A 230686-nucleotide genomic window follows, 5' to 3' on the forward strand; every position below is an offset into this window, starting at 1 on the left:
TAGGAGGTGGGTGTGGGGTGTGGAGGTGAAGACGGGGGGTGGGCGGGGGTGTTGCGCTCCTGTTCCGCAGGAGCGCTTGCGGGACGCTGCGCGTCCCGCTCATCCCGGTTGCTGCGCAACCGGGATGACGCTCCGTCCGCTGCGCTCCCGGAGCCCACGGGGGCGTAGCCCCCGTGGGGTTCTTCCGCTGCGCTTCAGAACCGAGGCGGGTCCGCTGCGCTCCCCCGCCTGACGGTCCTTCCGGCTTCGCCTCCAGCCCCTTCGGCCCGCTGCCGCGGGCCGTGCTGGCTACGTGTCAGGGGGGGTCCGTCCTGTGCAGCAGGGGTGGGGTCGCCTCTGCTTTCCAGTGCCTCATCCGAACGGCTCTCCTCGAAGCCTGTGATGCCACCAGCTGCCACCTCTGCGTCGGGGATCACACAACGCGAACGGATCTGGGAGGGTTCGGCGCCACAGCTCCGCGTCAAACGCAGCAAGAAGTGCCTCAAGTTCCCGGCGCGCCGGGATGGGCAGTAATACCACCACCCGCTCCAGCAATTCCCTGGCCTCAGTCACGTCTTCCAGGCTGTCCGTAGGGCACGGACACACAGCGTAAGAGATCTCGAGATACCGGCCTGGCCGGGCGAGGAACCGCCGGCACCAGTACAGGGCCGTCTCAGTAGCGCCGGGCCATACTTCTTCAGCGTCTGTCTCCCGCTCAGCCCGGTGCACAGCAGCGGACGTCCGCGGCGACAACCGGTCGATCCGGTACGGCTGGTGCAATGCGTAGAGCTTGGGGTGAGGGGCACGCAAGGCGCCCGGCCGCCTACGCGGCATGACCCTTTCGGGCAGCGATCGTCATACCGGCATCTTGCCACGGCGGGGCCTTCCGCTGCACTTAAGGCCCAGGCGGGCCCCCTGCGCTCCTCCGCCCGGTGTCCTTGGTGCGTCTTTCGAAGTCTCGTCGTACCGCTGCACCTTGATCTTCGATCAGCCCACCGTCATCAGGGAAGTCCAGAACCGTGCCGCAGTGACTGCACAGCTTCCCGTCTTCAGCCGGCGTGCCACATGCCTTGCAGAACCGGTTGCCCTTCTCGCTTTCAATCTCCTGCGTCATGACTCCCCCGGGAACGAAATGGACGTGTTGGCTTTGGGTGCGGAGTACCCGTGGCATCGAAGTTGATTCACTCATGATGGCTGCTTCATTTTGGTTCTGCGATAGACTCTGGATTCAGATGGCTCCAGCGTTGTGAGTTTGTGCTGCTGCGACATAGCCTGTGCGTGTCTCGGATCACGGGCGTGTATCGCAGTCTCCGTCGAGCCCTCCGAGGTCCAACGCCTCCTCGTCTGCATGCTGGTTGTTCAGGTGGCGTCTGAGAACGGTCGTCTAGATCCGCCGAAGAGAGTAGATCAGAATGGCTGTGCAGGAACTCCGTCCCCATCAGCGAGAAGCCATCGACGCCGTACTCCGGGCGCTCGAATTTCCTGCACGATCCACTCTGCCCGAGCCGGGTCTGCGCACTCAGGTGATCATGGCCACGGGGACCGGCAAGACCCTCGTCGCCGTACGCAGTGCCGAGGAGCTGCGTGCCGGCCGTGTGCTGGTCCTCGTGCCGTCGCTGGACCTGCTCGCCCAGACCGAAACCGCGTGGCGCGAGGGCGGCCGCACCGGCCCGATGGTTGGGGTCTCGTCTCTGCGCGGCAAGGAGGCTGCCTTCCCCAACACCACCGACGTGGACGAGCTGGTCGACTGGGTGCGGCCCCTCGACAAGATCACCGTGTTCGCCACCTACGCCTCCCTCGGCCTCGGCACGCTCGAGCGCGCACACCGGGCCGGCCTTCCGGGGTGGGACCTGATCGTGGTCGACGAGGCGCACCGGACCTCGGGGCGGTTGGGCAAGCCGTGGGCGGTCGTCCACGACAACACCCGCCTCCCCGCCCTGCGCCGGCTGTACATGACCGCCACGCCGCGGTTGTGGCAGCTGGATGAGGACCAGGAGCAGCAGGGGGTGCCGGGTGAGCTGGTGGCGAGCATGGAGGACGATCCGGACGGTCCGTTCGGTGCGCGCTGCTACACGCTGACGCTGTCGGAGGCGATCGACCGCGGCATCTGCGCGCCGTACCAGGTGGTGTGCGTGGACATCACCGACACCCAGCTCCAAGCCGCGCAGCTCCTGGGCGTGGATGCGCGCTCCGGGCAGGTCCGCGGGACGCGGCTCGCAGCCCTCCAGACCGCCCTACTCAAGGCATCCTCGGAGGAGAACTTCCGGCGCACGCTCGTCTTCCACCACGTCGTGAAGGAGGCCGAGGCGTTCGCGGCCGGCCTCCCGAATGTCGCGGCGCAGCTGCATGCCGCGGATCGCGGGCTGTACCCCAAGACGATTTGGGCCGACTGGCTGTGCGGCGAGCACAAGCCGGGCCACCGCCGGCGGGTCCTCGAGGAGTTCGCGGCCGGGATCGCTACGGACGGCACGGTCGTGGAGAAGGGGTTCCTGGGCTCGGTGAGGGTGCTGGGCGAGGGCGTCGACACCAAGAACTGCGACTCCGTCTACTTCGCCGACGTCCGCGGCGCCATGCCCGACCTCGTCCAAGCCGTCGGCCGAGCCCTGCGCCTGCAGCCCGGGGAAGGCAAAGTCGCCTCCCTCGTCGTGCCCGTACTGCTCGGGCCCGGGGAGACGGCCGACACCATGCTCACATCGAGGGCGTTCGGCGGCTTGGCAAGGCTGCTGGAAGCACTCAGGGCGCACGACGCCCGCGTGGTGGAGCAGCTCGCCGAACAGCAGGCACGGAGCCGGGTCAGGGGCGTGCAGAGCCGTAGCGGGGAGCAGGAAGGCGAGAGCGACCGAAGCGACCGGATGTCGGTACCGGCACGAGAACTGCTGAAGTTCAGCACACCCCGCGACCCCGCGCAGCTGGCCGCATTCATCAACCTCCGCGTCCTCAACCCCGAGCACGCCCACTGGCGGCGCGGCATCGAAGCCGCCGTCATCTATGCCCGCGAATACGGCAACCTCAAGGTGCCCTTCACCTACCGCGTGCCCGGCCGCGACGACCAGGCAGTGGAGGCCGAGGGATGGCCGGCCTCGCTCGCCGGGTTCCCCCTCGGGCAGTGGATCGCCGACAACCGGCGCTTCCACGCCCGCGGCGACATGGACGATGACCGTGTCCAGCAGTTGGAGAAGCTGGGCATGGTGTGGTCGCACTTCGACGTCGCGTGGGAGGAAGGACTCGCCGCCGCGCGTGGGTGGGCGGCCGAAGCGGGTCACCTCCTGGCCCCGCTGGACGCCACCTACCAGGGCTACCGAGTGGGGATCTGGCTGAAGAACGCGCGGGCCGCCGCCCGCAAGGCGGCCGAGATCAAACAGCGGCGCGCCGAAGGACTCCCGGTCGGGCCGGCGGCCGGGGCGCTGTCCGAGGAGCGGCGCGAGCAGCTGGAGGAGATCGACCCGTCGTGGTGCCCGGCCTGGCCCGTGGAATGGCAACGCGCCTTCCACCTCGTCCGGCTGCACCTGGACGCCGGCGGCGAGCTGCCGATGGAGCCGGGCGTCGTGCATCAGGGCGAGGATCTGGGGCGGTGGGTGTGGTCGGTCCGGCTGGGCTGGGACAAGCTCACCACCGTGCAGCAGTGGATGTGCGAGCAGGTCCTCGGGATCGAGCCCGCCACCGAGGACGAGAAGCCGAAGCCGCGCCGCACGCAGGCCGACAAATGGGCCATGAACTACGAGGCCGCCAAGCAGTACTACGACCGCGAAGGGCACCTTCGCGTGCCCAGGAAGCACATCGAACGGATCATCGTCGCCGAGAGGGACGGCCAGGGCCCGGAGGAGCGGGAGCTGAAGCTGGGGGCATGGATCAGCAACCAGCGGAGCCGGGCCGCGGCCCTCTCCCCGGAGCGCGTGGAGCAGCTCTCCAACATCGGCATGCGCTGGACGTAGTCACTCGGCTCGGGACTCTGCCATTGCTCCGTCGGCAGGCCAGTATGCCCGCCTGTGCGCCAATCGCACGGGCGGGTGTACGCGTGCCGAACGCCCTGGGCTCGTTTCGCTGAGCACCTGCCACGGTCCTCTGCCTGACGATCGAAGCGTTCGTCCCCCTGGAGTCTGTGGATCCGATCCGCATCGGCGAGGGCTACTACCTCCAGCCGTCCGGGCAGGTCGCAGCCAAGCCGTACAAGCTCCTGCGTATGGCCCTGGCCCGGTCGTCGAAGGTGGCCGTCGCGAAATACGCCTGGTCTGGTCGCGAGCGGCTCGGTCTGCTGCGGGTGCGGGACGACGTCATCGTGCTGCATGCGATGCGCTGGCCCGACAAGATCAGGTCCCCTGAGGAGCTGCTGCCTCCGCCTGTTGAGCTGACCGACGAGGAGATCGAGGGCGCCCTCGCGCTCATGGACAGCATGACCCGCGACGATCTGGAAGGCGACGAGTTCCACGACGCCTACACCGAGGCCGTCGAGCAGATCATCGAGGCCAAGCGCGAGCACCGCGAGCCACCGAAACTTCAGGAGCCCGAGGAGAAGACGGGCCAGCTGGTGGACCTGATGGCCGCTCTGACCGAGTCCGTGCAGAAAGCCAGGGCCTCCCGCGGCGAAGACGCAGACGTGCACGAGATGCCGAAGAAGAAGACCGCGAAGAAGCAGCCGGCCAAGAAGACCGCCGCAAAGAAGACCACGAAGAAGGCCGAGACCAAGCACAGCTCAGGACGCCGGCCGCGCAGCGCCTAGACCTCGATGCCCAGTGCCGTGTGCGGCCTGCACTTCGTACACGCCGGTACCTGCTGGCGTAGCGCCTCGATGGCCTGCGCCCTGGTCGCGGGCTTCGCCCGCTTGCCTGGGTCCCAGCACTCCCCCGTGCGCACGGCAACGATGTTGGTGCGGTCCAGGCCGCGCTCGATCAGCCACTCAGGAGTGGGCAGAGGCGTGAGCGAAGGGCTGGGGCCGTGGTACTGGCCCCTCGCCGATTCGGACAGCTGGTACCGCACGGGCGTCAAGAGCGGGCCTGACGCTCACGGCGAGAAAAGCGCTTTGCGGGCTCACTGACCTGGCCACTTGGCTCGCAAGGGGCGCCTACGACTCGTTCTGAGCGGGGCCGCTGCGCTTACGGTCGAGTGCCGTCGATGTGCTCGAGCAGCGTTCGGGCTTCGACGGTGCGGCTGTGGTCCGGGCCGAAGGAAGCCTGGCACGCATCATGAGCGGCTGCAGCCTGGTGACGGGCATCGGGAGCCCGTCGCAACCCCCACAAGACCATAGCGAAGACCAGTTGGACGGCGCCCGTGTCTGGGTGGCGCTGGTCATCGGGCAGAGTGCGGTACAGCTTGTCGGCGTCCTGCACCTCGGTGAGGGCCTCTTCGTGGCGGGCTTGGCCGTTGAGGCTGCGAGCCAGGCCGAGTCGCAGGACGACGGACCCCCGGTCACGTTCGCGATGGGCGGCCAGGGCCTCGCGGGCGACTGCTTCGGCCTCCTGGTGGCGCCCCTGCGCATTGAGGGCGAAGACCAGCCCGTTGCGGGCGGCCGCTGCCAGGAATGACATCTCCGGGCCGGTACCGCGGCCCGCGGCCTCGGCGACGGCCGCACATTCGGCCTCGCACTCGGTGTACTGACCGAGCGAGATCATTTGCTGTGCGCGGTCCGAGCGCAGTTTCAGGGTCAGCCAGTGATCGGCTCCGAATATCCTGCTGAAGGCAGGAAGCGCCTCGTCGTAGGTGGCCAGTGCCTCGGCGTGGCGGCCTTGGGCGCCCGTCGCGAGCGCGGCAATGTTCAGCGCCACGGCTGCGTACTCGTCGTCGCGCGGCCGCGATCTGGCCACGGCGCGGGCTTCGGCCTCCGCGTCGGCATAACGCCCAGCTCGGTAAAGGGCTTTGGCCTCCGCCACAGGCGTCCCCGTCATTTGTTGGGCGTCGCTGCGGCCACGCCGTCGTAAGAATCTCATGACCGGGAGCATACGGATGCTGCGCAGGCTACGCGGTGGCGGTGCAGGGAGACGGTCGGCACCCTGGTGTCCTGGAGGATCACGCGAGGCCGGCCATCGCGGCTGTCTCGCCGACGCGACCAGCACGGTGCTCCAGGCGAACGCCGTGGACGTAATGACGACTGTCTGGAGCATCTTCATACAGGCCCTCTGCTGTCGGGGAGCCGGCCGCAGGGATCCGGCAGCTCCATCCGAAGAAGGCCGCCGCGCACCCCGGGCGGGCTGGCACCCACCTCGCAGGGCCGCCGGACCGGAGGTCCTTGCCTTGGTCCACCCGCACCTTTTCGGGCGGGCCACCGAACGGGCCGTAGGGGTCCTCGCGCAGGACCGCGGAGCGCAGCGCGGCCAGCACCGACTCCCGTGACGGATGTACCGGCGTGACCGCGACGCCGGTGAGGGCGGTGGTGGCGCAGTCGGTGAACCACGTGATCCACGGCCTGCGAGGCTTGCCGTCGACCTTGACCAGCACCGGAACCTGCACGTGGTCGGTCTCTCAGTCCCCTTATCGGCCGTCCAGGTGAGCCTGAGGCCCCGGCTCGGCTGCCCGGGCGGGTGAGGCCTCTCGTGCGGCCATGGAACGCACCCCGAGATCCGAGCCATTGCGGCAGCACCTCACGAGCGCCCTCGCCAGGGCCTCCTGATCAGAGCTGCCTTCCTGAGGAGGGAAGGCGCGTCAAGATCTTTAGCCTCAGCCAGGCTGAAACCACCTGCGCGTCGCGCAGCTCCTGGACGACGATTCCGCCCTTGAGAACTGGTCACCAGCCCCTCGATCAGCCTCATGGCCAGTTGCTTCCACCGGCTGTGATCTGGGCTGTTGCATCTCGGCCCGGTCTCGATCTTGGCCCCGGTGCTTTCACCTGTTGAGTGACGCATTCGTCCGGCGTGGAACAGCTGGCAGGCTGTGCCCATGGACATGGAGGTGCTCAGCGCAGATGACTACGAGTCGGTGCATCGGGCAAGCCGAGGTTTGGCGGCGCGGTACGGGATGGTGACGCTCAACGCCATGATGGAGGCGTGGGAGGCGTTGGTGCAGGATGTCGAAGAGGGCTTCGACGCCGAACTCGTCTGGGAGTACGCGAACATGCTTCGTTGCCGCGGCTGGCTGGCGGAGGCATGGCCCGTGTTCACCGACAGGATTCGGGCCGCGCGGCAGGCGGAACTCGACGCGCTGGATGCCCGCTTCCAACTGGCAACCGTGCCGCTGCGCGGCCAGGCGGACGACGCGCGGTGGCATTCGCGGCGACCGCTTCTGATCGTCGGCGACACTTTGCTGGAACTGCCTGGATCCTGGGTCCTGTGACACGTGCGAGCTGATGTCCAACCGCCGGTCAGATCACTGGAGAGTGCCTCTGAACTGGGAAGATAGGGCTTGTCTAGGGGCCTGTCCGCCCCAATGAGAGGCGCTCTCCAGGTGAGGAAGCGTAGCGCGTCGTACCCGCGTGTCCGTGTCGAGAGCGGCGGTCACGGGGTGGTCTCCCAGGTCGGGAGTGTGCTGCTGGTCGAGACCGCCCGCAAGAGTGGCCTGGATACCGCGATATCAGCGGCGCTCGTGCCCTGGCGGCGCCCTCGAGCGGTGCACGATCCGGGCAAGATCCCGCTGGATGTGGCGCTCGCGGTCGCGCTGGGCGGGGACTGTCTGGCAGATGTCAGCATGCTGCGGGCCGAGCCTGCCGTGTTCGGCCGGTGGCCTCCGACCCGACCGTCTCCCGTCTGGTCGACAACCTAGCCGCTGCCGGGCCGAAGGCCCTGGACGCGATCCGCGCTGCTCGGGCCGATGCCCGCGAGTGCGTATGGAAGCTGGACCGGAATGAGGCGCCGGATAGGGACGGCCACGTGATCGTGGACCTGGACGGCGTGGTGGTACTGGCGCACTCCGGGAAGCAGGGCGCTGCCGCCAACTGGAAGAAGACCTACGGGCACCATCCGTTGATGGGCTTCGTCGATCACGGACGCGGCGGCACCGGGAGCCGGTGGCTGCCCTGCTGCGGCCGGGGAACGCGGGCTCCAACACCGCCGCCGACCACATCACCGTCACCCGACTCGCCCTGGCCCAACTTCCTCAGAGGCATAGGCGCGGCCGGTCCACACTGATCCGCACTGACTCCGCAGGATGACGATCACCGAGCAGATTCACCAGGCTGTCCTGAAGGTCCCCGCCTCCGCCTGGACGCCCGCTGTCGAACCGGGCGGCGAGATCCGCGACGGCGCCTGGACCGCCGAGCTCGACGGCGACGTCCTCAAAAGCTGGCCGAAGGGGATGCGGCTGATCGTCCGCAAGGAACGACCCCATCCTGGCGCCCAGTTGCGCTTCACCGACGCCGACGGGCTGCGGCTCACAGCCTTCGCCACCAACACGACAGACGGGAAGATCACCGACCTCGAGCTGCGGCACCGTCAGCGCGCGAGGGCCGAGGACCGCATCCGGGCCGCACGGGCCACCGGTCTGCGGAACCTGCCCCTGCACGACACCGCGCAGAACCAGATCTGGCTGGAGATCGTCCAGCGTCCTGTTAGGGCCGTAATGCGCTTCGGCGCCAATCCCGGCGAGGCAGGCCGTGACGGCCCAACGGCGCAGGCGAACACGTCCATGGCTGGTCGACGAGTGAGCAGGCCCGCCCGCCCCAGCCGTGGCCGACGAGGCCGGCCTCGCCCAGGCCGAAGGCGTCGAGGACGGGGATGGTCCCCACGGTGAGTGCGCCCTTTCTCCGGTTCGTGGAGTCAGACGTTGAGGCGCAGGACACGGTCGACGGCGATCTCGATGACGATCAGGTCCGGCGGCGCGGGTGGGGTGCTGCGGTAGCGGCGGGTGTAGAGCCTCACCGCCTCGGCCACGCGTCGCGGCTCTGCGGTGACGTTGGCGGGGCCTTCGAGGGTGACCCAACGGTATCCGTCCGCCTGGCAGAGCGCAGCGCGTGCCGTCGGACCGGCCGCCGTCACGTTCCGGGCCTTGTGGGTTCCCGCTCGTGTGGTGACCCGGGCCAGGCCGGTGGCCTCGCAGAAGGTGAAGCGCACGGGAGTGACGTGGGCTGAGCCGTCCCGGCGCAGCGTGGTGAGGGTGGCGGTCAGCGGGCGGGATAAGAACGCCTTCGTGGCGGGGGCGAGTTCGACGGCTCCGGGCGCCTCGATCACTTCTTGTTCACGCCCTCGTTCCAGATCAGCTTGACGATGTTCGGCTTCACGGCCGTGGTGACGAGACCCATGGCGGCGCGGACGTAACGCCGCTCCTCCATTTCCCGCAGCATGCCGGCGGCGAGGTCCGTGCGGGCGGTGAAGACACCATCGGCGCTTTCCTCAGCGGTGAGGTAGTCCGTGACGACGGGATGCTCGAACAGGCCCGAGGGCCGCACGAGGGTCCAGTCGAGGCCGGTGGAGCGGATCACCGCTTCCATGCGGCGCATGTCCTCGTGCAGGGTGCGGCCGAGCCGCCGGTTCACCAGCGGGTCGAGCACGTTGTTGAAGAAGTGGGCGCCGGACGGGCGCCAGTGCGGGTCGGCGACGGAGGAGCTGACGGCCAGCAGCCGCTTGACACCGTGCCGGATCATGGCGTCGGTGATGGCCGTCGCGCTCGTCGAGTACAGGGTGATGGCGTCCTTGCTGAAGCGCGCGCCCAGCGCTGAGAGGACGGCGTCCGCCCCCGCGACTGCTGCGTCGACGGCGATGGGGTCGGTGGCATCGGCGAGGGCCACGGTGAGGCCGGGGCGTTCGGTGAGCGAGCCGGGGCGTCGGGTCACGGCGACGACCTCGTGGCCGGCGGCGAGGGCCTGGTCGGTGAGGTGGCGTCCGGTGGGTCCGTTGGCGCCGAAGACGGTGATACGCATGGTCTCGGGTCGTCCCTTCGTCTGGTCCGGTCTCCCGGCCGTCGTCCCGTTCGGGAGATGGCATTGACTGTGGCGGTCACCGGACGGAGGCTCAACGTTGATGAATAACGACCACTCCGCCCCCTCCCGCCCCCGGGGCCGGCCGCGCGGCGCCCCGCGCATCCGCGAGTCGATCGTGTCGGCAGCCCATGCACTCTTCCTGGAATACGGCTACCGGCGGACCACCCTGCGTGCGGTGGCCGGGGCCGCCAGCGTGGACCCGGCGCTGATCTCATATCACTTCGGTTCGAAGAAAGGCCTGTTCGCGGAGGTCATGCAGTTCCAGTGTGCCCAGGCACTCACGGTCGCGGACGTCCTCGGCGGCGACCGGGCCACGCTGCCCGAACGTCTCATCGACGCGGTGACGGGGCTCTGGGAGGACGGCGATTTCCGGCAGCTCAGTGCCCAGGGGCCGCAGGCCGCCGCGGCGATCCGCGACTACCTGGAACGCGAACTGCTGGCCCCGCTCGTTGAATTCCTGGGCGGCCGCGACGCGACCGCCCGCGCCACAGCGGTGGTGACCATCCTCGGCGGCCTCATCTACATCCGGTACCTCAACCCCCTTCCTACCCCGGCCGCCCTCACGCCGGCCGGGACCCGCAACGCCCTCGCCCCGGCCCTGCGCGCGGCACTGGCACCCGGGCGACGTATCCCGGCCGTCACCCGTACCGACCAACGCGCCACGCCGGCCCCTTCCGGGAGCAACCGGGGGCGCTGACCGGCCACGTCGGCACCACCGTCCCTGCCCGAAGCCCCGTGCCAGCCGCGTGATCGCGCGTCCGGCGCGCACAGCGCCGCGTCCACCACGCCTTGGAGAGGGCGCAGGCTCCGCCCCTCGCCCGCCCGGGTCGTGGTACAGACGGTCACGGCGCCGGCACGTGGAGGCGATCGGGGAGGCGGACGTCGGGCAGTGCGTCGATGAGGTCGGCCTGGGAGGCGCGGATGCCGTGCGCGTCTTTCGGGCCGGAGCCGAGAGTGCGGCGGGTCGTCACAAGGTCATCGTAGGGGCGGTGCTACCGCTGGTGGCTCGGCTCGGGACTGTCGCTCATCTGCAGCTCGGTGGCCTGCCATCCGCCCCACCCCTGGCAACTCTTTGGCGCCCGATCAGAAGGTCGCACCCTAACGACCTCGTGCACGGTAGGCAGTGAGGTGTCAGCTCCTGATCGTCGATCATGGCTGTGTGGTGGGGAACGCGTCTCGTGCAGCGATCATCAGCGACCGGAGGATCACGGGCCTATCGGCCGACGTGGTCGCTGAACTCGTGGCCCAGCTGGGCCCGTTATGGCATGAACGGCACCAGGCCAGGCTTGCGTCCAGGCTCCGGAAGCGGGCGATCGGCGCCGGGGCGAAGCACCGGCTGGTCCTCGTCGATCGGCTTCTGGCCACCCTCGTGCACCTCCGCCACGGGGCCACGCACGACGTGCTCGCCTGCTGGTTCGGCGTGGACCGCTCCACCATCACCCGCGCCGTCGGCGAGGTGCGGCCACTACTCGCCGAGCGAGGCTGCACCGTCAGCCCCGGAGTGCGGCTGCGGACCCTGGCCGAGGTCGTCGACCACCTCGGCGCCGACGGCAAGACCGGGACCAGGCGGGGGAAGTCGTGCAGCCCGGAGATCGTCCGCTCGACGACCCAGCCGAAAGTGCCCAGGACAGTGCCATCCACTGCCCCCGCTCGGCGATCGGGAGCCGGATGCCGCGCTGCCGCAGGAGCCGGCCGTGCTTGTCCTGGTCGTAGCCGCGGTCGGCGAAGAGCATGTCGGGCCGTCTGCGCGGCCGGCCGACGACTCACGCACTTTGGCGGTCAGGACCCGTTCGACGGTGACGCCGCCGTCGGCGAAACTGGCCGTTGCCCACTGGAGGAAGGCCGCGCAGGTGACGGCCTTCTCATTGGGCAGGTCTTCGGTGTAGGCCAGGCGGGAGTGGTCGTTCAGGGCGGTGTGCCGGTAGGCGCATCCGGTGCCGTTGCGGCGGTACTGCTTGGCCCAGCCGGCCGCGCGGCCAAGAACCTTGTGACCGCCGCCGTCGGGGATGCGGCCGAGTTTGTTGACGTCGATGTGGACCAGCTCGCCTGGTTGGCTACGTTCGTAGCGGCGCACGGGCTCGCCGGTGGCCCGGTCCGTGGCGGCGAGTGCAGGCAGGCCGTGGCGGACGAGGACGCGGTAGGCAGTGGAGGCGGCCAGTCGCACAGGGCCGATGCGGTGCTCGCGCCGCAGCCTGATGGATGGCTGCTCGCCGGAGATCGTATGAAACGGGTGTGGCTTATACGGCGGCTGGCAGCATGGCGGTGCGCATCGGGTCCTCGGGGTCGTCGGGCAGGATCTCGCCCTGGTGGGCCATGAACGCGCGGCCGCCGTGCTGCCAGCACTGGGCCAGGGCCGCCTCTTGTACCACCAGCTCGAGCGGGAGCCTGTCCAGGTTCGGCGCGATGATGCCGTGCGCCTTCTTCTCCTCGACCCACAGCAGGGCGGTGGCCAGCTCGGGCAGTCATGGCTCCACTTCGGCCGTGTTTACGCGCTTCCAGCCGCCCTTCCGCGTTCGCCTCCCCCGTCCCGTCCGGTAGGGGCCCGGCGCCGGGACCGCACGAGAGCAAGGGTCAGTCCCTGGCTGGCAGACGAGGGGTGTCCTTGCCGTTCGATGATCCGAGTGATTCGTGGGGACGGTTCCGCGAGGACATGCGTGCACTGCACGAGGCCGTAGGCAAGCCGACCCGGAAGGCGGCGGCGACACTGCTTTCACGCGCGTGCGGGCGACCCCAGGAGGGTCGCCCGCACGCATGCCGCAAAGCACTGTTCCTGAGTGGGCCTGCTGCCGCCGGGGCGGCGGCCTGCTGACTTAGGCGTGCGCCAACACGCCTTCTGCCATGTCACTTTGCCTCTGTCTAAAAGTGCACCCAGCGGTGAGAGCTCTTCCAAATGCTACCTAGCAAAGCGAACCTCAGCACATACTGGCATCTGAGTCGCCGAGTCAGCAAAGCGGACCTGCACACAACTGAGCCAATCCGGCATGCTGCTGTGCGCTGTCGGTGGCCGCTCGGAGAAACGATCTTTTGCAGAGAGCGCTGACCGGTCCACCCGTTCGGGGCTGCGTCCGCAGCTTTCACCCGCGAACCACGGATGCAGTGGGACAGGCGTAAGCCAACGGAGGCACTAAAAGGATGTATCGGTCATGGGGGTGGATCGGTGCATTGCGGCACAGGTACGGGCCTCTGAGACACTGACCCTGCCCGCAGGCGGTGTAGCGCCAACTGCGCCTCCAAGACGGCGGGTTACACCCAGCGGTGGGGGTGCGCCCGTTGTGTGCGGCGCATCCCCCCAAACTCCACAGAGGGCTCTGACATGCCAAAAACCCCAATCTCCCGAGGTGCGCCGACCCGCCTATCGCGCCCCCAGGCGGCGTCGCGACTGACCGTCTGCCACATCCTGCCGCTGACCGTGTTCCCCATGGTCGGTAGTGCGCTATACGCCCTGGGTATGCCGATGGCGGATGTTCCCGTCTTCCTCGGCTGGTGCGGTGGCATCGGCGCTGCCGTGACCGTCGCCGTCACCGGGGGACGCCATGCGCTGATCGCGCTCGCGCACGCCGTTTTGGCCGCCGCCAGCCCCAAATAGGTGCAGGAGGTGGCTGAACATGGCGCGCCCGGAACGTCTACTTACCGGTCCCCCGCACCGCACCGCCCTTGCCCGCTACCTTCGGGACCTACGGGCCTCAGCAGGGCTGACCTACCTCTCGATGGCGGCTCACCCCGACAGCCCCTCGCCGGCGACGCTCAAGCGCACCGCTGGGGGCCGGTCCGTGCCCACATGGGAGCAGGTTTCCATCTATTGCTCCTTGTGCGTCACCGACGCTGCGGACGCAGCCCGCGCGCTTCAGCAGGTGTCCCACCTGTGGAAACGCGCGCGTAGGGAACAGCGCGGCACTCTTGGTCTGCAAGGCAGGCCTCCCACTCTGATCGTGGACCGTGCGGATCTGAGCCTTGCCCTCTACGTACTCTACGAACGCGAGGGGGCTCCACCGCTACGGACTGTCCAGCGACGAGGCGGGGGCTCTGCCCACCTTCCGCTCAGCACGGCCGCTCGAATCGTCAACCGGCAGACGCTGCCAGCGGACCTACCCCAGCTGCTCGCCTTCCTCAGAGGCTGCAGCGTCCCGGAACAGCAGCTCGCTCAGTGGGAGAAAGCGGGGAGGAAGGCCTTGCGCAGCTGAGCAAGGGAAGCAACCGCCGTCCTCGCGGCCCGCCTGCGCAATCGTGCGACTGCCTGACGGTGTGCCGTCCGCGCTCGTGGTACACCGTCAGGGAGGTGGCGGCCACTGCCGTCAGGTGTCAGTGTTTCACTCCGAGCCGCGCTGGAGGAGTTCTCGATCTGCAGCTGGGTCGCCGATCTCCCCATCGGAAGCTCGTACATATACGCTCGCGTGTGGCCGATCCAGCCCTCATCTGCAGGGTGTACAAGGGGAGGGTGGACTTGTCGGATCTAGTACCTGCTTGGCGCAAAAGCTCTTTCAGCGAAAACTCGGGTTGTGTGGAAGTACGTTTGAGCGGCGATGACGTGTTTGTGCGGGATTCCAAGCTGCCCGGTGGGTTGTTGCTGGCGGTGGGCGCCCCCGGCTGGCGGCACTTCCTCTCGGCAATCCAGGGGGATCACGCAGCGTTCCACATGAAGTGATCATCTACGTTGGGTCATGCGCCACCTGCAAGTCCATCACGGCTATGGCGTACCGGTTCTCCACCTCCCAGAAGGCTTCGAGGTGGTCCTCGACACTGCGCTGCACGTCGGTGGTGGCTTTGTCGCTGAGGATGACACTGCCGTCCGGGTTCTCCAGATAGACCACACGGTCCTGTTCAGAGCTTGGGAACTCGAAGATCACATACGGAGAGCGCAACAGCGGATACAGGCCGGCCCCGAAGGGGATGACCCCGATCTGTACGTGCGGAAGCTGCCCGATCCTCCGGAGGTGTTCCACCTGCGCGCGCATCACTGCGGGGCTTCCGACAACGCGCCGAAGTGCAGACTCATCAATCAAGAAGCGCAGCTCTGTTTCTGCTGGTTCCTGGAGCAACCTTTCCTGCCGCTTCATCCGCAGCTCGAGGAGATCCTCCGTCTCCCGCACCGCGGACTGGGCAAGGATGACGCGAGCGTACTCCTCGGTCTGCAGCAGCCCCGGGATCCACAGGATCTCAAAGTTTCGCACGACCGACGCCGACGCCTCGTAACCGAGGTACGCCTTGAACCCCTCCGACAGGAGGTTGCGGTACTCCTGCCACCACGGTTGCTGTCGGGCTTCCTGAGCGCTGACGAGCAGTTCGGTGGCCTTCTCCTCAGAGATCCCGTAGAAACTGATCAGAGCCCGCAGGTCAGTAATGGAGATCTTCGTCCGGCCAGACTCCAGTCGCATGACCTTTGATAAGGACCACACCATCTCTTCGGCCACTTCAGGCTGCGAGTACCCCACCTTCTTGCGCGCCGCCTGCAATTGCACACTGAGGCGTTTGCGTGCATACATAGGGTCGGCGTCAGGCATGAAGGAGCTCCTCTAAATGCCTCAAAGTCCACCTTCAGCTACTTGCCCTGACGGTTCGTAAGGTGACCGGGAGCGCTAGGCTACGCGTATTTGTGCTATGTGTCACTATGCCGCCTTGAGTTCGGAAGCAGAGCCCGAACGTGCGAGCGAAGATGGTGACGTGCGAGAACAAGAGACGTACGGGTTCCGGCACTCACCCGCTATACGGCGACGAGGATGGTGCGGTCCAGCCCGCGCTCGATCCGACTGTGCCCCTGCCCGTCAGGCCGGGCGGGCCGCCTCTGCCTGCGCCTTCCGCATCGCCATGCCGTGCTGCCCGTCGACAGCACCGGTGCCGCATCCTGCTGAACGTCGTGCTGGTCGGATGGGATTCCTCGGCGCCGGTCAGCCCTAGCGGAATCGGCACAGGCGGACGTAACGGCAAAGGTCGCTGGTCCCCCGGCCGCGGTTCTGAGGGGGCGTCTTACTGATCTTTTTGATTACTGAGCGGCTTTCTCGCGGGCGCGCAGGAGTGCCCAGAGTGGGTTGGAGAGGCCTGTGAGGTACCAGGGGATGAGCCAGAGCGCCGCCCACCAGGTGGTCTGGGGTTCGAGGATCAAGTCGGTGGCGGCTGCGGCCATCCCGGTGGCCAGGCTGCATCACGTGAGGCGGCCGGCGTTCCGGACCCTTCGGGTGAGCCTGTCGGAGGCGGGGTGGGTGCGGGAGGAGGGCAGGGTTCTGCCCGGTTCGAGAGCGGTCTTGCAGAGGCCGCCCCTCGATCATGTACCGCCGGTCGTAGAAGCGGCGGACCATGGCCTGCCATCGCCGACGCCAGTTCAACCAGGACAGGTGAATCGGCTATCGCCTGCTCCAGGTGCCGGGGAGCCGGGCGGGGCCCTGCGGGTAGCGGGGGCCGGGGCGCTGCGGGCGGGGCCAGCCGATCCGGCGGCGCGGGCGGGGGATGAGCACGAGCGCAAGCGGAGCGAGCACCGTGGTGGCCTGCCCGTTTTCGTTGGCGAGGAGCTCGTGGACAGAACGACAAGGGCGGTGGCCAGGCCATGCAGCACAGCTTTGACCATGTACCGGTGATAGGTGACAGGGGCAGGGGCACTCTCGACGTTTCGCTGGATGCGCCGCCCGTGAGTGGACTGGTCACACCAGCTGGAGCACCCAGTGGCCCGCGCGGTTGGCGTCATCAGCGGCCTCGGCGTACCGGTCCTGCGTGTCGGCTGAGTCACGGCCGCGTTCAGCGCCCTGACCGGGAGAGGCCCTGCACCACCTGAACGATCACGTCCAGGATTCCCTGGCCGAACGCTGTCGGGGCGATCAGCACGCCGAAGACCAGCACGATGGCGACGGTCAGCTTCTCGTCGAACCGGCTCCGGGCCTCCGTACGCCGACGGAGCCGCAGGATGATGATGATCGCCAGCAGAACCGCCACGTTGATCGTCACCAACATCAGGCCCGCCCTCCCCCATCGGGCACTTGTGTGCACGGACCTGTCTATCGCCAGCGACTCCGCGCAGCGGTCCGGTTTCCGATCGCGGCACAGCGCTTCTGTCCGGCTGAATTCAGGGACTTGACCAGCGCATTGGGGTGTCTGCGTCCTCGGGTCATGGGCGGTACACCCAGGGGGCAACACGGAACCCGGCCTGGCAGCGTAAGCCGGCGTCAGCCGGGATCAGGGTCTGTCTGAGTGTGACGAGCTGCCCCGGCCCTGGCGCGGAACTGGTCATCGCATCATGCCGTCCGGCGGTCTGGCGTTGGCAAACGACGGAGATGTCGCACTGAGAGGCCCGCATCGATGTCGTCGGCATCTCAATATGACCGTTGGTCCCCGCTGCTGACGCAGCCTCCTGGAAGGGCGGCTCCCCACGGTGAGCGTGCAAGGCATCGGTGCTGTCCCCGGCATCCGTTGCAGACCGGTTCACTCCACCCGTGGCTCCACTTGCCGTGGGTGATCAAACCGACGTGAGGGCCGTGCCCAGCGCCTCGAGGGCGGGCTGAGAGGCCCGCCTGGGTCATTCGGCTTGCGTTGTCGCGATCACCATCAGCTTGGTCACCTTCCCGTCGTCGCCGGTCACGTCCCGCACGTGCCGGAAGCCCAGGCGGCGGCACATGGCCAGGCTGGCGGCGTTGTCGGCTCCGACCATGCCGTAGGCCTCCTTCAACCCGAGGTTGTCGGCGGCGTGGCGCAGCAGGCCGTGGACCACTTCCGTGCCGAGGCCGTGGCCCCAGTAGGGGGGTGCGAGGGCGGCGATCAGCTCGTGTCCGTCGACGTTCCCGGTCTTCTTCACCTCGGCGTGCCCGACGAAGACGTCCTCCTGCCACAGTCCCCACACGTCGAACAGGCGCTGAGGGTAGACGTCCTTCAGGATGGTGCGGAACAGCGTGCGGATGTCCGCCTCGGGCACGCGTTCCTGGCCCATCCAGCGGCAGACCTCCTCGTCGCGCAACAGGGCCACGAAGGCGTCCTCGTCCTCGGGACGATAGGGGCGGAAGGTGAGCCGTGCGGTGTGCAGGACCGGTGTCATGAGGGCTCCTCGGGATGGGCGGACAGACGGGCGGACCGGGCCGGGCGCGCTGCCGGAAAGGCGCGCCCCGGCCCGGTCCCGCGTGACTCCGCGCGAGCGCGTCAGGCTTCGGCACTCTCCATGCGCTCACGCAGGCTGCGCGGGCGCATGTCGGTCCACACCTCGTCGACGTAGGCGGAGCACTCGGCCTCCGTGCCCTCCTTGCCGACGGGCTGCCAGCCGGCGGGGACCTCGACGTCGGCGGGCCACAGCGAGTACTGCTCCTCGTCGTTGCGCAGCACCTGGTAGCGGGTGTTCTCGTCCATGTCTGTCGGCTCGCTCTCTTTGTTCGTGACGGGTGGCGGCGGATCGGGTCGGTCGTGCGGTGCCGGCGGTGGGGCTCGGCCCACAGGGCGGGGCCTCACCGGCGGTCGCGGGCGTGGTGGGCGATGTGGCGCAGTGCCTGGGCGAAGTCCTCGGCGACCCGCCGCACCGTGCCGGTGGGGTGCAGGGCGGGCCGGTGGTGCCAGGTGAAGGACAGCCGGCCGCGCTGGACCGCGCCGACGATCTCCAGCGGGTGGGACCCGCTGTCGCGTGGGTCGTGGTGGCGGCCGAACGAGCCGTGCTCGGCGCGCACCACGCCGTCACCGGCATGCTCGGGGCGGGCGTCCCACTGCCCGAGGTAGTTGAAGACGACTTGTCCGTGTGCGGCCCGCCCCAGGCGTTCACGCACCTCGGGAGGGCCGAAGGTGCGCAGCGCGCCGAAGCCGAGCCCGTTTCCGGGCACAGCGCGCAGCTGGCGGCGTACCGACTTCACCAGGGTCCGCCAGTCGCGGGCCGGGCCGAGGTCGGCGGGGTCCGGCACGTGGAGGGCGACGGGGTGGACGGTGGTGAACCAGCCGACCGTGCGGGTCAGGTCGACGTCGTCCAGGACGTCCTCGCGGCCGTGTCCCTCCAGGTCCAGGCGGACCTCCTCGTGGCCGGTCCAGCGGGCCAGGGCAAGGGCGAGGGCGGCGAGCAGCACGTCGTTGACGCGGGTGCGGTAGGCGGTCGGCGCCGCGCGCAGCAGCGCTTCGGTGTCCGCCTCGTTCAGTTCGACGGTGAGCGTGTCGACGGCGCCCGTCTCCGGCCCGGCCGGTGTCTCGGCCGGGAGTGGCTCGACGTTCACCGCGCGTTCCCAGTAGGGCAGTTCGTGGTCGAGGGCACCGGCCGCGACATGCGCGGCGAGGCCACGGGCCCAGTCGCGGAAAGAGGTGGTGCGTTCGCCCAGCGTCACGGGTTCGCCCTGGGCGGCCTGCCGGTAGGCGGCCTCCAGGTCGTCGCGCAGGATGCGCCAGGAGACGGCGTCCACGACCAGGTGATGGGCGACCAGGAGGAGGAATGCGGGCCGGTCGGCGGCGCCGTTGAACAGGGCCGCCCGCAGCAGCGGGCCGCGTGCCAGGTCGAAGGCGGTGTGCAGGTCGTCGGCGGTCTTCTCCATCGCCGCGTCGGCCTCGGTGGGGGTCAGGCCGCTGAGGTCGTGGTGGGTCAGGAGCCGGTCGCGGTCGGTGTCGGTCGCCGGCGGGTTGAACTGGCGCCAGCCGTCCTGGTCCGCTGTGAAGCGCATGCGCAGAGCGTCGTGGTGGTCGAGCAGGGCGTCGAGGGCCGTTTCCAGGGTGGTGGCGTCCACGCCGGAGGCGAGTTCCACCAGCAGGGACTGGTTGAAGTGGGCGTGGCTGGCGCGCGGGCTGGTCAGGAACCAGTGCTGGATGGGGGTGAGCGGTACTTCTCCGCTGACCGCTTCGTGCCGGGAGTGCCGGGGCGCGGCGGTGACGACGCCGGCCAGCTCGGCGACGGTCTGATGGGTGAACAGGTCTCGGGTGGTCAGGTGCAGTCCGTCGCGCCGCAGCCGTGAGACGACCTGCATGCTGAGGATCGAATCGCCGCCGAGATGGAAGAAGTTGTCGTGCGCCCCCACGTCGGCCACACCGAGGACGTCGGCCCAGATGCGGGCGATGCGGCGCTCGGTGTCGGTGCGCGGCGGTGTGTGCGGGCCGGTGGCGGTGTGGGCGGGGCCGGGTTCGGGCAGCGCGCCCCGGTCGGTTTTGCCGTTCGCGGTGAGCGGCAGGTGGGCCAGCGGCACGAACGCCGAGGGGATCATGTGCGGCGGGAGCAGCCCGGCGAGGTGGTCGCGCAGCTCGGTTCCCGGCAGTGCCTCCGGGGAACCCTCGGCGGGGACGACGTGGGCGACCAGCCGCCCGCCGGAGCGGCCGTCCGGGTCGCTGCCGCCGCCGCGTACGGTGACCACCGCGTCGCGCACGAGCGGGCTGGTGCGCAGCGCGCTCTCGATCTCTCCGGGTTCGATGCGGAAGCCGCGCAGTTTGACCTGGTCGTCGGCGCGTCCGGCGAAGCGCAGTTCGCCGGACGCGTCCCAGCGGGCCAGGTCGCCGGTGCGGTACATGCGCTCTCCGGGGGCGCCGAAGGGGTCGGCGACGAAGCGGGACGCGGTCAGGCCGGGCCGGTGGAGGTAGCCGCGGGCCAGTCCGGGTCCGGAGACGTGGAGCTCGCCGGTGACACCGGGCGGGACGGGACGCAGGGCGGCGTCGAGCACGTGGACGCGGGTGGCGCCGGCGGGCCGTCCGATGGGCGGGGCGCCCGTGCCCGGGGTGAGCGGGCCGGTCCAGGTGGCGACGACGGTGGCCTCGGTCGGGCCGTACGAGTTGATCATCCGCCGGCCGGGGGCCCACCGTTCGACGAGGTGGGCGGGGCAGGCCTCGGCTCCGACGATGAGGGTGCGCAGGTGCGGCAGGGCGTCGGCGGTCTCGGGAGCGACCGTCGCGAGGGCGGCGGGCGGGATCAGCGTGTGGCTGACGCGTCGCTCGGCGAGGGCCTGGGCGAGGCGCTCGCCGACGAGGGGGCCCTCCTCCCCCGTGACCAGGGTGGCTCCGCTGAGCAGGGATACGCACAGCTCCAGTACGGAGGCGTCGAAGCTGGGTGAGGCGAACTGGAGGACCCGGTCGCCCGGGCCGGCGTCGTAGCGGTCAGCGGCTGCCGCGGCGAAGGCGGCGAGGCCGCGGTGCGGCACCGCCACCCCCTTCGGCGTGCCCGTGGAGCCGGACGTGTAGATCACGTACGCCGGGTGGTCGACGGTCAGCGCAGCCGTGCGGTCGGCGTCCGTGGGGGCGGTGTCCGGGCCGTCCGCGTCCCATACGGCGGCGGGGTCGTCCAGGACGAGGCAGGCGCCCGCGTCGCGCAGCATGAACTCCCGGCGCTGCTCGGGGTAGTCCGGGTCGACGGGCAGGAAGGCGCCGCCGGCCTTGGTGACGGCGAGCTGCGCCACGACCGTCTCGGCGCTGCGGGGCAGGGTTAGCGCCACGATCCGCTCGGGTCCCACGCCCCGGGCGATGAGGCGGTGCGCCAGCCGGTTGGCGGCGCGTTCGACGTGCGCGTAGGTCAGCTCGCGGCCGTCGGCGTCGGCCAGGGCGACGGCGTCGGGGGTGCGGGCGGCCTGTCGTTCGAACAGCTCGGGCAGGGTCGCCGCCGGGACGGGGCGGGCGGTGCCGCGGCCCTGGTCGAGAACGGCCTTGAGCGTCTCGTCGGTGGCGAGGGGCAGGGCGCCCAGGGGCCGGTCGGGGTCGTCGGCGACGGCGGTCAGGAGGGTGGCGAGCTGGTCGGCCATGCGGTCGGCGGTGGCCGCGTCGAACAGGTCGGTGTTGTAGGTGAGCACGCCGTGCAGTTCCCCGGTGCCGGTCTCGGCGAACTCCAGGGTGAGGTCGAACGCGGCGTGCCGCAGCTCGGTGTCGACGTCGGTGACCTCGATGCCGGGCAGGTCGAGGGCGGCGGCGGGGGCGTTCTGGAGGACCACCATGACCTGGAACAGCGGGGTGCGGCTGGTGTCGCGGACCGGCTGTACCTCGTCCACCACCTGCTCGAACGGCGCCTCCTGGTGGGCGAAGGCGTCGAGGACGGTGCCGCGGACCTCGCCGAGGAACTCGCGGAAGGGTCGGTCGGGTTCGACGCGGGAGCGCAGGACGAGGGTGTTGACGAAGAACCCGACGAGGTGCTGGGTCTCGGCGCGGTCGCGGCCGGAGGTGACCGTGCCGACGGTGATGTCCTCACCGCCGGTCAGCCGGGCCAGGTAGGCCTGGGCGGCGGCGACCAGCGTGGTGAAGAGGGTGGCCTGCCGGTCCCGGCCCACCCTGGCGAGGCGGCGGGTCGTGTCGCGGGGCAGGGCGAGGCGGACCGTGGCACCGTGGTGGGTGCGCACCGCCGGACGGGGCCGGTCGGTGGGCAGGTCGAGCGTCTCCAGCCCGGCCAGGTGCTCCTTCCAGTACGCGAGGTGGTCGTCCGTGCCGCGGCCGCGCTGCCAGTGGGCGTAGTCGGCGTACTGCACCGGCAGCGGCGGCAACGTGCCTTTTTCCGCACCGAGTTCGGTCCGGTAGAAGTGGGCGAGGTCTCCCGTGAGCACGCCCGTGGACCAGCCGTCGGTGACGATGTGGTGCAGGGTCAGCGTCAGGACGTGCTCGTCGTCCGCGAGCCTGATCAGTCCCGTGTGCAGGAGCGGACCGCGCCGCAGGTCGAAGGTGCGGGCGCGTTCGGCCTCCAGCAGGTCCGCGAGCCGCTCCACCCGGTCGGGGCCGGCCTCTGCGGACAGGTCGTGCAGCGTCAAGGGCACGTCCCGCGCAGGGTGGACGGTCTGCACGCCGTGGCCGTCCACCGCGTCGAAGGTGGTGCGCAGCGCCTCGTGCCGCTCGACCAGGGCGCGCAGGGCCGCGGTGAGGGCGGGCACGTCGAGCCGGCCGCGCAGCCGCAGGGCCAGCGCGGTGACGTACTCTCCGCTGCCCGGCGCGAACTCCTCCAGGAACCAGAGGCGTTGCTGGGCGTACGACATCGGGGCGGGCGTGTCACGGGTGACCGGGACGATCGCGGTGGGTGGGGAGTCACCGGGGCGTTCCTCGGTGAGCAGGGCGGCCAGGGCGGCGGGGGTGGGGTGGGTGAACACCGCACGCGGGGACAGGTCGGTGCCGAACGCCTCCGACAGGCGGACGGCCAGCCGGATGCTGAGGATGGAGTCGCCGCCCAGCTGGAAGAAGTCGTCCCGCACGCCCGGGCGCGGCCCGGAGAGGACGTCGGCGAAGATCTCCACCGTGCGCCGTTCGGCGTCGGTGCGCGGTTCGGCCGGGGCGCCCTGTGGGTCGCCGCTCGTGGGCTCGGGCGCGGGGAGCGAGGCCCGGTCGACCTTGCCGTTGCGGCTCAGCGGCAGCGCGGGCAGGACGACGAACGCCGACGGGACGAGGTAGTCCGGCAGCGAGCGCCGGGCGAACTCCCCCAGGTCCGTGACGTCTTGGGTGCCGACGACGTAGGCCACCAGGCGGCGGCTGCCGGGCCGGTCCTCGCGGGCCAGGACCGTCACGTCGGTGACGCCGGGGTGTGCCGCGAGGACCGCCTCGACCTCGCCGGGTTCGACGCGGAAGCCGCGGATCTTCACCTGGTCGTCGGCGCGGCCCAGGAATTCCACGGTGCCGTCGGGGCGCCGGCGCGCCAGGTCGCCGGTGCGGTACATGCGGGTGCCGGGCGGGCCGGCCGGGTCGGCGAGGAAGCGGGCGGCGGTGTCACCGGGACGGCCCAGGTAGCCGCGTGCCACGCCCTCGCCGGCGAGGTACAGCTCACCGGCGCAGCCCGGCGGCACGGGCCGCAGCCTGCCGTCGAGGATGTGCACGCGAAGGTCGTCGAGCGGGTGGCCGATGGGCACGGTGTCGGGAACGGCGGTGGCGTCGGCGAGCGCGAAGGACGTCGCGAACGTCGTCGTCTCGGTGGGCCCGTAGCCGTCCACGACGGTCAGGCCGGGGCAGGCTGCCAGGACGCGGCGGACGGCCGCCGCGGGCACGACGTCGCCGCCGGTCCACACCTGGCGCAGACCGGTGAAGCAGTCCGGTGCGTCCTGCGCCAGGAGACGGAAGAGGCCGGCGGTCAGCCACAGGGCGCTCAGAGGGGTGTCACGGACCAGGTGCCGCAGCAGCGCGGCGTCCAGCGGCCGCGGGGGTGCCACGACGACGCAGCCGCCGGTGAGCAGGGGCGCCCACACCTCGAAGGTGGCGGCGTCGAAGGCCACCGGGGAGTGCAGCAGCACCCGTTCGCACACCCCGCCGGTGAAGCGGCTGTCGGTGGCGAGGGCGGCCACGTCACGGTGGCGTACCGCGACCGCTTTGGGTTCGCCGGTCGACCCGGAGGTGAACATCACGTACGCGAGCCGCTCGGGGTCCGCCGGTACGGCGACGGGCGCGCCCGGCACGGCAGTGCGCGTGGCGGCGACGTCCTCGGCGGTCAACCGGGCCGTCGCGCCCGCCCGCGCCATCAGCGTGCGGCGCCGGTCCTCGGGGGCGCGGGCGTCGACGGGCACGTAGGCGCCGCCCGCCTTGAGGACGGCGAGCTGGGCGACGACGAGTTCGGCGCCGCGGTCCATCAGCAGCGCCACCCGGTCCTCGGTCCGCAGTCCCTCGGCGAGGAGGCGGGAGGCCACGGCGTCGGACCAGTCGTCGAGGTGACGGTAGGTCAGCTCCGTGTCGCCGTCGCGCAGCGCGGGCGCTTCGGGGGTGCGGTGGGCCCGCTCGGTGAACAGGTCGACGGGGCTGCACGGCACCGTCCGCCGGGCGGTGGTGTTCCACCGCTGCAGCAGGGCGCGGTCGTCGTGGGTCAGCGGTTCCAGGCCGGTGACGTCGGCGTCGGTCTCCAGGGCGTCGGCGAGGGCGCGCAGGACGACCGTGAGGCGGCCGGTGAGGCGTTCGGCGGTGTCCGCGTCGAACAGTCCGGCGTCGTAGGCGAGGTCGATGCCGAGGCGGTCGCCGAGGTGGGCGCGCAGGCACAGCGGGAAGGTGGGCGCGTCCTCGGCGTGCACCTCCGCGACCCGCACGCCCGTGCGGGCCGTGGCGGACTCGTCGACGGGGTAGTTCTCGAACACCACCATGCTGTCGAAGAGCGCCTCGCCCGCCGGTGTCTCGCTCAGCGCCTGGATGCGGGGCAGGGCGAGGAAGTCGAAGCGCCGGGTGTCGCTCTGCCGTTCCTGCACCTCCCGCAGCCAGGACGCCGCTCCCCCGCGCGGGGCCCCGACGCGGGTGGGCACGGTGTTGATGAACATGCCGATCATCGACTCCACGCCGGACAGTTCGGCCGGGCGCCCGGAGACGGTGGTGCCGAACACCACGTCGTCGCGGCCGCTGTGGCGGGCCAGCAACAGCGCCCAGGCGCCCTCGATCACGGTGTTCACCGTCAGCCCGGCCCGGGCGGCGGTCTGCCGCAGCCGCGCCGACAGGTGCTCGTCCAGCTGCCGTTGCGCCAGGGCGGCGGCGCGGGCGCGGTGCTCCTCGGCCGGCGTGCGGTCGTACGGCAGCGGGGTGCGGGCGGGGAACCCGGCGAGGGTCTCGGCCCAGTGGGCCTCGGCGGCGGTCTCGTCCTGGTCGTGCAGCCAGCGCAGGAAGTCGCCGAACGGGCGCCGGACCGGGGCGGGGGCCGCTCGGCCTCCGGTGAGCGCGGCGTAACGCTCGCACACCTCGGTGAGGAGCTGTCCGGTGCTCCAGCCGTCAAGGATCAGGTGGTGGGAGGACCACAGCAGCCAGATCTCGTCGCCGGGCAGCGTGGCCAGGGTGATGCGGGTGAGCGGTGCGGTGGTCAGGTCCATGCCCGCCGCGCGGTCGGCGGCGAGCAGTTCCTCCGTGGCCGCCGCGCGCTCCTCGGGCGTCAGACCTCGCCAGTCCAGATGGGTGACGGGCAGCTCCACGCGTCGGTGCACGACCTGCACGGGGTGCGGCAGGCCCTGCCAGTGGACGCTGGTGCGCAGGGCCTCGGTGCGGTCGGCGACCTGCTGCCAGGCGGTGGCGAAGCCCTGCGGGTCGCTCACCCCGGCCAGGCGGACGGCCACGCGGTCGCAGTAGGCGCCCGCCGTGTCCACCAGGCCGTGGAAGAGCATGCCGGCCTGCAGCGGGGTCAGCGGCAGGACGTCGGCCACGTGCCGGCCGTCGCCCACGAGGCGGTCCAGCTCGGACTGGTCGAGCCCGGCCATCGGGAAGTCGGACGGGGTGCGTCCGCCCGCGTCCGGGCGGGCGCAGTGGGCGGCGATCTCGCGCAGCGCCGCGCACATCTCCTCGGCGAGCGCACGGACGGTGGATTCGTCGTAGACGGCCGGCGGGTAGGTCCAGCCGAGTTCGAGCAGGCCGTCCTGGACCACGCCGGTGATGTCCAGCAGGTAGGGCCGGGGCGCGTCGGGGTCGGTGTCGGAGCCGGCCGGGGGCAGGGCGGCGCCGTACAGGCCGCTGCCGCCGCCGTCGGCGTCCCACCGGCCGTGGTAGTTGAAGCCGATGCGCGGTGCCGGTGTGTCGGCCAGCGGGCTGCCGGGCAGGAGGTGGCGCAGCGCGCCGTGGCTCATGCCGTGCAGGGGCACCGCGCGCAGCTGTTCCTTGACCGAGCGCAGGGTGTCGTGCCAGCCGGCGTCGGGGGCGACGGTCAGCGCGAGGGGGAATTCGGCGGTGAACCAGCCGACGGTCCGCGACAGGTCCAGGTCGTCGAAGAGGTCCTCGCGGCCGTGGCCCTCCACGCCGACGAGCACTCTCTCGCGCCCGCACCAGCGGGCCAGGGTGCGGCCGAGGGCGCTGAGCAGGACGTCGTTGACCTGCGTGCGGTACACCTCCGGTACCTGCCGCAGCAGGGCCTCGGTGGTCTCCGGCTCCAGTCCCACGGTGACCGTGGCGGCGGTGCCGTGGGTGTTGGGGCCGGGCCGGCCCGCGGGCAGGTCGGCGGGGGCCGTCGTGGTGCGCCGCCAGTGGTCGAGATCGCCGTCCAGGGCGCCGGAGCGGGTGTGGGCCTCCAGCCGGGCCGCCCAGTGGCCGTACGCGGTGGTGGCCGGGGGAAGCTCGACGGGGTGCCCGGCGGCGGCCTGCCGGTGGGCGGTCTCCAGGTCGGCCAGCAGGATCCGCCAGGAGACGCCGTCGACGACCAGGTGGTGGACGGTGAACAGCAGGTGGGCGGGCCGTCGCGGGCCGCGGTCGAGGATCAGGACGCGCGCCACCCGGCCCTCGGCGGGGTCGAGGGCGGCGCGGGCCTCGTCCGCGAGGCGGGCCGTCTCGGCCTCCAGGGCGGGGCCGTCCAGGCCGGTCACGTCGTGCCGGGTGACGACGCCGTCCGGGACGCCGGGCAGGACCTCCTGGCGCCAGTCGTCGTCGGTGCGGCGGAAGCGGGTGCGCAGCGCCGGGTGGTGGCGTACGAGGGCGTCCACGGCGTGACGCAGGGCGGACAGGTCGGTTCCGGGGGCCAGTTCCAGGCGCTGCGACATGGTGAAGCGCAGTGGGTCGCCGGGGGCGCGGCCGTCGAGGTACCAGCGCTGGATGGGTGCGAGCGGCGCCTCGGCAGGGGCGGTCGGGTCGGCCGTGACCGGCGTCGACTCGCTCACCCGCAGGGCGAGTTCGGCGACGGTCTGGTGGCGGAAGACGTCCTTGGTGGTCAGTGCCAGTTGGGCCTGACGGGCCCGGGAGACGATCTGGATGCTGAGGATGGAGTCGCCGCCGAGCGCGAAGAAGTTGTCGCGCGCGCCCACCCGTTCGACGCGCAGGACGTCGGCCCAGATCGCGGCCAGCGTCTCCTCGGTGCCGGGGCGGGGTGCCACGTATGCGGCGTCGGGTTCGGGCTGCGCGGGCGGCGCGGGCAGGGCACGCCGGTCGGTCTTGCCGCCGGCGGTGCGGGGGATCCGGGTCAGGGGCACGAACGCCGCCGGCACCATGTGGTCGGGCAGGGTGCGCCGCAGCGTGAGGCGCAGTTCGTCGGCGGCCGGGACGGTGCCCCCGGCGGGCACGAGGTAGGCGACGAGCATGAGCCGGCCCAGGTGCTCGCGTGCCGTCACGACGGCCTCGGCCACGTCCGGGTGGGCGAGCAGCGCGGCTTCGACCTCGCCGGGCTCGACGCGGAACCCGCGGATCTTGATCTGCTCGTCGGCGCGGCCCAGGAACTCCAGCAGTCCCCGCTCGTCGCGGCGGGCGCGGTCGCCGGTGCGGTACATCCGCTCCCCCGGCGCGCCGAACGGGTCGGCGAGGAAACGCGCGGCGGTCAGGCCGGGGCGGTTCAGGTAGCCGCGGGCCACCTGCGCGCCGGCGAGGTACAGCTCACCCGGTGTGCCGGGCGGCACCGGGCGCAGGGCGCCGTCGAGGACGTAGGCGCGCAGGTTGCCGCCGGGCCGCCCGATGACCGGCCGGCCGGGGTGGTCGGCGACCCGCCCGTAGGTGGCGTCGACGGTGCACTCGGTGGGGCCGTACATGTTGTAGGCGGTGACGCCGAGTCCGGCGGCGGCGCACAGATCGCGCCAGGTGTCGGGGCCCGTCGCCTCGCCGCCGACGAGCAGGACGCGCGGGTGGTGGCGGCCGGGCGCGAGGAGTCCCGCGGCGAGGAGTTCGCGCAGGAAGGACGGGGTGACGTTGACCAGGTCCAGGCGTCGTTCGGTGATCTGTGCGCAGAACGCCTCGGGGTCCAGGCGTACGTCCTCGTCGACGAGGTGGACCTCCTGGCCGAGGGCGAGCAGCAGCGGCCCCTCCCAGGAGGTGTCGAAGGAGAACGAGGCGCTGAGCGCGGCGCGCAGCCGCCGCCCGTCCGCGGTGTGCGGGGCGACGAGCCCTTCGCGGTGGTCGTGGCAGAGGTTGACCAGGTGGCGGTGTTCCACGACGACGCCCTTGGGGCGGCCGGTGGAGCCGGAGGTGTAGACGACGTAGGCGGCGTGGTCCGGGCGCAGCGGGGCCGGGCGGTCGTGGTCGGTGGGGTTGTGGGCGGGCAGCCGGTCCCACGGTGTGTCGCGCAGCGCGTCGGCGGTGAGCACGGTGTGCGGGGCGGCGTCCGCGAGGAGTCCGGCGACGCGTTCGGCGGGCAGGTCGGGGTCGAGGTAGAGCAGGGTGGCGCCCGCCTTGGCGACGGCGAGGACCGCCACCATGAGGCCCGACGTGCGCGGCAACCGTACGGCGACCACCCGTTCGGGGCCGGCGCCCCGGGCCAGCAGGTGGTGGGCGAGCCGGTTCGCGCGCTCGTTCAGGTCGGCGAAGTCAAGGGTGGCGTTCCGGGCCACCAGCGCGGTGGCGCGCGGGGTGCGGGCGGCCTGTGCCTCGAACAGCGCGGGGAAGGTGGTGTCCGGGACGGTGAGGTGCGGTCCCTGCCCGTCGTGCAGCGTCCGCCACCGTTCGTCGGCGGTCATCAGCTCCAGCGCCCGTACGTCCCGGTCCGGGTCCCGCACCGCCGATTCCAGCAGCAGCCGCAGGCGGGCGGCCAGGCGGCGGACGGTGTCCTCGTCGAACAGGCCGGTGTTGTACTCCAGGTGGCCGGTGACGCCGCCGTCGCTCTCCACGAAGTCGAAGGCCAGGTCGAAGGTGGCGTGCCGGACCGGCGGCAGGACCGGTTCGGCGTCCAGGCCCGGCAGCGCGGGTGCTTTCGCGCCCAGGTTGTGCAGGGCGACCATGACCTGGAACAGGGGGGTGCGGCTGGTGTCCCGTTCGGGCTGGAGCGCGTCCACCAGTTGTTCGAAGGGCACGTCCTGGTGGGCGAACGCGTCCAGGACGGTTTCGCGCACCTGCTCCAGCAGGGTGCGGAACGACATGCCGGGGCGCACCTGGTTGCGCAGCACGAGGGTGTTGACGAACATGCCGACGACGTCGTGCAGTTCGGGACGCTCGCGGCCGGCGGTGACGGTGCCGACGCCGAAGTCGTCCTGGTCGGCCCAGCGGGACAGCAGGACCGTGCACGCGGCCAGCAGGGTCATGTACAGGGTGGCGTCCGCCTCCCGGCCCCGCTCGCGCAGCCGGTCGGTCAGCTCGGCGGGCAGGGTGAAGGTCACGAGCGCGCCGTCTCGGGCGCGTAGGGCGGGACGCGGCCGGTCGGTCGGCAGCTCCAGCGGCGGTACACCGTCCAGCTTCTCTCGCCAGTGGGCGAGTTGCCGCTCGGCCTGTTCGGTGCGGGCACGCTGCCAGGCGGCGTGGTCGGCGTACCGGACGGGCAGCTCGGGGAGTTCGGGGCGGCGGCCTTCGAGGGCCGCCGTGTACAGCTCGCCCAGGTCCCGGCCGAGGACGCCGAGCGACCAGCCGTCGGTCACGATGTGGTGGACGGCGAGGGCCAGCACGTGTTCGCCGGCCGCCGTGCGGGCCAGCCGGGCACGCAGCAGCGGCCCGGCCGCCAGGTCGAAGGGCGTGGCGGCCTCGCGCTCCAGCAGCTCCTCCAGCGCGACCCGCGGGTCGGGGGCGGTGGTGAGGTCGTCCTCGGTGACGTCCACCGGGTGCGGCGGGTGCACCAGCTGCCGGGGCTGTCCGTCCTGTTCGGCGAAGGTGGTGCGCAGCGCCTCGTGGCGGGAGACGAGGCCGTTCAGGGCGGTGCGCAGGGCCTGCTCGTCGAGCGGGCCGCGCAGGCGCAGCACGGAAAGCGTCGTGTACTCGGTGCTGCCGGGCTCGAACCGGTCGAGGAACCACAGGCGCTGCTGGGCGTACGACAGCGGTGCCGCGGTCTGCGGGGCGGTCGCCGGTATCGCGTCGGCCAGCGGGGCGGAGGCGTCGCGGGCCGGGTCGCCCAGTTCGGCGGCGAGCGCGGCCACCGTGCTGTGGGTGAACAGCAGTCTCGGGGAGACGTCGGGGCCGAAGGCGGCGCGCAGCCGGGCGGTGACGCGGACGGCGAGGATGGAGTCACCGCCGAGCGCGAAGAAGTCGTCCCCGGCGTACACGTCCTCGACCCCGAGGGCGTCCGACCAGGCGGCGGCGACGGCCCGCTCGGCGGGGGTGCGAGGCAGGGTCCGTTCGGTGTCGGCGGCGTAGCCGTCCGCCGTCGGGGCGGGCAGGGCGCGCCGGTCGAGCTTGCCGTTGACGGTGAGCGGCAGCGCCTCCATCGGCACGTAGGCGGCGGGCACCATGTGGGTGGGCAGCAGCCGCTCCAGGTGGGCGCGCAGCTCGGCCGCGGGAGGTGTCGCGCCGCCGGAGCCGACGACGTGCGCCACCAGCCGGCGGGTGCCGGAGGCGTCCTCGAACACGCCGACGGCGGCGTCGGCGACGCCGGGGTGGGTGTGCAGGGCTGCCTCGATCTCGCCGGGCTCGATGCGGTAGCCGCGGATCTTCACCTGGGCGTCGGCGCGGCCCAGGTACTCCAGGGTGCCGTCGGCCCGCCACTTCGCCCGGTCGCCGGTGCGGTACATGCGGCTGCCGGCCGGGCCGAACGGGTCGGCGAGGAACCGGGTGGCGGTCAGGCCGGGGCGGCCCAGGTAGCCGCGGGCCAGCCCCTCCCCCGCCACGTACAGTTCACCGGTCGCCCCCGGCGGCACGGGTGCCAGGTGCGCGTCGAGCACGTACACCCGCAGGTCCGGGACGGCCACGCCGATGGGGCTGGCGGGGCCGCTCGCTGCGGTGGCGGGGTCGAGCGGGGCGTGGGTGACGTGCACGGTGGTTTCGGTGATGCCGTACATGTTGACCAGGCGCGGGGCGGCGGCCGGGTGGCGTGCCCACCAGTCGGCGAGCCGTCCGACGTCCAGGGCCTCTCCGCCGAAGATCACGGTGCGCAGCGCGAGCCGGTCGCCGGTGTCGGGGTGTTCGGCGTCGGCGCGGATCAGCGGGTAGAACGCGGACGGCGTCTGGTTGAGGACGGTGACCCGCTCGTCGGCCAGCAGCCGCAGGAAGTCCTCCGGGGAGCGGGCGGTCTCGTCGGGCACGACGACGAGCCGGCCGCCGTGCAGCAGCGGGCCCCACAGCTCCCACACGGAGAAGTCGAACGCGTAGGAGTGGAACAGCGTCCACACGTCGTCCGGGCCGAAGCCGAACCACGGGCGGGTGCGGGTGAACAGCCGCACCACGTTGGCGTGCGGGATCACCACGCCCTTGGGCCGGCCGGTGGAGCCGGAGGTGTAGATGGCGTAGGCGGGGCTCTCCGGGAGGGGGCGGCGGGCCGGGGTGGGTCCGGTGGCCGGGCGCCGGGCCAGGTCGGCTGCCACGTCCGGGTCGTCGAGGAGGAGGGCGGGCACGCCGGTGCCGTCGTCGCGGGCCGCGGTGCCGCTGGTGGTCACCAGGGTCACCGGGGCGGCGTCGGTAAGGAGGTGGGCGATGCGTTCGGCGGGCGAGTTCGGGTCGATCGGCAGGTAGGCCGCGCCGGTCTTCAGCACGGCCAGGATCGCGACGACCTGGTCGGTGGAGCGGGGCAGGGCGAGGGCGACGAACCGCTCGGGTCCGGCGCCGAGTTCGGCGAGCCGGTGGGCGAGGCGGCCGGCGCGGGCGTCGAGGGTCGCGTAGTCCAGGTGCTCGGTTCCGCAGGTGACGGCGGTGGCGCCGGGGGTGCGGGCGGCCTGCGCCTCGAACAGGTCCACCAGCGTCTCGGCGGGGCGGCCGCTCTCGGCGCCGTTCCAGTCGGTGAGCATGCGGCGCCGTTCCCCGGCCGTCGTCCAGGCCAGGGTGCGCAGCGGCCGGTCGATGCCGTCGGCCAGTCCGGTGAGCAGCAGGCACAGCCGGCCGGCGAGCGCGCGGACGGTCGCGGCGTCGAACAGGGCCGGGTCGTAGGCGAGGTCGAAGCCGAGGCGTTCGCCGTGGTAGGCGCGCAGGACGAGCGGGTAGTTGGTGGCGTCGCGGGAGGTCACCTCGGCCAGCCGGATCCCGGAGCCGGCCGTGCGGGCCTCGTCGAAGGGGTAGTTCTCGAAGGCGACCATGCTGTGGAAGAGCGGACTGCCGGACGGCACGTCGCTCAGCTGGGTCAGCTCGGCGAGCGACACGGCGGCGAATCGCCTCGACTCGGCCTGGGTGTCCTGGAGTCGGCGCAGCCAGGCCCCGGCCGGGCGCGCGGCGTCGACGCGGACGCGGGTGGGCACGGTGTTGATGAACATGCCGACCATCGACTCGACGCCGGGCAGGTCGTCGGGCCGCCCGGAGACGGTGGTGCCGAACACGACGTCGTCCTGGGCGGCGTAGCGGGCCAGCAGGAGGGCCCAGGCGCCCTGCACGACCGTGTTGAGGGTGAGGCCGGCCTCGCGGGCGGTGCGCGCGAGGCGAGCCGATGTCTCTTGGTCCAGGCCGGCCGTGTGCACGTCCGCGGAGCGGGCCTGGTGGGCCTCGCGCAGGGGGCGGTCGGCGGGCAGCGGGGTGGGTTCGGCGAAGGCGGCGAGGACACCCTGCCAGTGGGTGCGTGCGGCGTCGGGGTCCTGGTCGGCGAGCCAGTGCACGTAGTCGCCGAAGGGACGCCGCAGCGGCGGCCGGGGCTCTGCGCCCGCGGTGAGCGCCGCGTACTCCTCGCACACCTCGGTCAGGACCTGGGCGAGGCTCCAGCCGTCCAGGATGAGGTGGTGGGAGGTCCACAGCAGGTGCAGCCGGGCGTCGGGCAGCCGGACCAGGGTCAGCCGCATCAGGGGTGCTGCGGCGAGGTCGATGCCCCGCGCGAGGTCGTCGGCCCGCAGCCGGGCCAGACGCTCCGCGCGTTCCGCCTCGTTCAGAGCGCGCCAGTCGAGATGGGTGATCGGCACCCGTACGTCGCGGCGCACGACCTGGAGGGGCACCGGGACGTCCTCCCAGACCACGCAGGTACGCAGGGCGGGCGTGCGGTCGGTGACGCGCTGCCAGGCGACGGCGAGGGCGTGCGGGTCGGCGACGCCGTCCAGCAGCAGGCCCGCCTGGTCGACGTAGACGTCGTCGGGGCCGCCGACCAGCCGGTGGAAGAGCATGCCCTCCTGCAACGGGGTCAGTGGCAGCAGGTCCTCCACCTCCCGGCCGTCGCCGACGAGCCGGTCCAGGCGGTCCTGGTCGAGGCGGGCCAGCGGGAAGTCGGACGGGGTGCGGCCGCCCGCGCCGGGACGGGCGCAGTGCTCGGTGATCGCGGCGAGCGCGCGGGTCATGCGGTCGGCGAGGTCGCGGACGGTGTTCTCGTCGTGCACCTGGTCGCTGTAGTGCCAGGTGATCCGCAGTTCGCCGTCGGTGACCACGGCGGAGACGTCCAGCAGGTGGTCCAGCGGTTCGCCGGCGTCGATGTCGCGGCCGGGTGCCTCGCCCGCCGGGGCGAAGTCCCCGCCGTCGGCGGCCTCCCACTGGCCGTGGTAGTTGAAGCTGATCTGCGGCAGCGGCACGTCCCGCAGGGCGCGGGCGGCCGGGTCGGGCGAGCCGAGGCGGGCCAGGGCCTCGTGGCTCAGGCCGTGCCGGGGCACGGACCGCAGCCGCTCCTTCACCGCCTTGAGGGTGGCGCCCCAGTCGGGCGCCTGGGACGGTCCGGCGGGCGCGAGGGTGACGGGGTACTGGGCGGTGAACCAGCCCACCGTGCGGGACAGGTCCAGCGTGTCGTCCTCACGGCCGTGGCCCTCCAGCAGGACGGTCACCCGCTCGGCGCCCGTCCAGTCGGCGAGGACCCGGCTCAGCGCGCCGAGCAGGACGTCGTTGACCTGGGTGCGGTAGACCGCGGGCACCCGGCGCAGCAGGGCCTCGGTGGTGGCGCGGTCCACGCGGGTGCCGAGGGTGCGCACCGAGCCGGCCGACGGGGTGCCGGGGCGGTCCACGGGCAGCGGGGTGCGGGGCTCGGCGGCCTCGGCCGCCCAGTGCGGCAGGTCGGCGTCGAGGTCGCCGGCGCGCACCCGGCGCGAGAGGTGCGCGGCCCAGTCGGTGAACGGCGTGGGGACGGGCTCCAGCCGGACCGTCTCGCCCCGGTTCGCCTGCCGGTAGGCCTCGGCGAGGTCGGCGAGCAGGATGCGCCAGGAGACGCTGTCCACCGCCAGGTGGTGTGCCGTGACGAAGAGTCGGGGGCGCTCGCCGGACCGGGTCAGCAGGGCGGCACGCAGCAGGGCGCCGGTCTCCGGGTCGAGTGCGGCGCGGGCGGCCTCGGCGGCCTGTTCGCGCTCTGCCGCCGGGTCGGCGGCGCGGGAGAGGTCGTGGCGGGTGAGCAGGCCGGTGGCCGGGCCCTCGCCGGGGTGCTGGAGCCAGGTGTCCCCCGAGCGGGCGAAGCGGGTGCGCAGCGCCGGATGGTGGGCGGCCAGCGCCTCCAGGGCGCGCTCGAGGGCCGGCTCGTCCAGGTCGTGGGGCAGGTCCAGCAGCATCGACATGCTGAAGTGCCGCAGCGGGCCGTGGGTGGCGAAGAACCACTCCTGTACGGGGGTCAGCGGCGCCGGTCCCCGCTCGGCCGGGCCCCGGGGGGCGGGCACGTGCGCGGTGCGCACGGACGCGGCGGCGGCGAGGTCGGCGACGGTCTGGTGGCGGAAGACGTCCCGCGAGGTCAGGTGCAGCCCGGCCGCGCGAGCGCGGGAGACGGCCTGGATGCTGAGGATGGAGTCGCCGCCCAGCTCGAAGAAGTTGTCCGTCACGCCGACCCGGCGCGCGCCCAGCACTTCGGCCCAGATGCGGGCGAGGGTCTCCTCCTCGGGGGTGCGCGGGGCGACGAACTCCCGCTCGCGCTCGCGCTCGCCGCCTTCGACGTCGGGGGCGGGCAGGGCACGCCGGTCGACCTTGCCGCTGACCGTCATCGGCAGGACGTCGAGGACGGTGAAGGAGGAGGGCACCATGTGGTCGGGCAGCACCCGCCGTACGGCCGCCCGCACCTCGCCCGCGGCGGGCGGCGCGTCGCTGTCGGCGGGGACGAGGTAGGCGGCGAGCCGGACGTGGCCGTGCGGATCGGTGACGGCGACGACTGCGGCGGCGGCGACCTCGGGCAGGTCGGTCAGGGCCGCTTCGACCTCACCGGGCTCGATGCGGTGGCCGCGCACCTTGACCTGGTCGTCGGCGCGCCCGAGGTAGTCCAGGCGTCCGTCGGCGGTCCAGCGGGCCAGGTCGCCGGTGCGGTACATGCGGGCGCCGGGCGGGCCGAACGGGTCGGGCAGGAACCGTGCGGCCGTCAGCCCCGGCCGCCCGCTGTAACCGCGCGCCAGTTGCACACCGGCCAGGTACAGCTCGCCGCCGACGCCGGGCGGCACGGGCCGCAGCCGGTCGTCGAGGACGTAGGCGCGCACGTTGGCCAGCGGCCGGCCCACGGTCGGCCGGCCGTCGCCCGTGATGCGGCAGGCCAGCGCGTCGACGGTGCACTCGGTGGGCCCGTAGAAGTTGTACGCGGCCACGTCCCGCCGCGTCGCCAGCTCCCGCCACAGGGCGGGCCCGACGGCCTCGCCGCCGAGCATGAGGACCCGCGGGTGGTGGCGCGGGTCGTCGAGCAGTCCGGCGGGCAGCAACTGGCGCAGGTAGGTGGGGGTGAGGTCGAGGAAGTCGATGCGGTGCTCGACGACGTACTCGACCAGCGCGGCGGCGTCCAGCCGGGTCGACTCGTCGACCAGGTGCAGCGGGTGGCCGTCGGCCATCAGCAGCACGCCCTCCAGCGAGGTGTCGAAGGAGAACGACGCCGTCAGCGCCACCCGCAGCGGCCCGCCGCCCGCCTCGGCGACGAAGCCCTCGCGGTGGCCCGCCAGGAGGTTCGCCGCGGACCGGTGCGTCACGGCCACGCCCTTGGGGCGGCCGGTGGAGCCGGAGGTGTAGATGACGTAGGCGGTGGTGTCGGGGTGCGGTGGGGCGAGCGGGCCACCGGTGGTGTCCCCGGCCTCCCGCAGTGCGGCCTCGTCCAGCACCAGCGCGGGCCGTGCGTCGTCCAGCAGGAACCTCACCCGGTCCTCCGGCAGCGCGGGGTCCAGGGGCAGGTAGCCGGCGCCGGCCTTCCAGACGGCGAGGATCGCCACGATCATGTCGGCGGTGCGCGGCAGTCTGAGGGCGACCAGGCGCTCGGGTCCCGCGCCGCGCGCCACCAGGTGACGGGCCAGGCGGTCGGCGCGCGCGTCGAGCGCCGCGTAGTCGAGGCGGACCTCCCCGGCGACGAGGGCGGTGGCGTGCGGGGTGCGGGCCGCCTGCCGTGCGAACAGCTCCGGCAGGGTCTCCTCGGGCACCGGGCGCGCGGTGGCGTTCCACTCCCGCGTCACCTGCCGCTCCTGCTCGGGCGAGAGCAGCGGCAGGGCGCCGAGGGGGCGGTCGGGGTCGGCGGCGGCCCCGTCCAGCGTGCGCAGCAGCTGCTCCGCCATGCGCTCGGCGGTGGCCTCGTCGAACAGGTCGGTGCGGTACTCCAGCAGACCGGTCAGTCCGTCCCCGTCGGGCACGAACTCGACGCTCAGGTCGAACGTGGCGGCCCGCCGGGGCACGGCGACCGGAGAGGCGGTCAGGCCGTGCGGGTCGGGCGCCACGGGTGGCGCGGGGTGCAGCAGGACCATCACGTCGAACAGCGGGTTGCGGCCCGCCTCGCGGGTCGCCCCGACGGCCTCGACCAGCCGCTCGAACGGTGTGTCGCCGTGCGCGAAGGCGTCGTTGACGGTGTCCGCGGCGGCGGCGAGCAGCGCGCGGAAGAAAGCGCCCGTCTCCACGCGGGTGCGCAGCGCGACGGTGTTGACGAAGAACCCGACGGCCCGCTCCAGGTCGGTACGGCCGCGTCCGGGGGTGAGCGAGCCGACGGTGATGTCGTCCTGCCCGGACCAGCGGGCCAGCAGGGTCTGGCAGGCGGCGACGAGGGCGGTGAACAGGGTGGTGTGCTGCTCGGCCGCGAGCTGCTTGAGCCGGGCCGTGGTGGCCGCCGGGACGGTGAAGGTGTGCACCGCGCCGGCGCCGGACTCCTCGCCGCGGCGCGGCCGGTCCAGCGGCAGTTCGGACGCGGCCGCCCCGGACAGTTTCTCCTTCCAGTGCGCCAGTTGGCGCTCCAGCCGGGTGCCGGACAGCTGCTCGCGCTGCCAGACGGCGAAGTCCGGGTACTGCGTGGCCACCGGCGCCAGTGCGGGCCGCGCGCCCTGGGCGAGGGCGTCGTAGGCGGTGCACAGCTCGTCCAGCAGGACGCCCATGGACCAGCCGTCGGTGACGATGTGATGGGCCGTCAGCAGCAGGACGTGTGTGTCGGGTGCCTGCCGCAACAGCAGGGCGCGCAGCAGCGGCCCGGCCTCCAGGTCGAAGGGCCGCTCGTACTCGGCCAGCAGGGCACCGTCCGGGTCGGTCCCGGCCTCGTCCGCGGCCGTGAGGTCCCGGACGGGCAGCGGGAGCGGCCCGGCGGGGTGCACGGTCTGCGCGGGGGTGCCGTCGTTCTCCTCGAACGTGGTGCGCAGCGCCTCGTGCCGCGCCACCACGTGCTCCAGTGCGGCGGACAGGGCGGTGTGGTCGAGGGCGCCGGTGAGGCGCAGCGCCACGGCGCTGTTGTAGCGCGGGTCGCCGGGGCGCAGCCGGTCCAGGAACCACAGTCGCTGCTGGGCGAAGGACAGCGGCAGCGGCCGGGTGCGGTCGGCGCGCGGGATGGCTTGCCGGGCGGCGGTGCCGGGGGTGCCTGCGGCGGCCCGTCCGGCCAGTCGGCGGCGGAGTGCTTCCTGGAGGTCCTGCGGGAGGGCCTCGGCACGGTTTCGCTTCGAAGACGTCATGGTCGTCCGGTCCTCACCGTTCTTCGTGGTCGCTGTCGCCGCGTGCGGCGTCTTCGAGTTCGCTCAGCACCTGTTCCTCCACCAGGTCCGCCAGGGCGGCGACGGTGCGGTTGACCAGGACGTCGCGGGGCGTGAGGGTCACGCCGAAGGTGTCGTTGGCGCGGGAGGCGATGAGCAGGGCGCGCAGGGAGTCGCCGCCCAGGGCGAAGAAGTCGTCCTCGGCGCCCACGGTGGTCTGCAGCGTCTCCTCCCACAGGGCGGCGACGGCCTCCTCGGTGGGTGTGCGGGGCGGTACGTGCCCGGCGGCCGGCTCCTGCGCCTGCGGGACGGGGGCGGGCAGCGCGGCGCGGTCGGTCTTGCCGTTCTCCGTCAGCGGGAAGCGGTCCAGTACCACGAACGCCGACGGCACCATGGGGCCGGGCAGGGTGCGGGCGGCGAAGGCCCGCAGGTCCGTGCCGGCGGGAGGTTCGGCGCCGGGGGCGACGAGCACGTGGGCCACCAGACGCGGCAGCCCCGGTTCGTCCTCCCGCACGCTCACCACGGCGTCCAGCACCGCCGGGTGGCGCACCAGGGTGGCTTCCACCTCGCCGGCCTCGATGCGGTGGCCGCGCAGCTTGAGCTGGTGGTCGGTGCGGCCGAGGTAGTGCAGTTCGCCGCGGGCGTCGCGGCGGACCAGGTCGCCGGTGCGGTACATGCGGGTGCCGGGCGGTCCGAACGGGTCGGCGGTGAAGCGGGTCGCCGTCAGCCCGGGGCGGCCCAGGTAGCCGCGTGCCAGGGCCGGTCCGGCGAGCCACAGTTCGCCGGGCACGCCGTCGGGGACGGGGCGCAGGCGCGCGTCGAGGACGTAGGCGGCGGTGGCGGGCAGCGCGCGGCCGATGGGCGGTGCGCCGCCGTCCGGCTCCAGCGGGCCGGACCAGGTGGCGACGACGGTGGCCTCGGTGGGCCCGTAGGAGTTGATCATGCGGTGGTGCGGTGCCCATCGGGCGACGAGTTCGGCGCGGCAGGCGTCCGCGCCGACGATCAGGGTGTGCAGGTCGGGCAGGGTGCCGGGGGTGTCCGGCGGGAGAGTGGCGAGCGCGGCGGGCGGCAACAGGGTGTGCGTGATGCGCGCGGTGCGCAGGATGCCGGCGAGTTCGGCGCCGAGCAGCGGTCCGGGCGGCGGTACGACGAGGGCCGCGCCCTGCGGCAGGGACATGCACAGCTCCAGCACGGAGGCGTCGAAGCTGGGCGTGGCGAAGGCCAGCACGCGGTCCCCGGCGCGGACCTGGTAGTGCGCGGCCTCGGCGGCGGCGAACGCGGCCAGTCCCCGGTGGGTGACGACGACGCCCTTCGGGGTGCCGGTGGAGCCGGAGGTGTAGATGACGTACGCCGGGTCGTCGGGGTGCAGCGGGCGGACGCGGTCGGTGTCGGTGGGCCGGTGGCCGGGCGTGCCGTCGGGCGGCGCGGCGAGCAGGGCGGCGACCTCCTCGGCGGTGAGGGTGACGGCGGGCCGCGCGTCGCGCAGCATCAGCGTGACCCGCTCGGCCGGGTAGCCGGGGTCCACGGGGAGGAAGGCGGCGCCCGCCTTGGTCACGGCGAGCTGGGCGAGGACCATGTCCGCCGAGCGTGGCAGGACCAGCGCGACGAGGTCGCCCGGCCCCGCCCCGCGTGCGATGAGCCGGTGTGCCAGCCGGTTGGCGCGGTCCTCCGCCTCGGCGAAGGTGAGCCGCGACTCCCCGGTGTCGAGGGCGGGCCGGTCGGGCCACCGGTCGACGGCGGCCTCGATCAGCGCGGGCAGCGTCGCCGGGGGCGACGGGGGCAATTGCGGGCGGGTGGGGCCGTGCAGCAGCCGGTGGCGTTCGGCTGGGGGCAGGACGTCGACCGTGTGCAGGCGGGTCCGGTCCTCCGTCCCGGCGAGCGCGGTCAGGGCGTGGGTCAGCCGGTCGGCCAGGGCGTGGGCGGTGGTCTCGTCGAAGTACCGCGGGTCGTAGCCGAGTTCCACGGTCAGCTCGTCGCCGGGCGAGATCACCACGGTGAGCGGGTAGTTGGTCGCCTCGCGGGCGTCCAGGTCGCGCAGGCGCACGCCGTGCGCGCCGGCGGTGGCGTCGCCGACCGGGTAGTTCTCGAACACCAGCAGGCTGTCGAACAGGGGCGTGCCGGGGGGCAGTGCGCTCCACTGGTGGAGGTCCGTCAGCGGCACGTGGTCGAAGCGCCGGTCCTCCGCGCGGGCGGCCTGCAGCTCCCGCAGCCAGGCGGTGCACGGCGCGGACTCGTCCACGGTGACCCGCGCGGGAAGGGTGGTGATGAACAGGCCGGTGATGGTGTCCGCGCCCGGCAGGTCGGCGGGCCGGCCGGAGACGGTGGTGCCGAAGCACACCTCCGCCTCGCCGCTGAAACGCGCCAGCAGCAGCGCCCACGCGCCCTGGACCAGGGTGTTGAGGGTGAGCCGGTGACGGCGGGCGAAGTCCGCCAGGCGGGCCGTGCCGGCCGCGTCGAGCCGCTGTGACAGCCAGGTGCCCGACCGGGCGGCGGCGCCCGGGGCGGGCCTGCGGTCGAACGGCAGCGGGGTGGGCGCGGCGTGTCCGGCGAGGGCGGCCTTCCAGTGCTCCTCGGCGGCGGCCGTGTCCCGGCCGGCCAGCCAGGCGGCGTAGTCCGCGAAGGGGCGCCGCCGCGGCAGCCGCGGCTCGGTCCCGGCGGCGAGCGCGGCGTGTGCCTGAAGCACGTCCGACAGCACGTGGAAGACGCTCCAGCCGTCCAGCAGGACGTGGTGGAAGGTCCACACCACGCGCACCTGGTCCGGAGCGAGCCGGATCAGGGTGACGCGCAGCAGCGGGGGGCGGTCCAGGTCGATGCCGCGGGCGCGGTCCTCGTCGAGCAGCCGCCGCAGTGCGGTCTCCCGCCGCGCCGGGTCAAGGCCGCTCCAGTCGAGCCGGGTGACGGGCAGGGTGACGCGGCGGTGCACGGTCTGCAGCGGGGCCGGGCCCCGGCCCAGGGCGACGGCGGTGCGCAGCACGGGCGTGGTGTCCACGACGTGCTGCCAGGCGTCCGCCAGCAGCGCGGGTTCGCGTACACCGTCGGCGACGAAGGTGATCTGCTCGACGTACAGGCCCTCGCCGGGCTCGTCCATGCCGTGCACGACCATGCCGGTCTGGGTGGGGGTGAGCGGGTACACGTCCGTCACGTCGTGCCCGTCGCCGACGAGCCGGTCGACGGCGGCCTGGTCCAGGGCGGCCAGCGGGAAGTCGGACGGTGTCCGGCCGCCCGCGCCGGACTCGGCGCAGTGCCGGACGATCCGGCGCAGTTCCTCCGCCGTCTCCTCGGCGAGCCGGGCGACGGTGTCGTGCCGGTGCACCCGGCGGGAGTACGACCAGGTGAACTCCAGCCGCTTGTCGGTGACCCGGCCGAGGACGTCGATGAGATGGGGCCGGCCCGCCGAGCGGTCCATGCCGCCGGTCAGGCCCTCGTGGGGCGCCCGCAGCAGACCGTCCCCGGCCGCGCTCCAGTCCTGTTGCCCCAGGTAGTTGAAGCCCACCTGCGGCAGCGCGGGCAGCTCGGGTCCCGCCGCGGGGTGCAGATGCCGCAGCGCGCCGTAGCCCACTCCCCCGCGCGGTACGGCCCGCAGGTTCTCCTTGACGGTCTTCAGCGCGGTGCCGAGACCGGCGTCGCGGGGCACGTCGAGGCCCACGGGGAACATGGTGGTGAACCAGCCGGCGGTGCGGGACAGGTCGACGTCGTCGAAGAGGTCCTCGCGGCCGTGGCCCTCCAGCGCGACCACCACCCGGTCCTGTCCCGTCCAGCGGCCCAGGACCCGGCCGAGCGCGCACAGCAGGACGTCGTTGACGCGGGTGCGGTAGGCGTCGGGCACCTCTTGGAGGAGCCGGCGGGTCTCCTCGGCGCCGAGACTCACCGTCACGGTCTCCTCGTCGGCGGCGGTGTTGCCGCCGGGCAGGTCGGCCGGCAGGGGCGTCGGGTGCAGGGCGCCCCAGTGGGCGATCTCGTCGTCGAAGCCGCCGTCGGCGGTGTGCGCGGCCAGGCGCCGGGCCCAGTCGCGGAAGGAGGTCGTCTTCGCCCCCAAATCGGGAGTCTCGCCGGCGCGCAGCGCCCGGTGGGCGGTGTCGAGGTCTTCGAGGATCACCCGCCAGGACACCGCGTCGACGACCAGGTGGTGGGCGGCCAGCAGCAGGACGGGCGGCCGGTCGCCGTCCCGGTGGCACAGGGCGGACTTCAGCAGCGGCCCGCTCGCCAGGTCGAACCCGGAGCACAGAGCGGCGGCCACGGCGGCCGGGTCCTCGGGGGTGTGGTGCACCTCCAGGTGCGGGTCGGCGCCGGGCGGCGTGCCCAGTTGCCGCCACCGGCCCTCGCCCACGGGTTCGTAGCGCATGCGCAGCGCGTCGTGCTGCTCCAGGACCGCCGCGAGGGCGGCGCGCAGCAGTGTCTCGTCGGTGTCGGGCGCCACCTCGAAGGAGACCGCCTGGGTGAAGCGGGCCGGGTCGCCGGTGAGGGTGTCGAACAGCCAGTGCTGTACGGGCGTGAGGGGGGCGTCCCCGACGACCGGGCCCTGGTCGGCCGTGGCGGTGGCCGGGCCGGCCGGTGACTCGTCGACCGCGGCGGCGAGTTCGGCGACCGTCTGGTACTGGAAGAGGTGACGGGGCGTCAGGTTCAGTCCGGCCCGGCGGGCCGCGGAGATGATCTGGATGCCGAGGATGGAGTCTCCGCCGAGCGCGAAGTAGTTGTCCGTCGCGCCCACTTCGGGCATGTCCAGCACCTGCGACCAGATCGCGGCGAGGGTCTGCTCGGTGGCGGTGCGCGGCGGCCGGGTGTCCTGCGAGGTGGCGGCCGCGGACCACACCGGTTCCGGCAGGGCCCGCCGGTCCAGCTTGCCGGTGGCGCCCAGTGGCAGCCGCTCCAGGGGCACCACGGCCGCCGGGACCAGGTGGTCGGGCAGGGTGCGGGCGAGGAAGGCCCGCAGCTCTGCCGGTACGGGGGTGTCGCCGGCACGCGGGACGGCGTACGCCACCAGGCGCTTGTGGCCGTCGTGTTCCACGACCCGCGAGGCGGCCGCCGCCACCTGCGGGTGCCGGGCCAGCGCGGCCTCCACCTCGCCGAGTTCGATGCGGAAGCCGCGCACCTTCACCTGGTCGTCGGTGCGGCCCAGGTACAGCAGGTCGCCCTCGGCGCTCCAGCGGACCAGGTCGCCGGTGTGGTACATGCGGCTGCCGGGCGGGCCGAACGGGTCGGCGAGGAAGCGGGACGCGGTCAGGCCGGGCCGGTTCAGGTATCCGCGGGCCACTCCCGTGCCGGCGAGGTACAGCTCACCGGGCGCCCCGACGGGCACGGGCCGCATCCGGGCGTCGAGGACGTAGGCGCGGGCGCCGCCGACGGGCCGGCCGATGGGCGGGACCCGGCCGGGCTCGTCCGGGTCGCAGGTGAAGGCGGTGGCGTAGACGGTGGCCTCGGTGGGGCCGTAGATGTTCATCACCCGGCAGCCGGGGATCGCCGCGCGCACCTGCTGGACGGCGCGGGCGGGCAGGGCCTCGCCGGCCAGGACGACGGTGTCGGCACCGACCCGCACGGTGTCCTCGGCCAGCAGCCGGCCGAGCGCTGAGGGGACGGCGCTGAGCAGCCCCGCTCGCCACGGTTCGGGTCGCTCGGCGAGGGCCAGCAGGTCGCGGACGACCTCCACCCGCCCGCCCGCCAGCAGCGGCGAGAAGATCTCGAACACCGACACGTCGAAGTTGAGCGAGGTGGAGGCCACGATGTGGGCGAGCCCGCGGCCGGTGAACTCGGCGGCGGCCCAGTCGGTCAGCGCCACCACCGAGGCGTGGGAGACGACCACGCCCTTCGGCCTGCCGGTGGAGCCGGAGGTGTGGATGACGTAGGCGGGGTGGTCCGGCAGCAGCCGGGCACGCCGCTCGCCGTCGCCGACGGGTGCGGCGGACGCGGCGGCCAGCCGGGCGGCGCAGCCCGGGTCGTCCAGCGCGATCCTCGTGTACGGGCCGTCCGGCAGCCGTGCGGAGGTGTCGGCGCAGGTGATCACCGCGTCGGGTCGCACGTCCTCGAACAGGAACGCGATGCGCTCTTCGGGATGGCCGGGGTCGACGGGCAGATAGGCGGCGCCGCTCTTGAGGACGGCGAGGAGCGCCACGATCAGGTCGGCGGTGCGGGGCAGGGCCAGGGCGACGAACCGCTCCGGCCCGGCTCCGGCCTCGATGAGCAGGCGGGCCATCCGGTTGGCGCGCTCGTCGAGCTGCCGGTACGTGAGGCGGTCGGCGCCGGCGCTGACGGCGGGGGCGTCGGGGGTGCGGGCGGCTCGGGCCGCGAAGGCGTCCGCGAGGGTGCGCCGCGGGAGCCTCGCCCCCGGTCCCGCGAGCCGGTCCAGCAGGCGGCGCCCCTCGGCCGGTTCGAGCGGCGCGAGGTCGGCCAGTCGGCGGTCGGCGGTGACGTCGGCGGCGACCTGGGTCAGCAGCGTGCGCAGGCTCGCGCCGATCCCTTCGACGGTGGTCGCGTCGAAGGCGGCCGGGTCGTAGTCGAGGGTGACGGTCACGTCGTCGCCGGGGGCGACGACGACGCTGAGCGGGTAGTTGGTCGGCTCGACGTCGCGTTCCTGCTCGACGGCGAGTCCGTGCCGGGCGAGGGCGCCCGCGTCGAACGGGTAGTTCTCGAAGACGACGATGCTGTCGAACAGGCTGGTGCCGCCGGGCACCTCGCTCCACGTCTGCAACTGGGCGAGGGACACGAAGTCGTGGCGCCGGGACTCCGACTGGGCGGCCTGCACCTCGCGCAGCCACTCCAGCAGGGGACGGTCCCGGTCGATGCGCAGCCGGGTGGGAAGGGTGTTGATGAACAGGCCCACCATGGAGGTCACGCCGGGCAGTTCGGCCGGGCGGCCCGACACGGTCGTCCCGAAGACGACGTCGTCACCGCCGCCGTAGTGGTGCAGCAGCAGGCCCCAGGCGCCCTGGAGCACCGTGTTGACCGTCAGCCCGGCCCGCTGGGCGGTGTCCCTCAGCCGCGCCGACACCTCATGTCCGAGGGCCACCCGCACCGTCCCCGAGGAGGACGCGCGGTGGGCGTCGGCGGGGCGCCGGTCGCGGGGCAGTTCGGTGGAGACGGCGAATCCGGCGAGGGTGTCGCGCCAGTGGAGTTCCGCGCGGGCGGTGTCCTGAGCGGCGAGCCACTCCAGGTAGCGGGCGAAGGGGGCCCTGCCGGGCACCTGCGGGCGGCGGCCGGCGGTCAGGGCCGCGTACCGCTCGCACACCTCGTCGAACACCTGGGCCGCGCTCCAGCCGTCGAGCAGCACGTGGTGGAACGTCCACACCATGCGCACCCGGTCCGGGGCGAGCCGGATCAGGGCAAGCCGCATCAGCGGGGCCGCGCCGAGGTCGATGCCGGCCTCCCGGTCCGCGGCGAGCAGCGCTTCCGTCTCCCGCGCGCACCGCTCGGCGGGCCAGCCGGTCCAGTCGTGGTGGGTGACCGGCACGGCGGCCCGCCGCTCCACCACCTGGAGGGGTTCGGCGGTCTCCTGCCACACCAGGCGGGTGCGCAGGATCGGGTTGGCGTCCGCCGTGCGCTGCCACGCCTCGGCGAGGGCGCGGGGGTCGGTGACACCGTGCAGGACGACCTGCACCTGGTTGACGTAGGTGCGGCCCTGGGGGTCCATCAGGCTGTGGAACAGCATGCCCGCCTGCATCGGCGTCAGCGGGTACACGTCCTCGACGCCACGTCCGTCGCCCACGACCCGGTCCACGGCGGCCTGGTCGAGCCGGGCCAGCGGGAAGTCCGAGGGCGTGCGGCCACCGGCCTGCGGGGCGGCGCAGTGCGCGACGATCTCCTCCAGGGAGCGCAGCATCCCCTCGGCGAGGGAGGCGACGGTCTCCTCGCGGTGGCGGCCGCCGCTGTAGTGCCAGGTGATCTCCAGTTGGCCGTCCTCGACGCGGGCCACCACGTCCAGCAGGTGCGGACGCGGCGCCGCGAGGTCCTCCGCGCCGTCCAGGCCGCCGGGAACGGCCCGGACCAGCGCGGCGTCGGGGGTGGACCAGTCGAACCGGCCCAGGTAGTTGAAGCTGATGCCGGGCAGCGGCGCGGCGGCGAGCCGTTCGTCGCCAGAGAGGTGGCGCAGAGCGCCGTAGCCGATCCCCCGGTCGGGGACGGCCCGCAGCTGTTCCTTCACGGCTTTCAGCGCGGTGCCCCAGTCGCCCCGCGGCAGATCGAGGGCGACCGGGAAGAGGCTGGTGAACCAGCCGACCGTGCGGGACAGGTCGAGGTCGTCGAAGAGCCGGTCCTCGCGGCCGTGCCCCTCCAGGCCCACGGCGACGACACGGCGGCCGGTCCAGTCCGCCAGGACGCGGCCGAGGGCGGTCAGCAGGACGTCGTCGATGCGGGTGCGGTACACGCCGGGGACCTTGCGCAGGAGATCCTCGGTGCGCCGCCGGTCCATGCGTACGGTCACGGCGCGCAGGTCGGCGACGGTGTTGCCGCCGTCGAGGTCCACCGGCAGCGGTTCGGCGCAGTGCCGCGAGACGTCCGCCCAGTGGGCGCGCTGCGCGGCGAGGTCCGCCTCGCCGGTGCGTGCGGTGAGCCGCCGCACCCATTCGCGCACGGACGTGGTGCGCTGCGGCAGCCGGACCGGCTCGCCGGCCCGCGCCTGGCGGTAGGCGGTCTCCAGGTCCTCGAGCAGGACGCGCCAGGAGACGCCGTCGACGATCAGGTGATGGGCCGTCAGCAGCAGGCGCGGGGGCCGGCCGTCGCCGGTGAAGAGGCGGGCGGCGATCAGCGGCCCGGTGTCCAGCCGGAAGCCGGTGTGCGCCTCGTGGGAGAGGCGGGCCTCGGCCTGTCCGGCGGCGTGGGCGTCCTGACCGCCCAGGTCGTGCACCCGCAGCAGCTCGGGCACTTCCGTGTCCCCGGCGGCGTACTCCTGGCGCCAGGTGCCGTCCGCCGCGCGGATGAAGCGGGCGCGCAGGGCATCGTGGTGGGTCCACAGCGCCGCCAGGGCGGCGTTCAGCGCGCCGGGGTCGATGTCCTCGGCCGTCTCCACGACCACCGACTGGTTGAAGTACTCCGGGCGCGGCGGCTCGGCGTCGAGGAACCAGTGCTGGATCGGAGTGAGCGCAACCTCCCCCGAGACCGGGCCGGTGCCCGCGACGGTCGCGCCGGTGCCGGTCGCGGCGGCGGCCAGGTCGGCGAGCGTGGGGTGGCGGAACAGGTCCCTCGGGGTCAGGGCGAGCCCGGCGGTGCGAGCACGGGAGACGACCTGGATGCTGACGATCGAATCGCCGCCCAGCATGAAGAAGTGGTCGTCGAGGCCGACGCGGTCCACGCCGAGCAGCTCGGCCCAGATGCCGGCGAGCACCCGTTCGGCCTCGGTGCGCGGCGCGCGGTAGGGGGTGTCGGCCGCCGCCGACCACTCGGGTTCGGGCAGCCTGCGCCGGTCGACCTTACCGTTCGCGGTCAGGGGCAGCTCGGCCACGGTGACGAACGCGGCCGGGACCATGTAGTCGGGCAGTTCCGCGGCCACGTGGGCGCGCAGTTCGGCCGCCTGCGGCACGGCCGCGCCGGGGCCCGGCACCAGGTGTGCGACCAGGCGTTTGCGTCCCTCGTGCCGTGACACCGACACCACCGCCTCGGCGATCGCCGGGTGGGCGGTGAGCCGGGCCTCGATCTCGGCGGGTTCGACGCGGAAGCCACGGATCTTGATCTGGTCGTCGACGCGTCCCACGAAGTGCAGTACGCCGTCGGCGCTCCAGCGCACGATGTCGCCGGTGCGGTACATCCGCCCGCCGGGCGGTCCGTAGGGGTCGGCCAGGTAGCGGGCCGCGGTGGCGCCGGGGCGTCCGGCGTAGCCGCGGGCCAGTCCTGCGCCCGCGAGATACAACTCCCCTGGCACGCCGGGCGGTTGCGGCTGGAGCGCGCCGTCCAGGACGTAGACGCGGGTGTCGTCCAGGGGGCGGCCGATGGGGAGCGTCGCGGGCAGCGCGTCACCGGCGTGGAAGGCCTGGCGGGTGGCGAAGGTGGTGGTCTCGGTCGGGCCGTACACGTCGACGACGGTGAGGTCGGGGCAGGTGTCCAGCACGCGCCGTACGGCGGCGCCGGGCACGGCCTCGCCGCCCGTCCACACCTCCCGGGCGCCGCGCAGGCAGGCGGGGTCCTCCTGGGCGAGCAGACGGAACAGGCCGACCGTCAGGAACAGGCACGTCACGCCCTGTTCGCTGATCGCGTGGCGGACGGCGGCGGCGTCCAGGTCGCCCGGAGGGGCGAGGACGGCCGTGCCGCCGCGCAGCAGCGGCACCCACAGTTCGTAGGTGGAGGCGTCGAAGGCGTGCGGGGAGTGCACCAGGACGCGGTCGTGGACGGTGAAGGCACGGTCGAGGGCGAGCGCGGCGACGTCTCGCTGCCGCGCGGCCACGCCCTTGGGGGTGCCGGTGGAGCCGGAGGTGAACATGAGGTACTGGACGTTGTCCGGGTCCACGCGCGGCACGCCGGTGAGGTCCGCGGTCGTGGCGGTGTCCTCGTCCGGGCGCAGCACGCGTCCTTCCGGGAGAAGATCCGCGGCCGTTTCGTGCCACTCCGCGTCCGTGAGCAGCAGGCCGGCGCCGGCCTCCGCGAGCATCGTGCGCTGCCGTTCCCGGGGTGCCCGGCCGTCGAGCGGGACGTACACGCCGCCGAGGCGGGCGAGGGCGAGCTGGGTGACGACGAGGGCGGCCGAGCGGTCCATCAGCACGCCGACGGCGACCTCCGGGCGCACCCCGAGCGCGGCCAGCCGACCGGCCAGTGCCGCGGCCCGCGTGTCGAGTTCGCGGTAGGTCAGCCGTTCTGCGCCGGCCAGCAGCGCGACGGCGTCGGGGGTGCGCTCCACCTGCGCGGTGAAGAGTCCCGCGGCGGTCGCCGCCGGGGTGCCGGTGGCCGTGTCGTTCCAGGCGTGGAGCACCTGCTCACGGCGGGCGGCCGTCAGCAGGGGCAGGCGTGCGGGAGTGCGCCGCGGGGTGGCGGCGAAGCCCTCCAGCAGGACGGTGAGGTACTCGGCCATCCGCTCGACGGTGGCGGCGTCGAAGAGGTCGGGGTCGTATCCGAGGCGCAGGGCGAGTTCCGTGCCGGGGTAGGCGACCAGGCTCAGCGGGTAGTTGGTGGTCTCGATGCCGTCCAGACCGGTCAGCCGCAGGCCGTGCGCGGCGGCGAGGTCGTCGTCGACCGGGTAGTTCTCGAACACGACGATGCTGTCGAAGAGGGCGGCGCGCTCGGGCAGATCGGTGTACGCCGTCATCCGGTGCAGGGGCACGTGGTCGTGGCGCCGGTCCTCGCTCTGCTCCTGCTGGAGCCGGGCCAGCCAGGTGAGCAACGGCTCGTCGCGCGGCACTGTCACACGCGTGGGCAGGGTCGCGATGAACAGGCCGGTGATGGCGTCGGCCCCGGGCAGTTCGTCGGGCCGTCCGGAGACGGTGGTGCCGAAGACCGCCTCGTCGCAGCCCGCCTGACGGCTCAGCAGCACCGCCCAGGCGCCCTGGACGAGGGTGTTCATCGTGAGGCCCGCCGTCCTGGCCAGGTCCTCCAGCGCTTTCGTGGCGGGCTCGGGCAGGGTGACGCGCACCGCCGCCGTCGACTCCGCGTGGTGGCTCTCGCGGGGCTCGCGGTCGAAGGGGAGCGCTGTGGCCTCGCTCAGGCCGTTCAGGCGGGTCCGCCAGTGCCGTTCGGCCTCGGCCCGGTCGGCGCGCTCACGCAGCCAGGCGACGTAGTCACGGAAGGGGCGGCGCTCGGGCAGCGCGATCTGTGCGGTGCCGGACAGTCCCGCGTGGCAGGCGAAGACGTCGGAGAGGACCTGGAACAGGCTCCAGCCGTCCAGGATCAGGTGGTCGAAGGACCACACGACGCGGACCTCGCGGTCGGAGAGCCGGGCCAGCACCAGGCGCTGGAGCGGTGCGCGGGTCAGGTCGACGCCTCGGGCGCGGTCGCGGTCGAGCAGGTCGCGCAGCCGCTCGTCCCGTTCGGCGGCGGTCAGGCCGCGCCAGTCGGACAGTTCCACCGGCACCGCCGCCCGGCGCTGCACCACGAGCAGCGGCTCGGGCACGTCCTGCCACACCACCCGCGAGCGCAGCACCGTCGTGCGGTCCGTGACCCGCTGCCAGGCGTCCGCCAGCACCCGGGGGTCGGGCACGCCGTCGAGGACGAACGTCAGCTGCTGGAAGTACACGGCGCGGTCGTCCTGGGAGAGCCGGTGGAAGAGCATGCCGGCCTGAGTGGGCGTCACGGGGTGGACATCCTCCACACCGGCGGGGTCCTCCCCCACGATGCGGTCGACGTGGGTCTGGTCGAGCCTGGCCAGCGGGAAGTCCGACGGGGTGCGTCCGGCGGTGCCGGGCCGGGCCGCGTACCGGGCGAGGCCGGCCAGCGCGTCGGCGTAGCGTTCCGCCAGGTCGGTGACGGTCTCCGGCCGGTGCACACGGTCGGAGTAGAACCAGGTGAATTCCAGGCCGTCGCCGTCCAGCCGCCCCACGACCTCCAGTGCGTGCGGGCGCGGCGCCGAAGGGTCGGCGTCCAGCTCCAGCGGGCGGACCAGCCCGCGGTACAGGCTCTCGGGGGTCTCGGACAGGCCGAACCGGCCGAGGTAGTTGAAGCTGATCTGCGCGCCGGTCGCCGGGAGGGGTGCGCCGTGGCGGCCCGGCAGGGCCAGGGCGCCGTGGCCGATGCCGTGCCGGGGCACGGCGCGCAGGTGTTCCTTGACCTGCTTGAGCACGGTGTCCCAGGGGGCCTGGGGCGGGACGGCCAGGGCGACGGGGTGGCGGGTGGTGAACCAGCCGACGGTGCGGCTGGTGTCGACGTCGGCGAAGAGCTCCTCACGGCCGTGTCCTTCGACGTCGACCAGTACCCGGTCGTGCCCGCTCCAGCCGCACAGCACCCGGCCGAGGGCGGCGAGCAGGACGTCGTTGGCCTGGGTGCGGTACGTCTCGGGGAGAGTCCGCAGCAACGCTTCGGTGTCCTCGGGGCCGAGTCGCACCGTCACCGAGCGCTGGGAGGCGTAGGTGTTGGTGCCCTCCCGGTCCGCGGGCAGAGCCGCCCGGGCGCCTTCGGTCTCGCGGATCCAGTACGTCTGCTCGTCGTCGAAACCGCCGGCGGCGGTGTGCGCGGCCAGGCGCTCGGCCCACTGCCGCAGCGGGGAGGACTTGCGGGGCAGGGCGGCCTCGCCGTCCCGGCCCTCGCGGCGGGCGCGGTAGGCGCGTTCGAGGTCTTCGAGGAGCAGGCGCCAGGAGACGCCGTCCACGACGAGGTGGTGGACGGACAGGTGCAGGACGGGCGGCCGTCCGTCGCCCCGGTCGTGCAGGACTGCGCGCAGCAGCGGGCCGTGGCCCAGGTCGTAGGGGCCGAGGTGCGGGGTGTCGGTGTCCGGGCCGGTGTGGTGGGTGAGGCGGCAGCGGACGGCCGGGCCGTCGATCAGCCACCGTACGCCCGTGCCGTCGGCGAGGAAGCGGGAGCGCAGTGCGTCGTGGTGGGCGACCACGTCGTCGAGGGCGGCCTGGAGCGCGCTTTCCTCGACGTCGGCGGGCAGTTCCACCGAGAGGGTCTGGGCGAAGTGTCCGGCCCGCGCGCCGGCGCTGTCGAAGAGCCAGTGCTGAATGGGTGTCAGCGGCGCGGCGCCGGTGGCATCGACGGGGGCGGACCGGGCGGCGGTCCGGTGGCTGTCCGTCTCGTCGGCGCGGCGGGCCAGGGCGGCGACCGTTTGGTGCTGGTAGACGTCCCGCGAGGTGATCGTCAGGCCCGCCTGCCTGGCCTGGGCCACGACCTGGATGCTGAGGATGGAGTCGCCGCCCAGCGCGAAGAAGTTGTCGTCCACTCCGACCCGCTCCACGTGCAGGACTGCGGCCCAGATGGCGGCGAGGGTCCGTTCGGTGGGGGTGCGGGGCGCGACGTGGCGTGCGGCGGGTTCGGCCGGTGCCGGGTCGGGGAGCCGGTCGCGGTCCAGTTTGCCGTTGGGGTTGAGCGGCAGGGCGGGCAGCACCAGGACGGCCGAGGGGACCATGTAGTCGGGCAGAGTGCGCCCGAGTTCGCGGCGTACGGCCTCGGGCTCCACCCGGGCGCCGGGGGCGGCGACCACGTATCCGGCCAGGCGGCGGTGGCCGTCGCCGTCGCGGACGGTGGCGGCGGCCTCGGTGACGCCCGCGCAGCCGCGCAGGGCCTCCTCGACCTCGCCGAGTTCGATGCGGAAGCCGCGCACCTTGACCTGCTGGTCGACGCGGCCGAGGTATTCGAGCTGGCCGTCGGCGCTCCAGCGCACCAGGTCGCCCGTGCGGTACATGCGGTCCCCGGGTGCGCCGAACGGGTCGGCGACGAAGCGGGCGGCGGTCAGCCCGGGGCGGCGCAGGTAACCGCGTGCGAGTCCGCCGCCGCCGAGGTACAGCTCGCCGGTGACGCCCGGCGGCTGGGGGCGCAGCAGGCGGTCCAGCACGTAGGCGCGGGTGCGGGCGACGGGACGGCCGATGGGTGGGGCCTGGTCGGGGAGGGTGCCGTCGGCGAACCAGGCGGTGGCGTAGACGGTGGCCTCGGTGGGGCCGTAGATGTTGGCCACCTCGGCCGCGGGCATGGCGTCCTTGAGGTCCCGCACGGTCCGCGCGGGCAGGGCCTCACCGGCCAGGACGACGGTGTCCGCCTCGATGGCACCGTCGCCGCCGAGGATGCGGGACAGCGCGGACGGCACGCCGCTGAGCAGCCCGGCCCGGCGCGGGCGGGAGCCATCGGTGGGGGCGGTGAGGTCGGCGAGGGCGGTGAGGTCGGCGACCACTTCGACGCTGCCGCCGACCAGCAGGGGGCACAGCAACTCGAAGACGGACACGTCGAAGTTGAGGGAGGTGGAGGCGACGACGTGGGAGAACCCGCGCGAGCCGAACGTGTCTCCGGCCCAGGCGGCGAGCGCGGCCACGCTGCGGTGGGTGACGACCACGCCCTTGGGCCGGCCGGTGGAGCCGGAGGTGTAGATGACGTAGGCGGGATGGGACGGGTCGAGCGGTCCCGTCCGGTCGGCGTCGGTCAGGTCGGCGGCGTCGGCATCGGCCGGGTCCGAGGTGTCGGCGTCGGCCGGATCCGAGACGGCGGCTTCAGCCGGGTCCGAGACGGCGGCTTCAGCTAGGTCCGAGACGGCGACGGCGAAGGGTGCCACGTCCTCCAGCAGCAGCGGCTCGCAGTCCTCGGGGAGGGCGTGCGCCGTTTCCCGGGTGGCCAGGACGAGGGCGGGGGCCGCGTCGGCGAGCATGAAGCGGATGCGCTCGGCCGGGTAGCCCGGGTCGACGGGCAGGTATCCGGCGCCCGACTTCAGTACGGCCCACAGCACCGGAAGCAGGCCGGCGGTGCGCGGCAGGCACAGCGCCACCAGTGACTCCGGCCCCGCACCGCGCGCCGCCAGCAGCCGGGCGAGACGGTTGGCACGCCGGTTCAGCCCGGCGTAGTCCAGCCGGGTCTCGCCGCAGGTCACGGCGGTCCGGCCGGGAGTCCGGGCCACCTGCTCCTCGAAGAGCGCCGGGAGCGTGGCGCCGTCGGCCCGGTCCTCGCCCGGCGCGGGTGGGTTCCAGGACTCCAGGAGCACGTGCCGCTCGTCGCCGGACAGCAGCGGGAGTTCGGCCAGCGTCCGGTGCGGGCCGTCCGCCATGCCTTCGAGCAGGTGCTGCAGTTGCCGGGCCATCCGGGCCACGGTCGCCGTCTCGAACAGGTCGGTGTTGTACTCGACCGTCAGCTCGTGGCCGCCGTCGGCGCGCGGCGCGAACTCCAGCACGAGGTCGAAGCGGGCGGCCGGGCGGGGCAAGGGGTGTTCCTCGATGCGTACCCCGGCGGCGGCCGGCGGTCGCGCGGGTGCCGCCTGCTGGACCACGAGCGCCTGCACCAGCGGGGTGCGGCTGGGGTCTCTCGGCGGGGCGAGTTCCTCGACCACCCGGTCGAAGGGCACACCGTCATGGGCGAACGCGTCCAGCACGGTCGCGCGCATGGTCTGCACGAACCGGTCCACGGTGGCGGCGTCGTCGACCTCGCCGCGCAGCACGACGGTGTTGGCGAAGAAGCCCGTCACGTCCTCCAGTTCGCGGCGGTCCCGCCCGTTGGTGATGGTGCCGAACGCCACGTCCCGCTGCCCCGAGTAGCGGGCGAACAGCACGGCCGCCGCCGCGGTGAACACCGTGAAGACAGTGGTGTCGCGGCCCGCGGCCAGCTGCCGCAGCCGGTCCACCAGGTGGCGCGGTATGTCCTGGCGGTGAGCCGCGCCCGCGGTGGTGCGCACCGCGGGGCGCGGCCGGTCGGTGGGCAGGTCGAGCTGCTGGAGGCCGGCGAGGTGGCGTTTCCAGTAGGCCAGGTCGTCCGCGTCGGCGTCGGCCGTGTGCCGCTCGAGCTCCCACAGCGCGAAGTCCGGGTACTGCACGTCCGGCCGAGGCAGGTCGTCGGGTTCGCCGGCGGCCTCCGCTCGGTAGAGCGCCGCCAGGTCCCGGGTCAGGACACCGACCGACCAGCCGTCGGTGACGATGTGGTGCTGTGCCAGCAGCAGCACGTGGTCCTCGGGTGCCCGGCGGATGAGCAGCGCCCGGGTCAGGGGCCCCGTCGCCAGGTCGTGGGGGCGGCGCAGTTCCTCGGTCAGCAGGCGCTCGACGGCCTGTTCGCGCCGGTCGGCGGGCACGTGCCCGACGTCGGTGGTGCGCAGCGGCAGCTCCGCCTCGGCGGCGACGAGCTGGACACCCTGTCCGTCGACGGTGGCGAAGGTGGTGCGCAGGGAGTCGTGGCGGGCGGCGAGCCGGTGCAGGGCGCGTTCCAGGGCCGGCGTGTCGAGGGGGCCGCGCAGCCGCAGCGCCACGCCGGTGTTGTACTCGGTTCCGCCGTCGGCGAGGTCGTCGAGGAACCACAGGCGCCGCTGGGCGCTGGAGAGCGGGACGGGCTCCGAGCGCGGGGCGGAGGGGATCGGCTCCGGCGGGGCGACGGCGGACGGATCGGCGGCCAGCGGGGCGAGCGCGCCGACGGTCCGCGCGGTGAACACGTCGCGCAGGGTGAGCCGGGCGCCGAACGCTTCCCGGATGCGGGTCAGGGTGCGGGCCGCGAGGACCGAGTCGCCGCCCAGGTCGAAGAAGTCGTCGGTGACGCCGACGGTGTCGACGCCGAGGACGTCGGCCCAGATCGCGGCCAGGGTCCGTTCGTCGTCGGTGCGCGGTTCGACATGCTGCTCGGCCGGCGCGCCGCCGGGGGCGGGCAGCGCCCGCAGGTCGATCTTGTGCTGCGGGGTGAGCGGCAGCGCGTCCAGCACGACGACGGCGGAGGGCACCATGTGGGCCGGCAGGGCGGCGGTGAGGGCGGCCCGCAGCCGGGCCGGCTCGGGCCTGCGAGCGGGGTCGGCGGAGGTGACGTAGCCGATGAGCCGGCCGCGGGCGGGTTCCTCGTCGCGGACCACGACGACGGCCTCGCGGATCTCCGGGTCCCGGATCAGGGCGGCTTCGATCTCTCCGGGTTCGATGCGGAAGCCGCGGACCTTGACCTGCCGGTCGGCGCGGCCGAGGAACTCCAGCTCGCCGTCGGCGCGTCGGCGCACGCGGTCGCCGGTGCGGTAGAGCCGGGCGCCGGGCGGCCCGGACGGGTGGGCGACGAACCGTGTCGCGGTCAGACCGGGACGGTTGAGGTAGCCGCGGGCCAGTCCGTCGCCGCCCACGTACAACTCGCCCTCGGCACCGGGCGGCACCGGGCGCAGCGCCGCGTCCAGGACGTGCGTCTCGGTGCCGGGAAGCGGGGCGCCGATGGCGGGTGTCCCGGTGCCGGCGGTCAGTGGTCCGGTCCAGGTGGCGACGATGGTGGCTTCGGTCGGCCCGTAGGAGTTGATCATGCGGCGGCCGGGTGCCCACCGGTCGACGAGCGTGGCCGGGCATGCCTCGGCCCCGACGATCAGGGTGCGCAGCGACGGCAGGCCCCCGATCTCCGCCGGGTCGGGCAGCGTGGCGAGGGCGGCCGGCGGTATGAGGGCGTGGCTGATGCGGTGTTCGTCCAGGACGGCGGCGAGTTCGTCGCCCAGCCAGGGTCCGTTCGGCGGGACCACCAGCAGGGCGCCGGACAGCACGGAGACGCACAGCTCCAGTACGGAGGCGTCGAAGCTGGGCGAGGAGAACTGCAGCACACGGTCGCCCGGGCCGACGGCGTAGCGTTCGGCGGCCGCCGTGGCGAAACCGGCGATGCCGCGGTGGGTGACGGTGACGCCCTTGGGAGTGCCGGTGGAGCCGGAGGTGAAGATGACGTACGCCGCGTGATCGGGGAGCGTCCGGCTCGGGACCGGGTCCGTCTCTCGCTCTCGGCCCTCCATCAGTGCGCGGACCCGGTCGAGGTCGTCCAGGACGACGGCGGGAGCGGCGTCGGCGAGCATCAACGCCCGTCGTTCGGCCGGGTAGTCGGGGTCCACGGGGAGGAAGGCCGCACCGGTGAGGGCCACGGCCAGCTCGGCGGCGATCAGTTCCATCGAGCGCGGCAGGACCAGGGCCACCGTCCGCTCCGGTCCGGCGCCGCTCGCGACGAGATGGGCGGCGAGCCGGCCGGCCCGCCGGGCGAGTTCCGCGTACGACCAGGTACTCCGGCCGTCGGTGACCGCGGGGGCGCCCGGGTCGCGCGTCACCCACCCGGTGAACAGCTCACCGAGCGGGACGTGACGGGTGACGTCGCGGACGGGGGCCGGGGGGACGGTGCCGGCCGGTGGGGGGACGGGCGTGGCGGGGCGCTGGGCGTGCGGGTCCGTCATCGGGGTGCAGTCCTTCGGGCGGGGGTGGCGCGCGGACCCGGCGCGCCGCTCTCGGGCGGCGCGTGGGCACGCCGGAGCGGTGCGGGGTCCTTGCGTACGGGGCGGGTGCGGGGCGCGATCGGACCGTGCCGGTGGCGCGCACGGCCGGAACGGTGCCGGTCCGGTACACGGCCGGAACGGTGCCGGTCCGGCGCACGGTCGTCGGACGGTGCCGGTCCGGCGCACGGTCGTCGGACGGTGCCGGTCCGGCGCACGGTGCCGGATCGGCGCACGGTGCCGGATCGGCGCACGGTCGTCGGACGGTGCCGGATCGGCACGCCGTCAGACGGTGCCGATCGGGCGCGCGGTCAGTGGGTGCCTGTGCGGCGCGCGGTGCGTCCGGAGATCTGCAGGCGATCGATGGCCCCGGTGGCGGGATCGCGGTGGAAACGACCGCCCGGTTCGACCCGGCCGGTGGCCGGATCCACCAGGTCGCAGGACAGGTCCGGATAGCAGACCAGCGGGATGGGGTAGTCGCCGTCGACGGACAGGGTCGGCGTGTCGTCCCCGTCGAGTTTGACCACGTACTCGGTGCCCCCGTTGCGGTAGGTTCCGGCGCACTCCGGGAGTGCCACGGCGAGTCCGCGGCGGGTGTCGGCGGTCGGGGCGGTGGGCACGCGAACGCCGGTCAGCCGGGCGAGTTCTGCGGCCATGTCACGCCACAGGGCGGTGGCGGCGCCCGCGTTGCCGGTGAAGGCGACGACGACGCCGCTGTCGGGGTCCGCCCGCAGGTGGCAGGAGGTGCCCTGGGCGTTCCCGTCGTGGCCGCACCACACCCGGCCGTCCTGTCGGAAGAGGGCCAGGCCCAGGCCCCAGGAGTCGGCGAGGGCACCGGGGCCGGCGGACGGCTCGGGGTGCCGCATCAGGTCGGCGACGGCGGCCGGCAGTCCGCCGGACCTGCCGATCACGGCCCTGCCCAGGGCGACCAGGTCCTCGGCGCTCGCCAGCAGCGCTCCGGCCGGGGCCTCCACCGGGGCGAGGTTCTGGTGGGCCGGGCGTACCAGGCCCGTCGCCGTGTTGAGGGCGTGGCCGCTGGCGAGCGGCCGGGCGGGGGTGGCGTCACCCAGGAAGGCGGGGACGATTCCCAGGGGCTCCAGGACGAGCGCTGCCACCGCTTCCTGCCAGGTCATGCCCGTCACTTCGGACAGGATGCGGCCGACGGCGACGTAGCCCGCGTTGGAGTACGAGAAGCCGGTGCCCGGCGGGAACAGGGTGTTCCGGGCGGTGCAGACCGCGGAGAGGTACCGGGAGGCGGTGGTGCCGACAGCGCTGTCGGAGTCGGGTCCGGTGGGGAGGCCGGCGGTGTGACTCAGCAGGTGACGCACCGTCACATCGGGTATCTCCCCTGATAAGTCGGGCAGCAGTTCGCTGACGGGTTCGTCCAGGTCCACGTCTCCGTCGTCGGCGAGGAGCAGGACGGCCGCAGCTGTGGCGGCCTTGGTGACGGAACCCAGGGGGACGGCCGTCTGCGCGGTGAACGGGGTGTTCGCCACGGCGTCGGCCGTGCCGGTGTGCGCGCTGAGGACGTGGGTGCCGGTGTGGACGGCCAGTTGGGCGCCGGGCACGCGGTGGACGCGCGCGAGGGAGTCGAGGTGGCTGCGCAACTCCTGTTGCAAGGAGGTCGACGGCCGGTGTGCGGCCGGAGCGGCGGTGGGGTACGGCATGGGGAGGTGACTCCTGGTGAGAGCGGGTGCGGGGAGGGGGATGCGTCCGGCCCGCGAGTGAGCGGTGCGGGTCGTGCGCGTCGGCGCGCTTACGGTCTGGTGACGAAGATCGGCAGGTGGCGTACGCCGACGATGACGGCCGGATTCTGGTACGTGACGTCGTCGTACGAGGGCACCGCGATGGAGGAGAAACGTTCCATCAACATCTGCAGAGCGATTCGGGCTTCCAGCCGGGCCAGGGGGGCGCCGAAACAGAAGTGGATGCCATGGCCGAAGGTGAGATGGGGATTGGGGTCGCGGGCCGCGTCGAAGACATCCGGTGCGGCGAAGCGGGAGGGGTCACGATTGGCGGCCCCCAGGTGCACCATCAGCAGGGTGTCGGCCGGGATCTCATGGCCGCCGAGGACCACCGGCCGGGTGGTGCGCCGGCCCAGTTCGGGGAAGGGCGGCAGCCAGCGCAGGACTTCCTCGACGGCGTCCGGCACCCGATCCGGATTCTCCCGCAGTGCGGTGAGCGTGCCGGGATGCCGGTCGAAGGTGACCATGGCGTTGCCGAGCAGCGCGGTGGTGGTGATGTGCCCGGCGACCAGCAGCAGGGCGACGAACCCGACGATCTCCTGGTCCTCCAGTCGCGTTCCGTCGACCTCGGCGGTGAGGAGTCTGCTCGTCAGGTCGTCACCGGGGTGGGCGCGGCGGTGCCGGATGTGGTCGAGTACGTAGCTGTTCATCTCGCGCACGGTCGGGGCGATGGCCTCGAGCGCCCGTTCAAGATCGGCCATGTCGAGGCTGTCCCCGAGCTGGTCGCCGCCGAAGAGGGTGGCGGCCCACTCCTGGAACAGCCTGTGGTCCTCGGCGGGGATACCGAGGAGTTCGGCGATCACGATGATCGGCAGCGGGTAGGCGAGGGTGTCGACCAGGTCGAACCGGTCGCGGTCGGCGACGCCGTCGAACAGCCGCGCGCACACGTCCTCGATGCGCGGTGCGAGCCCGTGAACCATTCGCGGAGTGAAGGCCTGACTCACCAGGGTGCGGAGCTTGCGGTGTTCCGGCGGGTCCATGCCGACGAAGTTGCCCTGCCGGAACGCCTCGAAGTCCTCCTGGGTGGGGGCGATCGGCGTCATGTCGGAGGAGTACGTCGCCGGGTCGGACAGGACCGCCGAGACGCCCTGGTGGTCCACGACGTGCCACTGCCGCCGCTCTTCGTCCCACGTCACGGGGCCCGCGTCGCGTAAGGACCGCCATCGCCCGGGTAACGCGTCAAGAGGCGATTCGGCCCCGGTCAGCTGTGTGCTTGTCACCGTTTCTCCTTGAGTGAGGGCGCGCGTGCCCGGCGGTGGACCACCGACGGTGCGCGGTGGCCGACCGCGGGCAGCGCTGGCCGTCACGGGTTCGGCCATCGGGGGTGTGGCACCGCCGGGCGGTCGCCGCTTCGCGCCGGGTGGACCATTGCGCGGCTCAGCCGGGTGGGCCCACTGAGGGAGACTGGCTTGTCCACCCCCCAGGGAATGCCGTCCCGGGCGTCAGCGGAACTGAGGACTGGACGGGGACGGTGGGGCGGCGGTTCCGAGCGGCCCGGACGCCCGCCGAGCAGCGGACAAGCCAGCACGTGCACAGCCCGGCGATACGCGCCCAGGGCACCTTGCAGACACCACCACGTCCCCCCAGTGACTTCTTCGCGCAGCAGTCCTGCGCTGAACTCCCCTGTCCTACGTTTCACGTGTAAAGAACGCGCTTCGACACGATCATTCCGGCCGAGTGCGCTCACAGTTTTCACGTTAGGTCACAGGATGGCAACCCCCCGAAGTTGAAGGGGAGGTGGCCGTTCAGCAACCCACCAAAGAGGGCGTGTATCCCGCTCTTTCACCCTCAAACCCAGAGTTTGAAGAGAAACTTGGGCCGCGTTACGACGCCTCGAGGCACCACCGCGTCCGTCATCCTCGGCCGCACGGCCACCCGCCTGCCGATTCGGTCACGACGGCCGGTGGACGGCAGTGGTGCCACAGGCGGCCTCAAGAAGCGCTACAAGACGACCTTCGAGGGTCTGAAATCGCAGCGCCGCCCTGTACCTGCCGAGCCATCTCTTTTCAGCCAACCCTGCCCATCAGAGCAACACGCTCCAGGTTGTGTGTGAGAAATGATCACTGTGCGCGGAGACGGAGGATGAGTGAGGCGATCCGGAGCCCGACGAGAAAGCGGGCGGCCGACTTGTCGCAACGGGTGGCGGCAGCACGGAACTGCTTGAGTTCTGCTGAAGCAGCGCTCTACGACGTCGCGGGCCTTGTACTGCTCAAGGTCGAAGTTCGGCGGCAGTCCCCCGGCCACCAAGGCGGCCGTCAGCCCGCGGCACCAAGGTGGAGAAGAGCGGCGCGGCGCGCTCGCGCCCACGGTTCGAGCACCCGCATTCGACGATGGAGACGGATCACAGCCTCCGCTTGCTACGTGCATTTCTGGCCAAGCAACACCGCGGTCGGGCGGCGCTCCTACGAGTCCGTCCTCCAGCAGCGTGCTCCCGACCTCCGGGCCGACACCGGGGCGATCAGGCGCGGGCCATAACCGGAAGCGGGCCGCGGACCGCTAGGGTCCGGCCGGCTCTTTCGTCCGGCTTCCGGTCAGCGAACACCGAGCTGCCCCGGGCGAGCGGTGAGGATTGATCCCCACTTCGGCGCATGCCTGCCGTTGATCACCAGGGGAAGCATCCGTGTCCTGCGCACGGGCCGGACCTCGAACCGTACGTCAGGCCCCCGCGTAGCCGTCGCTGTCCAGGTCCGCCGACGTGACCGCCTTACCGAAGCCGTCCGAGGTCTTGGCGCTGCCGGGGACACCGGTCGAGTTCTGGGTGATGGTCTGGGCGCTGCGGGCTCGCCGACGACCCGACGGGTGCAGGTTGTGAGAGTGAGCCAGGCGCCGAGGGTACGCCTCGCGCGCCCGGCGTGCGCGGGTTGCTGACGTTGGTGCGCGCAAGGATGCTGAATGCACCCCCCATGAAGTCTCTCTAACGTGGGGGTTATCTGTGCCCAGTGGTGTGGTGAAGTGGTTCGATCCGGCGCGGGGTTGGGGCATCATCGCTCTGGACGACGGCGGTTCCGATGCCGTCGCCCACCCTTCAACGGTCCGCGGCGAGGCGGAGCGTGAGCTGGTCGGGGGCAGGCGCATGCGCTTTGACCTTGCTTTGGATGCCACTGATGTCCGAACCGACAGCATCCGCCCTGAGGCTGCGGGGTACTGTGCGCCGGCCGAGGAGATGGAGGGTGACTCGACTTCGCTCACACCTGGATGGAGCGAAGAGGCGGCCTTCGAAGCCGAGGAACTGGCCTGCTGCCCATGGTGCGTGCAACTGCTGAAAGTCGGCGCCGACGACCAGGTAGCAGCGGACGGTCCACCGGAGCCCGCCGCCCTGTCCCGTGGGGTCGTACCCACGGCACCGCAGCCGGCCTGCATGATCCTGCTGGCACTCGTCGCGATCGCCGTTGTCACGCTGCTGGTCGTCGCCTGAACCGGCAACCGGCCCTGCCCCACAACCGCCTGAGAGCGGTCTCTTGCACGCCGCGTGCACGGTACGGCGGTGACGCGAAGGGTGTAGCCCATTGCCACGGCGTACGAGCCTGGGCCTCGTCGAGCGCGGCTCGCTCGGCATCATCCAGCTCGGCGGCGCGGAGGAAGTCTGCGACCTTGCCGGGCATCGAGGGTGACGGACAGTTCCGGGGCCGGCGCGCTCTCGTCGGCGGCGACGTGCTCGGGCAGGAGGTCTGCGAGAGCGGTACGGACGGCGCCGCGGCTGACGCCGTGCTCGCGGGCCAGGGCGACGATGGACTGGCCCTCCAGGTCGGTGCGCACGTCGGCGATCGTCTCGCCCGCAAGGGCGGGGCGGCGTCCGCCCTTGTGCCCTTGGCCTCTGCGGCCCGCAGCCCGTCGTACGTCAGCTCGCGTTGGAGGTCGTCGCGCTGGATTTCGCCGGCGGCGGCGAGGGTCTAGACCATGAACTCGGCGGTGGTAGCCAGCAGTTCTCCGGTGCGCGGATGGCGGGCGGTGAGGTCCATGCCGGAGACCGCGCCGTCGTGGATGCACACGGCGAGCCGGTCGCGGTGCGGGACGTCGAGCACGTCAAGGATGTGCCCGGTGCCGCGCACCAGGCGGAACATCTCGGAGATGTGCACAGTGTCGCCCGACCGCGCGTACGCCGGCAGTTCGCCGAACTTCGGCCGCTGGAGCGGTTGGAGGCGGCTGGAGGTGCCGGCCTCTTCCTCGAAGACGACGGGGTCCTCGATGCCGGCCTCGGCCAGGACGAGGTTCTGCCGGGCGGTCGACTGCTGGTCGGTCGACACGCGCGTGTAGACGAGATCGGCCACTCTTCCCCGCTTCTTTCGCCGCTTCGGGCCTCGGCTGTCATCTGCCCTGTCGTAACTGGCATCGGATCTCATTGGATCCGAGTCGTCGTCAGGCCCCGAAATCCGGGGCCCATTGGACGTCCGGCGAACCTGTCGTCATTCGATCGTTCGCCGACAGAGAGGGCGGCCGGGGCGGGGGCGCGGCTATTCGGGCAGCAGCCTGTCCTGGACGACGTTCTTCATGACCCGGTGGACGTCAGACGCTGGACGCCGGGGAGTCGGACGAGCTGCTGGTCGTAGAGCTGCTGGTCGTAGAGCTGCTGTGCTGATCTGAGCCATAGCCCGAACCGGCGACCAGCGCCTCGGCGAGCGGGGTGCGCCGGTAGAGCACCGACCGTCCGGACCGGGCGCGGACGAGCAGCCCGGCGCCTCGCAGGATGGCGAGGTGGTCTCCTACCGCGCCGGGCGCCATGGCGAGGCTTCGGGCGAGGTGGCTGGTGCTGGCCGGGGCGTCGAGCGCCACCAGCAGCCGGGCTCGGGCCCGGCCGACCAGAGCGGCCAGCGCGTCCGGTTGGGCGAAGGTCGCCGGTTCGCCCCACAGGGCGGCGGTGCCGCGGGCACGATAGACCAAGGTCCTGGGCCAGGGGTTTTCCAGGTGGGCTGCGATATGCCCGACGAAGACCGAAGGGATCAGCAGGAGCCCGTCGCCGGCGAGGCGGACTGTTCCGCCTCGGAAGAAGCCGATCTCGATACCGCCTGCGTGCCAGGCGATGCCCGGGTGCAGGCTCTCGATGGTCGTGGCCCATCCGTGTTCGCCGATCACACCCACCCGGTGCACGACATCGCGCTCACAGATCGCGCGCAGTTGCGGCCAGTCCGCGGCGAGCAGCTCGTGCCATGCCTGGTCCAACGCCTCGGCGATCCTGGAGACGGCGTCCGGCGAGTCCAGGACCGCGCGTACGCGGGGATCGCGGGCGGACGGGCCGGTCGCGGTGGTGGCGAATTCGCGGCGGGCCGCTTCCAGCGGCGTGGCCCGGATCATGGCCAGGTCGTCAGCCCAGGTCTGGTTGAGGCCTCGCGGAGGCGGAGCGACGAAGTTCGGTCCGCCGTGCGGGGCCTGCAGAGCGAGGCCGGCGTCCAGTTCGGTCTCGCGGCGCAGCCGTTCAAAGGCCGGCTGGAGCCGGGCGGCCCAAGCTCGCGGCAGCGGCTGGCCCTGGCCGATGAGCGACCGCAGCAGCAAGCAGAGGTCCAGCGCGGGCGACAGCGCGAAGCGGCTGCGCAGCAGGTCCTCGACCGAGACTTCGAAGCGCAGCACCCTGGGATGCTACCGCGGGACGTAGTTCCGATTCGTCCAGCGACGAATCATTGGTGAGTGGTATGGGCGCACGGCGAGGATGGGCGTCATGACCCCGACCGCCGAGCCCGCGCAGGGTAACCATCGTGCCACCTACCGGGAGGTGTTGGCCGAGCCGCGATTCCGGCTGCTCTTCTCAACCCGCACCGTCGCGATCACTGCGGACGCGCTGCGGATCACCACGTTCTCGGTTCTGGTCTTCTCGGCCACCGGCTCCGCGCTGCTGAGCGCACTGGCCTTCGGTATCGGCTTCATCCCGCAGTTGTTCGGCTCGCTGCTGCTGGGCTCACTGGCCGACCGACTGCCGCCCCGCGCGCTCATCACCGGCGGCTACGCCTTGACGTGCGCCGCCGCCCTGCTGCTCGCCCTGGTGCGGATGCCGATCGCGGCAAGCCTCGGGGTCGTGGCGCTGGTCGCCCTCGCCACACCGGTGTTTCACGGCGCGTCGAGTCGGCTGGTCGCGCAGTCGCTGGAGGGCGACGCCTATGTGCTGGGCCGTTCACTGAACAACATCGCTGCCTCCGGCGCGCAATTGTTCGGTCTGGCACTGGGAGGTGTGGTGGTCGCGGCACTCGGCCCGCACCGGGCGCTCGCGGTCAGCGCCGCCCTTTACCTCGGCTGCGCGCTTGCTATCCGCATCCGGCTGCCCCGACTGCAGCCGGGAGAGTTCGGCGGCACACCCGGCAGCGCTCGGGGCGATGGCGGGACCGTACGGACCAGCTTGCACGGTGCCGGCCTGCTGCTGCGCGGACAGATGGTGCGACGACTGATGCTGGCCCAGTGGCTCCCGCCAGCGTTCATAGCGGGCGCGGAAGGCCTGATCGTCGCCTACGCCGGAGGACGCCACTTCGCCCCCGGCTGGTACGCGGTGCTGATGGGCTGTCTGCCGGTCGGCATGCTTGTCGGTGACCTGCTGGTGGGCCGACTCCTACGGCCGCCCACCCGGGAGCGACTGGTAGTGCCGTTGATTGCGCTGATGGGACTGCCGCTGGTCGGCTTCGCTGCCGAGCCCGGAGTGGGCGTCTCGTCCTGTCTGCTGCTGCTCTGCGGCTTCGGATTCGCCTACGGTCTCGGCCTGCAACGGCCGTTCCTGGACGCCCTACCGCCAGATGGCCAGGGCCAGGCCTTCGGCCTGCTCGGCTCCGGCAGCATGACGCTGCAGGGCATCGGGCCGGCTTGCTTCGGCGCGGCGGCCGCAGGCATCGGAACAGGCGGCGCCATCGCTCTGGCAGGCGGCGCGGCGACGCTCACCGCCGGCTGGATTCTCACCTGGCACCCGACCACCTCCCGGGTCCCCGTACCGAACGACTCAACGGCATCAGAGAACGGCACCGAGCGGCATGCGTGTGGTTCTCCTGGGCAGTAGCCGTCGCAGGTCGGGGCGGCCGCGAGCCGTCACGCACTCCACCCCCACCCCCACGTCTCTCTGACAGACGGCGATCTTCCCCGAGGGCAGGGCCCGCCACCGTGATCTGATCTTCTTGCAGTGGCCGCGTATCAGATCGGCGAGCCAGTTCAGGGTGGCACTCGACAGCGGCAGGCGGGCAGTGTAGACAAGGCCGTCAGGGTCCTCGACGGGATGGTTGTTTTTCTTCACACCAAACTCAACTGCCGTCGGCGGCACGCGCGTTATGCCCCGCCGGCGCCACGCCTCCCTACGCCTGCGCGCGTGCGGTGAACCTGCCGTCGGGACGCTTGTGCAGCCAGCCGCGGTCGGCGAGCTTGGTCATCTTCGCCCGCAGCGGCTCCAGCTTGCCGCGCACCGAGGCGTCCAGGCCCAACCGTTCGCCGACCGCCCTGACCTGCACCGGGCCGTCGGCCTCCCGCACGATCGCCAGGATCTTGCGGTAGTCGCCGGGCAGCGCGCCCTCATCGGCCGTGTCGCTGCGGTGCGGGATGAGCAGGACTGCCCGCCCGGCCACCTTCGCCGATACCGGAGCGACAGCCCCGGCGTCGGCCTGGACCTGCTCGGCCAGACGGTTCAACACCCGCTCCGCGATTGCCAGTTCGTCCCGCTCGACCTGGACTTCCTGAAGCTGCTTGGCCAACTCCTCGGCGAGGACGTGCAGTTCGCTCCGGCGAGCGGTGATCCACTGCCGCTCCCGCATCCCGGACCCTCCCGCGATCTCGTGGCGTGCCGACCTGCCGACGGATCGTAGGCGGGGGCAAGCCGGGGGCGCAGCCGAACCAGGCATCCCACCGGAACCGGACCCACCCAATGATCTACACCAAGGTCATTGGCCGCCGACCGGCGCGAGTACCCCACTCGTCATTCACACCAGACCCGCGACCTACGACTTCGCGATGTATACCGCTCATTGGTGATTAAGATCAGTCATACGCCCATGCTGGCGCCTTACTTCGTACCACTCCACCCCACCTGCCCAACTCCAATACAACGAAGCTAAGACAGAAATTGATCACTCAAGCAGTGGATGAAAAAAGGTCACGGTATGAGTGACCTCTCCACTCTCCGAAACCTCCTCAGAGAACACGAACCTACCGTGCATGCTGCCGTCCACTGTCGACGATGAAGGGGAGTCTTCCACCCTTGACCCTCGATCGAATCCAGGGGCCTTCTGGGTAGCGATTTCATCAATCATCGCGCCGAGGTCCAAGGAGGGAGCACTGTCGACCCAGGTCTCAGTCCACCCTCCTTGAGGGAAGTCTCTCGGATCTCCAGAGCGTAGGTACTGGCGCATCGACTCCAATACACAATCCTCGACAGTGCGAGCAGCCTCCCGATTCGGAACGAGGCACCGATCAATCAGGACACCGCCCCGCGAGATGTGGGCAGCGACGCGGTCATACACCCTCGGCTCGCTATGCGTGATTCCAACCTTGATCAGCCCAAGGGGTAGAAAGTGGATCAGATATACCCAGTGAGGGAGATCCGGGTCGATCCCCTCTGCGCACCGCAAGCAAGGAGGGGCGCCAGCAGCGAGCGCGCAGATGGAGACCTTCCTGCTCGCACCACAGTCGGGCTCAGCACAGTGCGCAGAGACTGGATCCGATAGCTTCGCATACCCGTCGTGCTCTCGAATCAATCCGAACTTGCCGTAGAACTCGTTTTGCCAACCAGCTAACTTTGACGTGAAGCATACATAGCAATGCGTCCATGGCTTACTCGAACTCGAAAGTATGTGGACGGCGTTGAAGGTGTTCGGGGCAGCACAGAGTACGCACACGACATCGATCGACTCCCAAACTTCCCCGATACGGCTGATCATTTGACTCTCGGGAAGCGTCTTCCCAGACCCATCCACCATCTCAAAACCTGCTTCGCGGACCATTCGGGCCACGTCCCTCTGGTCCATCAGCCAGTGCTCTGGGTCCCGCGCCAGGCCGTCCTCATACATGCGGCGACCGACGCACCAGTTGCAGAGTTCAATACTTCGCGACTGGATCTCCTTGTACGGAATCGCCCCGGGCCTGCCACAGGTCTGGCACCGGTAGTTCCTCGGGGCCCCAGGAGATACAAAAGTCCCCTCTGGATCTACCTTGAGTGCACGGTAGATCGCATCGATACACTCAACACAGCGTCCTGGCTTGCCTTTGCGATTGGCACTCTCATTCTTGCCACACCTGGAACAGGGTCGGACTGCCATGGGGCCCCCTTCAGCACGATTGCCTCTACGAGGCTACGGGCGGGCACTGACAACGGGCCGGGGTAGCCATCCTCACCTCTCAGCGATCCCTTCGCCGCGCGCGGTCAGCTCACAGGGGGCATCGCGGACGGATGACCTTGTCGGTGGACTACCGCCCCGGACCTACTCGAGCCTCCCGATGCCTAAAAGCGCCTCGCGCTGCCGGTCCTCCACCAGCTCGACAGGGCACACCTCCGCGGCCGGCCACGCAGTCAGCGATTCTTCGTCGGCGCGCGTCGGCGGACGAAACCCCAGAGCCTCACGAATCTGCTTTCCGGTGCCGCTTCGCGCCCGGCAGGTCGTCCTTCGCCGGCTCCGCTGTCGGCACCTTCACCAGACTCGCGACGTACTACACCGCGGGCTGAGGGAACTCCTCGATGAACTCCGGGAACCGGGCCTCGATCTCGAAGAACTTCAGCATCAGGCAGAAACCGAGCCTCGTCGGCCCGGTCCTGTTGGCCACGAGCTTCCAGTCGCCGTCCGCCGGCGTCCAGCTCGCCAGCAACTCCTCCGGCGACCAATCCTGTCGAACACCCGCCCCTGTTCCGTCGACCTCCCAGGCGTTCACCCGGACAGTCCGACGGGGCGTCCCGCCACCGGGAATCGGGGCCCCGAACGTACGGGCGGGTTACCTGTTCCCTGGTGTCTGAGCTAGGACTTCGGGGCCATCTCACACAGTCCGCCGCACCGGCTGGGACGACGCCACCACGCGCAGGGTGCCGGCCCGGTCGATGAGAATGAGCAGGTTCAAGAGGTCGAGTCCCCGAAGGTGACGCCGGAGACGTCGAGGATCACCTTCGGGTACTTGGCATCCCGCCCGCGGTGTCCTTCACCAGGGCAACCGCAACGAACCAACTGCTGCCACTGACCGCGGCTACGACCACGACAAGTACCGGCGCCTGGTCTGGAAAGCAGGCGTGGCAGCAATGGCAGATCATCCGCACCTTCGACGCCGCACCGCACTACGGCCTTGGACTGGCCGAGCGCCGGCTGGGCGCCTGCGCTGCGCAGCCGGCCCCTTCACCGAGGCCGGTGCCCGCGTCTACCTGAACGACGTACCCGAAGCGGAGCCGCATCTCTTCCGGACAGGGAGCTTCGCCCTGGAGGACCGCCTGCCCGAGACCGCCCCGCTTCCTCGAGCGCGCCTGGCCGTGACCGGCCCACTCGCGAACCCCTCACCGCTGGAGCACCCGCCATCCACGGCACCGTTCGCCCACGCCTCCGCACGCGGACTGCCTGCACGGCGGCTGGTGCGTGTGCGATCTGCTCAGGGTTGAGGGGGATGCGCCGGAGGCGGTCGGTTCGAACCGGACCGTCGTTGCCGACCGTCGCCCCGTGACCTCCGCGGCGCTCACGGAGGGCGGATCCGCACACGGTCACGGCCGTACCCGATCCGGGGGCCGGACCCGATCCGGTGGCCGGACCGGCTACCGCCTCGGTCCCGCGAAGGCGTAGGCCGCGGTGCCGGCGACCGTCAGGACCAGGGCCGTCCAGGTGCCCGCCGCCGTGCCGGGCGGCAGCAGCATCCAGGTCGCCACCTGCATCGGCGTACTCGTGGCGGACGGGGCGAGGAACGCGAACGAGAGCCAGGCGAACGGCAGCGTCCATGCGTACCGGCTGCCCAGGAGCGCCGCGCCCAGGGCGACCAGTCCCATCAGGCCCGCGCTGTCCCGGAGGACGAACATGGTGGCGGCCCTGTCCTGGCCCGTTGTCTGCACTGCTATCAGCACCGCACCGATGACCGCGCCGGCGAGCAGCACGTGTGCCGCTCGGCGGGGAATCCAGCGGATCGAGGCCGTCCGGTCCAGCGCGAGATCCTGCCCGCTGAGCCCGACCGAGGCTGCCATGGCCCCCATGATGAGGATGAGCACGGGCAGCCGCGGATCGCCGGGCCCCTCGCCTTTGTCCCCGGCGAATGCCCACACCGCCACCGCGCTGATCACAACCGCGGCGAGCGACGCGGGTATCTGACGCGAGCGCGCGTACAGCATCAGCCACCTCACTTGGACGCACCGCCATTCAACGCGTCGTCCCAATCGTCCTTGCAGGAGATCGCGGCGGCGCGCATCGCGTTCATCCATGAGCGCTGCTCGGCCCGCGGGAGCGCCTTGAATTTCTTCCAGAACACCTGGGGGGTCTCGCCGTTGGGTGAGCGGACCAGGCTTGCCGGAACGGTGCCGGGAAGCGGTTTGAGGTCCCCGAGGACCCAGCCCACCGCGATGGTCTGCGCGAATGCGTCTCCCCATTGCCCCGAGCTGCTCCAGCCGACGGGTGTGCACCCCGGCACCATGGCTTTGGCGATCAGGGCCCGGGTCAGCTCCTCGCCCCGCGCGGTGGCGATGACGTCGTCGTCGAAGTCGAAGAGCACGGTCTTGCTGGACCAACGCGGGGTGGAGCCGTTCGGCAGTACGGCTGTGTTCTCCCGTATCGAGACCGGCGCCTGGTCGCCCAGTGCGCCGCTCAGCAGGCGCAGCGCCTTCTTACCGGGACCCGCCAGAGAGGCGAGTCGCCCCTGGTGCGTGTTCGTCACGCACACCGGCCCGGCGCACACCGGCACCGCGGCGTCCTCGTCGACGACATACATCAGGCGAGGGTCGGAGGGGAAGACGAGCAGGGCCGCCGCCGCGCCCGCCAGGACGGGCGTCAGGGCGATCAGCCGGGCGCGCGGGGTCGCGGCGACCAGCAGCGCGAAGCCGGTCGCGGTCATACCGAGCAGCCAGATCGTCTGCCCGACGTGCACGGAGGTGGAGAGCGTGACGAAAACGTCGCGCACCTCCTCCACCATCGGTGACAGCAGCGAGAACCGGTTCGGCTCCGAGCCCGCGAAGCCCGTCTCCGTGGTCGTCTCCGTCCGACCCAACGACATGTACATGAGGGCCGTGAACACGAAGGCTCCCATGGCCAGCGCGGGCGGGGTGAGCGCGGATGGCAGAGCCCGCCCGGCTCCCATGCCCAGTACGGCCCCCGCGACGAGGAAGAGCGCCCCCACCAGCGAGATCGGCAGCCATCCGAAGTGCGTGTACGCGACGTTGGGGAGCACCTGGACCACGCCCACGAGCATGAGGAGCGCAAAGGCCAAGGCCAGCGTGAACCCCATCGTGCCCGCCATTGTGGCCGCGCGGTGCCGGGCGGGTCTCGGTGTGCTCGTCAGCAGCTCGGACATCTTGGAGCGGTGGTCGCGCATGCCCTGCAACGCCCCGAGCCCCACGGCGATCGGCCACAGGTAGAACAGCAGGCTGCGGGACCACAGGGCAAGGGACGTCCACTGGGCCGTCCACGCCGTGGTGCCCTTCCACCACGGGGCGTTGACCGGGTACAGGAACGCCAGCGCCGTCGTCAGGATCAAGGCGCCTGCCCACAGGGCGACGGAGCGCCTCAGTTCGATGCGCAGGACACGGAAGTTCACCAGGCGCCCCTTCCCTGCTCGGGGCCCTGCAGCAGGGCCGAGTAGCCGCGTTCCAGCGGGCTGTCGCCCTCGTGCTCCGGGCTGCCCGCGGCGGCCAGCTGGCCGGGAGTGCCCTGGAAGACCAGTCGGCCGTGGGCCATGAGGACCACGTCGGTGCAGGCGGCGGCGACGTCCTCCACCAGATGGGTCGAGACGATCACGCAGGTGTCCTGGCCCAGTTCCTGCAGCAGCTCGCGGATGCGCAGCCGCTGCGCGGGGTCGAGGCCGACCGTCGGTTCGTCCAGCAGCAGGATCGACGGATCGTTGACGATGGCCTGAGCGATGCCGGCCCTTCGCACCATGCCGCCCGACAGGGCCTTCATCTTCTCGTCGGCGCGGTCCGCGAGCCCCACCCGCTCCACGGCGCGCTGCACCGCGGCGGGGATGTCCCTCTTGGGCACCTCCTTCAGCCACGCCATGTACTCGACGAACTCGCGCACGGTGAAGCGTTTGTAGTAGCCGAACTCCTGCGGCAGGTAGCCGATCCGGCGGCGCAGCGCACGATGTTCGCCCAGGCCGCCCGCGGACTCGCCGAGCAGCTCCAGGGTGCCCTCGGTGGGGTTCAGTACGGTGGCCAGCGTCCGAATGAGGGTGGTCTTGCCCGCTCCGTTGGGGCCGAGGAGGCCGTGTACACCGATGCCCATCGACAGGTCGAGCCCGTCGACCGCCATCCGATTCCTGCCGACCTTGACCTTCAGCCCGGTGACCTGGATCTCCCAGGCGTAGGCCGTCGGTGCGATGTCGGCCGCACTCAACGCGGACGTCATGTGGTGTTCCTTTCCTAGGGTCATCGATGGGCTCCCAGCACGGAGTACGCGCCCCTGCGGGCGATCACGACACCCGTACCGAGCATGAGGATCAGCCCCCACACGGGCAGAGCGCCCGTTTGCAGGGCGAAGGTCATACGGCTGGCGGCCAGGGTCGGCGCCACGACCACGGCGGCCCACACGGCCGCCAGCCCGACGGCGGCACGCGTCACACCGACGACACCGCCGAGCGCCAGGGTCATCGAGGTGAAGGCCAGACAGGGCAGCAGCCACTGGGCCACCATCACTCCCGTCACCCACCCGCCCACCAGCAGCGCGGGGACGACCACGCCGAGCACGGACGCGGTGCGCCGCAGCACCAGATAGAGCCCGGCCCTGGGCACCGACGCCGTCAACTCGTGCGCCGGGTCCAGACCGCGCGACCACGACGCCGCGACGCCGAGCACCGGCAGGACCGGCGCGAGCAGCAGCACCAGCGACACCTCGCCGGGGCCGGTGCCGACCAGGTCGAGCAGCAGCGCGAGCAGCGTCACAGCCACGACCATGGCCAGCCACGGCACCATCGTGGGCGTCATCCACCCCGACAGCCGTGCCGACCAGTGCCGTCGGCGCGGCATCGTCGCGGTGACGGCCAGCTGGGATTCGAGGCCGGACCACACGGTGCCGACCAGCGCCGCCACGGCCGGCGCCTCGGCCTCCACCGCGGCGGACAGCCGCTCCCGGCAGACCCGGCACTCCTCCAGATGGGCCTCCAGGGCCCACACCTCGTCGGCGGCGAGGTCCGTGCCGCCGCGCGCGTAACCGTCGATGATCCGCATCGACGCGTGCTCCACGCTCATGCCAGCGCCTTCCGCATCGCGATCCGTGCCCGGCGGGCACGGGTCTTGACCGTGCCCTCGGGCAGCCCCAGCAGGACCGCGGTCTCCCGTACGGACAGCCCGTCGAGCACCATTGCCTGCAACACCTGCCTGAGTTCCGGTGCCAGGCGCCGCAGCGCGTCACCGACGTCCCCGCCCACGGTCACCGCGAGCGCCTCCTCCTCCGCGGCGGGCGCCGCCTCGGCGAGAGCGGCGGCCGGCGGCGGCTCGGCATGGTGGGCCCTGCGCCGGAAGGCGTCGACGAGGCGGCGAGCCGCGATCGTCCACAGCCATCCGACGGCCGTCCCGCCCACCGAGGCCCCCGCGAACGCGCCCGCCGCGCGCCACACCGCCAGATACGTCTCCTGCATGACCTCGGCGACGATCTGCTCGTCGGCACAGCGCCGCCGCAGTCGCACCGCCATCCACGGCGCTGTGCGCCGGTACAGCTCCTCGAACGCCGCGCGGTCACCCGTGGCCACCAGCTGGACGAGACGTTCCTCGTCCAGCTCGCCCGGTGCCTTCCTGACTGATCTCACACCCCCTAGACGGCGGGCCCGGACTGCCGGTTTTCTCTTTTGCGTGATCTACGCCACATGCTCAGCCGTGCGCGCCTCAGACGCGAGGACGACGAGGGGCCCTCGGTACGGACGTGGAGATGCCTCGCAGGCGCATCGCCGGTGTCCGCGCGGGCGGCAGTCCCTCGGCGTCGGCGGCCGGTGGGCTGCGGCCCCAAGTGCGGTCGGGCCGTGCCCGTGCACCGTGCAGCCTCCAGTGACGATGTGCCACCGAGGCCCTCGCCTGCGGTGGTTCGTGACAGGGCGCCGTCCGCGACGCCAAACTCCCCCCCCCCGACCTGGTGAAGACCCTCCCCTCCGACCTCGAGGCAGAACATCTGCACCAGTTCAAGCTCCGCGGCGCCCGCCCGGCAGGATCACCACTCGCTCTTCCGGCCGTCGACCGCGGGGGGGGCGACCTCCCCCGCACCAAGCGCTCTCAGTCGCACGCACCGTGGATCCGAACGGCTGGAGGGACCTGGCCGGGCAACGGGTGAAGATCGGCTCCGAACTCGCCAACCGGCGGGTCACCGTGCGACTCGGCGGGCACGTCCTCCACGCGGCCCCAACCGACGGCCTCGTGATGGTGGCCCGCCAGCGCCTTCGCGTCGGACGCACATACGCGGGCCGAATCGTCACTGTCTACGTCGAGGACACCCATTTCCGCCTGACTTACGAAGGCGCCGAGATCTGCCTGCACGCTCGCGAGGACCAGCACCCGGTGACCCGCTGGAAGGGCAAAGAGCCACTTGCCGAGACTATGAGCGCGCAAGACATCGTGTTCTGCGTGGACGCACGATCCACGGCCGCGGCCGACGTTTCCCCACGACCAGACCGACGACCACCCGGTCGGAGGTCACTTGATCAACAACTTCTGTCAGGACCTCTTGAGAGGTCTGCGGCCGGCGCTTCAGTGTTCGAATACCGCCGTCGCCACCGGCACTGCCAGCAGCAGGCTGAGTCCGACCAGGGGGAGGCGGTCCAACCACAGGATGGCGGCGAATTCGCGCAGTGTCGCGGCCAGCCAGTAGGCGGGGGAGGTCGGCGCGCCCACGACGTGCACGGGCACGCCGACGCGGCGGGCCAGCAGGGTCGTACGGTAGACGTGGAAACCGCTGGTGACCACCGTGGCACGGTGGCCGGGAGTCGCGCCGTCCACGAGGGCGGCGCTGAAGCGGAGGTTCTGTCCGGTGTTGACGGAGCGGTCTTCCCGCACGATCCGGTCGGCGGACACTCCGCGTCCGCGCAGATAGTCGGCCATCGCGTCCGCCTCGGAGCGGACCTCGTCGTCGCCCTGGCCACCCGAGACGACGAACACCACACGGGGCGTGCCCGGTGCGCGGGCGGCGTCGAACGCGAGGGCGCGCTCCAGCCTGCGGGTCAGCAGTGGGCCGGGCCGGTCGCCGTCGAGCCCGGCGCCAAGAACGACGACATGGGTGGTTTCCGGCAGGGGGGCGCTACGGCCCCGGACGAACACGTATCCGGCGAAGACCAGGAAGAGCAGAATGAGGTATCCCGCCGCTGCGTTCACCGCGAGAACGAAGGCACCGAACGCCTCGCCGCCGACCGCGTGGAAGACCGCGTCCAGGCCGAGCACCGCCAACACCGCACAGCCGGCGGCCCCGGTGGCCAGCAGGGCCGCCTGCGGTCCGTAGCGCCGGACCAGGAGGACGCCGTCGGCCAGCAGCAGCAGGCCCAGCGCCAGCGCCAGGAGCAGGGCGGCAACGGCGAGGACAGTGGCGACGGTCGGGTGGGCTGCCGCACTGCGACCGGCCACGCCGAGTCCGGCAGAGGTCACCGCGAGGCAGAACAGAACGGCGGAGGAGAACCGGTGTGGTGCCAGCAGGGCGCTGACGACGCCGCCCGCGGCGAACACGACCGCGGCAAGGTACTCCGGATACTCCGGCATGTGCCGCACCGCTCCGCTCTCCCGCCCGCCGGGCCACCGCCCGTACCCGCCCGCCTTTCGCCGCCCGCAAGTTCCCGGACCCGGTACGAACGGCTCCCGGTCATCCTCCCAGACCTGCAGACGTGCGCCGAACGCAGGCGGGCAGTGATGCGTTCCTCCCGCTCGATGTCCGCAGGCTTGTCCACCATGTCGGCGCGATCGCTGTTCGCCGGCAAGGTGTACAACTCGGGACGACATTGTTCATGTCGGACGCGATCCAGCCGACAACCTGCCGCCATCGTGGCTGCGCATGGACTCGATGAGCGGGAGAACGCGGGGTATTCGGGAGACGACGCTGTCCCGACTCCCCTTCGAGGAGGTCTGCGCTGTGCTCTCGCTCAAGCGCTTACTCGACCGCAGTCTGACCGCGCAGGCAACCATGGTCTTCCTGCTGGGACTGGGCACGACGGCCCTGCTCCGCAAGGACGAGCACCCGGCTGTCTGGGTGTTCCAGAGCGCTCTCTACACCGGGGTCGCCGTCGCGGTCCTGGCCGTCCAGCGCCGCCGGGCCGCCCGAGCCGTGGGCACCGACGCGGGCGGACTCGCCGATCTGAACCGGAAGATCCGCCACCATGAGGTGCCGCAGGACCCCGAGGAGCAGGCGGCCATGCGACGGCTGGTCGCCGAGCAGCTCGGCCAGGTGGAGCGGGCGGGCAAGTGGCTGCCGTACTGGCTCGGCGCCATGGGCCTCGTCGCGGTCGGCATGCTCGTCCTGGGGGCCGTCAGCGGGTCCCTCGCCTTCCCCCTTCTCTTCGCTGTCGGCATGGGCGCGCTGTGCTCCTGGGTCCTGTGGACGCGCCGCAGCTCCCATGCCCGCCTTCGCTGGATGCGCCAAGCCCTGGGCCCAGAGTGAGCAGCCAGACAGGGCGAGGCGGTGGGCAAGTCACCGAAGCCGGCGGCCTTTGGTAGCGGTGAACTCGCGTGGCGGGGGTACAGGCAGGGCAACGCGTGAGGACACGGCCCGGAAGGGTGACGATGGGATCGGTCAGTCAGTTGCGACAGCTCAGGGCCGTATATGCGGGCGGTGTGGTGGCCTGGACCTTCTGCCTGTTGCTGAATCTGGTCCAGGGCGAGGGGTCGGCGCGGCAGACGGTCCTGCTGCTGGGGCTGCTCGCCGTCTTCCTCGTCCTGCTGCTGTGGTCGACCTGGTGTCTCTGGGAGACCGGGGCGCACCGTGGGGCCGACCGGGCCGGGCGCACGGCGAACGCGCACGCCGAGGCGTCCTGACGCGAGCGAAAAACTCATCGAGTCCGCCCGGCGACGGTGGCGGGCCGTGAATGCGCCCCATCTCGTCGAGCTCGTCCGGGCAGGCGCCCGCTTCGAACGCGGTCGGCTCGTCGAACGCCCCGAACCGGTTGCGGCATGATCAGTACCAGCCGATTCCCTGGGGGCCGACGTGGCATGGTCTGAACACGTGGTGGTGCGAGAAGGTGTCCGGCTTTCCTGCCGGGACTGGGGCGGGCCTGGACAGCCCGTCGTGTTGCTGCACGGCCTGGCCGGTCACGCAGGTGAATGGGACGTGCCGGCACGGAGGTTGAGTTCCCGCTATCGGGTCGTCGCGGTCGACCAGCGCGGACACGGCGCCAGCGAGCGCCACCCGCGGGACGTCTCCCGCGCCGCCTACGTCGCCGACGTCATCGCCGTTGTCGATCAGCTGGCGCTGCGGCGGCCCGTCCTGGTCGGCCAGTCGCTGGGCGGACACACAGCCATGCTCACCGCCGCCGCACATCCCGAAGTCGTCCGCGCGCTCGTGCTTGTCGAGGCCGGCCCCGGCGGTGCGGGCCCGGACGGACCCGCGGACATAGGCGATTGGCTCGACTCATGGCCGACCCCATTCCCCTCACGCGAGGCGGCAGCCGCGTTCCTCGGCGGCGGGCCGGTCGGTGCAGGCTGGGCAGCCGGACTGGAAGAACGCGGTGACGGGTGGTGGCCCCGCTTCGACCGGGACGTAATGGTCCGCTCGCTGGCGGAGAACGCCCGGCGTTCCTTCTGGCACGAATGGACACAGGTCGCATGCCCCACCCTGGTCGTCCTGGCCCAATCCGGCTTCATCCCTGAACAGGAAGCCGACGAAATGCTCCGACAGCGACCGGCCACCATTGCGATGAGCATCCCCGGCACCGGCCACGACCTGCACCTGGAACAGCCTGGGATCCTGCACACCGCGCTCTCGAACTTCCTCGAGAGCCTCGCCTGAAACTCCTAGCCGGTCACAACGAGGACACGCGGTGGTCGAACTTGGACGTCATCTCAAGTGGAGACTGATGGTGTGGACGGTCGCCGGCAGGGGTGCCAGCGAGTCAGCCAGATCTGCTCCGCGTGATCACCGACGCGGTAACGGCGTCGCACACATCGGAGGCATGACACCGCCCAACTCCAGGACGTTCCTGGTACGTGGACCGCGCGCACAGCGCGAACGCCGGGTTCCCGCCCAACAGCTTGCGGAAGAAGCCCTCCGCCTCAGCGTCTCACTTGCCGAACTTGACGTGCGCGGCGCCCATCTGGCGAACGGTACGGCACCGGCGCAGGACAGGCCCGCTCGATCGGCGTCCCTGCATCAGGCGCGAAGTTGATCACCCCGCTTCGGCGCACGAGACGCGGTGCTCCAGGTTCGGGAACAGCGCCTTCCAGCGGTCCTTCGAGAGACTGACGGGTTGTGAGCGGCACATGGCCTCGTAGAGGCGGTCGGTGTCGTAGTCGAGGATGTACGTGTTCTTCTCGTTGGACAGGCCCGTCGCGTCGGTCATGGTGGTGACGGCCAGCCAGTTCCCGCCCGGGGGCACCCGGACGGACTCCGCTCCCTCCAGGGTGGCGAACTCCGGGGTCTCCCAGCGGCCGTCGCGATCCAGGGACCAGATGCGGTAGGGGCTGCCGGAGATGGCGTGACGGCCGTCGGCGGTGACCAAGACGGACGAGACGGCGCGGTCGAGTCGTACGGTCTCGCGCTTCTTCGTCGGCTTGCGGGGATCGGACACGTCCCAGAACTCGATCGTGCCGTCGGCGACCGCCGTCGCGAGTTCGTCCTTCCCGGCGGGGAAGTAGCTCGCGGGAGCAGCCGGGATCCGGCTGCCCTCGACCGGACGCGCCGGCTGGGAGAGGTCGTACAGCCGGATCGTGTCGCCGCTCTCCTCGGTGATGAGCAGCTTCGACACATCGTCGTACATCGCGCCCTGGCTCAGCGCCGCGTCCTTGAGCACGTCGCCCATGCGGGGATGGTCGGGGTCGGAGACGTCCCAGAATCGCAGGTGCCATTCGTTCTCGACGGTCACGACGGTGTGCGGGCCCGCGAACCAGAGGCTTCCCGTGTCCAAGAGCCCGCCCTTCGCCTGCGCGGGGATGTCGGCCCGGCGTACCGGCTTCCCGGGGTCACTGATGTCCCACAGGGCGATGGCCCGCTCGTCCCTCGACCCCACGGCCAGCAGCCGGCTGTCGGGGCTGACGGTGATGTGCGGGGCGTGGGCGGTGAACCGGATGCTCGCGCCTCGGTGCGGCGGACCCTCGGCGCCGAACCGCCAGAGCTGGAGGGTGTGGACCAGTCCTCCCGCCCAGTGGTGGGCCAGCAGGACCGGGTCACCGTCCTGGCCGGTCAGGAACCAGTTCGCCTCCCAGTCCTTCGGAAGGGCGTAGCGCGGCTTCGGCGAGCCGTCGTGGCCGATGGCCCAGATCCGGGTGGCCGTGGAGGAGTCCGGCTCTTCCTCCTTGGTGATGAGCAGCCTGCCGTCGGCGCTGATGGGGCCCGTGCCCGCGATCTCGTGCACGGGCAGGTAGCCGGGGAGCGCGGGCGCCCCGGCACGTTCGGTCCACAGCCGGATCTCGCCGCCCACCTCACCGGCGGCCAGATAGCGGCTGTCGGGGCTGTAGGCGACCGACTGGACCGGCTGCCCTGCGGACAGCACGCCGAGTTCCCGCTTGGCCTCCGCCAGCTCGGCCGCCTCGGCCGTCGCCCTGAGCCGCCGTACGCCGCCGCCGCGGTCCGCCCCGGCGAGGAACCTGCCGTCCGGGCTGAAGGCGAGCTGCGGCATGCCGTCGTAGTCGCCCCAGCGGTCCATGTAGTCCTCGGCGGGCACCCGCCGCAGTTCCCGCCCGTCCGACACCTGCCACCAGGCCGTCTTCCCGCCGCCGCCGTTCGCGACGACCAGGTCGCGGCGCGGATGGGCGGCGACGGACGTCACCGAGGCGGCCCGCTCGGTGTCGCGCAGGACGGGCCGGTCGGGGTCGGTCAGGTCCCACAGCCGTACCTGGGCGGGGTGCCCGTCCACGCCCGGCCCCTTGCCGTTGCCGGTGATCAGGTGGTGTCCGTCGCGGGTGAACGCCAGAGAGATCAGTTCGGCTTCGGCCACGGTGCGCTGCGCGCGCAGCGCAGGGCGCGCCGGGTCGGAGACGTCCCACAGCCGCAGTCGGCCCCTGTCGCCGCCGGATGCCAGGGTCCGGCCGTCCCCGCTGAACGCCACGCTGAACGTCGTCCTGCTCCCCTCGATCGGCAGCTGCGCCAGCCGCTTGGGCCGTTCCGGATCCGCGGTGTTCCACAGGGTCAGTTCCGTACCCGACTGCGCGGCCAGCAGCGGCTCGCGGGGGTGGTGGGCGAGGGCGGGCCGGCCCTTCACCTGGAAGCGGCCCCCCTCGGCGGGCCGCCCCGGAACGGACAGGTCCCACAGCTGTACCCGGCCGTCCCGGTGGCTCGCGGCCAGCGCCTTGCCGTCCGGGCGGTAGGCGAGGTTCAGGACGGGCTCGCGGTGGGGCCCGGCGGGGGTGAGGTGGACAGGGGTCAGGGTGATCGCCGCCGCGTACAGGCTGGAGCGGGTCTCCGGGGTCTCGGCCGTGCGGTAAGCGGCCAGGCTCAGGCGCAGCGCCGCCCCCGGGTCACGGTCGCGGATGCGGTCGGCGCGGCCCGCGAGCTCGCGGGCGATCAGGACCCGCTCCCGGCTCGCCGCCTGCCCGTTCTCGTAGAACGCCCAGCCCGCAAGGGAGGCCGCCACCAGGGTCAGCACCGACAGCACGGAGACCCACGCCCGGACGGCCCGGCGCCGGCGCCGCTCGGCGGCATCGCTCGCGGTGACGAAGTCGCGGACCACCTGCCGTACGGGCGCCGCTCCGGCGGTCCGGGCCAGCTCACGTGCCTCCCGCAGGTCGAAACCCCGCCACAGGCCGCTGGGCCCGCGTCCGCCCTCGTCCCAGCCCTCCGCCGCGGCCGTCAGCCGCCGCAGCCGCAGCAGACCACCGCGGATCTCCTCGATCCAGCCGGTCAGCCGCTCCCACGCGTGCAGCAACGAGTCGTGCCCGAGCTGCGCTCCACCGTCCTCGTCCACCACGATGAGATGGGCGTCGGCGAGGAGCCGCAGCAGGTCCTGCGCGTCGGCCAGTTCCTCCCGCGGCACCCTGCGGCGCACCAGCCGTCCCTCGCCGTCGGCGACCTGCACCATGGCGAGCATCAGGGCGCGCAGCCGCTGCCGGCCATCCTCGTCGAGGCCGTCGTGGATCCGGTCGGCGGCGCGGGCGACCGCATCGCGGATGCCGCCCGCCTGCTGGTACGCGGCGTAGGTGAGCGTCGTGCCGCGCCGCCGCAGCCAGATCTCCTGGAGGACGTACGCCAGATACGGCAGGGCCGCCGTGTCGCCGGTGCGTCCGCCGCGCCGTTCCTCGTTCACCTCGCGCAGCAGGATGTGCGGGACGCCCGCCTCCCACTTCAGTCCGGCGTAGCGGGCGGGCTCGACGATGGCCGCCTCGATCTCCTCGTCGTTCAGGGCGGGCACGACGAAGTGGTCGCGTTCCGCGAACGGGGCGAGATGCGGGTCGCCGAGGACGTCGCCGTGGTAGTCGGCGCGCAGCGCCAGCACGACGCGCGGGCCGTCGGTCGCGGTGAGCGCGGCGGCGAACCGGTCGCGTTCGGTCTCGTCCGCGCCGTGCGTGAAGTACTGCTCCACCTGGTCGACGACCAGGACCCCGGGCATCGGCCCGCCGCGCGCCCCGGATCCCTCGTGGGTGAAACGTCCCCGTTCCAGATCACGTAGGACCTCGTCGACAGAACGGCCCACCGCCTGCGCCCACGCCTCGGCGAGCCGCCGGAACGGCCGCGCTCCGGGTGCGGGCACCAGGCACACCGGTCCCAGTCCCGCGCGGTGCGCCGCCACGCTCAGCCCGGCCCGCAGCAGCGACGACTTGCCGACGCCGGAGTTGCCGATGAGCACCAGCGGTTCCCCCGGCCGGGTCCCGGCGACCCTGGCCAGCAGCCGCTGCGTCATCTTCTCGCGGCCGAAGAAGAGATGGTGCTGTTCGGGCAGGAAAGGGCGCAGGCCCGGGTACGGGCACACGGCGTCCGCGTCGTCGTCCGGCGCCGGCGGGAGGTCCGGGGCGGGGTGCGCGGGATAGCGGCGGTTGGTGGTGAGGACCAGCTCGGCCATGCGGGCGGTGCCGCCGCCGTAGGGGCGGGCCGCCTCGCCCTGGAGCCGCTGGTCGAGCAGGCGGTAGACCCCGCCGAGCGTCAGCAGGCGGGGGGCGCCCGCGTCGCCTTCCCGCAGCAGCTTCAGCAGATGGCCTGTGAACAGGGTGTACTCGGCGCCCTCAGGGGCGTGGGCGAGGGTGTTGCGCTGGGCCGATCCAAGCAGAAAGCTGCCCTGGGGGCGGGACGCGCCGAACGGGTCCGGGGCGGGGCCGCGGTCGGGTTCCCGGGCGTTCCCGGCGAAGCAGCAGTCGAGGATCAGCACCGGGTCCGCTGCGGCATCGCCGAGGTAGCGCTCGATCTCCGCGTAGGGCACCGCGTGGGCGGTGTCCCTGAGGGACTTCGTCGCGGCCGTCGCGAGATACAGCCGTCCGCCGGGCCCGCGCAGACCGTGGCCGACGAAGCAGAAGACGACGATGCCGCTCTCGGGCCGCTCCTCGGTGGGCGCCGCTCGGTCGGCGGCCTCCGCCAGCGCCTCCAGCACCTCGCTGGGTGACACGGGGTCCGTCAGCACACGGACCCGGTCGCCCATGCCGCAGTGGGTGCGCAACGTCTCGGCCAGCGCCTGCGCCGAGGGCACGGCCGCGGGCAGATCGTGCAGCCGGTCTCCCGGGTGGCGGCCCGTGCCGACCACCACCGCCTGACAGCCGGGTCCGGTCAGATCCGGCCCTCTCCCTGACGGCACGGTCAGTGCGCCCCCTCGGCCCGGCGCGTGCCGTCCCCGTCCGCCCGGCGGGAACCGTCCCCGTCGGCCTGTCGCGTGCCGTCCCCGCCGGACGGTTCGCGCTCGCCCGTGTCCAGCGCGGACGGCTCCCGCCCGGCGTCCTGAGCCGATGGCTCCCGCAGAGCCTCCGCCACCCGCTGGGCCAGCTCGCCGGTGCCCTCCGCGGTCAGCGGCCGGACCTTCTCGGAGGCGACCACCAGCTGGGTGCCGTCCGGTCGGTTGATGGTGACGGTCACATTGCTCCGCCGGTTCTGCAGCCAGACGACGAGGGCGGCGCCGACCGCCGCGGTGGGGCCGCCGGGGGCGAGCAGCAGGGTCAACAGCTCGCTCCAGGCACCGCCCATCGCTCCCGCGGGCGCGCTGTCCGTCAGGTCGCGCCGCACGAGACCGCGCAGTTCGAGATCTTGGCGCAGCCAGTCGTACAAATCGTCCGTGGCGCTCGCGTGGTCGCCGGTCTCCGCCTGTATGCCGAGTGTGAAACGCACCCCCGCCCCTCCCCCGGCACGCCGCCGCCGTGCCGCTCATCCGTCACTGAGCCCCAACTCCCCTTACCCGCTCGCCAGTTCCCCGCACATCACAGTCACAGCACGACGACGCACACACCGGCCATGACCGCTTCATCGACGCTGTCGCTGCGTACTTCAGCGCCGACACCTGACAAGGCCTGTGCCTCGCCGCCTTGCGAGTCAGTCAGATCGTCGCGTGCGGTCCGGCGCTCAGGAGATCGATGACCACCCCGCGTTCCCTACGGAACCTCCGTGTGGTGTGCGCCCTCCGCCTACCGGTCGACGGATCGCATGCCTGCCTCGTCGTACCGCTCACCGGCCGCCTCGGGCAGCTCCGCCTCGATGCGGGCCAAGTCGTCCTTCGTCAGGTCGATGTCGACGGCGGCGGCGTTCTGCTCCAGGTAGGTGCGGCGCTTGGTACCCGGGATCGGCACCAGGTCCTCACCCTGGGCCAGCACCCAGGCGATGGCCAGCTGAGCCGGCGTCACGTCCTTCTCGGCGGCGATCTCCTTCACCTTCGCCGCCAGCCGCAGGTTGGCCTCCAGATTGGCGTCCTGGAAGCGCGGGTTCTGGCGGCGCCAGTCGTTGGCGTCCAGGTCGTCCGGCGAGGTGAACCGCCCGGCGAGAAAGCCGCGGCCGAGGGGCGAGTACGGTACGAAGCCGATGCCCAGCTCCCTGCAGGCGGGCAGCACCTCGGCCTCCACGTCCCGCGACCACAGCGAGTACTCGCTCTGCACAGCCGTGACCGGGTGCACGGCGTGCGCACGCCGGATGGTCCGGGCGCTCGCCTCACTCAGCCCGATGTAGCGCACCTTGCCCTCGGCGACCAGTTCGCCCAGCGCGCCGACCGTCTCCTCGATGGGCACGTTCGGGTCGACCCGGTGCTGGTAGTACAGGTCGATGTGGTCGGTTCCCAGACGCTTCAGGGAGCCGTGGACGGAGCTGCGGACATGTTCGGCCGAGCCGTCCTGCGGGCCGACCGTGCTGATGTCGCCCGGTACCGCGTCGTCCATCCGGTAGTTGAACTTCGTCGCGATCACATACTCGTCGCGGCGCCCCCGGATCGCCTCGCCGACGAGGGACTCGTTGGTGAGCGGGCCGTACATCTGCGCGGTGTCGAGAAAGTTCACCCCGAGGTCGAGGGCGCGCCGGATCGTCGCGACGCCCTCCTCTTCGTCGGCGGTTCCGTAGAAGGCGGACATGCCCATGCACCCCAGGCCGATGGCCGATACCTGCAATTCCCGCAGACTACGCTTCTGCATGTCGTGTCCCAGCCTTCCCTGCACGCTTGATCGTCCTTCGGGCGACACGAAGTCTCCCGTCCATCCAGGCACAGATGCCACCACCCGGCATCCCTGGAGGAGCGGGCTCTGAGAGGGCCTCGTGCGCCGTTGCGTCCTCGACGCTATGACTTCGAGCGCACTCCATGGCAAGTGAGATGTGAGGAAGACTGGCTCCTGGGTCGGGCACGGCGGGCTCGGCCCGGACGGCTTGCGTCCGGGCCGAGCCCGACCGTTCCGCGCCGCCCATGTCGAGGCGAAGGCCATCCCGTGTCCAGCCCTCGCGCTCGTCACCGGGGTTCTCGGTCAGCCAGTCGGGTCGGGGGGCCGGTCAGAGGCTCAGGGGGCTCGTTTCGGTGATGCTCGCCCAGTCGTTCTCGGGGTTCGCCCAGAAGGAGATCTTCAGATAGCGGACGTCCAGGGGTCCCGTGGTGAACAGGACGGTCTCGGGCGCGGTGGTCGTCCCCGAGCTGCGGCCTTCCCACACCTTGGTGTAGGAGACGCCGTCCTGCGAGGCATGGATGGTGTAGTCGTTCCACCTCAGGTCGCCGCGGTGCCAGGCCACCGCCGCGCCGCACAGGTGGCGTGGCGCGCCGGTGTCCAGGATCAGCGCGGCGCCGAAGCCCTGGCCGGACCAACGGGTCGTCAGATCGCCGTCGACGGCGTTGGCGGGCGGGTTCGCCGGTTCGTGGGTGGTGGCGGTCGCGGAGGTCACCGGTGCGGCTCGCGTGCAGGTCCGCTGCGGTGCGACGTCCTTGTGGACGGCGCGCTCATCGCCCAGGCGCAGGGCGTCGTAGTACATCACGCGCTGGGTGGTGCTGGAGGGGGCGCCGGTGTTCCAGTCCCACTTGTAGATGCCGAACTTGAAGTAGGGCGAGCGCGGGCCGCCGTCGTGGGTCACGCCGGTGCGGTTCACGACACGTTCGCCGTTCTTCCAGACCTGCAGGACGCCGCTGCTGTCGGTGCGCCAGGTGACGTGGAAAACCCAGTCCACCCAGACACCGGTGGTATACGCACCCAGATCGACGAACTGACCGCGGAAGTCGATCTTCCAGCGGCCTTCGTCGGTCAGGAGCGCCAGGGGCGGTGAGCCGCCCGGGCAGCCGGCATCGCACTGGTGCCACTGGCTCACGATCTCGGCCGAGGTGTCATAGGCCCAGCTCGACGCCAGATTGACGCTGAAGCCGTACCACCGCTCGGCGTTCGCCGGCTGCTCGTCGCGCTGTGATATCTCCGCCCGTTTGCTGCTGGAGACGACCGGATCGGTCTTTCTCAGCTCGAACCGGGCCGCGTGGGAACCGTCGCGCGTGGGGCCGGTGACGTTGGTGGCGCCGTATGAAGTGCCCCACTGCTTGGAGAAGTTGGCGGGGGCGGTGGCCGGGAGCGTGCGGTCGGCCGCCTGTTCCCAGTCGAGGGTGCGCAGGACACCGATGGGGTCGGACGCCGCCGGCTGTGCGGTCGATAACGCCAGTGCTGCGGTCAGCACGGACGTGAAGACGGCCAGGAGCCAGGCTCTGGGGCGCGATCGTTGCATGGTGCGACTCCTCACAGGGACGCTGAACGGACGGTCGCGGATGCGCGACGTCCGATTGCGGGCCCCGACTCTCCCGCCGGGAGGGGGTGCGGGCAAGGGCCGGCCGTACGGCGCGCGGGAGCATCCGGGCCCCGGCCCGCACCACCGACCAATGGCCTACGCCGCCGCCGACCATGGTCGTATGCGTTACGCGACGCCGTGTAGACGACGGGGGCCAGCGCTGATCATCGCCACTACCAGCGGGTCACCCGACATGGACGACGAACGCCTCCGTCGGCGGCCGGGCGCGGCCAGTAGGCTCTGGCTCCGACGGAGGCCCGGCGAGCCGCCGCACCTTGGGCATTGCGGAAGGAACGTGATGATCGCTGCGGAGTACGGCTACGAGCTGCTGCCCGGAGTGGCGGTGGACACCCCGGGCGTCGAGGACGTCCTACGGCGGCGTGAACGCGGCCTGCGGTGGGGCATCCTCGCGCTGACCGCCGAAGTGCTGCTGCTGGCGGCCGTCCTCTCTCTTGCGGGCCCCGGCTCCACCTCAGGCCTGGTCACCGCCGCCTGCGTGGTCCCGGTCATCGCGGTCACGGCCGGCCTCACGCTGCTGTGGCGCCGGGCGCGACGCCGGGAGCGGCTGGTGATGTCCACCTACGGCTGGCAGGTCTGGCCCGCGCGGACACAGGACGTCCGGGTGGTCGCCGCCGAGGGCGAACGGGTCCAGGGCCGCCGCTGGGGGACGGACGGGCGGGTGGTGCTGCTCCAGCCGGACGGCCAGAGCCACTGCTCGTTCCCCGTCCCCGCGGACGGCTGGGACGGCCCCCGTCCGCGGGGGCCCCGCCCGGCGGACCGAGTGTGGTTCGCCGGCGACACCCGGTTCGGCGGCATGGTCGCCGAACCAGGCGGGCTGCCCTTCCGCTACGTCGTCCGCTCCATGCCGGGCAAGCGCCGTGGCACCGGACCGGAGGACGAACTGGCCCGCCGCGCCGGCCTGATGCCTCGGAACCGGCGGCGGTAGGCGTCCCCTGCGCCTCTCAGCCGGAGTCGGATGCTGGAAGACACTGGGCCTGACGAAGCGCAGTTGCACGCTTCTTCGCTGACCGGTCCGCTGTGGGCGCCCGGCGTGACGCTCGGGGAGCGTACGCTCCACGGTCAGCCGGGGCTGGTGGTGCAACCGGACGGCGTCACCGTATCGGTCATGGCGTTCGACCTCACGGGCAACCGGATCATTCACCTCGGGGCAGTGCTCAACCCCGACAAGACCGGCCCCTGGACGGTGGGTTGACAGCCGCGTGCCCACGGCGCCTATCCCGTCCCCCAGCCTCCCGCGTGCCGAAACGGGGAGCCGTGCGCGGTGCCGGTGCCGGTGGCACAAAGGCGCACGCCGGAGCAGCCCTGCTCGCCGACCCGGCACACGGTGGTGCAGGAGTCGGCGAGCAGGGTGATGGCGGGGTGGGTGATCCGGCTTCCGGGTCCGATGAGCGGTACGGCCGTGTCGGGCAGCAGCGAGGCGAACCCGTCGCGAAGCCGGATCGGTCTTTGACGGACGGGGAGCCTTCCGGGTCCGCTGAGGAGGACGGCGAGGCGGACGCATCGCGCGCCGGACCCTGTCTCGGCGGTTGTTCACTGTGCTGGGAGCCGTGACCGGGATCCGGGCTGCCGGCGCCGGCGGTCAGAGGCTGTCAGGACCCGGGCCGTCATCGCGGGAAGGCCCGATTGCATGAAGACGGTGGCGAACGTCTCCCCATACGCGCGTACGGCTTCGCCGTCGCGTCCGTGGGCCTGTGGGGGCGGGTCGAAGTCCCGCGGCACCGCCCTTCTGCGGCGGTGGGCGCGGTCTTCGGTGGCGCATGGTCGAGGCCGGCGCGGTAGGCGGTGGGGCCGCCGTTGCGCATGACCTCGCGCGTGATGGTCGAGATCCAGCGTCGAGGCCCCGAGGGGTCTCCGCGCAGGAGAGACCGTCAGCCAGTCCCAGCGCGTTCTGCCGGCGTCCCCGCTGAGTGAGCTGCCTCCCGGCGTCGCGGTCCCCTTCGGTGTGCGTGCCGGCACCACAGCGTTCACTTCCATTCATTGCAACGCGCCCAATGATGCTGTTGCGTTAAGTACCACAGTCATTGCAATGACTTTCCAGGTTCTACCAGGCACGATAGCTATCGTGTGCAACTTAGATGTTGCCGCACATGTGAATGCAACGTAGCCTTTCCGTTGTCAGAAACAACGAGCCGAAGGAAGGCATGATGCAGAAGTTCAACACCCCCGCCCCGGTGACCGCCGTTCTGGACATCCCCGCCTGCCGCATCCAGATCATCGCCGCCGACCGTGCCGACACCACGGTCGAGGTCCTGCCCGCGAACGCCTCCAAGAGCCGCGACGTGAAGGCGGCGGAGCAGACCGAGGTCGTCTACGACGACGGCGTCCTGCGGATCAAGACCCCGGAGGCGAAGAACCAGATCCTCGGCCCTTCCGGATCCATCGAGGTGACCGTCCAGCTGCCCGCCGGCTCCCACATCGAGGCGAAGGCGGCCCTCGCCGATTTCCGGGGCGTAGGACGGCTCGGCGACGTCTCGTTCGAGGGCGCCCAGAGCGCGGTCAAGCTCGACGAGGCCGCGAGTGCCCGGCTGACCCTCCAGTCCGGTGACGTCTCGGTCGGCCGCCTGGGCGGCCCCGCACAGATCAGCACCCAAAAGGGCGACCTCCGCATCGTCGAGGCCGCGCGGGGCACGGTCACGCTGCGCACCGAGTCCGGCGAGATCTCGGTCGGGGCCGCCCGCGGAGTCTCCGCCTCCCTGGACGCCGGCACCTCCTACGGCCGGATCCACAACGCACTCAAGAACACCGGCGGCGACGACGCCACCCTGACCATCCACGCGACCACCGCCTACGGCGACATCAGCGCCCACAGCCTGTAAGAGGCGCGGCCCCGGCGATCCCGTCCGTTCAGATGAATCTCGTAACAGTTCTCAAGGGGTACACCACCATGTCCATCACTTTTACCGACCAGGACCGCCCGGAGCTGCAGAAGGCCATCGAAGAGATGGTCGAGTCCGGTTTCACAGGGGTGGCGATGCGCGTGCACGACGAGCGGGGCGAGTGGGTCGGCACTGCCGGGGTGCGCACGTTGGGCGAGACCGCGAAACCGCCGACGAACGGGTACGTCCGGATAGGCAGCAACACCAAGACCTTCACCGCTACCGTAGTGCTGCAACTGGTGGCCGAGGGCACGATCGGGCTGGACGCCCCGGTGGCCGACTACCTGCCCGAGTTCGAGCTGCACCCGAAGATCACGGTGCGGATGCTGCTGCAGCACACCAGCGGGGTGTTCAACTTCACCGGCGAGTACTACGACGACGGGACGTTCGCGCCAGGGATTCCCGCAACGACCGCGGGCCAGGAGTGGGTGGACAACCGGTTCAAGACCTACCGACCGGATGAGCTGGTACGGCTGGCGTTGTCCAAGCCGGCGCGGTTTGAGCCGGGGACGGACTGGAACTACTCCAACACCAACTACGTGCTGGCCAGGCTGCTGATCGAGAAGGTGACCGGCCGCTCGCTCGCCGAGGAGATGCAGCGGCTGATCCTGGGGCCGCTCGGGCTGTCGGACACCATGGTGCCGGACACCAGCCCGGAGATCCCCGAGCCGCACACCCACGCCTACTACCGGTACGAGGACGCCGGCCTGCAAAGGACGGTCGACGTCACCCGCCAGAACCCCTCCTGGATCTCCACCGGCGGAGACATGATCTCGACCGCCAAGGACCTCCACACGTTCATCTCCGCGCTGATGGGCGGCAGACTCCTGCCCGCCCCGCTGCTGGCCGAGATGTGCAAACCGCACCCCAAGGTCGGCTACGGCCTGGGAGTGTTCGTTCAGGACACGGGCGACAACAGCGGCACCGTCATCACCCACAACGGCGGCATGGCGGGCCACGCGGCGCTGATGTACAGCACGCCCGACGGCAGCAAAACCCTCACCGCCGCGCTGAACTACGTGGACGACGCCGCACTGTCCATGGCAGAAGCATTCCAGAACGCGACGCAAAGACTGGTCAGGGAGGTGTTCGGCGACGGGCAGGCCGGGTCGGCTGACGCTGCAGAGCCAGCTCGATAGACCGCGCCGAGCTGCGTGGACCGCACGGGCCAAGCCGGCTCGCCCGCTTCGGCCGACGCCCGCCGGCCGGACGCCCAGATCCACCCGGACCACACGCTGCAGCAGGTCGACATCGAAGTACAACCGCGACCTGAAGGCTGCATGAGCGCGCGGCCCGCACCCCGCAGCTCCGGCACTCCAGGGCGGCGTACCGCGACACCGCGTCGCAGTACGCCGCCTCGTTCGTGTGCAGAAGCGGGCACTGGTGCGTGGATGACCATGACGATGCCCAGCAGCACGTGTGGTCACCGAATCGCGGCAGAAACGAGCCCTGAGGAGCCGGCCGCCCGCCCCGTCATCGTCTTCGCGGTCTTGCAAGAGGGCCGCTGGACTGCGGGCCCGGCATGACTGTTGCCCCCTGTCGGACGGATGAGAACCGATGACCTGGGGGTGTCACCGGGCCCGAGGAGTGCCGTCACAGACGCTGGTCAGGGGCCTGGCCACCGCCCGGCCCGGCGCAATGCCGGGCCACTCGCGGGCGGCAGCTCTGCATCACGTGGATGCGCGCGAACGGCCGCGCAATCAGGGTCGGCACGGCATCGACGCATGCGGGGGCGCGGTGATCGACATCGACGAGACCTCTACCCAAGTGAGGCCAGGCCAAGTCCGACGCCCGCGATGCGGCCGTCATCGCGGACGCCGCCCGCACCATGCCCCACCCCTGCGCTCCCTGGAGCTCGCCGACGAGATCACCGCCGAGTTGACCATGCTGGTCGGCTTCGACCAGGACCTGGCCGCTGAGGCCATCCGCACCTCCAACCGCACCCGCGTCCTGCTCACCCGGTTCCACCCCAGCATCGAACGCGTTCTCAGGTCCTGACGGGGGGGGCGTCGCGCTGCCCTGGTGTACGGCACCGGGCAACCGTGCCCAACCGTGATCCACGCGTTCGAACATGTCGTCGGCGCGGCTGCGGTCGCCCTCATAGTCTGGTGTTGCCCGGGGTAGCTGCGGAGGTCTGCCATGCACCGAAACATCTGGAGCAGCGCGGTCAGCTTCGGGTTGGTCACCGTGCCGCCGCCGGAGACTGGGGCGCCTACGCAGCCGACGTGAGCCGAAGCCTGTCACGTGAGAACTGACGACGAGAGAGAGGACATCCCAATGGGCGTTTACGTGTCGATCAGGGGGTGGCTGGAGTGCGACGAGACGCAACTCGCCGCCATCCAAGAGATCGTCTCCTCACATGAAGACAACCACTACACCAACGGATGGGGCTTACCGCGCCGGCACGTCAACTGGACCCACTACATCTTCTACGGCGCCGACATCCGTGATTCGGCCCTGGCCTGGTTCACCGACCAGATCCGAGAGATCGCGCGGCTCCCCGCTTCCGACGGCGACGGAGACCTCGTCCGGGGTCTGTTCCTGGCCAGCCACGAAGCCGACGGGACAACCGAATGGCAGGTCCGCGATGGCCAACTCTTCATCACACCGGCCGACATCAGACACCGGTACCTCGACGAATAGCTCCACTCATTCCGAGAGTTCCACTCCCGGCTCCACCATGACGGGTCTCCGTGAAGAGCACGCGTCAGGCCGTCGACCGGCTGGTCACCCTCCAGTTCGACCGGCACGGCGGCCGGCTGTGGGATGAGGCCAAAGCCCTTCTGGACCACGAGCACGCCCGGATGCGGACCGGGCAGGTCGCGGTACCGTTCGGGATCTGCGCCGAGCTCAGCAACGGCAAGCCCAGGCGGTCACGCCTGCCCATTCCGGTTCCGGTGCCCGGGCTGTGATCACTTCCGCACCCATCCCTCCGACCTTCCAGACCTGCGGACCTACCTGGACACCCTGTTGCGGGACCGGGAACGGCTGGCCGCAGCCGACGAGCTCGACGCCTGGCACGGGCGGAAGCAACACCGTTCAGCGTCTCCGCCGTAGCCCGCCTGGCCGGCGTCCACCGCAGCCTGATCTACCGGCCCCCCGGCAGCCGTGGCAGCCAAGGCCGCCCAACCCAACAACACCTCCGGCCCACAGGTCAGCCGGAACTCCCTGCTGAGCGACCTGACCAACCCCACCGAAGGCAACATCCGCCTTGCGGGCCGTGTGGCCCGCGTCGAACAACGCCTGTCCGAACCCTTTGGCCGCCACGCCTGGCACGCCACTGGCCTCGGCGCACCCATCGACTCAGACACTCTCCAGCGGGATTCGACCGCCTTGAACAACAGGTCGCCAAGCCCCGCGACCAGCTCTCCGAACGCGAAGAACCCTCAAGGCCTCCCGAGCCATCAACCGAGAGTTGAGCAATTGTCAAAAGCTGTGGATCAGTAGCTGTTCACACGGTCGCGTGGTTCAGGTGGATGAGCCCTTCGATGGAGCCCAGTCGAGCCTGCAGGGTCTGTTCCGCAACCGGCGTGGTGGTGAGCAACAGCACCTGGGCCGCCGGGTGTTCCGGAGCATAGAGGTCGTCTTCGCCGTCGTCGCCGGGGATGGGGTTGGGCTGGATCTCGATCCGTCCATTGGGGCTGCTGACGAGGTGGTAGACGCCCCGGTAATCGCTGTCGCGCTTGGTGAAGACCAGCCCGAGGCAGTCACTGACGAGCCGGACCAGCTCGTCGGTGGTGTGGGTGCTGGTGCCGTAGGTGTGATGGTCGGTCATGGTGCACCAGACCCTATGCCGCGGCGGAAGGCTCGACCAGTTGGCCGCGTTCGAAACGGGCCCCGGCACGAACAAGGGCGACGAGATGAGGTGCGTTCACGGCCCGCCACCGCTGCTGAGCGGACTCGACGAGTTTGAAGACCATCGCCAGGGCGGCGGTGCGGGAGCCGGCCCCGCGAGTGACCTTCGTGCACAGGCGGACGGTGGCGAACGTGGACTCGATCGGGTTGGTGGTCCGCAGATGGATCCAGTGTTCGGCGGGGAAGTCGTAGAAGGCCAGTAGTTCGGCCTCGTCGTCGGTGATCTTCTTGACCGCCTTGGGGAACTTCGCGCCGTAGAGCTGGGCGAACGTCTTGATCGCCTTGACCGCGAGGTCGCGGTCCTCGGCGTTGTAGATGTCCTGAAGCGCCTTGCGAGCGCCGGGCTGGGCCGACTTCGGCAAAGCGTTATGAATTGACTTCGGCCTCCATCGCGGCGGCCACCATACTTTGTGCGCCTAGTGCTGTGACCGGGAACGTTTGCCGGGTTGCTCGTTGTGCTGGCTGGACGTGAATCTCCAACCAAGGGGCGGGAATGGCACCACCGGTCAGGGTCCGCAGGCTGACTGAGCGGGAGGGGCAGAGGCTTCAGCAGCTCGTGCGGCGGGGGGCAGCACGAGCTCGGTGCGGTACAGGCGGGCGATGATGCTGGCCTCGGCTGGCGGCAGCACCGTCCCGGTCATCGCCCGCCTGGTGCAGGCAGACGAGGACACTGTGAGGGACGTGATCCACCGCTTCAACGAGATCGGGCTCGCATGCCTCAACCCTCAGTGGGCGGGAGGCCGTCCCCGCCTGCTCAACCGTGACGACGAGGACTTCGTCATCCAGACGGCCGTCACCCGCCCCACCGCCCTCGGCAAGCCCTTCACACGCTGGTCGATCCGCAAACTCGTCGATCACCTGCGCCGGAACGTCTCCCGGCCGGTCACGATCAGCCGGGAGGCCCTGCGCTGCTTATTGACCCGCCACGGCATCTCCTTCCAACGCACGAAGACGCGGAAGGAATCCCCGGACCCGGACTTCGACGCCAAGCTAGCCCGGATCGAGTACGCCATCAACAGGCGACCGGACCGTACCTTCGCCTTTGACGAGTTCGGCCCACTCGGCATCCGGCCGACCGCCGGGTCCTGCTGGGCCGAACGAGGCAGGCCGGAGAGGCTGCCGGCGACCTATCGCCGCACCCACGGCATTACCTACTTCCACGGCTGCTACTCGGTCGGAGACGACAAACTGTGGGGGATCAACCGGCGCCGTAAGGGCATCGACCACACCTGGGCCGCCCTGCGGTCTATCCGCGCCGCCCGCCCGGACGGCGCTCCGATCTACGTCATCCTCGATAACCTTTCCGCCCACCTGAACCGGCGAATCCGCAGGTGGGCTGACCGGAACAAGGTCGAGCTGTGCTTCACTCCAACCTACGCGTCCTGGGCCAACCCCATCGAGGCCCACTTCGGACCGCTGCGACAGTTCACGCTGGCCAACTCCAACCATCCCAACCACATCGTCCAGACCCGGGCCCTGCACGCCTACCTGCGCTGGCGCAACCAGAACCGCCGCCACCCCGACGTCCTCGCGAACCAGCGACGTGAACGCGCCCGCATTCGAAGTGAGAGACACGTCCGATGGGGCGGTCGGCCTGCTACGACTGCTGCTTGAGCAATTACACCCGCTCCTGAAACACCCTGATCTCGGTCGGCGTGAGCATCCTGACCGTCGTCCAAGCTGAAAGCCCGGTCAGCTCCCGGGCCCATTCTTCGAGATCATCACCAGCACCGTGGAAGAACCACGAGTCGAAGCTTCCCAGGGCTTCCAGGGCAGGTCCGGATCCGTATCGGACCTCGCAGTGGACCTGCACGTAATGGCCGTGATCACCATCGGCGTCGGAGACCTCGAACTGCCGTGTCAGGTCGACCGTGAACGTCGGAGAACCGTCGAACGAGTAGGTTCCGTACTGGAAAAGAAGGCCGTCACCATCAGGCGCTTCCGAGACGTCGAACAGCCGTCGGCCGAAGCGGAGGAAAGCCTGCCAGACGTCTTCCGTGCCAAGGTCGGCGAGCGCGCGCTGCCCCGCCCTCAGCTCGCCTTCAAGTAGCCCCACGGCTTCATCGACCGATGGCCTCCGTGTCATCCCCGCCCCCTCATCGCAGCGGCTCAGCCTACTCAACCCTGCAAACGTTCCCGGTCACAGCACTAGCCGGACGATCTCGTCGATCAGGGAGGAGCCGTTGGCAGGGGTGCCGTCGTCGTTCACCACGCTGAGCACGGACGTGTCTTCCCGGCCGGTGCTGCGAACACCGGTCTTGCTCGGTGGCCCATCGATCAATCACCCGGGAAGGTACGTCCTACCCGAGCCGATCCACAGGTCCTGCGCATTGCTCCCGAGAGTTGATGACCCGGCTCGACAGCATCCCTCACCGCCCCGGCCGACCTGGAACCCAGTTATCAACCGCCTAGGACTGGTCGGTGGATCGCGGCTTTCGCTTTGAGTGCGAGTGAGGCGGTTCTGCTCGGCGGTCAGGCGGGAACACCGGCCCGGTCCAGGACGGCGGCCATCTCGTCCTCGGGCAACGCCGCGTTGGCGCCTGCGCTGGAGGCCAGTTCAGGGACATGAAGTACCTCGCGGAGCCGGTGGAGCGGGAGGCGCGGGTCGCCGGCCGCCGCCTGGCGCGTCCAGACCGCGGGGTCATGGCTGAGCCGTTCGATCAGCGCGGGCGTGGCGGCCGGGTCCCGGACGGCCAGCCGACGGTAGTTCCCGTCCGGGTGGTCCGCGTAGCGGGCGGCGAGGCCCTCGCGGGGAAAGCGGGGGTGCGTCTCAGCCATCCAGGCGGAGAACGTCCCGCCGAGCCTCGCGTACACACGCATCAGGATCTGCTCCGGGGTGTCGGGGTGGTGAATGGCCAGGCGGTTTTCCACCACTGGGTCCTCGACGTGTGCGAGCCGGCGCAGCAGATCGGGCGGCAGGTGGGGGCTCTGGGCGGCGGCGCGCCGGAGTAGCGGGTGGGCGGAGGCCGCGGCCCGACGCAGCACCTCGGGGTCGGCGAGTCCGTCCCGTACCCACTGCACGCCGTCGCCCATGTCGAAGTCCCCGACCGTGAAGTCGATCGCCATGCGCCGCGTCTCGTCCAGCTCGGGCCGGAGGGAGATTGCGAGCCGTACGGCCTCGTCGGGGTCGACGGCGAGCCGCTCCACGAGGTCGGCGGGCAACGACGGGTTCTCGGCGAGTGCCGCCAGGTGTCTCCGCTCGGCGACGCATCGCTCGGCGTCGGCGCGGACGAGGAGCCCTCGGCGCAGCGCCTCGGCGGCGGACTTCGGATCGCGGAGGAGTTCGGCGGTGACGCGTGCGTCCCGTCGGCACTCCCACAGCGCCGCGGTCCGCCGCACCTCGGGGTCAGGGTCGGCCAGCAGCGCCGACCGCTCGCCCGGCGGCAGGATCTCCCATGCACGCACCGCTGCGCGACGCGCTGCCGAACGGTGATGAGTGGCCATCGAGGCCACGAACGACGGCGCCAAGTGGGGCGAGCCCAGCAGTGCCGTCTGGACAGAAGGGTCGGGGTCGTCGAGCAGGCGGACGCACACGGCGTCCGGAAGCGGCGCGACCTTTGTGCGCGGGTCGTACGACTCGGGTCCGTACGCAAGAGCAGCCCGCACCTTGGGAGAAGGATCGTCCGCGAGCCGGGCCCTCTGTGCGGGCTCCACCCTGGCGCTCGTGGCGAAGTCGATCCGGGCGCCCGGGTTCGGGTGGGCCAGGATCACCACGACGGCCGGCTCGGGGAGCCCGGCCCGCTGGATGGCGTCACGGGGCGGACGGTCACCGCCCGCGTCGAAGGCGAGCAGGCGCAGTAGCAGCGGTGTCGGCAGCACCGGATTGCGGGCGACTCCGTCCAGCGCGGATAAGTGGAACGCCACCATGATTCCCCTACCTGTGTCTTCCCCGTTGGTCCGCGACGATGATCTCCTATATGCCCGTCAGGAACCGCCGAACGGCACCAGCTGTCCCGGTACCGGGAAACCCGGCCATGCCGAGAGACATCGGGCGTTGCCATGCCCGACATCTGTCGGCCACCGTTTCACCCACCCTTGGGACTCTGGCCGGCTCAGACGCCGATCGAGTGCAAGGTGCTGGGCCGCCGGCCCAAGAGAAGCGACATAGTGCAGACACGCCTTGCGGCCGTCGGCAGTGCCGTGGATGGGCTTCTCCATGGTGGCCGGGTCCTCGGAGGTGACCGGGGCGTCGTCGGAAATGGCCCTTCACGCGGGCGCAGAAGTCGTCCCTGAAGCCAGAAGTCGCCGATCGCACTGGCGGCGCGCGTCAGTCCGAGCAGGGCGGCGACGACGACGGGACGATGCATACATGCTGGAGTTCTCCTGATCTCGACATGGGTGAAGGGGAGCAGGACGGCCGGACTCTTGCCGATTCTGGGGTCGCCCCGCGGGAGCGCTGTCGCCCGGGTCGGCCGGGTCGGCCGGGTCGACGGTCTGCGTGGTGTGGCGGTCACTTCCGGGGCAGGTGCGGCTGGACCAGGAACCGAGTGCCGGTGTCGACGCTGTACGCGGGCGCGGCCTTGAGGAAGTGACCCTCGGTCCGCACGATCTCGAACATCGGCTGCTTGACGAAGCTCGGCGAGAGGAGGTTCGGCGTGCCGTCGGGAATACCCAGTGCATCCGGCCATCGCTCCCACTCGGTCGGGCGAAGGCGCAGGCGCAGGGAGCCAGCGGTTCCACGTACTCGGGCGGATCCCTCGTGGTGAAGTGGGTTGAGCAGGTTCCAGGCCGCAACACTCGCGGACCGGAGGTCATCGCGGCCAATGACACGGCGCGGAAAAGTCAGAACCGTCGGACGGAGTCGATGCCCGGCGGGCGGACAGCAGCTCACGCCAGGGTGACGTGCATGCCACCCTGGGCCAGGACATCGAGGACCACGCCGAACAGGTCGTAGGGCTGGCCGTCCGGTGTCAGGGCCTGGGACAGGTGCTCGCGTGCTGTCGCGGCTTCGCGCCAGAGGAGGGTTGCGGGGGCGGTGTAGCCGAAGGTGCCGCGCAGGCAGTCGTCGAGGGCGGCCAGACAGCCGCCGAAGTAGCCTCCCGGACCGTTCACCGCCTCGCCGAGCGCCAGGTAGAGGCCCGGTACGTCGGTGACGTGTCGGCCGTCGAGTTCGTAGGCATGACCGGCGGGCCGGTCCCGGTGGGCGCGCCGGCAGGCCCGCTCTCGGACGAGGTCGAGCCAGGCTCCGCGGCGCCGGGTGTCGAGGCCGGCCCAGGCGCCCCGGGTGTCCGGCGGCCCGGCGAACCACTGCTCCCAGATGGGCCGGGCATATTCGGGAACGGGCGTGAAGAGCTCGCCGTCGAGCTCCAGGTCGATCCGATCCGTACCGGAGGATGGGCGCCAGGCGCTGACTCTGGCCCAGAGCAGGCGTTCGGTGAGCGGCTCACCCTGGTCGTCCTGTATCTCCAGGGCGGCCTGCTCCAGGTCCAGCGCCCGCCGGGTGCCCTTCATCAGTGCCGCCCGCAGCTGATCACCCTGGGCGAGCCCCCACAGGACGAGCGGGGGCGCCGACTGTTCGGGCGGCAGGACGCGGGCGAACTCTCGGCAGGAGCCCAGCCAGCGGTGCCCGTCGTGCACGCGAACTCGGCCCCTGTGTCCCTCGGGTGGGCCTTCGTAGTCGTCCAGGCCGGTGAGTACGAGACTGTCTGTCCCCAGGGGCAGGCCCACGCTCTCCGCGTCCTCCAATAGCCAGGGATCGAGCGTCTCATCGTCCGGCACCAGCCACACTCGGTCGCCGACCCAACCGCCCACCTCTGCCTGTGGAACCCAGCCGAACAGCTCGTAGGTCCCCCGCTGTGGCTCCCCGAACAGCCCTTCCACCTCGGCGCAGACGCCCCAGGCGTGCCCGTGCTCCTCCTCAACCAGCGTGTACCGCGCGCGCCCGCGATGGCCCTCGTCTTCATGCACGGTGGCAATCATGCCGGGACCAGGTTTCCACGGCGAAGGCATTTCCCACGTGGTCGGTCGCGATGCCTCAAGGCAGCTGGTCATTGACCAAAGAGCGGATCGGCTGGTCGACCACGGCGAACACGCCGTTGGAGATGTCGGCGCCGGCCTGGACGCGCGGCCCGGCGGTCAGCAGGCGGCGCAGTGCGTCGGTCAGGACGTCGGTCCCGTCCAGCAGGATGAGGACGGTGCAGATCCCGGCGAGTCCGAGCGCCGCCTTCGCCAAATTCGCCATCCTGTGCCAGCCGAGCCGCGTTCGATTCCATGATCGTGATGCCACACGTCCCACGCCTCTGGAGCGGGCATGTATCGCGAGGAGGCCGCCCCCAAGCCGGGCATCGACCTGGCTTACCTCTCCCCTGCTCCGCCCACGCGCGTCCAGGTCGTGCAGCGGCACGGTGTCGAGTCCAAGAGGATTCCCGGGCTGGTCGCCCTGGTCAGCCGCGGCGGCCGGACGCACGTCGAAGGGATCGGCACGATGCGTTGTGACGGTGGCGCGCCGATGCGCAGGGACACTTCTTCCGGATGGCGTCCACCTCCAAGCCGGTCACGATGGCGGCGGCGATGGTCCGGTGCTGCAGCGCCCCGCCTGGTCGCCACCGGGGGGCCGGGTAGCTCGAGGTGGGCGAGCACCTGCCGGTGATGAGTGTGCGGAGCGTGGGCGTTGACCAAAGGGAGCCTCCCTTTCACGGTGACATCAGTGCGGAGGCAGCCTCCGCTTCTTGATGGCTTCAGGATCGCGCGCGGAGGGCGAAGGAGCTCAGCTGCTGATCGAGGCCACCGAAGAAGGTCGTGCCCGACGGTACGGTGGCCAGGTGGCGAACATCTTTTCCGGTGGGGGCCGGGAGCTGGATATGTCCAACGGCGGCACCGAGGCGTTTGTCGAGGTGCTGATGCTCGCCGTGTCCGATCTTGCATCCGAGGCCTGGGACCTTCGCTTCGCAGCGCTACTGATCTTGCAGGACCAGAACGTGATGGGCCGTGGTGCGGTCGGCTTCCACCTGGAGGAGGTCGACTGGGGGGTCAGCGAGTCCGAGCGCGCGCGATCCAAGGACTTCGTACTGCGCGCCACGGCTCTCGCGGCGAGCGGACATCGCTGGAGCGAGTTGGGCTACCACCCGCCCCGCGTGCATGACTACCTGGATCTTTTCAGGACCATGGTGGAATATTTCACCCCGTCGGCCGGCAGCGGCTCTCACCACCGCTTCCCGGGGTCGGACGGGGCGGCGATGGCGTCGTGTACGCGTCACCGCGTCCTCAGCGGGCTCCCCTATTGGGAAGGCTGCTTCCTGTGTAACCGGCCCCGATAGCTGTGGTGGTCGGGCGGATCCAGCACGCGACACGGACGACTCGGCGGTGCTGGGCTGACGGGATCGCGATGGCACGGAGCGGCGTCATGACGCAGCCCTCCTAGATTGCGGTCGCCGGGCGTATCGCAGGAACACCTACGTACGCGTGCCGACTCCGCCGCACCGACCTCTCCCCCACCGACGCCCCCTCATGGCCACGCCGCCGTGACGGCGGCGTCGTGACGGCGGCGTCGTGCGGCGGCACTGCCGACGCGCAGGCACCGGAGAGCACGCCGCGATCCCCGGCCGGTCCACTCCGCCCCCGGCCGGACCTGCTCGCCACCTCGCGGCTGTCGGGTATCTCGGGGGTCATCGAGCGCGTGATCTGCGCTAACGCGGTGTCGGTGTCGGTGTCGGTGTCGGTGTCGAGACTGCCGAAGGCTCCATCGAGGAGCAGTGTTATGACCTGATCATTGCGCCACTTTGCAGTGAGCGGGCGAGAGTTCAGCCAGGTAGCTCAACCTTTCTGCGATGCTGGCCGGCCCGGTTGTGTAGCGAGCAACTCTTCGGTTGCCTCGCACGAGAAGCAGGGCCGACGGACTGGGATGCGGGAGCGGCGAGTACGTCATCTCGCCCTGCAGCATCCCCGTACTGTGCTCACTCATCGGCAAGAGCCCGGCTCGGTCTCATTGAACCCCGAGAAGATCAGCGCCTCGAGCGGCTCGACCGGACCGACGCCTCCATGGGGTGGCCAGCCGGTTCGTATGCTGACCGCATGGGCATGTGCATGGAAACCCTGATCGTCGACTGGGGCCATCTGGAGTCGATGCCGACTGGACAGCGTGAACACCTGGTCGAGGAGGCCGCGTTCGGCCCAGACGACGCGTATGACTACAACCTCCAGCCGGGGTGGACATGGCCCGAGCCCGCGCAAGCCCGCTGGTGGGCGCGCTACGAGTTTCTCGACACCATGACCTCGTACAAAGCGCATTTCTGGGCCGGCGAACGCTGGGATGAACTGCGCGCCTTCGTCGATGCGCCGTTGCGGGACGCCCTCGACCAGTTCAGCGCCCCGCTGTTCTGGGCCGGCTCCACCCACGCGTCCCAGACTTCAGGCTTCTCCCCGACCGTCGAGCCGGACACCTGTGACTGGACCTCTCGACTCGATGTCATGCTCTGGCTGCTGCCAGAGGAGGCAGCGGCGCTGCATCGCTTCTGGGGGCAGGCCGAGCCACATCTCGGCTCCCTGCGCGAGCCCTTCGACCGCCACCTCACCGAACCCATCGGCTGGATCCAGGACTTCCCGTCGTTCTCCCGGCTCCTCACCGAATGGGGTGACGTCGTCAGCCAGGCCGCCCGCCGCGACTGGGCCGTCATCGGCCTGCGGTGCTGAGTACTGACGGCCGACAGACCGCTCGGGACCACTGGATCGCCTCCGTGTGCCCGAAACCGCGTTCCGGCCGGGGTGTCACCTTCGACCGAGCGCGTATGACCGGCGGCCGAGGCGCGGACCACACCGGGCGCGATACACCTGTTCCGAAGTTGGACCAGTAGGGGCTATGAGCGTCTCGCCAGGTGGCGATCACGTCTGCCGATCAGACCGCCGGGCCAGATCGCTGTTCCTGCGTCAAAGGCCGGCGGCGTCGTGTGGGGCGGCTCGTCGAGGCTGCCGGGTGGGACCGCGGCGCGTCAACGGGACTCCTGTACGCCGAGCAGGGTGAGGGCGTTGCGGATGCCCTCGTCGAGGAGTTCGTCCGAGAGTCGCCGGTCGGCCAGGGCGCGGGAGAGCTGCAACGTTCCGACCATCATGGCGTAGACGCTGAGGGTCTTCGTGTGCACCGAGCGCGGATCGGCGGGCGCCAGGCGAGCGGCGATACCGTCGACGACGGCGAGCACGCCGTCGGTGTACGCCTGCTTGGTCTCGTCCGCGCAGCGCCCGATCTCATCGAGGAGTGCCGCGGAGGGGCAGCCGTCGTCGGGACTGTCGCGGTGCTGGGGTGACAGATACCACCGTACGATCTGCTCGAGTCCGGCGATGCCGGGGGCCGCCTGCTCGATGACGTTCGCGTACTGCGCGCTCAACTGGTCCGCGACCGCGGTGGCCACGAGGTCGTCCTTTGACGCGAAGTGGGCGTAGAAGGCGCCGTTGGTCAGTCCGGCGTCCGCCATCAGCGTCGAGATGCCAGAGCCGTCGATCCCGTCCCGCTTGAACCGGCGGCCGGCGGTCTCGATGATCCGCTGCCTCGTCGCCTGCTTGTGCTCTTTCCCGTAACGCGCCACCCGCTCGCTCCTCTACGCGCCCGAAGGGTCACCTGCCCTCCGCCGACTTCGCCATCATATTGGATTGCGAACGTACTCCAATGGTGTGCCGGCCGTGCCTTGGAGCGCCGACACTCCTTCTCTGCGGCCGGCCCGATTCACTCGCCGTCGGGGGCCATCGAGATCACGACCTTTCCGGCCGTGGTACGCCCCTGCTCGACGTATGCCATCGCCTCGGGCGTCTGGTCGAAGGGGAAGGTCCGGTCGATGACCGGGCGGAGCTGTCCGTTGTCGTACAGGGCGCCGAGTTCACGGAGCTGGGAGCCGCTGGCCTGCATGAAGAAGAACTGATAGCGCACGCCCAGGGCCTTGGCCCGCTTGCGCACCTTGCGGCTGAGCGTGTTCATGACCACGCCCATGAACGAGGGGGCGCCGAGTTGCCTGGCGAACCCCGCGTCCGGCGGGCCGGCGACGCCGATGGCCAGGCCGCCGGGCTTCAGCACTGTCAGCGACTTCTCGAGGTTCGCCCCGCCCAGGGAGTCCAGCACCAGGTCGTAGCCGGACAGCACCTGCGAGAAGTCCTCCTTGGTGTAGTCGACGACGATGTCGGCGCCGAGGCTCCTGACCAACTTCTCGGTGCGGGTGTTCGTGGTCGTCGCCACCGTGGCGCCGAGGTGCTTGGCGAGCTGGATGGCCGTCGATCCGAGGCCACCGGCACCGGCGTGGATGAGCACCTTCTGCCCCGGCTTCACGTGGGCACGCTCGACGAGGATCTGCCAGGAGGCCAAGGCCACCAGCGGCACCGCGGCCGCCTCGCGGAGGGTGAGTGACTCCGGCTTTGGCGAGACGTCGTCCTGGTCGATCGCGATGAACTCGGCGAAGCCTCCGATCCGCAGGTCGCGGGGACGTGCGTAGACCTCGTCGCCGACGGCCACGTCGCGCACGGCGGTCCCGACCTTCGTCACGATCCCGGCGACGTCGTGGCCGAGGACGAAGGGCAGCTTGTACTTCAGGAGTCGTTTGAACTCCCCGTTGCGGACCAGTTTGTCCAGCGGGTTGATGCTGGTGGCGCTCACTCGGACCAGGACGTCGCCGTCCCCGACGGTGGGCTCTGGAACGTCTGCGGCGCGTACGCCGTCCTTGCCGTACTTCTCGACGACGAATGCCTTCATGCCGGCCATCCCTCTGCGTGGTCTTCTCGGCTGTTGCGTGGTCTTATCGGTTGTCTTTCGGCGGATGATGCGCATGTCCGGGCGGCTTCCGCATCAGCTGCCGAGGTGTCGGCGGAGCCACCGACCCATCTGGCCGATCGCCCGGTCCACCTTGGGCACGCGACCCGCGCCGAGGATGAACGAGTGCTGGCCCGCGGGCAGCGGCCGGACCTCGGAGGTGATCTTGAAGTCGGCGAGCCGACGGCCGAAGTCGGCGCCCTCGCCGGCGAGCGCCTCGTACTCGCCGTAGTGAAGGGCCGTGGGCGGCAGGCCGGTCAGGTCGGCGTTCACGATGCTGATGCCGGGGTCGGTGAAGTCCACGGCGGGATCCTGCAGCCAAGCTGCTCGGAACGACTCGAGGATGCCCCGGCTGAGCATCTTGTCGTGTTCCTCGTTCTCGTCGACCTTCGGGTTGCTGATGGTGAGGTCGGCCCACGGCGAGATGCTGATGATCGCCCCGGGGGTCGCCTCGCCCTTGGCGAGCAGGCGCAGCGGCAGCATGACCGCGAGGGTGCCTCCGATGGAGTGGCCGGTGCTGCCGATGTTCCGCGGCTCGTAGCCCTGCGCGAGCAGCCAGCGGTAGGCGGTCTCGGCGTCGTCGATCTGCGCCGGGTGGGGGTGCTCGGGCGCCAGGCGGAAACCCACGACGAGTGAGCGGGCTCCGGCCGCCTTGGCGATGTGGCCGGCGGCCTTGCGGTCCGATGAGATGGAGGCGGCGACCGATCCGCCGAAGTGGAAGTGGAGCAGTGCCCTGTCGGGGTCGGCGCCCTCGGGGATGGCCCACAGGGCGGGGACGCCGTCGGCGTCCACGTCGGCGTAGGTGACGCCTTCCGGCTCGGTCGACGCCGAAGCGTGTGTGTCGACGATGTCGCGGACGACGGCCAGATCGAGGCCCGGTGTCGACGCCTTCGCGCGCACGCTTTCGAGGAACTGCGCGAACCGCTGTGCTTCCGTACTGATTCCCATGGTGATGCTCCTGTTCAGGTCGGCGGTGAGCGCGCCTCTCGCGCGCGGTACGGGCCGATGGGCCGGGTGATGTCAGCCGGGCATCCGGTTGAATCTGCGGATCTGCTTGTCGAAGATCCCGGCGGGGACGAGGCGTCGCGCGGTGGTGATGCGTGAGGCGAGCGGTCCGGCGGTGTAGCGCAGCTTCGGCTTCGGGGCGGTGGCTGCCGTGACGACCTCCTTGGCGGCAACGGCGGGGTCGTCACCGGTCTCCATCGCCGCGGCGACCACCTCGTCGAAGACACGCCGCCGCTCCGCGTACAGCGGCAGCGGCGTGTCGGGCTGCGCGGCCTTGGCGTCAAAGGCGGTCCGGGTGTAGCCGGGCTCGACGAGCAGGACGCGGACGCCGTGCTCGCGGACCTCGTGGTCCAGGGACTCGGAATAGCCCTCGACGGCGTGCTTCGCCGCGACGTAGAGGGCCATGTAGGGCTGCGGGACGACGCCGAGGACGGACGAGAGGTTGATGATGCGGCCACGGCCCTGGGCGCGCATGTGCGGCAGGACGGCCTTCGTCATGCGGACGAGACCGAAGAAGTTGAGGTCGAAGAGGCTCTGCGCCTGGGCGACGGAGTTCTCCTCGGCTGCGCCGGCCGAGCCGAGTCCGGCGTTGTTGACGAGGACGTCGATCCGACCGAACCGTTCGATCACTTCCCGGACGGCGGAGGTGACGGATTCGTCATCGGTCACGTCGAGGTCGAGGAAGGTCACACCGGCGGGCGGGGTGAGTCCCGAGGTGTTCCGTCCGGTTCCGATCACCTCGAACCCGGCTGTGACGAAGGCGCGAGCGGTTGCGTTGCCGATCCCCGATGATGCTCCCGTCACGAGTGCTACCGGTCGATCTGTGGCCATCACTGACTCCCCGCATAATGGAATTACGATCGTTTAACTTACGATCGTAAGACTATAGCGGGGTGGGGCGGATGGCAAGGAGTGGCTCCGGCGATCGTCGGGAGTTTTGCGGCTCGGTGCGGGAGGGGAGACCAGGGGGCGACGAAGAGGGCCGGCCACCGACAAGGCCCGGTACACCCTGTCCGGGCACGGGGGAGACGGTGGCTGCGGCACCGCGCGGGGATGCCGTACTGATGGTGGGCGGCGCGAGACCGAGCCAGTCACCGACGACCAGGCCGCCCGGCAGTTCGGTGAGGTTCTTGTCAAGGCAGGCAAGGTCATCGCCTGGCCTGAGGCGCACAACGAGCGGGCTCGGTCAGGGCCCGAGCCTTCATCCGGCATCGGCCGCGGTGGTCCGAACACCACGGCGATGGCGCCCCGAACAGCGTGGTCTGGATTCCGGTGCGCGATGTGTCCGCGCTGCACGAGGAATTGCTCGCACGACCGACCGCGCCGCTACGTCCGGGAGTCGATCCGGACGCGCCCGCGGGGCCGACACTGCAGGTCATCGACCCGTACGGAATGTCCAGCGATTCATGCAGCCGCTATCCGCACGGTGGCGACCCCCGGCAGAGCGCGGCACGGCACGCGGAGCGCTCTGCCGACACGGCCCTTGACACGAACCGCTCCAGGGAACGAGGGCCGAAGAACTCGTGGCTGCCTTGCGTGCCGGTGAAGTGACATCGGTGGAGCTGACCGGCGAGGCAATCGCTCGTATCAAGCAGGACGACAAGGTGACTAAGGCACTGCCGGCCGGATTTCGACCATGCGCGGGCCGCCGCGCCCGATGCCGACCGGGCGCGCGCCCGCGGCGAGGGCCGGCCACTGCTCGGAATTCCGGTGACCGCCAAGGGGTCCTACAGCATCGCCGGGCTGCCCACGACCCGGGGCATGCCGATGTACCGGGACTTTGTGCCCGCCGAGGACGCTGTACAGGTGTCACGGCTCCGGGCCGCCACGCACGGTGGTGCTCCGTAAGACCAATGTGCCCTTGGAGCTGCAGGATCTGCAGGATCTGCAGATCTTCACGATACCTATGGCACCACCAGCAACCCATGGTCCCCGAGATCGAATGCGACGGGCAGCGCTGGGTGCGGCGCGCCGTGGACGGCATCCTGACGGAAAGCCGCCGTGCCGCCCTTCGCTTCCTGGTGGCTCGGTCCGGCCGCGTATGCCAGCGGAGGGGCGATTGCCTGGGCATCCGCTCCCTCGCCGACCCACAGCGCGATGAACAGTGCGGCGGTCGCTTCCAGGAGTCCCGCACGTTCGAGACCGCCGCCGGCCACGGGTTCACAGCCCACGTCCCGCACCAACTCACGCACACGCACGAGAGCCGTCTCGTCGTCCCCGCAGACCGGAACGGCCAGTGGTCGCCCATCGAAGACGGGCGGCCGCATGCGCCACACGTCCTCGTGGCAGAGGTTGAAAGCCTTGACCACGTGGGCTCCCGGTGCTGCCGCAGCCAGTTGCTGCGTGGCTGAGGGGCCTCCTTCCGTCAGCAGCCGGAAGCCCGGCCCGACCGGGTTGGAGCAGTCGAGCAGCACCTTGCCCTCTAGGGCCCCGTGCAGGCCCCGTGCCACTTCTACTCCCGCCCCGAAGGGCAGCGCGGCCAACACCACCTGGCCGGACTCGGCCGCCGCGCGCAGACTGGCAGGCTTCGCGCTGCCTCCGATGCGCGTCGCGAGCCGCTCCGCCTTGTGTGCGTCCCGCCCCCCGATGGTCACGTCGTGCCCGGCCCGCACCCAGTGGGTGGCGAGCGCGTCGGCCATGTTGCCCGTGCCCAGTACGCCGATTCTCATCACGTGGTCCCTCTCCGTGTCTGCTTCGACCGTTCACACCGACGCTAGAAGGTTGTTCGGGCACCATTTGGTAGGTGACGACCGACGCCTTCCTCGCCGACTGCCGCGCCCGCCTCGCCTTCGACCTGCTCTCCAACACCTGGAACGCCGTTGTGCTCTGGGCACTGCGCGACGGTCCCAGGCGTCCGGTCGAATTACGGGAGCGGATCGGGGGCATCAGTTCCAAGGTCCTCACCGAGACTCTGCGCCGGCTGCAGTTCAACGGACTGGTCGACCGGCAGGCAGACCCTGACGCACCATCACGGGTCGAGTACCAACTCACCGCCCTGGGCCGGACCTTGTTGGCGCCCATCGACGCCGTCGGCGCATGGGCCTTCGAGTACGGCGATGAGGTCATGGCCGCCCAGGAAGCAGCATGCACTCCTGACCCGCAGTCCCCTCGTCCGACTTGCTAGACGGGTCAACAGCGTGAGCGCAGACATCGCCAGCAGATGAGTGCACATCCCAGAGTGAGGAAGGCTTCGTGGATGTCGTCGCGGATCTCCCAGCGGATCCGCAGGCGGCGGAACCAGTGCAGGTGGGCGAATGCGCGCTCTACGACCCAGCGTTGGGTGCCCAGACCGGAGCCGTGCTCGGTGCCCCGGCGGGCGATCAGCGGCTTCACACCGAGATCCCGGACCAGGCGGCGGTACTTGTCATGGTCGTAGCCGCGGTCACCCAGCACCACGTCCCGGCGGCGCCGGGGCCGGCCGCGCTTGCCCCGCACCGGCGGCACCGCTTCGAGTAGCGGGATGAGCTGGGTGACATCGTTGCGGTTGCCGCCGGTCAGCGTGGCCGCAAGGGGGATGCCAGTGGCATCGGTGATCAAATGGTGTTTGCTACCGGTTCTACCCCGGTCAACAGGGCTTCGGCCCGTCTTGGAACCCCCCTTTGACGCCCGGATGTGGGAGCCGTCGACCGCCGCCCGGGAGAAGTCCAGGGCGTTCGCCCTGCGGAGCTTGGCAAGGAGGACCTCGTGCAGCCGGGGCCACACCCCGGCCTCAGACCACTCGGCCAGGCGGCGCCAGCAAGTCATGCCCGAGCCGAAGCCGAGTTCCTGCGGCAGGTGCTCACACGAGATCCCGGTGTGCAGGACAAACAGAATGCCCTGGAAGGCCAGCCGGCCCGGCTGCCGCATGCGTCCCGGGTGTCGGGTCCGTCATGCGCGGGTTCAGCAGCCCTCCGCCCCGTCCCGTGTCACGCCAGTACATCCAGGCCTCGGGCAGCAGCAGCTTGTCGATCAGCCGTTGTATCGCGGACTGGAACAGGCCGGGCGCGGCCGGCAGCCGGTGGACATGGGTCAGTGCCAGCGCGTAGGTCATGTAGGCGAGCTGGTAGCGATAGGCGTTGAAGCCGTCCTGACCGTGCGACCGGCCCTGCATCAGCGACCAATCGTTTGGCAGTTGGCGGGACAGGTTGTCGAAGTGCCGCAGGTGGCCGGTCTGTTGCGCGGTGAGCACGCCCTCGGGCATCGATCCCTCCTTGCTCGCGGGTGTCCTGGTGGATGTCCTCGCGGATGTCCACGTGCATGTGCGTGTCGGCGACGACCTGTTCAGTAGGGCTGGGTCAGGCGCCCCAGGGCCTCGCTCGTCAGCCGTACGCTCTCCGGGCCGGCCCGCTGCCCGGCCGGCTCCAGCTCCAGCGGCCTCAGCGATGTCCTCACCACGAGCTCCGCCCGGTCGCGACGGCGCCGGTGGAAGCGGTCCAGCCGCTCCTCGACCGAACCGGCGCCGGTCAGTTCGGCGGCGGACGGCCGCGGGGGCGGCCGCGATCCCCCGCGCACGGCGTACCGAACGGGCACTGCGACGGGCGCTGGTCGCCCTTGCGGCCGAGAGCGGACCGGCCGCTGTCACCGCCTCGGAGCTGGCCGGAAGGGCGGGGATCGGCCGGGCGACCTTCTACCGCCATCACGACAGCGTCCCGGCCTTCGTCGACTCACTGCGCGCGGAGCTGATCGCCGAGCTCCGAAGCGCCTTCCTCGATGTCCGGCTCGACCCCGGCACGAAGCCCGGGACCTACGACGTACTGGCCTGCCGCGCCCGGGCCGTGCTGCTGGTCGCTGCACACGACGTGGATCTGTTCCCGCCTGATGTGGGAGGGGAACGGTGACGCGGCCTTCCGCGACCGCTTCCGGGCCGAGCTGGCCTTCCTGTTCGCCGAGGGCCTTGCCCGGATCGGCGCGACAACCGATGCCGCCTACTGCCCGCCCGAATATCTCTCGGCGTACGCCACCCACGCGATCACCGGCGTGCTGGGCGCCTGGCTCGCGAATGACGAGCGGGAACCGATCGAGGACGTCACCTTCTACCTGGTGACGCTCATCAACAGCAGTTCCCGGGTTCTGGAGCAAGAGACGCCTGAACGGGGTTGTCGAGCGCGTGACCTGCCTGCACCGCCATCTGACGCAGCCATGTGTGCGGCGTCGCGCTCCCCGAGGGGGTGCCACCACAGTGACTCGACCAAGGTGCCCGGTTCGAAGGGGAGGCCGACGACGGTCACGGCGTCGTGGACGACGGGCAGGCGGGCGACTCGCTCAGGGACCAGACCCGGGCGGCCCGTGCCCGCGATCAGATGGGGTACGGCCAGGAAGTTCTCCGTCGTGATCTCCACATGCGGCTCGATGCCCTCGGCCCGCAGCCGGTTGAGCGGGGAAAAGGCCGGCGCGGGATGACGGTGGGGCGCCACCCACGGCCGCCTGGCCAGTTCCGCCCTGGTCAACGACGCCGTCCGGACGCTGTCCGGACACACGAGGCACCGCCGACGGTCCTGGTACGGATCGACGGGGGGACTCGCCATCAGGCCCTGCGGAAGGAGCGCGACGTCGACCTCGCGCAGACACTCCGGGGGGTTGTCCCAGTTCAGAGGGCACTTTCGCTGTTCCGGTCAAGATCCGGACACGGCCGCAAGTGCAACGCGCGGGCTAGGCCGCATCGTGGATGACGAGCTTGAACTCGGCGAGGGTCAACAGGCGCGGAGATGCGTCGTTGTGCGTGACACGGAGCGCGACCGGAGTGCCCGGGACAACGAAGACACCATGATTCTTGACGTAGTACTGGCCGCCGGGCGTCGGCGTGCGGTGCTCGGTCGCCGTCGTGTCGTTGGGGTTCGGCGTCAGGCCCAGCGGGTCACGGACGTACTGGTCGCGCAGCTCGGTGTAGCCGGCCGTGCCGCTGGCGGACTCCCACTGGATCATCGCGTGCAGGTGGCCCCAGCCGGCTTTGGACGGCCAGATCAGGCCGCTCCGGTCGTCCGTCGCCCAGTCACTCACCACATAACCGTCCGGCTGGAGGGCCTGGTGCATCTCGAATCGGTCCGTCGATTCCGCCGCTCCGAAGGGGAACCGGACGATCTTGTACGTGGTCCCCGGCGAGATCAGCTGAGGTGTATCGACTTTGAGAGAGCAGACTTGCACTCCGGCCGCAGCGCCACCATCCGTAGCCATAGTTCAGCATTGCCCACGGTCGGCCGACGATATGCCCACGCGCGGCCCGCCTGCCCGCAACGCCGGCCCGACGGCGTAGACGACCCCGTCGGAGAACTCGCTGACGATGTCGACCGGTTCGCCTTCGGCCAGGCCCTGGGCGGCGAGGTCGTCCGGGGTCTACGAAGAGCACTCTGCGGCCCTGGTGGATGCCGCGGTAGCGGTCGTCCAGGCCGTAGATGGTGGTGTTGTACTGGCTTGTGCGAGCGGATGGTCCGGAGCCGCTGGGGGTTCTTGAAGCGCGGCAGGCCCGCTTCGGGGAGGGGGTTGACCGAGATGATCCGGGCTCCCCGGTCCTTGGCGGTTTCGAGTGCCGGGAGCATCCGGGGTGGTTGGTGCCCGGGTCCTCGGCGGGTGCCGTGCGGGCCATCGGCTAGCGCTCCGCGAGGTCGGCGCGGGTGCCGAGGCGGTCCTGGACCCAGTCGTGGAACTCGCCGATGTGGTGCTCGCTGGGCACCAGGACGCCGCCCTTGGCGTACAGGCGGGAGCTCATGGCCGGCTGGCAGCGCTCGCAGGCGTCGAAGTCCTGCCGGTTGACCCGGTCGAACAGCTCCACGGACCGGCTGACGTCCCGGCCGCTGTCCACCACGCCCTTCAGGTACAGCCAGTCGCACTCCACGATCGTGCGGTCGACCGCGACCGGGAACATCCGGTGGAAGATCACATGGTCGGGGACGAGATTGATGAACACCTGCGGGCGCACCGTGATCGCGTAATAGCGGCGGTCCTGGTCCTCGGTGACGCCCGGGATGCGGTCCAGGCCCTCCGAGCCGTCCACGGTGAAGCCCCGGACGTCCGCGCCGAACTCGGCGCCGTGCCCCACGTAGAACTGTGCGGCGTACCCGTCGGCGAACTCCGGCAGCACCTCGGTCAGCTCCGGGTGGATGGTCGCGCAGTGGTAGCACTCCATGAAGTTCTCGATGATCAGCTTCCAGTTGGCCTGGACGTCGTAGACGATCCGCCGACCGACCTCCAGGCTCTCGACGCCGTACCGCTCGATGGACCCGACGTCGCCCAGGCGCGCGACCACGTCGGCGATCACCGATTCCTCGAACGGCGGCGGGTTCTCGGACAGGCACACCCACACGTAGCCGAGCCACTCGCGCACCGCCACGCTCGCAAGGCCGTACTCGGTGCGGCCGACGTCGGGCATCTTGGTCAGGTTCGGGGCCGCGACGAGTTTGCCGTTCAGGTCGTACGTCCAGGCGTGGTACGGGCATTGGAAGGCCCGCTTCACCTCGCCGGACTCCTGCGTGCACAGCTTGGCGCCGCGGTGCCGGCACACGTTGAAGAACGCCCGGACGGAGCCGTCCCGCGAGCGGGTCAGCAGGACACTCTCCCGCCCGACGTCCACGGTCCGGAACGCTCCCGGCTTCGCCAGTTCCGACGCGCGTACCGCGCAGAACCACATGGACTCGAAGATGTGCTCCTGCTCCAGGCGGAAGATCTCCGGGTCGGTGTAGTGGTCGCCGGGCAGGGTGGCGATCAGGCTGTCCGGCAGGCCGGTCGTGGTCATGGTTCACCTCGGAGTGAATCGCCCCGGTCGGGCGGTAGTTGCCTCATGCGCAACGAGCCTCTTGCTACGCAACTCACAGTGCAGTCCACCCGAGGCACTGTCAAGACCTTGACCACGGACCGCCGCAGCCGGGACCATGTTGCGTATAAGTCCCGCTGTTGCGCAATACGCACTTCCCTCAGGGAGGGCTCAGTGTCTCTTGGACCCACTACCGGCCGCGAGTTCGTCCTCACCCTGTCGTGCCCCGACCGCTCGGGCCTGGTCCACGCCGTCACCGGCTTCCTCGTCCGGCACTCCGGGAACATCCAGGAGAGCCAGCAGTTCGACGACCGGCTCAAGGACCGCTTCTTCATGCGGGTGCACTTCGACGTCACGGACCCGGGCATGTCGCTGGAGGACCTGAAGTCCGGATTCGCCCCGGTGGCGGAGGCGTACCGGATCTCCTGGCAGCTGTGCGAGGCGTCGACCCCGACGCGCACGCTGATCATGGTGTCGAAGTTCGGGCACTGCCTGAACGACCTGCTCTTCCGCTGCCGTACCGGCGCCCTGAACATCGAGGTGCCGGCGATCGTCTCCAACCACCGGGACTTCGAGCCGCTCGCCGAGAGCTACGGGATTCCGTTCCACCACGTGCCCGTGACCCGGGAGACGAAGCCCGAGGCGGAGGCGCGGCTGCTGGAGCTCGTCGAGGAGCTGGACATCGACCTGGTGGTCCTCGCCCGCTACATGCAGATCCTGTCGAACGATCTGTGCAAGCAGCTCGAAGGCCGGGCGATCAACATCCACCACTCCTTCCTGCCGAGCTTCAAAGGCGCCCGGCCCTACGTCCAGGCGCACGAGCGCGGCGTCAAGCTCGTCGGAGCGACGGCCCACTACGTCACCCCGGATCTCGACGAAGGGCCCATCATCGAGCAGGACGTCGTCCGTGTGAGCCACTCACAGGGACCGGACAGCCTGGTCGCCCTGGGGCGCGACGTCGAAGCGCAGGTCCTGGCGCGGGCGGTGGAATGGCACAGCCAGAGCCGCATCATGGTCAACGACAACCGGACGGTCGTCTTCCGTTGAGGAAATCGGCCTCCACCCCTCACACCCAGTTGACCAACTCACCTAGGGTTTCGCCATGAGCAACCACCGTGCCGAGTCCGCAGGCGCTCCGAGTGGCGGAGTGCAGTCCGTTGACCGTGCTGTCGCCGTGCTGGAGATCCTCGCTCAGCACGGCGAGGCGGGCGTGAGTGAGGTGGCCGCGGCGATCGACGTCCACAAGTCCACCGCTTTCCGTCTGCTCGGCGCGCTGGAAGCGCACGGGATGGTCGAGCAGGAGAGCGAGCGCGGAAAGTACCGTCTCGGCTTCGGAGTCGTGCGTCTGGCCGGCGCCGTGACGGGCCGTATTGCCGTCACCCGGCTCGGACGGGGCATCTGCGAGCGTCTCGTCGACGACGTGGGCGAGACGATGAACATCGCCGTGCTCGAGTCCCACCACGCGATCAACCTCTACCAGGTGCGCAGCACCTCGGCCATCGCCGCGCAGAACTGGGTGGGACGGCAGACACCGCTGCACTGCACGTCGAGCGGCAAGATCCTCCTCGCCCACCTCGACCGCGAGGACCGCGACGAGCTCCTGGCCGAGACCGGCCTGCCTCGCCTGACGCCGCGCACGGTGACCTCCAGGAAGGAGCTGGAGGCGGACCTCGCCCAGGCCCGTGAGCAGGGCTACGCGATCACGATGGAGGAATACGAGGAGGGCCTCAACGCCCTGTCCGCACCCGTGCGTTCCGACGAGGGCAAGGTCGTCGCCGCCCTCAGCGCGTCGGGGCCCGCCTTCCGGATGACCGAGGGGCGGATGCACGAACTGGCAGAGGTGCTCGTCGCGGGAGCGGACGAGCTCAGCCGCCGTCTCGGCTACCCGGGCTGAGGCTCGGCCGGGTAGCCGGCCCGGACAGGACTCGCACACCAAACGGCGGGAGGCGAACCGGGTACCGGTTCGCCTCCCGCCGCTTTCGTGCTGTCCGTGTCAGCCCGTCCATTCCACGGCAGCGTCCAGCAGCCAGTCCGTCAGATAGCCGGCGAAGGAGGAGCGGACCAGCACCCAGAACCCGGCCCTCGGGTCCTCGCGGGCCACCAGGAGGACCTGGGTGCGGCCCAGGGTGGTCTGGGCGCAGCGGCCCGGGCCGAAGACGCGGGGGTGCAGGTCGAGCGAGCAGCCGTGGGCCAGCAGGTCGTGGGCACGGGGGCCGGCGACGAGGAGCGTGGTGCGCTGAGCCGAGACGTCGACGAGGGACACGGGCTCGTCACCGGCGGCCTCACGGATCCGGTTCTCCAGTCCGTGCCGGCCGCCCGGCGGTCCGACCACGAGCCACTCGTCGGGGCCGAGCCACAGCGCGGTCAGCTCCCCGGCGCGGACGACGGTGCCGGGCTCGACGGGCAGTTGCAGGCCCAGCGCCAGCTCCACGGCGTCCGCTGCCGCCCCCTTGGGGTCGAGGCGTACGTTGATCTGGGTCAGGAAGGGGAGCTCCGCGAGCCTGACGGCGCCCCCGGAGGTGCGGGTCGCGGCGGCCAGCCGGCCCGCGGCGTGCGACAGGGGGCTGCGGAGCGGGGCGGGAAGGGCGGTGTCAGCCATCGCGGCGGGCTCCCTCGGGGTCGTAGAGGACGGGGCTCGTGACGGTCACCGGGACCAGCCGGTCGCCCACGGGGGCGTAGAGACGCTCACCGATGCGCTCGCGTCCGCCCTTGACCAGCGCGAGCGCGAAGGTCCGGCCGAGGGCCGCGCTGCGGTAGCTGGACGTGACGTGGCCGAGCATCGGGACGGGAGGCTCGGGCAGCACGCTGCCGGCGACCAGGTGGGTGCCCTCGGGAAGGAACGTGCCCGGGTCCTCCGGGAGCAGACCGACCAGGTGCTTGCGGTCGGGGCGGACGGTGTCGGCACGGGCGAAGGAGCGCTTGCCGATGTAGTCGGGCTTCTTCTTCGACACCGCCCAGCTCATGCCGAGATCCTGCGGCGTCACCGTGCCGTCGGTGTCCTGGCCGACGATCGGATAGCCCTTCTCCGCGCGCAGGACGTGCATGGTCTCCGTGCCGTACGGGGTGATGCCGTACGGGGCGCCCGCCTCGTACAGCGCCTCCCACAGGGCGAGGGCCTCCCACGGCGACACATTGATCTCGTAGGCGAGCTCGCCGGAGAAGCTGATCCGGCACACCCGCGCCTCGATGCCCGCGACCCTCGTGTCCCGCCATGCCATGAACGGGAAGTCGTCATTGGCGACGGCCAGTTGCGGCGCGAGTGAGCCGAGCACCTCGCGGGACTTCGGGCCGACCAGTGCGACGGTGGCCCACTGTTCGGTCACGGAGGTGCAGTGGACCTTGAGCTCGGGCCACTCCGTCTGGAGCCACTCCTCCATCCAGTCCAGCACGGTGGCGGCGTTGCCCGTCGTGGTGGTGACCAGGTAGCGGTCCCGGTCGAGGCGGATGACGGTGCCGTCGTCGAACACCATCCCGTCCGGGCGGCACATCACGCCGTAGCGGATCATGCCGACTTTCAGGGTGCTCATCATGTTGGTGTAGAGCAGGTCGAGGAAGACGGCGGCGTCCGGGCCCTGGACGTCGATCTTGCCGAGGGTGGAGGCGTCCATGAAGGCGACGCCCTCGCGGGCGGCGGCGCATTCGCGCAGTACGGCCGTATCCATGTCCTCGCCGTCCCGCGGGTAGTACCAGGGCCGCTTCCACTGGCCGACGTTCTCGAAGAGAGCGCCGTGCGCGACGTGCCACTCGTGCAGGGCGGTCGTGCGGACCGGGTCGCTCAGCACGCCGCGGTCGCGGCCGGCGAGGGCGGCGAAGGAGACCGGGGTGTACGGGGGCCGGAACGTGGTCGTGCCGAGCGCCGAGATGTCCACGCCGAGCAGTTCGGCGACGACGCCACTGGCGAGGACGCCGGAGGTCTTGCCCTGGTCGCCCGCGGTACCGGCCGTGGTGTAGCGCTTGGTGTGCTCGACCGAGCGCATTCCGGCGCCGGTCGCCCGGGCGAGGTCGTCGACGGTGACGTCGCGTTGGAGGTCGACGAACCGCGGGGCGCCTTCCCGGCCGGGGACGGTGAAGACCCGCATGGGCGGCGTCTGCGGCTGTGCCGCCACCTGCGGCAGGCGGGGCGCCTCGGCGGTGTAGCCCTCGGCCTCGATCGCGCGGGCCCCTGCGGCCGCCCCCTGTGCGAGGACTCGGGTGAGGTCGAAGACGCCGCTCACGGCGCCCGCGACCTCGACGGCCTGACGGGAGGTGTCGGGGACGAAGCTGCCGAGCCCCTCGTCGTGGCGGAGCTTGCCGCCCGCCTGGCTGAACAAGTGCGCGACCGGGTTCCAGCCGCCAGAGACCAGGAGCAGGTCGGCGGCGAACTCCCGTCGCCCTGTTGTCTCCCCGTACGGCGCGACGGTCACGGCGGTGAGACGGGGGCCGCCGTCCGTGGCGGTGACGGCGTGGCCCGTCAGCACCTCGATGCCGGCCCGGCGGGTGCGCTCGGCCCACTCCCCCGGCTCGGGACGGGTGTCGACCACGGCCTCGATGGCGACGCCCGCCGCGGCGAGGTCCATGGCCGCCGCGTAGGCGCTGTCGTTGGTGGTGAAGACGACCGCGTGGCGGCCGGGCAGGACGCCGTGGCGGTTGACGTAGGCGCGGGCCGAAGCGGCCAGCATCACGCCGGGCCGGTCGTTGTCCGCGAAGGCCAGCGAGCGTTCGTGGGCGCCGGTGGCGAGGACGACGTGGCGGGCCCGGATGCGGTGGACACGTTCCCGGGAGACCTTTTCGGGGGCTGCGGCGCCGAGGTGGTTGGTGCGGCGCTCGACGGCGAGCAGGTGGTTGTCGTCGTAGTAGCCGAAGACCGTGGTGCGGCGCAGGACACGTACGTCGGGGGCGGCGTCGAGCCGGGCGGTCGTCTCGGTCACCCAGTCGAGGAGTTCGCCGGTGCCGAGGAGGCTGCCGCCGGGTTCCGGCTGGTCGTCGGCGAGGATGACGCGGGCTCCTGAGCGAGCGGCGGCTGCCGCCGCGGCGAGGCCGGCCGGCCCCGCGCCGACGACCAGGAGGTCGCAGTGGGTGTGCACGGCGTCGTAGCGGGCCGGGTCCGGTTCGGTGGCGAGGCGGCCCTGGCCGGGGAGGCTGGTTGCGACGAGGCCGTCGTAGAGCTCGACGGTGGTGGCCGGGAGCATGGGCTCGGGGAACGGTTCCTCGATCTGGATGACCGCGTTGGGTTCCTCGACGCCGGCCGAGAAGATGCCGCGGGGGCGGCCCAGTTTGATGCTGGTGCCGGTCTGGATGACGCCGTTGGCGAGGAGGGCGGAGGCGAGGGTGTCGCCCTTGTAGCCCTGGTACTCGGTGCCGTCGAAGGTGAAGGTGAGGGGTTCGTCGCGGTGGATCCGGCCGCGGGTGGGGTGGCGGAAGGGCTGGGTTGTTTCGCCCCGGCCGCCCCTGCCCGTCCCATCGTGAAGGGGCTCCGCCGCCTCTTCGACCCAACTGAGGGCTGCGCCCCCAGACCCCCCTTCGGCCTGGACGGCCTCGTCCTCGATCGCCGGACGGGCTGAGACGACCGGCCTCGGCTCGGGAGTTGCCGGACGCTCCTCCCCCGCCCGGTACACCGTCAGGATCTCGTTCGTCGACGTGTCCCGTACGGCGTTGAACCAGCGGCGGCAGCCTGCCGCGTGGCTCCAGCGCTCGGCGAAAGGGCCCCTCGGGTTGTCTCGGAAGAAGAGGTAGCGGGCCCACTCCTCGTCGGTGAGGGACGCCGGGTCCTCCGGGTAGGGCACATGGGCCTGGCCGCCGTAGTGGAACTCGGCCTCGTCGCGAGGTCCGCACCACGGGCAGGGGATCAGCAGCATGGATCGGCTCCCAAAGCTTCCAGTGGTCCTAGTGGGCCACCGCGGCCGCGCCGTGCTCGTCGACGAGCGCGCCGGTGGTGAAACGGTCGAGCGAGAAGGGGGCGTTCAGCGGATGCGGTGTGTCGTGGGCGATGGTGTGGGCGTAGACCCAGCCGACGCCCGGAGTCGCCTTGAAACCGCCGGTTCCCCAGCCGCAGTTGAGGTAGAGGTTGTCCACCGGGCTGAGGCCGACGATCGGTGAGGCGTCGGGGCTGACGTCGACGATGCCGCCCCAGGTGCGCAGGACATGGGCGCGGGCGAAGACCGGGAAGAGTTCCAGGGCCGCAGCCATCTGCTCTTCGATGATGTGGAAGGCACCGCGCTGGGTGTAGGAGTTGTACGCGTCGATTCCCGCGCCCATCACCAGCTCGCCCTTGTGCGCCTGGCTGACGTAGACGTGGACCGCGTTGGACATGACGACGGTCGGGTGGACCGGCTCCAGCAGCTCCGAGACCAGCGCCTGCAGGGGGTGGCTCTGGACGGGGAGGTCGACGCCTGCCATGGCGGCCAGGACCGAGGTGTGGCCCGCCGAGCAGAGCGCCACCTTGCCCGCGGCGATCGGGCCCCGGGTGGTCCGGACTCCGACCACCCGGTTGCCGACCACGTCGAGGCCGGTGACCTCGCAGTTCTGGATGATGTCGATGCCGGCGGCGTCGGCGGAGCGGGCCAGGCCCCACGCGACGTGGTCGTGCTTGGCGATGCCCGCGCGCGGCTGGTAGGTGGCGCCCAGGACGGGGTAGCGCACGTCCGGGGAGATGTTGACGATCGGGCAGACGTCCTTGACACCGTCCGCGTCGAGCCACTCGGCGTCCACGCCGTTGAGGCGGTTGGCCTCGACGCGGCGCACACTGTCGCGGACGTCCTGGAGGCTGTGGGCGAGGTTCAGTACGCCGCGCTGGGAGAAGAGGATCGGGTAGTCGAGCTCGTCCGCGAGGCCCTCCCACAGCTTGAGGGCGTGCTCGTAGATGCCGGCGCTCTCGTCCCAGAGGTAGTTGGAGCGGATGATCGTGGTGTTGCGGGCCATGTTGCCGCCCGCCAGCCAGCCCTTCTCCAGCACCGCGACGTTGGTGATGCCGTGGTTCTTCGCCAGGTAGTGGGCGGTGGCCAGGCCGTGTCCGCCGCCGCCCACGACGACGACGTCGTAGGAGCGCTTCGGCTCGGGGTTGCGCCACAGCCGGTCGGGGTGTTCGGGGAGTTCGGCGCCGGGGGTGCGGGGGCTCATCGGGCGTCTCCGTTGTCGGACAGGTGCGGGTAGAGCGGGTGCTTTGCGGCCAGGGCCTCGGTGCGGGCGCGCAGGGCGGCCACGTCCGGCTCCGGCTGGAGGGCGAGGGCGATGACGTCGGCGACCTCGGCGAAGTCCTCCTCGGTGAAGCCGCGGGTGGCCAGTGCCGGTGTGCCGATGCGCAGGCCCGAGGTGACCATGGGCGGGCGCGGGTCGAAGGGCACGGCGTTGCGGTTGACGGTGATGCCGATGTCGTGGAGGAGGTCCTCGGCCTGACGGCCGTCCAGTTCGGAGTCGCGCAGGTCGACCAGGACGAGGTGGACGTCCGTGCCGCCGGTCAGCACCTTGACGCCGGCGGCTGCCGTGTCCGGCCGGGTGAGGCGTTCGGCGAGGATGCGGGACCCCGCGAGGGTGCGGGCCTGGCGTTCGGCGAACTCCGGTGTCGCGGCGACTTTGAACGACACCGCCTTCGCGGCGATGACGTGCTCCAGGGGGCCGCCCTGCATGCCGGGGAACACCGCCGAGTTGATCTTCTTGGCGAGGTCGGCCTCGTTGGTGAGGATGACGCCGCCGCGCGGACCGCCGAGCGTCTTGTGGGTGGTGGTGGTCGTGACGTGGGCGTGCGGTACGGGGCTCGGGTGCAGTCCTGCCGCCACCAGTCCGGCGAAGTGCGCCATGTCGACCATCAGCAGGGCGCCCACCTCGTCGGCGATCCTGCGGAAGGCCGCGAAGTCCAGTTGCCTGGGATACGCCGACCAGCCCGCGATGATCATCTTGGGGCGGTGTTCCTTGGCGAGCCGCTCGACCTCGTCCATGTCGACGAGGTTGTCCGCCTCGGACACGTGGTACGGCACGATGTTGAGCATCTTGCCGCTGTAGTTGATGCGCATGCCGTGGGTGAGGTGCCCGCCGTGCGCGAGGTCGAGGCCGAGGACGGTGTCGCCGGGCTGGAGCAGGGCGAAGAAGACGGCGGTGTTCGCCTGCGCGCCCGAGTGCGGCTGGACGTTGGCGAAGCCGGCGCCGAAGAGGGACTTGACGCGCTCGATGGCCAGCCGCTCGGTGACGTCGACGTGTTCGCAGCCGCCGTAGTAGCGGCGGCCGGGGTAGCCCTCGGCGTACTTGTTGGTCGCGACCGAACCCTGGGCCTCCATCACGGCGGAGGGCGCGAAGTTCTCGGAGGCGATCATCTCCAGGGTGGACTGCTGGCGGTGCAGCTCGGCGCGGAGCGCGGCGTGCACCTCGGGGTCCAGCTCCGCCAGGGGGGTGTTCAGCGCGTTCATACGGCGTTCGCGTTCCTCTCGGCGGCCTCGACGACATTGGCGAGCAACATGGCACGGGTCATGGGGCCCACGCCCCCGGGCATCGGCGCGAGCCATCCGGCGACCTGGGCGGCGTCCGGGTGGATGTCTCCGACCAGGCCCTGGTCGGTGCGGGTGATGCCGACGTCCAGGACGGCGGCGCCGGGGCGCAGCATGTCCCTGGTGATCAGTCCGGGCGAGCCGGCGGCCGCGACGACGATGTCCGCCTCGCGTACGTGCCAGGCCAGGCCCTTGGTTCCGGTGTGGCAGAGGGTGACGGTGGCGTTCTCGGAGCGGCGGGTGAGCAGGAGCCCGATCGGACGTCCGACCGTGATGCCCCGCCCGATCACACACACCCGCGCTCCGGCGAGCGGCACGTCGTGTCGGCGGAGCAGTTCGACGATGCCGCGTGGGGTGCACGGCAGCGGTGCGTCGACGCCGAGGACGAGCCGGCCGAGGTTGACGGGGTGCAGTCCGTCGGCGTCCTTGGCCGGGTCCATGCGCTCCAGGACGGCATTGGCGTCCAAGGGGCGGGGCAGTGGGAGCTGGACGATGTAGCCGGTGCAGGCGGGGTCGGCGTTGAGCTCGTCGATCGTCTCCTCGACCTGCTGCTGGGTGGCGTCGGCGGGCAGCTCCCGACGGATGGAGGCGATCCCGACCTGGGCGCAGTCCCGGTGCTTGCCACCGACGTAGGCGTGGCTGCCGGGGTCGTCACCGACCAGGACGGTGCCCAGTCCCGGCGTACGGCCCGTGGTCGCGGCCAACTTGGCCACACGTTCGGCGAGTTCACCGCGGATGGCGGAGGCAGTGGCCTTGCCGTCGAGGAGTTGTGCAGTCACCTGGAGTGTTCCTTACAACGAGGCTGTGGTGGAACGGGTTCAAGGGGCGCGGGGAACTGCGCGACAAGCCACGACGCAGACGAAGACGAAGACTCAGCCACGAAGTCGGGACATCATCGGATCGAACAAAGGCTCCTCAGCCACTACCGCCTCGACGGACTGATCGAAGTACCCGATGTGCACGACGGTCCCCGGCTCCGCGAGCTCCACAGGCAGCCACGCATACGCGATGCCCTTGCCGATCGTGTAGCCATAAGCCGCACTGGTGACGTACCCCACCGCACAGTCCCCGTCGTACACCGGCTCCTTGCCCATGACGACGGCCTTCGGGTCGTCGATCGTGAGACAGGTCAGCTTCCGCCGGACATCGGCCTTGCGCCGCTCCAACGCCGCCTTCCCGACGAAGTCGTCCTTGTCGAGCTTCACGGCGAAGCCGACACCGGCCTCGTACGGATCGTGTTCGTACGTCATGTCCGTGCCGAAGGAACGGTAGCCCTTCTCCAGCCGGAGACTGTTGAACGCGCCTCGCCCGGCCACGATGCCGCCCAGCGGCTCGGCCGCCCGCCACAGCGTGTCCCACAGCTTCTGCCCCAGGTCAGCGGTGGTGTACAGCTCCCAGCCGAGCTCACCGACGTACGACAGGCGCATCGCGGTGACGGGCACGGAGCCGATGTGGGCGCGCTTGGCTCGGAAGTACTTCAGCCCGGCAGCCGAGAAGTCGGCGTCGGTGAGCGGCTGGAGGACGTCGCGGGCGCGCGGCCCCCACAGGCCGATGCAGCACGTGCCGGGAGTGATGTCGCGGACCTGGACCGTGCCGTCGGCGGGGAGGTGGCGGGTGAACCAGTCGAGGTCCAGGTTGCCGTTGGCGCCGACCTGGAAGAGGCCGGGAGCGAGCCGGGCGACGGTGACGTCGCTGCGGATGCCGCCGTCGTGGTCGAGGAGCAGCGTGTAGGTCACCGAGCCGACGGACTTGGCGACCTTGCCGGTGCACAGCCGCTCCAGGAACTCGCCGGCGCCGCGCCCGCTGACCTCCAGCCGCTTGAGGGCCGTCATGTCGTACAGGGCGACGGTCTCCCGGGTGGTCTGGGCCTCGGCGGCGACGATGGGCGACCAGTACCGCGCGGCCCAGTCGTTGGGGGTGACGATGGAACGGCCCTCGACCAGGTCCGCGTTGGCCTCGTACCACTGGGGCCGCTCCCAGCCGTTCGCCTCCAGGAAGAAGGCGCCCTGCTCCTGCTGACGGGTGTGGAACGGGCTGGTGCGGATGGGGCGCGGGTCCCCCGACGGCTGGAGGGGGTGGAGGATGTCGTAGACCTCGACGAAGTTCTGGCAGTCGCGGGCCAGTACGTACTCCGGCGAGAGCTGGTGCGGTTCAAAGCGGTTGACGTCGCACTCGTGCAGGTCGAACGACGAGCAGTAGCCGTCGACCAGCCACTCGGCCATGGCCCGGCCGACGCCCGCGGAGTGCGTGACCCAGACGGCCTCGGCGACCCAGAAGCCCTTGACGTCCGGGGATTCGCCGAGCAGGGGCAGGCCGTCGGTGGTGAAGGAGAACAGGCCGTTGATGCCTTCCTCGACCTTGGCGTCCTTCGTCGCCGGGAGCAGTGACTGCGTCTCGGTCCAGGCCTCCTCGAAGTCCTCCTCGGTGAACTTCAGGACGGAGGGCATCTCGTCGGACTCGTCCACGGAGAGGATGTCGTCGGCGGAGATGGGCATCGGGCGGTGGCCGTAGTAGCCGATGCCCAGGCCGTCGAAGCGGTCGCGGTAGTAGAGGTCGGCGTCCTGGTGACGCAGGATCGGGCGGACCGCCTCCTGCGTCTGTCCGGCCAGGGCCGGGACGGGGCCCGTCCAGGCGAGCTGGTGGGCGAGCGGGGTGAGCGGGAGATTCATGCCGGCCATGCGGGCGATCTTCGGGCCCCAGATGCCGGCGCAGCACACGACGATGTCGGCGGGGATCTCGCCCTGGTCGGTCAGGACACCGGTCACCTCGCCCTCGGCCTGCCGGACGTCGAGGACTTCGTGGCGGGCGAGGAAGCGGACGCCGCGCTCGGTGGCCCGGCGGATCTGCGCCTCGACGGCGAGGACCGCCTTGGCGAGACCGTCCGTCGGCACGTGAAGGCCGGCGAGGGCCTTGTCCGGGTTGACGAGCGGGTGCAGTGCGACGCACTCCTCGGTGGTCAGCAGCCGGGACTCGATGCCCCAGGAGGCGAGCCAGCCGTGGCGCCGCTGCAGTTCGGTGACGCGCTCCGGGCTGGTGGCCACCTCCAGGCCGCCGACCTGGAGGAAGCAGGGCTGCCCGTCGACGTCGAGGGAGCAGAACTTCTCGACGGTGTAACGGGCCATCTCCGTCATGGTCTTGGAGGGGTTGGTCTGGAAGACCAGGCCCGGGGCGTGCGACGACGAGCCCCCGGTGGCGGGCAGTGGGCCCTGGTCGACCACGGTCACTTCGGTCCAGCCGCGCGCGGAGATCTCATCGGCGAGCGCCGCCCCCACGACGCCCGCTCCGATGATGACCACCCGGGGTCCCGCCATCGCCGCACCTCCGACGTTGAAAGCGATCCAGTTGCTGTCTACGCAACAGGGTTCAGGTTGCGCAACTCAATGTGCCCGTCGCGCATCGGCGTGTCAAGAGGTCCGCGACGCCGGAAAAACCCCCGCAGCCGGCAGGGAGGAAACCGCGCAAAACGACGAGGCCCGGCAGGCTGACGACACAGCCTGCCGGGCCTCTCCGGCCGGACTCACACGGGCGTTCGCCCGCCCTACTTGATCCAGGCGTCGACCTTGTCGCGATTGGCCTCGACCCACTTCTTCGCCGCGGCCTCGGGCGCCATCTTGTCCACCGCGATGTACTTGGCCACGGTGTTCTGGTCCTCGTTCGTCCAGGTGAAGTTCTTCACCAGGTCGTAGGCCGGACTGCCCGACTTGGCGAACTTGGCACTGACGATCTTGTCGAGTTCGTACACGGGGTAGTCGCAGGCGACCTTCTCCGCGTCGGCGTCGCAGCCCTCCTTGTACTCGGGCAGGCCGACCTTCTTCAGCGGCACCTCGGACAGGAACCACTGCGGCTCGTAGAAGTAGCCGATGACCCACTGCTTGTTCTTCTCGGCGTTGCGGTACGCCTGGATGAGCGCGGTCTCGCTGCCCGCGTACACCACCTTGAAGTCCAGCTTGAGGTTCTTGACCAGCGCCTCGTCGTTGGTGACGTACGAGGGGTCGCCGTCGAGGAGCTGGCCCTTGCCGCCCGACTCCGAGGTCTTGAACTTCGACGCGTACTTGTTGAGGTTCTTCCAGTCGGTGATGTCCGGGTGCGCCTTCGCCAGCCACGGCGGCACATACCAGCCGATGAGACCCTTGTTGCCGGTCGGGCCGGCCTCGACGGCCGTCTTCTGATCGGTGATGTACTTCTTCTTCAGGTCGTCGTGGCCCCAGTTCTCCACGACGGCGTCGACCTCGCCCGTCCCGAAGCCCTGCCAGGCGATCTCCTCCTTGAGGTCCTTCTGCTCGACCTTGCAGCCGAGGTCGTTCTCGGCGACGTACGCGAGGACCGCCGCGTTCGCCTCGTAGCCCACCCACGGGTTGATCGCGAGGTTGAAGGTGCCGCACTTGCCCGAGCTGCCCGAGCCGGCCGCGCTGTCGTCGCCGACCTTCGCGCCCCCGCAGGCCGTGAGGGTGAGGCCGAGGACGGCCAGGCCGGCCGCGCCGGCTCTGAAGTGTCGTGCCATGGTGAGGTGCTCCTTATGCTCCGGCGCGGCGAGCCGCTGCCTGAGTGATCCGGTCGAACATGACTCCGAGCAGGACGATGGCGAGTCCGGCCGCCAGTCCCTTCCCGTACAACTGGCCCTGCGAGAACCCGGCCACGACGTCGTAGCCGAGGGCGCCCGCTCCCACCAGACCGCCCACCACGACCATCGACAGCACGTAGATGAGGCCCTGGTTGGTGGCGAGGGTCAGGGCGCCGCGTGACATCGGCAGCTGGACCTTGGTGATGATCTGCCAGGTGTTGCATCCGGTGGACATCGCCGCCTCGACGGTGGTTCCGGGCACGGCCCGCACCCCGTCGGCGATGATCTTGATGGCGACGGGTGCCGCGTAGACGATCGCGGCGACGATCGCCGTGAACCGTGTCGCGCCGAACAGCGCGAGGAACGGCACGAGATAGACGAACGGCGGCATGACCTGGGCCGCGTCCAGGGACGGCCTCAGCAGCCGGTCGACGAGCGCGCTGCGGCCCATCCACACCCCCAGGACGACGCCGAGCAGCATCACGAGCACGGTCGCCACCGCGGTGGACGCCAGGGTCGTCATGGCGTCCGACCACACACCGGTGCCGATGAGCAGACCCACGCACACGGCGGCGGTGACCCCGGCACGCCATCCGCCGAGCACCGTCCCGATCGCGACGAGGGCGGCGCCCACGAGCCACCACGGGGAGTCGGTCAGCAGGGTCTGGAAGGGGTTGAGGAGGCCGTTGGTGAGGAGGTCCCGGAAGGCGTTGGTCAGGCCCGACAGGTTGTCCTGTGCCCAGGTGGTCACATCGGTCGCCGCCCTGGCGATGGTGCTTCCGGTGCTGCCCTCGCCGGGGAACTCGGCCGCCCACAGATACGTGTGCGACAGGTACACCAGGACCAGGGCGGCCACTCCCCCGGCCGCCAGCAGATGCCGCCGCCACTTGAGGAAGGGACTGTCCGAACCCCGTGCCGTGTCCGCGCGTCCACTCGCGGCGGTGGTGACCCGGTCCAGCACGATGGCCATGACGACGATGGCGAGTCCGGCGTTGAACGCCGTGCCGACGTCCAGTGATTGCAGCGCCTGGACGACGGTCGCTCCGAGGCCGGGCGCGTTGATGAGGGCCGCGATGGTCACCATGGCCAGGGCGGCCATGATGGTCTGGTTGACGCCCATCACCACGGTCCGTTTGGACATCGGCAGCAGGACCTTCAGCAGCGCCTGGCGACGCGTCGCACCCATCGAGTCCGCCGCTTCGACGGTGGACTCGGGAACCGAGCGGATGGCGTGGGCGGTGATGCGGATCGCGGGTGGTGCCGCGTATATGGCCGTCGCGATCGTGGCGGAGGCCGGGCCGATCAGGAAGAACAGGGTCAGGGGCGCCAGATAGACGAAGGTGGGCATCGTCTGCATGAAGTCCAGGAACGGCGTCACGATCCGGTTGACACGGTCGGACAGCCCGGCCCACACCCCCAGCGGGAGGGCGAACAACAGCGCCACGCAGACCGCGGAGAGGGTCAGCGCGAGCGTGTCCATGCTCTCCTGCCAGAGTCCCTGCAGGCCGAGGAAGGTGAAGCCGGCGACGGCGAGCAGCGCGACCCGCCAGTTGGCCACGGCCCAGGAGACGTAGCCGACGATGCCCACGACACCGAGCCAGCCGATCTGCGGCACCGGGCGGCCCGGGGTCGGCTGTGAGATCAGCTCCTGGACGAAGGTCACCAGGGTGTCGATGACCAGGCGGATCTCGTTGAAGAAGTAGAGGAAGAGCGGGTTGGAGTTGCGGTTCGCGCCGATGGAGTCGTTGACGTCGTTGAACCACCGGTGCAGGTCGGTCAGATCGGCCGCGGCGAGGGACAGGGTCTGCCTGCCGCGCAGCACGGCGAAGAGGACGAGCCAGAGAACCAGGATCCCGGCGACGATCATCGAGCGGCTGACCGTGGGCGCGCGCCGGGTGGGAGCGGGCGGCTCCTCGCTCCCGGTTCTCTGCGGTCTCTGCGTCTTCTGCACGGCGACGGTCATCACGCGTCGCCTTCCTGCCCGGCGACCACCGCGAGGATCTCCTCGTCACCGACGATGCCGAGCAGCTTGCCGTTCTCGACGACCTTGACCGGCTTCTCGGCCGCGAGCACCGCCCGCGTGGCCTCCTTGACCACGACGTCCGGGCCCAGTTCGGGACCGTCCAGGGGGTCGTCGGGCTCCGCCGGGCGCATGATCCACCGCAGGGTCAGCACGTCGCCGCGGGGCACGTCCCTGACGAAGTCGCGTACGTAGTCGTCCGCTGGGGCGCCGACCAGTTCGTCGCCGGTGCCGCACTGGACCATCCTGCCGTCGCGCATGATGAGGATGCGGTCGCCCAGGCGCAGCGCCTCGGACAGGTCGTGGGTGATGAACACCATCGTCTTGCCGACCTCGTGGTGCAGACGGACGACCTCGTTCTGCATGTCCCGGCGGATCAGCGGGTCGAGCGCCGAGAACGGCTCGTCGAAGAGGAGGACGTCGGGGTCGCCGGCCAGGGCGCGGGCGAGTCCCACGCGCTGCTGCATGCCGCCGGAGAGCTGGTCGGGGTAGGAGCTCTCGTAGCCCGAGAGGCCGACGAGTTCGACGACCTCCAGCGCGCGCTTGGTGCGCTCGGCTCTGCTCATGCCGCGGATCTCCAGTCCGAAGGCCACGTTGTCGACGACCCGGCGGTGCGGCAGCAGCCCGAAGTGCTGGAAGACCATGGAGAACTTGCTGCGGCGCAGCTCGCGCAGGCGGCTGGCGTCCGCGTCGCGGATGTCCTCGCCCTCGAAGAGGATCTCGCCGGCGGTGGGTTCGATGAGCCGGGTCAGACAGCGCACCAGGGTGGACTTGCCGGAGCCGGACAGGCCCATCACGACGAACACCTCGCCGGGCGCGACCTCGAAGTTCACGTCGCGCACGGCGGCCGTGCATCCGGTGCGGTCCATCAGTTCGCGGCGGGTGAGTGCGCGCAGTTCCTCGGAGCCGGGCACCTGGGCCGCCTTCGGCCCGAACACCTTCCACAGTTCGCGCACGGAGATGACGGGGGTGGGTGCCGAGTCCTGGGGGGTGTCGGGCCGCCGCGGCGCCTCGGTCGTTGCTGGGGTCATGTTCGACCTCTTTTCGGCGTTCAGCCGCGGAACCAGTGCTGCGGCCGGGGTTGGATGTTCTGCCAGATGTGTTTGGGCTCGCGGTACTCGTCCAAGCCGGTCGGACCCAGCTCCCGGCCCACGCCGGAGTGCCCGAACCCACCCCATTCCGCCTGCGGCACATAGGGGTGGTAGTCGTTGATCCACACCGTGCCGTGGCGCAGCCGGCGGGCTACCCGCTGGGCTTTGCCGGCGTCCTGCGTCCAGACGGCGCCGGCGAGTCCGTACTCGGTGTCGTTGGCGATGCGTACCGCGTCGTCCTCGCCGGTGAAGCGCTCCACGGTGAGGACGGGCCCGAAGGATTCCTCGTGCACCACGCGCATGTCCTGGCCGCATGCGTCGAGCACGGTCGGCGGGTAGTAGTGGCCACCGGCCAGGGCCGGGCCGCCCGGGCGTTCGCCGCCGCAGCGCAGGACGGCGCCCTCCGCGAGTCCGGCCGCGACGTACGCCTCGACCTTCGCCAGGTGCTGGGCGGAGATCAGCGGCCCGGTGTCGGCCTGCGGGTCGAAGGGGCCGCCGAGGCGGATCCGCCGGGCACGGCGGACCACCTCGTCGACGAACCGGTCGTGCAGCGCGTCCTCGACGATCAGCCGGGCGCCGGCCGAGCAGACCTGTCCCGAGTGCAGGAAGACGGCCGTGAGCGCGAAGTCCACGGCCGTCTCGAAGTCGGCGTCGGCGAAGACGACATTGGGGTTCTTGCCGCCGAGCTCCAGCGCGACCTTCTTCACGGTCGCGGCGGCGGTGGCCATGATGCGTCTTCCGGTGTCCAGGCCGCCGGTGAAGGAGACCATGTCGACGGCGGGTTCCTCGGCGAGCGGTGCTCCCACGTCGGGCCCGGTTCCCAGGACGAGGTTGGCGGCGCCGTCCGGAAGTCCGGCCTCCGCCAGGGCCTTCATCAGCAGGATCGAGGTGGAGGGGGTGAGTTCGCTGGGCTTGAGGACGATGGTGTTGCCGGCGAGGAGTGCCGGGGCGACCTTCCAGCTCGCCTGCAGCAGCGGGTAGTTCCAGGGGGTGATCAGCGCGCACACGCCGATCGGCTCGTACACGACGCGGCTGACGGCGTCGTCACGACCGGTGTCGATCACCCGGCCGGCGTCGGTTCCGCCGAGTCCTCCGTAGTAGCGGAAGCAGGACACGACGTCGGCGATGTCGTACTCGCTCTCCACGAGCCGCTTGCCGGTGTCCAGGGATTCGGCGCGGGCGAACGCGTGAGCGTCACGTTCCAGGATGTCGGCGGTGCGCAGCAGGAGTGCGCCGCGCTCGCGCTCGGGGGTGCGCGGCCAGGGCCCTTCGTCGAAGGCCCGGCGGGCCGCGGCGATGGCCGCCTCGGCGTCCGGGCGGGTGCCTTCGGACACGGTCACGGAGAGTGTGCCGTCTGCGGGGCAGCGGATGTCCCGGTGGCCTCCGGCCACGGGATCCCGCCATGTGCCGTCCACGTACAGGTCTGCCACGTCGGGGCCCTTCGAGCGAATAGCGTTGCGCATCACGCACCGCATTGCTTGTGGTGGAACACTCTGGAGAAGGTGGGAACCCACGTCAAGGGGTTGGCCGATGACGGTTTCGCCAAGGAGGCAGCCCTGGGAACCCGACGCCGACCAGCCTGGAACGCCAGGTTTCCGGGCCGGTCGGCTGTCTGAAAACTGTGGGTTACGCGGGTGCTTCGCGGTGCCGGTAGTACGTGGCGCCGGACGGCGGCAGCGGCTCCTTGCCGAGGATGAGGTCGGCCGCCTTCTCCGCGATCATCATCACCGGCGCGTAGATGTTGCCGTTGGTGATGTAAGGCATCACGGACGCGTCGACGACCCTCAGTCCCTCCACGCCGTGCACGCGCAGATCTGCCGGGTCCACGACGGACATCTCGTCGGTGCCCATCTTGCAGGTACAGGACGGATGCAGCGCGGTCTCGGCGTCCTTGGCGACCCAGGCGAGGATCTCCTCGTCGGTCTCCACGCCCGGGCCGGGTGAGATCTCCCCGGCGTTGTACGGGGCCATCGCGGGCTGGTTGAGCAGCCTGCGGGCGACCCTGACGGCCTCGACCCACTCGCGGCGGTCCTGCTCGGTGGAGAGGTAGTTGAAGCGCAGCGCCGGGTGCTCGGCAGGGTTCTTGCTCTTGATCTTCACCGAACCGATGGCGTCGGAGTACATGGGCCCGACGTGCACCTGGTAGCCGTGTCCGCCGGCGGGCACGGAGCCGTCGTAGCGGACCGCGATGGGCAGGAAGTGGAACATCAGGTTGGGGTAGTCCACGTCGTCGTTGCCGCGGACGAAGCCGCCCGCCTCGAAGTGGTTGGTCGCGGCCGGTCCCGTACGGAAGAGCCACTGCAGGCCGATGAAGGGGGCACGCCACTTCGCGAGGTAGGGCTGCATGGAGACGGGCTGCTTGCAGCCGTACTGGATGTACACCTCCAGGTGGTCCTGGAGGTTCTCGCCGACGCCCGGCAGATCGTGTACGACGTCCACGCCGAGCGCCGCGAGCTCCTTGGCGTTGCCGACGCCGGATAGCTGGAGGAGTTGCGGAGAGTTGATGGCGCCTCCGCAGAGGATCACCTCACCGGCCCGCACCTGCTGGGGCCCGCCGCGGCCGCGCCGGTACTCGACGCCGACGGCCCGCATGCCCTCGAAGAGGACGCGGGTGACCAGGGCACGCGTGGTGACGGTGAGGTTGGGCCGCTTGCGCACGGGCTTGAGGTACGCCTTCGCGGCCGACAGCCGGCGCCCGCGGTGGACATTGCGGTCGAACCTGGCGAAACCTTCCTGCCGATAGCCGTTCACGTCGCTGGTGGGAGCGTGCCCGGCCTCTTCGGTGGCCTTGAGGAAGGCCTCGAAGAGCGGGTTGGTCCCCGGGCCCCGTTCGAGGACGAGGGGGCCGTCGTGGCCGCGGAACTCGTCGTCCGGGTCGGCGGCCAGGCAGTTCTCCATCCGCCGGAAGTACGGCAGGCAGTGCGCGTAGTCCCAGTTCTCCATGCCGGGATCGGCCGCCCAGCGCTCGTAGTCCATGGGGTTGCCGCGCTGGAAGATCATGCCGTTGATGCTGCTGGAACCGCCCAGGACCTTGCCCCGTGCGTGGTAGACGCGCCGGCCGCCCATGTGGGGCTCGGGTTCGGACTCGTACTTCCAGTCGTAGAAGCGGCTGCCGATCGGGTAGGTCAGCGCCGCGGGCATGTGGATGAACACGTCCCATGGGTAGTCGGGTCTGCCCGCTTCCAGGACCAGTACCCGGTTGCCGGGATCCGCGGAGAGCCGGTTGGCCAGTGCACTGCCGGCCGATCCACCACCGACGATGACGAAGTCGTACTGCAGGTCAGCCATGAGGCCTCGTCTCGCTCGCGCCGTAGAGAATGCGCGGCATGCTAGTACCGGTATCTCTATGCGCACCAGGTTGCGGACAACGCAACTTCAGATTTTCCGCTCCAGGCCCGTGACCTGCACCGCTGTCGGCTAAGTTAATCACCCGTATAGTTGCGCTGTGAGCAACTACCATCCAGATACCGAAACGACAAGTGCGCCGACCGGCGGGGTGCAGTCGGTCGACCGGGCCATCACCGTGCTGGAGATCCTGGCCCGGCGCGGCGAGGCCGGCGTCAGCGAGGTGGCCGCCGAGATCGACGTCCACAAGTCCACCGCGTTCCGGCTGCTGGGCGCCCTGGAAGTGCGCGGCCTGGTGGAACAGGCGGGCGAGCGCGGCAAGTACCGCCTCGGTTTCGGCATCGTCCGTCTCGCCGGCGCGGTCACCGGACGTATCGACATCACCCAGCAGAGCCGCCCGGTCTGCGAGCGTCTCGCGGAGGAGATCGGTGAGACCGTGAACCTCGCCGTGATGCAGGAGAAGTACGCGATCAACCTGTACCAGGTGCGCGGTCCGGGTGCCGTCACGGCGTTCAACTGGGTCGGCCAGCTGACGCCACTGCACGCCACGTCCAGCGGCAAGATCCTGCTGGCTCACATGCCGGCGAAGGAGCGGGCCGCGCTGCTGTCTGACGCGGGCCTGAAGAAGATGACGCCGCGCACCCTGACCGCGAAGACGAAGCTGGAGAAGAACCTCGCCGAGGCGCTGGAGCGCGGCTACTCCTGGACGCTGGAGGAGTTCGAGGCGGGACTGCACGCCATGGCCGCCCCGGTCCGCAACCGGGACGGAGAGGTCATCGCGGCGCTCAGCGCCTCAGGGCCGGCGTACAGGCTCACCGAGGACCGTATTCACGACCTCGCTCCGGTGCTGGTCAAGGGCGCGGACGAGATCAGTCATCGGATGGGATACCTGGGCTGAGCCCGCCGCGCCGCCTGCGCCGGCCGCCCCGCACACGGGGGCCGGGCCGGAGCCGCCCCTAGTGCGGTCGCCCCGCGCCCAGACGCTCCTGGACGAAGGTGTGGAACTCGCCGATGTGGTGCTCGCTGGGCACGAGGACCCCGCCCTTGGCGTACAGCCGGGAGCTCATCGCGGGCTGGCAGCGCTCGCACGCGTCGAAGTCCTGCCGGTTGACCCGGTCGAAGAGCTCCACCGACCGGCTGACGTCCTTGCCGCTCTCGACGACGTGCTTGAGGTAGAGCCAGTCGCACTCGACGATGGTGCGGTCCGCGGCGACCGGATACATCCGGTGGAAGATCACGTGGTCGGGCACGAGGTTGATGAACACCTGCGGCCGGACGGTGATCGCGTAGTAGCGGCGGTCCTGGTCCTCGGTGACGCCCGGAATGCGGTCGAGGCCCTCCGAACCGTCGACGGTGAAGCCCTTGACGCCGGAGCCGAACTCCGCGCCGTGCCCCACGTAGTACTGGGCGGCGTAGCCGTCGGCGAACTCGGGGAGCACCTCGGTGAGTTCGGGGTGGATCGTCGCGCAGTGGTAGCACTCCATGAAGTTCTCGACGATGAGCTTCCAGTTCGCCCGGACGTCGTAGGCGATCCGTCTGCCGACCTCGAGGTCCTCGATGCCGTAGTGCTCGATCGACTCCGTGTCGCCGAGACGCGCGACCACGTCCTGCACGACATCGTCGAAGGGGGGCGGGTCCTCGGCGAGACACACCCACACGTAGCCGAGCCATTCGCGCGTCGCCACGGCTGCCAGGCCGTACTCGGTGCGGCCGACGTCGGGCATCTTGGTGAGGTTGGGCGCCGCGACGAGTTTGCCCGTCAGGTCGTACGTCCAGGCGTGGTAGGGGCATTGGAAGGCACGCTTGACCTCGCCGCTCTCCGCCGTGCAGAGCCTGGCTCCGCGGTGCCGGCAGACGTTGAAGAAGGCGCGTACGGACTGGTCGCGTGCACGGGTGAGGAGGATGTTCTCCCGCCCGACCTGGACGGTCCGGAACACGCCGGGGCCGGCGAGGTCGGCGGAGCGCACCGCGCAGAACCACATCGCCTCGAAGATGTGTTCCTGCTCCTGGGCGAAGATGCCGGGGTCCGTGTAGGCGGAGCCCGGCAGGGTGGCGATGAGACTTTCCGGCAGGCCGGTCGAGGTCACAGTGCACTCCTCGGGAAACGTCGTGGGTCGGGCATGCACGCGCCGGGACGAGCTACACCGGACGTCGTCGGACCAAGGAGCAACGCCCTTTTCAGGACGTGTTGGCCGCGAGTTGCTTGCGCCAGCGCATGAACAGCCGGGGCTGGTTCATCCCGAGTACGGCTACCGGGTGCCCGGCGCGCCGGTAGACGGCCAGGACGTTGCGGTCGTCCGCGGTGCCTTCCTCGATGGTGACGCTGTCGGCACGGGACGCGTGACCGACGAACTGGATCTTCACGCCGTACTGGTCTGACCAGAAGTACGGCGGCCTCGGTATGCCCGGTTCGGACTCGCCCCAGGAGAGCAGGGCGGCCACCGCCGCGTCGGGGCGTTCCCGGGCGCCGGTCCAGTGCTCGACGCGGCGGTGGGTGCCCGCGCGCGGGTCGTACCAGGAGGCGCAGTCGCCGACCGCGACCACCCCGGACAGGCTGGTACGGCCGTCCGCGCCGCACTTGACGCCGTCGTCGAGTGCGACACCGGAGCCTGCCAGCCAGTCGACGCAAGGCCGGGCCCCGACACCCACGACGACGATGTCGGCGGGGATGCTGCGGCCGTCCTCCATCAGGACGGCGTCGACGCGGGTCTCGCCGCTCAGCCCCTTGACGCCCACGCCGCACAACAGGCGTACGCCGTTGTCGGCGTGGAGGGCGGAGACGATGCTTCCCATGGCCGCGCCGAGCGGTGCGGCCAGTGGTGTGGGCGCCGCTTCGATGATGGTCACGTCGAGGCCGAGCGCGCAGGCGGTGGAGGCGACCTCGGCGCCGATGAAGCCGCCGCCGATCACGACCAGGCGTCCGCCCCGGGCCAGTTCGTCCCGCAGGGCGCGGGCGTCGTCCAGGGTGCGCAGGGTGTGCACACCGGCCAGGCCGTCCATGCCGGGCAGGGTCCGGGCGGCGGCGCCGGTGGCGATGACGATGCCGTCGGCTCTCACCTCCCGGCCGTCGGTGAGCCGTACGGCGCGGGGTGTGGTGCCGAGTCCGGCGGCACGGGCTCCGAGCAGCCACTCCGCTTGCAGGTCCTCGTCGTCCGGCTCCAGTGCGAGATCGGCTTCGCCGATGCCGCCGGCCAGGAACTCCTTGGACAGCGGCGGCCTGTCGTACGGGCGGTGGAGTTCGTCGCCTATGACGACGAGCCGTCCGTCGTACCCCTGCTTTCGCAAGGAGCGCGCCGCTGACAGACCCGCCAGCGACGCGCCCACCACGGCCACCGTCCTCACGCGACGCCCCCGGCGAGCCGGGCGGCGATGCAGGGAGGCAGGTTCGGGGCTGCCGTGGACAGCCGGACGTAGATCATGCCGTCCTCGACGAACACCTCGTGCGTGCGCACCGGGAGCTTGGCCGGCGGGGCGTCGACGGCTCCGGTCTTGAGGTTGAACTTCGAGGCGTGCAGCGGGCATTCGACCTCGCGGCCCTCCAGCCAGCCGTCGGCGAGCGACGCGTCCTGGTGGGTGCATGTGTCGTCGATGGCGAAGAGTTCGCCGTCCTCGGTGTGGAACACCGAGACCGGCGGGTCGATGTCGAGCCTGTGGGCCTCGCCTCGGGGCAGATCCACGAGACGGCACGCGGGAATCATCATGACACCTCGGTGCGTATAGCGAAACGGATTGCGGTGAACGCAACGTCAGTTTGAGGGCGCCCGCAAACCCTTGTCAAGGAGTTCACGGGCCGCTCGACGCCCCTATTTTCTGTTGCGTGATATGCAACAGCATGCGCTATAGGAAACGCAGGTCAGAGCTGGGTACCCCTCAGAAACAGGGTTTCGGCTCCCGGTCTCTCAGCAGGCGGCCGGGAGTCGGGCAGGGGTGCGGAGAGCACCCGGAGAGGTTGGCCTGGCAGGCGTCGCCCGCCGTCATGTGCTCGCGGATGCGCAGTGGGCCCGCGGTGCGGGCGGCGCGGTCCGGAGACGACGTACAGGAGCCGTGGGCCGGTCCCCGCCGGGCCCCGGGTTCCGGAGGCGGCACCGGCGCGGGACGCACATCGCCGAAGCGGGCACAGATGGGGGGCCTTCGAATCCCGCGACGACCGTCCGGAAACCGGAGGAGTCCAAAGCCGCGGGGCGGCTGATCACGTCGCGCAGATCAGGGGCGACGAATCCGCCGAAGGGCCATGGGAGCGGTAGCGTACACGGCGGTCCGTCCAGGGGAAGACCGACGGGTGGGACGGTTCCGGCCCGGGACGGCCGGGGTGGGTCGTGTCCATGTGTCGTGCTCGGAGCATGGAGAGACCGGCGGTGTTCGGCCGCCCCGGCCGGTACGGCGGTGCACGTGTCACCAGCCGCGGGCGACCCACTCCTCCAGGTGCGGGGCTTCGACCTCGATGGTGGTCGTGTCGCCGTGTCCGGTGTGCACGACCGTCTCGCCGGGGAGCGTCAGCAGTCGGTCGCCGATCGAGGCGATGATCGTGCCGAAGTCGCTGTACGAGCGTCCGGTCGCGCCGGGCCCTCCCGCGAACAGGGTGTCGCCGCTGAACAGTGCCCCGAGGTCGGGGGCGTACAGGCACACCGCCCCGGGTGCGTGTCCGGGCGTGTGGAGGACGCGCAGCCCGATACCCGCCACGTCGAGCTCGTCGCCGTCGGCGAGGGGGCCGTCGGGGCGTCGGTTCGGGTGCACCATCTTCCACAGCACCTGGTCGTCGGGGTGCAGCAGGACGCGCGCGCCGGTGGCGAGAGCGACGTCCGGTGCGGCGCGCACATGGTCGTCGTGGGCGTGGGTGCACACGACGGCCGACAGCCGGCGGTCACCGACGGCCTCCAGGACGGCGTCGGAGTCGTGCGCCGCGTCGATGACGATCACCTCGTCGTCGTCACCGATGATCCAGACGTTGTTGTCGACGTCCCAGGTGCCGCCGTCGAGACTGAACGTCCCGCGCGTGACGAGGTGTTCGATACGGGGTGCGCCGGCCATCACAGCACCACCACGGAGCGCAGGACGTCGCCGCCGTGCATCTTCCCGAAGGCCTCCTCCACGTCTGCGAGGCCGATGGTCTCGGTGACGAACGCGTCCAGGTCGAACCGGCCGCCCAGGTACAGGTCGATGAGGGCCGGGAAGTCGCGCGAGGGCAGGCAGTCGCCGTACCAGCTGGACTTCAGTGAGCCGCCCCGACCGAAGACGTCGAGCAGCGGCAGTTCCACCTTCATCTCCGGGGTGGGCACACCGACCAGCACGACCGTGCCGGCCAGGTCCCGCGCGTAGAAGGCCTGCTGGTACGTCTCCGGGCGGCCGACGGCCTCGACGACGACGTCCGCGCCGAAGCCACCGGTGAGTTCGCGCACCGCCTCCACCACATCGCCCTTGGCACCGTCGACGGTGTGGGTGGCCCCCATGGTCATGGCACGGTCCAGCTTGCGCTGGTCGATGTCGACGGCGATGACCTTCGACGCGCCGGCGAGCCGGGCGCCCGCGACGGCGGCCATGCCGACGCCACCGCAGCCGATGACGGCGACGGAGTCCCCCCGCCCGACGGCTCCGGTGTTGACGGCGGCGCCGAAGCCCGCCATGACACCGCATCCGAGCAGCCCGGCCGCCGCCGCCGGGGCGGCCGGGTCCACCTTGGTGCACTGTCCGGCGGCGACCAGTGTCTTCTCCGCGAAGGCGCCGATGCCGAGGGCGGGCGAGAGCGGAGTGCCGTCGAGCAGCGTCATCGGCTGCGTCGCGTTGTGAGTGGCGAAGCAGTACCAGGGCTTGCCCTTGCTGCATGCCCGGCACTGGCCGCACACGGCACGCCAGTTGAGGATGACGAAGTCCCCGGGCTCGACGCCGCTGACCCCCTCCCCCACCGCCTCGACGCGCCCGGCCGCCTCGTGCCCCAGCAGGAAGGGGAACTCGTCGCTGATCCCGCCCTCACGGTAGTGGAGGTCGGTGTGGCAGACGCCGCACGCCTCGACCTCGACCAGCGCCTCACCCGGACCGGGATCGGGAACGACGATCGTCTCGACGGAAACCGGGGCGCCCTTCTTCCGGGCGACGACGGCACGTACCTCGTGAGCCATGAGCTGCTCCTCAGACGGGAAACTCGCGCGGGTGCGCCGCTTCATGAGTTGCTTTATCAGATACACGCACCGCTATACGCAACCGAGCATCGGGGAGGAGGGCACCGGGGGTCAAGGGGTCGGCGGAACCGGACCGACTCGGCCGGATCAGCGAGGCGGCGGACAGCCGTCCCGCGCGCACACGGCGAGTGACGTCCTGGCGGGTGAGCGTCTCGCGGCACTCTGTGGTGGGGCCGTTGTCCAGCGCTCGGTGGGTGTGGGAGAGCGTCCACAGGCGGGTGCGCCCGCCGGCGACGTGACGGCGGGGCTTCCTCGGGTGCGGGGCACGGCGCTGAGAGTACGGGGCGGGCGCGGTCGCCGAGGCGGGGTTGTCAGCCCGTTGATCGACAAGGTGTCCGGTACGCGTGCCCGGCCTCTCGACGCGGCGCCAACGGTTCGGCCCTCCACGGTCGCGGCATGCTGCCCCCATGCCCCTGAACACGATCCCTCCACTCTCCCGCCGTACGCTGCTGCGCGCGCTGGGCTCCGCCGCGGCGCTCGGCGGACTCACCGGGTGCGGTGTCCCGGCCGCGTATGTTCGCCCCGGCGACCGCGCCGCCGTCGATCTGTCCTCCACCGATCAGCGGCTGAACTGGGCGAACTGGCCGCTGTACATCGACACCGATGACGAGCGTCTCTCGCGGCGGCCCACCCTGGAGGCCTTCGAGAAGCGCACGGGGATTTCAGTCGAGTACGTCGAGGAGATCAACGACAACGTTGGAACGCGGAGAGCGGGGCGCCCGGACACCGCCGCGGGTGAGCAGCCCGGGCGTAGCCATCGGCCGCGCGTCTCGGACCTGGTCCGATGGTGAGGGTTCGGGGCTGCTCGCACTGGCCGAACGTCTTGACCTCCCCGGCCTTGACGACCGAGGCGCGACACGTGGTCGTCGTGACGCTGCTCACCGAAGCCGGCGATGCGCAGGGGCCTCATGGATGTATGGATCCACCGGCTCCCTGTGTCCGCGAACCGCATCGGAATCCTCGTGTCCGTCAGTGACGGCCCGGCGGTACCGGATCCTGGTGGGCGCGGTGCCGGGCCGCGCCGGGGCGGCAGCGCAGCAGGCGCGCCAGGATCAGCCGGCCGCCTCGGAGGGCGCCGTGGCGGTGGAGTGCCTGTACGGCGTAGGTGGAGCAGCTCGGGGTGTACGGGCAGCACGGCGGCCGGGTCGGGCTGACCGCGACGCGGTAGTGCCGCACGGACCGGTACATCGCCGCGGCCAGCCGTCCGCGCGGCGGGGGCGCGGCCGGGTCGGCGCCGTGAGCGGCGGCGAGCGAGGGCCGCAGCAGCGTGAGCCACAGGGCCGCCGCCTGTGACCACGCGCCGCCACAGCAGCAGGGGTGCGTCAGCGTGTCGAGCGTCGTCGCGCAGCAGCCCTCCTCCTCCTCGCCCTCCTCGTTCCTCCTCCGGTCGCGCTTACCGTTTCGCGCCACTGCCCACCCCCCGCTTCCTCGTACCGGGGGAAGATCATACGAAGTAGCGGGAACAGGATGCGCGGGGCCTTCAGCGTACGGCCGGACATCGCTCGAAGTCGGCGCGGTGTGCGTCCATCACGTTCACCGAGCAGCCGACCATGTCACTGGCCGCTGCCCTGTGAGGGAATGAAACCTGCCGGGCCGCAACGGCCTTCAGCCGATGTCGAAGGCGTTCGGGAGTCCGAGGAGGTGGCGGGTGCGGTCGTGGCGTCTGAGGACCTCCAGTTCGGGGGCTCGGTACAGGGGGGTCACGGTGCAGCGTTGTGCGGTGGATCCGCATCGGTCCAGCAGGGCGTTGACAGCCTGCCGGGCCGAGGTGTTGGCGCCCTCCATGGTGGCGAGGTCGATGGGTACTGCCACGTAGTCGCCGGCCAGGAAGAGGTTGGGAATCTTCGTGGCCGATTGCGGGCGGTGGTGGAAGGTGCCCACCGGGTGGATGAGCAGTTGTTCGTCGTTGACGGGATGCGGCGTGCCGAGGCCGTCGACAGCGGGGTCGAGGAACCAGGAGTGCAGCACGGAGTCCTTGAGGACCGTACGGCCGCTGTCGTTGAGCGACGCCTTCAGCTGTGCCCACACCTCGCGTGCGACTTCGGTACGGGTGCACTGCTTGGCGGTCTTGCCGTACAGGATGCCCGGGCGGTCCCACTCGGAGACGTCCACGGACAGGCAGTCCGCGACCGTACCGTCGCCGTAATCGGCCGGGAAGTCGCGGCCGGGCCAGTGCTGGGCTTGGGCGATCGCGGTCAGCGACCAAGGGGAGTCGATGAGATCGAGGTGGCCGTGGACGATCGGTATGCGTTCGGTCAGGTAGAACTGAATGCCCGTCATCCAGTCCGTCTCGAGGCTGTCGCACCGGGCCAGCTGGGGGTCGGCCGCACGGACGGCGGAGTTCCATGTACGGCGGGCGTGCTCGACGGGCATCGCCGAGATGTAGTGGTCGGCGGTGACGGTCCGGCGCAGGCCCGAGCGGTCCTCCACGACGGCTCCGGCGATCGCACCCGCGTCCAGGGTCAGGTCCCGTACGGTCCAGCCGACGCGGAACTCGACCCCGAGTGACTTCAGGTAGGTCACCCAGGGGTCGATCCAGGCCTCGTTGGTGGGTGCGTTGAGGATCCGGTCCAGCGGTCCGTCCGCGCCCCGCCCGAGGAGGTTGAAGACGAAGGCCTCCAGCAGGGTGCCGACCGTGCGAGTGCTGGCCTCCTCCGCCTTGGTGGCCACGATGTTGCGGGTGATGCCGACTGCAAGGACCCGCTGGTAGTCGTAGGACATCCGTCCGGCCCGCACGAAGTCCCACCAGGGCGTCCGCTCCCAAACCCCGTCGCGGCGCTGGTCGCAGCTGGTGAGAAAGACCAGCATGCGGTTGGCGAAGTAGAGGGCCTCGTGGAGGGGGAGGTTGAAGGCCGTGTCCAGAACGGCGGTGAAGGCGCGGCGGATTTCGTCGGGAGTGAGTTCGGCCGGGGTGTTGTCGGGCCAGGGCAGCGGAATCCGGATGTCCTCACGGCCGCCCGACCTGGCGAACAGCATCTCCTTCGGGGCGACGAGGTTGTCGTGAACGCCGCCCGGGTTGCCGGGGAACGGGATGCGCCGCATCGTGTCGGGCAGGTTGTGGTAAATGCCGGGGATGAAGCGGAAGCCGTGCTCGCCCGGCAGGGGGCGTCGGCCGCCCATGCCGCTGTCCGGTACGTCCATGCTGCGCGCCTTGCCGCCCAGCGCCTTGCGTTCGTAGACCGTGACCCGGAAGCCACGCTCGGCGAGTTCGTGGGCGGCCGTGAGCCCGGCGACGCCGCCGCCCAGGACCGCCACGGTCTGCGGTACGGAGGCTTCCTCGGCCGAAGCCCCTTCTGGGGTTCCGAGGGCCACCCCGCCGCCGGCGGCTGCGGCACTGCCCAGGAACTGTCTGCGCGTCGTGCCACTCATCGCCACCCCTTACCGTTGGTAACATCAGCCGCACGAGGATATGGGCGAGGCAGCAATCCCGGAAGGCAGCCGACGCAACTTGGCCTGATGGCACATCACTTGGCCCGGTCGCGGCGCACACTCCTCCTCCATGTGATCCTCCGTGTGACATTTCCGCGGAGGCAGTCGTCGTCTGGTTCTGCGTGAAGCACGATCCGGTGCACGGGCCGGCGCCCGCGAACGGTCATCATCGGCGCAGTGCGGGGCAGTCGCGACACTCTGGTCGCGGGTGCCGGAGCGAGCGCCGGTTCCGGGTGTCGTGACCGTGAAATGCTTGCCGTGGGTGTGCTTGTGCACGGCGGACGGATTCGGCCGGACCGGCCGCGAGCCTTCGAAGCCGACTCCAGCCCGTCAACGCCTGCGCCTGCGTCTGCGCCTGGTGCACCGAAGAAGCAGCGGCATGCAAGGCTGTCATGCCTGAAGCGGCAACCTCAGCACCGGATCTAGGGCAGAGCCTGTTCGGCCCAGATCACCTTGCCTTGCGGGGTATACCGGGTGCCCCAGCGCTCAGCCATCTGCGACACCAGGAACAGGCCCCGGCCACCCTCGTCCGTCGTCGCGGCGTAGCGCAGATGAGGTGAGGTGCTGCTGCCGTCGGCGACCTCGCAGATCAGCGCACGGTCGCGGATCAGCCGCACGTGGATCGGCCCGGAGCCGTAGCGGATGGCGTTGGTGATGAGCTCGCTGAGGATGAGTTCCATGGTGAAGCCGAGCTCTGACAGGTCCCACGCTTCGAGCTTGCGGGACACGGCGTCGCGCATTCCCGCGACGGCGGCGGGGTCCGGTGACACGTCCCAGTCGGCGATCCGGTCGGGCGGCAGTTGCCGCGTGCGGGCGACGAGCAGGGCGACGTCGTCCTTGGGACGGCCGGGAAGCACACTGTCCAGTACGTCCTGGCAGGTCTCCTCGGGTGGCCGGCCCGGCTTGCCGGTGAGCGCGTCGCGCAACAGCGCCAGCCCCACGTCGAGGTCGCGCCTGCGGTCCTCGATGAGGCCGTCGGTGTACAGGACGAGCTGGGTTCCCTCGGCGAGACACAGCTCCGCGGTCCGGAACGGCATGCCACCGAGGCCCAGCGGCGGGCCGGCGGGCACGTCCGGGAAGCTGACGGTCCCGTCGGGCCGGACCAGCGCGGGCGCCAGATGCCCCGCCCGCGCCATGACGTAGCGGCGTGTCACGGGGTCATAGATTCCGTACAAGCAGGTGGCGCCGACGACGCCCGCCGCACTCTCCGCCGTCTCGTTCTGGTCGATGGTTCCGACCAGGTCGTCCAGATGGCTCAGCAGCTCGTCGGGAGGCAGGTCGAGGGCGGAGAAGTTGTGCACCGCGGTACGCAGCCGTCCCATCGTGGCGGCGGCGTGGAGGCCGTGGCCGACCACATCGCCGACGGCCAGTGCCACCCGGCTGCCCGGCATGGGAATCACGTCGAACCAGTCCCCGCCCACGCCCGACTGGGCGGGGAGGTAGCGGTAGGCGATGTCGAGGGCGTTCTGCTCGGGCATGGCCTGCGGCAGCAGGCTGCGCTGGAGGGTGACCGCCAAGGCGTGCTCGCGGGTGTAGCGGCGGGCGTTGTCGATGCTTATCGCGGCACGGGCCACCAACTCCTCCGCCAGCGACACGTCCTCCTCGTTGAAGGGCTCATGCTGCCGCGTGCGCCAGAAGCTGGCCATGCCCAGGACGACACCTCGGGCCTGGATGGGCGCGGTGATGAGGGAGTGGATGCCGTAGTCGATGATCGCCTCGGCCCGCTCAGGGTCCTGCACGCGCCAGCCCGTGGCGGTCGGCAGATCGCTCACCAGCTGGGAGTGGCCGCTGCCGTAGCCGCGCGCCTGCGGCGTGGAGGGGAGATAGTCGAACAGCCGCCCCCGCTCGGTCAGCGGATGGTTGTCCACCATGCCGGACACGGCCGCGCGTCGCATGGCCGTCCCGGTGGGGGCCGGCTCCTCGCCGTGCAGGACGGCGTCGGCCAGGTCCACGGTGACGAAGTCCGCGAAGCGAGGGATGGGAACTTGCGCCAGTTCGTCGGCGGTGCGCAGCACGTCGAGGGTGGTACCGATGTGGAGTCCGGCGTCGTACAGCAGCCTGAGCCGCTCCCGCGCCACCTCCGCCCTGCCCGTCACCGCCTGCAACTCGGTGGAGTCGCGTAGTGTCACCACCGTTTCCCTGGGCCCTCCCTCGCGCCCCGTGGGCCGCTGGTTGACCGCGATCAGCCGCTCTCCCGCAAGGTGCACCTCGTCGGTCGCCTCGCGCCCGGAGGCGAGCAGCGCCTTCGTCTCGGGATCAAGGCCCGGCAGATCCGAGACGGGCCGCCCCTCGATGTCCGGGGGCAGCTCCAGCAGTCGTCTGGCCTCATCGTTCGCCAGCATCAGCCGCCCGTCGGCGGCCACGATCAGCACCCCTTCCCGAACGGAGTGAAGCACTGTGTCGTGATGCTGGTACATCAGGGCCATCTCGTCCGGGGCGAGGCTGTGTGTCTGCCGTCGCAGCCGCCGGCCCACCAGTGCCGTCACCCCGGCCGACAACGCGAGCGCTCCGGCCCCCGCGCCCAGGATGATCGGTAGTTGATCGTTCAACTGACTTTCGACGTTCTTGACCTTCATCCCGGCCGAGACGAGTCCCACCACCTCGCTGTCGGCGCCCTTGATCGGGACCGTGGCCTGCACCTCGCGACCGAGCGGGCCGTCGACGCTCTCCACGTAGACCCTCCCTGCCAGCGACGGCCCGATCTCGCCCACGAAGCGCTTTCCGATCCGGTCCGGCAAAGGATGCGTGTACCGGATGCCCGTGGTGTCCATGACCACAATGAAGTCGACGTCGGCGGCCCGGCGTGCCGCCTCGGTGAGCGGCTGGAGAATCTTGCTGGGATCCGGGGTCTGCAATGCCGCCACGACCCCCGGGGAGTGCGCGAAGGTCTGCGCCACGGCCGTGGAGCGTCGCCTGGCCTCGGCGCTGCTGTCCCGCTCCGACTGCAGGATGAGAGCGACGACGGCGCAGGCCACGAGCAGCACGACCAGAGCCACCTGGAAAACCAACACCTGCCCGGCCACAGTCCGCGTGCTCTTGCTGATCAGACGCTTGACCGACAGGTGTCGAAGACGGGCGAAAAGTCTCGCCATGCGACCTTTCTAACACCCGTGATCCCACGTGGCCAGGGCGCGCCCGATCTCCGTTCGGCCGACCTCGGGCGTCTGCGCGACCGCACAGCCGCGTTGCCTCGCCCCCTCGGAACCTGGCCGTCCGCCGCACCTTCTCGTGCGCGCATGATCCTTCCAGGCGCTTCGCCCGATTAGGCCGATAAAATACTTTTGTGATCACGTCTGCACGGCCGTGGCGCCGTCGCCCCGCCTACAGCGGCCGATGGGAAGCTGCCCGGCTGGCGCCCGTGATCCTGACCGTTCTCATCGCCGGCCTGGCCTTCTCCACCCCCAGGGAGATCGCCTTCAGCCGCCTTCTGCCCGCCGCACCCGCCCTGGCGGCCGCGATGTGGCCCGTGCTCCCCACGGTGGTGCTGGGGGCCTTCTGCCTCCTGCTCATGATCGTCCTCAGCTTCTTCCACACCGATCTGGGGACGCCGTACACATCGGCCGCGATCATCGCGGTCACCTTGGCGGCCGCATACGGCAGCCATGTCCGACTTCAGCGAGAGGAGATGCTCTTCCAGGTCCGGCTTGTCGCCGACGCGGCCCAGAAGGTGCTGCTGCGCCCGCTGCCGCGCCGCATCGAGGGCGTCGAGATCGAGTCGCTGTATCTGGCAGCCCAGGAACAAGCGCGGATCGGCGGTGATTTCTACGAGGTGATCGGTACACCGCACGGGGTCCGGCTCCTCATCGGCGACGTACGGGGCAAGGGTCTGTCAGCGGTGGGGGCGGCCTCGGCCGTGATCAGCTGCTTCCGGGAGGCCGCCTACGACGAGCCCGACCTGCAGGGCATCGTCCACCGCCTGGAGACCACCGTCACGCGCCACAGCGCCGCGTTTCCCGTCCAGGACCAGCCCGAGCACTTCGCCACCGCTCTCCTCGCCGAGATCCCGCACGGCGGCGGCCGACTACGACTTCTCAACTGCGGACATCCCCCGCCGCTGATCGCGCATCACGGCAAGGTCCGGGTCCTGGAGCCCACCGTCCCCTCCCCGCCCCTCAACCTCGCAGCGCTCATCGGTGACCGCTACTGGGTCGACGTCGTCTCCTTCGCCCCGGGTGATCAGCTGCTGCTCTACACGGACGGCGTATCGGAGACCCGGGACCACACCGGCCGGTTCTTCCCGCTGCCGGACTGGATGCGGCGACAGGACCCGGAGCATCCCCGCGAGCTGCTGGACCGGCTGCACCGGGATCTGCTCCTGCACAGCGGCGGAAGGCTCGGTGACGACATCGCGGCCCTCACACTGAGACGCACCACCGCGCAGGATCGGGGAGTCGACGGCGCCGGGGGCTGAATCGTCGTGGCCGTATCCACTGCGGCCACGCCTCGATCGCAGGCCGTCACACCCTTGGCCTCCGTCACCGGCATCCACCTGGTGGCGTCGCCGTGGATCGTGGGGCTCGACAACCTCACAAGGCCGGCCGTCACCGACGTGATCACCGCCATCGCGTACGCGCTCCTGATGAGCGGCGGCTTCGGCCGACCCTGCGAACGCACCCACAGCATGGCGTGGGCGGCCTTCGCCCTCGGAATGTGGACATCATCGCCCCCCGGTGATCGCAGGGTGACGTCGGCACCACGAGGAGCGTCGTCACCAACATCATCCTCGGTGTCATCGCCTCGCTGCCGCCCCTGGCAGCTGCCCCCTGGGCTCGGATCACTCGCCCCGGGCAACCGCGGGCGACCGCGGGAGGTCCGGCTCCGGAGGAATGACCTGAGCGGACCCGGGGCAGACCGATTGGCCGGGGCACCTCATGGCTCGGCCAACAGGTCGCTCTCCTGTATGCCCCCAGGACGGCTTGGCCGACGCAGCGCGGCCGGCCACGGAATCGACCTCAACCTCATGGGTACCCCGCATCCGAACCCAACAGTTCCAAGCTGATTTCGGAGAGTCATGACGCAGAGGATTGAGAACGGGAAGGGCAACCGGTTCTGCAAGGCATGCGGCACGCCCGCCGAAGACGGGAAGCTGTGCGGCCACTGCGGCGCGGTTCTGGACTCTCCCGATGGAGATGGGCTGATCGAAGACGAAGGCGCGGCAGTGCGCCGGGACTTCGAGGGACGTGCTGGGCAGCAAGAGCAAGCGTGACTGAAGAAGGCAGAAAAAGCAGTCCCCGCCGAAGCCGCGGGCGAGAGCGGCCACGGAGACGAGACCGACAGCATGCCCCCGACGGCCGACGGCCGACGTCCGGCACGGCCACGGGCCGTCGGCCGGTACTGCAAGACCCCGCGACGAAACCAGCGATCGGTCCGAAGGCGCGGCGTGCAGTGGGAAGCTCCGCCCGCCCGCGGATACTCAGTCGCCGGCCGGCATGGGAGTCGCGCCTGTGTGGCCCCAGAACGCGAGCTCGCTCACGTCCCTCGTACAGCCCCTGTCATTCGCCGACGCAGCTCGGGTACCGCCCGCCCGCACCATGGCACTACCTCGTACGTCTGAACACCACCTCCGGCACTGCACAACCTCCACCGTCACCGGCTGCGAGAACATGGCCCCGGAGAGGTTTGTACGTAGCGCGCACACCAGTGGTCCCGGACCGGCCGCCCGCCTCTCTCATAGCGGGGATGGCGCGGGACACGAGGCACCCCGGTGACTCGAAGTGCACGAGGTGGGAAACCGGAACGGAAGCCCTGACGTACGAGGGGAAGGCCGGGTGCCCGGCCGCCCGGCTCCCTCCATGGAAGATGCCTCGAGCCCGCCCTCGACCGTGACGCCGGCCAACCAACGTCGTGGCTCCGGTCAGCAGGAACTGCTGCAGGACGACGAACTGCTCCCGCATGAGGATGAGCTGCTCCCACAGGACGACGAGCTGCTCCCGCACGATGAGGAACTACCGCTGGAGCAGCCACTCGAAGTGCCTTCGTTCGCGCCTGCCTCCCACCAGGACGAGTGGTCGACTGGGCTGTAGGCATCACGCGCCGTCGTTGCGCTGTGCGTTCCCGTGCTGGTCGGCCACGCTCCGAGGCCTGGCCCGGGGCGGAACCCGTACGCGGTGGCCCGCACGCCCAGATCGTCCCAAGCGCGGCGCCATGCCCGGCGCACCATCCAGGTGACCACTGTGACGAATGCCAGTACGCCCACCAATACGAATGCGATCAACACGACTCCCCCTTCCGCCGAGCTGCGCCCGGATTGCCCGCAGTATGCCCGGCGTTGCGGTGACCTGAAGCGCCGCTTGAGCAAGTCCAGAGCTTCGCCCGAGCCGTCCGTCAGGGACGTCGACGGCTTGACCGGCCTCACGGGAGGCGGTGGAAACCCGCCGAGTCCCGTGCGGCGCCCGGTGTGCCGGAGCAGCGATGACGGGATCCGGAAGCAGTGTCAGTCCGCTGAAGTATCCTTCCCGCCACCGCGCACCGACTGTGAGGACCCAGAGAATTGACCGGCTCGCCTGCTTTCCCCTTGCCTTTTCACGCTTCCCATTCCGTATCGTTCACACCACCGCGAACGCTGCGGGAACTCCAGATGATGCAGTGCAGCGCACACATCCGGGCGAAGCCAGGGTGGTTCGACAAGATGAATGATGCCGATATCGTCGCGAGTTGGACGCGGGAAGCGGTCTCTCAAGGCCTCACCGAAGCGCAAGTCCGCTACGTGCTGGACGAACTCGTGCATTACGCCGCCCTGAGAGACGGGCGAACCGGCGTCGAGGTGTCCGCCGTAGACGGAGTATGGCAGTCGGACACTCTGGTCGACGACCCGCTCAGATCGCGGTTGCGCAAGGCGGTTCAGGTTCTGGAACAGGTCCCCGAAGCAGAACTCGACTGGCACCCCGGAACCGACGGACAGGTGTTGGATCTGGTTCATCCCTCACTGTTCTGTCTGGTGGCAGGTGTGAGCGGCGCGCCCGAGCGGGCCTGGCAGAACCCGACGAACCACTACTCGAAGTACGAGTTCTCGGAGAGGTTCCAGTGGCTGCCCACGGACGTCGACGTCAGTGACGACGGCGATGTCGCCTTCCGCTCGTACGTCAACAACATCCACCCCGACACTCACCACGAACTGGCCTCCGTCCTGCCAGACTTGTTTGGGCGTATGCGCCCGCTGCTGGAGAACGTGCTCACCGATCTGCGCCATCCGCGGCCCCTGCGGATCGAGGCCGATCCCTACGGCTGGTACGACTCGGAACCAGAGTATCCAGACAAATCATCCTTCTGTGATGACGAGGCCTATGCAGAAGCCCGACGCGTATGGGCTGTGGCCCATGACGATTGGTGGGAAAACCGCCGCCCGGTCATCCCGGACGCTCCGGCCTTCACCCCGCCCGAGCCGCCCGCCGAATCCGCCCGAGTCGACCTGCGCGGCCACCGTCTCCAGGTCATCGTCAAGCTCGCCACCATTCACCTCAACCCCGGCAAGCCCGAGTACCCCGGCGGATCCTGGCACGTCGAGGGAATGCTGAACGAGCGGATCGTCTCCACCGGAATCTACTACTGGGACAGCGAAAACATCACCGAAAGCCGGCTGAGTTTCCGGGCGGCGCTCGACGACCCGGATTACGAGCAGAACGACGACAGCGGCCTGCGTGAGGTCTACGGCCTGGAGGACGAAGACGCGCTGAACCAGATACTGGGGTCGGCTTCGACGCCGGCGGGCCGCTGCCTTGCGTTCCCGAACATCCTGCAACACCGGGTCGGCTCATTCCGCCTGCTGGACCCCACCCGGCCGGGGCACCGCAAAATCCTCGCGTTCTTCCTGGTCGACCCATCGGAAACCATCGTCTCGACATCCGATGTGCCACCGCAGCAACCGTGGTCCGCCACCTCGACCATGACACTTGAAGAAGCCAAGCGCTACCGCGAACAGCTCATGCAGGAACGCAAGTTCTTCGTCGACGAGCACAACGAGCAGCTCTACGAACGAGAGTTTTCCCTCTGCGAGCACTGACAGTGGCAATGTGGCCGTGGGAGGTTGGGCTGGGTCCGTGCCAGTCCCGCAGTCGGCACGGACCCACCTGTCTGCTGCGGATGCCGGCTCCTCAAGCGCCGGTCATCACACTTGCGAGGCAGCGAGCAACTGCAATGCCTCCGCCTTCAGTTCGGGACTCGCCTCGGCCGCATTGCCGGAGTCGAAGGGCGGTCGGGGGTCGTACTCGACAGCGAGCTGAATCGCCTTGGCCGTCTGGTCTCCCGCGATCAGCGACGCGAGGTACAGCGCCATGTCCACGCCCGCCGACACTCCGGCCGCGGTGATGATGTTTCCCGAGCGTACGTAGCGCTGTGGCAGGTAGGTCACGTCGAACGTGGACTGGAGGTACTCGGCGGAGGCCCAGTAGGTCGTCGCCTGCTTTCCGTCAAGCAGGCCGGCCGCCGCGAGGATGATGCTTCCGGTGCACACAGAAGCCGTCCACTGTGTGTGCCGGTGGACCCGGCGGATCCAGCTCAGGAGCGTCTGATTGTTCATCGCCCCGATGGTGCCTCGGTTGCCGGCGCCGGGAACGAGCAGGACGTCGAGGCGGTCGACGTCGGTGGTGGACCGTTCGGCGACCACGGCCACATCTCCGGTGTCCGTGCGGATGGGGCCGCGCTTCTCCGCGATCATCGTCACGGTCGCGTCCGGCAGCCGCGAAAGGATCTCGGCCGGACCTGTGGGGTCCAGCAGGCTGTAGCCGTCGTACAGCAGGATGCCGACGCTCGGCCCCGCGCTGCCGCGCGAGGCGGCGGCGTACGCCTCCTCGGTCGGTGCCGCCGCCGTAGTGGTGAGTGCGGCGGTGGCCACGGCCCCGCGCAGTACGTTTCTGCGTGTCGTCACATTGCTCATGGGCCGGAAGTCTTCTGCTGCCTCGCGACGGGTGCCGGTGGTATGTCCGGCATCCTGCGAATCGTGTCCCCCGTCATGCCGTAGTGGTCCCAGAACGCCTGCCTCAGCGTCTGTGCCGACCCGAAGCCGCAGCGGCGGGCGATCGCTGCGAGGGAGAGCCCACTGGACTGCACCAGGTGTGCCGCCGCTTCGGTGCGCACCACGCGCACGGCCCGGGCCGGAGTCGTATCGAGGTACGCACGGAAGAGACGGGTCAGGTGCCGGGTGCTGACGCCCGCCCGCCTTGCCAGGGCGGAGGGGGTCAGGTCCTCGGAGATGTGCGCCGCCATGTAGCCCGTCAGATCCCGCACGAGCCGGTCTTCCGGCGGTGGAGCGGCCAAGAAAGTGGATATCTGCGCCTGATCGGCCCGACGGTGCAGATGCGTCACGAGTTCCCGTGCGACTGCGCGGGCCGGCGTCGGGCCGTGATCATCCTCGATCAGGGCCAGTGTCAGGTCGAGCGCGCTGGTGACGCCTGCCGAGGTGTACACGTTGCCGTCACGTATGTAGAAGGGGGTCGCGTCCACCGCCACAGCGGGGTGGCGGTCGGCGAGCCGGTCGCCCCATCCCCAGTGGGTCGTCACTCGCCGGTGGTCCAGAAGTCCGGCCGCGGCCAGCACGTAGGCACCGGTGCAGACGGAGGCCACGCGCCGACTGAGCCCGGCGAGCCGGCGAACCTGCCCGATCAGCCGCTCGTCCGCCGCCGCGTCCTCGCATCCGATGCCGCCCACGACGATCAGCGTGTCGAGGCGACCCGCCACCGTCTCCAGCCCCTGCCCCGGCCCCACCGTGATTCCCGCCGAGCTGCGGACGGCCCGACGGCAGGGTCCCCAGCTCAACGGAGTACTGCGGCTCCGCGCCGTACCGATTGGCGATGTCCAGCGCGCTGCTGGGACAGGCGATGTCGAGGATCTGCGCATCATCGTAGGCAACGATGAGAACGCGTCGCTTGGAGGTCATGGCCCCAGATACCAGCATGTCCGAGAGGCCGGGGTCAGAATTCCCACGTTCATCAAGACGTCGATTCTGATGGTTCAGGTGTGGGTCGAAGTGGCCTGAGGGAAGCCCAGCCGGTCGAACAGCGTGAAGAAGAGATCCTCGATCTTCGGGCTCCTACGCCCACGACCACGACCATGCCCACGCCCACGCCCACGCCCACGCCAGGGTGCAGCACCGAAGGACCTGGAGGGCGGTCCCATGACGTCCACCAGATCACCGACGTGGCACTCGTCGGACAGCCCGCCGCCTACTGGACCGGGTGTCGCCTACGAGGCGCTCATCGCTTGTGCCCGGGCGAGGCAGGCCCCAGGCCGGGGAGTGGGTGCCGCCCCGGCGGCTCTAGAGGTTCTCGGGGCCCTTGGCGCACAGTGCGTGGTCGATCAGGGCGCCGGCCGCGTTCTCCTGCTCGAGTATGTGCTTCGGGGTGTCGCCGCGTGCCTCGGACATGGAGACCACGGCGCTTCGCCTGCCGTCGTCGGTGACGCCGTTGAGGGTGATGTAGCCGCCGTCCCCGCCCTCGTGGCTCCAGTAGGTTCCTCCGCAGCTCAGGGGACGTTCGACCAGGCCGAGTCCGTATCGGCCGTCGGGCCACAGCTGTTGGAGCTCCGCGCTGACGGGAACGGTCTGCTTCATCTTGGCCAGCTGCCGTGCCGGTAGGAGGCGGCCGTCGAGCAGCGCGCGGAGGAAGCGGTTCTCGTCCCGCGTGGTCGTGACCCACGACAGGTTTGCGTAGTCCACTGGTATCTGGTCGGTGACGTCCACCCGGGAACCGGGACCGAAGAGCTGGTAAGCCCGGGCATGGGGCCGGGGCACGGTGGGCGAGGCGCCCATCCACCGGGTCTGGTCAAGGCGCAGCGGGCTCAGGATGCGGTTTTCGATCTCTTGGTGGGCGGGGCGGCCGGTGGCCTTCTGGATGATGGTGTCGAGCAGGACGTAGCCGGTGTTGGAGTAGGCCCAGCCCTTGCCGGGCGGGAAGTCCGGCTCGTGGGCCATGGCGAGGTCGACGAGCTCCTTGGGTTCGTGGATGGTGTGCCGTTGCTGGTAGTACTCCCTCGGCGTGGTGTATCCGGGCAGGGCGTCGTGGATGCCGCTGGTGTGCTGGAGCAGTTGGCGGATGGTGATCCGGCTGCCGTCGTTGCCGTTCCCCCGCACCAGTCCGGGCAGCCAGTGGTCGACCGTGTCGTTCAGTGACAGTCTGCCCTCGGCTTCCAGCTGGAGGACCACCGTGGCCACCAGCGTCTTGGACGTGCTGGCCATACGGAAGTAGCCGTCGGAGGGGACCGGGCGGCCGGTGTTCAGGTCGGCGGTACCGCTGGTGGCGACCGACTCCCTGCCGTCAGGCGCGATCAGGCGGGCCTGCACACCGCTGACACCGAGGGCGTGGATCATCTCGGTGTCCCGGCGTAACCGCTCCTCAGGGGAGGGACCGGCGGGCTGGGTGACGGCGGGGACCACCTCTGCGGTGAGCAGCGTAGCGACACCGAGTGCCATGGCCAGATACTTTCGCAGCGTCGAAGTCATGGCTGGACGCTAGTTTCGGCCCTTGACGGGGCGCGATCCGGCGCACCCGAAGATCGGAACGGGGGATAACCCCCAGCGGGGGCGGTCGCCGGTCCGGCGTCGGCCTCCGGTCGAGACCTGGAGTCCTGAGCGCAGTTGAGCACTGCGGGATGCCGGCCCCGTCCCGGAACCAAGATCCTCACCCGTACGCCCGTTACGACTGCCTGTCTGCCTCACCATCTGCCGGCCGAGGCTGGCGGCGCATCCGCGCCGTGCACGGCTCTGACCCCGGACGCCCCGGACCTCGGCAAGGAGTTCGACGACGCCAAGAAGAAACTGCTCGCCGAACACTGGGCGATCGCGCCCATGAGCTCTCGGGCCGACTTCCACCGGCGGTGCGGCGATGGCCGGGCGCTACTCAGCCGCTTCGCCTCGGCGGCGAGCCCGCGCCCGTTCCCCCGCTCTCCGCGCCTTGCCGATGAACCGGTCCCGACCCCATGACAGCAGGAGAGCCAGAGGCGTGGCGAGCAGACCGATCAGTAGGGCCGGGCCCCAGTCCATGCCGTCTCTTCGATAGCGCATGAGCAGTACGAGAAAGACGTAGGTCAGTACGATGATCAGCGCGGTCTTCAACGGCTTGGGCAGTGTCATGAGCCGCCAAGTGCCCTGATTTCTCGGGTACATGGCGGAATCACTCACCTCACTTCTCCCCGTACATCACACCGGCCGGTGAGGGGCGTCAGGCCGGGCGGATCGCGCCCTTGATTGCCGACTGACCGGCGAAGAACACCGACTCCTCACGGATGAGCGCCCCCGGCCCCGGGGCGTGAATCATCATGCCGTCTCCGCTCCAGATGCCGACGTGGCCGAGGTCGTCATGGAAGAAGACCAGGTCCCCGACCTGGGCGTCAGCGAGCGACACCGGTACTCCCGCTCCCCACTGGGCCTGGGGGGTCCTGGGAAGCGTGACACCGGCAGTCTTCCACGCGGCCTGGGTGAGACCCGGGGCGTCGTACGATCCCGGCCCGACCGCGCCCCATACGCAGGGCCGGCCGATCTGTGCGCGGGCGAAGGCGATCACCCGCTCGGTCCGAGTGGTGTGGCCGCGGTTCGGCGACAGCGAGGATCCTTCGTAGGCGCCGGGTGTGTAGGCGGTGGAGGGTGTTTCACGTGCCGTGGGGATGTCCGGAACAAGCGCGGCAGCCACCGTCGGCGCAGCGGGGGCGAGTGCGGTGACCGGCCCGGTGGGCGCTGCTGGAGCAGGAGCCGCCAGGGCCGATACAGGGACTTCCGGCACGCCTGCGCCGTAGGTCGCGGTGGTCACCTCGGCCAGTGGGCCGGAGGGGTGGTGGGCGGTGAGATCGACTGCCGGGGCTGTGGCATACGGTGCGGTCGTGACGGTCGCCTGACCGGCACCGTACGTCTCCGCCCCGCTTGTCGGAAGATCCGCCTGGCGAGCACCCGCGGTCGGGGCGGTGACGGCGGGCAGCGCCGCGATGGGGTCCGCAAGTGCGGGCAGCACCCCCGTGGACTGTGGGCTGAACTCCGGCGCGGACGCCGACGAGGGCTCGTACAGCGGCCACGCCGCCATGTCGCCGCCGAGGGCCGGCTGTGCACCGGCTCGCCAGGCGCTCTCGTCCTGACCGGACTTGTCTTCCGCAGCCGGTGCCGCACGCTGGTCGGGAAGCTGCGGGAGGAACTCGGTAACCGGTGCCTGAGCTGATCCGCTGGTCAGCTCGAACGCGCCACCGGCTTGTTTCGGGGGCGCTTCGAGGGCGCGGGGTTCCGCGGGACGTTCCGCCTCGCGTGCGGGGCGTGCTGCCTGGGGAGCGCGGTCGGGCCGGGCCGGCACCCTTTGATCCGTGTGCCACGCCGGTACGGTCGGGCCCAACTTGGCGCGGGCGGCGTCGAACCACTTGCGAGCCAGGGTTCCGACCGCCGGCTCCACGTCACTCTGGGACCGGCCACGGGCGGCCGCGTCTCGCTGGCGCGGGATCGAAGCGGCGCGGGTCGCGTTGAAGGTACCCGTGTCGCTCTCGGCCCGGTCGTAGAGCCTGTCGACCCACCGCCGCACCTCGTCAGGGCTCGGCCCCTCGGTCTCAGTCGCCAACGCGGGCACCAGCCAACTGTGAGAGCCGGGCCTCGGCAGTGAGAGCCTCCGGGGCAAGGGAGTTGGCCTTGTCCGGGAAGTCGGTCACTCCGGGGCGCAAGGTTCGTTCCAGCGCCATGGAAAGGGCACTCCTTCCGTTCCGAGAGCGCACGCAACCACCGATCCATCGGTGAGAGTTGTGCACACGGTGACCAACTTAGCTAACTTGTGCGCCTTCCGTGAAGATCGAAGAGTGAAATGCCCGGTATGTCGCTGTGACCTTCGCCCTTCCCTTCGCGACGCCGACGCCATGCGACTCGCCGGCGCAGTTTCTGAGGCGCACCGAGGAGGCGGGCACCGAGCGGCCCCCGGCACTCCGCGCGGACTACCCGAGGGTCAGAACAGCCGCCCCTGGCAGCCTCGTCGAGAAGAGCGCGGGCCGGGCCCGCTTGTCGTTGCCGACGCCGGTTCATCACCGAAGAGCGGAGCCGTACCGCATTCGTCCAGCTCGGCCGGGATCCGTCCGTCGACCTCCGGGCGCGGCGGCGCGTCACGGTCGAAGTCGTCCGGAGTCATGCCCACCCAGTCGCGGCCGCCTTGCTCACTCACGCGTCGTCACCGCCTCTCCCCCGGGCCCCACTCCCGGAAAGCCTTCCAGGATCAAGTGTCGCCCACCCATGATCAGTTCCACCATCAGGCGATTCCGAACACCGGAGCCCGGGCGGGGCGGAGCCGCACGGGTGCCGGTCTCCTGCGATACGACAACGACCCCGTCGATACCGGAAGTTGGACATCAGCCCAGCCGACTGCCTCCTCGAGAAGACGTCTACTCGGTGAGCAGGTGCTGCGAGCACATGAACGCGGGGGACCGAGTCCGTCCGCCGTCCCGACGTCCGGCGGTCCTGTCCCGGACCGTTCACCTGAAAGGGTCAGATCTGCCCTGAAGCCGGAGCCAAGCGCATATGCGGCTTTCAAGCGGTGAGACATTCGCCATGACCGAACCCGTACCGGCCGACTCGCTTCCCGCTCCCGGCCGCCCGCTCTCCACCCCGGTCGTCTTCGCGGCCGACTTCACCTCCACCACCCAATGGGTCGCGGGACGTTCATGGGCCTATCCCGGCGGAGGCCCGGTCAACCCGGGCGACGACAAGCTCGACCACTTGGTGGCCGACGCCGCATACAGTCGCTCCGGCGTCTTCCGGGCCGGACGACGACAGGACGGCCGGTGGAACACCGGGCTGCTCACCACCGAGGGAAGCGAAGAAGGTTTCACCGTCCGTACCGGAGATGTGCTGGAAGCCCGGGTACGGCTGCCGAGGGAGATCGGCGCCTGGCCTGCGATCTGGACCTGGCGCGACGGCGACCAGGAGATCGACGTCTTCGAGTACCACCCGGACAACCCCGACCTGCTCGAATTCACCAACCACGTGCGCGGCACCAACCGCTACCACCACGACCAGGCGATCCGCCCGGGCGCATGGGTGAACCTGCGCACCGTCTTCGGCACCCGCTCGGTGGACTGGTGGCTCAACGGCAGACCGGTCTTCACCGACGGGCAAGGCGTGGACCGGACCTGGCACGCCTACCTCATCGTCAACCTCTCCGTCTGCGCCGGGCGATACCACCCCGCACCGCCACCGGGAACGACCGAGATGTCGTACGAGGTGAGCCATCTGCTCGTACGACGACCCGCCACCCGCGACACTCCCACCGGGGCCGCATCGGAGGGGACCTGATCAGTCGGTCTCGCGCCACCACGCGGGAGACACGCTGAGGCTCCAGACCTCACCCGCCTGCCCCTGGGCGTCTTCTTCGTCCGCGCGGACGAAGATCCTCACGCCGGACTCGGGCACACGGTAGCGGTGGATGTCACCGGTCGTGCCGTCCTCGTCCGGTTCTCGTTCGACCGAGCAGCCGTGCCCGGCGATCGCGATGACCACGTCCTCGAAGCGCGGCGTGGCAGCGAATTCTCCGTAGGCGCTGCGCAGGGCCGCCGGTACCGAGGACTCGGTGTCCTGCCGCAGACGGCGCACCTGCACGCTCACCCCGAAGCAGGGCCAGGCGCCGCCCTCCTCCTGGAACGACAGTTCCAAGAGCCCGTAGTCCCGGCGCAGCAGGCCCCCGTCCTCGGTGTCGAGGAAATCGGTGCCGAGCTTGGCCTCCCACTCGGCGGGCTGCGCACCGATGCCCGCACCCAGTACGACGCCGTGAGAGGCGACGTGGGCGTAGAAGTCCAGGTCGGACATCTACTTCTCCTCCATCTCCTCTGTCAGGGCCTGCGGTTCGGCTGGGGGGTCGTTGCTGTGGCGCCATGCAGTGGCGCTTTCATGCCGTCCTTCATGATGGCGTGAAGGCCCTTGCGGTGCACGTCCTGACCGCGGTGATTCCCACCTCCGTGACCGGGCCCGTACCGCCTTGGCGCTCTGTGCTCCTCACCTGGTGGGTGCCGTCTTCTTTCCCCTGTGCTTCTCCCGTGTCTGGCCCGGCGGCACGTCGGGGACCTTCGCCCTGTCTTCGGCGACCGCGTGGGCCGCGGTCCGCTCGGCGATGCCGACAGAAGTGGCGGGGTGGGTGCCGGGCTCCGGCTTGCCGGAAGACTGACGAACGTCGCGCACGGGGACGGAATCGTTCAGCGGCCGAGCGGAGTCGGAAGGGCTGCGCGAAGGCCCGGTCACCGATGCAGAGGGCGTGTCGTCCTTGTGATCGGCGGCGTCCGGAGGGGTGGTGGGAGCGACCGGATCCGGGGCGGACGGGGCCGCTTCGTCCGCGGCATCGTGCTGTGAAAGACCGTCGGTGACCACCAGGCCAGTGGCGAGAAGGGCGGCCAGTGCAGCCGCCACCCCACGCGTTCGCAGGCCGCCGCGTACGGAGGCGGACCGAGCCACCCTCCGAGAAGGTCCTGTCGGGGTACTCGACCGCCCGGGAGCTTGCGCAGCGTGCGACACGCTCCGGTGGGTACGGTCGGCGCGATCCGCCACTGTGAGGGGTACGACGCCGAGCGCGGGCCGGGCAGCTGATGCGGTTCGCGCACCTGGGCTCGTTCCGGAGAGACGGGTAAGGGTTTGGGCGCAGTCGTACGCCTCGGGGCGAACATGTTCCTCCAGGCTGGTCATGTCCCGAAGGAGGGTGGCGAAGTCGTGGGGCAGGAAGTCGGGGAGGACGGGCCGGCGGTGAAGCCGCGCTATGGCGGACTCCAGGGGGCCACCGTCGTATTCGAGCCGGCCGGTGACGCTCTCGAGGAGGACCAGGCCGAGGGCATAGATGTCGGCGGGGCGGCCGACCGGCCGACCCAGCACCTGCTCGGGGGAAAGATAGGCCGCCGTGCCGGTCAGGGTGTCGGTAGCGGTGCGGGTGGTCGCACCCAGGACCTGGGAGATGCCGAAGTCCGTCAGGTGGGCGCGGCCGGAGGAGTCGAGGAGGATGTTGGACGGTTTGACGTCCCGATGAACGATCTCCTCCTCGTGGGCATGAGCCAGAGCCTCGGCCAGGGCCGCCCCCAGCGCAGTCGCAGCCTCGCACGACAAGGGACCTTCGGCGATGCGGGACTTCAGGGTGCGTCCGTCGATCAGCTGCATGACCAGGAAGGCGTCGCCGTCATCGCGTCCGGCGTCAAAGGCGGTCACCAGTCCCGGATGGTGCAAACGGGCGAGGATCACGGCCTCGCTCCGGAAGGCCTCCTCCGTGTCGAAGCCGGTATCGGGGCGGAAGACCTTCACGGCGACCGGCCGTCGCAGCCGGAGGTCGTACCCGCGGTACACGTCAGCCGAGCCACCCGAACCGATCAGCGCATCCAGACGGTAGCGGCCTGCCAGTATCCGGGCACAGCCTCGAACAGCCCGGGCGCCCCGCACCTCGCGCAATCCCACCTCGATCTCCCCACTCCGCGCACTCGCATCGCTCACCGGCCCGCCGTCGACGTGCCACCGAACGCGAGTACCCATCCATCCGCCGCCTGCACAACAGTGGGAGTGTCCCGCCTCTCCAGCCTCCCGGCCGGACGGGCGTCCTGCGGGGCCAGGCAGCAGGTCAGGCCAGCGCCGGGATCCTCACGAACGGCGATGGTGGTGCGGTGCGCGCCCGAACGACGAGTTCAGTGCAGCGGCTTGTCCAGAACCGCCTTGCGGTGGCTGAACGTCTCGATGGAGTACCTGCCGTGGTAGTTGCCCATGCCGCTCTCCCCCACCCCGCCGAACGGCAGGTCGGAGACGGTGAGGTGGGCGAGCGGCAGGCCGTATCCGAGGCCGCCGGAGGAGGTCTCCGCGGCGATCCGCTCGCGCGTCTCGCCGGACTCGCTGAAGACGTACAGCGCGAGGGGCTTGGCGCGGTCGTTGATGAAGTCGATCGCCTCGTCGAGGCCGGCCACGGTGACGATGGGCAGGATCGGCCCGAAGATCTCCTCCTGCATCACGGGGGACTTCGGGTCGACGTCCGCGAGCACCGTGGGCGCTATGTACTTGCCGGTGCGGTCGCTGCCACCGCCGGTCACGACACGGCCTGAGTCGAGCAGGGCGGACAGCCGGTCGAAATGCCGCTCGCTGATGATCCGGCCGTATTCCGGAGAGGCGGCCGGGTCCGCGCCGTACAGGGCGTCGACGGCGCGGACGAGAGCGGTCTCCAGGGGGCCTGCGGTCTCCGGGGTGGTGAGGACGTAGTCGGGGGCCACGCAGGTCTGCCCGGCGTTGATGAACTTGCCGCGGGCCAACCGGTCGGCGACCACGTCGAGGTCGGTGTCGCGGTCGACGAACACCGGGGACTTGCCGCCGAGTTCCAGGGTGACCGGGGTGAGGTGCTCGGCTGCGGCGCGCATCACGATGCGGCCGACGGTGCCGTTGCCGGTGTAGAAGACATGGTCGAACCGCTCCGCCAGCAGGGCCGTGGTCTCCGGGATGCCGCCCTCGACCACGGCGACCGCGTCGGTGTCGAGGTAGGCCGGGAGGAGCTCGGCCAGCGCGGCGGAGGTCGCCGGGGCCAGCTCGCTCGGCTTGGCCACGACCGCGTTCCCGGAGGCGAGCGCGCCGACCACCGGGGCGAGCAGCAACTGGGCCGGGTAGTTCCACGGGGCGATGACGAGGACGACGCCGAGGGGGTCGTACCGCGTCCAGGCGGTCGCGTCGGCGCCCAGGTGTGCGGGGACGGGTGCGGGCTCGGGGCGCAACCACCCGTCGAGGTGGTCCAGGGTGTGGTCGATCTCCCGGATGGTGAAGTCGATCTCGGTGCGGTAGGCCTCGGTGCTGCTCTTGCCGAGGTCGGCGTGGAGGGCGGCGGCGAGGTCGGCGCCCCGCTCGGTGAGCATCGCCCGCATGCGGCGCAGCTGGCCTGTGCGCCATTCCACCGGCTGGGTGCGTCCGGTGCGGAATGTGGCGCGCAGCCGGGCCACGACGTCGGCGGGCTTCTCGGGTGTGTGCTGGCTCATGGCGCCTCTCCGCTGAGCGCCGGGGGGTCGCCCGCCCGGCGCGGAATCTCGATCAGATGTATATGCCAACCTTTCTCCTGCTCCTCCGCATCCCGTCGACACCTCTTCGTGACGAGGCTCACGAGCCGGCCGAGAGATCGCCGGTACGCGCAGTGGCGTCGGGCGTGGTCAGGCCGTGCGTCCGTTCGTACCGGCGCGGGCAGGTGCTCCTGCGGCGCTGTCCGCGATGTGACCCGCCCAGTTCAGGATCTGTACCGCTGCCCCTGCAGCCTCCAGGCCCTGGCAACGGGCGTGGTGCCTGTGAGCGATGCCGTCCAGATCGAGATGGCGGCCGAAGGCGGGGCGGGCGGCAAGGCGGCGTGGTAGCGCCACAGGTGGGGATGGTCGGCGATGCGGTGGACCGTGGCAGCGTCGAGGTGCAGGCGGTGCACGATGTCGAGCTGGACCAGGGCGACCCACAGCCGTACGTCGGCGGCGGTCATCTCGTCCCCGAGGACGAAGTCTTGGCGGGCGAGCCGCCACTCCAGTGAGCCCAGGACACGGAGCAGGGAGCCGAGAGCGGTGTGACGCGCCGCGTCGTCGATGTCGGCCCGCCCGGCGACCTGTGCGGCGTGGTCGATGCGGTCCTCGCAGAGGCGTTCGACGGCCTCGATCTCCTTGTCCGCACCCTGCGGGTAGAGGAGGGGCCGGTCCTGAACCTCACCGTCGAAGTGGCGGGCCAGGTCCCGGAGGATGTGTGAGCAGTGCGTGGTGACGATCCGTCCCGTCCAGTCGTCGCTCAGCACCGGTGCCACAGCCGGTCCGGGGTGCCGATGCGAGCTGGCCTCGTACAAGGCGTGCAGCGCGGAGTGCCCGCCGTCGGGCCTGTCGGGGATCACCGGCAGCAGGACGACCGGGAGGGTGTCCTCGAGACCGAGCAGGCCGTGCGTGATGGCGATCTGCAGACAGTTCGGGCAGGACAGCGAAAGGTGCAGGCGGTAGCGGCGCGGCACGGCGTAGTAGCCGCTGTTCGCGTCGCAGCCGATCCTGCCTCGGAAGGGCCGCGAGGAGGGGAGGGACGGCACGGTGGTCAGGGGCGTGGACGGCATGTGTCTCCCTGGGTCCGGAATCCGGCTGCCGGCTCTGGGAGGTGCGGCGGGCAGCGCGCGGAACGGGCACGCGGGGGCATGGGCACACCCGCACGCGGCGGAGTGCGGTGCCTCTGACACCCCGGTTCAGCGCAGAAGGCTCGCGGCGCTGCAGACCCGCAGGAGATCGATGTGACGACGGGAAGTGAGGAGCAGAGGAGACCGGCCGACGCGCAGGGCACGCTCGGTGGTCGGCTCCAGACGCCCCATCATTTCCTACCCATGCACTAGGGAACTCTCCTTTGGAGTGTCAGGCGCCTTTCCCACCACGTCAAGAGGGACTACCGATGTTCCGTCCGGAGTCCGGGAGGCAGGGTGCCACCCCGGTCTCGCCGTCGCGCAGGATGCTCAGTCGAGGCAGAACTCGTTGGCCTCGATGTCCTGCATCAGGATGCACGACTCGTTGTCCTCATCGGCAACCATCGTCTGTACGTGCACCGCGCCGAGCGCGACCAGTCGTGCGCACTCGGCCTCCAGTGCGGCAAGGCGCTCTTCACCTACGAGCCCCGTGCCGACCCGCACGTCGAGGTGTACGCGGTTCTTGACCACCTTCCCTTCCGGAACGCGCTGGAAGAGCAGGCGCGGGCCCACGCCTGAGGGATCACTGCATGCGAAGTAGACGACCTGATCCTCGGGCGGCAGCGAGCGATGGTAGTCCTCCCACGTGGCGAACCCCTGCGGGACCGGCGGTACGACGTACCCCAACACCTCGCACCAGAAGCCGGCGAGGCGCGCAGGCTCTGCGCAGTCGAACGTGACCTGGAACTGCCTGATCGATGACATCGGCGCACCATAGCAAGGGATTCGGTCGCCCATCTCCCGCCGTGGGCAGGAACGTTGGATGCCGCTGTCCTGCGCTGTGGTGCGCGGAGAACCCGCTTCGGCCCTGCCTCACGGGGTGCTGACGTTCGGACGGAGGGCCGAAGCGGATGCTGTGGCGTCGTGCATGGCCGGATCCTTGGAGAAGACCGTGCCGGGGCGGTCCGGTGCCGTTCAGCACGTAGCGGCCGATGTACGGCCCCGCTGCGCGTACCACGCCGTCACGAACGTCGCCGCCTCCCCCGTACCCGGGGTGTGGGATGCCCTGCAGTGCGACCGTTGCCGCTACACGTGGCGCACGACGGAGCCGGACCGCCGCGCCCGGCGTGACCTGTACCCGGCCGAGTTCCGGCTGACCCAGGCCGACCTCGACGATGCCCCCGAGGTCCCGTCGGCACCGCCCCGGCTCCCCGCCCCGGCGACCGGCCGGACCACAAGCCGAGACCAGTGCCAGCGCCTCGTTGCCGTGGTGCTCGGCGATTGCCTGCATGAATGCCCGGTCGGGGAAGTCTCCCTCGAGGAGCCGGAGCGGACCCGCCGTCAGTGACAGGCGCTGGACGAGTGTGTAGAGCGCGAGCCTCTCCTCGTCGAGTCCCTCCACCGCCAGCCGCCGAACGTGGCCGTCGGGATGGCGGAGCCGCAGGAACACGTGCTCCCACTCGACGTCGAAGTACATCAGGCCCTCGATGTCGATCAGAACAGGGTTACCGTCCCGGTCCACGAGTACGTGGTCCATCCCCAGTTCGCCATGGACGACGGAGTACTCGGCACGCGGCCGCACCGCCGCGGTGAGTTCGAGGAGCCGCTGCTCCAGAGGGTCGCGGGCGCCCGCGATCCTCCCCTCACGGGCAGCCGCCTCGGCCAGGCAGCGCAGCCCGAAGCCGAGCGCGGCCTGCTCGCACGACGCCTCCCGCGAGACCCCGCCCGCGTCGATCAGGCCGACCTTCCCGAACGACGGACCGCGGTGACTTCCCATCGCCACCAGCGCGTCGGCGAGGCGCGCCATGGCCGGTTCGACAGACGCGGTGAGGCACGCGGCCCTCCAGCGCAGCAAGGACGGGCCATGCCACCGGTCGCCGGACCCGTCCTGTCCGGGCTTGATCCGGAGCGGAGCCACCCACTTGCCTGCTCACGACCATGGATGCGCCGCAGACCCTTCCCTTGTCATGCCCTCATCTGAAATCTTGCGTCGACCCATTCAGCCCACGGCCCGGTCGGCGCCATCCATGGCCCCGGGCTCTCGGAGGATGCTGTGACAACCCCCCGCATATCCCGGCACCGTCTCAGACGCTCGCTGCTGTCCGTAGCCGCCGTCGGAGCGGCCCTCGCGCTCGCCACCCCTGCCGGCGCGGCCGACGTGGACACCGGCATGCCGCCGGGTCCGGCCGCGGCCCGCGCCGCCACGCCCGTCCAATCCGCCGCCGGATGGGCCGCCGGCACCCGCTCCTACCTCGTCATCACCGCTCCCGGTGACACCTCTGCCGCACGCAACGCCGTGACGGCGAACGGCGGTTCGGTCTTCGCGCACTACGACGCGATCGGCGTGGTGGTCGCCCACTCCTCCTCGGCCGGCTTCGCCACCGCGATGCGCGCCGTCGCGGGCGTGCAGAAGGTGGGGGCGACCCGCACCTCGGACGTCCCCGCGGACGCCTACTCCCCCACCCTGCCGAGCGCTCCCGCGCAGTCGCCGACCACACTCACCGAGACCGCGCGGTGGGACATGACCAGGATCAACGCCGACAAGGCCTGGGCCGTCAGTACCGGATCCCCGTCCGTCACGGTGGGTGTCCTCGACACCGGAGTGGACGACCGGCACCAGGACATCGCGCCCAACTTCGACGCGGCGGACTCCGCCTCCTGCGCCTACGGCAAGGCCGACACCCGAGCCGGCGCCTGGCGTGACGTCGGCACCCACGGCACCCACGTGGCGGGCACCATCGCCGCCGCGAAGAACGGCAAGGGAGTGGTCGGCGTCGCACCGGGCGTGAAGATCGCCTCCGTGCGGATCGCCGAGCCGAGTACGAGCATGTTCTTCGCCGAGAACACGATCTGCGGCTTCATGTGGGCCGGTGACCACGGCTTCGACGTCACCAACAACAGTTATTACACGGACCCGTGGATGTTCAACTGCCCCGACGACCCGGACCAGGCGGCCATCATCGAGGGTGTGCGCCGGGCACAGGAGTACGCGGAGGGCAAGGGCTCGCTCCAGGTCGCGGCAGCCGGCAATTCCAACTACGACCTGGCGAACAAGCGCACCGACAACTCCAGCCCGAACGACTCGACCCCCGTCAACCGCACCATCACCAACGCCTGCGTCGACATCCCGACGGAACTGCCGGGCGTCGTGACCGTCGCGGCGATGGGCAACGGAAACATCAAGGCGTCCTACTCCAACTTCGGCCGGGACGTCATCGACGTCGCGGCCCCGGGCGGCGACGGAGCCTATGGCGTCTACTCCACGCTCCCCGGTGGCAAGTACGGGGACAAGAACGGTACGTCGATGGCCTCACCGCACGTGGCGGGCGTCGCCGCGCTGCTGAAGAGCGCCGACCCGGCCGCCACCCCCGCCGACCTTCGCGCGCGGCTGGGGTCCCAGGCCACGGACACCGCGTGCCCGTCCGACAGCCGCTGCACGGGCACCACGGCGAAGAACGCCTTCTTCGGTGAGGGCCAGGTCGATGCTCTGAAGGCCATCGGTGGCACCGTGCCGCAGCCGGGCCGGTACTTCGAGAACACCACCGATGTCACCGTCGCCGACAACGCCACGGTGGAGTCCGCGATCTCCGTGACCGGTGTGGCGGGCAATGCCCCGGCCGCGCTGAAGGTCGGCGTGGACGTCAAGCACACGTACCGCGGCGACCTGGTGCTGTCGCTCGTCGCCCCTGACGGATCGGTCTACCCCTTGGAGGACTTCGCCGACGGCGACAGCGCGGACGACGTGGTGAAGACGTACACCGTCGACGCCGCGTCCGAGACCGCGTCCGGTACGTGGAAGTTGCGTGTCCGCGACATCGCGACACAGGACACCGGCCGCATCGACACCTGGAATCTGACCTTCTAGAGGGAGAGGGCCCACTGGGCGCGTAGGCCCCCTGCCACCCCTTGCCTGACCTATCGACATTCGATAGGTTCCCATCGTGAGTCGATTGAAGGATGGGTCATGGGGAAGCTGGCAGTGTGCGCGCTGCGCGCCGTGCTCGTGGTGTTGCTCGTCGGCACCGTGCTGGTCCAGGCATCGATGGTGTGGGCGTTGGCCGGCGGGAGCGACCCGGAGGACGGGTCGCTCCCGCTGACCCCGCTGCGCGTGATCACGATCCTGGGCCTGGCGGCGGCCCAGGCGGCCCTGGTCTGCGTATGGCGGCTGGTGACGATGGTGCGCCGCGGAACCGTGTTCTCCCCCGCCGCCTTCCGGTACGTGGATGTCGTGATCGGCTCGATCACGGCGGCCGCCCTCGTGTGGTTCGCGGTCACGATCCTCAACGCGCCGGGCCAGCAGGACGACCCGGGCGTCACCGTCATCATGGGCGGCATCGGTCTGGCCATCCTGGGGGTCGCGCTCATCGTGCTCGTGCTGCGGATGCTGCTCGCGCAGGCGGTCGCCCGCGACGTCGAGGCCTCTCGGATGCAGGCCGAACTGGACGACGTGATCTGACACCGATCGCCGTCGGATTTTCGCTTGCGGGCGGCCGGAGGCATTGCCTGGCGGTTTGTGGGTAGGCGCGGCTCGTGTTGGACGAATACTCGAAGGACGCGACGGCCCCCATGGATCATGAAGTGGGAGGAAACGGCCCGGATCCGCTGTCCACCAGGGCCATTTCCGTGTCGGCGGCGTTCGACGGCGACACCGGGATCGCTGAAGCCCGCGACCTGGCCCGGACGTTCCTGACCCGGGTACAGACGGTGCACGGCCTGCCGGTCTCCAGCCGGGCCATGGGAATGGTGCAGCTCGTGGTCAGCGAGCTGGTCACCAATGCCCGCAAGTACGCTCCCGGCCCCTGCCTGCTGACCCTGGACATCGTGGACGGGGCCGTGCGGACCAGTGTGTGGGACAGCAGCACCAAGCTGCCGGCGATCCTGGCGCCCGACCCGAGCCGGATCGGACAGCACGGCCTCGAGATCGTGGCTGCCGTCTGCGTCGGCTTCGCCATCCACCGCGAGCCGGTCGGAAAACGCATCACCGCCGACGTCGTACTCGCCGACGACCCCGGCGGCTCCCCGGCCGGCCACCAGGTGCTGTAGGACCGGCTCGAAGGCGGCGGCCCCCCGTGAGCCGAAGCTCAGGAGTTGTCACAGCGGGACCGGCTGAGCTGGTGAAGGGGAACGGTCGAAGCAGCCTGGTTGTCACAAGCGAGGCATTCGACTTGTCACAGGCCCTCATTCAGCAGTCTTTCTGTCACCAGAAACGAAGACCGGTGCGAGGGCGCCGCCAGGGGCGCGTCCAGGGAGTGACGGGGGCGGTGACGCGCTTGCCGACGGTCTCCATCTACCGGCAGCTGGCGCAGGAGCAGCCGGAGGTCTACCGCCCGAAGCTGGCTCAGATCGCCTTCGAAGGCAGGCTCACGCCGGCCGGCAACCGAACCTCAACAACCAGGATCAGCCGCGGAATCGACACACCCCACCCCGACGTCGGCGAGCTCGAGTTCGTCTACGAGGGCCGTGAACCTGTCCGACCGACCGGGCTGAACGATGGTCGCCTGCAGCGACGCCGTTGGATCCCCCACCGAAGAACGCATCCGGCTCCCGGGGCAGCCTCGCCTCCACCCCATCCGAGACATGGTCCTCAGCAACTGGGAACGGCCCGGACGTCCTGCGGCCCCGCCGGTGACAACAAGTCTGCCTATGTGACAACCAAAACGCTTCGGCTCAACCCGCCGCTGGTCCGGGGCCACCGGTCGGACGGCCTCAGTAGTCGAGGTCGATGTAGTCGATGTCGTTGAGGGCGACGTCGGAGAGTCCCAGTGCCCGGGCTCCACCGTCCTGGAAATAGGTTTCCTTGAATCCGTCCGCGATGATCTGCCGCAGTCGCTGGTCGCCGGCGCCTGCTTCGCGGGCCTCGAACAGCTGCTGCGCGTAGGCCGGGGGGAGGTGCACCGTGAGTCGGCGGAAGCGGCCGTCGTCGGTCGTGCCGATCGGTGCGGTGTAGCCGAAGCGGGCCCTGGTCTCCACCGTGATTCCGCCTGTGGAGGCGGCCTCTTTGCGCCGGCGTCTGCGGACCTGGGGCTGCCACCGGGACCGGACGGCGGCATCGATCCTCTGCTGGATCTCCTTCGGCGGGCTCTTGCGCTCACCCGTGCGGTAGCGCTCCACCGACCGCCGGCTCACCCCCAGCTCCTCCGCCACGGCCCGGGTCGTCTTCAGCTGCCTCAGCAGGAAGTTGATCCGGCCCTTGAGCGTCTTCGGTGGATTGCGCGTGAAGGCCTCCTGGTCGGCGCGCTCGATGGCGTCGTCGATTTCTCCCACGGCGTCCGTTCCTCTCGCAGGTCAGCCCTACTCGCCGTCGTCCAGGACGGCGTCGCCGCCCTTGACGTGGCGGGCGGGGTTCAGGCCCTTCTCCATCAGGTCGACCGCCCAGAGCATCTCCTGGACGCCCTCCGGCTTCGCCAGGCCCGGCGTGGGACCGAGGCGGAAGCCGCCGGGCTGGGACTTGCCGGAGGCCGCGTAGGGGAGGAAGTCCAGCGGCGAGGGGCCGGGGCTGGGGTAGACGACGCAGTCCGAGAGCACGGCGAGCGGGTACCGTCCCGTCAGCTTGGCCATGTTCAACAACTTGCGGTGCATGTTGACCCGGGCTTTGGAGATGACGGCGGCGCGGATGTCGGGTCGCCACGTGGGCCGCTCCAGGGCCGGCCACCGCTCCCCCTGTTTGTAGTGGCGCCCCTGAGGGCGCTCACGGAGCTTGCCGATACCGCCCTTGACGGTGGCCTTGATCGCGGCGAGGACGGCGGCCAGGGCCGGGTCGGTGTCCTTGTGCCGCTCCATCGCCGCGAGGAACTGCCGGTCGTCCAGGTCCCGGGTGACGCCGAGGTCGGCCAGGGTGTCGACGTAGGCGCTCTTGAGCCGGTCGTGCCACGGGTCCAGGTACGCACCCGTCGTGCGCCGCAGGTAGGCCTCCAGCGGCCGCACGTTGTAGCCCAGCTCCTGTGCGTAGGCGACCGTGTGGGTCTGGTACCAGGCAGGGCCGGACGGCCGTTCACCAGTCGGCGTGAAGGGGCTGGGCAGGCGTGGGTCCAGCTCCACATGGCTCAGGTCGACCAGCCAGGAGCCGGGAATCTTCGGATTGAACTGCGGGCCGACGAAGTGCTCCGGGCCCGACAGTCCGACCGTGAGCCTGGCGGCGGCGGCGAGGAACGCGGTATTGAGATCCAGGCCGACCGCGTAGGGCAGATGGCACTCCTCGTCGCTCAGCAGGTCCACCTCGCGCACCCACTGGTAGGCCTCCTCGTCGAGGAATCCTCCGTTCCAGCCGGAGTCGACGACCACGGGATGCTCCGGGGTGGCCTCGGGGGGCGCCGGGTCCACCGGTTGCGTCCCGAGCGAACCGGGGTTGTGGCCGGGCACCCAGTTGCCCGTGGCCTCGTCGCGGACCGCGCGGGTGGGCGGCCGCAGCGCAGTCATCAACTCAAGGCCCGAGACGGCGGTACTGCCGCGAGGGGTGAGGACACGCCGCGCGTAGACGCCCAGTACCCGGGCGATGTCGGCGGGTTCCATCTCCGTCACGCCCGGCCAGGACCGCTCGTCCAAGGCGTCCCACGACAGGACCGCCAACTGCACGCACTGCCGCCGGCCTTCCTGGGCCTTGCGGTAGATCCGGGCCCACGGGCCGAACCCACGCTGCGTCAACTGCCACCCCGCCTTCATCACCTGCACAACGACCGGATGGTCATGGGGCAGGCGCAGCGAACGGCGCTGTTCGTGACCTTCCAGTCGCTCAGGCAATCCGAGCCTCACGGCCGCCGCCGGGGTGAGCACCACCAACGGGTCGGAATCCTTGCCGTTGCGGTGCAGGCGCGGCGCGCCGAGGCCGGACTCGCGCAGGGTCCACTCCACCAGCTGTGGGACGGAGGTGGCCGGGCACTCGAGGACGATGCCGTCGACGCCGTACGCCGAGCCGTCGCCGTCGAGCACGACCAGCGGCCCGTGCGGGTACCGGGGGTCGGCGGCGGGCGTCGCGCCCTTCCTCGTGGCCGGTCGCCGCGAGGACGCCGCCGGGTGACGGTCAGGACGTTCGGGTGCGGTCGGCGTCGGCGTCGGCGCGGGTGCCGTTCGGGGCGGTGAGGGATCGGCCGCAGGTGCGTGCGTCTGCGAAAGGAGATCCGGCCGGGGCGTATCGGTGGGGGCCGGCGGGGCTGCTGCGGGGGGCGGAATAGCTGACGCGGGAGCCGGAAGAGCTGACGCGGGGGCGGGGACGGGAGCGCCCTGGGTGGGATACCTCGCCGCCCAGCCCCTCAATAGCCGCTGGTACGCCTCCAGACGCGGCGACTTCGGCTCTGACCTGCCGTTCTCGTAATTCTTCACCGTCTGTGTGGAGGTCTTCAGCGCGAGCGCGAGGCGCGCCTGGGTGATGCCGGCAGCCTCCCGCAGCCTGGCCCGCTCAGCCGGAGGGGGAAGCTGCGGTTCCTCCTCCAACAGCGCGTCAACGGACGCGAACAGCTCTTCTTCGGAGGCCATGCCGATCTCCTCTCGCACTCCCCTTCCCTGCGGACCTTAGCCTAGAATTTATCCCGTTCCTTTATCCCTGTCGGGCAGCGCGCGTGTCGGTGACCGGCCGGCGCGTGGATCACCGCACGGCCTGATTGCGTCGCGCCTCCGCCGCCTTGAAGTAGTCACCGCCTTTGCGCTTGACGTCATCCGTGCCCCAGGCCCGTTCCCCGTCGGCGGTGGTGGTGCCGTCCTGCGGGGCATGCGGCCGCAGCGGTGCTCTGACAAGCCTGGGTATGTGCTTCGAGCAGTGGATGTAAGCCTCTTCGACCTCGACTTCGACCCACATCTGGGGGCGGCGGCCGGGCAGTGGATCGACGGGCAGGTCGGGATGGATCCGGCGCATCGACTCATCGGGGACCAGTCGGGCCCGGCCGTTGACGTGCAAGCCGATGCGATCCTCGGAGAAGTCGATCATCAGGAGGCCGACGTGCGGGTTCTCCCGGATGTTGCCGAGCGAGGCCATGACGCCGTTCCCCCGGTACTCCGGGTAGGCGAGGGTCGTGTCATCGAGTATGTGGAGAAAGCCGGGCGGCCCGGCGCGGAACGTGCTGTCGCACTCGCCCTGCCCGTCCGAAGTGGCGAGGAAGAACATCTCCTGGCGGGCGACGAACTCCCTCATCCTGGAGTTGAGCCGGTCCAGTACCTGTTCGTCGTAGAAGCGGTCAGCGCGGCTGGTGGTACCCAACTCGCCCTGGATCTGGTGCTCTCCGTGACTTCCGGGCCGGTCCGCCCGCTGATCCTGGTGCAACGGTCCTCCTGACAGGCGAACCAACGCCTGTGTCCGAGCCCCGCACCGGTGGTCCCTCGGCGCAGGTGACTCTGCCGATCCCCTCGGAGGCCGAAGAGTGCTGACCGGCCACGCACATGAGGGTAGAGCAGGCGCTTGCACCGTCCGGCGTGCCCCCGGCCGTCGCGCGCTCAAGCGGCCGACGTTCCAGGATCCATCCTACTGTTACGGGGGTCTGGGCGGCCTTCGCCGGTCGCGGCCGACCCTCCTCGCCCGCCGCACTCGCCTCCGAGCGCCTCACCGGCGGCACCTACCCTGAACGCTTACGGCGGCTTCGAGGTCGGCGGCGCAGCCAAGGAGAACCAGGCCACCCGCCACCGCGCCCCCAGATCGCCGAGGCGCTCTCCCCCGAGCACGTGGTCCGCGAGCTCGACGCGATCGATGTGTCCCAGGCGCTGCCCGATCGGCTCGCGGAGGCGGCCGACGCGCTGCAGGCACACATGGCCAGGATGGGCGCGGTCATGGGCTCACCGGGCCATCGCGGCGGCAAGCACCCCCGGCACGGTGCGCGGCGCGGGCCGTGCCGAGTCGACGACCGGTATCCGCGCGGCTCTCGTGGCGCTCCTGGAGCCCGACAGGGCCGCCCTGCGCCGGCCACCGGAGCTGATCGCGGCCCTCTTCTTCGGGCTGCTCTTCACCCAGCCGCGTACCGATGACGAGCCCGACCTGACCCCGCGGGAGCTGGTGGAGGTGTTCCTGAACGGGGCGCTGACGGGCAGCACCGACTGAGCGCACGGCGAAGGCGCGCGGAAGTTACGGCCCTGGGCTCAGAGGGTCGATGGTTACTTTTCGTGCGAGTCTCCGGGAGCCTCCCCCGCCTTACGTCCCCAAAGGGCCGTCAACCTGGTGAGAATGCTTCGCAGGGCCCGCAGTGTGGTCTTCTTGGAACGGTGGCTCAGTTCACCAAACAGGTCGCGCGCAATGGCGAGGACTGCCGCTCCTACGACGGGTGCCAAGGCGACCCACGAAATCCAGTCGTCCATCAGCGCGTCGACTCCCTCTCGCACAGGTACGTAGTTCGGCCGGCACTCACCAGGGTGATGCCCAGAATGATCAGCGACTGAGTGCCTACCCGGCTCTCGCTCACGCCCTCTCCGCTGGACGTCGCGGCCAGATATGTGGTGAAGGCCAGTACAAGGACGTTTACAAGGCCCCAGAAATTCAAAGCCTCGCTGCGCGCTCGGTCATAGGACTGGACAAGGGCGTTGGCGGCCAAGCCCATGGAGACGACAAACAAGTCGGCTCTGGCGGCCAGCACGAGGAGGCCGGGACTTTGATAGTCGGTTCTTTGCATTCCACTGATGTGCTGACCCAGGGTTGGGATCACAGCGAAGAAGACCGCCAAAAGGAACCATGTGCGCAGTTTTCGTAATGCGCGCACACGCCCGGCTCTTCCTGCTGCCGCACCGCCGTTTTCCCTCGACGGATCCTCTGTTGTGGATCTCTCTTGTAGACCGGTGTTCGGATTGGGGACGCTCACGGTGGATTCGGCCTCTCCATCCCCTGGCGGCTGTGCAGAGGCAGTTGTCATTCATGTCTCCGGTGGTGGCCGTCGGATGAACCACCACTTGTAGCGCATGCGAGCAGCCTCAGGTGTTGCTTGCACGAGAATCACCGGCTGTCAGTCCCACCGCCGCGCGGCCCGTTGCGAGGCCCCGCGGCAACTGCGCCGGGGAACTCGCCCCGACACGGAACGGCCCGATGAGGTGGGCGGGTTGAAGGGTTTGCCTGGGCAGGTGCGAACTGTGCTCTCTGTCGCCGTCACAGCGGCGTGGCCGATGTGGCGTATGCCTTCTGGTCGGCGTCGGCAGAGGTGGTGGGGTGGTGACGAATGGCCAGGGCCAGCAGGGCTGCGGCCGCGCAGGCCGCACCCAGGGCGAGCCACACGGGGTTGTAGCTGCCGAACGTGTCGCGGGCGACGCCTCCGAGGAAGGCGGCCGACGCGGCGCCGACCTGGTGTGCCGCGTTGGTCCAGCCGAAGACGATGGCACTGTCCTCTCCGTAGAAGGTCCGGCACAGGGCGATGACGGGTGGCACGGTCGCCAGATCGAGCAGGCCGAAGGCGACCACGAAGACCAGCATGGGCGCGCTGACCGTGGCGGTCAGCGTCAGCGGCAGACTGACCATGAGCAGGCCCCGCAGGAGGAAGTAGACGGCGAGGAGCCGACGGGCGTCCATGCGGTCGGTGAGCCATCCGGAGGCGATCGTGCCGACCACGTTGAAGATGCCGATGAATGCCAGCAGGGTCGAGGCTGTGGTGACAGGCATGCCGTGGTCGTGGGCAGCAGGGGTGAAGTGGGTCCACATGATGCCGTTGGTGGATGCGCCGCAGATGGCGAATGTGCCGGCGAGCAGCCAGAAAGGGACGGTCCGGGCGGCGCGGCTCAGCACGGTCAGGGTGCGGCGGGCGGCGCCGGGGACAGGCTCGGGCCGCGGGATGAAGATGTCACTGCCGTAGGGGCGCCGTCCCAGATCGGCGGGATGATCGCGCAGTACGAGGTGGACCAGCGGGCTGATCGCCACGGCTGCGAGGGCGAGAGTGACGAGGGCGGGCCGCCAGTCGTAGCGGTCGATGGCCCATGACAGGGCAGGCAGGAAGACCATCTGGCCGAGGACGCTGCCGGAGGAGAGGATGCCCGTCACCAGGCCGCGACGGGTCGTGAACCAGCGGTTGGTGACGGTGGTGCCAAGGGTCATCGACAGTGACCCGGTGCCCAGGCCGACGAGCAGGCCCCAGAACAGAGTGAACTGCCATGCGGTGTTCATCGCGGTGGTGAGCATCGCTCCCGCGGCCACGGTCCCGAGTGCGGCGATGACGACTCGGCGGATGCCGAACCGGTCCATCAGAGCGGCGGCATAGGGAGCCGTGAGTCCGTACAGGACCATGTTGACCGAGGCGGCCAGGCCGATGGAACTCCGGGACCAGTGGAACTCCTGGCGCAGTGGGTCCTGCAGAAGGCCCGGCATGGTGGAGAAGGCGCCGGCGACGATGATCGCCACCCCGGCGACGGCTGCTACCCACCAGGCGCGACGCCCGGAATCCTCGGTGTGATGGCGGGTTGTCTCTTGCATGCCCTCATCGTTGAATGCGGCGGACACCCGAAACCACTGGCCGTTTGGACACGTAGTGAAAGAATCTGGTCATGATGGTCAGTGATGAAGGGGTGCACACGGTCGCTGTCCTGGTTCGTTCCGGGTTGCTGCCCATGGAACTCGGGATCGTGCACCGGCTGTTCGGCACTGCGGTGGATGCCACCGGCAGGCCGCTGTATTCGGTGGTGACGTGCGCGGCGGAGCCCGGTGAGATCTCCACGGAGGCCGACTTCACCATCAACGTGCCGCTGGGACCGCGGGCACTGCGCCAGGCGGACACGGTCATCGTGCCCGCCGCCGTCGAGGACTACCGTCCCCAACGGCGGGGTCAGTTGAGTCCGGCGGTACGAGCCGCCCTTGAGGAAGTGCCGGAATCAGCGCGTCTGGCTTCCATCTGCACCGGGTCGTTCGTGCTGGCGGCGGCCGGGTATCTCGCGGGTCGCCGGGCGACAACGCACTGGAAGTCCTGCCCGGAACTCGCAGCCCTGTACCCGGAGATCGAGGTGGACCCCGATGTGCTGTACACCGACGACCGACGCGTCCTGACCTCCGCGGGGGTCGCTGCCGGGATCGATCTGTGCCTGCACATGATCCGCAGCGACCACGGCGCCGACATCGCCAACACCGTCGCCCGCGGCACGGTGGTCCCTCCGCACCGCGAAGGCGGCCAGGCCCAGTACATCGACCGTCCCGTACCGGAGTCCGACGACAGCTCCATCGCCGAGGTCCGTGCCTGGGCTCTGGAGCACCTCGGTGAGCCCCTCGCCCTGGAGGATCTGGCGGGGCGGGCGGCGACGAGCGTACGCACACTGTCGCGCAGGTTCCGTAAGGAGACCGGGGTGCCTCCGATGCAGTGGCTCGGGCAGCAGCGCCTGCAGTACGCCCGCAGACTGCTGGAGCGTACGGACGAGCCCGTGGACCGCATCGCGGCCGAGGCCGGCTTCGGCACGGGCACCGCGATGCGCCAGCACTTCCGTGAAGCGCTGGGCGTGTCACCGCGCGCGTACCGCAACACCTTCCGTGGTGGGAGGTGAGGATCCTCCAGGGCAACAGCCGGCCGGTAGCCACGCAGCAGCGGCTCGCGCTGTTCGGTGGTGCTGTCAGGACAAGATCTCGACGTAGCCGTCGCTTCCGTGTACCCGGATCCGCTGTCCGTCCCGGATCAGCCGGGTGGCCTGGTCCACGCCCACGACAGCCGGCAAGCCGTACTCGCGTGCGATCACCGCGCCATGGGTCATCAGGCCGCCCACCTCCGTCACCAGGCCCGCGATCCCGACGAACAGGGGTGACCAACTGGGGTCCGTGAAGGCCGTGACCAGGATGTCGCCCGCCTCGAGATCGGCTTGCGCCATGTCGAGGATGACACGGGCCCGCCCCTCGATGGTCCCTCCGGAAACCGGCAGGCCGACCAGGGCACCGGCCGGCACGTCGTCGCGCCGGTACGCCCCGTTGACGGTCTCGCCTTCCGATGTGAGGACCCGGGGCGGTGTGAGCGCCTGGTACGTCCGGAAGGCTTCCTTGCGCTGCCGGATGAGCCGGTCGTCCACGTGGTTCGAACGGACGACGTCGTGGAGTTCCCGGAACGTGAGGTAGAAGATGTCCTCCTGGTCGGCGAGCACCTCGGCCTGCACGAGACGGTCGGCTTCCTCCAGCAGGGCTTGCTTGTAGACGAAGTAGCGGCTGACGATGTCGTACTTCGGGTACTCGCGGTACCCGATGAAGGTTCGGACCCGGTCGATCATCCGCTTGGTCTCGTCGGCTTTGCTCTCCCCCTCGGGCAGGGCACGCAGGCGTGAGAGTACGTCCTGTTCCTTCCTCCACGCCTCCTGCCTGCCCTGCTCGAAGCGCCGTCGAGCGGCGCCCGGTTCGAAGTTCCTGACGTTGTCGAGGATCGCGGGCACGAGGATGCCGGGGCGCTCGCGCCAACGGGGCCTCGTGATGTCGATCTCTCCGGCACAGCGCATGCCGTACCGGTCGAGGTAGGCCTCGATGGCGTCGCGCGCTTCGGTGCCGCCCGCCAGCTTCGGCAACTCTTCCAGGAAGCTGTCGTCTCCGGCGTTCTGCAGGAACGCGACGACCTGCGCATGGGGGCGGATCGCGTCCGCGACGTCGAGCAGCGCCAGTCCCATCTCGGACGTGACGTTGTCGGGGGCGGACAACGTGAGGGTGTCAGCCGCGTTCTTCTCCCCCAGCCATTCGCGGAGCTTGTCGTTGAGCCACCACGTGGCCTCCATCCCTGCCATGATCGCCTGGATGCTCAGCGGATTGCTGAGCACTCGCTTGTGCTCCTCGAAGGCCTCCCGCAGGAAGTCGAAGAGGGCAGGTCCGGTCTTCGTACCGATGTCGCGCCGCAGGGCGGCGATCGACGCCTGGCTGCGCTCGATCAGCCCGGCGACGACGGCCGGATCGGTCTCGATCGGGGTGGCCGCGCCACCGGCCCGGGGTCCGCCGGGAGCCGGGTCCGGGTCCGGGTCCGGGAGCGAGGGGACGAAGTCGGCGCGGTCGAGGACGGTTTCCAGCGCGTCCCTGGTCAGAGGATCGCCCCTCCCCACGAGGTCCAGAAGACCGGCCCGGCTCGCGGCCGAGGACAGGGCCCTGGTGGCGTCGACGAACAGCCTGCCGCCGGCGTCGGTCATCCGGGCCATGGCCGTCAGCTTCCACACGGAGAGCCCCAGGGGCTTCATGGGGTCGGTCATCATCTGCTGATGGCCGACGGAGACGTAGACGTGGTTGTCCTGATCGTCGGTCTCGGGGATGGGGAAGAGCGTCGTGATCGGCCGGCTCTGAACCAACTGGAAGCCGTCGTCGACGAGGCACCATTCGATGTCCTGCGGGCGGCCGAAGTGCTCCTCGATCCGCTGCCCGAGCCGCACGAGCTGCACGACCTGCGCATCCGTCAACGCCGGCTGCCGCTGCCGCTGGGCGTCGACCGTCACCTGCTGCGTGCCGCCGTCCGGCAGAGCGTGCACCGCACGCTGTTTGGCGGCGATCGCCCGCTCGACGACCTCGCCGTGGCGCACCTTGTAGACGTCCGGGTTCACCAGGCCGGAGACCAGGGCCTCGCCGAGCCCGAAGCCCGCGTCCACGGTGGCGACCTTCCGGTTGCCCGTGACGGGGTCGGCCGTGAACAGGATGCCGGACGCATGGGGGAAGACCATCCGCTGCACGACCACGGCCATGTCGACCACGCGGTGGTCGATGCCGTTTCGGTGACGGTAGGTCACGGCCCGCTCGGTGAAGAGCGAGGCCCAGCACCGGCTGACATGCCGGAGAACCGCCGTCGGCCCCACGACGTTGAGGTACGTGTCCTGCTGGCCGGCGAAGGAGGCCGTCGGCAGGTCCTCGGCCGTCGCGCTGGATCGGACAGCGCAGGCGACTTGCTCACCGAGTCGGGCGACGGCCCGGTTGATCTCTGCCGCGAGATCGTCCGGGACGGCGATCTCTTCGATGGTCCGGCGGATCTGCGCGCTGAGAGTGCCGATCGCCTCCCGATCATCCGGGTTCGAGCGCGCCAGCTGGTCCAGCAGACCCTCGATCGCCGGCGATTGCGCCATGATTCGCCGGAAGGCGTCCGTCGTGACGCAGAAGCCGTCCGGCACACTGATGCCCTCGATCCGCGCAAGCGCGCCCAGGTGGGCACCCTTGCCGCCGACGACCGCGCCATGTGTCTCGTCGACGTCGTGGAGATCCAGCACGTACCGCTCGGTCATCGCGATACCTCCTGCTCTGCCGAACCCCTGGTCGAGCACGTCCCAATCTCCGACACACGCACCTCGTGTCCCCGTTTCCGCAGGTAGTGGCTTCGGTCGATGATTCTGCGTCAGAATCCGGGCCTTGCCGCAAGCCCCCCGGTGCGCTATAACTTGGGAGAGGCAAGGAGAGATCTCCTTGCCTTCGTGCTTTTTCGGGCCCCGCTGCAACCTGTCCGTTTCCGGCGCAGCGGTTGTCACGCCGCGAGTGACGTCGACCTTGTATCGAGGAGTCACAGACGTGGTGGGTGACGACGACACCTCCGGGTGAGATTCGACGACCTGTTCTTCAGCCTCGCGTCCGGCCGTACCGGCCTGGTCGCCCCGAACGGTGCCGGCAAGAGCACGCTGCTCAAACTGATCGCCGGTGACCTCAAGCCCGTAAGCGACTCGTCGGTCGACGGAACGCCGGGCCACCTCCCGCAGCCCCTCCCCCTGACCGGCGGCCTCTTCGTCATGGCAGGGCCGGGAGCTGCGCCCGGAACCGGATCATGAGTGAGGCGCGAGGACTGGGCGGCGAGCGGGGGCGATCGCGCTGTGCTGGGTCGGCACCGCCTGAAGCGGTGATGCCTCGCAGAGGTGCTACTTCCAGGAGGCGACCGCAGTGCTCAGGTGATGCTCCGGACCGCAGTGCTCAGGTGATGCTCCGGACCGTCACGGCAGCCGGGCGGCACTGTAGGCGCCCGTGTCTCAGCCGGTGCGCCGGGTTTTGATGAGCGGCGCGTCCCGCGACAACTCCCTGCAGACACCGGGCTGGGCCCGGACCTACAGGCCCAGGTCGAGCGCGAGACACGAGTAGTACTTCCACGAGCCCTCGGGGGGGGTAGGCGTTCACCCCACCACCCGGCGCGACCTCCACCTCTTCGGCCATGTCGGCGAAGCGGATGGGCTCGGGCAGCTTGCCGTACCGGGCCTGTCGTGCCGCTGATGCGGTGTCCCTCGTCGGTTCCCCGTCCATGACCGATCTCCCCTTCGGGATCACCCTGCCGCCTCGGACGAACAACAGCATGCCCTTCCATGCGTCACCGACCAAGACGGTGACGCAGTTCCTGTGAGTGGGTCAGACCGTGATGGTCCTGTACTCGGTGTACGTCCCGAGGCCCACCGCGCCGTACTCGCGCCCGATACCGCTGGCCTTGAAGCCGCTGAACGGGCCGTCGAAGCCGACCGTCCGACCGATCGCGGGGCGAGCCGACGGCGAGGGGCTCCGGACTGCCGGGCTCCACCCAGGCCCCTCCGATGAACAGCCGGTCGTACGTGATCACGCCCTGTTCGCCCTTCGGGAGAGCGGGAGCACCGGCGCCGCCCACCGTTGTTATCTGTCATTTCAATGGAGCACTTGCATGGAGCAAAGCCACATGCATGCGCCATAAACGACGCGTGGCCGGGAAGGGCGTCGCCCTTCCCGGCCACGCCGGATGTGCAGGATCAACCGCGCCTGGGCAGCCGCCAGTTCGGGCGCGGGAAGTGGCAGGTGTACCCCTCCGGGTAGCGCTGGAGGTAGTCCTGGTGCTCGGGCTCGGCCTCCCAGAACGCGCCGGCCGGCACGACCTCGGTCACCACCGGGCCCGGCCACAGGCCGGACGCCTCGACATCGGCGATGGTGTCCAGCGCGACGCGCTGCTGCTCGTCGTCGAGGTAGAAGATGGCGGACCGGTAGCTCTCACCGATGTCGTTGCCCTGCCGGTTCCGGGTGGTCGGGTCGTGGATCTGAAAGAAGAACTCCAGGATCGCGCGGTAGTCGGTGGCGGTCGGGTCGAACACGATCTCGATCGACTCCGCGTGCCTGCCGTGATCACGATAGGTGGCGTGGGGCTTGTCGTTGTCGCCGCTGTAGCCGACCCGGGTGCGGATCACTCCGGGAAGCGACCGGATCAGCTCCTGCATGCCCCAGAAGCAGCCACCCGCCAGCAGCGCCCTCTCCTCGACATCACTCATGGCGCATCACCTTTCTTGCCCGTATTCGTCCACACTCGATGCAATCACCATCTTGGCAGGTGACGAGCCTGGCTGTCACGGCCGGCTCCTCCCGCGCCTCATGGGCCTGACCTGACGCATCCATGTGGCAGTAGAGGGATCGAGATACACATGAGAGAGGCGTTAAGCACCTCAGGCTCCACGAGGAACGGCCTGGACTCGGTGCGTGAGAGCTGACGCAGCACGCAATCTCTAAGCAGTTCTGACGACCGGAGCGCGCATGCTCGCCGCGGACCCGGGCGCGAGCATCGCGAACATCGCCACCGAGGCGGGCGTGGACCGGCGCACCGTCTACCGGCACTTCGCCTCCCGGGACGAGCTCCTGGCCGCGATCTACGCGTCCCGCCTCGCGGCCGTCGAGCACGCCATCGCGGACGCCCGGCTGCACGAGGCCCCGGTCACCGTCGCCTTGCACCGCTATGTCGAGCACATCATCGCCGTCAACCGCACCTGGCCGGTCGACCTCGCCCGTATGCTCGCCGATGACAGCGTCCGCGCCCGTCGGGACGCCAGTGTGCGCGAGGTCGACGCCTTTCTCGAACGCGCAACGGACGAGGGGCTCCTGCGCCCCGGCCTCCTCCAGGGGTGGGCGAGCGCTCTGCTGCCCCAGCTCATGCGCCTCGTGTCCCGGCAGATGCCCGACCTGAGCCCCGCACAGGCGGCGGACGTCGTGGTCGACACACTGCTGCGCGGCCTCGGAGCGTCCTGACGGACTTCGCCGGCGGCGCGCAGGCCGGAAACCGGCCTGTGGCCGAGAATCTCAGGGCGAGCCCGGGAGAGAGAGCATCCCGGTGGATCCGATATGCGCCAATGTCATCTCCTCGCGCCGGGAGAGCCACCCGCCGCGTCCGGCCCGCACAGCCGCCCCGGCAAGCACCGACTGCCTGGGACAGCGCAAGGTCCGTCACGTCTTCATGTTTTCCACACGACTCCCCCACGTCATGAACACTTCCGGCCGAGTGGCGAGCCGCACCTTCCCGAGGGGGCAGACGGTGTGCCCGGCCCCTGCCTAGCCTCCCAGGCCATGCGATCACCCCTGATGAGACGTTTCGGCCTCGGCGCCGTCCTCGCCCTCGCCCTCGCCGTGTTCGGCCTGGCCCCCAGCGCGAGTGCGGCGGCCGCGCCGGCGGAGCTGACCTTCACCACCGACAGCGCCACCACCACGCCCGGCGGCTCGGTCAAGCTGTCGATGACCCTCACCAACAACAACACCTACGACGTCTGGTTCGTGTACCAGACGATCGAGCCGACATGGCTGACCACGCAGCGCCCCGACCTCAAGTACAGCTTCTCCGGGTGCAGCCTGACCACCACGAGCGGCCCCGCCCCCTGCTCCGGCACCGGCCCGGCCAACCTCGGCGGCAACTACGGCGCCACCATCCCGCCCGGTCAGAGCCGCACGGTCACCCTGACCCTGGACGTCGCCGCCGACTCCGGTTGCAACGGCAACATCGGCTTCTACTCGTACTTCTACGCCGAGTTCAGCGACTCCACGAACGTCAGCGGAGGGCCGGTCTACACGCCCGTGACCCGAGTGCTCTGCTCCTGACGCTCCGTCCGGGGAGCAGGCGGCCGTGACCTGAAAGTTCCCCGTCCGGGCGCCTGTGCCGGTCTGGACCACTGGCACTCCGACCGGCGGGTCCCACCGGCCCGCCGGTGCTCCACACGAGGCCCGGACCAGCACGCCGGGCCCTCGCGCCCATCAGGTCCGGCCTCACCCGGCAGCACGGAACGGCTCGATTCGCTTCCGGAACCACTCCGTTCGACACCTGCGCTTTTCCGTCATGTTCCGCAACGTGACCGCGAAATCTCCACACAGACATCACTATGTGACGCGAACGGATGCGTGACGAACTGGCTTCTGAGGGGGACGCCGGCGGCGCGCAAGGGGGTGTCCGCTCCACAGGAGCCGTGCTCACCCCTGCCCGGGGAGGGGACCTCACCGCATGAAGCGGACCTTTCGTACCACCGTGCTCACGGTGAGTGCGGTCATCGCCGCGCTGGGCCTGCCGGCCGGTGCGGCGCACGCCGACACCACGCCCCGCATCGACCTGCGGGTGCTGGTGGTGAGCGACGGCGGCCCGTCGACCGATGCGATAGCCGCCGAACTGGCGGCGGCCGGAACGCCGTACACCCGGATCGACCTCACACAGGCCGGCCGGGCCGTGATCGACGCCGGCTTCCTCGCGGACACCGTCGACGGCAGGCCGCGCGCCAAGTTCCAGGCCGTGGTGCTGCCCAACGACAACCCGTTCCCGGCCGGCTCCGCCGAGATGGCGGCACTCGCGGCGTACGAGCAGAAGTACGACGTTCCCCAGGTCGACGCCTACACCTACGCGCGTCCCGAAGCCGGTCTGCAGTACCCGGTCCACGGGGGCTACTCCGGCAGCATGGACGGCAAGCGCGCGGAGGTGACCGCCGCCGGCAGATCCGGCCCCTTCGGCTACCTCGACGGGGCGGTGCCCTTCGAGGACAACGACCCGGCCATCGGAGAGAGTTACGCCTACCTGTCCAAGCCGGTGGTGGGGGCCGACTTCACCCCGTACGTCGAGGCGGCGATCCCCGGGCAGACGGCCAAGGGCACGCTGGTGGGCGAGTACCGGCACGACGGGCGGCGCGAGCTGGTCGTCACCTTCGTCTACAACCAGTACCAGCAGCAGTTCCGGCTTCTGGCCCGCGGCATCGTGGAGTGGATGACCGGCGGGGTGCACCTGGGCGCCTCACGGAACTACTTCTCCGTCCACGTGGACGACGTGTTCGCCGCCGACGACCGCTGGAACAGCCAGCTCAACTGCACCCCGGGCGACGTCGACTGTGAGGACCCCGACGCGACGCCCGACCCGATCCGGATGACGCCCGCCGACGTCGATCACGCCGTCGACTGGCAGAACGACAAGAACTTCACCCTCGACTTCGCCTACAACGGCGCCGGCAGCGCCGACCACCGCGAGGACAACAACGGTGCCGACGCTCTCGCCGACCGGCTGATCGCACGGCGGGGCGAGTTCCGCTGGATCAACCACACCTACTCGCACCCGTTCCTCGGCTGTGTGCAGGACACCACCGTGGTGCCGTGGAAGTGCGCGACCAACGCCGACGGCAGCACCCGCTGGATGAGCCGCAACGACATCTCCGACGAGATCGCCACCAACCGTGTCTGGGGCGAGAGAGCCGGACTGCCGCTGGTGAAGGACGAGTTGGTCACCGGCGAACACTCGGGCATGAAGGTGCTGCCGCAGCAGCCCGAGGACAACCCCAACCTGGCGCTCGCCCTCGACGACAACGACATCGCCTGGCTCGGCTCCGACAACTCCCGTGAGCCCGCCCAGCGTCGGGTCGGTCCGGCCACGACCGTGCCCCGCTACCCGATGAACGTCTTCTACAACGCCGGCCGGGCGCCCGAGCAGGTCGACGAGTACAACTGGATCTACACCAGCCGCGCCCAGGGCGGCAGCGGCATCTGCGAGGACAACCCGGCCACCACCACCTGTCTGCCGGCGCCGCTGGCCCCCGCCACCGGCTACGCCGACCACATCGTCCCGCTGGAGACCCGGATCGCCCTCGGGCACGTCCTGGCCAACGACCCCAAGCCGCACTTCATCCACCAGTCGAACCTGGCCGAGGACCGCATCGCCTACCCCGTGCTCGACGGCGTCCTGGACGGCTACAAGGCACTGTTCGCCGAGAACACGCCCGTGGTGAACCCGCGGATGCAGGACATCGGCGTCGAACTGAGGCGCCGGGCCGACTGGCAGGCCGCAGTCCGGGCCGGGGAGATCACGGCCTACCGCATCGGCACCACGGTGACCGTCGACGCGCCGAACGGGCTGACGGTCACCGCGACCCTGCCCACCGGCACCACGCTCGCCGGGGCCGAGTTCGGCGAGGCGTACGCCGGGGCCGTGTCCGGATGGACGCCCGCCACGGGTACGCCGCTCGCCCTCACCCTGCCGGCGTCCGCCACAGCGTCGGCCGCCGACGCCGGAGCCGAGCCCGCCCCGGCCACCGGCACCGCACCGCGAACCCGTGTCCCCGCGGGCGTCACCGACCCCGTGGGTCACACCGCAGACGGCTGAACGGCGCATCCATCCCAGACCGACCGAAGGTCCTGGCCGCACCGTAGCGGCCAGGACCGGCCCGAACCACCCCACTCCTCGGCCGTGGAGCACATCGATGCCCGTTCCCCAGGGCGCGCGACACACCGGAGCAACGCGCGTCACCCTGCTCACCGAAGGCACCTACCCGCACAGCCACGGAGGTGTCAGCGTCTGGTGCGACCAGCTCGTCCAGGGCATGCCCGACCTCGCCTTCGACGTCATCGCCGTCACCGGAACCGGACGTGAGCCGGTCGTATGGGACCTGCCCGCGCACGTCGCCGGCGTGCTGTCCGTCCCCATGTGGGGCGCCCCGCCCGAGGGACGCCCGCCCCGGGGCAGGTCCCGCAACCGACTCGCCGCCGCCTACGAACGGTTCCTGACCGCGTTGCTCGATCCGCGCGCCGAGGACGGGTTCGCGCCCGCGCTGTACACGCTGGCACGGGCCGCGTCGGACGGGACGCTGAGCCCCTTCCTGCGCGGCGACCGCGCGATCGCGATCCTCACCGCGCTGTGGACCCGTCCCGGTCTCGCCGTGCGCGAGGCGCAGCCGACCCTGCACGACGCGCTCACCGCGACCGCCCTGCTGGAGCACGCCCTGCGCCCGCTGGCCGCCCCGGCTCCCGAGACCGGGGTCGCGCACGCGGTCAGCGGCGGGGTCGCCGTCCTGCCCGGCCTCGCCGCCCTCGAACGCCACGGCGTCCCCCTGCTGTTGACCGAACACGGGGTCTACCTGCGGGAGCGCTACCTCGGCTACCGCACCGCGCCCTACCGCTGGCCGGTGAAGGCCGTGATCCTCGGGTTCTTCCGGCTGCTCGCCCACGAGAGCTACCGCCGGGCCGCCCTGATCACGCCCGGCAACCGTTACAACCGGCTGTGGGAGGAGGAGGGCGGCGCCGCCCCGGAGTCGATCCGTACCGTCTACAACGGCGTGGACCCGGCCGCGTTCCCGGCGGCCGGGCCCGAGCCTGACACCCCCACCCTCAGCTGGGCGGGCCGCGTCGACCCCATCAAGGACCTGGAGACCCTCATCCGGGCCTTCGCCCTGGTCCGCGCCGAACTCCCGCACGCACGGCTGCGGTTGTTCGGCGGGACACCACGGGGCGGAGAGTCCTACCGCGAACGCTGCGAGGCCCTGGCCGCCGAACTCGGACACGCCGACGCCGTCACCTTCGAAGGACGCGTCGACGACATCAAGGACGCCTACGCCGCCGGGAACGTCGTGATGCTCTCCAGCATCAGCGAAGGCTTCCCCTTCACCCTGATCGAGGCCATGTCGTGCGGCCGGGCGACCGTCTCCACCGATGTGGGCGGGGTACGCGAAGCCGTCGGGGGCACCGGGCTCGTGGTGCCTCCGCGCGACCCGCAGGCGATGGCCACGGCCACGCTGGAGCTGCTGGGCGACGCCGCGCGGCGCAGGGCCATGGGTGAGGCGGCGCGGCTACGGGTCATCGAGCAGTTCACCCTCCGGCAGACCATTGACACGTTTCGGTCCGTCTATCAGGAACTGGCCCACCCCGAACAGGAGGCGACGGCCATGACCGCCCCGGTCAGGATCTCCGCCCCGGCCGTCCACGGCACCGGAAGCCTCGCCCTGTGAGCGGCCCGATATCCCTCGAACCCGGGGGCTCCGAACAGGACACGCTGGCCATCCGGCTGGCCGGCACCCGCCCGCCGCGCCGTCGGCCACGGTGGGCCCTGGACGACGCCACGCTCGCCATCCGGCTCCCCCGCACCGGGCCCGACGAGCAGGCGGTCAGTGAGCTCGCCGCCGAACTCGCCGACCGCATAGGGCCCGCCGTTCACCCCTACGAGGTTGCCGCGCTGCTGGAGGCGGAGGGACTGTCCGCCTCCCTGATCAACGAACGCTACGGTCACCCGAACCTGTTCTCCCTCGCCTCCGCCCTGTACGAGCGGGTGCCGCGCACCTTCCCCGAACCCGCCCCGGCGGCCGATCCCTGGCGCCCCGACACCGTGCGCTGTCTGCTGCGGGGCGTACTGTTCGCCCTTCCGGGGCTCGCCTACCTGCTGACCGCGCCCCTGTGGGACGCAGCCGGGTACGCCCCCGCCCTGATCGTGGCCGGACTCCTCTCGTGGGCGTGGGGGCAGGCACTCGGACACCGCGCACACCTGCGGTTGGCGGCCGGACGCCGGGAGGCGGGCCGTACCCTCCTGGCCGGCGCGCCCGTGGGGGCGGCGGTGGCCACGGCGGTCGCCGCGCTGTCCGCGGGCGGCGGACCGGTGACCCTGATGGCTGCCGCGCAGTCCGCGTATCTGGCGGCCGCCGGTGTCCTGCTGGTGCTGGGCCGGGAGCGGCTGCTTCTGGCAGCGCTCAGCCCGCTTCTCGCGGGTGCGGCCGTCCTGCCGTGGTGGGAGCCCGGCACCGTGGTCCGGGCCGGGCTGCCCCTGCTGGCGCTGCTCGCCACCCTCGCCGTCACCGGCTGGGTCCTGCGGGGCGCCCTCGCCGTCCCGGCCGCCGCCGGCGCGACCCGGCCGCGTCTGCTGTGGTCCCTGCCGTACGGCCTGTTCGGGCTGGCCGCCGGGGTGCTGGTGCTGCTGGAGGGGCGTGAGGAGCCGTACGCGGTGATCGTGCTGACGCTGAGCATGGGACCGGCGGAGTGGCTGCTGTACCGCTACCGCGGACTGTCGGTCGCCGCGCTGCGCGCCACCGCCACGCCTGCCTCGTTCCTGCTGCGTTCGGCCGGCATCCTCGGCCTCTGCCTGCTGGCCTATCTCGCACCGCTGCTGCCCGCGGCCCTGCTCACCGGCGCCGACCCGGTCGCCCTGCTGCTGCTCGCCGCCGTCCTGTGGACCGCGCTGCTGCTCCAGGCGTTCGGGGCGGCCTGGTCGTCGGCCGGGATCTGCCTGACGGCAGCCGGCGGGGCCGGAGCGGTGGTCGTGTTCGATCTGCCACCGGGCGCCGCCCTGGCCCTGCCGTTCGGCTGCGGCGCCGCAGCCCTGTGTCTGTCGGCGTGCGCGCTGTGGCTGCTCGGCCGGCCCGCACCACACGCCTGAGCCCCGCGCCAAGCACGTCTGACGCTCCACGCTCACCTGACCACCCATCGGAAGGACACCGCAGTTGACCTCCGCACCGCTCGCCGCCGTCACGGGAGCCGAGGGCTTCATCGGCTCACACCTCACCGAGGCGCTGGTCGCCTCCGGACACCGGGTCCGGGCCATGGCCCAGTACAACTCCTTCTCCTCCTACGGCTGGCTGGAGACCCTCCACCCGGACGTCCTGGACCAGGTGGAGATCGTCCTCGGGGACGTCCGGGACCCCGGCTCCGTCCGCGGCCTCCTCGAGGGCGCCGACACCGCCTACCACCTGGCCGCCCTGATCGCGATCCCGTACTCGTACCAGGCCCCGCACAGCTACGTGGACACCAACGTCACCGGTACCCTCAACGTGCTGGAAGCCGTGCGCGCCCTCGGTACGCCCCGGCTGGTGCACACCTCCACGAGCGAGACGTACGGCACCGCGCAGACCGTGCCCATCACCGAGGAACACCCCATCAACACCCAGTCCCCGTACGCCGCTTCGAAGGCGGGCGGAGACCGGCTGGCCGACAGCTACCACGCCAGTTTCGACACCCCGGTCGTCACGCTGCGGCCCTTCAACACCTTCGGGCCCCGCCAGTCGATGCGCGCGGTCATCCCCACCGTCATCGGACAGGTCGCGGCGGGAGAACGCACGATCACCCTCGGCGACCTGCGCCCCACCCGGGACTTCACCTTCGTCAAGGACACCGCGCAGGCCTTCCTCGCCGTCGGTACCGCACCCGCCGAGCGGGTCGTGGGCCGTACCTTCAACGCCGGAACCGGCGGGGAGATCTCGGTGGGCGACCTGGTCGCGCTGATCGGCAAGGTGATGGACACCGCCCTCGACGTCCGCGAGGACACCGCCCGCATCCGCCCCGCCAACTCCGAGGTGATGCGGCTGGTCGCGGACGCGAGCCGGCTCGGCGCGGCCACCGGCTGGCAGCCGGCGCACACCCTGGAGGAAGGCCTCGCGTCCACCGTCGAGTTCTTCCGCGACCCCGCCAACCTCGTCCGGTACAAGACCGGCATCTACAACATCTGACACCACCACACAGCGGATCTCGTCCGTCACGTCTGCGCACGTCCACGAAGCGTTCACGAAGGAGGAGCCCCATGCACGCAGTGATCCTGGCGGGAGGCAAGGGCGTCCGGCTGCGGCCGTACACCACCGCGCTGCCCAAGCCGCTCGTGCCCATCGGCGACCAGCACGCCATCCTGGAGATCGTGCTGCGCCAGCTGTCCACGGCCGGCTTCACCAGCTGCACCATCGCCATCGGCCACCTCGGCGAGATCATCCGCGCCTACGTCGGCGACGGGTCCCAGTGGGGCCTGACCGTCGACTACGCCACCGAGGACAGCCCGCTGGGCACCATGGGACCGCTGCTCAACCTGCGCCACCGGCTGCCCGAGACCTTCCTGGTGATGAACGGCGACGTCCTCACCGACCTCGACTACGCCGACGTCCTGCGCCGGCACCGCGCGTCCGGGGCCCCGCTGACCATCGCCACGTACGCCCGCACGGTGCACATCGACTTCGGGGTGCTGACCACCGACTCCAGCAAGGTCGTCGCGTTCACCGAGAAGCCGAGCATGGACTACCGCGTCTCCATGGGCGTCTACGGCCTGTCCCGCAGCACCCTGGACGGCTACACGGCCGGACTCCCGCTCGGTTTCGACGAGTTGGTACTCGATCTGCTGAAGACCGACAACCAACCTCACGCCTACGACTTCGACGGGTACTGGCTGGACATCGGACGCCCGGACGACTACGACCGGGCCAACGCCGAGTTCACCACCCGCAAGTCGCTGCTGCTCAAGGGAGCCTGAGCACGTCATGCGCATTCTCGTCCTGGGCTTCACCGGCTATCTCGGCGCTCATGTCGCCGAGCGGCTGCGCGCTCTGCCGGGCGCGCTGGTGATCGGCGGTGGCCGGTCGCCTGCCGCCGGCTTCGACGTCGATCTGGCCCGTGTCCGTCCGGAGCGGCTGGCGAAGGCGCTCGCGTCGGCCGCGCCCGACACCGTCGTCAACTGCGCGGGCGCGACCGGCGGTGACGCCGTCGCCCTCGCCGAAGTCAACACCCGCGGTCCCGCGGTGCTGTGCGCCGCCCTGCGCGAGGCGGCGCCCGCGGCCCGCCTGGTGCACCTGGGCTCGGCCGCCGAGTACGGCCCGGGCACGCCCGGCGTCCCGGTGACGGAGTCGGCGCCGACCCGCCCGGTCGGGCCTTACGGTGCGACCAAGCTCGCCGGCACGGTCGCGGTGACCGCCTCGGGCCTGGACGCGGTGGTGCTGAGGGTGGGCAATCCGGTCGGGCCGGGCGCTCCCCCCACCGGACTGCCCGGCCGGATCGCCGCGCTGCTGCGCGAGGCGGACTCCGGCCCCGAGGCGGTGCTGCGGCTCGGCGACCTTTCCGCCCATCGGGACTTCGTCGACGTACGCGACGTGGCGCGGGCGGCGGTGCTCGCGGCCACCGCTCCGGGGCCGTTGCCACCCGTGCTGAACATCGGCGGGGGCGGGGCCGTCCCGGTGCGCGACCTGGTCCGGCGTCTGGCCGGCCTGGCCGGCTTCCGGGGCCGGATCGAGGAAGGCGCGGCGAGCACGGCGGGCTCGGCCCGCTCGGCGCAGGTGTCGTGGCAGTGTTCCGACATCACCGCCGCCGAGCAGGCCCTCGGCTGGCGTCCGGCGCACTCCCTCGACGACGCGCTGACCGCCCTGTGGGAAGGAGGCCGCACGCCGTGAGCCTGCTGATTCCGCTGTACGTCCATCCGGCCGAGGACCCGGGTGCCTGGCACCGGCTGATCACCGCCGCGGCGCACACCTACGGTGTCGTTCTCAATCCGGCGAGCGGGCCGGGCGAAGTGCCCGACCCGGCGTTCACCGCGGCGGCGGGTGCGCTGCGGGCCGCTGGGACTCGTCTGCTGGGCTACGTCGACACCGACTACGGGGTGCGCGAACCCGCGGACGTCGCCGAGGACGTGCGCCGGCACCGGGAGTGGTACGCGGCGGACGGCTGTTTCCTGGACCGGGTGACGGCGACGGCAGACGGACTTGCGGCCTGCCGCGGGCTGGTGCGGGCGGTGCGCAGGCTGGGTGCGGGGACGGTCGTCCTCAACCCCGGGGTCCATCCGGCTCAGGGGTACGCCCGCCTCGCCGACCTGACCGTCACCTTCGAGGGCCACTGGTCGACGTACGTCTCGGCCTTCAGCCGGCCGGCATGGGCCGCACGACATCCACCCGAGCGGCTGTGCCACCTCGTCTACGGCGTGCCCGAGGCCCTCGTTCCCCTCGCCGTGCGGACCGCGCACGAGCGCGGAGCGGCGGTCTGTGGTCCTGTGACGGGTGAACCGCCCAACCCCTGGGTCCAGTTGACACCCGCGCTCACCGGGGCGGGGCGATGAGCAGGCCGGCAGTGTGGTGCGCGGCTCTGCTGACCGCTGTGACGGCCGCGGCGCTGACGGGTTGTTCCGGCAGCGCCGAGCGGCCCGCCGACGGGCACCGTACGGCGCCACCCACCCGGGTCGTGTGGAAGCCCCGTCCGGGCCTCGCCTGGCAGTGGCAACTCGACGGCAGGGTCGACGCGTCGGCCGACGTGCCCGTCTACGACATCGACGGCTTCGAGAACTCCGCGGCGGACGTGGCACGGCTGCACCGCGCGGGAAGGAAGGTCATCTGTTATGTCAACGTCGGCGCGTGGGAGGACTTCCGGCCGGACCGGGACACTTTCCCGCGCTGGGTGCTCGGCAAGCCCAACGGGTGGTCGGGCGAGCGGTGGCTGGACATCCGGCAGCTGGCCGTGCTGCGACCGATCATGGAACGCCGCTTCGACATGTGCCGCGACAAGGGCTTCGACGCGGTGGAACCCGATCTGGTGGAGGGCTACGGAAATGACACCGGCTTTCCGCTGACCGCACGCGACCAGCTCAGGTACAACCGGATGATCGCGGCCCTCGCGCACGAGCGGGGGATGTCGGTGGGGCTGAAGAACGACCTCCCCCAAATTCCGCAGCTGGTGGGCGATTTCGACTTCGCGGTCAACGAGGAGTGCGCCCAGTATGACGAGTGCGGCGAACTCTCCCCGTTCATCGCGGCGGGCAAGGCGGTGTTCCACGTGGAGTACGCGGAGCCGCGGAGTGCTTTCTGTGCCGAGTCCCGCCGACTGGGGTTGTCGTCGATGCGGAAGAAACCGGAACTCGGGGTGTGGCGGAGCTCCTGCTGAGCGTGTGGTCCGCAGTGGATGTGCGGGGATGCCGAAGGAGCGCTCGATCGGATGTCTGCTTCCGCGAGAGGGAGTTGTGAGGTACGGGGCGGCGAACACCTGACCACAGGCTGATGGCTCCTCCCTTTCACGAGGGAGGAGCCATCAGCATGTGTTCGGTGGCGTTTGCCTTCTGCGGGTCAGGCGTGCCGATGCGAGCGCCGGTTGCCGGTGACGAGGCGGTAAAGGGCGAGCAGGATGAGGGAGCCGACGACGGCGGCGATCCACGTGGAGAGGTCGAAGAACCCGTCGATGGAGTCCACGCCGAAGATGACCTTGCCGAGCCAGCCGCCGAGCAGACCGCCCACAATACCGATGAGCATCGTGATGATGATGCCGCCGGGGTCCTTGCCCGGCATCAGGGCCTTGGCGATGGCACCGGCGAGGAGCCCGATGATGATCCAAGCAATGATGCCCATGGTGCGTCTCCGCTTCGTCGTATAAGGATTCTGTTAAGTCATCGGGTACGCCAATTCGGCCCGGCCAAACGTCTCCTTCTGATATCGGCTCTGTCGGCCTTGATGGGAACCGGGTTGCCGGGTGACTCAGCGAGAGCGGGAACGGTCCAGGGCGGCCACCTCGCGAACGGCGTCGGCGACGGCCGGGAAGTCCTTCCTCAGGATCGCGCCGTGGTTGCTGTCGACCTTCACGCTGCGGACGTTCGAACGGCGCGCTGTCACCGCGTCGAGGCTCGCGCGGATCCGCTCCTGCTCGTCGCCGCGGCTTCCGAACGACCTCCCCGAAGCGACGACGTACCGCACCGGGACGGTGATGCCGTCGAGCACGGGTCCCAACTCACGCTCGCGGGAGAGCTTGCCGAGCTCGATGTTGCTGTTCGCCTGCTCGTCGGGAGTCATCCGCGGGGTCAGACCCGTGGGGCGCAGCAGGGGCATGAACCATCCCATCCGCCGAAACAGCTTCCGGATCCGCTGTTCCATGGCCTCGTCGAGCCAGTCGTGGGGGAACGCGCCGTCGACCAGGATCGCGCCCACGGCGCGCTCCGGGTTGCGGCCGGCCCAGTGCGCCGCGACGACCGCTCCGTAGGACCAGCCCACCACGAGGGCCCGGTCGACGCCCCGGGCCGCGAGGACGGCGTCGACATCCCGGACGGCCGCCTCGAAGGAGTAGTCCGCCGAGCGCTTCGATTTGCCGCGAGCCCGCTCGTCGTAGGTGATGTGCCGCCACTGTGTCCCCAGTTCGGCGATGGTGCGCCGCCAGTACCCCTGGGTGGCGAACTGGCCGTTGAGGTAGACCACGGGGAGGCCGGGGCCGCCCGTGTCGGTGACGGCCAGGGCAGTGTCCTCGACCGGCACCATCCCGGCCCAGTGCTTCTGGTCCGGGGACGTGGTGTTCTTCTTGTTCTTCGTCATGTCCTGCTCCTGTTCGAGTGAGGCGGTGCCGGGCCGGGAGGCGGGGCACGCTGTTTTCAACGATGGAAACGCTACGTTGCATTCATAATTATCGCAATGGCTACGTTGCACACATCCGCTATATCCGCAGTTCAGAGAGGTGGCATCATTGCAACAACCATGGCCATTAATGCAACGGACCCATCCATGCCGTTGCAATGAAATGACAGTGAACGCTTTGTCGGGTTGCTGTTCCGTACCCTGACGGCATGCGCATGCGTCCCACGTTGAGCTGGACCCCTGCCGAGGACCTGCCGCCGGGCAGCACGGATCCCGAGCCGGTCGTCGATGCGCTGCGCAGCGGCGGAGTGCTGGTACTCAGCGGCGCGGGCATCTCCACGGAATCGGGCATCCCCGACTACCGGGGCGAGGGAGGGAGCCTGAGCCGGCACACTCCGATGACCTACCAGGACTTCACCGCCGCCGCCCAGGCCCGGCGCCGGTACTGGGCACGCAGCCACCTCGGCTGGCGCATCTTCGGCGGAGCCCGCCCCAATGCCGGGCACCGGGCCGTGGCGGCCTTCGGACGGCACGGCCTCCTCTCGGGTGTCGTCACCCAGAACGTGGACGGCCTGCACCAGGCCGCCGGCAGCGAGGACGTCGTGGAACTGCACGGAAGCCTGGCCCGGGTCGTCTGCCTTTCCTGCGGCGCCCGCAGTCCGCGCCGCGAACTCGCCGTGCGGCTCGAGGAGGCCAATCCGGGGTTCGAGCCCGTGGCCGCGGGAATCAACCCCGACGGGGACGCCGATCTCACGGACGACCAGGTCGCAGGCTTCCGTGTGGTTCCCTGCACGACATGCGGCGGCATCCTCAAACCGGACGTCGTGTTCTTCGGCGAATCTGTTCCGCCGCAGCGAGTCGAGCACTGCCGCGAGTTGGTCCGTGCGGCGGCCTCGCTGCTGGTCCTGGGCTCCTCGCTGACCGTGATGTCCGGACTTCGTTTCGTCCGCCAGGCGGCTCTGGCCGGGAAGCCGGTACTGATCGTCAACCGCGATCAGACGCGCGGCGATCACCTCGCCCTCACCAGGGTTTCTCTCCCGTTGGGCTCAGCGTTGAGCTCCGTCTCGCTGCGGCTGGGCATTCCCGTCGACTGAGTGGAACCCGTGGGACCGTGCCCGCGGCCGGGCTCGAGCGCGCGTGCCGCGGCGTCAGCCGAGCCGGCGCCGAAGGGCCGCCGCCAGCCTGACCGGCGCCACGCGCAGCACCAGAGCTGAGCCGTTCCGCAGCGGCTTGGCGCAGTAGGGGCGGCCGAGCCGGGAGGCGCGGTACCAACGGGTGCCGGAAAGCCCCTTCGTGACCGGGACGGGGATGCAACTCCTCGGGTCGTCCGTGCGGATGGTCAGCGTCCACCGCCCCGGTCGCAAGTTCCTGACCGGCATGCGGGCGGTGAAGGAGTGACTCCCGTCCTGTGCGTAGAGCAGGGGTACCTCCCGTACGGCGCCCGAGTCCGCTTCGGCGCGCAGCACGGTGGGGGCGGTATGGCGTCGGGCTCCGTCCGTCAGATGACCGCTGACGATGAGTGTGGCGCGGTCGGAGGCGTCCCAGGCGGCTTGCGTCACCCACGGCGTCCACCCGGCCGTTCGCCGGACACGCAGGGAGAAGTTGCCGTGAGGGGTGAAGACGGGGCAGGCGGTGGAGGTCTCGCGCCCGGAGGGCGAGTCGGTGGTCAACTCGCGCTGGGTCGCAGCGGCCCATCGTCCGCCGGCGTCCGTCGAGGTCCGTCGGAGCCTGACGGTCCGGCTGACTCCCTGGGCGCGCACGTCCAGGTAGATGTCCCACAAGCCCTCACCGAGCGGGGCGCCCGCGTCCACGGCGCCCAGGTCCACGTCGGCGGTGAAGCCTGCCGTCGAGTCGATGCCGGGGTGCGGAGCGGAGCCGACGGTCGCGGACACGCGGATGTCCGGGTGCCGGAAGCCGTTCGGGCGCAGGATCAGCTGGGTGGTGGGCTGGAGGGGGCCCAGCGACTCGATGCGGGCATGGCCGGCGAGTCGGAGCACGTCGCCGCCGGCGGTCCAGGCCGCTTCGGTCAGTTCGTGGTGGACCGGGATGCGGTCCGTGACGTCGAAGCAGGCGTCCGGGACCGCCTTCACGGGGTCGCGGAAGAACGGGTGGGACCAGTAGACGCGGCCCTTGTCCACGACGTTGCCGCGCGCCGCGTCCTCCTTGGCATGCCGAGCCACGGACATGAGGTCCTCGTAGCGGTCCGCGCGCAGAAGGTGGACGATCAGCCGGTCCGGCGGGGCGAGCGACTGGAAGACGCCGTCGGTCACGTAGCTCCGTGCCCAGTGCCGGAACTGCGGGTAGAAGTACTCCCTTGCCCGCCGTTCGTCCTCGCGGGGCAGCAGAGCACGCAGCGGGCCGCACAGCTCCCACTCCACGTGGCGGCGCATGATCCGGTCCCGGCGCGGTCCGGGGGCCAGGTAACGGGCGACCGTTTCGAAGCAGAGCCGGGTGCCGTCCATGCGGTGCACGAGGTCGGCGGCGGTGAGGGTGAGGTTGTTGCCGTTCTGACGGTTGCGGGAGTAGTAGCAGTCGTAGTCGGCGACGACGGAGATGCCGTCGGCGTTGAGGTAGGCCGCGGCGGTGAACGGCTTGTCCTCGCAGTTGCGGTAGGGCGGGAACCTCAGGTCCAGTCGTTCGATCAGCGAGCGTCTGAACAGCTTCCAGCACCCCAGGGTGCGGTAGGCGGCGGAGGAGAAGACGTCCGTGCGGGGCTGGTTGTGGGAGAAGACGGCCGTCGGTACGGCTCGTCCGCCGACCGACACCATCTTGCCGAGGACCACGTCGGTGCGGTTCTCGTCCGCCATCGCGACCATGCGGCGCAGGGCGTCCGGGCCGAGGTAGTCGTCGGAGTCGAGGAAGAAGACGTAGTCACCGCCGGCCATGTCCAGGCCGGTGTTGCGCGGGCCTCCGGCTCCTCCGCTGTTGGGCTGGTGAACGACGCGCACGCGGGAGCAGGTCTCTGCGAGGCGGTCGAGTTCGGCTCCGGTGCCGTCGGTCGAGCCGTCGTCGACCGCGATGATCTCGATGTGGTCCGTACCGAGCGTCTGCTCCATGACGGACATGACGCACTTCGTCAGTTCCGGCATCGCGTTGTACGCGGGGATGATCACGCTCACGCGGGGAGGGTTCGTGCGGAACATGGTGGGCTCCCGGGCCGTGAGGCAGTACGCGGATGAGTGAGGAGACGAGGTCCTGGCGGGGCGGAAGGACGGGCGGCACGCACCATGGAGCTTCCGGCCGACTCGCTTCCGCCGCCGGGTACGAGGCGTCCTCCTACGCTGTCGGAGTGCGGGAACCACCCGTTCGGGTGCGGCAGGTGCGGGCTGCCGCTCATCGCGACGGAAGGGTCGCCTCTGTCTCGAAGGCGGCGTGGCGGGGCGGGCAGCACGCCGCGCACGCGCGCCCATCCGCTCGATGGAGCCGGGCTCCCTCTGCCTCGGCTGCGGTGACCTCCAGCCGCGCCCCGGTCACCGCAGCGCCCTACAAGCGGGTCCGGCTCGCGCTTCCCCGAAGGACATAGGGCTCAGCTCAGCCCACCTGAACCACTCGGCGACGTCCAGGCAGCCACGGTCAAGGGCAAGGAGCGGATCCCGGCCACCGCCTGATCGAACGACCCCCGCTTCCACGCCACTTACGCTGCAAGCCGCAGTGCGTCCCGTCGCGAGAACGGCAGCTCGCCTTCCACTCCGGCCGTGTGCGCCGTGTCACACCCCCCAAAGTCAGCCTAAGTTGTCTGCATCACAGCGGAAATGTCCAATTGGCGTCCATGCTCGAATCGGACGTTGACTCCCGAAGTGGGGCTCATCGCCATCCCCTTGGGCACGAAGTTCAAAGTGACCCATGACACAGCACGCGTGACGTTCTCCCCCTCGGAAGGTGCCCCATCATGGCCGCTTACCTCTGCCCGCCAGCCGTGATACACGGCGAGCACGCCGTGAAGACCAGCCAGATCGTGGCGGAGGTGAGCGACCGGCACCCGCATGCGGCGTGGGCGCCGCGGATCGACGGCATCGCCGCCAGTACGGGCATCGAGACCCGCGGCTGGATGCTGCCGCTGGAAACCGCCGTCGCGCCCGGCAAGGGCAGCGGTCTGCACGCTCTCGGCATCGGGTCGGCCCAAAAGGCGCTGGCACGCGACGGGTTCACCCAGCAGGACGTGGACCGCGTGATCGCCGCCCTCGAGTCCATACCAGCCCCGCAGACCGTCCAGGAGCGCACCGCGCCTGCCTGGGAGGCCGTGCAGTCCTACGGGGAGCGTGCGGCGCGCGGGGCCCTGCAGACAGCCGGGCTGGATGCCGCGGACGTCGACTGCCTGATCACCAGTCACTCCACCACCCCGGCGCTGCCGGGCCTGGACATCGCCCTGGCCAACAGGCTGTCGCTGCGCAGCGACACGATGCTGCTGCCGGCGACACAGTGGGCGTGTATCGCGGGGACGCGCTCCCTGGCACTGGCGGCGGAACTGGTCGCCGCGGACCCCGACCGGGTGGTCCTGGTCGTCATCTCGGAGGCGCTGAGCACGACCTACCAGCCCGGGGACGACACACTCGAGTCCTTGATCGTCCGGCTGCTGTTCGCGGACACCGCGGTCGCCGCGGTGGTCACGGGCCGCCCGAGGCCCGAGTCGGTGGTGCGGCTGGACGCGGCCTGGCACCACACCCTGCCCGGCACCCAGGACCTGCACCGTCTGGAGACCCGCGCGGACGGCACCCACTTCGTGATGGACCGGCGTGGGCCGCGCGCCGTACAGGAGACGGTCACCGCGATGTGGGAGTGGCTGCGCACCAGGTACCAGGACGACCCCGACTCCTGGCACCCCGATGTACTGCTCGCGCACCCCGGGGGGACCCGCGTTCTGGAGTACATGGAGCAGACGATGCCCGACGGGTGGCCGTCGGGGCTGCTGGACTACAGCCGGGACAGCTACACCAGCGGCAACCGCGGAGGCGCGGCGGTGTTCGACATCCTGCGGCGGGCACATGACGCGGGGCACCTGAAGGCGGGGCATCGCGCCGTTCTGTACGCGGCGGCACCGGGACTCACCGCGACCGCCCTCGAAGGGCAGTGGCTGTAGTCGCGACGGAGGGCGTCGTCCGCTCGGCCGGCGGGGCCGGGGAGCACGCCGGTCGTGCCTTCGCCGCTCTCTCCCAGGCCGGTCTCACCTCGCGACTTCCGCCCAGACGACCTTCCCGTTGTCCGTCCACCGCACCCCCCACCGGGTGGTGAGCCGGTGCACGATGCCCAGGCCACGACCGCCGTTGTCGAGCAGGTCGCCGCGCCTGAGGCGTGGCCTGCCGTTGCCGGTGTCGCCCACCTCGCACAGCAGGCCGTGACCGGACCTGATGAGCCGTACCGTCACGGGACCGGTGGCGAAGCGCACCGCGTTCGTGACCAGCTCGCTGACCAGCAGCAGCGTCTTGTCCTTGGTGTCGTCCTTGGCGCCCCACTGCCTCAGCAGCGCGGCGACCCGCTCGCGGGCGTGGGCGGGGGCATCGTTGCGGGCGGGCAGCCGCCAGGTCGCCGTGTCCCCCTTGCGGTAGCCGATCATCCGTGCGAGCAGCAGGGTCACGTCGTCGCGCTGGGGGGCCGGCGCCAGTGCGGAGACGACGTCCCGTGCCGTCTGCTGCAGGGCGTCCCAGGGGTGGACCGTGGAGACGACGTCCGTGAGCCGGTCGATGCCCTCGTCGATCGAGAGGGCGGGATCCTCGACCAGCCCGTCGGTGTACAGGGCGAGCACGGACCCCGGAGGTACGCCGACGGTGTACACGTCGAACGGCTCTCGCAGCGCGAACTCGGCGCCCAGGCCGGGGTGGGGGCGGATCGAGAGCACCCCCGCGTGTCCGTCCGGGGAGACCAGGATCGGGGGGAGGTGGCCGGCGCTGGACAGCGTCACATGGTGCCCCACCGGGTCGTACAGGGCGATGCAGCAGGTCGACCCCAGGGCGCTGTAGCCGGCCGCCAGCCCGGACTCCGCGTCGTCCAGCAGCGTCACCGTCTCGTCCAGGTGCTCGAGTACCTGGTCGGGGGCGAGCCCCGCGGACAGCAGCGCGCGGGCCTCCATGCTCAGCTGCCCCATGGTCGCGGCGGCTCCCAGGCCGTGCCCGACGACGTCACCGACCACCAGCGCGGTACGGCCGTCGGGCAGCGGGAAACTGTTCACCCAGTCGCCACCGACACCGGCGCTGTCGGGAGTGGCCGGCTGGTAGACGCTGGCGATCTCGATGGTGTCGCCGCCGGACCGGGGCAGGAGCCGGCGCTGCAGGGCCAGCACTTGTGTGTGTTCGCGCTGGTGCCGCCGAGCCAGGTCCACGTGGTGGGCGGTCCTGGCCACCAGTTCTTGCAGGTCGAACAGCTCGCTGTCGCGGAAGGGACAGTCCGCCCGCCGCCACACCTCCGCAACGCCCAGTACGACGGGCGGCGCGCCGTCCAGGACCAGGGGGATGCACGCCACGCCCGCCGACCGGCCGCTGGGCACCAGGGCACGTACCACTCGGGGGCTGCCGAAGACCCGTTCGACCGTCTGGCGGTCGGGGATGACGATGGTCTGCGGGGCATCGTCCCGCAGGACCGCCTGCGCCAGCAGACGACTCGCGTCGCCGGGAAGATCGTCGCCCGGGGTCATGTAGCCCTCGGGCCACACCCGGTCCGGTACCAGGGCCGCCCGCCGGAGGTGGATACGCCCTTGGGTCTTTCCGGTGACTCCCTCGCCCGTCCACACGGCGAAGTCGAGGTCGACGGCGGCGACGTCTCCCCAGGCCAGCAGGGACTCCGCCAGCGACTGCGCGGTCTCGCCGATGTCCAGTGAGGTGCCGATCGCGGTCTCGGCGGCGTAGAGGTGCAGCCTCCTGGCCATGGCGATCAGGGAGACGGTCAGGCCCTCCTCCGGCGACGCGGCGGGCAGGATGCTCATCGACACGACCAGCTCGGATCCGTCGCACCGCCTCAGCCGCTGAATCCGGGCGACGTGCGCCTCACCGCTCTCCACGACCTGTCGCAACCTGCGTGTGACCGTCGGTACGTCGCCCGGGGGAAGGAGATCGACGAACGGTTTCCCGGCCCCGGCCTCCAGACCCGCGAACACCGGGGCGTCGAGGTTGCAGCGGGTGATGATCAGATCGGTGTCCAGGTTGACCGCGCCGAGGATCTGCTCCTGTTGTCCGGCCGCCGGAGGGTCGGGGACCGGCTGACGGGTGGCACGGTCGCCCCGCGCATCGGCCGCTGACGCTCCACCTTGCGGGATGTAGCGGCCAAGAGCGCGGCTGACCAGCTCGAATGCCGAGGAGGACGAGGGCGAGGGTGTGGAGTCCATGCGGGTCTCTCAGCAATCCCCGACGCGGGTGGCGGGGCTTTGTCCGGATCCGTGTGCGGTGGGGCCCCGAGTCCCTGACCGCACACCTCATTGAATAACACCGGGGGTCGCTTCGCACACACCAGCGATTGCTCGAGCACCCGGGCACGGGGACCCGTCCCCACTCAGGGCGAGGTCAGTGGCTGTGCATGAGCGATGAGCAGCGCGACATCGTCATGGTCTGCGGGATTGCGCAGTTCCCGGAGCAGCCGGTCGCAGGTTTCCTCCGCGGAGCGGCACGGCGGGGACAGCAGGCGCAAAAGCTCGTCCAGGCGCTTGTCGATGGGGTCGTCACGGGTCTCGACCAGTCCGTCGGTGTACAGGACGAGTTGATCACCGGGGTTCATGGCGACGGCGGAGGTCTCGAAAGGACCGCTGCCGACTCCCAGCGGGGTGCCGGTGGGCAGGTCGAGCAGTTCGGGCCGTCGGCCGGCCCGCACCAGAACCGGAGGCAGATGGCCGGCACAGGCCACCTGCAAGCGGCCGGCGTGCGGATCGTGGACGGCGTACACGCACGTGGCGATGTAGGGGTCCAGACCCTGTGTGATCTTGTCGAGATGGGTGAGGATCCTGCTCGGCGCGAGGTCGAGGTCGGCAAGGGTGGAGGTCGCGGTACGCAACCGGCCCATGGCGGTGGCCGCCGGGATCCCGCTGCCCATGACGTCGCCCACGGCCAGAGCGGTCCGGTCCCCGCTGAGCGGGATGATGTCGTACCAGTCGCCGCCGACCTCGCTGAAGGCCTGCGCGGGCCGGTACCGGGCGGCGATCTCCAGGCCGGGGCGTCGTGGCGAGGGGCGGGGCAGCAGGCTGCGCTGCAGGGTTTCGGCGGCGCTGCGAATGTGCTGGTGCAGGACGGCGTTGTCGATGCTCAGCGCGGCGGAGGACGCAAGCTCGCAGGCGAGGGTGAGATCGTCCTCGTCGAAGGGCTGCGGATTGCGCGCACGGGCCAGGCTCATCACACCGATGATCTGTCCGCGGGCGATGAGGGGCACGGCCATGTCCGTGTGGACACCGGCCTGTGCGAGCAGTCCGGCCGCCGCGTCGTCCGCTGCGATACGGCGGAGATCGCCGCTGTCGAGGTGGGTGATCAGCACCGGTTTACGGGTGCGCAGGCAGTGGGCGGCCGGATGGTCCGCGTGGTAGGTGGTGAGGTGACCGGGCGCGATGATCGCCTCGGAGGCCCCGGTGGGGTAGGCGGTCTTCACCGCCAGCGCCCGGAACAGCGCCGGGCCGTCTCCGCGGTCCGGGCGGCCCGTCCGCAGGACGGCGTCCAGGATGTCCACCCCGATCATGTCGGCCAGGTCGGGCACCAGGACGTCCGCCAGTTCCTGGGCGGTCCGCTCCACCTCCAGGGTGGTCCCGATGCGCGCCGAGCCGTCGGCCATCAGGCGCAGGCGTTGCTGGGCCCGGTCGGCCTGCCTGGCTGCCTGGTACCGGTCGGTGACGTCCACCACCACGTTGGCGATCCCCAGCACGTGTCCGCTCTGGTCCTCCAGCCGGTAGAGCGACACGGCCCAGGCGTGGTCGTGGTCCGGGTCGGCCCGGGTCCGGCCCACCACCTGCTCGTCCACCAGCGGCAGGCCGGTCTCCAGGACCTCCCGCATCTGGTTCTCCGCGGTCGTGAGGGGCGCGCCGGGCAGGATCTCCCGGAAGGGGCGGCCCAGGTGGTCGGCCTCGGGGACGCCGTGCATCGAGGCCAGGGCGCCGTTGACCGCCACGTACCGCAACTCGGTGTCCAGGACGGACAGTCCGATCGGCGCCTGGGTGACCAGTTGGCTGGAGAGGGCCACATTGCGCTCCACCTGCCGCACCGTGGCCCGGTCGGTGGCGAGCCCGAGCGCGTAGTGATCGCCGATGCTGTCCGTCAGCCGCATGTTGCGGAACTCAACCGTCCGGGTTCTGCCGTCCTTGAGCCGGACGGGGAACGGTCCTGCCCAGCCTCGGCCGGTCGCCATCACCTCGGCGAACAGCCCCATTCCCGCTTCCCGGTCTTCGGGGTGGAGCAGCAGGGCGGCCGCGTTCTGCCCGACCGCCTCGTCACCGGTGTAGCCGAACAGCTCCTCCGCCTGCGGACTCCACATGTCGATCCGGCCGTCGGCCTCCACCAGTACCGCGGCGACACCCAACAGGTCCATCAGTCCGCTCGGGTCGGACGCCTGATCCTGCGGATCACCCACCTGCTCCGAAGGCTGGTTCGCTCGGCTCATCACATTCGCCCCTCAGGCCTGTCGACCTCACCGGCGCACCCGTCTGCCCGAGCAGATGCTCACGGCGGCCGGTCGCAGGTCGGCAGCCGTTCACGATCCGGGTCCGGCTCGCAGGTCGGTTCCTACCCATCCAGCCTTCCACAGGTCGCGGCTTCGACCGAGGAGATCATGGTCCGCCGGGGTCGGTCTCTTCGGGCCGGTCCGGCGCGTGAGGTCCGGTGCCCCGGTACGGCACAGCCGCCGTGGTGGCGCCGCGGGCGTCCGCGTGGGCGGCCGTCGGCAGCCCGTCATGCGGGGTGGGGAGCTGCCGCCCCAGGCGTGCGAGCGGGGACAGGGCCATGACCACGGGCGACAGCATCATGGCTGCGGCGGTGACCAGCAGGCCGGTACGCAGCCCCCACTCCCCCGCGAGGAATCCGCCGGCCAGGGACCCGATCGGGGTCAGCCCCATGCCCGCACACGTGATCGTCGCCGCCGCGCGGCCCTGCATCCCGTCCGGGGTGACGGCCTGCCGGACGGCCATGAGCGTGACATTCACCAGCTGGCCGCCCGACCCGAACACGAAGCCCACGGCGAGGAGCACGGGAACCGTGACGGCAGAGGAGCCGTCCAGCGCGGGCACACACAGGAAGACGCCATCGCCGAGGGCCGCCGCGCACAGGGCCACCGTGCCATGACCGAACCGGCCCGGCAGGCGGGCGGCCAGCAGGGAGCCCAGGAGCGCACCCGGCCCCGCCGCCGCGAGAGCCAGCCCCACTACGGTGCCCGACACGTGCAGTTCCCGGGGCAGGAACAAGAGGTAGACGGTCATCATGGCCGCGAACGAGAACTGGAACGCGGCCGAGGCCAGGCATATCGCCCGAAGGAAGGTGTCGCCGACGACGAAGCGCAGGCCCTCATGGATGCGCCGCCGGAGCCGCGGGGGCTTCTCCGGGCCCACCGGCATCGATTCGGCTCGGCGGATACGCCGGATCGACAGGAACGACAACGCGAAGAACAGCGCGCCGGAGGCGGCGGCAAGGGGTGCCGACAGCAGGGACACCAGCGCACCGCCGAGCGCGGGACCGCCGGTCTGCGCCGCGGACCGGCTGCCCTCGAGGGCGCTGTTGCCCCGCACCAGTCGGTCGCGTTCCACCAGTCGCACCACAGACGCCTGGTACGCCACGTCGAAGAACACGGACAGGACCCCTACGGCGAAGGTGAGCGCGAGCAGGCCCGGCATGCCGAGCCCGCCGACGAGGCCGGCCAGGGCGACAGCGCCCAGAGCCAGGGTCCGGCCGGCGTCGGAGAGCACCATCGTCGTGCGGGTACGCCACCTGTCGACCCATGCGCCGACGAACAGCGAGAGCAGCAGGATCGGCGCCTGCCCCACCGCGCGGAGGATGCCCAGTTGCCCGGCAGTGGCGTCGAGCGTCAGGACGGCAAGGAGCGGCAGAATCACCAGAGTTGCGTGTTCGCCGAGTTGGGACGCTGTCTGCCCCCACCAGAGTCTGCGGAAGTCGGCGTCCCGCCAGAGGCTGGACGGGGCAGGTCGGGCGGAACCGGACGCGGCAGAAGAAGCGGTGGGAGCGGGCGGCATGGGTACCCCTCGTGTTGCCGACAACGAGGCCCGCCACCGGGCACGGGAAGGGTGCTTCGGCGGTTTCGGGCAGGAGAAGGCTCGCTGTGCCGCAACATCACGGGCAGCACGCGATGACAGGCCGTCACACGGCCTACGGCGTCAACGCGCGCTCGGGAAACCGACCATGTCTCAGCTCCTCGTGGGTGCCAGCTGCGCCCGAACTCTAACCGTCGGAGGGCCGGTTCGGAAGGCGGCGGCCTTCGACGTGGTGGCAGGGTTGGGCGGCGTCTGCCGTAGTGGCCCGCCCGTGGCCATCGGTCGCGTGTCCGGCCGGGTTCCGGTTTCCCGGCCGTCGGGGCTGATCGCACTGGGCGCGTGTCCGATGCGTCCCCGGTCCTCGCGACCGATGCCCGGCGGGTGGCGCCGGTGCGCCGGCCCTGGCGGGACACGGCACCCGGGCCGTCCCCGCCGATGACGACGGGCATGAGGTGAGGGCGGTCCCTGATTCGCGCTCGTACGGCCGCCTCGGCAGGATGTGGGGCATGACCGAGATCCGCACACCCCGTCTCCTGCTGCGCCGATGGCTCGACGACGACCTCGTCCCCCTGTCCGAGATCCACGCCGATCCGGTGGTGATGCAACGCATGGGCGACGGCTCGACACGCTCCCTGGAACAGACCGCCGAGGACATCGAGGCCTGGGAGGAGGAGTGGGACGAGGAAGGCTTCGGGGTGTTCGCCGTCGAGCTTCTGGGATCCGGTGAGCTGGCGGGCGCCGTCGGCCTGTCCGTGGCTGACGCGCCGGCCGAGATCGCCGGCCAGGTCGCGATCAGCTGGCGGCTCGGGCGGGTGTTCTGGGGGCAGGGATACGCCTCCGAAGCGGCGCACGCCACCTTGGAGTTCGCCGTGCAGGACCGCGGCCTCGACCGGGTGGTGGCCGTCTGCCGCGCCGGCGACAGAGCTTCCGCGAACGTACTCGACAAGCTCGGCATGCAGATGGAGGGAGCCGCGCTGCATCCCGACCACGATCACGACCTCGCGGTGTACGGCATCGACCTCACGCAGTACCAGGGATAGAACCCGCGACCGGCTCGACCCACGCCGGGGCGTCGGCGACGACCGGGCACACACCCGGCTCCGGGCGCCAAGGGGCGGGGCGTCGACTGGTACGGACGGCCGGACGGCATGTGGTTCGGCGAGCACGTCACCAACTGCGGTCGGACTCGCGGCCGTCAGCGGGTGCGCACGGCCGCATCGAGCAGAGGGCCCAGCTCCCGGGCCACGATCGTCAGCGCCCGGACGTCCTGCTCGGCGCGGGCGATGAGGATCGCCCCCTCTCCCACGGTCTCCAGGAAGACGTCCGGGCCGCGGGCGGGCGTTACGTCGAGGCCCCGCTCTCCGGTAGCCGTGTCCCCGCCGAGCGGGGCGAACTGGTGGGGATGCCGGCGGGCGACGACGACGCCGTGGCGACCGTGCGGCCCCTGCTCACTCCGATGTGCCGTGAGACGTTCGCGTGCGGAGCCGTCCCGGGCGCGCTGCTGCTGAAATTCTCGGTGAACCCGTTCCTGATCACCCTGGTCACGGGTCTTGCCGAGGCGTTCCATTTCGCCGAGCGGCACGGGCTCGACCAGCATCTCCTCGGGACGTCCTGGACCCCGGCCCATGGCCAGTGCCGTCTCCCGGGGCAAGGCGCCGAAGCTGCTGGAGCGCGACTTCTCCGTCCAGGCGGCCGCCGCTGACGTCCTGAAGAACAACCGCCTGATCGCCGAGGCCGCCCGCACGGCAGACCTGACGTCCCCGCTCCTCGACGTGTGTCACGCCCTGTACGACGAGACCGTCCAGCAGGGCCATGGCGATGAGGACATGGTGGCCGTCCTGCGCGCCTTGGAGGCCCGACTCGCATGCGTGGCACCCATGGTGGCGGGGAGGGCCGTCGAGGACCATACCCGCACCCGCGAGCCGTTCGAGGAGGTGACGTCAGGCGTGGGACAGCGCGAAGGAGACCAGGAAGCCGCTGACCGTGACCAGCCCGATCGCCAGCTGAGCCTCCTGGAACGCCTCGGGGATCATGGTGTCGGCGATCATGGCCAGGATCGCACCGGCGGCCACGGCCGTCACCCCCGCGATCACCGTGGACGAGAAGCCGCCCAGGACGGCGTACCCGAGGACGGCGGACACGGTGCTCGCGACCGCGATGGCGCCCCACACGGCGAAGACGTATCCCTTGCCGCGTCCGGACTTCCTCATTCCGGCCGAGCTGGACAGACCTTCCGGGATGTTGCTGATGAACACGGCCGCTACGGTCACGAGGCTGACCGCCCCGCCGTTGAGCAGACTGACGCCGATAACCGCCGACTCGGGCACTCCGTCCAGCAGCGCGCCAAGCGCCAGCGCCAGGCCCGAGCCGCTCTGTTGTTCCTCGGACGGCTGCGTCTGGTCCGTGTGATGGCCCGACCGCTTGCGATGACGAGCGCCTCGGCCGGCCAGCCAGAGATTGCCTCCCGTGTAGGCCGCGGCTCCGGCCAGTGTCCCCACAGCCGCCGGGCCCAGCCCGCCCTGTTCGTAGGCCTCGCCGACCAGTTCGAAGGAGACGGCCGAGAGGAGCACGCCGGCACCGAAGGCCATCACCAGCGCGATGACCTTCTGCGACACGCGCATCCCGTAGCCGATCACCGCTCCCAGCAGGAGAGCGCTTCCTGCCAGCAACCCCCAACCACCTGCTTGGATCACCTCGGACATGCCGCGCGTGTACCCACGAGAGTGTGATCGGCACGTACGGCCGAGCCGATTCCTCGGCCGAGCGGCAACACACCCCCGCTACGCGTCAGCCGGAACCGTCGAGCACCCGGCACGGCAGCACCCGCTCACCGGCCCCGTGGCCCCCAACCCCCTGTATCTATCGCCCCAGGCAGGAAGCCCAGTCCGTCCCGCAGGAATGTCAGCGGGCCGAAGGAGTCGGTGTGCGCGCCCTCGGCCACGCGCACCGTGCCGTGGGGCGAGGAGCCCTCGGCAACCGGATTGTGGTGCTCGCCGTGTACCTGCCGCATGCTCCGGGTGTCTTCCGCCGTTCGAGGGGTTGGGGACCACGTGTAGTGGTCACAGCGATGAGTTCTGCGAGCGCGCCGGGTCCATGGGTGCAACGGTCGCCGCAACACACCCGGAGAAAGAGATCACCGGTTCGTCCTCACACCGGTCAACCGCTCGCAAGGAGATCGACATGGCCGCCACCTACACCTTCGACGTCTTCTCCAGCCTCGACGGCTACGGCGCCGCCGGCGCCGACTGGACCGGCTACTGGGGCAAGCAAGGGCCTGAGCTGCTCGACCATCGCCTCGCCCAGTACAGCGAGGAGCAGCGGATGGTCTACGGGGCCAACACCTATCGGGCCTTCGTGCAGATGCTGGCCACGAGCACCGAGGGTCCGACGTGCGAGACCCCTGGGTGACGCGGATGAGGAACCTGCCGACGACGGTGGTGTCGACGACGCTCGAAGGCCCCCTCGACTGGCCGGACGCGACCGTCGCCGACGGTGATGCCGTCGACGTCGTCGCCCGGTTGAAGGAGGAGTCCGATGTGCCGCTGCGTTCGCACGGCAGCCTGTCGTTGAACCGGGCGTTGATGGCCGCCGGCCTGGTCGACCGCTTGCAGGTGACGCTGTTCCCCGTCATCACCGGCCGGACCGGGCTGGACCCGGTCTTCCGGGACGCGGCGGACTTCGACCTGGAGCTGATCGAGCACCGCACGCTCGACGGTCACATCCAGGAGCTGGTCTACCGCCCCACGCTGCATTGACACCTCATGCGGCGGTAGCCCCGGCGGCCTGCCTCAGGCGCTGGCGTGGCGACGCCACGCCGTCCTGCGCGGAGCGGCGTGGTGTACGGGCTCGTCCGTCTGCTCCGCCTGCCGGCGCCTCAGCCACAGGGACGTCATGGCCAGCAAAGAGGCGAACACCACCAGGAGCGCCACCGACACCCACATCTGCCTGCTTCCCGGGTCGGCCCATCCCACCGATGCGGCCGAAGCGGCCCACAGGAGGGCTCCCCCGGTGTAGAAGGTGCGCATCCGACGCAGCTGCCGCAGGGCTCGTACGGACTCAGCGTGATCAGTTTCCGAAGCCATGCCGACGCAGGTACCCCGATCCGCGCCGCCTATCAGCCCTCGGTCACACGCGCATCCCCGAGGGCGACATCGAGCTCGGATCGGATGGATTCCCTCCTGACCTGTCGGCGGGTGGGCCGTGGTCAGGGGTTGCCATGGAGGGCCGGGCGTCATGTCCTTCTGCGGTGGTGGCGGCATCGGCAAGACGGAGCTGTCCCGGCGCCTGGAGTCGTGGGCGTGGGACGAGTTGCCCGATCCCGGGGAGTGATCGGGCACTCGCAGCACGGGTCGGGTTGAGGCCCTGCCCGGGTCGCTCCGCGCGTCACAGTCCGGCCGCCTGGATCAGCAAGGCCCGTTCGTCCTCGCCCAAGTGAAGGTCGGCCAGCAGTTCGTCGTCGGCCAGGAGACGCCGCACCCATGCCGCGTCGGCGACAAATGCCGCTCGGCACAGGGCTCGTTCGGGGTGGTCCTCCTCAGGGCCGCTGACCGCCACATCCCACGGGCTGTCCGTATCGGTCGGTGCGGACAGGGCGGCGGCCACGAGCACGAGCCCGAACAGCTCGTTGCGGCGCGGAGTCGATGGATCGGCGGCCAGTCGCAGCAGGTACGGGACGACCGCCGGCATCGTGGCACTGATGGACATCGGTCCCGACATCACGAGCCAGTCCAGTGCTCGTTCGGCCATCTCGGCCGCGTCTGGATCGAGCAGCCCGCGCAGGACGACCGGGACGTCGACCGGGCAGCCAGGAATGGACGACCACTCCACGTCCTCGCACCCTTCCAGTGCCGGATGCCGAGCAGCCCCCTGCGTCAGATGTGGGTGGGCCGCCGTCAGAGCCGCTGTCGCGGTCACCGCTGCGGCCTCGTGATCCACAGTGCACACCAGCATGCCTCCCAAGACCATCCATGTTCACAGCGAATGTGCCGACCTCATCCTGCCTGGTCGGGACGCGTGCTTGCCCCATGGTGTTCGAGGAGGTACGGGTCATCGAGACGAGCGTCGTCGGCGCGGTCGCGCACGTCGTTCAGGAGCCAGTTCAGCAGCTCCGTGGAGGCGTCGTACTCGTCGTAGAAGCCCATGTGCAGATCGGTGATCTCGTACTCGGTCAACACGTCGTCGACGAAGTCGGCCAGTTGTGAGTCGGCGGCCGGGGTGCGGGTGGCGGTCCATGTGTCCAGCCAGGGGCGCAGGGTGCCCGTGGCGACGGTGATGAGGCTGAGGGTCTTCCTGACGGAGACGGGACTCGGGCTGGTGTGCAGGGTGGCTCGCCACCAGGTGGACCAGACCTCGTGCAGTGCCTGCGCCAGGGGCGCGTCCCAGGTGGTCCCGCCCGCTTCGCGCAGGCGTGAGGCGATGAGGTTCTCGTCGACGTGGAGCCGGCCGGTGACTGCGGCGCGGATGATGCGTGGGGTGAGGCGGCGGTAGAGACGCGGGAAGTCGTCCCAGTGGCTGGGGACCTCTGCTGCGACGGCGGACACCAGGTCGTCGGATATCAGGTCGAGCGGACCGGAGAGTTCGGCCAGATCCTCCGCGCCGTAGCAGTGCGTGCACCCGGAGACGGTGAAGGGCTCTTCCGAGGCGAAGGCGCCATCCAGGGCGTCGAGCGCTGTCATGAGCTGCTGCTGGTGGCGAGACATGGCAACCTGCCGAGGTACTCCGACCGGGTGACCGGCGAAGGTCGCAGGCTATCAGTCCCCGGCCCGCATCCGCGGACCCCGACGACGTGCGGTCCTGTTCAGTCCTCGTAGCGCCGACGCGCGAGATGGACGGTGATGTCAGCGGTGATCTCGACCCGGTCCGGAAGAACCCGCATGATCCGGCTGAACACCTGCTCTCGCTCCGAGGCCGGCAGGACGAGATAGGCCAAGATGGTGGAGAGGTGCCCGACGTAGTCGCGCGCGCTCGTCGTCGAGCGCCGTTCGATCGTGGACTGCTGAGTTTCGGCGAACCACTGGGACCGCTGCAGCTCGGTACCCGGCCACTGCATCTCCTGGTCCGGCGGCGTCCCGTCCGGCGACGGTCCTTTACGCACCCCGGGCCATGGCCGATGGGCCGGGCCTCAGGAGGATCGGGTGTGGTGGTCCAGAAGGCGGGTGAGCAGCTGCACGAAGTGGTCGCGTTCGGCCGGACCCAGCGGTCCGAGGAGTTCGTCGTGGGGGTCGTCCAGGACCTTGTCGAGCCGCCGTAGGTGGCGGCGGCCCTGCGCGGAGATCGTGATGACGTTGCGGCGCCGGTCGCCGGGGTCCGGCGAGCTTGACGAGGTCACGCTCGGCCAGTTCGTTCAGCACTCCCACCAGGTCGCTGCGGTAGATGCCGGAGCGCCCGCTCAACTCCGCCTGACTGGCCGGCCGCGGCCACGCCTGACTTCACCGCTGTGACACGCTCGTCCAGCCAGGCCCCCTGCAAGGCGGTGCGCCGGCGGCCTCTCTCGCCCTCACCCGGTGGACCGCAGACGGGCACCTCTGTGATGGATGCACGCCGGCCCTGTCGGCCCGCCGTGGTCGGGAGCGGTCAAGGAGCGTCCCCGCGGTAGTGGAAGCGGCACGTCACTCCGGGGCCCGGTGCGCGCGGTGCGCCGGGGCCGGGGTCGTAGAGTGCGCGGCCGCCGGGGAACTGCCCGAGCTCGGTGGGCAGGGCGGCCCCCACACCGATCTCGTCCGGCGTCCAGCCCGTGACGTCCAGCAGCAGCCCGTCCAGCGGCCCTCCGATGAGCTGGGCATAGGTCCGCCCGGAGCGCGGGCCCGGATCGGGGTCGTCGTGGTCATGGCCGTAGACCCGGCCGCGCAGCAGTTGCTCGTCGCCGTTCATCCGTTCAGCCTCTCAGCCACCACTGACAACGCGGACCGTGGAGCCCCTGGCTGCCACCGGTCGCACCGCCCAAGCCCACCCCCACACGCGCACCCTCCTCCCCGGCCACGGCGCTGCGCGCGGGCCTCTCGGACGCCGAGGCCATGATGAGCGTAGACCGATCGTGACGAATTTCTGGAGTGGGTCGAGACCGCCCCCTACGAGGCGGAGCTTGCACTGCACAACGGTGATCCGGCTCCCCGCAGCGCGCTCTGGTCGCGCCACGAGCCTGTGAGGTCGCCGACGTGGAGAGGGAGTGGGAGGGGCGCATCGGCAAGCGGCGGATGAAGCAGTCGCGGGACACGCTCACCTTGTTCATGAAGATCACCGGCCCATGGGCTGAGGGCGAGTAGCGACTGTGCCGGGCATCGGGCTCGCCCCCTTCACGGGAGCAGGTACACGATCGTGACGCCGTGCCGCTCGGCCAACCGCTGGGCGATCAACGAGCGGTGGCAGGCCTCAGGGCAGCGCTCGACACAGAACAACGCCGCTGTTCCCGTGCCCGGCAGCGCCGACACGATCGGGGTGAGGTCGGCGCGGTCGAGGATCTCGGTGAGGTAGCGGCGGGTGTACTCGGCGGCAAGCTCGTGCCGCGAACGCTTGCCGACCCCTCGGCGGTCGTCCTCGGCGTACTGGAGCCGGCGGAGTTCGGTGGTCGGGGCGAGTTCGGGGTGATGCTCGTAGGCGATCCGGGCGTGGGCGAGGGCCGCCTGCAGCCGAAGCGAGTTAGCCCAGGCGTACTCGGCTCCGCGCACACCGCGGCGCTGACGGACGTCGAGCAGCAGACGGACGTCAGCGTGCCGCAGCCGTCGCAGGAAGGACTCGCCGTCGAAGCCGTAGACGCCGATCGTCACCATTCTGAGCATCGACATCACCCATCTGCCTGCTGCTCGTGCCGGTTCGCCCGGCACGAGCAGCCGAGGCGGCGAGTCGCGTCACGCGACAGCGGTCCCCTCGAGTTCGACCATCTGGCCGGGGACGGCCAACCGTGTCACTCCGAGCAGCGTCGTGGTCGGTGCCACTCCGGCGGCGCCCAGCCGCGAGGCCAGCACGCCGTAGTGCGGGAGCAGCAGATCGACGTCGGTGGTGTAGACGTTGAGCCGGACGAGGTTCGCGAGGGACATGCCGGCCTCGCCGAGCACGGCTTCCACGTTGTCGAGACTCAACGCCAGCTGCGCGGCCATGTCCCCGTCATGGCGGGGCTCGCCGTCACCGCTCATCGCGGTCTGGCCGGAGCAGTAGAGGGTCCGGGTGTGACCCGAGACGATCTCGCCCTGGTTGAACCCCATCGCCATCGACCACGTCACCGGGTTGACCGCTGTTCGTTCCATTCCCACATCAGCTCCGTTCGAGTCACGGGGATCACGTGCGCCCCTCGGGGCGGTAGCCGCCCTCGCCGAGGTCGGCACTCATGAGCTTGCCGACAAATCACGACACCCTCGGTCATGTATTCGATACGGTTTCCGAATGCGCGCTGATCGGCTGGTATCGCTGGTGCTGCTGCTGCGTCAGCGCGGTCGGTTGACCGCCGAGACGCTGGCCCGCGAGTTGGAGGTGTCCACCCGTACCGTGCTGCGCGACATCGAGGCGCTGTCCGCGGCCGGCGTTCCGGTCTACGCCGAACGCGGACGGCGCGGCGGGTTCGCGCTGTTGCCCGGTTTCCGGACCGAGCTCACCGGGCTGAACCACGACGAGGCCCTTGCGCTGCTGACCGCCGGATCGGGGCGCGGCGAGCAGGCGTTCGGTCTCGGTCCGGCGCTCGCTTCGGCGCTGCGCAAAGTGGCTGACGCACTGCCCGAGAGCCACCGGGCCACCGCGAACGACGCAGCCCGGCGCCTTCTCGTGGAGCCGGAGACCGATCTGCTCTCACGTCGGCTGGTCGCGGAGGACGTGCCCGGCACGACAATGAGCGAGATCCGGCGCGCGGTGCTCACCGGGCACAAGCTGCGCATCCACTACGCGGCCACGGACCGGACGCCGCAGTGGCGCACGGTGGATCCGATCGGCCTGGTCACCGTGCGCGACCGGAGTTATCTGCTGGCCACGAGATCCGGCGCGGACCGCACCTACCGGCTGTCGCGGGTGCTGACCGCCGAAGAGCTGCCCGAACCGGCACAGCGCCCACGTCAGGTCGATCTGGACCGGATCTGGCGGGAACGCTGTGCGCGGTTCTTGTCCACTGATCACATTGCGGTGCGGGTGCGGGTGCTCCCGGAGCGGCGAGAGGAGCTGCTGAGCAGTGCGGTAGCCGTGCGCGCCGCAGAACGCGATGCCGACGGCTGGTCGCGGCTGGAGGTGACGTTCGAGGACCTTCGACACGCCGAGTGGGCGCTGTGGCAGCTCGGCACGGACGCGGAAGCCCTGGCCCCGATGGCGTTGCGCGCCTCCCTGCGCGACCGGGCCGTCGCGATGTCGACCCACTACGCAGACCCGCCTGACATCGACAGGTGACTGCCGGCTTTCGGCCTGCTCGGTGGTCGAAGGCCGCCTCTACACACCCTCCGTATCCCGGTACACCGTTCCAGGCTGTCGGCGTCTGTGCTGGTCAGCACGCGTTCCAGCGTTCCAGCGTCCCGAACCGACCGCGTGTTGTGGCGGACGGGACGAAACACGAAACAGGCTGAGGCCGTCCAAGCAGCCCGCTGGACAACCCACTTCGCACCATGGAGAACTCGATGCGTTCGCGCTTTGCCGCCCCCTCCGCCCGCCTCGCCCTGGCCGCGGTCGCCGCAGTGGCCGTCACCGCCACCGCGACCACCACGGCCGAGGCCACGACCGACAGCCGGAGCAACGCCGTGCGGGCCTGTGCAACCAAGGACCTGAGCTTCAAGGTCAGCCTGAAGACGCAGGCGGGCGGCTACTTCCTCGTCACCGCCAAGGCCAAGTCCGGCATCACCTGTTACCTGGAAGGCGTCTTGCCCTCCGCCTCCTTCGGCTCCTCCGCCGACAGCGAGGTGGCGCCGGCCGAGCACAGCGTCAGCGACCGGGTCACCCTGTCCGGCTCCACCGCCGCGTACGCCGGCATCAACCCCAAGACCACGAACGGCGATCACGGCAAGCAGTTCGACTTCCTGCACCTGTCCGTCGCCGGCGACGAGACCAACGCAGTCACCCTCACCCTTCCGGAAACGGCCACGGTCGACCGGCCCATCGCCACCAACTGGCACGCCGATCCCGCCGACGCCGTTCCCTTCTCGAACTGACGCCGAGCCGAACCCCCGGCAGACGGACACCGTCGGCCGGGGGTTCGGCTCGCCTTCGACCGCACGGGGCTTGCCGGAACCGCAACATCGCGTGCCGAGCCGCGGATCGGCGAAGGCCGCTGAACACCGGGGGCGTGGTCCATCCGCAGCGTGGCGTGAACCGTCGACCGGAAGGCGGAACCGGCCGTGGCGGCATCGAGGGCCCCGGCCGGTTCGGTCACCAGTAGGACGCGGCTGCCTCCGGGGCCGCCGTGTGGCGGCGGCTATGCGTGCCAGAGCGAGCTGCGCCGATGACGCGCCGGCGGGATGTCCACCGAGTCCGCGGCTTCGAGGGCCAATTCGTCGGCGCCGGCATGCACCAGCCCCATCATCGTCCCCACCTGGGTTCGCAGCCGCTGCCGCGCCCGGCGTTCCTCCAGTGCGGACCACTCGGCGATGGAGCGGTCCCTCCGACGCCGAGCGAACGAGTAGACCTCCACCGTGCGGCGGACAAGGCGAGGTTGAGGCCTTCGGGACTCGCGCGCCGCATCGGTGAAGCTGCGTGCGCTGTACCTCAGGCCGTAGCGAACCACCGAACGCCAGGGGGCTCCTGACGGGCAGTCGTGTGCACTCCGGCCGAGTGAAGGGGGCAGATGGTGGGCGGTGCGTGTCACGGGACTCCGATCGCAGCGACCGCCAGGCGTCTCCTGGCGGGCTATCTGAAGCCCGTCGGACCGGTCGCACGTGCGTTTCCCATACGGACAACCCTATCTCGCTGCTTCCGTTGCGGGCCTGCCGCGGCAATCCCCCACATCGCAAGGCCCGTTCACGCTGCTCCGTTTCTCTTGCTGTGGTGCCGGTGTCGACGCCGGCGCCCTCATGAACGTGGTGATCTTGGGAAGGCGGTGGGGGTGATCTTGCTGTCGGCCCCGTGACGGGGCTCCCATGAGGGGGGATGTCATGACAACGCCTGTGCGTCGTGCGCCGTTTGTGAAGCGGCGCCGCTATGGATTCGACCTTCGGTCGACGGCCCTGTTCTTCGTGTTTCTCGCCGTGCTCCTGAGTGTCCTGGGACTCGCCGTTCGGGTGACGGCGGGCGCCGTCGAGCGGCGTCCCGCCTGGGTGTTCGTGCTGGTCGCGATAACCGTCGCGGGCTGCCTCGGCCTGCGGCGCCGCTGGCGCTTGGCGGGAGTGGCGCGCCGGGCTGCGGCAGCGCTCGACGAGGCGGCCAGGGAAGCGGCCGAAGTGCTGGAAGCCCCCGCGGCCCCCACGCGGCGGGCGTCCGCCCCCGCTCCTGCCGACACCGACACCGACGCCCTTATCGTCGACCACGACGCCCTGACGCCGGAGGAGTTCGAGGAGGCGATCGCCGGACTCTGCGAACGCGACGGCTGCACCGAGGTCGAAGTAGTGGGAGGCGCCGGGGACTTGGGTGCCGACGTCCTGGCCCTGACACCCGACGGGCGCCGGGTCGTCATCCAGTGCAAGCACTACGGCGCGTCGCATCGGGTCGGGTCCCAGGATCTGCAGCGCTTCGGCGGCACCTGCTTCACCGTGCACGAGGCCGATGTCGCCGCGCTGGTCTGCACGAGCGACTTCACGGCGCCGGCGGTCGAGTACGCCGAACAGTGCGGAATCGTGTGCGTGAACCGGGAGGCCCTGGAGGCATGGACGGACGGCACCGGTCCGCGCCCCTGGGAGGCCACCCCGGAAGGTGGGGAAGCAGGGTGGGAGACCGCCGGAGCCGGGATCTGAGCGGGGCGGACCGGCGGGCTGGGCGGGCTCCTTGCCCGCACACACCGAGGCCGGGCGCGGCTCTGGGCAATTCGCTTGATCGCCCCCGGGACGGGTGTGGCAGGCTGGCGCGGTGATACCTGCGCTGGCCCCCGGGTTTCTGAGCTGGGACGAGGTGGACCCCACCCGCCACCCCTTCGACGCGGCGTCGGCGGCACGGGTCGTTCACTCCCTCGGTCCGGCCCGGTGTGTGCCACGTCGGCCGGATGTTCCCTTCGCCGACCCGGCGATGAGCACCTGGGACCGGGACGAGGCCACGCTGTGGGCCGATGCCATGTCGCATGCCCTGGTGGAGCACTACGGCCGCTGGGCAGCGGGCTGGCGCTGGTCGCACGACGAAGGGGACTTCGACGGCGGACCGGTCGGGCACTGGTGCTGCCCGCGCGACTCGATCACCACCCCCGAGGAAACGCTCACCCGGGTGGTCGCGGCGCTGTGTGAATGGCGTGCATGGCTCGAAAGTCTCGCCGGATGGATCGAGGCGTACCCGCTGGACCTGCACACCGTCGAGGACGACCGGATCCTGTGGGACCGGGCGGCCCGCAACCTGATCCTTCAGGTGACCGACCGCACCGGGTGCGGCAGCGGCTGGCACGGGCACTGCCGGCAGGTACTCACCTGGTTCCTCGACCGCTGGAACGTCGCGGCCGACGTCGCCGAGGAGCTGGTCGACCGCGCGATCGGCGGACGTTTCGAGAGCTGGACCGGTCCTGACCACGCACTGGTCGACGATGTCGCGGAGCGGCTCGCGCGGTCCCTGCGCCCGGCCGACCGCGCGCAATCCGCCGAGCCGCTGCCGGACCACCTCGAGCGCTGGCTCGCGGTGCGTGAGGGCGTGCCGTGGCAGCAGGCCCGGGACAGTGGCGTGAGCGGACCGGTGACCCCTCATCGCGACGGCGCGGCAGAGGACATCCGCGGCTTCGACGGTGCCCTGGAGCCGGCCCGGGCCCGCGGCCTGCTCGCCGCCCTGGAACTGCTGCGGGCCGACGCCGCGCGCGACGCCCGCCTCGACTTCGCACTGCTGCAGCGCTGGCAGCAGCACGTCCTGGACACCCCGCAGCCACCGTCGTTGCGCAGCCGGCCCGCCTTCGCGAAGGGCGGCCGGGAACGCTACGGCATCACCCCCGGCATCCAGGGCCGACTGGATGCCTGCCTGTCCGAGAGCGCACGCGACGCCGACCGGCCCCTCCCCCTGACTGCTCGCGCCGCCCGCGCCTACCTCGACGTCTGCTTCTTCCACCCCTTCGACGACGGCAACGCCCGCTGCGCCTTCCTCACCCTGCTCTTCGTCCTCGCCCGCGAAGGCATCGCCCTCGACGATGTCATCCTGCTGCGCCGCGTCTCCTTCGAGGCGGACGAACCCCAGGACGCGCTCACCCTGGCCTCGTACATCGACCTCCACATCACCGAGACCCGGCGCCGTGCCGTCTCACTCGATTGAGTGCCTTGCGATCCGGCGGTAATCCGGGCTCGGCGGGGTAATGGGATGTCGTTCAACACCCTGTGGAGAAGGAGCCGAGGATGACCGACGACGCCTACCTGTTCCTGCTTGACGACGCGTCCGCGCAGCTCGGCGTGTCTCCGGCCGCCGTCGGTGAACTCGCGTGCATGGAAACTCCCGCCGTCCGCGCCTGGCTCGATGCGCAGGGAAGTACGCCGACCTCGCCCCACCTGCGTCTGCTGCCGCCGGAGGAGACGGCGGCCGTGCCCGAGGGAGCGGAACGGCTGCCCGTCCCGCTGAGCGAGGAGGAGCTGAGTCGCCTGCGCCACCGGATGGTCCCGGAGCCGCTGGCCCGGGTCGAGCAGGAGCTGCTCGCCTACCGTGACTGCGCCGACGGGCGGGACGGCCTGATCGGCAAGGCACTCGCCGCCGGTGTGCCACCGCACCGCATCGTCGAGTTGACCGGGGTGGACCCCGCGACCGTGACCGCCGCCGCGAGCGGGTGACCGCCCCGCGGGCAAGCCGTCCCGCCCTCCCCTGCAATCGGCCCCGCCGGGCAAGGACCACCCGGCGGGGCCGATCAGCCTGACCTCGAGCGGCACCACCTGACGCCAGGCCAAGGCCATGGTCGAGTCCATGAAGGGATTGCGGAACCTGCTCGGCGATGGTGCCACCAGACGCCATGAGGCACCATCTGGCGCGGGGCCTGTCACCGGCGGTGCGCGGCGAGCCCCATTGCCAGGGCGGACCGGATCAGCGGCTGCGGGTGAAGACCTTGTTCCGGGTGGAGCCGCCGGCGCACAGCTTCTTCTCGTCGGCGGTCATCGTGCGGGACTTGACCACGACCGCGCTGTGCTTGCCGTCCGTGCCGTTCGGGGCCGGGCCGGTGACGGTGTCGGGCACGAACCAGTAGTAGTGGCCCCACTTGGGGTCGTCGTAGTGGGTCTGCCAGGTGCCGGATATCTGCTGCATCACCTGGGCACGGGAGATCCAGCCCACTTCTCCCGGCTTCACGGTCACGGTGAAGGAACTCGTCTCCGTGTGGGAGCTCTGCCAGGTGTAATCGTAGGTCGCGGTCACACTCGCCGTGATGATGCCTTCGATGCCGCCGCCCACCGTGACCGAGCCTCCCACCGAATGGGAGGAGCCCACGGTGTCGGCCCATGACATCGCCTGGGACGCAGGTGACTCGGTGCAGTTGAAGAGCAGTTCGGAAACCTGACGCGGCTCACCGAGATAGGCCTTGCCGAGTCGCGGGGAATTGAAGCCGCACTTGCCTTCTCCGGAGGCGCAGTCGGCCATGATCTGCTCCGCGGTGGGCTGTTCTCCGGCCGCGGCCGGGACGGCCGTCGCGATCGCCCCGAGTGCGGTCGCCGCCAACGCGAGGGTGCGGCTGCCGTACCGCGCGGTGTGCTTCATCGTCATCGTTGTTGCCTCTCGATGGTGCGTGGGGGGAAGGTGGCCACAATTGCCCCTGTTCCGGCAGGGCTTGCGGTCACCTGTGTTGCCCATGAGGCTCACGTAATCGACAGCTCGGCCACACCAAGAGATGGCAAAGTTGTATTTGATTTCAGAACTGATGCATCGTCAACAGTGTTCTTCAGAGGCGGTGTTGCTCACGACCACCGCCAGACCCATCCGAAAGCCGCTGGTGGCACGATCAGTTCGTGGCACCAGCGGCTCGGGGCGACAGGTCAGTTGAGGGGTTCGAGTGTGAGATAGGCCTGCCGGGGATTGCCGTCGTGGACGAGCGATTCATGGTGGCCGACATCGTCGAAGGCGAAGGCGTAAGCCTTTCCGTCCGCCATCTGGGCGTGGATCTTGCGCGCGTAGTGGTTGGTGACGTTGTCCCTGTAGAAGTCGGTGGCTCCGATATCGGGCTGGTTGGGGTTGACCAGCAGGGTGGAGCGGTTGAAACCGGCACACAGCGTGCGTGAAATCGGGCCGCGCACCTGGTCGTTCGGGGCGTCGAGCCTTCCGTGGCAGCCGAAGACGGAGGAGGCGTCCGGTTTCTGGAAGCTGGTGACAACCGCTCCGGCGCTGTTGGTGAAGTTCAGGACGCCCCCGGAGACCCGGCCGTAGTACTTGGTGCCGGGCCGGTCGGCGAACGGGGTGACCGTCAGGGTCGAGGTGGAGTACCTCTGCCAGACGCGGTTGACGTAGTCGTCCATGACGGTGGCCGGCAGTGCGCCGGTCTCCAGACCGTACAGCGGCGACAGGGCACGCAGTACGGTGCCGTCCGGACGGGTCTGGATCAGGTTGGCCCAGCCTCCGGGCTGCCCCCTGAGGGCGTTGAAGAAGCCGTTGTACCCGCCGGTCTTGAGCCGTCCGGTGCTCGCGGTGCTGCCGTCGGCTCGCTGTACTCCCACCGCGTAGGGAGCGGAGAACATGTCGACCTGTGTGCTGTTGACCCACAGGCCCGAATCGTTGAGCGTGTACTCCGACCAGTTGAACAGGATGTTCCGGTTGGGGTCGGCCGGGTTCTGCACGGCGGGCTGGACCAGGCCTCCGGTGGTGAGCTTGAAGACCAGCTTCTGGCCGTAGGAGAAGTACACGCGTCCGGAGAACTTCGGCATGCGGATCGTGGTCGACTGCCCTGCCGCCGGTCCCGCGATGGAGGCGTCGGGCGCGGGGGTCGGCGGGTTGCCGCCGGCCGGCCAGGGGTGGAAGGTGCCTGCCGCGTCGGCCCAGCCCTGCCGTCCGGTCGAGAGTTCCGTGCCGAGGTTGTAGATGTACAGCTGCTCACCGCGGGCCGAGTTGTTGGTGATCTTCAGTGGGATCGTCGCCGGGACGGCGGCATGGGCCGGCGGACCCGTTCCGGTCGCCAGCAGTGAGCCGGCGAGGACCGTGGCCAGGGACAGCGCCGCGGCCGTGGCCCGGCGCCTGAGAGTTCGCAACACGCTCTGCCTCCGTTCGGCAGTCGGATTCTGAGAGCGCTCTCAGAGTTGCGCTTTGGTCCGTACCTGTCAACACATCGGAGCGTTCGGTCAGCTCGGGCACCCGTCGCGCAGGGATCCGCGGAGACAGGAGACCACGACCACGAAGGGCCAGACCGACTGAAGGGTCGTCACGGCACGCTCGGCCACGCCGGCCACGCCATGGAGGTGCAGCTCGATCAGGAACCAGGCCGCGCCGGCCGCCATGACGGCGGTCGCCCCCAGGGAGGGAAAGGGCCGCAGGGCCCACGGCACGGCGGTACCGGCCCGGGCGGCCAGCACCGGCCATGCCGCCAGGACGGCGAAGCCCACGGCGGCGACCGAACCGTGGCCCAGCGAACCGCCACTGCTCGGCACCGGAAACACGGCCACCGCGAGCGCCGACACACCTCCGGCCGCCAGGGCCGCCCGCCCCGCCGTCGCGGCCGGGCGCAGACCCCAGGCCGTCAGCAGGTGGCAGAACCCGAGGGCGACGAACGCCACCGTCATCACCCAGGACCCGGAGCTTCCGGGAGCCGCCAGGACGCTGATCGTCTGGGCGGCGGGATCGTACGGCGGGCCCTGCAACGATGCCGCCAACAGCCAGCCCAAGATCAGGAAGACCGGGGCACACCCCGACGACACCAGCGCCCATGTAGGTACAGATCGCATCGGGACACCGTAAAGCCGGGCATCCGCGTCCTGCGGGTTTCGTCCCGCGGGCCGCCTCAGGTGGCGTAGTCGCACAGCCCGCTCCGGCCCGGAAGCGCACGATGGAACCGGTGCGGCCGGGCGTCGAAAGGTGATCGGGCATGGAGCTCACTCTCGTGGTACTGATCATCGTCGTGGGTCTGACGTTCGACTTCACCAACGGCTTCCACGACGCCGCGAACGCCATCGCCACCTCGATCTCCACCAGGGCCCTGACGCCCCGCGTGGCGCTGGCGATGGCCGCGGTGATGAACTTCTGCGGCGCCTTCCTGGGAACCGGGGTCGCTCAGACCGTAGGCAGCGGCATCATCGGGGCGCCCGAGGAGACCTCGGGTCTGCTGCTCGTCCTGTGCGCGCTCCTGGGCGCCATCGGGTGGAACCTCTTCACCTGGTGGCGCGGGCTGCCCACCTCGTCCTCGCACGCTCTGATCGGCGGGCTCGTCGGTGCCGCGCTCGCCGCGTCCGCCACGGTGCACTGGTCGGGCATCCTGGACAAGGTCGTCCTGCCGATGCTGCTGTCCCCGCTGGTCGGCGTGGCGCTGGGGTACTTCTTGCACACCAGCATCCTGTGGGTGTTCCGGCATTCGGCACCCCGGCGCACCATGCGGCGTTTCCGTGGGGCGCAGAGCGTCTCGGCCGCCGCCATGGGTCTGGGGCACGGGCTGCAGGACGCGCAGAAGACCATGGGGGTCATCGTGCTGGCGCTGGTCACGGCCGGCTGGCAGGACGACTTCTCGGTGCCGGTGTGGGTGATCGCCGCCGTGGCGATCGCCATGGCCGCCGGCACGTACGCCGGCGGGCGTCGCATCATCACCACCCTCGGGCGGCGCATCGTGCACCTGGATCCGCCGCGCGGGTTCGCCGCCGAGACCGCTGCCGCGGCCGTCCTCTACACGACCGCGTTCCTGGTGAAGGCGCCGATCTCCACCACCCAGACGATCACCGCGGCCATTCTCGGTGCCGGTGCCACCCGGCGCTTCTCCGACGTACGCTGGCAGGTGGCCCGTTCGATCGGTACCGCCTGGATCCTCACCTTTCCCGGCGCGGGGGTCCCGGCAGCGGCGCTGTTTCTGCTCCTGCACGCCGTCACCGGTCTGTGATCACAGCCGGAGGCCGTCCATGACCGCTCTTCCCGGCCGTAAGTGGTCCGAGGAGTCCCCCGCCGGGGCCCCGGACGGCCTTCCGCTGCCCGGGCGCTTCGCCCATCTGCACCCGGACGACGGTGCGTGTCTGATGGAGGCCGCGGCCCTGCTGGCCTCCGGCCGTTTCACCGACAGCCCGGCCGGGACGCACCCGGCCCTGGCGGCCCTGGCCCGGGTGGTCAACGACAGTGTCGGTGACGATGCCCGGCGCGCCCTGTGGCCGCTGGCCGCCGACCTCGCGGACGCCCACCCCTCGGGTCGTGACTACGCACCGCTGCTGATCGGCACGGTCGTGGACGCGGCGCGCCTGGTGCGCCCCTCGTCGCGGCCTCTGGCACGGTACGGCCGTGCGTGCGGCCGGAGGGCGGAGAAAGTCACCCACGCGTCGGCGGGAGATCCGGCGGCCCGGATCGCCGATCTGCTGTGGTGGCGCGGGCCGGGGCGTCGGCACCTGGAACACGCTCTCCGGGTGCTGTGCGCCGCCCCGGACGCCGAGCAGCGCCTTTCCGGGCTGTTGCGGCAGGCCGTGGCGCAGGCGCGGGAGTACCCGGACGAGCGGGCTCCGGGCAGGGAGATCACCAGCAACCGTTAGGCACGAGGGGCCGTCCTACCGGGCACCATGATCCCCGCCGACATCACCGGCCCCCCGGCCACACCGGTCCGCCGGCTGCTCACCTTCGCCTGGACCCAGACTCGCGCCTGCGCCTTCGCCCTCGCCCTGCTGTCCGGCGTCGCCGTCTCCGCGCTGCTGCCCGACCTGCCCGTGGCGCGCTACGACCTGCTGGTCGTCTACGGCGTGCTGCTCACGCTGGTGTTCTGGGGGCGCGGCCGGGAGAACCAGGCTCGGGGCCCTGACGGCTCAGGCGCGTGCGCAGGCCGAGATGCAGAGGTCCCGGGTCGATCCGGCGATCGCGCTGCAGCGCGGCATGTTGCCGCGGGACCTGCCCATGACCCGCCGACTGCACCTGGCCGTGCGGTACGCGCCCGCCTACCGGGGCCTCAACGTGGGCGGCGCGCACAGCTCTGATCCGGGCGGCCCTGCGGTTCCAGCTGGCGGGCAGCCTGTTGTGCGCCCTCTTCGCCTCGGTCATGACCACGGTGGCGGCGACCGACCGGGTCGGACCGTTCGAACGGCTCAGCCGGGTCGAGGTGATGATGAAGCTCCAGGCCTTCAACGGGGCCGTGGCGCTCACGGCCCCGATCCTCTCCGCGGTGATCACCGAGCAGCTCTGCACACGGCGTTCCGTGGAGCGCGCCTGCCAGGAACTGGTCGAGGTACTGGAGCACCTCACCGCGGGCGAGACGGCGGACGGCCGGGCGCCCGTGGAGGACGGCGGGCTCGGGCAACGGCCGGAGGGGTGACTGCCGCGGCACTAGGCTGGGCGTCATGGCCCAGGTCGAGGTGGTGCAGCTGCTGGTCTCGCCCGTGCACCGGCTGGCCGGACGGCCGTCGGACGGGCCCTCCCCCGGGCCGTCCGACGAGCGTGTCACCCAGGTGGAGGTACGCCGTGAGCTGGGGCTGGTCGGCGACCGCTATTACGCCCGGCCCGCCCACCGGAACGCTGCGGTGACCATCATGGCCTCCGAGAACCTCCCTGCCGACGCCGATCTGCGGCACACCCGGCGGAACATCCTGCTCAGGGGCGTGGACATCGACTCCTGCGTCGGTGCGACGATCGCACTCGACTGCGGCAGCGGGCCGGTGATGTTCGCCGTGAAGCGTCCCGCACGGCCCTGCGCCTGGATGGACGTGACCATCGGCCCGGGCGCGCAGCGCGCCCTGCGTGGCCGTGGCGGTGTACGGTGCACGCCGCTGAGCGACGGGGTGCTCGCGCTCGGCCCGGCCACGTTCCGGGTCGTGGCCAGGGCCGACGCGGGGTCCTGATGCGCCCTGGGGCGGTCAGCCGGCCGACGGTGAAGTGCGGATGGCAGCGATGTCGAGCTGCAGCCGCACCTTCTCGCTCACCATCGCGCCGCCCTCGGCCAGCCTGCTGTTGTACGTCAGGCCCCAGTCCGAGCGGTTGATGGTGGTGGTGCCGTCGAAGCCGACCCGGTCGTAGCCGAAGGGGTCGGTGACCTTTCCGATGTACGTCATGTCGAGTACCACCGGGCGGGAGACGCCTTTGATGGTCAGCTCGCCGGACATGCTGAACAGGTCGGCGCCCGTCTGCTCCACCCCCGTGCTGGTGAAGCGCATACGCGGATAAGTCGCGGCATCGAGGAAATCACGGCCGACCAGATGGGCATCCCGCTGTTCCACACCGGTGTCGACGCTGGACGTGAACAGAGTGATGTCGGCCCGTGACCGTGCGGGGTCGTGCGCGTCGAAGTAGAGGCGGCTTTCGTACTCCAGGAAACAACCGCGCACGGTGGTCACCATGGCATGCCGGACGGAGAAGCCGATCCTGCTGTGCGCGGGGTCGACGACCCATTCACCGGACAGATTCGCCAGGTGAGGGTCCGGCAGCACGGCAGTGGAGGATGCCGGTGCGCCGGTGGGGCGCTGTGGGGGGAGCGGTGCCTGCCGGCGGGACGGCACAACGCGGTTGAACAGGTTCATGGTTCACCTAGGTACTTGAGTTTGGTTATGGCCGCAAGTCCCCTTCCGTTTTGCGGCTGTTGAGAGCGAGGCCCTGCCCTCATTCGCCGCCGCTTTACACAGAATCCACACACAGGTGTCGCGACGTATCACCGAAATGGCCATCCGAAACCCCAGGGATTTTCATTTCGGGCATTTCGGCGAATCGGTCTTACGTCACCTCTATCGCAAGGTCGTTGTCGACGGTGTAGTAAGGGCGAAGAGTGCAGCCGCCGGCATCGATCGGCGGGTAGACGTACACGTGCTTGCGGTCCGCCACGTCGTCGAGCAGCCGGCCGACCCTGACGGGCCGTGCCTCGGCGGTGGGACGGACGAAGACGTCCCAGATCCGGGTCGTTCCCCCGCCGTCACCCGTCAGGTCCCCGGGACCTGCGGTGAACGAGAAGCCCCTGCCGTCGTCGTCGAGCCGGGGGGCGAAGGTGCGTACGGTGTCGGTACCTCGCAGGCGCAGACGTACAGTGGCGTCCTCGTGGAGCTCGGCACCGTGCAGGCGGGCCGTGATCGTCATGGTCCGGTCCGTGAGGTCGATGCCGCGGGCCTCCGCGTGGACGGTGCGCCACCATGCCCTGAGGGCGAGGAAGCCGTCCTTCGTGGCGTACGGGATCCGGACCGCGACCGGCGAGGGGCGGTCGCGCAGGTGGCCGTCGACGAGGGTGCGCAGGTCCCGCAGGCCCGGGCGCAGTCGTCGGCGCTCGGCACCGGGTTCCGGCAGCAGGTACACGTCCCAGCGGCCCTCATCGAGGACCGGACGCGGTTCCAGTACGGCGTTGCGGTGGCCGTCGGCACGGTCGGTCTCCAGATCGAGGACGTGGACGGTCGTCTCGGGCAGGCCCTTCTTGGGCCGCAGCCGCAGGAGCAGCCGGGGGTGTGCGGCGGAGATCGGCGGCAGTCGGAACGTGATCCGGCCATCGGTGTCGATCATGCAGTCCGCCCGCGGCTGGGTGTCGTGCCGCGGGCCCGGCAGCGTGCTCTCCGGCGCGCCCTCGCGGAGCGTGCCCGCCGGCGCGCCCTCGCGGAGCGTGCCCGCCGGCGCGCCCTCGTGCGAAGCGGCCGGCATCGTGCCCCCGTGCGACGCGCTCGGCGTCATGCCCTCGTGCGTGCGGGTCGGCTTGTCTTCCGGGGTGCTCATCGGGGTCCCTTCCGTATCGAGCGCAGTACACCGGCGGCAGCGGTGTGGGCGGCGTCGCGGACCGCGTGGCCCCGGCCGGCCAGGGGGCTCCGGGTGCGGCGGTCCTGCGGGATGGCCGTACGGCCGGTGCTCCTGGCCGCGGCGGCCCTCTCCAGCAGGCGTTCGGCCTGCGCGACGACGGGGCCGGGGGCGAAGCGGCGCGCGTTGTCCAGGGCGGCTCGGCTCATGCGGCGACGCCGCTCGTCGTCGCCGACGAGTTCCAGCAGGGCCGCGGCGAGCGCGTCACGGTCCCCGACCGGTACGAGCCTGCCGTCGGTGCCGTCCTCGATGATCTCGCCGGGACCGTAGGGGCAGTCGGTGCTGACGACGGGCAGCCCGCAGCGCATCGCCTCGACGATGGTCATGCCGAACGGCTCGAAGTCGGACGCCGCCGCGCCGATCGATCCCTTGGCCCACTCGGCCTCCATGGGGGTGGCGGCCCCCATCAGGAACACGTTGTTCCACAGTCCGAGCCGCTCGATGAGCCGGCGCAGGTTGGCCTGCTCCTCACCCTTGCCGTAGATGCGCAGCTGCCAGTCCGGGTGCGCCGCGGCGACCTGGGCGAACGCCTCGATGAGGAGGTCGTAGCGCTTGACCGGCACCAGGCGGCCCGCGGCGATCACCACCTTGGCGGTGCTGTCCGCGGGAGGCAGGGCAGGGTCGGGGACGCTGTTGGGCAGGGCCTCCACGTGGACGCCGGGCAGCCACATCTTGCGCCGGTAGGCGGCGGCGTCCGCCTCCGTGACGGTGGTGATCACGTCGAGTCGGCGGTAGGCACGGCGCAGGGCGGTGCGCAGCCGCGGCGAGTGGTTGTCCAGCGTGAGGTGTTCCTGGCCGACGCGCAGGACGTGCCGCGGGGCCTGGCGGGCGATGTGCACGTTGAGGCCCGGGCGGGTACCGATGACGACGTCGGCGTCGAGCGCTTCGAGGCACTCGCCGATGCGCCGGTCGGTCAGCTCGCTGTACTGGTGGTGACGGTACTCGGCGGGCGGGAACACCTTCGCCGGTCTGTGATGCAGCGGGTCGTCCGCCTCCTTGCGCAGGTCCACCAACGCCCGCAGGCGCACCCGTGGGTCCAGGACGAGGTTGGGGCGTTCCCGGTGACGTAACGCGGAGACGATCTCCACGTCGTGCCGCTCGGCCAGGGCCCCGGCCAGGTTGAACGTGGTGGTGATGGTGCCTCCGATCCCGTAGGCGTTGTGGATCAGGAAAGAGATCTTCATGGTGGCCTAGACCGTGTCAACGCCCGGTTCGTTGTTCGCCGTTATCACTCTGTGGCCGTGCCGGTCCGCCGGGCCGGATTCGCCGATTCCGGAATGATCTCGGGCATAAGTGGCCTGGGCCATATCGGTTTGCCTCTGATGTGTGGATAGCTTGATGTGTTTGCCCGCGCATCGTCGCGTTCTCGGGTGCACCCTCGTATCGATCTTCAGGAGACCCATGCGCCCCCGTACAGCCCTCGTCCCGCGCATCGCCTCCCTCCCGCCCGTCGCCCTGGCCGGCGGCGCGCTGGCCGTGGGGGTCGGCGGTCTGTATCTCGCGGGGCTGCTCCTCACCGGCGGCCACATCGACTCCGGTACGACCGTGCGCGGGGTGGACATCGGGGGGCTGAGCCGCGCGGAGGCGGTGGCCAGGCTGGAACGGGAGCTGGGTGCGGCAGGCGTCCGGGAGCTGCCCGTGCAGGTCGGTGACCGCACCGGCAGGGTCGATCCGGAGCGTGCGGGCCTGTCCTACGACGTCCAGGAGACCGTCGACCGGGCAGCGCGCACCGGCGCTGATCCGTTCAGCGTGTTCGGCGGGTTCTTCCGCTCGGGCGGGGACATCGAACCGGTCGTACACCTCGACGAGGGCAAGGCCCGGGCGGCCCTCGGGCAGCTGGCGAAGGAGCTCGACCAGAAGGTCAGAGACGGTGCCGTGACCTTCGACGACGGGCGTGTGAAGACCGTCGCACCGCGGACGGGGTACGCGCTGGACGTGAACGCCGCCGTCGGGCCCCTGCACGACTCCTTCCTGCGGGGCGACGCCGGCACGGCCACTCCCCTGCCCACTCGCGAGACCCGGCCGAAGGTCACCGCCGACGAGGTGCGGCGGGCGGTGCGCACCTTCGCGGAGCCGGCCATGTCGGGCCCCGTCACGCTCACCGCGGCCGGCAAGCGGTTCACCGTCGGCCAGGACGCGCTGGGCGAGCATCTGACCATGCGGCCGGACGGCAGCGGCAGACTCGGACCGGAACTCGACGCCAAGGGCCTGCGCGCCGAGCCCGCCGTGGCCGGCCCGCTGGACGCCATCACCACGACCGCCGAGAACGCGAAGCTGCGGCCGGAGGGCGACAAGGCGGTGGTGGTCCAGGACGCCACGGTGGGCCGGTCCGTCACGGACAAGGCCCTGGGGAAGGCCGTTCTGCCCCTGCTCACCGCATCGGGCGCCGACCGCAGCGGCGAGGTGGAGGTACACCGGACCCAGCCGGAGGTGACCCGCGAGAACGCCGCGCGGCTGGGACTGACGGAGAAGATGTCCTCCTTCACCGTCCACTTCGAACCGGCCGAGTACCGCACGAAGAACATAGGCCGGGCCGTGGAGCTCATCAACGGATCCGTCGTCGATCCGGGCGAGACCTGGAGCTTCAACCGGACCGTCGGTGAGCGCACCAAGGCCAACGGCTTCATGGACGGCATCATCATCCTCGACGACCAATTCACCAAGGCCTCCGGCGGCGGGGTCTCGTCCGTGGCGACGACCGTGTACAACGCGCTGTTCTTCGCCGGGGTCAAGCCCGTGGAGCACGGAGCACACTCGTTCTACATCGAGCGCTACCCGGAGGGCCGCGAGGCGACGGTCGCCTGGGGCAGCCTGGATCTGCGGTTCGCCAACGACTCCGGCAAGGCCGTCTACATCCAGGCCGAGTCCACCGACACCTCCGTCACCGTCTCCTTCCTCGGCACCCGCAAGTACGACGAGATCAAGGCCGTCACCGGTCCGCGCACCGAGGTGAAGCCGCCGGAGAAGAAGGTGAGCGACGACAAGGAGTGCGTGCCGCAGACACCGCTCGAAGGGTTCGACGTCACCGTGGAGCGGGTCTTCTACGACGACGGCCGGGAAGTGAAGCGGGAGCCGTACCGCACGCACTACACGCCGCGTGACGAGATCGTCTGCGAGTGATCCGCTCCTCGGTCGTCCGCCTCTGCAACTCTCCCTTCCGAACGAAGCGTTGACCCGGCCCCGGAGCGCCAGCACAATGAGCGGCCATTGATTGAGAGCGCTCTCAAGGGAGATCCATGACTGGCAGACAAGGCCCGGCGCTCAGCCGGCGTTCGCTCATCGGTGCCGGACTCGGCATCACTGCCGCAGGGCTCACCGTCGCCGCCCAGGGGCAGGCCTTCGCGGCCGGCTCCACCGGGTCCCGCCCCGCATCGGCCCCGGCCCGGGGGCACGCCTTCCTCGCCGCCGCCATGGACGCCTACCCCGACCACGGCGACCTCCGCCTGACGCAGAGCTACACCGACCAGGCCGGACTGTTCAGCACCGCCTTCACCTATGACAACGCCCTCGCGCTCCTGGCCCACCTCGCGGCCCGGACCCCGGCCGGTCTGGCCAGGGCCAAGGCGCTGGGCGACGCCCTGCTCCACGCCCAGAGCCACGACCCGGCGTACGACGACGGCAGGCTCCGGCAGGCCTACAACGTCGGGCCGTACACCTTCTACGACGGCTCACTCCAGCCCGACGGCTTCGTACGGGCCGACGGCACGGCCAACGTCGGGACGCAGTTCGGCTTCACCGGAACGGCCGTGGGCGACATGGCCTGGGCGGGCATCGCGCTCGGCGCCCTGGCCCGCCGCACCGGGGCGCGCCGCTTCCTCGACGGTGCCGTGCGGATCGGCGAGTGGATCGAGCGGACCGGCCGGACCGACGAGCCCCTCGGCGGCTACAAGTTCGGGGTGGACGGTGCGAATCAGAAGCTGCCGTTCACCTCGACCGAGCACAACACCGACCTGGTCTGCCTGTTCGGCCGGCTCGCCCGGCTGACCGGCGAGCGCGTGTGGCTGGAGCGGCGCGGGCGGGCCGCGGCGTTCGTGCGCCGGATGCGGGAACCGTCCGGCGGCTTCTTCTACACCGGCACGAACGACGGTGTGACGGTCAACAAGTCCCCGATTCCGGAGGACACGCAGACCTGGACGCACCTCGCGCTGGACTCCCGCCGCCACTCCCGTTCGCTGGACTGGGCCGCGGCCGAGCTGGCCGTCCTGGACCACTCCGGGCGCACGAACAGCACGGTGCCCGCGGGGCAGTCGTACGAGGGGGTCACCTTCAGTTCGGCGAGTCTCCTCGCGAACGAGGACGCCCCGATCGCCGACGGCCAGCCGAAGCCCGACCGCAACGGGGTGTGGTTCGAGGGGACGGCGCATCTCGCGCTCGCCCTGCACGATCGCGGGGCTCGTGGTGACGAGGCGGGGGCCCGGCGTCTGCTCGCCTCGATCGAGCGGGCGCAGGATCTCCTGGGCGGCGGCCAGACCGTCGGGGGGAAGGCTCTGCCCGAGCGCAGTGGAGTCGTGTCCGCCAGCAGTCCGCTGGATACGGGCTTCGGCTTCGGTTACTACCCGTACCGGCACACAGGGGCGACGGCCTGGTACCTGATGGCCGTGGCTCGGTTCAACCCGCTCCGGGTGTGAGAGAACGGCCCGGTCCGCCGTCGTGTGCGGCGGACCGGGCCGGCTGTCCCTCAGGCAAGGCGGTGGACCGCCTGGGTCGTGAGCTCGTAGCGGGCGCCGACGATCGCCAGCTTGCCGGTGCCGATCCTGGCGGCGAGTTCGGGTTCCGCGGCCAGCCGGGAGCGCACGAGCCGGACGTTGGCGCTCACGGTCGCGTCGATCCGGGCGTCCCCTTCCTTGCCGTGGTCTATGGCGGGGCTTATCTGGTCGACGAGGTACTGCATGTGGGCGGGCAGTCGCTCTCCCGACTGCTCCGCCGACACGGCCGCACGCACCGCGCCGCACGACTGGTGGCCGAGGACGACGACCAGCGGTATGCCGAGCTCCAGGACGCCGTAGGCGACGCTGCCGAGCACGGCCTCGTCGAGGACCTCGCCGGCGGTACGCACGGTCATCAGGTCACCCAGGCCCTGGTCGAAGACCAGTTCCGGGGGGACTCGCGAGTCGATGCAACCGAGCACCACCGCGAAGGGGTGCTGCGCGGTGGCCAACGTCTGCCGGATGGCCGGGTTCTCGTGCGGGTGGCGTTCCCGGAAGGCGCGCCAGCGGCGGTTGCCCGCGGCCAGCTCCCTCAGCGCCTCGTCCGGGGTGCCGGGGCGTGGCTCCGCGGGTCCGGTGCCGGCGGGCGTGGGGGTGGGCGCGGCGGTGGCCGTTCGCGCGGCACCGAGGCCTGCGCCCAGGGCCGCGGCCCCGGTCAGCACGGTGCGCAGAAGGGTCCGGCGGACG

Annotated in this window: 158 protein-coding genes and 31 pseudogenes (1 of these 189 cut by a window edge); 75 read left to right on the forward strand and 114 right to left on the reverse strand. The window is 70.7% G+C overall.

The window, feature by feature from the left end:
* The first annotated feature begins 1391 nt into the window (after positions 1-1391).
* Positions 1392-3911: a helicase associated domain-containing protein gene (locus ACZ7EG_RS25140; protein WP_471083064.1), complete on the forward strand. Its 2520-nt coding sequence runs from the start codon at positions 1392-1394 to the stop codon at positions 3909-3911.
* 140 nt (positions 3912-4051) lie between these two features.
* Positions 4052-4696 (forward strand): non-homologous end joining protein Ku, encoded by a 645-nt coding sequence (ku, locus tag ACZ7EG_RS25145; protein ID WP_471083942.1) that lies wholly within the window; start codon positions 4052-4054, stop codon positions 4694-4696.
* On the opposite strand, the gene ACZ7EG_RS25150 is transcribed toward ku, so the two are convergent.
* The 3 genes from ACZ7EG_RS25150 to ACZ7EG_RS25160 form a co-directional block, all read right to left on the reverse strand.
* Positions 4693-4953 (reverse strand): DUF6233 domain-containing protein, encoded by a 261-nt coding sequence (locus ACZ7EG_RS25150; protein WP_471083067.1) that lies wholly within the window; start codon positions 4951-4953, stop codon positions 4693-4695. The genes ku and ACZ7EG_RS25150 overlap by 4 nt on opposite strands.
* 116 nt (positions 4954-5069) lie before the next feature.
* Positions 5070-5858 carry a tetratricopeptide repeat protein gene (locus ACZ7EG_RS25155; protein WP_471083945.1) on the reverse strand — a complete coding sequence of 263 codons (789 nt, stop codon included), beginning with the start codon at positions 5856-5858 and terminating at the stop codon, positions 5070-5072.
* Between the two features lie 121 nt (positions 5859-5979).
* On the reverse strand, positions 5980-6420 hold the full coding sequence (locus tag ACZ7EG_RS25160; RefSeq protein ID WP_471083070.1) for a hypothetical protein: 441 nt from the start codon (positions 6418-6420) through the stop codon (positions 5980-5982).
* A gap of 426 nt (positions 6421-6846) precedes the next feature.
* On the opposite strand from ACZ7EG_RS25160, the gene ACZ7EG_RS25165 reads away from it, so the two are divergent.
* From ACZ7EG_RS25165 to ACZ7EG_RS25175, 3 genes and pseudogenes are all read left to right on the forward strand, one after another.
* Complete coding sequence (locus ACZ7EG_RS25165; RefSeq protein ID WP_388762573.1) at positions 6847-7239, forward strand: hypothetical protein; 393 nt, start codon at positions 6847-6849, stop codon at positions 7237-7239.
* A 93-nt stretch (positions 7240-7332) separates the two neighbouring features.
* Positions 7333-8030 (forward strand): annotated as a pseudogene (locus ACZ7EG_RS25170) (transposase).
* 19 nt (positions 8031-8049) lie between these two features.
* The gene (locus ACZ7EG_RS25175; protein ID WP_471083074.1) at positions 8050-8631 is read left to right on the forward strand and encodes a transposase; all 582 of its coding nucleotides are present in this window, start codon (positions 8050-8052) and stop codon (positions 8629-8631) included.
* Positions 8632-8657: 26 nt separating this feature from the next.
* Here ACZ7EG_RS25175 and ACZ7EG_RS25180 read toward each other — a convergent pair whose 3' ends face one another.
* Both ACZ7EG_RS25180 and ACZ7EG_RS25185 read right to left on the reverse strand, forming a co-directional pair.
* Positions 8658-9068 carry a pyridoxamine 5'-phosphate oxidase family protein gene (locus ACZ7EG_RS25180; protein ID WP_471083078.1) on the reverse strand — a complete coding sequence of 137 codons (411 nt, stop codon included), beginning with the start codon at positions 9066-9068 and terminating at the stop codon, positions 8658-8660.
* Positions 9065-9757 carry an NAD(P)-dependent oxidoreductase gene (locus ACZ7EG_RS25185; RefSeq protein ID WP_471083081.1) on the reverse strand — a complete coding sequence of 231 codons (693 nt, stop codon included), beginning with the start codon at positions 9755-9757 and terminating at the stop codon, positions 9065-9067. Before ACZ7EG_RS25185 ends, ACZ7EG_RS25180 begins: the two co-directional genes overlap by 4 nt.
* A 100-nt stretch (positions 9758-9857) precedes the next feature.
* On the opposite strand from ACZ7EG_RS25185, the gene ACZ7EG_RS25190 reads away from it, so the two are divergent.
* On the forward strand, positions 9858-10514 hold the full coding sequence (locus tag ACZ7EG_RS25190; RefSeq protein ID WP_471083084.1) for a TetR/AcrR family transcriptional regulator: 657 nt from the start codon (positions 9858-9860) through the stop codon (positions 10512-10514).
* Positions 10515-10659: 145 nt separating this feature from the next.
* On the opposite strand, the gene ACZ7EG_RS25195 is transcribed toward ACZ7EG_RS25190, so the two are convergent.
* Positions 10660-10788 carry a hypothetical protein gene (locus ACZ7EG_RS25195; RefSeq protein ID WP_471083087.1) on the reverse strand — a complete coding sequence of 43 codons (129 nt, stop codon included), beginning with the start codon at positions 10786-10788 and terminating at the stop codon, positions 10660-10662.
* Positions 10789-11186: 398 nt separating this feature from the next.
* Between ACZ7EG_RS25195 and ACZ7EG_RS25200 the strand changes: the two are divergent.
* Positions 11187-11243 (forward strand): annotated as a pseudogene (locus ACZ7EG_RS25200) (transposase family protein); the annotation flags it as partial.
* Positions 11244-11594: 351 nt separating this feature from the next.
* Here ACZ7EG_RS25200 and ACZ7EG_RS25205 read toward each other — a convergent pair.
* Positions 11595-12056: pseudogene (locus ACZ7EG_RS25205) on the reverse strand (transposase family protein); the annotation flags it as partial.
* On the reverse strand, positions 12055-12186 hold the full coding sequence (locus ACZ7EG_RS25210) for a hypothetical protein (RefSeq protein ID WP_471083983.1): 132 nt from the start codon (positions 12184-12186) through the stop codon (positions 12055-12057). The gene ACZ7EG_RS25210 and the pseudogene ACZ7EG_RS25205, both read right to left, overlap by 2 nt.
* A 1049-nt stretch (positions 12187-13235) precedes the next feature.
* Here ACZ7EG_RS25210 and ACZ7EG_RS25215 point away from each other — a divergent pair.
* The 3 genes from ACZ7EG_RS25215 to ACZ7EG_RS25225 all read left to right on the forward strand — a co-directional run bounded on the left by ACZ7EG_RS25215 (position 13236) and on the right by ACZ7EG_RS25225 (position 14459).
* The gene (locus tag ACZ7EG_RS25215) at positions 13236-13403 is read left to right on the forward strand and encodes a hypothetical protein (RefSeq protein ID WP_471083089.1); all 168 of its coding nucleotides are present in this window, start codon (positions 13236-13238) and stop codon (positions 13401-13403) included.
* Positions 13404-13422: 19 nt separating this feature from the next.
* Positions 13423-13998, forward strand: a complete 576-nt coding sequence (locus ACZ7EG_RS25220) for a helix-turn-helix domain-containing protein (protein WP_471083092.1) — start codon at positions 13423-13425, stop codon at positions 13996-13998.
* A 254-nt stretch (positions 13999-14252) separates the two neighbouring features.
* Entirely contained in the window at positions 14253-14459 is a 207-nt protein-coding gene (locus tag ACZ7EG_RS25225) for a DUF397 domain-containing protein (RefSeq protein WP_471083094.1), read from the forward strand.
* A gap of 4 nt (positions 14460-14463) precedes the next feature.
* On the opposite strand, the gene ACZ7EG_RS25230 is transcribed toward ACZ7EG_RS25225, so the two are convergent.
* From ACZ7EG_RS25230 to ACZ7EG_RS25275, 10 genes and pseudogenes are all read right to left on the reverse strand, one after another.
* Positions 14464-15315, reverse strand: coding sequence for a helix-turn-helix domain-containing protein (locus ACZ7EG_RS25230; RefSeq protein WP_471083097.1), 852 nt, complete (start codon positions 15313-15315; stop codon positions 14464-14466).
* Positions 15316-15794: 479 nt separating this feature from the next.
* Positions 15795-15935 (reverse strand): hypothetical protein, encoded by a 141-nt coding sequence (locus ACZ7EG_RS25235; RefSeq protein WP_471083100.1) that lies wholly within the window; start codon positions 15933-15935, stop codon positions 15795-15797.
* 605 nt (positions 15936-16540) lie between these two features.
* Positions 16541-16753 carry a hypothetical protein gene (locus tag ACZ7EG_RS25240; RefSeq protein WP_471083103.1) on the reverse strand — a complete coding sequence of 71 codons (213 nt, stop codon included), beginning with the start codon at positions 16751-16753 and terminating at the stop codon, positions 16541-16543.
* 562 nt (positions 16754-17315) lie between these two features.
* Positions 17316-17828, reverse strand: a complete 513-nt coding sequence (locus tag ACZ7EG_RS25245; RefSeq protein ID WP_471083106.1) for a GNAT family N-acetyltransferase — start codon at positions 17826-17828, stop codon at positions 17316-17318.
* Between the two features lie 101 nt (positions 17829-17929).
* Positions 17930-18133 carry an MbtH family protein gene (locus ACZ7EG_RS25250; RefSeq protein WP_471083109.1) on the reverse strand — a complete coding sequence of 68 codons (204 nt, stop codon included), beginning with the start codon at positions 18131-18133 and terminating at the stop codon, positions 17930-17932.
* Positions 18134-18228: 95 nt separating this feature from the next.
* Positions 18229-38157: a non-ribosomal peptide synthase/polyketide synthase gene (locus tag ACZ7EG_RS25255; protein WP_471083113.1), complete on the reverse strand. Its 19929-nt coding sequence runs from the start codon at positions 38155-38157 to the stop codon at positions 18229-18231.
* A 13-nt stretch (positions 38158-38170) separates the two neighbouring features.
* Positions 38171-56860, reverse strand: coding sequence for a non-ribosomal peptide synthetase (locus ACZ7EG_RS25260; RefSeq protein WP_471083116.1), 18690 nt, complete (start codon positions 56858-56860; stop codon positions 38171-38173).
* Between the two features lie 347 nt (positions 56861-57207).
* Positions 57208-58563: a serine hydrolase domain-containing protein gene (locus ACZ7EG_RS25265; protein WP_471083119.1), complete on the reverse strand. Its 1356-nt coding sequence runs from the start codon at positions 58561-58563 to the stop codon at positions 57208-57210.
* A gap of 89 nt (positions 58564-58652) precedes the next feature.
* Complete coding sequence (locus tag ACZ7EG_RS25270) at positions 58653-59777, reverse strand: cytochrome P450 (protein ID WP_471083123.1); 1125 nt, start codon at positions 59775-59777, stop codon at positions 58653-58655.
* A 924-nt stretch (positions 59778-60701) separates the two neighbouring features.
* Positions 60702-60882, reverse strand: a pseudogene (locus ACZ7EG_RS25275) (IS5/IS1182 family transposase); the annotation flags it as partial.
* 706 nt (positions 60883-61588) lie between these two features.
* On the opposite strand from ACZ7EG_RS25275, the gene ACZ7EG_RS25280 reads away from it, so the two are divergent.
* Positions 61589-62056, forward strand: coding sequence for a cold-shock protein (locus tag ACZ7EG_RS25280; protein ID WP_471083126.1), 468 nt, complete (start codon positions 61589-61591; stop codon positions 62054-62056).
* Between the two features lie 140 nt (positions 62057-62196).
* On the opposite strand, the gene ACZ7EG_RS25285 is transcribed toward ACZ7EG_RS25280, so the two are convergent.
* The 3 genes from ACZ7EG_RS25285 to ACZ7EG_RS25295 form a co-directional block, all read right to left on the reverse strand.
* Positions 62197-62397 (reverse strand): hypothetical protein, encoded by a 201-nt coding sequence (locus ACZ7EG_RS25285; protein ID WP_471083129.1) that lies wholly within the window; start codon positions 62395-62397, stop codon positions 62197-62199.
* 134 nt (positions 62398-62531) lie between these two features.
* A complete protein-coding gene (locus ACZ7EG_RS25290; protein ID WP_471083132.1) occupies positions 62532-62909 on the reverse strand; it encodes a recombinase family protein in 378 nt (125 codons plus the stop codon).
* 235 nt (positions 62910-63144) lie between these two features.
* Positions 63145-64203, reverse strand: a complete 1059-nt coding sequence (locus tag ACZ7EG_RS25295; RefSeq protein WP_471083135.1) for an ArsR/SmtB family transcription factor — start codon at positions 64201-64203, stop codon at positions 63145-63147.
* Positions 64204-64291: 88 nt separating this feature from the next.
* On the opposite strand from ACZ7EG_RS25295, the pseudogene ACZ7EG_RS25300 reads away from it, so the two are divergent.
* Positions 64292-65356: pseudogene (locus tag ACZ7EG_RS25300) on the forward strand (MFS transporter); the annotation flags it as partial.
* A gap of 541 nt (positions 65357-65897) precedes the next feature.
* Here the strand turns inward: ACZ7EG_RS25300 and ACZ7EG_RS25305 are convergent.
* The 8 genes from ACZ7EG_RS25305 to ACZ7EG_RS25340 form a co-directional block, all read right to left on the reverse strand.
* Complete coding sequence (locus ACZ7EG_RS25305; protein WP_471083138.1) at positions 65898-66350, reverse strand: hypothetical protein; 453 nt, start codon at positions 66348-66350, stop codon at positions 65898-65900.
* Between the two features lie 1888 nt (positions 66351-68238).
* Positions 68239-68457, reverse strand: a complete 219-nt coding sequence (locus ACZ7EG_RS25310; protein ID WP_471083141.1) for a hypothetical protein — start codon at positions 68455-68457, stop codon at positions 68239-68241.
* A gap of 859 nt (positions 68458-69316) precedes the next feature.
* Entirely contained in the window at positions 69317-69892 is a 576-nt protein-coding gene (locus ACZ7EG_RS25315; protein ID WP_471083144.1) for a hypothetical protein, read from the reverse strand.
* Positions 69889-71295, reverse strand: coding sequence for a hypothetical protein (locus ACZ7EG_RS25320; RefSeq protein WP_471083147.1), 1407 nt, complete (start codon positions 71293-71295; stop codon positions 69889-69891). The genes ACZ7EG_RS25315 and ACZ7EG_RS25320 overlap by 4 nt, the downstream gene beginning before the upstream one ends.
* Entirely contained in the window at positions 71292-72125 is an 834-nt protein-coding gene (locus ACZ7EG_RS25325; protein ID WP_471083150.1) for an ABC transporter ATP-binding protein, read from the reverse strand. Before ACZ7EG_RS25325 ends, ACZ7EG_RS25320 begins: the two co-directional genes overlap by 4 nt.
* Positions 72122-72940 (reverse strand): zf-HC2 domain-containing protein, encoded by an 819-nt coding sequence (locus ACZ7EG_RS25330; protein ID WP_471083153.1) that lies wholly within the window; start codon positions 72938-72940, stop codon positions 72122-72124. The genes ACZ7EG_RS25325 and ACZ7EG_RS25330 overlap by 4 nt, the downstream gene beginning before the upstream one ends.
* Positions 72937-73497: an RNA polymerase sigma factor gene (locus tag ACZ7EG_RS25335; protein ID WP_471083156.1), complete on the reverse strand. Its 561-nt coding sequence runs from the start codon at positions 73495-73497 to the stop codon at positions 72937-72939. Before ACZ7EG_RS25335 ends, ACZ7EG_RS25330 begins: the two co-directional genes overlap by 4 nt.
* Positions 73498-74425: 928 nt before the next feature.
* Positions 74426-75424, reverse strand: coding sequence for a YdcF family protein (locus tag ACZ7EG_RS25340; RefSeq protein ID WP_471083158.1), 999 nt, complete (start codon positions 75422-75424; stop codon positions 74426-74428).
* Positions 75425-75791: 367 nt separating this feature from the next.
* Between ACZ7EG_RS25340 and ACZ7EG_RS25345 the strand changes: the two genes are divergently transcribed.
* The 4 genes and pseudogenes from ACZ7EG_RS25345 to ACZ7EG_RS25360 all read left to right on the forward strand — a co-directional run bounded on the left by ACZ7EG_RS25345 (position 75792) and on the right by ACZ7EG_RS25360 (position 77660).
* Positions 75792-76316 carry a hypothetical protein gene (locus ACZ7EG_RS25345; RefSeq protein WP_471083161.1) on the forward strand — a complete coding sequence of 175 codons (525 nt, stop codon included), beginning with the start codon at positions 75792-75794 and terminating at the stop codon, positions 76314-76316.
* Between the two features lie 173 nt (positions 76317-76489).
* A complete protein-coding gene (locus tag ACZ7EG_RS25350; RefSeq protein ID WP_471083164.1) occupies positions 76490-76690 on the forward strand; it encodes a hypothetical protein in 201 nt (66 codons plus the stop codon).
* A 10-nt stretch (positions 76691-76700) separates the two neighbouring features.
* Positions 76701-76829 (forward strand): annotated as a pseudogene (locus ACZ7EG_RS25355) (IS256 family transposase); the annotation flags it as partial.
* Between the two features lie 30 nt (positions 76830-76859).
* Positions 76860-77660, forward strand: a complete 801-nt coding sequence (locus ACZ7EG_RS25360) for an alpha/beta fold hydrolase (RefSeq protein ID WP_471083167.1) — start codon at positions 76860-76862, stop codon at positions 77658-77660.
* 376 nt (positions 77661-78036) lie between these two features.
* Here ACZ7EG_RS25360 and ACZ7EG_RS25365 read toward each other — a convergent pair whose 3' ends face one another.
* The 4 genes from ACZ7EG_RS25365 to ACZ7EG_RS25380 form a co-directional block, all read right to left on the reverse strand.
* Positions 78037-82584, reverse strand: a complete 4548-nt coding sequence (locus tag ACZ7EG_RS25365) for a caspase, EACC1-associated type (RefSeq protein WP_471083170.1) — start codon at positions 82582-82584, stop codon at positions 78037-78039.
* A 2-nt stretch (positions 82585-82586) separates the two neighbouring features.
* Positions 82587-83108, reverse strand: coding sequence for an effector-associated constant component EACC1 (locus ACZ7EG_RS25370; RefSeq protein WP_471083173.1), 522 nt, complete (start codon positions 83106-83108; stop codon positions 82587-82589).
* A 293-nt stretch (positions 83109-83401) separates the two neighbouring features.
* Complete coding sequence (locus ACZ7EG_RS25375) at positions 83402-84391, reverse strand: aldo/keto reductase (protein ID WP_471083176.1); 990 nt, start codon at positions 84389-84391, stop codon at positions 83402-83404.
* Positions 84392-84740: 349 nt separating this feature from the next.
* Positions 84741-85943 (reverse strand): heparin lyase I family protein, encoded by a 1203-nt coding sequence (locus ACZ7EG_RS25380; protein ID WP_471083179.1) that lies wholly within the window; start codon positions 85941-85943, stop codon positions 84741-84743.
* A 358-nt stretch (positions 85944-86301) separates the two neighbouring features.
* Between ACZ7EG_RS25380 and ACZ7EG_RS25385 the strand changes: the two genes are divergently transcribed.
* Together ACZ7EG_RS25385 and ACZ7EG_RS25390 are read left to right on the forward strand one after the other, a co-directional pair.
* The gene (locus ACZ7EG_RS25385) at positions 86302-86949 is read left to right on the forward strand and encodes a hypothetical protein (RefSeq protein ID WP_471083182.1); all 648 of its coding nucleotides are present in this window, start codon (positions 86302-86304) and stop codon (positions 86947-86949) included.
* 30 nt (positions 86950-86979) lie between these two features.
* Positions 86980-87216, forward strand: a complete 237-nt coding sequence (locus ACZ7EG_RS25390) for a hypothetical protein (protein ID WP_471083185.1) — start codon at positions 86980-86982, stop codon at positions 87214-87216.
* 395 nt (positions 87217-87611) lie between these two features.
* Here ACZ7EG_RS25390 and ACZ7EG_RS25395 read toward each other — a convergent pair.
* Positions 87612-88002 (reverse strand): annotated as a pseudogene (locus ACZ7EG_RS25395) (hypothetical protein); the annotation flags it as partial.
* A gap of 166 nt (positions 88003-88168) precedes the next feature.
* Between ACZ7EG_RS25395 and ACZ7EG_RS25400 the strand changes: the two are divergent.
* The 5 genes and pseudogenes from ACZ7EG_RS25400 (at position 88169) to ACZ7EG_RS25420 (ending at position 91812) form a co-directional block, all read left to right on the forward strand.
* Positions 88169-88840 carry a DUF4097 family beta strand repeat-containing protein gene (locus ACZ7EG_RS25400; RefSeq protein ID WP_471083948.1) on the forward strand — a complete coding sequence of 224 codons (672 nt, stop codon included), beginning with the start codon at positions 88169-88171 and terminating at the stop codon, positions 88838-88840.
* 68 nt (positions 88841-88908) lie between these two features.
* The gene (locus tag ACZ7EG_RS25405) at positions 88909-90039 is read left to right on the forward strand and encodes a serine hydrolase domain-containing protein (protein WP_471083187.1); all 1131 of its coding nucleotides are present in this window, start codon (positions 88909-88911) and stop codon (positions 90037-90039) included.
* 632 nt (positions 90040-90671) lie between these two features.
* A pseudogene (locus tag ACZ7EG_RS25410) lies at positions 90672-90889 on the forward strand (IS110 family transposase); the annotation flags it as partial.
* Positions 90890-91177: 288 nt separating this feature from the next.
* Positions 91178-91543 (forward strand): hypothetical protein, encoded by a 366-nt coding sequence (locus ACZ7EG_RS25415; protein WP_471083190.1) that lies wholly within the window; start codon positions 91178-91180, stop codon positions 91541-91543.
* A gap of 50 nt (positions 91544-91593) precedes the next feature.
* Entirely contained in the window at positions 91594-91812 is a 219-nt protein-coding gene (locus ACZ7EG_RS25420) for a hypothetical protein (protein WP_471083193.1), read from the forward strand.
* Positions 91813-92351: 539 nt separating this feature from the next.
* Here the strand turns inward: ACZ7EG_RS25420 and ACZ7EG_RS25425 are convergent.
* Together ACZ7EG_RS25425 and ACZ7EG_RS25430 are read right to left on the reverse strand one after the other, a co-directional pair.
* The gene (locus ACZ7EG_RS25425; protein WP_471083195.1) at positions 92352-92675 is read right to left on the reverse strand and encodes a hypothetical protein; all 324 of its coding nucleotides are present in this window, start codon (positions 92673-92675) and stop codon (positions 92352-92354) included.
* 13 nt (positions 92676-92688) lie between these two features.
* A pseudogene (locus tag ACZ7EG_RS25430) lies at positions 92689-93120 on the reverse strand (transposase); the annotation flags it as partial.
* A gap of 128 nt (positions 93121-93248) precedes the next feature.
* Between ACZ7EG_RS25430 and ACZ7EG_RS25435 the strand changes: the two are divergent.
* A pseudogene (locus ACZ7EG_RS25435) lies at positions 93249-94369 on the forward strand (IS630 family transposase).
* A gap of 4 nt (positions 94370-94373) precedes the next feature.
* On the opposite strand, the gene ACZ7EG_RS25440 reads toward ACZ7EG_RS25435, so the two are convergent.
* The 4 genes from ACZ7EG_RS25440 to ACZ7EG_RS25455 all read right to left on the reverse strand — a co-directional run bounded on the left by ACZ7EG_RS25440 (position 94374) and on the right by ACZ7EG_RS25455 (position 98936).
* The gene (locus tag ACZ7EG_RS25440; protein WP_471083198.1) at positions 94374-94811 is read right to left on the reverse strand and encodes a hypothetical protein; all 438 of its coding nucleotides are present in this window, start codon (positions 94809-94811) and stop codon (positions 94374-94376) included.
* A gap of 416 nt (positions 94812-95227) precedes the next feature.
* Positions 95228-96622: a Mucin-2 gene (locus ACZ7EG_RS25445; RefSeq protein WP_471083201.1), complete on the reverse strand. Its 1395-nt coding sequence runs from the start codon at positions 96620-96622 to the stop codon at positions 95228-95230.
* Positions 96623-97582: 960 nt separating this feature from the next.
* Positions 97583-98674 carry a barstar family protein gene (locus tag ACZ7EG_RS25450; protein ID WP_471083204.1) on the reverse strand — a complete coding sequence of 364 codons (1092 nt, stop codon included), beginning with the start codon at positions 98672-98674 and terminating at the stop codon, positions 97583-97585.
* Between the two features lie 55 nt (positions 98675-98729).
* Positions 98730-98936: a hypothetical protein gene (locus ACZ7EG_RS25455; protein ID WP_471083207.1), complete on the reverse strand. Its 207-nt coding sequence runs from the start codon at positions 98934-98936 to the stop codon at positions 98730-98732.
* Positions 98937-99044: 108 nt separating this feature from the next.
* On the opposite strand from ACZ7EG_RS25455, the pseudogene ACZ7EG_RS25460 reads away from it, so the two are divergent.
* From ACZ7EG_RS25460 to ACZ7EG_RS25470, 3 genes and pseudogenes are all read left to right on the forward strand, one after another.
* A pseudogene (locus tag ACZ7EG_RS25460) lies at positions 99045-99271 on the forward strand (serine hydrolase domain-containing protein); the annotation flags it as partial.
* A gap of 245 nt (positions 99272-99516) precedes the next feature.
* Complete coding sequence (locus ACZ7EG_RS25465; RefSeq protein ID WP_471083210.1) at positions 99517-100011, forward strand: hypothetical protein; 495 nt, start codon at positions 99517-99519, stop codon at positions 100009-100011.
* Between the two features lie 754 nt (positions 100012-100765).
* A complete protein-coding gene (locus tag ACZ7EG_RS25470; protein WP_471083213.1) occupies positions 100766-101383 on the forward strand; it encodes a hypothetical protein in 618 nt (205 codons plus the stop codon).
* A 296-nt stretch (positions 101384-101679) separates the two neighbouring features.
* Here ACZ7EG_RS25470 and ACZ7EG_RS25475 read toward each other — a convergent pair whose 3' ends face one another.
* From ACZ7EG_RS25475 to ACZ7EG_RS25490, 4 genes are all read right to left on the reverse strand, one after another.
* Positions 101680-102270, reverse strand: a complete 591-nt coding sequence (locus ACZ7EG_RS25475) for a TetR/AcrR family transcriptional regulator (protein WP_471083216.1) — start codon at positions 102268-102270, stop codon at positions 101680-101682.
* Between the two features lie 137 nt (positions 102271-102407).
* On the reverse strand, positions 102408-103421 hold the full coding sequence (locus tag ACZ7EG_RS25480; protein WP_471083219.1) for an NADP-dependent oxidoreductase: 1014 nt from the start codon (positions 103419-103421) through the stop codon (positions 102408-102410).
* Positions 103422-103514: 93 nt separating this feature from the next.
* Entirely contained in the window at positions 103515-104426 is a 912-nt protein-coding gene (locus ACZ7EG_RS25485) for an alpha/beta hydrolase (RefSeq protein ID WP_471083222.1), read from the reverse strand.
* Between the two features lie 72 nt (positions 104427-104498).
* Positions 104499-105314, reverse strand: coding sequence for an oxidoreductase (locus ACZ7EG_RS25490; RefSeq protein WP_471083225.1), 816 nt, complete (start codon positions 105312-105314; stop codon positions 104499-104501).
* 372 nt (positions 105315-105686) lie between these two features.
* On the opposite strand from ACZ7EG_RS25490, the gene ACZ7EG_RS25495 reads away from it, so the two are divergent.
* Together ACZ7EG_RS25495 and ACZ7EG_RS25500 are read left to right on the forward strand one after the other, a co-directional pair.
* Positions 105687-106034, forward strand: coding sequence for a glyoxalase superfamily protein (locus ACZ7EG_RS25495; RefSeq protein ID WP_471083951.1), 348 nt, complete (start codon positions 105687-105689; stop codon positions 106032-106034).
* Positions 106007-106469 (forward strand): annotated as a pseudogene (locus tag ACZ7EG_RS25500) (amidase family protein); the annotation flags it as partial. The gene ACZ7EG_RS25495 and the pseudogene ACZ7EG_RS25500, both read left to right, overlap by 28 nt.
* Here the strand turns inward: ACZ7EG_RS25500 and ACZ7EG_RS25505 are convergent.
* Complete coding sequence (locus ACZ7EG_RS25505) at positions 106388-107152, reverse strand: NADPH-dependent F420 reductase (RefSeq protein ID WP_471083228.1); 765 nt, start codon at positions 107150-107152, stop codon at positions 106388-106390. The pseudogene ACZ7EG_RS25500 and the gene ACZ7EG_RS25505 overlap by 82 nt on opposite strands.
* Positions 107153-107226: 74 nt before the next feature.
* Here ACZ7EG_RS25505 and ACZ7EG_RS25510 point away from each other — a divergent pair, with 74 nt between their 5' ends.
* Positions 107227-107607 carry a winged helix-turn-helix transcriptional regulator gene (locus ACZ7EG_RS25510; protein WP_365878247.1) on the forward strand — a complete coding sequence of 127 codons (381 nt, stop codon included), beginning with the start codon at positions 107227-107229 and terminating at the stop codon, positions 107605-107607.
* Positions 107608-107612: 5 nt separating this feature from the next.
* Here ACZ7EG_RS25510 and ACZ7EG_RS25515 read toward each other — a convergent pair.
* The 3 genes and pseudogenes from ACZ7EG_RS25515 to ACZ7EG_RS25525 form a co-directional block, all read right to left on the reverse strand.
* A pseudogene (locus ACZ7EG_RS25515) lies at positions 107613-108350 on the reverse strand (IS5 family transposase); the annotation flags it as partial.
* Entirely contained in the window at positions 108262-108663 is a 402-nt protein-coding gene (locus tag ACZ7EG_RS25520; protein ID WP_471083231.1) for a linalool dehydratase/isomerase domain-containing protein, read from the reverse strand. The pseudogene ACZ7EG_RS25515 and the gene ACZ7EG_RS25520, both read right to left, overlap by 89 nt.
* Before the next feature lie 80 nt (positions 108664-108743).
* On the reverse strand, positions 108744-108974 hold the full coding sequence (locus tag ACZ7EG_RS25525; RefSeq protein WP_471083986.1) for a hypothetical protein: 231 nt from the start codon (positions 108972-108974) through the stop codon (positions 108744-108746).
* Positions 108975-109003: 29 nt separating this feature from the next.
* On the opposite strand from ACZ7EG_RS25525, the gene ACZ7EG_RS25530 reads away from it, so the two are divergent.
* Positions 109004-109300, forward strand: a complete 297-nt coding sequence (locus ACZ7EG_RS25530) for a TetR family transcriptional regulator (protein ID WP_471083954.1) — start codon at positions 109004-109006, stop codon at positions 109298-109300.
* Positions 109281-109862 (forward strand): TetR-like C-terminal domain-containing protein, encoded by a 582-nt coding sequence (locus ACZ7EG_RS25535; RefSeq protein ID WP_471083234.1) that lies wholly within the window; start codon positions 109281-109283, stop codon positions 109860-109862. Before ACZ7EG_RS25530 ends, ACZ7EG_RS25535 begins: the two co-directional genes overlap by 20 nt.
* 249 nt (positions 109863-110111) lie before the next feature.
* Here ACZ7EG_RS25535 and ACZ7EG_RS25540 read toward each other — a convergent pair whose 3' ends face one another.
* Both ACZ7EG_RS25540 and ACZ7EG_RS25545 read right to left on the reverse strand, forming a co-directional pair.
* On the reverse strand, positions 110112-110633 hold the full coding sequence (locus tag ACZ7EG_RS25540; RefSeq protein ID WP_471083237.1) for a hypothetical protein: 522 nt from the start codon (positions 110631-110633) through the stop codon (positions 110112-110114).
* A gap of 412 nt (positions 110634-111045) precedes the next feature.
* Positions 111046-112188, reverse strand: a complete 1143-nt coding sequence (locus tag ACZ7EG_RS25545) for an aromatic ring-hydroxylating oxygenase subunit alpha (RefSeq protein ID WP_471083240.1) — start codon at positions 112186-112188, stop codon at positions 111046-111048.
* A 192-nt stretch (positions 112189-112380) separates the two neighbouring features.
* Between ACZ7EG_RS25545 and purU the strand changes: the two genes are divergently transcribed.
* Both purU and ACZ7EG_RS25555 read left to right on the forward strand, forming a co-directional pair.
* Complete coding sequence (gene purU / locus ACZ7EG_RS25550; protein ID WP_471083243.1) at positions 112381-113253, forward strand: formyltetrahydrofolate deformylase; 873 nt, start codon at positions 112381-112383, stop codon at positions 113251-113253.
* A gap of 55 nt (positions 113254-113308) precedes the next feature.
* The gene (locus ACZ7EG_RS25555) at positions 113309-114100 is read left to right on the forward strand and encodes an IclR family transcriptional regulator (RefSeq protein ID WP_471083246.1); all 792 of its coding nucleotides are present in this window, start codon (positions 113309-113311) and stop codon (positions 114098-114100) included.
* Between the two features lie 99 nt (positions 114101-114199).
* Here ACZ7EG_RS25555 and ACZ7EG_RS25560 read toward each other — a convergent pair whose 3' ends face one another.
* From ACZ7EG_RS25560 to betA, 11 genes are all read right to left on the reverse strand, one after another.
* Positions 114200-114805, reverse strand: a complete 606-nt coding sequence (locus tag ACZ7EG_RS25560; RefSeq protein WP_471083249.1) for a sarcosine oxidase subunit gamma — start codon at positions 114803-114805, stop codon at positions 114200-114202.
* The gene (locus ACZ7EG_RS25565) at positions 114798-118040 is read right to left on the reverse strand and encodes a sarcosine oxidase subunit alpha family protein (protein ID WP_471083252.1); all 3243 of its coding nucleotides are present in this window, start codon (positions 118038-118040) and stop codon (positions 114798-114800) included. Before ACZ7EG_RS25565 ends, ACZ7EG_RS25560 begins: the two co-directional genes overlap by 8 nt.
* Before the next feature lie 28 nt (positions 118041-118068).
* Positions 118069-119301 carry a sarcosine oxidase subunit beta family protein gene (locus tag ACZ7EG_RS25570; protein ID WP_471083255.1) on the reverse strand — a complete coding sequence of 411 codons (1233 nt, stop codon included), beginning with the start codon at positions 119299-119301 and terminating at the stop codon, positions 118069-118071.
* Positions 119298-120581 (reverse strand): serine hydroxymethyltransferase, encoded by a 1284-nt coding sequence (gene glyA / locus ACZ7EG_RS25575; protein ID WP_471083258.1) that lies wholly within the window; start codon positions 120579-120581, stop codon positions 119298-119300. The genes ACZ7EG_RS25570 and glyA overlap by 4 nt, the downstream gene beginning before the upstream one ends.
* Positions 120578-121438 (reverse strand): bifunctional methylenetetrahydrofolate dehydrogenase/methenyltetrahydrofolate cyclohydrolase, encoded by an 861-nt coding sequence (locus ACZ7EG_RS25580; protein ID WP_471083261.1) that lies wholly within the window; start codon positions 121436-121438, stop codon positions 120578-120580. The genes glyA and ACZ7EG_RS25580 overlap by 4 nt, the downstream gene beginning before the upstream one ends.
* 93 nt (positions 121439-121531) lie before the next feature.
* The gene (locus ACZ7EG_RS25585; protein WP_471083264.1) at positions 121532-123970 is read right to left on the reverse strand and encodes a GcvT family protein; all 2439 of its coding nucleotides are present in this window, start codon (positions 123968-123970) and stop codon (positions 121532-121534) included.
* A gap of 227 nt (positions 123971-124197) precedes the next feature.
* Complete coding sequence (locus ACZ7EG_RS25590; RefSeq protein WP_471083267.1) at positions 124198-125160, reverse strand: ABC transporter substrate-binding protein; 963 nt, start codon at positions 125158-125160, stop codon at positions 124198-124200.
* A gap of 13 nt (positions 125161-125173) precedes the next feature.
* Positions 125174-127183: an ABC transporter permease gene (locus tag ACZ7EG_RS25595; protein WP_471083269.1), complete on the reverse strand. Its 2010-nt coding sequence runs from the start codon at positions 127181-127183 to the stop codon at positions 125174-125176.
* Positions 127183-128271 carry a quaternary amine ABC transporter ATP-binding protein gene (locus tag ACZ7EG_RS25600; protein ID WP_471083272.1) on the reverse strand — a complete coding sequence of 363 codons (1089 nt, stop codon included), beginning with the start codon at positions 128269-128271 and terminating at the stop codon, positions 127183-127185. Before ACZ7EG_RS25600 ends, ACZ7EG_RS25595 begins: the two co-directional genes overlap by 1 nt.
* A gap of 20 nt (positions 128272-128291) precedes the next feature.
* Positions 128292-129761 carry an aldehyde dehydrogenase family protein gene (locus ACZ7EG_RS25605; RefSeq protein ID WP_471083275.1) on the reverse strand — a complete coding sequence of 490 codons (1470 nt, stop codon included), beginning with the start codon at positions 129759-129761 and terminating at the stop codon, positions 128292-128294.
* Positions 129762-129957: 196 nt separating this feature from the next.
* Positions 129958-131619 carry a choline dehydrogenase gene (gene betA / locus ACZ7EG_RS25610; RefSeq protein WP_471083278.1) on the reverse strand — a complete coding sequence of 554 codons (1662 nt, stop codon included), beginning with the start codon at positions 131617-131619 and terminating at the stop codon, positions 129958-129960.
* Between the two features lie 208 nt (positions 131620-131827).
* Here betA and ACZ7EG_RS25615 point away from each other — a divergent pair, with 208 nt between their 5' ends.
* The gene (locus ACZ7EG_RS25615) at positions 131828-132574 is read left to right on the forward strand and encodes an IclR family transcriptional regulator (RefSeq protein WP_362043538.1); all 747 of its coding nucleotides are present in this window, start codon (positions 131828-131830) and stop codon (positions 132572-132574) included.
* A 58-nt stretch (positions 132575-132632) separates the two neighbouring features.
* On the opposite strand, the gene ACZ7EG_RS25620 is transcribed toward ACZ7EG_RS25615, so the two are convergent.
* The 6 genes and pseudogenes from ACZ7EG_RS25620 to ACZ7EG_RS25645 all read right to left on the reverse strand — a co-directional run bounded on the left by ACZ7EG_RS25620 (position 132633) and on the right by ACZ7EG_RS25645 (position 137789).
* Positions 132633-133763 (reverse strand): aromatic ring-hydroxylating oxygenase subunit alpha, encoded by a 1131-nt coding sequence (locus tag ACZ7EG_RS25620; RefSeq protein ID WP_471083281.1) that lies wholly within the window; start codon positions 133761-133763, stop codon positions 132633-132635.
* Between the two features lie 91 nt (positions 133764-133854).
* Positions 133855-135018 carry an NAD(P)/FAD-dependent oxidoreductase gene (locus tag ACZ7EG_RS25625; RefSeq protein WP_471083284.1) on the reverse strand — a complete coding sequence of 388 codons (1164 nt, stop codon included), beginning with the start codon at positions 135016-135018 and terminating at the stop codon, positions 133855-133857.
* Positions 135015-135377 carry a bifunctional 3-phenylpropionate/cinnamic acid dioxygenase ferredoxin subunit gene (locus ACZ7EG_RS25630; RefSeq protein ID WP_471083287.1) on the reverse strand — a complete coding sequence of 121 codons (363 nt, stop codon included), beginning with the start codon at positions 135375-135377 and terminating at the stop codon, positions 135015-135017. Before ACZ7EG_RS25630 ends, ACZ7EG_RS25625 begins: the two co-directional genes overlap by 4 nt.
* Before the next feature lie 215 nt (positions 135378-135592).
* A pseudogene (locus tag ACZ7EG_RS25635) lies at positions 135593-135941 on the reverse strand (chorismate-binding protein); the annotation flags it as partial.
* Positions 135942-136068: 127 nt separating this feature from the next.
* Positions 136069-136704 carry an MBL fold metallo-hydrolase gene (locus ACZ7EG_RS25640; protein ID WP_471083289.1) on the reverse strand — a complete coding sequence of 212 codons (636 nt, stop codon included), beginning with the start codon at positions 136702-136704 and terminating at the stop codon, positions 136069-136071.
* Positions 136704-137789: an S-(hydroxymethyl)mycothiol dehydrogenase gene (locus ACZ7EG_RS25645; RefSeq protein WP_471083292.1), complete on the reverse strand. Its 1086-nt coding sequence runs from the start codon at positions 137787-137789 to the stop codon at positions 136704-136706. The genes ACZ7EG_RS25640 and ACZ7EG_RS25645 overlap by 1 nt, the downstream gene beginning before the upstream one ends.
* 467 nt (positions 137790-138256) lie before the next feature.
* Between ACZ7EG_RS25645 and ACZ7EG_RS25650 the strand changes: the two are divergent.
* Positions 138257-138544, forward strand: a pseudogene (locus tag ACZ7EG_RS25650) (spermidine/putrescine ABC transporter substrate-binding protein); the annotation flags it as partial.
* A 274-nt stretch (positions 138545-138818) separates the two neighbouring features.
* Here ACZ7EG_RS25650 and yidD read toward each other — a convergent pair.
* The 3 genes from yidD to ACZ7EG_RS25665 all read right to left on the reverse strand — a co-directional run bounded on the left by yidD (position 138819) and on the right by ACZ7EG_RS25665 (position 144370).
* Positions 138819-139259: a membrane protein insertion efficiency factor YidD gene (gene yidD / locus ACZ7EG_RS25655; RefSeq protein WP_471083296.1), complete on the reverse strand. Its 441-nt coding sequence runs from the start codon at positions 139257-139259 to the stop codon at positions 138819-138821.
* 195 nt (positions 139260-139454) lie between these two features.
* Positions 139455-141218 carry a hydroxysqualene dehydroxylase gene (locus ACZ7EG_RS25660; protein WP_471083300.1) on the reverse strand — a complete coding sequence of 588 codons (1764 nt, stop codon included), beginning with the start codon at positions 141216-141218 and terminating at the stop codon, positions 139455-139457.
* 482 nt (positions 141219-141700) lie between these two features.
* Complete coding sequence (locus tag ACZ7EG_RS25665; protein ID WP_471083303.1) at positions 141701-144370, reverse strand: SpoIIE family protein phosphatase; 2670 nt, start codon at positions 144368-144370, stop codon at positions 141701-141703.
* 191 nt (positions 144371-144561) lie between these two features.
* Here ACZ7EG_RS25665 and ACZ7EG_RS25670 point away from each other — a divergent pair, with 191 nt between their 5' ends.
* From ACZ7EG_RS25670 to ACZ7EG_RS25680, 3 genes are all read left to right on the forward strand, one after another.
* Positions 144562-145689, forward strand: coding sequence for a PP2C family protein-serine/threonine phosphatase (locus ACZ7EG_RS25670; protein WP_471083305.1), 1128 nt, complete (start codon positions 144562-144564; stop codon positions 145687-145689).
* A 1381-nt stretch (positions 145690-147070) separates the two neighbouring features.
* Positions 147071-147301: a hypothetical protein gene (locus ACZ7EG_RS25675; RefSeq protein WP_471083307.1), complete on the forward strand. Its 231-nt coding sequence runs from the start codon at positions 147071-147073 to the stop codon at positions 147299-147301.
* 467 nt (positions 147302-147768) lie between these two features.
* Positions 147769-149277, forward strand: coding sequence for a DUF4246 domain-containing protein (locus tag ACZ7EG_RS25680; protein WP_471083310.1), 1509 nt, complete (start codon positions 147769-147771; stop codon positions 149275-149277).
* Between the two features lie 105 nt (positions 149278-149382).
* Here the strand turns inward: ACZ7EG_RS25680 and ACZ7EG_RS25685 are convergent, their stop codons facing one another.
* From ACZ7EG_RS25685 to ACZ7EG_RS25705, 5 genes and pseudogenes are all read right to left on the reverse strand, one after another.
* Complete coding sequence (locus ACZ7EG_RS25685; protein WP_471083313.1) at positions 149383-150150, reverse strand: DJ-1/PfpI family protein; 768 nt, start codon at positions 150148-150150, stop codon at positions 149383-149385.
* Positions 150147-151149 (reverse strand): annotated as a pseudogene (locus tag ACZ7EG_RS25690) (GlxA family transcriptional regulator). Before ACZ7EG_RS25690 ends, ACZ7EG_RS25685 begins: the two are co-directional and overlap by 4 nt.
* A 378-nt stretch (positions 151150-151527) precedes the next feature.
* Positions 151528-152709: a serine hydrolase domain-containing protein gene (locus ACZ7EG_RS25695; RefSeq protein WP_471083316.1), complete on the reverse strand. Its 1182-nt coding sequence runs from the start codon at positions 152707-152709 to the stop codon at positions 151528-151530.
* A gap of 393 nt (positions 152710-153102) precedes the next feature.
* The gene (locus tag ACZ7EG_RS25700) at positions 153103-153339 is read right to left on the reverse strand and encodes a hypothetical protein (protein WP_471083319.1); all 237 of its coding nucleotides are present in this window, start codon (positions 153337-153339) and stop codon (positions 153103-153105) included.
* An 88-nt stretch (positions 153340-153427) separates the two neighbouring features.
* Complete coding sequence (locus ACZ7EG_RS25705) at positions 153428-154798, reverse strand: C40 family peptidase (protein WP_471083322.1); 1371 nt, start codon at positions 154796-154798, stop codon at positions 153428-153430.
* Positions 154799-155769: 971 nt separating this feature from the next.
* Here ACZ7EG_RS25705 and ACZ7EG_RS25710 point away from each other — a divergent pair.
* Positions 155770-156513, forward strand: a complete 744-nt coding sequence (locus ACZ7EG_RS25710; RefSeq protein WP_471083325.1) for a LamG domain-containing protein — start codon at positions 155770-155772, stop codon at positions 156511-156513.
* Here ACZ7EG_RS25710 and ACZ7EG_RS25715 read toward each other — a convergent pair whose 3' ends face one another.
* The 5 genes and pseudogenes from ACZ7EG_RS25715 to ACZ7EG_RS25735 form a co-directional block, all read right to left on the reverse strand.
* A complete protein-coding gene (locus ACZ7EG_RS25715) occupies positions 156514-157023 on the reverse strand; it encodes a hypothetical protein (RefSeq protein ID WP_471083328.1) in 510 nt (169 codons plus the stop codon).
* 186 nt (positions 157024-157209) lie between these two features.
* Positions 157210-158643 carry a serine/threonine-protein kinase gene (locus ACZ7EG_RS25720; RefSeq protein WP_471083331.1) on the reverse strand — a complete coding sequence of 478 codons (1434 nt, stop codon included), beginning with the start codon at positions 158641-158643 and terminating at the stop codon, positions 157210-157212.
* Between the two features lie 224 nt (positions 158644-158867).
* Positions 158868-160190, reverse strand: a complete 1323-nt coding sequence (locus tag ACZ7EG_RS25725; RefSeq protein ID WP_471083334.1) for an aldehyde dehydrogenase family protein — start codon at positions 160188-160190, stop codon at positions 158868-158870.
* 168 nt (positions 160191-160358) lie between these two features.
* A pseudogene (locus ACZ7EG_RS25730) lies at positions 160359-161278 on the reverse strand (glutathione S-transferase C-terminal domain-containing protein).
* Between the two features lie 387 nt (positions 161279-161665).
* Entirely contained in the window at positions 161666-162100 is a 435-nt protein-coding gene (locus ACZ7EG_RS25735) for a VOC family protein (RefSeq protein ID WP_471083337.1), read from the reverse strand.
* Between the two features lie 163 nt (positions 162101-162263).
* Here ACZ7EG_RS25735 and ACZ7EG_RS25740 point away from each other — a divergent pair, with 163 nt between their 5' ends.
* The gene (locus ACZ7EG_RS25740; protein ID WP_471083340.1) at positions 162264-162683 is read left to right on the forward strand and encodes a non-oxidative hydroxyarylic acid decarboxylases subunit D; all 420 of its coding nucleotides are present in this window, start codon (positions 162264-162266) and stop codon (positions 162681-162683) included.
* Here ACZ7EG_RS25740 and ACZ7EG_RS25745 read toward each other — a convergent pair.
* Positions 162579-163148 (reverse strand): annotated as a pseudogene (locus tag ACZ7EG_RS25745) (phosphotransferase); the annotation flags it as partial. The gene ACZ7EG_RS25740 and the pseudogene ACZ7EG_RS25745 overlap by 105 nt on opposite strands.
* 240 nt (positions 163149-163388) lie before the next feature.
* On the opposite strand from ACZ7EG_RS25745, the gene ACZ7EG_RS25750 reads away from it, so the two are divergent.
* The 3 genes from ACZ7EG_RS25750 (at position 163389) to ACZ7EG_RS25760 (ending at position 166378) form a co-directional block, all read left to right on the forward strand.
* Complete coding sequence (locus ACZ7EG_RS25750; RefSeq protein ID WP_471083343.1) at positions 163389-165200, forward strand: S8 family peptidase; 1812 nt, start codon at positions 163389-163391, stop codon at positions 165198-165200.
* Between the two features lie 99 nt (positions 165201-165299).
* The gene (locus tag ACZ7EG_RS25755) at positions 165300-165791 is read left to right on the forward strand and encodes a DUF2975 domain-containing protein (protein ID WP_471083345.1); all 492 of its coding nucleotides are present in this window, start codon (positions 165300-165302) and stop codon (positions 165789-165791) included.
* A gap of 110 nt (positions 165792-165901) precedes the next feature.
* On the forward strand, positions 165902-166378 hold the full coding sequence (locus ACZ7EG_RS25760) for an ATP-binding protein (protein WP_471083348.1): 477 nt from the start codon (positions 165902-165904) through the stop codon (positions 166376-166378).
* Between the two features lie 663 nt (positions 166379-167041).
* Here ACZ7EG_RS25760 and tpg read toward each other — a convergent pair.
* From tpg to ACZ7EG_RS25775, 3 genes and pseudogenes are all read right to left on the reverse strand, one after another.
* Positions 167042-167599, reverse strand: coding sequence for a telomere-protecting terminal protein Tpg (gene tpg, locus ACZ7EG_RS25765; protein ID WP_471083351.1), 558 nt, complete (start codon positions 167597-167599; stop codon positions 167042-167044).
* A 27-nt stretch (positions 167600-167626) separates the two neighbouring features.
* Positions 167627-169804, reverse strand: coding sequence for a telomere-associated protein Tap (gene tap / locus ACZ7EG_RS25770; protein WP_471083354.1), 2178 nt, complete (start codon positions 169802-169804; stop codon positions 167627-167629).
* A gap of 121 nt (positions 169805-169925) precedes the next feature.
* A pseudogene (locus tag ACZ7EG_RS25775) lies at positions 169926-170534 on the reverse strand (pyridoxamine 5'-phosphate oxidase family protein); the annotation flags it as partial.
* Between the two features lie 419 nt (positions 170535-170953).
* On the opposite strand from ACZ7EG_RS25775, the pseudogene ACZ7EG_RS25780 reads away from it, so the two are divergent.
* Positions 170954-171353: pseudogene (locus ACZ7EG_RS25780) on the forward strand (TetR family transcriptional regulator); the annotation flags it as partial.
* Positions 171354-171606: 253 nt separating this feature from the next.
* Here ACZ7EG_RS25780 and ACZ7EG_RS25785 read toward each other — a convergent pair.
* Both ACZ7EG_RS25785 and ACZ7EG_RS25790 read right to left on the reverse strand, forming a co-directional pair.
* On the reverse strand, positions 171607-172104 hold the full coding sequence (locus ACZ7EG_RS25785; RefSeq protein ID WP_471083357.1) for a hypothetical protein: 498 nt from the start codon (positions 172102-172104) through the stop codon (positions 171607-171609).
* A 281-nt stretch (positions 172105-172385) separates the two neighbouring features.
* Positions 172386-173696 (reverse strand): MFS transporter, encoded by a 1311-nt coding sequence (locus ACZ7EG_RS25790; protein ID WP_471083360.1) that lies wholly within the window; start codon positions 173694-173696, stop codon positions 172386-172388.
* 71 nt (positions 173697-173767) lie between these two features.
* Here ACZ7EG_RS25790 and ACZ7EG_RS25795 point away from each other — a divergent pair, with 71 nt between their 5' ends.
* Complete coding sequence (locus ACZ7EG_RS25795) at positions 173768-174751, forward strand: GlxA family transcriptional regulator (protein ID WP_471083362.1); 984 nt, start codon at positions 173768-173770, stop codon at positions 174749-174751.
* Between the two features lie 66 nt (positions 174752-174817).
* Here the strand turns inward: ACZ7EG_RS25795 and rph are convergent, their stop codons facing one another.
* A complete protein-coding gene (gene rph / locus ACZ7EG_RS25800; protein ID WP_471083958.1) occupies positions 174818-177427 on the reverse strand; it encodes a rifamycin-inactivating phosphotransferase in 2610 nt (869 codons plus the stop codon).
* A 312-nt stretch (positions 177428-177739) separates the two neighbouring features.
* Here rph and ACZ7EG_RS25805 point away from each other — a divergent pair.
* Positions 177740-177922 (forward strand): annotated as a pseudogene (locus tag ACZ7EG_RS25805) (ATP-binding cassette domain-containing protein); the annotation flags it as partial.
* Between the two features lie 309 nt (positions 177923-178231).
* On the opposite strand, the pseudogene ACZ7EG_RS25810 reads toward ACZ7EG_RS25805, so the two are convergent.
* The 3 genes and pseudogenes from ACZ7EG_RS25810 to msrA all read right to left on the reverse strand — a co-directional run bounded on the left by ACZ7EG_RS25810 (position 178232) and on the right by msrA (position 179404).
* Positions 178232-178424: pseudogene (locus ACZ7EG_RS25810) on the reverse strand (hypothetical protein).
* A gap of 102 nt (positions 178425-178526) precedes the next feature.
* A pseudogene (locus ACZ7EG_RS25815) lies at positions 178527-178643 on the reverse strand (aldehyde dehydrogenase family protein); the annotation flags it as partial.
* A gap of 251 nt (positions 178644-178894) precedes the next feature.
* The gene (gene msrA / locus ACZ7EG_RS25820) at positions 178895-179404 is read right to left on the reverse strand and encodes a peptide-methionine (S)-S-oxide reductase MsrA (protein WP_471083365.1); all 510 of its coding nucleotides are present in this window, start codon (positions 179402-179404) and stop codon (positions 178895-178897) included.
* A gap of 259 nt (positions 179405-179663) precedes the next feature.
* Between msrA and ACZ7EG_RS25825 the strand changes: the two genes are divergently transcribed.
* The 10 genes from ACZ7EG_RS25825 to ACZ7EG_RS25870 all read left to right on the forward strand — a co-directional run bounded on the left by ACZ7EG_RS25825 (position 179664) and on the right by ACZ7EG_RS25870 (position 190790).
* Positions 179664-180152 (forward strand): TetR/AcrR family transcriptional regulator, encoded by a 489-nt coding sequence (locus ACZ7EG_RS25825; RefSeq protein ID WP_471083368.1) that lies wholly within the window; start codon positions 179664-179666, stop codon positions 180150-180152.
* Between the two features lie 315 nt (positions 180153-180467).
* Complete coding sequence (locus ACZ7EG_RS25830; RefSeq protein ID WP_471083371.1) at positions 180468-180992, forward strand: hypothetical protein; 525 nt, start codon at positions 180468-180470, stop codon at positions 180990-180992.
* 397 nt (positions 180993-181389) lie between these two features.
* Entirely contained in the window at positions 181390-183519 is a 2130-nt protein-coding gene (locus ACZ7EG_RS25835; RefSeq protein WP_471083374.1) for a hypothetical protein, read from the forward strand.
* Positions 183520-183616: 97 nt separating this feature from the next.
* Entirely contained in the window at positions 183617-185137 is a 1521-nt protein-coding gene (pelF, locus tag ACZ7EG_RS25840) for a GT4 family glycosyltransferase PelF (RefSeq protein ID WP_471083377.1), read from the forward strand.
* A complete protein-coding gene (locus ACZ7EG_RS25845; protein WP_471083380.1) occupies positions 185134-186552 on the forward strand; it encodes a hypothetical protein in 1419 nt (472 codons plus the stop codon). Before pelF ends, ACZ7EG_RS25845 begins: the two co-directional genes overlap by 4 nt.
* A gap of 64 nt (positions 186553-186616) precedes the next feature.
* Positions 186617-187618, forward strand: coding sequence for a GDP-mannose 4,6-dehydratase (locus ACZ7EG_RS25850; protein ID WP_471083383.1), 1002 nt, complete (start codon positions 186617-186619; stop codon positions 187616-187618).
* A 71-nt stretch (positions 187619-187689) separates the two neighbouring features.
* Positions 187690-188403, forward strand: coding sequence for a nucleotidyltransferase family protein (locus tag ACZ7EG_RS25855; RefSeq protein ID WP_471083386.1), 714 nt, complete (start codon positions 187690-187692; stop codon positions 188401-188403).
* A 7-nt stretch (positions 188404-188410) separates the two neighbouring features.
* The gene (locus ACZ7EG_RS25860; RefSeq protein ID WP_471083389.1) at positions 188411-189313 is read left to right on the forward strand and encodes an NAD-dependent epimerase/dehydratase family protein; all 903 of its coding nucleotides are present in this window, start codon (positions 188411-188413) and stop codon (positions 189311-189313) included.
* A complete protein-coding gene (locus ACZ7EG_RS25865; RefSeq protein WP_471083392.1) occupies positions 189310-189972 on the forward strand; it encodes a spherulation-specific family 4 protein in 663 nt (220 codons plus the stop codon). The genes ACZ7EG_RS25860 and ACZ7EG_RS25865 overlap by 4 nt, the downstream gene beginning before the upstream one ends.
* Positions 189969-190790 (forward strand): endo alpha-1,4 polygalactosaminidase, encoded by an 822-nt coding sequence (locus ACZ7EG_RS25870; RefSeq protein ID WP_471083395.1) that lies wholly within the window; start codon positions 189969-189971, stop codon positions 190788-190790. The genes ACZ7EG_RS25865 and ACZ7EG_RS25870 overlap by 4 nt, the downstream gene beginning before the upstream one ends.
* 179 nt (positions 190791-190969) lie before the next feature.
* Here ACZ7EG_RS25870 and ACZ7EG_RS25875 read toward each other — a convergent pair whose 3' ends face one another.
* Positions 190970-191248 (reverse strand): GlsB/YeaQ/YmgE family stress response membrane protein, encoded by a 279-nt coding sequence (locus tag ACZ7EG_RS25875; protein WP_351642333.1) that lies wholly within the window; start codon positions 191246-191248, stop codon positions 190970-190972.
* A 126-nt stretch (positions 191249-191374) separates the two neighbouring features.
* Positions 191375-192199 carry an alpha/beta fold hydrolase gene (locus ACZ7EG_RS25880; protein WP_471083399.1) on the reverse strand — a complete coding sequence of 275 codons (825 nt, stop codon included), beginning with the start codon at positions 192197-192199 and terminating at the stop codon, positions 191375-191377.
* 248 nt (positions 192200-192447) lie between these two features.
* Here ACZ7EG_RS25880 and ACZ7EG_RS25885 point away from each other — a divergent pair, with 248 nt between their 5' ends.
* Positions 192448-193332, forward strand: coding sequence for an NAD-dependent protein deacetylase (locus tag ACZ7EG_RS25885; RefSeq protein WP_471083402.1), 885 nt, complete (start codon positions 192448-192450; stop codon positions 193330-193332).
* A 54-nt stretch (positions 193333-193386) separates the two neighbouring features.
* Here ACZ7EG_RS25885 and ACZ7EG_RS25890 read toward each other — a convergent pair whose 3' ends face one another.
* Complete coding sequence (locus tag ACZ7EG_RS25890; protein WP_471083404.1) at positions 193387-195357, reverse strand: glycosyltransferase family 2 protein; 1971 nt, start codon at positions 195355-195357, stop codon at positions 193387-193389.
* Between the two features lie 770 nt (positions 195358-196127).
* On the opposite strand from ACZ7EG_RS25890, the gene ACZ7EG_RS25895 reads away from it, so the two are divergent.
* A complete protein-coding gene (locus ACZ7EG_RS25895) occupies positions 196128-197315 on the forward strand; it encodes a beta-ketoacyl-[acyl-carrier-protein] synthase family protein (protein WP_471083407.1) in 1188 nt (395 codons plus the stop codon).
* 84 nt (positions 197316-197399) lie between these two features.
* On the opposite strand, the gene ACZ7EG_RS25900 is transcribed toward ACZ7EG_RS25895, so the two are convergent.
* The 3 genes from ACZ7EG_RS25900 to ACZ7EG_RS25910 form a co-directional block, all read right to left on the reverse strand.
* Positions 197400-199550 carry a SpoIIE family protein phosphatase gene (locus ACZ7EG_RS25900; RefSeq protein WP_471083410.1) on the reverse strand — a complete coding sequence of 717 codons (2151 nt, stop codon included), beginning with the start codon at positions 199548-199550 and terminating at the stop codon, positions 197400-197402.
* 164 nt (positions 199551-199714) lie between these two features.
* Positions 199715-201796 (reverse strand): SpoIIE family protein phosphatase, encoded by a 2082-nt coding sequence (locus tag ACZ7EG_RS25905; protein ID WP_471083413.1) that lies wholly within the window; start codon positions 201794-201796, stop codon positions 199715-199717.
* Between the two features lie 166 nt (positions 201797-201962).
* Complete coding sequence (locus ACZ7EG_RS25910) at positions 201963-203375, reverse strand: MFS transporter (RefSeq protein WP_471083416.1); 1413 nt, start codon at positions 203373-203375, stop codon at positions 201963-201965.
* 524 nt (positions 203376-203899) lie between these two features.
* On the opposite strand from ACZ7EG_RS25910, the gene ACZ7EG_RS25915 reads away from it, so the two are divergent.
* Positions 203900-204433, forward strand: coding sequence for a GNAT family N-acetyltransferase (locus tag ACZ7EG_RS25915; protein WP_471083419.1), 534 nt, complete (start codon positions 203900-203902; stop codon positions 204431-204433).
* 155 nt (positions 204434-204588) lie between these two features.
* On the opposite strand, the pseudogene ACZ7EG_RS25920 reads toward ACZ7EG_RS25915, so the two are convergent.
* Positions 204589-204696 (reverse strand): annotated as a pseudogene (locus ACZ7EG_RS25920) (TetR/AcrR family transcriptional regulator); the annotation flags it as partial.
* Between ACZ7EG_RS25920 and ACZ7EG_RS25925 the strand changes: the two are divergent.
* Positions 204694-205264: pseudogene (locus tag ACZ7EG_RS25925) on the forward strand (NAD(P)-dependent oxidoreductase); the annotation flags it as partial. The pseudogenes ACZ7EG_RS25920 and ACZ7EG_RS25925 overlap by 3 nt on opposite strands.
* 69 nt (positions 205265-205333) lie before the next feature.
* On the opposite strand, the gene ACZ7EG_RS25930 reads toward ACZ7EG_RS25925, so the two are convergent.
* Both ACZ7EG_RS25930 and ACZ7EG_RS25935 read right to left on the reverse strand, forming a co-directional pair.
* The gene (locus ACZ7EG_RS25930; RefSeq protein WP_471083422.1) at positions 205334-206095 is read right to left on the reverse strand and encodes a ZIP family metal transporter; all 762 of its coding nucleotides are present in this window, start codon (positions 206093-206095) and stop codon (positions 205334-205336) included.
* A gap of 158 nt (positions 206096-206253) precedes the next feature.
* Positions 206254-206331: pseudogene (locus ACZ7EG_RS25935) on the reverse strand (peptidase E); the annotation flags it as partial.
* Positions 206332-206573: 242 nt separating this feature from the next.
* Here ACZ7EG_RS25935 and ACZ7EG_RS25940 point away from each other — a divergent pair.
* Positions 206574-207148, forward strand: a pseudogene (locus ACZ7EG_RS25940) (dihydrofolate reductase family protein).
* A gap of 33 nt (positions 207149-207181) precedes the next feature.
* Here the strand turns inward: ACZ7EG_RS25940 and ACZ7EG_RS25945 are convergent.
* The 8 genes and pseudogenes from ACZ7EG_RS25945 to ACZ7EG_RS25980 form a co-directional block, all read right to left on the reverse strand.
* Positions 207182-207475 carry a hypothetical protein gene (locus tag ACZ7EG_RS25945; RefSeq protein ID WP_471083424.1) on the reverse strand — a complete coding sequence of 98 codons (294 nt, stop codon included), beginning with the start codon at positions 207473-207475 and terminating at the stop codon, positions 207182-207184.
* Positions 207476-207776: 301 nt separating this feature from the next.
* Positions 207777-208220, reverse strand: a complete 444-nt coding sequence (locus ACZ7EG_RS25950) for a hypothetical protein (protein ID WP_471083427.1) — start codon at positions 208218-208220, stop codon at positions 207777-207779.
* Between the two features lie 164 nt (positions 208221-208384).
* Positions 208385-209092 carry a hypothetical protein gene (locus ACZ7EG_RS25955; protein WP_471083430.1) on the reverse strand — a complete coding sequence of 236 codons (708 nt, stop codon included), beginning with the start codon at positions 209090-209092 and terminating at the stop codon, positions 208385-208387.
* Positions 209093-209190: 98 nt separating this feature from the next.
* Positions 209191-209442: a hypothetical protein gene (locus ACZ7EG_RS25960; protein WP_471083432.1), complete on the reverse strand. Its 252-nt coding sequence runs from the start codon at positions 209440-209442 to the stop codon at positions 209191-209193.
* Positions 209443-209514: 72 nt separating this feature from the next.
* A pseudogene (locus ACZ7EG_RS25965) lies at positions 209515-209803 on the reverse strand (MarR family winged helix-turn-helix transcriptional regulator); the annotation flags it as partial.
* 163 nt (positions 209804-209966) lie between these two features.
* The gene (locus tag ACZ7EG_RS25970) at positions 209967-210263 is read right to left on the reverse strand and encodes a hypothetical protein (protein ID WP_471083435.1); all 297 of its coding nucleotides are present in this window, start codon (positions 210261-210263) and stop codon (positions 209967-209969) included.
* A 422-nt stretch (positions 210264-210685) separates the two neighbouring features.
* Complete coding sequence (locus ACZ7EG_RS25975; RefSeq protein WP_471083438.1) at positions 210686-211174, reverse strand: DUF488 family protein, N3 subclade; 489 nt, start codon at positions 211172-211174, stop codon at positions 210686-210688.
* 63 nt (positions 211175-211237) lie between these two features.
* Positions 211238-211633, reverse strand: a complete 396-nt coding sequence (locus ACZ7EG_RS25980) for a RidA family protein (RefSeq protein ID WP_471083441.1) — start codon at positions 211631-211633, stop codon at positions 211238-211240.
* 136 nt (positions 211634-211769) lie between these two features.
* Here ACZ7EG_RS25980 and ACZ7EG_RS25985 point away from each other — a divergent pair, with 136 nt between their 5' ends.
* The 5 genes from ACZ7EG_RS25985 (at position 211770) to ACZ7EG_RS26005 (ending at position 217225) form a co-directional block, all read left to right on the forward strand.
* Positions 211770-212753 carry a helix-turn-helix transcriptional regulator gene (locus tag ACZ7EG_RS25985; protein WP_471083444.1) on the forward strand — a complete coding sequence of 328 codons (984 nt, stop codon included), beginning with the start codon at positions 211770-211772 and terminating at the stop codon, positions 212751-212753.
* 224 nt (positions 212754-212977) lie between these two features.
* On the forward strand, positions 212978-213505 hold the full coding sequence (locus ACZ7EG_RS25990; RefSeq protein WP_471083447.1) for a DUF4232 domain-containing protein: 528 nt from the start codon (positions 212978-212980) through the stop codon (positions 213503-213505).
* A gap of 939 nt (positions 213506-214444) precedes the next feature.
* Positions 214445-215239, forward strand: coding sequence for a restriction endonuclease (locus ACZ7EG_RS25995; protein ID WP_471083450.1), 795 nt, complete (start codon positions 214445-214447; stop codon positions 215237-215239).
* 112 nt (positions 215240-215351) lie between these two features.
* Complete coding sequence (locus ACZ7EG_RS26000; protein WP_471083453.1) at positions 215352-216719, forward strand: Fic family protein; 1368 nt, start codon at positions 215352-215354, stop codon at positions 216717-216719.
* Between the two features lie 80 nt (positions 216720-216799).
* On the forward strand, positions 216800-217225 hold the full coding sequence (locus ACZ7EG_RS26005; protein ID WP_471083463.1) for a DUF6003 family protein: 426 nt from the start codon (positions 216800-216802) through the stop codon (positions 217223-217225).
* A gap of 247 nt (positions 217226-217472) precedes the next feature.
* On the opposite strand, the gene ACZ7EG_RS26010 is transcribed toward ACZ7EG_RS26005, so the two are convergent.
* From ACZ7EG_RS26010 to ACZ7EG_RS26020, 3 genes are all read right to left on the reverse strand, one after another.
* Positions 217473-218144: a hypothetical protein gene (locus ACZ7EG_RS26010; RefSeq protein WP_471083466.1), complete on the reverse strand. Its 672-nt coding sequence runs from the start codon at positions 218142-218144 to the stop codon at positions 217473-217475.
* A 269-nt stretch (positions 218145-218413) separates the two neighbouring features.
* Positions 218414-219619, reverse strand: coding sequence for a glycoside hydrolase family 64 protein (locus ACZ7EG_RS26015; protein ID WP_471083469.1), 1206 nt, complete (start codon positions 219617-219619; stop codon positions 218414-218416).
* A gap of 87 nt (positions 219620-219706) precedes the next feature.
* Positions 219707-220306, reverse strand: a complete 600-nt coding sequence (locus ACZ7EG_RS26020) for a DUF998 domain-containing protein (RefSeq protein ID WP_471083472.1) — start codon at positions 220304-220306, stop codon at positions 219707-219709.
* A 140-nt stretch (positions 220307-220446) separates the two neighbouring features.
* On the opposite strand from ACZ7EG_RS26020, the gene ACZ7EG_RS26025 reads away from it, so the two are divergent.
* From ACZ7EG_RS26025 to ACZ7EG_RS26050, 6 genes and pseudogenes are all read left to right on the forward strand, one after another.
* Positions 220447-221445, forward strand: a complete 999-nt coding sequence (locus ACZ7EG_RS26025; RefSeq protein ID WP_471083475.1) for an inorganic phosphate transporter — start codon at positions 220447-220449, stop codon at positions 221443-221445.
* A 19-nt stretch (positions 221446-221464) separates the two neighbouring features.
* Positions 221465-222079, forward strand: a complete 615-nt coding sequence (locus ACZ7EG_RS26030; protein ID WP_471083478.1) for a hypothetical protein — start codon at positions 221465-221467, stop codon at positions 222077-222079.
* Positions 222080-222106: 27 nt separating this feature from the next.
* Positions 222107-222310: pseudogene (locus ACZ7EG_RS26035) on the forward strand (DUF817 family protein); the annotation flags it as partial.
* A 28-nt stretch (positions 222311-222338) separates the two neighbouring features.
* Positions 222339-222500: pseudogene (locus ACZ7EG_RS26040) on the forward strand (serine/threonine-protein phosphatase); the annotation flags it as partial.
* A 10-nt stretch (positions 222501-222510) separates the two neighbouring features.
* A pseudogene (locus ACZ7EG_RS26045) lies at positions 222511-222849 on the forward strand (MASE1 domain-containing protein); the annotation flags it as partial.
* Between the two features lie 25 nt (positions 222850-222874).
* On the forward strand, positions 222875-223372 hold the full coding sequence (locus tag ACZ7EG_RS26050; protein ID WP_471083481.1) for a molybdenum cofactor biosysynthesis protein: 498 nt from the start codon (positions 222875-222877) through the stop codon (positions 223370-223372).
* Positions 223373-223387: 15 nt separating this feature from the next.
* Here the strand turns inward: ACZ7EG_RS26050 and ACZ7EG_RS26055 are convergent, their stop codons facing one another.
* The 3 genes from ACZ7EG_RS26055 to ACZ7EG_RS26065 all read right to left on the reverse strand — a co-directional run bounded on the left by ACZ7EG_RS26055 (position 223388) and on the right by ACZ7EG_RS26065 (position 226477).
* A complete protein-coding gene (locus ACZ7EG_RS26055) occupies positions 223388-224047 on the reverse strand; it encodes a YceI family protein (protein ID WP_471083484.1) in 660 nt (219 codons plus the stop codon).
* Between the two features lie 190 nt (positions 224048-224237).
* Positions 224238-225008 (reverse strand): transferase, encoded by a 771-nt coding sequence (locus ACZ7EG_RS26060; RefSeq protein WP_471083961.1) that lies wholly within the window; start codon positions 225006-225008, stop codon positions 224238-224240.
* 203 nt (positions 225009-225211) lie between these two features.
* Positions 225212-226477 (reverse strand): glycosyltransferase family 4 protein, encoded by a 1266-nt coding sequence (locus ACZ7EG_RS26065; protein WP_471083487.1) that lies wholly within the window; start codon positions 226475-226477, stop codon positions 225212-225214.
* Positions 226478-226694: 217 nt separating this feature from the next.
* On the opposite strand from ACZ7EG_RS26065, the gene ACZ7EG_RS26070 reads away from it, so the two are divergent.
* A complete protein-coding gene (locus ACZ7EG_RS26070; protein WP_471083490.1) occupies positions 226695-228413 on the forward strand; it encodes a VanW family protein in 1719 nt (572 codons plus the stop codon).
* Positions 228414-228529: 116 nt separating this feature from the next.
* Positions 228530-229921 (forward strand): Tat pathway signal sequence domain protein, encoded by a 1392-nt coding sequence (locus tag ACZ7EG_RS26075; RefSeq protein WP_471083493.1) that lies wholly within the window; start codon positions 228530-228532, stop codon positions 229919-229921.
* Positions 229922-229971: 50 nt separating this feature from the next.
* On the opposite strand, the gene ACZ7EG_RS26080 is transcribed toward ACZ7EG_RS26075, so the two are convergent.
* Positions 229972-230686: the 3' portion of a carbonic anhydrase gene (locus ACZ7EG_RS26080; RefSeq protein ID WP_471083496.1), read on the reverse strand. It continues 83 nt past the right edge of the window; the window shows 715 of its 798 coding nt (coding positions 84-798); the start codon falls outside the window, past its right edge — the gene reads right to left on this strand; the stop codon is at positions 229972-229974.

This window comes from Streptomyces sp. NPDC037100, assembly GCF_055606225.1.

What these genes read in the sequence shown, in the direction of transcription:
- ACZ7EG_RS25140 (WP_471083064.1), top strand. Translation starts at nt 1,392, where the DNA reads ATGGCTGTGCAGGAACTCCGTCCCCATCAGCGAGAAGCCATCGACGCC.
- ACZ7EG_RS25155 (WP_471083945.1), bottom strand. Translation starts at nt 5,858, where the DNA reads ATGACGGGGACGCCTGTGGCGGAGGCCAAAGCCCTTTACCGAGCTGGG.
- ACZ7EG_RS25165 (WP_388762573.1), top strand. Translation starts at nt 6,847, where the DNA reads ATGGACATGGAGGTGCTCAGCGCAGATGACTACGAGTCGGTGCATCGG.
- ACZ7EG_RS25175 (WP_471083074.1), top strand. Translation starts at nt 8,050, where the DNA reads ATGACGATCACCGAGCAGATTCACCAGGCTGTCCTGAAGGTCCCCGCC.
- ACZ7EG_RS25185 (WP_471083081.1), bottom strand. Translation starts at nt 9,757, where the DNA reads ATGCGTATCACCGTCTTCGGCGCCAACGGACCCACCGGACGCCACCTC.
- ACZ7EG_RS25190 (WP_471083084.1), top strand. Translation starts at nt 9,858, where the DNA reads ATGAATAACGACCACTCCGCCCCCTCCCGCCCCCGGGGCCGGCCGCGC.
- ACZ7EG_RS25215 (WP_471083089.1), top strand. Translation starts at nt 13,236, where the DNA reads ATGGTCGGTAGTGCGCTATACGCCCTGGGTATGCCGATGGCGGATGTT.
- ACZ7EG_RS25220 (WP_471083092.1), top strand. Translation starts at nt 13,423, where the DNA reads ATGGCGCGCCCGGAACGTCTACTTACCGGTCCCCCGCACCGCACCGCC.
- ACZ7EG_RS25230 (WP_471083097.1), bottom strand. Translation starts at nt 15,315, where the DNA reads ATGCCTGACGCCGACCCTATGTATGCACGCAAACGCCTCAGTGTGCAA.
- ACZ7EG_RS25235 (WP_471083100.1), bottom strand. Translation starts at nt 15,935, where the DNA reads ATGGCCGCAGCCGCCACCGACTTGATCCTCGAACCCCAGACCACCTGG.
- ACZ7EG_RS25240 (WP_471083103.1), bottom strand. Translation starts at nt 16,753, where the DNA reads ATGTTGGTGACGATCAACGTGGCGGTTCTGCTGGCGATCATCATCATC.
- ACZ7EG_RS25245 (WP_471083106.1), bottom strand. Translation starts at nt 17,828, where the DNA reads ATGACACCGGTCCTGCACACCGCACGGCTCACCTTCCGCCCCTATCGT.
- ACZ7EG_RS25250 (WP_471083109.1), bottom strand. Translation starts at nt 18,133, where the DNA reads ATGGACGAGAACACCCGCTACCAGGTGCTGCGCAACGACGAGGAGCAG.
- ACZ7EG_RS25255 (WP_471083113.1), bottom strand. Translation starts at nt 38,157, where the DNA reads ATGACGTCTTCGAAGCGAAACCGTGCCGAGGCCCTCCCGCAGGACCTC.
- ACZ7EG_RS25260 (WP_471083116.1), bottom strand. Translation starts at nt 56,860, where the DNA reads ATGACGGACCCGCACGCCCAGCGCCCCGCCACGCCCGTCCCCCCACCG.
- ACZ7EG_RS25265 (WP_471083119.1), bottom strand. Translation starts at nt 58,563, where the DNA reads ATGCCGTACCCCACCGCCGCTCCGGCCGCACACCGGCCGTCGACCTCC.
- ACZ7EG_RS25305 (WP_471083138.1), bottom strand. Translation starts at nt 66,350, where the DNA reads ATGCGGGAGCGGCAGTGGATCACCGCTCGCCGGAGCGAACTGCACGTC.
- ACZ7EG_RS25325 (WP_471083150.1), bottom strand. Translation starts at nt 72,125, where the DNA reads ATGACCCTAGGAAAGGAACACCACATGACGTCCGCGTTGAGTGCGGCC.
- ACZ7EG_RS25330 (WP_471083153.1), bottom strand. Translation starts at nt 72,940, where the DNA reads ATGAGCGTGGAGCACGCGTCGATGCGGATCATCGACGGTTACGCGCGC.
- ACZ7EG_RS25340 (WP_471083158.1), bottom strand. Translation starts at nt 75,424, where the DNA reads ATGCCGGAGTATCCGGAGTACCTTGCCGCGGTCGTGTTCGCCGCGGGC.
- ACZ7EG_RS25375 (WP_471083176.1), bottom strand. Translation starts at nt 84,391, where the DNA reads ATGCAGAAGCGTAGTCTGCGGGAATTGCAGGTATCGGCCATCGGCCTG.
- ACZ7EG_RS25380 (WP_471083179.1), bottom strand. Translation starts at nt 85,943, where the DNA reads ATGCAACGATCGCGCCCCAGAGCCTGGCTCCTGGCCGTCTTCACGTCC.
- ACZ7EG_RS25385 (WP_471083182.1), top strand. Translation starts at nt 86,302, where the DNA reads ATGATCGCTGCGGAGTACGGCTACGAGCTGCTGCCCGGAGTGGCGGTG.
- ACZ7EG_RS25390 (WP_471083185.1), top strand. Translation starts at nt 86,980, where the DNA reads ATGCTGGAAGACACTGGGCCTGACGAAGCGCAGTTGCACGCTTCTTCG.
- ACZ7EG_RS25400 (WP_471083948.1), top strand. Translation starts at nt 88,169, where the DNA reads ATGCAGAAGTTCAACACCCCCGCCCCGGTGACCGCCGTTCTGGACATC.
- ACZ7EG_RS25405 (WP_471083187.1), top strand. Translation starts at nt 88,909, where the DNA reads ATGTCCATCACTTTTACCGACCAGGACCGCCCGGAGCTGCAGAAGGCC.
- ACZ7EG_RS25415 (WP_471083190.1), top strand. Translation starts at nt 91,178, where the DNA reads ATGGGCGTTTACGTGTCGATCAGGGGGTGGCTGGAGTGCGACGAGACG.
- ACZ7EG_RS25425 (WP_471083195.1), bottom strand. Translation starts at nt 92,675, where the DNA reads ATGACCGACCATCACACCTACGGCACCAGCACCCACACCACCGACGAG.
- ACZ7EG_RS25445 (WP_471083201.1), bottom strand. Translation starts at nt 96,622, where the DNA reads ATGGTGGCGTTCCACTTATCCGCGCTGGACGGAGTCGCCCGCAATCCG.
- ACZ7EG_RS25450 (WP_471083204.1), bottom strand. Translation starts at nt 98,674, where the DNA reads ATGATTGCCACCGTGCATGAAGACGAGGGCCATCGCGGGCGCGCGCGG.
- ACZ7EG_RS25455 (WP_471083207.1), bottom strand. Translation starts at nt 98,936, where the DNA reads ATGGCGAATTTGGCGAAGGCGGCGCTCGGACTCGCCGGGATCTGCACC.
- ACZ7EG_RS25470 (WP_471083213.1), top strand. Translation starts at nt 100,766, where the DNA reads ATGGGCATGTGCATGGAAACCCTGATCGTCGACTGGGGCCATCTGGAG.
- ACZ7EG_RS25480 (WP_471083219.1), bottom strand. Translation starts at nt 103,421, where the DNA reads ATGAAGGCATTCGTCGTCGAGAAGTACGGCAAGGACGGCGTACGCGCC.
- ACZ7EG_RS25485 (WP_471083222.1), bottom strand. Translation starts at nt 104,426, where the DNA reads ATGGGAATCAGTACGGAAGCACAGCGGTTCGCGCAGTTCCTCGAAAGC.
- ACZ7EG_RS25490 (WP_471083225.1), bottom strand. Translation starts at nt 105,314, where the DNA reads ATGGCCACAGATCGACCGGTAGCACTCGTGACGGGAGCATCATCGGGG.
- ACZ7EG_RS25505 (WP_471083228.1), bottom strand. Translation starts at nt 107,152, where the DNA reads ATGAGAATCGGCGTACTGGGCACGGGCAACATGGCCGACGCGCTCGCC.
- ACZ7EG_RS25520 (WP_471083231.1), bottom strand. Translation starts at nt 108,663, where the DNA reads ATGCCCGAGGGCGTGCTCACCGCGCAACAGACCGGCCACCTGCGGCAC.
- ACZ7EG_RS25535 (WP_471083234.1), top strand. Translation starts at nt 109,281, where the DNA reads ATGTGGGAGGGGAACGGTGACGCGGCCTTCCGCGACCGCTTCCGGGCC.
- ACZ7EG_RS25540 (WP_471083237.1), bottom strand. Translation starts at nt 110,633, where the DNA reads ATGGCTACGGATGGTGGCGCTGCGGCCGGAGTGCAAGTCTGCTCTCTC.
- ACZ7EG_RS25545 (WP_471083240.1), bottom strand. Translation starts at nt 112,188, where the DNA reads ATGACCACGACCGGCCTGCCGGACAGCCTGATCGCCACCCTGCCCGGC.
- ACZ7EG_RS25555 (WP_471083246.1), top strand. Translation starts at nt 113,309, where the DNA reads ATGAGCAACCACCGTGCCGAGTCCGCAGGCGCTCCGAGTGGCGGAGTG.
- ACZ7EG_RS25560 (WP_471083249.1), bottom strand. Translation starts at nt 114,805, where the DNA reads ATGGCTGACACCGCCCTTCCCGCCCCGCTCCGCAGCCCCCTGTCGCAC.
- ACZ7EG_RS25565 (WP_471083252.1), bottom strand. Translation starts at nt 118,040, where the DNA reads ATGCTGCTGATCCCCTGCCCGTGGTGCGGACCTCGCGACGAGGCCGAG.
- ACZ7EG_RS25570 (WP_471083255.1), bottom strand. Translation starts at nt 119,301, where the DNA reads ATGAGCCCCCGCACCCCCGGCGCCGAACTCCCCGAACACCCCGACCGG.
- glyA (WP_471083258.1), bottom strand. Translation starts at nt 120,581, where the DNA reads ATGAACGCGCTGAACACCCCCCTGGCGGAGCTGGACCCCGAGGTGCAC.
- ACZ7EG_RS25585 (WP_471083264.1), bottom strand. Translation starts at nt 123,970, where the DNA reads ATGGCGGGACCCCGGGTGGTCATCATCGGAGCGGGCGTCGTGGGGGCG.
- ACZ7EG_RS25590 (WP_471083267.1), bottom strand. Translation starts at nt 125,160, where the DNA reads ATGGCACGACACTTCAGAGCCGGCGCGGCCGGCCTGGCCGTCCTCGGC.
- ACZ7EG_RS25595 (WP_471083269.1), bottom strand. Translation starts at nt 127,183, where the DNA reads ATGACCGTCGCCGTGCAGAAGACGCAGAGACCGCAGAGAACCGGGAGC.
- ACZ7EG_RS25600 (WP_471083272.1), bottom strand. Translation starts at nt 128,271, where the DNA reads ATGACCCCAGCAACGACCGAGGCGCCGCGGCGGCCCGACACCCCCCAG.
- betA (WP_471083278.1), bottom strand. Translation starts at nt 131,619, where the DNA reads ATGGCTGACCTGCAGTACGACTTCGTCATCGTCGGTGGTGGATCGGCC.
- ACZ7EG_RS25630 (WP_471083287.1), bottom strand. Translation starts at nt 135,377, where the DNA reads ATGATGATTCCCGCGTGCCGTCTCGTGGATCTGCCCCGAGGCGAGGCC.
- ACZ7EG_RS25640 (WP_471083289.1), bottom strand. Translation starts at nt 136,704, where the DNA reads ATGGCCGGCGCACCCCGTATCGAACACCTCGTCACGCGCGGGACGTTC.
- ACZ7EG_RS25645 (WP_471083292.1), bottom strand. Translation starts at nt 137,789, where the DNA reads ATGGCTCACGAGGTACGTGCCGTCGTCGCCCGGAAGAAGGGCGCCCCG.
- ACZ7EG_RS25660 (WP_471083300.1), bottom strand. Translation starts at nt 141,218, where the DNA reads ATGAGTGGCACGACGCGCAGACAGTTCCTGGGCAGTGCCGCAGCCGCC.
- ACZ7EG_RS25665 (WP_471083303.1), bottom strand. Translation starts at nt 144,370, where the DNA reads ATGGCGAGACTTTTCGCCCGTCTTCGACACCTGTCGGTCAAGCGTCTG.
- ACZ7EG_RS25675 (WP_471083307.1), top strand. Translation starts at nt 147,071, where the DNA reads ATGGAAGATGCCTCGAGCCCGCCCTCGACCGTGACGCCGGCCAACCAA.
- ACZ7EG_RS25685 (WP_471083313.1), bottom strand. Translation starts at nt 150,150, where the DNA reads ATGAGCAATGTGACGACACGCAGAAACGTACTGCGCGGGGCCGTGGCC.
- ACZ7EG_RS25695 (WP_471083316.1), bottom strand. Translation starts at nt 152,709, where the DNA reads ATGACTTCGACGCTGCGAAAGTATCTGGCCATGGCACTCGGTGTCGCT.
- ACZ7EG_RS25700 (WP_471083319.1), bottom strand. Translation starts at nt 153,339, where the DNA reads ATGACACTGCCCAAGCCGTTGAAGACCGCGCTGATCATCGTACTGACC.
- ACZ7EG_RS25710 (WP_471083325.1), top strand. Translation starts at nt 155,770, where the DNA reads ATGACCGAACCCGTACCGGCCGACTCGCTTCCCGCTCCCGGCCGCCCG.
- ACZ7EG_RS25715 (WP_471083328.1), bottom strand. Translation starts at nt 157,023, where the DNA reads ATGTCCGACCTGGACTTCTACGCCCACGTCGCCTCTCACGGCGTCGTA.
- ACZ7EG_RS25725 (WP_471083334.1), bottom strand. Translation starts at nt 160,190, where the DNA reads ATGAGCCAGCACACACCCGAGAAGCCCGCCGACGTCGTGGCCCGGCTG.
- ACZ7EG_RS25735 (WP_471083337.1), bottom strand. Translation starts at nt 162,100, where the DNA reads ATGTCATCGATCAGGCAGTTCCAGGTCACGTTCGACTGCGCAGAGCCT.
- ACZ7EG_RS25740 (WP_471083340.1), top strand. Translation starts at nt 162,264, where the DNA reads ATGGCCGGATCCTTGGAGAAGACCGTGCCGGGGCGGTCCGGTGCCGTT.
- ACZ7EG_RS25755 (WP_471083345.1), top strand. Translation starts at nt 165,300, where the DNA reads ATGGGGAAGCTGGCAGTGTGCGCGCTGCGCGCCGTGCTCGTGGTGTTG.
- ACZ7EG_RS25760 (WP_471083348.1), top strand. Translation starts at nt 165,902, where the DNA reads ATGGATCATGAAGTGGGAGGAAACGGCCCGGATCCGCTGTCCACCAGG.
- tap (WP_471083354.1), bottom strand. Translation starts at nt 169,804, where the DNA reads ATGGCCTCCGAAGAAGAGCTGTTCGCGTCCGTTGACGCGCTGTTGGAG.
- ACZ7EG_RS25790 (WP_471083360.1), bottom strand. Translation starts at nt 173,696, where the DNA reads ATGCAAGAGACAACCCGCCATCACACCGAGGATTCCGGGCGTCGCGCC.
- ACZ7EG_RS25795 (WP_471083362.1), top strand. Translation starts at nt 173,768, where the DNA reads ATGATGGTCAGTGATGAAGGGGTGCACACGGTCGCTGTCCTGGTTCGT.
- rph (WP_471083958.1), bottom strand. Translation starts at nt 177,427, where the DNA reads ATGACCGAGCGGTACGTGCTGGATCTCCACGACGTCGACGAGACACAT.
- msrA (WP_471083365.1), bottom strand. Translation starts at nt 179,404, where the DNA reads ATGAGTGATGTCGAGGAGAGGGCGCTGCTGGCGGGTGGCTGCTTCTGG.
- ACZ7EG_RS25825 (WP_471083368.1), top strand. Translation starts at nt 179,664, where the DNA reads ATGCTCGCCGCGGACCCGGGCGCGAGCATCGCGAACATCGCCACCGAG.
- ACZ7EG_RS25830 (WP_471083371.1), top strand. Translation starts at nt 180,468, where the DNA reads ATGCGATCACCCCTGATGAGACGTTTCGGCCTCGGCGCCGTCCTCGCC.
- ACZ7EG_RS25835 (WP_471083374.1), top strand. Translation starts at nt 181,390, where the DNA reads ATGAAGCGGACCTTTCGTACCACCGTGCTCACGGTGAGTGCGGTCATC.
- pelF (WP_471083377.1), top strand. Translation starts at nt 183,617, where the DNA reads ATGCCCGTTCCCCAGGGCGCGCGACACACCGGAGCAACGCGCGTCACC.
- ACZ7EG_RS25855 (WP_471083386.1), top strand. Translation starts at nt 187,690, where the DNA reads ATGCACGCAGTGATCCTGGCGGGAGGCAAGGGCGTCCGGCTGCGGCCG.
- ACZ7EG_RS25860 (WP_471083389.1), top strand. Translation starts at nt 188,411, where the DNA reads ATGCGCATTCTCGTCCTGGGCTTCACCGGCTATCTCGGCGCTCATGTC.
- ACZ7EG_RS25870 (WP_471083395.1), top strand. Translation starts at nt 189,969, where the DNA reads ATGAGCAGGCCGGCAGTGTGGTGCGCGGCTCTGCTGACCGCTGTGACG.
- ACZ7EG_RS25875 (WP_351642333.1), bottom strand. Translation starts at nt 191,248, where the DNA reads ATGGGCATCATTGCTTGGATCATCATCGGGCTCCTCGCCGGTGCCATC.
- ACZ7EG_RS25880 (WP_471083399.1), bottom strand. Translation starts at nt 192,199, where the DNA reads ATGACGAAGAACAAGAAGAACACCACGTCCCCGGACCAGAAGCACTGG.
- ACZ7EG_RS25885 (WP_471083402.1), top strand. Translation starts at nt 192,448, where the DNA reads ATGCGCATGCGTCCCACGTTGAGCTGGACCCCTGCCGAGGACCTGCCG.
- ACZ7EG_RS25895 (WP_471083407.1), top strand. Translation starts at nt 196,128, where the DNA reads ATGGCCGCTTACCTCTGCCCGCCAGCCGTGATACACGGCGAGCACGCC.
- ACZ7EG_RS25900 (WP_471083410.1), bottom strand. Translation starts at nt 199,550, where the DNA reads ATGGACTCCACACCCTCGCCCTCGTCCTCCTCGGCATTCGAGCTGGTC.
- ACZ7EG_RS25905 (WP_471083413.1), bottom strand. Translation starts at nt 201,796, where the DNA reads ATGAGCCGAGCGAACCAGCCTTCGGAGCAGGTGGGTGATCCGCAGGAT.
- ACZ7EG_RS25910 (WP_471083416.1), bottom strand. Translation starts at nt 203,375, where the DNA reads ATGCCGCCCGCTCCCACCGCTTCTTCTGCCGCGTCCGGTTCCGCCCGA.
- ACZ7EG_RS25915 (WP_471083419.1), top strand. Translation starts at nt 203,900, where the DNA reads ATGACCGAGATCCGCACACCCCGTCTCCTGCTGCGCCGATGGCTCGAC.
- ACZ7EG_RS25930 (WP_471083422.1), bottom strand. Translation starts at nt 206,095, where the DNA reads ATGTCCGAGGTGATCCAAGCAGGTGGTTGGGGGTTGCTGGCAGGAAGC.
- ACZ7EG_RS25945 (WP_471083424.1), bottom strand. Translation starts at nt 207,475, where the DNA reads ATGGCTTCGGAAACTGATCACGCTGAGTCCGTACGAGCCCTGCGGCAG.
- ACZ7EG_RS25955 (WP_471083430.1), bottom strand. Translation starts at nt 209,092, where the DNA reads ATGTCTCGCCACCAGCAGCAGCTCATGACAGCGCTCGACGCCCTGGAT.
- ACZ7EG_RS25960 (WP_471083432.1), bottom strand. Translation starts at nt 209,442, where the DNA reads ATGCAGTGGCCGGGTACCGAGCTGCAGCGGTCCCAGTGGTTCGCCGAA.
- ACZ7EG_RS25970 (WP_471083435.1), bottom strand. Translation starts at nt 210,263, where the DNA reads ATGAACGGCGACGAGCAACTGCTGCGCGGCCGGGTCTACGGCCATGAC.
- ACZ7EG_RS25975 (WP_471083438.1), bottom strand. Translation starts at nt 211,174, where the DNA reads ATGTCGATGCTCAGAATGGTGACGATCGGCGTCTACGGCTTCGACGGC.
- ACZ7EG_RS25980 (WP_471083441.1), bottom strand. Translation starts at nt 211,633, where the DNA reads ATGGAACGAACAGCGGTCAACCCGGTGACGTGGTCGATGGCGATGGGG.
- ACZ7EG_RS25985 (WP_471083444.1), top strand. Translation starts at nt 211,770, where the DNA reads ATGCGCGCTGATCGGCTGGTATCGCTGGTGCTGCTGCTGCGTCAGCGC.
- ACZ7EG_RS25990 (WP_471083447.1), top strand. Translation starts at nt 212,978, where the DNA reads ATGCGTTCGCGCTTTGCCGCCCCCTCCGCCCGCCTCGCCCTGGCCGCG.
- ACZ7EG_RS25995 (WP_471083450.1), top strand. Translation starts at nt 214,445, where the DNA reads ATGACAACGCCTGTGCGTCGTGCGCCGTTTGTGAAGCGGCGCCGCTAT.
- ACZ7EG_RS26005 (WP_471083463.1), top strand. Translation starts at nt 216,800, where the DNA reads ATGACCGACGACGCCTACCTGTTCCTGCTTGACGACGCGTCCGCGCAG.
- ACZ7EG_RS26010 (WP_471083466.1), bottom strand. Translation starts at nt 218,144, where the DNA reads ATGACGATGAAGCACACCGCGCGGTACGGCAGCCGCACCCTCGCGTTG.
- ACZ7EG_RS26020 (WP_471083472.1), bottom strand. Translation starts at nt 220,306, where the DNA reads ATGCGATCTGTACCTACATGGGCGCTGGTGTCGTCGGGGTGTGCCCCG.
- ACZ7EG_RS26025 (WP_471083475.1), top strand. Translation starts at nt 220,447, where the DNA reads ATGGAGCTCACTCTCGTGGTACTGATCATCGTCGTGGGTCTGACGTTC.
- ACZ7EG_RS26030 (WP_471083478.1), top strand. Translation starts at nt 221,465, where the DNA reads ATGACCGCTCTTCCCGGCCGTAAGTGGTCCGAGGAGTCCCCCGCCGGG.
- ACZ7EG_RS26050 (WP_471083481.1), top strand. Translation starts at nt 222,875, where the DNA reads ATGGCCCAGGTCGAGGTGGTGCAGCTGCTGGTCTCGCCCGTGCACCGG.
- ACZ7EG_RS26055 (WP_471083484.1), bottom strand. Translation starts at nt 224,047, where the DNA reads ATGAACCTGTTCAACCGCGTTGTGCCGTCCCGCCGGCAGGCACCGCTC.
- ACZ7EG_RS26060 (WP_471083961.1), bottom strand. Translation starts at nt 225,008, where the DNA reads ATGATCGACACCGATGGCCGGATCACGTTCCGACTGCCGCCGATCTCC.
- ACZ7EG_RS26065 (WP_471083487.1), bottom strand. Translation starts at nt 226,477, where the DNA reads ATGAAGATCTCTTTCCTGATCCACAACGCCTACGGGATCGGAGGCACC.
- ACZ7EG_RS26070 (WP_471083490.1), top strand. Translation starts at nt 226,695, where the DNA reads ATGCGCCCCCGTACAGCCCTCGTCCCGCGCATCGCCTCCCTCCCGCCC.
- ACZ7EG_RS26075 (WP_471083493.1), top strand. Translation starts at nt 228,530, where the DNA reads ATGACTGGCAGACAAGGCCCGGCGCTCAGCCGGCGTTCGCTCATCGGT.